Raw genomic sequence first — 230,686 nt, 5'->3', positions numbered from 1 at the left:
GTGCCCACCTGCCCCACCGGCTCGGCGGTGTGGTCACCGGTGCCGCCGACGTCGCGGCCCTGCTTGAGGCGGCGCAGGCCGAGGAGCCCGTCACCCGGCGTTGGGCGCTGCGGACGGGACTGCTGGACGTGCCCGGCCGGGACGTGCTCGACACCCTGGCGACCTGGGAGGTGTTCCGCGAGCTGGCCGACGACCCGGCGGCGGCGTCGTTGCGCGAGGGCGGACGCGGCCCCGCGGAGCGGTGCGTGTACACGGCGCTGGTGGCTTCCGCGCTGCTGCGGCTCGGGTTGCGACCCGAACTGGTGGTCGGCCACGGTGCCGGGCTGTGGCCCGCGCTGGCCGTGGCCGGAGTGCTCGACCTCGCGACCGCGGCGGCGCTCGCCCGGGGGCAGCACCCGGCGGGTGCGCCGGGGACACCGGAGCTGCCGGTGGCCGTGCCGGGGTCTGATCGTGTCGTCACGCCGTTCGCGGTGGACCGGCACTATCTCGACGGGCTGCGTGCGGCCTCGGCACCGGGCGGGGACGAGCTGCGTCCGTTGCTCGACCTCGTCGGCAGGCTGGGCGGGCAGCGCACGTTCCAGGCCAACCTCCGTGACTGGCAGCTCGCCCTCGCCGACCGGGACGACGAGCTGGTGCTGGACCCCGGTGCGGTTCGCGCGCCCCTGGTGACCGCGCTCGCGGCGCAGAACGCGCTCGACCGCCTCAACCGCAAGTGGGATCTGCCGCTGAACCGCTTCGTGCGGGACGAGAGGACGGTCGAGCTGCTCGACCTCGTCCTCGACGGGGTGCTGGAGCCCCGTGAGGTGCTGGCACTGGTGCTCGACGACCCGGGGGCGAGCGAGCGGGTGGCCGCATCGGTGGCGGGCAGGCCGGACCGGCCCGACCTCACCGACCCGGCCCGCTACCCGGCGCTGCGCCGGAGCGGCGCACTGCCCGCCGACCTCGCGTCCTTCGAGGCCTGGGCCGCCGCAGCCCGGTCCACGGCGGACACACCGGTTGCGTCCGGTCTTTCGGTGGTCGCCGTGGGGGGACCCGCGGCGACCACCCAGGTGGCCGAGGTGACCGTCCCGGACGGGGCCGAGGAGTCCCTCACCGAGTCACTGGTGGAGTTGTGGAAACGGGGTGTGGACGTGCGCTGGGACCGGCACCCCGTCGGGTCCGAGGGCACGAAGGTGTCCCTGCCCACCACCGAGTTCGTCAGGACCGAGCACCGTGTTCCGCCGGTGGCCCCGGTCGCGCCACCGTCCTCGCCGGAGCCGGAGGACCCGCCGGGCGCCGGGATCGTCGAGCTGCGCGCCCGGTGGGAGCGGACCCGGCGCGCGCCCGCACCGGAGACGGGCGGACCGGTGCTGGTGGTGGTGCCCTCCGGCGCCACCGAGGTGGCGCGGGCCGCCCGGCGGCTGCCCGGATCGCCGAGGGTGGTCGAGCTGGGAGGCCGTACCCGCACGGACGGCGGCGACTCCTGGGTGGTGGAGCCGGACGACACCGAGGCGTGGCACCGGGTCCTCGACGCGGTGTCCCGGGACGACGGTGGGACTCGGTCGGTCGTGCTGGCCGTCGACGGTGACGTGTCCGTGCTGGCCGTCGTCGCCGTGCAGCTCGCGAAGGCGGCGTACGGGCGTCACGTCCGCATCCTCGCCGTCGGCGGGCAGGTCGGCGGTACCGCCGCGGCCGAGCTGGCGGCACTGACCGGGCTGGCGCGGACGCTGGCCCGCGAGACCGACACGGTCCGGCTGCGGGCCGTCGCGGTGCCCGGCAGCCTGACGGAGGCGTCCACATGGGACGTCGTGGCCGACGAACTCGGCAGGATCGACGGCACCGAGCTGGTGTGTCACCGCGACGGTGTCCGGACGGCGCGTCGCTGGGTCGCCGCGGAACCGGTGCCCGCCGAGCCGGGTCGGCAGGCGGTGCGTCCCGGTGGGACCTACCTCGTCACCGGTGGCACCGGTGGACTGGGACGGCTCGTCACGGCCCACCTGCTCGCGGTTCCCGGAGTGCGGGTCGCACTCGTGGGCCGCTCCCCGGACGGTGGCGGGCACCCGTCGGAGCGCGTCGCCTACTTCCGGGCCGACGTGGCCGACGCCGCGCAGGTCGTCGACGTCCTCGCCCGGGTGCGGGAGCGGTTCGGCCCGCTCACCGGTGTCCTGCACGCCGCGGGTGTGCTGCGCGACGGCCACCTCGTGCACAAGTCGGCGGACGACGTGCGTGCCGTGCTCGCCCCGAAGGTGCTCGGCGCGGTCAATCTCGACCGCGCCACCCGCGACGAACCGCTCGAGGTGTTCGCGTTGTTCTCCTCGATGGTCGGGGCCGTGGGAAACCCGGGCCAGGCCGACTACGCGATGGCCAACGCGTTCCTCGACCAGTTCGCCGAGATCCGCGAGACCCTGCGCGCGGCGGGCGAGCGGTCCGGGCGCAGCGTGTCGATCGGCTGGCCGGTGTGGCGCGACGGCGGGATGACCGTCACCGACCGAGGGGTGCTCGGCGAGCACACCGGGGTGCTGCCGATGCCCACGGCGACCGGGCTGGCCGCACTGGACCGCCTGCTGTCGACGGGCGGCGGGGCGCGTCCGTTCGTCTACGGCGTCCCGGACCGGGTGGCCGCGCTCCTGGACCCGGAGCCCGCCGCACCGGAGTCCCCGGTCGAGGTGGAAACACCCGACACCGCGCCCGTGTCCGCGCCCGGCGACGGTGCGCCGAGCGGTGAACGGGTGAGCGAGTGGGCCAGGGACTACGTGGCCACGCTGATCGGGGAGTTGCGCGGCGTGCCGGCCGAGGAGATCGACCTCGACCTCGGCCTGGACCGGATCGGCCTCGACTCGATCGTGATCAGTGAGTTCAACGCCAAGGTGGAGGCCCAGCTCGGCGCGGTCGGCGAGACACTGCTGTTCGAAAGCCGTACGCTCGCCGCCGCTGCCGAGCGGATTGCCGAGCGGCGCCCGGCCGAACTCGCGGCCCGCTACGGCACTCCGGCGCCGACCGGGGTGGAGCTTAGGACCGAGGCCGTGCCCACCCCGCCCCCGACCGCCCGGCACGAGGACGAGCCGGACGACGGCGACGTGGCGGTCATCGGTCTCGCCGGGCGCTACCCGATGGCACCCGATCTCGACACGTTCTGGAGGAACCTCGCCGCGGGCCGCGACTGCGTGACCACGGTTCCGCCCACCCGGTGGGACCCCGACACAGCCGACGCCTACTGCCGGTCGGGCGCGTTCCTCGACGGCGTCGACGAGTTCGACCCGTTGTTCTTCGGCATCTCCCCTCGGGAGGCCGAGGTGATGGACCCCCAGGAGCGGTTGTTCCTGCAGACGGCGTGGCACACGTTCGAGGACGCGGGCTACCCGCCACGACGGCTCGGTGACCCCGCCGTGCCGGGAGCCCGCTCGGTGGGGGTGTTCGTCGGCGTCACCACCCAGACCTACCTGCTGTGGGGGCCCGAGCAGCAGCGAGCGGGACATGCCGTCGTGCCGCCCTCGCCGCAGTGGTCGATCGCCAACCGCGTGTCGTACTGGCTCGACCTGCGCGGGCCGAGCATGCCCGTCGACACCGCGTGCGCCGCGTCACTGACCGCCGTGCATCTCGCCGCGCGCAGCATGGCCGCGGGCGAGTGCGCGATGGCACTCGTCGGCGGGGTGAACCTGTACCTGCATCCGGCGAAGTACGACTGGCTCTGCTCGCTGCAGATGCTGTCGCGCACCGGCCGTTGCCACACCTTCGGCGCCGACGCGGACGGCTTCGTGCCGGGTGAGGGCGTCGGTGCCGCGCTACTCAAACCGTTGCGTGCGGCGCTGGCAGACGGCGACCGCGTGCTCGGGGTGATCAAGGGAACCGCGGTGAACCACGGTGGCCGCACCACGGGGTTCACCGTACCGAGCCCGGTCGCTCAGGGACACCTCGTCGAGACCGCGCTCGCCGACGCCGGGGTGGACCCGGGCACGGTCGGCTACGTCGAGGCACACGGCACCGGCACCGCGCTGGGCGACCCCATCGAGATCACCGGCCTCGGCCGCGCCTACGCCGGGGTCGCCGAGGGCAGCTGCGCGATCGGCTCGGTGAAGACCAACATCGGGCACCTGGAGTCGGCGTCCGGCATGGCGGGGCTGACCAAGGTACTGCTCCAGTTCCGGCACGGGAAGCTCGTGCCGTCGCTGCACAGCGACGAACCGAACCCGCGCATCGACTTCGCCGCGACGCCGTTCACCGTGCAACGCACCCTCGCCGACTGGCCCCGGCGGCACCGCGACGGCGTGGAGCTGCCCCGGCGGGCGGGCATCAGCTCGTTCGGTGCAGGGGGAGCGAACGCGCACGTCGTGGTCGAGGAGGCGCCCCGGGTCCCGCGCGAGCGGGGCCCGGAGGGCGGCGAGCACCTCGTGGTGGTGTCCGCCAACGACACCGAGCGGTTGCGCGTCCACTGCGCGAACCTCGCCGCCGCGATCCGGGAGCGCGCCGGGGAGCTGCGGCTGTCCGAAGTGGCCTACCAGCTCCAGGTGCGGCGTGAACCGCTCGCCCAACGCCTCGCGCTGCTCGCCGACGACCCGGTGGTGCTCGCCGACCGGCTCGCCGCCTTCGCCGAGGAGCGACCGATCACCGGCCCGCACTGGACCACCACGCACGACCGCGACGCCAGGGACGCCGCCCGCGCGGCTCTGCCGCACGCCGTGGCCGTCCGCGACTGGGCCGCGATCGCCGCGGCGTGGGTGGCGGGTCTGGACGTGCCGTGGGAGTCGCTGCACGACGTGGTGCCCCCGCACGTGAGCCTGCCCACCTACCCGTTCGCCCGGGAGCGGTACTGGCTCCCCGAACTGCCCGGTGCCGCGAGTGGCGAGGGACGGCACCCCTTCGGTCTCCGGCGGTCACCCGGCGGCGCGCGGGTGGAGTTCACCGGGCGTGAACCGGTGCTCGCACAACACCGGGTGGACGGCGTCCCGATCTTCCCGGCCGCGGGCTGCCTCGAACTGATGCGTGAGGCGGCCGGGCACCGGATCGAGCCGGGCGGGATGGTGCGGCTGCGCAACACCGTCTGGTCCGCTCCGATCCTGGTGTCCGAGCCACGCACCCTGTGGGTGTCGCACACCGGCACCGACGTCGAGGTGCGCGGCACGGGTGCCGACGGTGAACTCCTCACACACGTCACGGGCCGGATCGAGACCGGCCCCGCGCCGGAGCTCGACCGGCTGGACGTCGACGCGCTCCGGAACCGCTGCACCGACACGGTCGAAGGGAGCGAGCTCTACCGCGAGGTGCGAGGGCGTGGCCTCGACCTCGGCACCCTGTACCAGGCGGTGGAGCGACTCCACTGGAACGCCGACGAGGCGGTGTCGGAGCTCCGGCTGCCCGTCGCCGACGACGCCGACCGGTACGTACTCCACCCCGGTGTCCTCGACGCGGCGTTCCAGGCGTCGCTGTGGCTGCTCGGCCGCCGGTCCGACCGGCTGCACCTGCCTTTCAGCATGGGTGGGGTCGAGATCCTCGGCCCCACTCCGTCCCGCGGGTTCGCCCACGTCGTGCTGCGCACGGTGACCGACACGGGCAGCAAGCTGGAGGTCCGCCTGGCCGACGAGAGCGGCAGGGTGGTGCTGCGGGTGGTCGACTTCTGGGTGCGGCCGTGGCAGGCACCCCGTGATCCGGCGACCGGAACCGAGACCGTGCGGACACCACCGGACGGGGGGAGTTTCTTCCGCCCGGAGTGGGTCGACGCCGAGCGCACCGAGCACCGTGCCCCCGGCTCCGTGCTCGTGCTCGCCTCCGCCGAGGAGGAGGGGGCAGCGCTTGCCGAAGGCTTCGCCGAGCACGCCGACCGGACCGTGGTGGCCGTCCCCGGGGCGGCGTTCGCAGAGCACACGCCCGACCACTACGTGATACGGCCCGAGATCGGCGCGGACGCCGGGCGCCTGCTCGCCCACGCGGGGCCGGTCGACACGGTCGTGTTCGCCTGGCCCCGGCAGCCTGGCCCCGACGTCGCGGCCAGGCTGGACGACGGACTCCTGCCCCTGTTCCACCTCGTCCACGCCCTGCTGACCGACTCGGACAAACGCCCGGTCCGGCTCGTCTGCGCGATCCCGGCCGGGGTGCCGGAATACCAGGCGCTCGGCGGGTTCCTGCGCACCGTGTCCCTGGAGAGCACCCGGATCTCCTTCGTGCTCGTCGAGGGAGCCACGCCCGCCCAGCTCACGGCCGAGACGCTCGGGGCGGCGGCCGGGTCGGAGGTGCGGCACACCGGGGGGCGTCGCACGGTGCGCCGCTGGCGCCGGTTCCGGCCCGCACCGGGTGACACTCCCGCGCTCCGCCGGGGTGGTGTGTACCTGGTGACCGGAGGCGCCGGTGGCCTCGGCGCCCTGGTGGCCGAGTGGCTCGCCCGCACCGCGGGCGCCAGGGTGGTGCTCGCCGGACGAAGCCCCGAGGACACGCGGGTGCGGGCGATCCTCGACCGGGTCCGCGCCGCCGGGGGCGAGGCGCGGTACGTGGTGGCCGACGTGTCCACACGGGACGGCGCCGTCGCGGCGGTAGGCGTCGCGGACGACGAGTTCGGCGCACTGCACGGGATCGTCCACTGCGCGGGCGTGTTGCGTGACGACTACCTGGTGCGGCAGAGCCCGGAGAAACTCCGCGAGGTGGTCGCGGGCAAGGTCCTCGGCGCGACGCACCTGGACGGCGCCACGGCAGGCCGGACCCTCGACTTCCTCTGTCTGTTCTCCTCCCTGGCCTCCGCGCTCGGCTCCGCCGGGCAGGCCGGCTACGCCTACGCCAACGCGGTCCTCGACGCCTACGCGGCCGTCCGCCCCGGCCGCACGGTGTCGGTCGACTGGCCGTTGTGGGCGGACGGCGGCATGGGAGTGGACGCCGAGGTCGCCGAGTGGTTACGGGTCAACCTGGGCCTGCGCCCGCTGGGAACCGAGACCGGTCTCGCCGCCCTCGGAGCGGTCCTCGGCGGGCCGGACCGCCAGGTCGTGTTCGTGCCCGGCGACGGCGACGCGGTGGCCCGGCAGCTCGGCGTGGACCCGCACGCCGATTCCGGTGTGGTCTCCGGTGCGGTGACGGCCGGGAGCGAGGTCTCGGAGGCCGCAGCGACCTCCGAGACCTCCGGCGGTGTCGCACCCGGCGTGCGGGACCTGCTGGTGGCCGAGATCGCCGGGATCGTCAAGCTGGACCCCGCCCGCGTCGAACCGCATCGTGCCCTCGGCGACTACGGCTTCGACTCGCTCGCCTTCGGCAGGCTGGCCAACCGGCTCGTCGAGCGGCTCGGGGTGGACATCACCCCGGCCCTGTTCTTCGAGTACACCACCGTCGAGGCGGTCGTGGAGCACCTGACGACCACCTACCCCACGGAACTCGCCGCGCACCACGCGCAGGCGGCGCCGGAGCCGGAACGGGTCGCGCGCCCGGTTCCGGCCGTGACCACGGTGCCCGTTTCCGCGCCTGTGCCCGTGCCGGACGCCCCGGCCCCCGCACGGCCGACCGGGCCGGAACCGATCGCCGTGATCGGCATGCACGGGATGCTGCCCGGCAGCTCCGACCTCGCCGAGTACTGGCGCAACCTGGACGCCGGGCGCGACCTGGTCACGGAGATCCCGCAGGACCGTTGGGACTGGCGCGAGTGGTACCACACGACGGCGGGCCCCGGCCGCACCAACAGCAAGTGGGGCGGGTTCCTGCCCGAGGTCGACAGGTTCGACGCCCGGTTCTTCGGCATCTCGCCCCGTGAGGCCGAGCTGATGGACCCGCAGCAGCGGTTGTTCCTGCAGACCGCCTACAAGGCGGTGGAGGAGGCGGGCTACCGGCCGTCCGACCTCGCCAGGGGAACGACGGGGTTGTTCGTCGGGGTGGGCAGCCACGACTACTACGACCTCCTGCGCGACGCCGGGGTGCCGGTGGAGGCGTTCACCACCACCGGCATGTTCCACGCCATCCTCGCCAACCGTGTGTCCTACCTGCTCAACCTCTCGGGCCCCAGCTTCCCCGTCGACACGGCGTGTTCGAGCTCGCTGGTGGCGCTGCGCTCGGCGGTGGAGTCGCTGCGGGCGGGCAGTTGCGACACCGCGATCGTCGGCGGTGTCAACCTGCTGCTCTCGCCCACGGTCTACATCTCCTTCTCACGGGCCGGAATGCTCAGCCCCACCGGCCGCTGCCGGACCTTCGACGCCTCGGCGGACGGCTACGTGCGGGCCGAGGGAGTGGGCGCGTTGCTGCTCAAACCGCTCTCCGCCGCCGAGCGCGACGGTGACCACGTGCACGCCGTCATCCGTGGCAGCGCCGTCAACCACGGCGGCAAGGTCAACACCCTCACCACGCCCAACCCGACAGCGCAGGCCGACGTGATCGTCCGGGCCTTCGAGGAGGGCGGCGTCGACCCGGAGACCGTGGGATACCTGGAGTTGCACGGGACGGGCACCGCACTGGGTGACCCGATCGAGATCAACGGCGTGAAACGCGCGTTCGGCGAGCTGCGCGACCGCGCGGGGCTGCCCCGCCTCACCGAACCGACCACCCTGATCGGATCGGTGAAGACGAACATCGGGCACGCCGAGTCGGCGGCCGGGCTCGCGGGCATCTTCAAGGTGATCCTGGCGATGAAGCACGGTCGCATCCCCGGCACCCTGCACCTCGATCAGCTCAACCCGCAGATCCGGCTCGCGGACAGTCCTCTGTCCATCGTGGACCAGGCGACGCGGTGGCCCCGGCGCAGGGCCGACGACGGCACCGAACTCCCGCGTCGGGCCGGGGTCAGCTCGTTCGGCTTCGGTGGGGTCAACGGTCACGTGGTGCTGGAGGAGTACCGTGCCGACCCGCCGAGCCCGGGCACCGGTGAGCAGGTGTTCGTGCTCTCCGCCAGGGACACCGACCGGTTGCGGGAGTACGCGGCCGCCCTCGCCGACGCCGTGCGCCCACGGCCGGAGGCGGGCGAGCGTGCGTCCGGCACCGCGTCCGCCTCCGGCCTGACCGAGGCGGTGGCGGACCTCCTCGGCGTGACACCCGCCGACGTCGCGGTCGACGAGCCGCTCACCGACCTCGGCGTCTCCGGCCCGTACGCCCGCCTGCTGTCCGACCGGCTGGCCGACGCCGGGTGGCCGGTCCTCGACCCGGCCGTGCTCGCGGCAGGCACGATCGCCAAGCTCGCCGCGACGAACGGCCCCGAGAGCGCCGCCGATGCGTCGCCCTCACCGGCAGGGGAACTCGCCGACATCGCCTACACCCTCCAGGTCGGCCGGGAGCCGATGAGCCACCGGCTCGCCGTGGTCACCGACTCGGCCGTGACCCTCGCCGACGAGTTGCGCGCGTTCGCCGACGGCGGCACGCCCGGACCCCGGACGTCGGTCGGGGTTTCCGGGGACGACCGCGGAGCCGAGACGGTGGCGGGTGGGCCACGCGAGCTGGCTCGCCGCTGGGTCTCCGGCGGGACCGTCGACTGGACCGCCCTGCACACCGGGCGGCGACCCCGCCGCGTGAGTCTGCCGACCTACCCGTTCGCCCGGGACCGGTACTGGGTGCCGCGCCCACCCTCGGGCGAGCGGCAACCCGGCCCGGCACCGGCGGTCGCGGACGTCGTCCGCACCGGAATGCCGGACGGCGACGGCGAGGTGGTGTTCCGCACCCGTCTCTCCGCCGGCGACCCGCTGGTCGACCAGCACCGCGTGCACGGGGAGCGGGTGCTGGCCGGAGTGGTGCAGCTCGACCTCGCCGCGGCGGCGCTGGCCCGTCACCGCACCGGAACGCACCGGCTCACCCGGTTGTCGTGGACCAGCCCTCTCGTGGTGCCGAGCTCCGGCCGCGAGATCCTCGTGCGACTCGTGGACACCGACGGCGGAGTGACCCACCGGGTGGAGACATGCGACGACGGTGAGGTCGTGACGCACTCGACCGGTCGTTGGGAGCGCATCGACGGCGAGCCCGCCGGGATGTCACCGATCGACGTGGAAGCCGTTCGCCGCCGTTGCCCCACCGAGGTGGACGAGGCCGCCATCTACGCGACGTTCGAGCGGATCGACATCCGCTACGGTCCGCTGTTCCGTGGTCTGAGGACGGCGTGGGTCGGTGACGGTGAACTGCTGGCCCGCGTCACCACGGACGCGGAGTCCGCCCCCGACGCGACGTTGCACCCGACCGTGTTGGACGCCGCCCTCCAGGCGATCACGGTGCTGGAGGGCTGCGAGCCCGGACGGACGCGCCTGCCGTTCTCGGTGGAGGCGGTGGAGCTGCGCGGCAGCGTACCGCTGCGCGGGTACGTGCACGTGCGCGCGTTGCCCGGCGGGGGCCACGACGTGGTGGTGCTCGACGAGGGCGGTGCTCCCCGCGTGGTGCTGCGTGAGGTGACCGTGCGCTCCGAACCGGACCCGCTGGCCGGTTTCTTCCACCGGCCCGAATGGGCGGAGCAGCCCGCACCGGTCACCGCGCCGCCGCGGGGCGGGTTCCTGATCGTGCACCCGGCGCAGGCGTACGGGATCGACCGGGCGCTCGCCGCACGCGCGGACGGCCCGGTGTGGCGGATCGAGCTCGGCACGCGCAACCGCGCCACCGGCGAGCGGACGTGGGAGGTCGACGTCGCCGACCCGGACTTCACCGGATGCCTGACCCGGATGGCGGACGTTCGGCACGTGTGGTTCCTCGGCGGTCTGTCCACAGCCGGTGGCGAGTCCGTGCGACCCGGTGCGCCCCTGCTGTTCCGGTTGGTCCGGGCACTCGCCGACACGGACCTGGTGCAGCGGATCGAGACGCTCCGTTCCGTCACCGGTGGCGCGCAGGACGCCGGGGGACGGCGGATCACCAATCCGGCGGGCGCGGCGCTCATCGGGTTCACGAAGTCACTCGCCCGCGAGTACGGGCATCTCGGGGTGTCCTGTGTGGACCTCGGTGACGAGCCCATCGACCCGGAGTGGGCCGCCGACGCCCTCCTCGCCGAGCCCGCCCGTCAGGACAACCGCGAGGTGGCTCTCGCCGGTGGTCGCCGCCTGGTGCGCAGACTGCGCCCGGTGGCTCTGCCCCCGCCGACCCGGCCGCCGTTCCGGGACGGTGGGTGCTACCTCGTCGTCGGAGGTACGGGCGGCATCGGACTCGCGCTCGCCGAGCACCTCGCCTCCACCGTCTCCGCCCGGCTCGTGCTGGTGGGACGGTCCCCGCTCGGCGCTCGCATCGAGGCCGCCCTGGAGAACCTGGTCCGTCTCGGCGGCAGGGCGACGTACGAGCAGGCCGACATCACCGACGCCGACGCTCTGCGCGCCGTGATCGCCAAGGCCCGGACCCAGGGTCCGCTGCACGGTGTCGTCCACGCGGCGATGGTGTTGCACGACGGCATCGTCGAACGGCTCACCGAGGAGCGGTTCGACGCCGTGCTCGCGCCGAAGGCCGACGGCACCCGGGTGCTCGGGGAGGTCCTCGCGTCCGAACCGCTGGACTTCCTGCTGGTGGCCTCCTCGGTGCAGTCGTTCACCGGTGCGGCGGGCCAGGCGAACTACGCCGCCGCCTCGACCGCGCAGGACGCGTTCGCCCACCACCTCGCCGCGCAGGCGCGCTACCCGGTGTACGTGGTGAACTGGGGCCCGTGGGCGTCCGTCGGCCGGGTGGCCCACGACTCCTACCGGGACAGCCTGACCTCGCGCGGCTACCGGCCCATCCCGACGTCGCTGGGCATGGCCGCGATCGAGCGGGTGCTGGCCTCCGACGAACGGCAGCTCGTCGCGCTTCACGCGGACACCCCGGTGCTGGACTCGATCGGCGTCACGGGTGAGCCCGCGGTGACCGGGACGACGGCGGTGGTGGCCCACCGGGCGGATGCGGCCGAACAGGAAGCGCTCGATGCGTTCGTCCGCGCCGCGTTGTGGCACGCGGTGGACCGCCTCGGGCTGGTGGGCACATCCGGCCGGACCCGGCCTCGCACGGAGTTCACGGAGCGGTTCGGGGCGCTGCCGAAGTACCGCAGGCTGGTCGAGGCGCTGGTGCGGATCCTCCTCGACGCCGGGTTCCTCGTCGAGGAGGCCGACGGTGTCACCGTGGCCGGTACGGCCCCGCGGCCGGAGGCGCCCGATCCGGAGCCGCTGCGGCGGCGGTTCCCCGGTCTCGCGGCCCGACTGGACCTGGTGGACCGGTGCCTCGCGGCGCTGCCGGACGTGCTCACCGGTGCCCGTCCGGGAACGGAGGTGCTGTTCCCGCGCGGTTCGATGGAGCTGGTCACCGCGATCTACCGGGGTGAGGCGCTGGTCGACTACTGCAACGCGGTCGTCGCCGAGCAGGTCGTGGCGGCCGCGCCGCGCACCGGGCGCCCGGTGCGGGTACTCGAACTCGGCGCGGGGACCGGCAGCACCAGCGAGGTGGTCCTCGCCGCGTTGCGCGGCGCCGGGGTCACCGTGGAGTACGACTTCACCGACGTCGCGCGAGGGCTCGTGCGCCAGGCAGAGGCGCGACTCGACCGCTCCGGCGCGGACGTGCGGTTCCGCGAGCTGGACGTCGAACGGCCCGTCGAGGCGCAGGGCTTCGCCGCCGGACACTACGACGTGGTGCTCGCGGGGAACGTGCTGCACGCGGTCCGGGACCTGGACGCCGCGCTGGGTGAGGTGCGGCGACTCCTCGCTCCGGAAGGCCGGCTCGTGTTCACCGAGGTCACGGCTGTACAGCCGTTCCACACGGTCACGTTCGGCCTGCTCGACGGGTGGTGGCACTTCACCGACGAGCACCGGCGGCTCCCGGGCTCGCCGCTGCTGGACGAACACCTGTGGCGGCACCGGCTGGAGGCCACCGGGTTCACCGGGGTGACCGTTCTCGGCAGGGCGGCCGGTCCGGGTTCGTTGCCGCAGCGGGTGTTCACCGCCGGCGTCGCCGGGGACCCGAGGCCGTCGACGCCGTCGGCACCGTCGGCGCTGTCCTCGGAACGTCCGGGGACCTCCCCGGCGGAGGCGGCCCGTCCGGAGCCCGAGGTTCCCGCCGCGCCCGCGCGGAGGGGTTCACTCGACGAGGCGGTGCGATCACTGGTCGCGGAACGCGTCGCCGAGTGCCTCGGACTGGCGGTCGAGCAGATCGATCCCGATGTCTCGCTGCCGTCTCTGGGCGTCGACTCCATCGTGGCCGTCGAGCTGGCCAACCGGCTCAGCGACGCGATCGGGGTGGTGCTCAAGACCGTGGTCGTGTTCGACCACCCCACGGTCGGGGCACTGAGCGCCCACCTCGTCGAACGGCACGGCGCGGAGCTCGCGGCCCGGCTCGCACCCGCACCGGCACCGGCACCGGCCACCGTGCCGGAACCCCCGGCTCCGGCGGCACGGGGTGACTTCCGCGCGGTGCGGTTCGAGCGCCCCGGCGGCCCCGGGGACCTGCGGATCGTGCCGATCGAGCCGGTCGCGCCCGCCGCCGGCGAGGTCGAGGTGCTGGTGAAGGCGTTCCCGATCAACTTCTCGGACTTCCTGCTCGCCCGAGGCCTCTACCCGCTGATGCCCGACTTCCCGTTCACCCCCGGGGTGGAGGTGTCCGGTGTGGTCCGCCGCGTCGGCCCCGGGGTGCGGAGCGTGCGGCCCGGTGACGAGGTGATCGCCCTGACCCGGCCGGAGATGGGTGGCCAGGCCTCGGTGGTGGTCACCGACGAGAACTTCGTGGTGGCCAAACCCGTCGGCGTCAGCCACGAGGAGGCGTGCGGGTTCGCGGTGCCGTTCCTCGCGATGTACCTGGCGTTCGAGCGCGCAGCCGTGCGCCCGGGGGAGCGGGTGCTGATCCCGGCCGCCACGGGCACCAACGGCCTGGTCGCGGTGCAGCTCGCGAAGCTCGCCGGGGCCGAGGTGATCGCCACCGCGAGCGCGCCCCACAAGATCGCGTACCTGGAGGGGCTCGGTGTCCCGGACGCCATCGACCACCAGCGCGCGAACGTGGTGGAGGAGGTGCTGCGGCGCACCGGCGGCACCGGGGTGGACGTTGTGATCAACAGCCTCGGGGGCGAGGCCACCCAGCAGGGTCTGGACGTGCTCGCTCCGGGCGGCCGGTACGTCGAGACCGCCGTGTTCGGGCTCCAGTCGTCGACGGGGCTCGACCTGTCGCGACTGGTCGACAACCAGAGTTTCCACAGCCTGAACACCAAGAAGTACTTCCTGCGTCACCCGGAGCGGCGCGCCGAGTACCTGCGGCTGGCCGTCGAGCACCTCGCTTCCGGCCGGGTTCGGCCGACCGTGGCGCACGTGTTGCCGTTCGACCGGGTGACCGAGGCCTACGCCCTCAAGGAGGACCGCGGGTTGATCGGCCGTGTCGTGGTGCGCGTACCCGACCCGGAGGGGACCGGTGGAGAGCACACCGATCCCGAGGTGACCGTGGCCCAGCGGCTGCTGGACACGGTGGCGAGGGAGTTCGGGGTGCCCCGGGAACGGCTCTCACCGGACGATCCGGCGTTGCGCGGACTCGTCCGGCACATCAGTACGGCTAGAGGAACGGGAGAGGTTGGTGCGACGTGACCGTCCACTTCGATGAGACCTGCTCGGCGACGGTGCTCGACGAGCGCGATCCGCGGGACGCGGCCGAGGTCGAGAGGTTGCGGGCGGTGCCCGGGACCGAGGTCCGCGACCTCTGTCCGGACCAGTCGGCCGAACTCCGCGCGGTGGCGGGTGACCACGCGGTGGACGAGACGGAAGGAAGCCGCTGGGTGCACTACCCGTGGCGGGCCACGCTGGTGCGGATTCTCGGCCCCACTGCCTACCGAGAGCTCCGGCTCTCCCGCAACCGCAACAAGATCACCCCGGCCGAGCAGGAGGCGCACGCCACCCGCACCGTCGCCGTCGCGGGCGCCGGGGCAGGCCACGCGGTCGCGCTCGGCCTGGTGCTGGAGGGCCTGGTCGGTGCCCTGCGGATCGCCGACCGGGAGCCAGTCGGAACCACCGACCTGAACCAGCTTCCCGGTTCGCTCGTCGACGCCGGCCTCAACCGGACGGTGGCGCTGGCACGCCGGATCGCCGAACTCGACCCGTACCTCACCGTGAGCACACGGCCCGAGGGGCTGGACGTGGCGGAAGTTCGTGAGTTCGTCGAGGGAGCCGACCTCGTCATCGACGCCGCCGACGAGTTGGCGGTCCGATTGGCGCTGCGCGAGCAGGCTCGCGCCCTGCGGGTCCCGGTGCTCGCGGCGACCCCGGACCGGGGCACCGTCGACGTGGAGCGGTTCGACCTCGACCCGGAACGCCCGCCCTTCCACGGGCTGCTCGCCGGCTTCACCGCCGACATGTTCGCCGGGCTGCCCGCGGCCGCCGCTGTGCCGTTCCTCCCGAGAATCCTCGGCGGGGAGGGGATCTCCTCCCGGATGGCGGCCTCCCTGTTCCTGATCGGCGAGTCACTGCCCGCGTGGCCACAGCTCGGCGGGGACGTCCTGCAGGCAGCGGCGGGGATCGTGGCCGCGGTGCGCCGGATCGACGAGCTGCCCTCCGGCCGGGCGCACCTCGACGTGGCCGCGCGGCTGGACGAGCTGGCCGAGCCGCAGGTTCCCCAGGACCTGCCCCCGTTCGAGCCGGTCGGACGCTGGCGCAACCTCGCCGACCCGGCGTCGGACGTCGAGACGATCGTGCGGGCGGGGCAACTCGCTCCGTCGGCGGGCAACTGCCAGCCGTGGCGGATCGCCGCCCGGAACGGCGCCGTCCGCGTCGAACTCGACGAGAAGTACACCTCGGCGATCGACGTCGGGTTCCGGGCCAGCTACGTGGCGATCGGGGCCGCGGTGCAGAACATGAGGATCGCCGCCGCGGCGCGCGCGGTGCTCGGTGACGTGGAGCTGTTCCCCGACGACTCCGCCGTCGCCGTGCTGAGCCTGGGAGACGGCCGGACCAAGCGTCTCGCCGACGCCTACGAGCCGATGCTGCGGCGGGTCACCAACCGCCAGGCGGTCGACCCGGACCGCGCCGTTCCCGACGAGGTGCTGGCCACCCTCACCGCGGAGGCCCGTGAGCACGGAGGCGAGCTCGCGGTCGTGACGGGAGGGCAGGCCGCCACCACGGCGGGGGAGATCATCGCCAGCGCGGACCGGGTGCGTTACCTGGTGCCCGACCTGCACCGGGAGATGGTCTCGGAGATGAGGGACCCCCGGGTCGAGTCGGTCGAGCGCGGGCTCGACGTGCGGTCACTCGAACTCGGGGTCGGCGCGCCGGTCCTCGACCTCGTGCGGCGCGCGGACGTGATGGCGGAACTCGCGGGCACCGACGACCCGGCCACGCGGGGACTGCAGGGACGGGCCCTGGTGGCCTCGTACCCGGCACTCGTCGCGGTGCTGACCCCCGGCGGCGAGCCGATCGACTACGTGCGGGGTGGCCAGGCGGTGGAGAGCGTGTGGATCGCGGCCACGGCGGCCGGTCTGTCGGCGCGGCCCGCGGTACCACTGTTCCTCTACGCCCGCCACGATGCCGAGCTGGCGTCGCTCGGTGGCCGGTACGCCGACGAGCTCGCGGTCATGCGGCGGGACCTGTACACCGCGCTGGGGGTGCCCGAGGGCCGCGAGATCGCGCTCCTCCTGCTGCTGGGTTACGCGCCCGAACCGAGTGCGATCAGCCTCCGCAGCCCGGAGACCGCCGTGACAGGGTGAGGCGGTGACAGACGGAACGAGGGGCGGGTACCCGGTCAGGGCCCGCCCCTCGTTCCTTCGTGTCCGTCAGTCGGTGAGGCGCCGGATCTCCTCGCCCAGTGCGGGGTCCCGCAGCATCGAGTAGTGGTCGCCGGGCACCGTCCGCTCGTCGACGTCACCGGCGATCCGGGCGCGCCACGCGGGCAGCAGCGAGGGTGACTCCGCCGCCCGCAACACGGTCACGGGGTGCGGGAGCCGCCGCGGCACTGGAGGAACGCGCAGATAGTCGGTCACCGCCCGCACGTTCGCCCGATAGACCGCGATCCGCTGCAGCAGCGCCGCCGCCCCCGTGCCGGCGGGCAGCAGACCGGCCGTCCGCAGCGCTTCGGCGAGCTCGTCCGGCGACAGCGTGGCGACCTCGGCGGCGGACAGGGGAACGGCGGCACCGGCGATCGCCGCCAGCTCCTCGACGAACCCGTAGGTCAGTTCGACGTCGGTGAACCCCCTGGGTCGGCCCTCCGGCAGGTGAGTGTCCACGAGCAGCAGCCGCGCCACGGTGTCCCCGTCCGCCGCGAGCAGCGTGGCCATCTCCAGCGCGACGAGCCCGCCCACACACCACCCGCCGAGCAGGTACGGGCCCTCCGGCCGGTGCGCGCGGAGCGCGTCGACGTAGTGGCGGGCCATGTCCATGATGGACGTGAGCGGCGGGACGTCCTCCTCGACGCCGACCGCCTGGAACGCCGCGACGGCGACGGTGCCGTCGAGGGCTCTGGCGAGGTCGGTGTAGCAGAACACGCTGCCCGAAGCCGGATGCACGAGGTGTAGCGAGCCCGCCGTGCCGTCGTTCAGCGCCACCAGCGAGCTCGTGTCCGGTTCGGCCCGGTGGGCACCCAGGGAGTCCAGCCGTGCCGCGAGGTCGGACACCACCGGCGCGGTGAACAGATCCCGCAGCCGCACCTCCACACCCAGTTCCTCACGCAGGTCGTGCACGAGCCGCGCCGCCTGCAACGAGGTGCCGCCCAGCAGGAAGTAGTCGTCGGTCGCCCCCACCCGCTCCAGGCCGAGGACCTCCGCCATCCCGGCGGCCACCACACGTTCGGTCGGGGTTCGCGGCTCCACGAAGGCCCGCTCGGCCGTGGCGCGCGAATCAGGCTCGGGCAGGGCGTCGGTGTCGAGTTTGCCGTTGGGAGTCAACGGCATCCGGTCGAGCACGACGAACCGTGACGGCACCATCTGCCTCGGCAGGGCCGCCGAGGCGGCGGTGTGCAGATCCGCTTCGGCGGGCACCCGGCCGCCGCGACCGACGACGTAGGCGACGAGCCGCTCGTCACGCACCGTCACGTAGGAGTCCGCCACGTCGGGGTGTTCCTCCAGCACGGCCTGGATCTCGCCCGGCTCCATGCGAACGCCGTTCAGCTTGAGCTGCCGGTCCGCACGGCCCAGGTAGTACAGGGTGCCGTCGCCGTACAGGCGGACGAGATCGCCGGTTCGGTAGAGCCGTCCTCCCGGCTCGCCGAAGGGGTCCGGCACGTAGCGCTCCGCGGTCAGGCGCGGCCGCCGGAAGTAGCCCGATCCGGCGGACACGCCCGCGCCGCCCAGGTACAGCTCGCCCACCGCGCCCAGGGGCACCGGGCGCAGTTCGGCGTCGAGCACGTGACACCGGACGCCGGTCACCGGCCGTCCGATCGGGATCGTGGCCGGGAGTTCGTCCTCGGGCCGCAGTTCCCACATCACGGCGATCACGGTCGCCTCGGTGGGACCGTAGCAGTTGATCACCGGAACCGGCGCGTACCGATGGGTCCGGCGGACGAGCTCCGTGCCCAGCGCCTCGCCCGCGGCGAAGACCACGCGAAGTGCGGGCAGCGGCGGTGGATCGGCGGCGAGGTAGGTGCTGAGCACCGACGGCACCATCGAGACGACGGTCACCTGTTCCTTCCTCGCCAGTGCGGTGAGGGCGCGGACGTCGGCGGTCGCCTCGGACGGCGCGATCACCACGGTGGCACCGGTCGCGAGCGGCCAGTACAGCTGCACCACCGACAGGTCGAAGGCGAGGGACGCGCTGTGCAGTACCCGGTCGCCCGGACCGAGCGGGACGAGCCGCTGGTGGTGCCGGGCGATGTTGACCACCCCGCTGTGCGGCACCATCGCCCCTTTCGGCCGCCCGGTCGAGCCGGACGTGTACATGACGTACGCGCAGTCACCGGGGCGGAGTTCCGCAGCCGGGACGTCGGGGGGATCGACGCGGTCGTGCCAGCCGGGCTCCAGCACGAGTGTGGGCACCGGGAAGTCGGTGTCGGCGTCGGCGGTGACCACCAGCACGGGAGCGGTGTCGGCGAGCATGAACTCCGACCTTGCCTGCGGCAGGCCCGGATCGAGGGGCACGTAGTGTGCCGCGCGGTCGAACAGGGCCAGTGCGGTGACCACGAAGTCGACCGAGCGTTCCAGGTGCACCGCCACCGCGTCACCCGGGCGCACCCCGTGCTCGTGCAGCACCGCGGACAGCGCCCGCACCCGCTCGCCGAGCTCGGCGTAGGTCACGGTCCGCTCGCCGTCCACGAGTGCCACCGCGCCGGGAGTCCGCGCGATCTGGGCACGGACGGTGCCGGCCACGGTGTCGTCCGGCTCGGCGGACCGTTCGGCACTGCCCGCGCGCACGAGTTCGACGGCCTCGTCCTCCACCAGCAGCGGTAGCCGGGAGAGCGGCAGGTCCGGTTCCGCGCAGCCCGCCGCGGTGGTCCGTGCCAGCCGGTGCAGCAGGCGGGTGACGGAGAGCTCGTCGAACCGGCCGGTCGCGTACACCGCGGCCAGGTCGAGTCCCTCCGGCTGTTCCGTGGCGACCAGGTCGAGCTTCTCCCGGCTCGCCCCGCTGTGCAGGTCGATGACCTCCGTGTCCAACCCCGGCAGCCACAGCAGTGAGGAGTCGGTGGCGTTCTGGTAGCCCAGCCGCACCTGGCCGAGCAGGTCGGCGTTCGGATCGGTGCCGAGACCGAGGTCGCGGACCAGCGACTCGTACGGCAGGGCGGCGTGCCGGAACGCCCGTAGCGTCTTGGTGCGGACCTGCCGCAGGAGATCGCGGAACGTCGGGTCGTCCGCGCAGTCGGTGCGCAGCACGAGCTGGTTGACGAACAGCCCGATCAGGTCCTCCAGCTCCGCGCGGTCACGGTTGGCCGAGGCGAACGAGGTGTTCACCGACGGCACACCGGTGAGCCGGTGGAGCACCGCGTGCAGGGCGGTGGTCAGCACCATGAACGGGGAGACCCGTTCGGCGCGCGCGAGCGCCGACATCGACGCCAACGTGTCGGCGGGCACGAGATGCCGGGCCACGGCCGCACCGCGGTCGGTGGGGTCGGGCGGACGCGCCGAGGGGAGCTCCAGGGGCAGCACCCCGCCTGCCAGCTCCGCCCGCCAGTACTCCAGATCCGCGGCCAGGGAGGCCGGACCCGGCTGCTCGCGCTGCCATGTCGCGTAGTCCGCGTACTCGATCGGCAGCTCGGGCAGGTCCGGCCCACCTCCCACGGTGCGGCGGCGGTAGAACTCCGACAGATCCCGGTAGAAGACACTGATCGACCACCCGTCCCACACGATGTGGTGCACGGCGAGGAACAGCAGGTGGTCGTCGGCATCGAGCCGGTAGAGCCTGGTTCGCAGCACCGCCCGGGCCGGGTCGAGCGGCCGCCGCGCCTCCTGGTCCGCCCGCCGCAGTGCCTCCGGGTACCGCTCGGCGGCGGGCAGCGACGACAGGTCCGTCGTGGTCAGCACCGGCGCACCCGTGGGGTGGACCAGCTGGACCGGCTGCCCTTCGGGGGCCACCACGGTGGTCCGCAGCGCCGGGTGCCGGGCGACGACGTCGGTGAGCGCCCCGGCGAGCGCCGAACGCACCAGGTGCCCGCGCAGCCGCAGCGCCATCGGCATCGTGTAGGTGGGCTCTCCGGGGCGGAGCTGATCGGCGAGCCAGACACCCTCCTGGGCGAAGGACAACGGAGCGGGGCCGCCTGCCACCCGGCGGCGGGGGATGGTCGGCTTGATCAGCTGGCCTGATGTCATGGCTCTCCCGCGTGCGCGTGGATGTGGACTCGACTGTGGACTCACCATGGTGGTCCGGCATCCCGCCGGGACATGGGCGAACCGTTGCCGGTGTCAGTGGGTACGGTGCGCAGGTCGGCCACAGTGCGGACGCACGTCGCGCGGGCCGCTACGGTCTTCCTACGGACCGTCGCCGCCACTCCCCCGCCCGTGGCGGCGACGGGTGCCGCCCGCCCGTAGCCGATCCATCTCTCGGCCGTAAGGGCCGGTTCTACCAGTGGGATCGTCGCGGCCACCGTGTCGGGCACGTGTCCACCTGCCGTCCGTGGTCACGGCGAGCATGGGAGTCAGGCTCAACCAGCGCCGAAAGGACCGCCATGCCTGGCATCACCACACTCAGTACGGAGGCGCACGCCGTTGTCGACGGCCTGTCGAACACCGGCGAGCACCTGGTCACTTCCGCTGAGCTCTCCGCGATCATCGGGGCCACCGCCGAGGACTGGGCCCGGTTCGCGAAGAACTGGGAGGACCTCAAGCTCGACACGTTCATGGCCGACGGCGGCACCTACCGCTACCGCCGCTACGGGCAGTTCGAGCTCGACCCGTTCACCGACGAGCTGACGCTGTTGCCGCACGAGCCGTACCGGCAGGAGAAGTTCTTCAACAAGCTCAACGGCGGGGTCGACCGGGTCTACGAACCGCTGACCGAGGAGTTCATCGGTGACCCGCTGCTGAGGAACCTCATGACCGCGCTCGGCCACATCTTCACCACGGTCGACGACACCCGCCGGTGGCTCATCAAGCTGCATCCGGTGCGCATCATCGCGGGCGAGAACATCGGGCAGCCCGCGCCGGAGGGCCGCCACCGCGACGGCGTCACGTTCGTCGGCTCGCTGCTCATCGACCGGCTCAACATCTCCGGGGGCGAGAGCACGACTTACGACGAGCAGCAGAACCTGCTCCGCACGGTCACCCTCTCCGAGGCCGGTGACCTTCTCTTGGGCGACGACCAGCGCACCTTCCACCAGGTGACGCCGATCGAGGCCGTCGACAAGACCAAGCCGGCGCATCGCGACGTGCTCGTGGTGAACTACACGGCGCTCCCGGGCCGGTTGTGATGATCACGCGAGCTCTGGGTGGTCACGGCCTGTCCGTCTCGGCGATCGGCCTGGGTTGCATGGGCATGTCGCAGGACTACGGACCGGCCGACGACACCGAGTCCGTCGAGGTCGTGAGGCGGGCGATAGACCTCGGTGTCACGTTGATCGACACGTCGATGAGTTACGGGGCCGGGCACAACGAGGAGCTCGTCGGCCGGGCGATCGCGGGTCGGCGCGACGAGGTCGTGCTGGCCACGAAGTTCGGCATCTGGCGGGAGAACCGTGGCGACCCGCCGAGTCTCAACGCCCGGCCGGAGAACATCCGCGGGTTCTGCGAGGCGTCGCTCGCCCGGCTGGGCACCGACCACATCGACCTCTACTACCTGCACCGGGTCGACCCCCAGGTGCCGGTCGAGGACAGCGTCGGCGCGATGGCGGAGCTCGTCGAGGAAGGCAAGGTGCGCTACCTCGGCCTGTCCGAATGCGGCACCGACGACCTGGAGCGGGCGGCGAGCACCGCGCCGATCAGCGCCGTGCAGTACGAGTGGTCGCTGTTCTGGCGGGAGCTGGAGGACGACGTGGTGCCGTTGGCGCGCAAGCTCGGCATCGGCATCGTCGGCTTCAGCCCGCTGGGTCGTGGCTTCCTCACGGGAAAGCTGAGCGTCGACGCTCTGGGCGAGGACGACGACCGGCTGCCCGACCAACGGTTCCACGGCGAGCACCTGGCCACCAACACCGCGCGGCTGGAGCAGCTCAAGGAACTCGCGGCCGCGCGGGGTGTCACGCCGGGCCAGCTGGCCCTCGCGTGGTTGCTGGCGCAGGGCGAGGACGTCGTCGCCATCCCCGGCACCCGCAGCCGGGAGCGGCTGGCGGAGAACGCCTCGGCCGCCGACGTGTCCCTCTCGGCCGACGACCTGCGGGAGATCGAGGAGACTGTGCCGCGGTCGGCGTGGTCGGGTGAGCGGTTCTCCTACGCCGTGCACCGCACCACCCGCGCCTGACCGCACACGTCGTGGTGGGCCGGAAAGGGCCGTCACCGGAAGATCCCGGTGACGGCCCTTTCCGTGTCTCACGAGACGTTCCGCCCACGCCAGGGTGTCTTGCCCTGCCACGTACCCGGCAACGCCGTGCCGCGCAGTTCCTCGGCCAGGATGGCCAGCGGCAACTGGGTGTCGGTGATGGCGCGGGTGGCCACGGCGGCGAGTGCCGCGGGCAGGCCCTCGCACCGGGCGACGATCTCCCTTGCCACGTCGGGTTCGGCCATCATGCGGGCAGGTCCGAGCCTGCGGTGCAGGAGAGTCAGCGCGTCGGCCTCGGTCAGCGCCTCGACGGTCAGCGGACGGGCTCCCTCGGCGGTGACCAGTCCCACCAGCGGATCACGGCTGGTCACGAGCACCACACACCCCGGCGAACCCGGCAGCAGCGACCGCACCTGGTCGGCGTTCACGGCGTTGTCGAGCACGACCAGCATCTCCTTGCCCGTGAGCAGGCTGCGGTACAGAGCGGCGCGGTTGGCGAGGCTCTCGGGCACCTGGCTCGGGGGGACCCCGAGTGAGAGCAGGAACCCACGCAGCACGTCGGCCGGGTCGGCACCGCCGAGTTCGGCGTAGAGCTGGCCGTCGCCGAACTGGTGGGCGATCCGGTGTGCCCAGTGCACCGCGAGGCTGGTCTTGCCCACGCCCGGCCTTCCGAGCAGCGCCGCGACGACCACGGTGGGTTGCCGCCGACCGTCGGCAAGCACGGCGTCGAGGTGCGCGATCTCCCTGGCCCGTCCCGTGAAGCCGTACACGTCGGCGGGAAGTTGGGTCGGTACCGGGTGGTTCGCCACCGGGGCGCTCTGCGGTGGGACCACGGTGAGCTGTGCGGGCGCAGGCTCCCCGAGCAGGATGGCCTGGTGGGTCTCCCGCACGAGCACCCCGGGATCCACGCCGAGTTCGGACGCCAGCGCACGGCGCAGGGTCTCGAACACCTCGAGTGCCACCGCCCGTTGACCGGCTCCGGAGAGCGCGGTCATCAGCCGTGCGTGGCCGGGTTCGTGCAACGGATTGGCCTCCGTGAACCGGTACAGCGGGGTCAGCACCTCGTCGTGCCTGCCCACGGCGGTGGCCGTGTCGGCGTACTCCAGCAGCGCGGTTTCCAGCTCCCGCCGCAGGTTGGCCAGCGCGGGCTGTTCGTGCAGACCGGGAAGGTCCCACAACGGTTCCCCGCGCCACAGGTCCATCGCCTGCTTGTAGGCGCCGACCGCCGAGTCCAGCCGGCCCGCCTTGCGGTCGCGCCGGGCGTCGGCGACCAGGCCGCGGAACGCCAGCAGGTCCAGCTGGTTGTCGTCGACGCGCAGCGCGTAGCCGCCGTTGATGGCGACCAGCACCGGCGTCGTCCGCCCCTTCGGCTGGATGCGCCGCCGCAGCCGGGACATCTGCGAGCGCACCAGGTCCACGGCGGTGGGTGGGGGTTGCCCGCCCCAGGCCGCGTCCACGAGCGTGTCGATCGTCGCGGGCACACCGGGGGAGAGGGCGAGGATGGCGAGCATCGTCCGCTGCCGTTCCGAGCCGAGGTTCACCGGTGTTCCGTCGACCGTGATGGACAGTGGCCCCAGCACTTGCAGGCGCAGGTCGTGGGCCAGGACCGGGCCTTGAGACCCGAGTCGCACCAGCTCCTTCGCCTCGCTGGGCGAAAGCTCCAGAGCCGCGGCGATCCGTCGCAGCGTGCTCACCCGGGGACGGGTCACTCGCTGCTGTTCGAGGTCACGCAGGCCGGCCAGACTGATGTTGGCCCGCTCGGCCATCTCCTTCTGAGTGAGCCCTGCGTTGCGCCGCAACTGCTGGACCACATGGGCCAAGTCCCAATGTGCCCCGTTACCTAGCATCGAGCCCCCTGTAGAGGATGGTTACTCCGGTGAATTCAGTCGGCACCGAACACACTCCACCACTCCCCCCGGTAATTATTCAGATCAAATTGAGGATTTGATGACTGATTACTTTGGGTTCTGTCAATACCCCCAAAAGGCTGAACCGCTCGGCCAGCGCCCCCCAGTGTGCGTGGCCGCCTTCGACACTGTACGTGGTTTTCCTTCGGGCCCGCAAGGATAGTTGATCAGTTCAACCTCGACCGGGTAATGTTGAGTCGAATCAGGGTGTCACCCTCGGGGAACCGGAATAATCGGGCAGGAATTGCCGACCTCCCTCGGTTCCGGGTCTGTTCGTTCAATTCTCAAGAATGTCCGAAAAGGACTTCACGCGTCGGTCCCCGAGTGTGGTGTCGACGCCGAGTGTGATTCACCGTGCATTTCTCCGCCGAGTCGGAAAGCGCTCCCGGCCAGGATCCCTGGCCCCGGAAATCGGGAACTCCGTAGTCGGTCCGAACCGGTGGTGGCAGGAACGGCGTTGACCTGCGGTGTCGAGGTCGGTGAGGTGGCGAGCGCGTGTCCGGAAGCCGCCAACTCCCGTGGCTAGCCTGACGTCCGGCGCAGGCCCCACAGCCGTGCCGACCTGGCACGGACCATCGCACGCGAGGACACGCAAGGAGAAGCCATGCCCGCCGACGCCACAGCGGCGCCCACCCCGGACGAGCACGCCCGGTTGCTCGACATGGTCATCGGCGGTGCGACCGCTCAGGCCGTCTACGTTGCCGCGAAGCTCGGGATCGCCGACGTGCTCGCGGAAGGACCGGCGACTGCCGAGGACATCGCGAAGCGGGTCGGTTCGCACCCGGAGGCCACCTACCGGCTGCTGAGGGCCCTCACCACGCGGTCGATCTTCGCGGAGGAACCGGGCCGCCGTTTCCGGCTCACCCCGATGGCCCAGGCGCTGCGCTCCGACGTCCCGGACTCGGTACGTCCCATCGTTCTCGTCGCCGGGCACCCCGTCACGTGGCAGCACTGGGGTGAGCTGACGTACTCGGTCGCCACGGGGAACTCCGCGTTCGAGAAGCTGCACGGTATGCCCGTGTTCGACTATCTGGCGAAGGATCCCGACTACGCCGCACTGTTCAACGAGTCCATGACGTTCAGCTCCGCCATCGAGATCCCGGCGATCCTCGACGCCTACGACTTCTCCCGGTTCGGCACGATCGTGGAGGTGGGCGGCGGTCAGGGCAGGCTACTCGCCGCGATCCTGCAGAACACGCCCAACGCTCGCGGGGTGCTGTTCGACCTCGACTCGGTGGTGGCGGGTGCGCCGTCGGTGCTGACCGAAGCCGGTGTCGGCGACCGTTCGACCGTGCGAGGCGGTTCCTTCTTCGACTCGGTGCCGTCCGGCGGGGACGCCTACATCCTCAAGCACATCATCCACGACTGGCCCGAGGACAAGGCGCTCGACATCCTCGGCAACGTGCGCGCCGCCACCGGGCCCGACGCGACGTTGCTCGTGATGGACATGGTGCTGCCGGAGGACGGCTCACCGCACTTCGGCAAGCTGGTGGACCTCGACGTGCTGGTCGCGTTCGGAGGACGGCACCGCACGGAGGCCGAGTACGCGGACCTGCTCGCCCGCGCGGGCTTCCGGTTGACCGGCGTCACGCCGACCGCCGGATCGCCGTCGATCATCGAAGCCGTTCCGGTGTGACACCCAGCAACTCGTCGAGGAGGGAGAACCCATGCCGGACATCGGGACGGCGGAGATCGAGCTGGATGACGAGTTCATCCAGCACCCGTACGACCTCTACCGCGAACTCCGGGCGCAGGAGCCGGTCCGGAAGGTGGTGATGCCGTTGGGAATGCGTGCATGGCTGGTGACGCGCTACGCGGACGCGCGCGTCGCGCTCGCACACCCGGACCTGCGCAAGGACGCGCAGTCGACGTTGGAACTCTACGAGCGGCACATGAGCGCGCTCGGCGACGACCGGCCCGTGTTCGCGGCGGACACCGCCGAGCACATGCTCAACAGCGATCCTCCGCAGCACACCCGGCTGCGCACCCTGGTGGCCAAGGCGTTCACGGTGCGTGCGATCGAGCGGATGCGTCCCAGGGTGGAGGAGATCACCGACGGACTGCTCGACCGGATGGCCGAACAGCGCACGGTGAACCTGCTCGACGCGCTCGCGTTCCCGCTGCCGATCACCGTGATCTGCGAGATGCTCGGCATCCCGGAGCACGACCGCGAGGACTTCCGCCGATGGTTCGGCACCTTGCTGGCGATGGGAGACGGTGACGCCGACGCCGTCACCCGGGCTTCGGCGTCCCTGGCCGAATACCTCACCTCACTGGTGTCGGGCAAACGGCGACACCCGGGCGACGACCTGCTCACCGAGCTGATCCAGGCCAGCGACGCCGACCACGGTAGCCTCACCGAGTCCGAACTGATCGCGATGGCGTTCCTGCTGATGATCGCGGGTCACGACTCGACCATGAGCCTCATCGGCAACGGCGTGCTGTGTCTGCTGCAGCATCCCGACCAGCTCGCGGCACTGCGGGACGATCCGTCGCTGGTGCCCGCGGCCGTGGAGGAGTTCCTCCGCTACGAGAGTCCCGTCACCCAGGCGACCTTCCGCTACACCGGCGCACCGGTGCGCATCGGTGACGTCGAGATCCCCGAGGGGGAGTTCGTGGTGGTGGCGTTGGGCTCGGCCAACCGCGACGGTGACCGTTTTCCCGATCCCGACCGGTTCGACCCCGGGCGTGACGCCGGTGGGCACCTGGCGTTCGGGCACGGCATCCACTACTGCCTCGGCGCGCCTCTCGCCCGGATGGAGGCGCAGATCGCGATCGGCCGTCTGGTGCGGCGCTTCCCTGACCTGGCGCTCGCCGTCGACTCGGCGGAACTCCGCTGGCGCGACAGCACCTTGATCCGGGGTCTGGAGGAGCTGCCCGTCTCCCTGTTCGGCGACTGAAGGGACGGGCCTGGCATCCACTGTGGATTCCGCTGACCCGGGGGGCCGACGGGTCCCGGGGTCGCGAAGGACTCGGATGCCGTCTTGTGGAGACGGCCGGAACGACCATGCTTGGTGCGCATGGGAACTCGCGGTTGGCAGCGTGGTGATCGCCTGCTCGACACCTACGACGTGCTGGACGTGGTGCACAGCGGCGGCATGGGACTCGTCCACCGGGTGCGGCACCTGAACTGGCAGGTCGATCTCGCCGTGAAGACACCGCGCCCGCAACTGATGGCGACCGCGTCGGGGCGGAGCCGTTTCGAGGCCGAGGCGAACACGTGGGTCGGGCTGGGCCTGCACCCGCACGTCGTGAGCTGTGTCTACGTGCGCCGAATCGACGAGCTCCCGTGCGTGTTCGCGGAGTGGGTCGGGGGTGGCAGCCTCGCGGCCGCGGTCCGGGACGGCCGGTTCTACGCCGACGACCCCGTGGAGTCGGTGATCACCATCCTCGACATCGCCGTGCAGGCGGCGTGGGGCCTCGCGCACGCCCACGAACACGCCGTCGTCCACCAGGACGTCAAGCCCGCGAACATCATGATCGAGGTCGACGGCACCGCCAAGATCACCGATTTCGGCTTGGCGAAGGCGCGTGTCGCCGCGGGCGAGGACGTCCGGGACCGCCCCCCTGACGCGGTGCTGGCCAGCTACGGCGGGCTGACACCGGCCTACTGCTCCCCGGAACAGGCCGACGCCGCCGCTGGGAAGCCGCTGCACCTCACCCCGGCAACCGACGTGTGGTCATGGGGCTTGTGCGTACTCGAGATGTTCGTCGGCCGCCCACCGTGCCGCTACGGACAGAGCGCGCCCGAGGTGTTCCAGGAGTTCCTCGCCTCCGGGCCGAACGATCCCCGGCTTCCGCCCATGCCGTCGGGTGTGGTCGAGCTCCTGTGGAGGTGCTTCACACCGTCACCGGAGTCCCGGCCGTCGCGTATCACCGAGCTCGCCGACGTGGTCGCGGAGGTCTACGCCGAGGTGGCGGGGTCGACTTACCCGAGAACCCGGCCGAGCGCGGCGAGTCTGCTGGCGGACAGCCTGTCGAACCAGGCACTGTCCCTGCTCGACCTGGGACGTGACGAGGAAGCCGCCGAACTGTGGCGGCGCGCCGCCGACGTCGATCCCCAGAACCCGCACACCGTCTACAACTGGGGCCTCCGTAGGTGGAGAACGGGGGAGAAGACCGACGAGGAACTGGTGGCCGACCTCGAACGCGCCCGAGTGTTGCGGGGTGATACCTGGCACCACGACCATCTCCTCGGCTTCGTCCACCTGGAACGAGGCGACGAGGCGGCGGCTCGCGACGCACTTGCGGACGCGCCCGACCAACCGGAAGTCACACAGGCGCGGACAGTGCTGGAACACCGAGCGCCCGTGCCACCGCCGCTCGTGCTCGATGATTCTCCCAGCGGACCGCGCGTACTCGCGCTGGACGCGCAGGGTGCCGTGGTACTCGTGGGCACGGACGGCGGAGCCGTGACGGTCTGGTCCGCGACACACGGCACCCGGCGACTTCCCGGCTCCTTCTCCGCGGTGACGGCGGTCGCCGTCACCGCGGACGGGCGGCGAGGCCTCACAGCGCACGCGGACGGCACGGTGGCCGTGTGGGACACGGTGTCCGGCGACCTGCTGAATCAGTTCCGGCTGGAGGTGGCGGATGTGGGATCCGCCGCGCTGGACGCCACCGGTCGGACCGCCGCGGTCGCCTCCCGGGAAGGCACCGTCCTCGTCCTGGACCTCCACACCGGCGAACGGCTGCTGGACGTCACCGTCGAGCCGAAGCCCTGGGCAGTGGTGTTGGACGACGGGGGAACCATCGTGGTGGTCGCGGCAGGCGAATCGGTGGACCACCACCTGTTCACGTGGGACGTGGCCACCGGTCGGTCTGGTCCGTGCCTCGTGCGTCGCCGGAGCGGAGAGCTGACCGGGATCGACCGGGTGGTGCTGAGCCGGGACGGCAGCCGAGCGTTGCTGGTCTACTGGCAGGGCCCGCTCCGGGTGTGGGACGTACACACGGGCCACGTCGTCTCCGAAGTTCCCAACACGATCCCGTCCCACCAGCTGCTCGCGCTGAGCCGGGACGGCACCGTCGTCGTCTCGGCGGCCAGGACGCTCCGGATCTGGGAGACCGTCTCCGGACGATGCCTGCGGTCGATCGACATCGCTCCCGACGAGCTGTTGATCTCCTGCGAAGCCGTTGCCGTTGACGCCGACGCTCACGTCGTCGTCGTGCTGCCAAAGCAGGATCAGCGAATGCGGGTGTTGCGGCTTCCCGAGCGGGACTACCGGGCACCGTGGAGCTACGCCCGCCCGACCGGCATCGACGAACTCAAGCGGCGGGAACAGGACTTCCGCGGACTGCTCGACCGGGCCGCCACCCTCCTGGAACGACGGCAGCCCGCGGCAGCGGCCGAAGTCCTACGACAAGCGCGTTCGGTGCCCGGCTTCGACGGGCACCCCGACCTGCGCCACCTGTCGGCCGTGGTCGGGGAGCACGGTACGAGGACCGATCTGCTCTCGGTCTGGCACCGATGGAACCTCACCGGCACGTGGTTGTTCACCCCACGGTTCAGCGCTGCCCTCAGCGGCGACGGTGAAATCGCCGTGACCGGTGGTGCGGACGGAAAACTGAGGGTGTGGGAGCTCGCCATGGGCGAGTGTCTTGGCGTGTTCCGCGAAGCCTGCCCCGGACATGTCCACACGATCGAGATGACCGAGGACGCCCGGTACGTCGCCACGGCCGACTACGGTGGTGGCGCCTTCCTGTGGGACCTCGCCGAAGGCACCCGCAAGCTACTGCTCGGGGATGCCAGTCGCGCGCGGTCGCTCGCGACGAACGAGGAGTACGCCGTGGTCGGCCACGAGAGCGGAGCGGTGTGCGTGTGGGAGTTTCGCCGGGATTATCATCGTCGGACCGTGCTCGCCCACGACTGCCCGGTGCATTCGGTGGCGTTGAGCCCCGACGGCCGGTTTCTGGCCACCCAGGGCACGGAGGACGGGGTGGCGCGGTTGTGGGACCGGGCCACGGGGCGGAAGCTACTCGATCTGCCCGCCGCGTACCCGCCGGGCATTCTGCGGTTCAGTGCCGAAGGCCGCATGCTCCTCGTCTCCGGAAAAGCGGGTCTGGCCGCGTGGAACCTCCGTACCGGCCGCGAAGTGTTCTCCGTGGAGTCGTGGCGGTACGACGCCTTCGCGGTGAGCGCGGACGGCACTACGGCCGCCACCTGTGGAGCACTCCGTGAGCTGGTGGTCTGGGACACGGCCACCGGGCGGATCCTGCGGAGACTCCCCGTCGGGGAACGGACGTTCGTGCTGGACGACACGGAGACCACGCTGGCCCTCACGGGAGACGCCATCGCCCTCAACAGCAACGGCCGGTACGTCGTCGCGGCGGTCAAGGAGACGATCGAGGTGTGGAACGTGCGGACGGGGCAGCGCGTGCACGTGCTCGAAGGACACCTCGACGACGTGGCCTGGCTGCGCTTCACCGAGGACGACCGACGCCTGTTGTCCGCCGATCTCGGGCGGGTCCTACGGCTCTGGGAACTCGACTGGGACTACGAGTTCGAGGCGGACGCATGACCGTGACGGTGTCCGTGCACGATCGCGGCGCCACGCACGAGTACCACTACCCGGAACCCGCACGCTGCCTGGTGGGGCGGGGTGAGGACTGTGACATCCGCGTTCCGCACCGTCGGGTGTCCCGGCGGCACTGCCTGCTGGAGACCGACCCGCCCATGGTGTGGGTGAGGGACCTCGGCAGCAGGAACGGGACGTTCGTGGGAGGTCGACGGGTGGACCCGCTGGCTGACCGGCTGCTCGGTGACGGGGACGAGCTGTCCCTCGGCGGTGTCCGAGACCTCGTCCTACGGTTGACTGTTCCGGGTCCGTTCCGGGCACCGTTGCCCGAGACGTTCGCCGGATACGACCTGGTCCGAGAGATCGGGCGAGGGGCTCAGGGCATCGTGCATCTCGCCCGGCATCGCGGCACGGGAGAGTACGTGGCCGTCAAGCGCATGCCGACGCATCCGGCCGCGGACGACTCCGCACGGTTCGCGTTCCTGCGGGAGTACGAGACTCTCCGAGCACTGCGACACCCTCACGTCGTCGCGTTCCACAGCGGTGTGCTCACCGACGACGAGTTCTGCTTCGCCTGCGAGTACTGCCGTGGCGGCGGTCTCGACCGGTTGGTCGTCCGCCGGGGAGGCCGGTTGCCGGTCGGTGACGCGCTGCCGATCACACTGCAGGTGCTCGACGCGCTCGCGTACGCGCACGACGCGCCGGTGCCCGCTCTCGGTGAGCGTGGTGTCTCGTCGGCTCGGGGACTGGTGCACCGCGACGTCAAGCCCCACAACATCCTGTTGTCCGATCAGGACGGTGGTGTGGTGAAGCTGGGCGACTTCGGCCTCGCCAAGTCGTTCGAGTACGCCGGGCTCTCGGGGCACACGCGGACCGGTGCGTTCGGCGGGAGTGTTCCGTTCACGCCGCGTACGCAGCTCCTCGGGTACCGGGACGCCGGTCCGGAGGTGGACGTGTGGGCGGCCGCCGCGTGCCTGTACTGGATGCTCACGGGCGCCACGCCCCGCGATTTCCCGGCCGGGTCCGACCCGGTGGCCGTCGGACTGCGCGAACCCGTGGTGCCGGTGCGCCGAAGGCTGCCGTCGCTCGGCACCCGGCTCGCCGACGTGCTCGACGAGGCACTCGTCGACCGGCCCGCTCACCGGATCACCCGCGCCGAGGAGTTCGCCTCCGCCCTTCGCGCGGTGTGACCGTCAGTGGGGGTCCTGCACGCGCGCGGACCCGAGCCACGTGGTGAAACCGTGCCGGCCCAGGGGGTCGATCGTCTGATCGGTGTACGCGACCGTGCGGACGGCGTCGTCGTGGGCTTTCCGCTGCCTGCGGCTGCACCGGCGCCGGTCGAGCTGAATCGTCGGGATGGCGGGCAGGAGGAGGTCCGCCCAGTCGTCGGGCACACTCGCGACCTTCGAGTCGTAGTCGGGGTCCTCGGGAAAACTCAACCGCAGCGACAGGGGCGGTTCCTTCCCCGTCCGCATCCGGGTGGCGTCGAGCGTCCGCACCACGAACTCGAGCGCCAGACGGATGTCGCCGCCCGGCCCGGCGTTGTGAGGTGCGGGTTCGGGGATCGGTGGCGCGTCCTCGGGCACGACGAACCGGATCGACACCTTGCTGTGCGGGAGCACCATCAGCAGCCGAGGCCACCGTCCCCCGCCTTCGACCGTGAACTCGGGCCGCTCCGGCTTGACCGACCACCGCAGAGCGGCGAACCGGATGGTCGAGACCACCTCCGGCGGCAGGTTGTCCGGCGTGTAGGGGCCGCGGCTACGGGTGCGCAGTGCGTCCTCACCCATCACGCCCAGGACGTACGCGCCGTTGCTGTCGGCTTCGAGGGCCAGGGGGAAGAGCGTCAGGTCGAGGATCGCGTCGCACGTGGCCTCGAGTATCGAGGCCAGCGGCCTTGTCCGCACGAGTGCCTCCGGTGTCAGTCGACCAACGCGACGTAGAGCGGACTTCCCAGCAGGACCCGCATGTCGTCGCGGCCGTCGAGCTCCGGATACGGGCTCGGGCCGTGGAGCAGTCGCTTGGCGACGAACTCGACGTTCTGGGCGGGACCCCGCAGGCGGCTGTGGGCGCGGTGCACGGTGGACAGGGCGGCTCGGTCGTCGTCCTGCCCCTGTTCGTCGCCTTCCGGATCGTGCAACGCGTGCAGCAGTGCCGGCAACCAGGAGGGAGACAGGAACTCGGACGGTGTCGCCTGCTGTGTTCCGAGCACGTGTCCGGCGGAACCGCCCAGACCGACGAGCGTGCGCTCGTCCCGGCCCCCGAAGTACACGGTCGCGGAGCCGGCCGATTCGCCTACCAACCCCCACTGCATGGGCAGCAGGCCCCAGAAGAACTGGCCGGGCTCGTCGACGGTACCGACGTCACCGTGCTCGTGCAGATGCCGAACAACCCGTTCCAGCCGGGCGATCCGGCCGGGCCCGGCCGCCTCGACGGTCCGCTTGGCACCGGCGACGGACATCCCGAGACTGATCTCCGCGGTGCGTTTGCGTGTGAACCCCGGTTCGATCTGCGCGAGCAACATGTCCACCTTGCTGTCGCTGACGTAGAGGTAGTAGCGGAACGACACCGGCCCTCCTCGCCCCAGCTGTCCGGTGGTCACTGCGTTCGTCAAGTCATATCGGATGCGCCCGTGCCGTGCAACGGTGGTCGGGCACGGACGCGGCCGGACCGCCGGGAGCTCAGCCCTGTTCTCCGTCGGGGGAGTGGGCCGGTGCGGCGTAGGCGGCCCACCGCACGCCGGGCCGGTGGGTGGTCACCCACGGCTTCGGCTGAACCTTTCGCGGCGCCGGACGGCATCGTCGTGTGGATCACCGCGCTTCGTGGTGCAATTCGCGGCTCTGCGCATGAATCTCCCGCGCCCGGACGTCATCGACGCGCGCTGGCAGTACCCACCGAGCAGGCGTACGCGGTAACGGACGGCCGACGTGGCCGTCGACGGCGGTGTTGTAGCTGTTCATCCCATCGGGTTACTTTCGGCTGAACTACTTTCTGTCAGATAGACAAAAAACTAACCTCGGGCCCCGTGTCTGAGAATCGATGGGCGCCACCGCCCGTCCTGCTGGCTGTGGACCTGGTCATCCTGACCCTGCGCGACTCGCGCCTCCACGTCCTGCTCGTCGAGCGGGGCGTCGAGCCGTACCGTGGTGCGCTGGCGCTTCCCGGCGGTTTCCTCAACAACCCCGGTGAGAGCCTCGAACAGGCCGCGCACCGGGAACTCTCCGAGGAAGCCGGTCTGGACGCCGCCCGGCTGCATCTCGAGCAGATCAGCGCCTATGGCGATCCTGACCGGGATCCACGTGGCCGCATCATCTCCGTGGCCTACCTGGCGATCGCGCCGGGACTGCCCGAACCGGCACCGGGTACCGACGCTGCCGACGCACACTGGGTTCCTGTCGAGGAGATATTGCACCGCAGGCTCACCTTGGCCTTCGACCACGTCGACATCATCGCCGACGGTGTCGAGCGTGCCAGGGTGAAGCTCGAACACACTGCCCTTGCCACGGCCTTCTGCGAGACGCCGTTCACGATCGCCGAGTTGCAACGGGTGTACGAGGCGGTGTGGGGCGTCCGGCTCGACCCGAGGAACTTCTACCGCAAGGTTCAGGGGGTTCCGGGGTTCATCGTCGCCACTGGCTCGTCACGACGCACGGCGAGAGGGCGACCCGCACGGCTGTTCCGCGCAGGTTCGCGCACGTTACTGAATCCGCCGATCGTCCGTCCGGGTCGGCCGGAAACCGGGGAGGACAGTTGACGAACGACAGCGTGGTGGTGATCCTCACCGCCTTGGACCTGGAATACGAGGCCGTCCTTCGGAGGATGGCCAATCCGAGGGTGCACCGCCATGCGACAGGCACCCGTTTCGAGACCGGCACGCTGCGAGGCACGACATACCGCGTCGCGTTGGGCCTGGTGGGGAAGGGAAACCATACCGCCGCTGTGCTCGCCGAGCGGGCGATAGTCGAATTCTCGCCGACCGCGCTCCTGTTCGTCGGAGTGGCCGGCGGTCTGTGGCCGAGCACGGCTCTGGGAGATGTCGTGGTGGCCACCCACGTTTACGCCTACCACGGGGGTACGAGCGAGGACGACGGCCTCAAAGCTCGCCCTCGGGTGTGGGAGATGCCGTATGGCGTGAGCCAGCTCGCCCACCATCTCGCCAGAGTGGGGGACTGGCGTCGTGGTCTCGCGCAGGAAAGTGGTCCGGAGGTCCACTTCGGAGCTGTCGCGGCGGGAGAGATCGTTCACGACTCGCGGATTTCGTACGAGGCCCAATGGATTCGCCGACACTACAACGACGCGCTCGCCATCGAGATGGAGGCTGCGGGGGTGGCACAGGCGGCTCACCTGAACGGCTCACCGGTCGCCGTGGTGAGAGGTATCAGCGATCGTGCCGACGGTAGCAAGACCACCACGGACAGCGCGCAGTGGCAACAGCGTGCCGCCGACAACGCGGCGGCCTTCGCCGTCCGGCTCGCTCAGGAATTGATTGCGGAAGAAGCGGAGATGCCGAGAATGGGAGCACGTAGCGCGATGAACGGCGGGGGCACGACCAACAACAACGCGATCGGTTCGGTGGGCATTCAGGCCGGGCACGTCACCAACAGCACCGTGGTGATGGGTGTCGGCACCGGAGCCGCCGAGGGGAGCAAGCTCGAGGAACAGCTGGCCGCTCTTCGTCGTTTGATCGCGCAGGAGCGGGCGAACGGGAGCCTCGACGAGGCCACCTACGAGGCGGCACAAGCGGAACTGGACCTCGCGGGCGAGGCGCTGGAAGAGGACACTCCCGAGGGCAAAAGCGCCTTTGTGCTCGCACTCAAGCGGCTGCGCGGCCTGATCGGTGAGGTGGCGGAACTGGCGGCGAAGGTCGCCGCCGTGATCGCAGCCGTCCGGGGTGTGTGATGGCGGACCAGGAGCCGACGGTGTCCAACACGGCCGCGGACAACTCGACGGTCGGCATCCAAGCGCAACAGGTACACAACTCCACGGTGTACATGAACGTTCCGGGTATGTCCGCCGAACAGAAGTTCCAGAAAGGAGTCAACGCGCTGAAAGGCGGCCTGCCCGGTCGGGCGCTTGACTTCATCAAGGACGCGATCGCCGATGGTCACGACAGCGCGCAGGTCCGTTTCCACTGGTTTCTGGCGATGCTCAGCAAACGTTCTTTCCGGGAACTCGACCGTGGCGAGAGGGAGGAACTGAGAGCTGCCCAGGCCTCGCTGGAAAAGTACTCCGAAGACGCCTGGAAACAGGGTATCGAAACCATTTGTGCGCTGCTGAGTCGCATGGGTGACGTGGAAGCCGATCCGGAACCCGAACTCAAGGCTCTCCGCGCACTACCGTCGCCGCAAAGAGTGTTGATCGGCGACCATCTCGGCATGTTGCTGGACGGGACCGTCAAAGACGCGTTGTGGGCGGACATGCGCGACGCGGCGAAACACGTGCAGCAGGAAAACGACCGCCAGGACAAGGTGTGGGCTTTCTTCGAGCCGGAACCCGCGGAACCCCGGGTACGCGAACCCGAGCCGCGCTTCGTCACCGCACGAGAGAAGATCACCATCGGTGTCTCGTCCGCCGCCTTCCTGGTAGCACTCGGCTACCTGGGTGCGGCCGTGCTGTCCAGCGGATCGACGCTGGCGATTCTCGCGTTCCCGTTGACCGGAGCCGCACTGTGTGTCGGTCTGCGTAATGCCGTGGAATGGCGGTTCCGGGCACAGCGGCTGCGTGTCAAGGAGCGCGAGCTGACTGGGATTCCGAGAGTGGAGCGACCGTTGGAGGGCTCGTTCTCCAAGGGCGTCGACAGGCGGTTCGAGCACTACTTCCACAAGTACGCGCCCGAGGCGGATCGGGACCGGACAGCCTGGTTGAGCGAGACGGCGGGCGTGCGGAGAGCGCTTCGGGACGAGATCATCGAGTTGTACCGGGGCAGGGCCAAGCTGGGTGAAGTCACGTGGCTGATTCGCCGCCTCGTCCGCGACGTCCAGGACCGTTGGCGAGAAGGGACGCTGTGGGACCACCGAGAGCACTACCGTACCTCGACCTCCACGCGGGTCTGGAGTTGCGGTGGACTACTGGCCGCGGTCGCCGGTGTGGTCACGGTCGTCGAGGCCGCGGTGAGTGCCCGCCCCGTGATTGCTGTGCTGTCCTCTGCCATGGCGCTGGTCGCCGGTTGGATCGCGACGCGCCGGTGGTTGGCGATCATATTGGCACGTCTGCGGTTCGCCGACGACAGCGCGGAAGGCAAGCGGGAGTTCGACAAACGGAGGGAATGGCACAGGAAATGGACCGACAAGGTGCACGAGGCGATGCCGACGGACGAGGAGATGGAACGTTGGCTCAACGCGGACAAGACGGTGTTCCTCGACGAGGCACTGCGTGAGTACCAACTCGCCTGGCGCGACATCATCGCCTACACGTTCCTGCAGTCGCCGGCGAGGTTCTACAGGCGTGCGAGGGTCTCCTACGGTCCCTGGCGCTATTCGCGCTACAAGATCCGGTTGTTCCTGATAACCGTCGAAGGCGTTCGTGAAGTGAGTGCCGAACTCGATTTCAAAAAAGCCGAGTTCAAGGATCACGAACGCACCAACTACCGCTTCGATGCGGTCGCCTCGGTGCACGTGACCACCCGGAGCGGCCTCCCGCACACCCTGGAGCTGACGCTGGTCAACGGAGATCCCAGGAAGATGCAGGTTGTGGACGAGGAGCCGGGGTTGCTCGCACCGAAGGACATGGTGCAGGAGAAGCCCGAGGACATGGCCGAGCTGACCCTCGAATCGTTCGGCTTCGGCAACACCCTCCACGTACTCGAAGGTATCGCCGCCGAAGGCAAGCAGTGGATCCACCGGGCTGAGTGACCGTCAGCGGTGACCACTGAGCGGAGGTCTGAAGCACCGCCTCGCGCACCAGAGACGCAGGAGAGCCGGCCCGGAGCCGGGGCGCGTGGGCCAGGCCGAAGGCGTTGGCTCAGGCGAGGTGGGGCGGGAACCCGCCGGTGGCGATCGGTCCCCAGCGGTCGATCTCGATGCGGATCAGCGACTTGTTCTGCCGGGCCATCGCCTCGCGGTACTCGTCCCAGTCGGGATGTTCACCGGAGATACAGCGGAAGTAATCGACGAGCCCTTCCAGCGCCTCGGGCATGTCCAGCACCCGGGCGCGCCCGTCCACCTGTACGTACGGTCCGTCCCAGTCGTCGGAGAGGACGCAGATCGACACCCTTGGCTCCCGACGGGCGTTGTGGGTCTTGGCCCGCTGTGGATAGGTGGACACGACGATCCGGTCCTGGGAATCGACACCGCAGGTCACCGGCGACAACTGCGGAAAGCCGTTCGAGCGGGCGGTGACCAGCACACCCCGGTGCCGGGGACGCAGGAATCGCAGCAGCGTGTCACGGTCGACGTGTTCGGCGGTGGCGATGCGCGGCATGACGGTCCTGTTCGGGTCGTGGCTTTTCCGACGGCCGACTCTACCCGGGCGTTGGTCAAGGGGTGTCCGGCCTCCGCGCGGTGTTCGGGCCGCCGAACCCGACGACTGGGATCAGCTCTTCAGGGCACGCTCTGTGCCGGGCGCGTCGGACACCAGATCGTCGATCCACTGGTAGCTCGCGAGGTCCCAACTGCCGCACGGGTCCACCTCTTGAGCAGGGTGTTCTGCTCCCCACCGACGAAACGTTTTCCTGAGCGCATCTCAGAGACGGTGCTGGGCCAGACGATTGTCGGGACCCAGGTCCGATTGACCGGCGGTTTCGAAAACATCTTTGGTCCAACCCATGCGGCTCATGGAAATCGGCGGGACGAGTAGGTTCCCCGGAACCTGCGGTTCCCTTGCGACGCGGATCGCATCCCTGTGGACTACGACTACGTTCTCGTCGTCGCAGCCGTGTACCGAGCACCGGCGAACGCCATGGCCGCTCACTGCCGCGAGGGCCCGTACGACTCGCGGACGTACTGGTCGTTGCTGGTCGACGAGGACGTGACCCTCGTGTGTGTCACCAGCACCGGCTGATGCGTGAAGGCTGTGACGAACCGCTGACGCTTCGGCGGTTGCCGTCGTGCTCCTACCGCTGTTCGACGGGGGACGACGTCGCGTAGACGTCCAGCAGTCGTCGTTGTGCGTCGGCGAGGGCCACTCGCACGGCGCCCAACGCCACCGCGTCGTCGCCCAGACGGGAGAGCGCCAGCCGAGGCATGACCAGCGCGCGCCGGGTCAGGTGCCGCCGCATCTCGGCGAGCACCGCATCGCCCGCGAGCGTGATGGTGCCACCGAGGATGATCAGTTCCGGGTCGATCGCCGACACGAAGGAGGCCAGACCTCGTGCCAGCCGGTCACATGCCTCGTCGAGCACCTGCAACGCCCGCGAATCACCACCGTCCGCGGCGATGAGGACCGTGGCGGCATCCGGGCTTGAGTCCCCGAGGTCACGCGCCCGGCGCAGGATCCAGTCGGTGCCGACCGCCGATTCCAACGGACCGAGCCCGTCGGCCTGCACACCCTGTGGTTCGGTGTCGAGCTCGACGAACCCGATCTCGCCCGCCGCTCCGTGGGCGCCACGGTGCAACTGGCCGTTCACCAGGATTGCCGCACCCACGCGGACACCCCATTGCACGAGGATCAAGTTGTCGGCATCGTCGCCGGCGCCCTTCCACCGTTCGGCCAGGACGGCGAGATTGACGTCGTTCTCGGTGTGCACAGGGCAGGGGGCGATGCGCGAGAACAGGCTGCCGAGTTCGAGTGAGTCCCAGCCGGGGACGGACGGCGCCTGCAGGACGGCTCCGCGCCGGTCGACTATCCCCGGAGTCCCGATGCCCACCGCTGCGAGCGAGGACCTCGGTACCGGCACGGCGTCCAGCACTCGCTGTATGGTCTCCTCGGCCCGGCCGAGTAATTCTGTCGGCGTGTCCGATTCGGTGACCTCACGACGAATCTGCGAAACAACGGTTCCATTGAGGTCGGCGACCGCGCAGTGAATCTTGTGCGGTCCGACGTCGACGCCGAGAACGTACTGGGCGTCCGCGCGGAATCGCAGGACGCGGGCGGGTCTGCCCATGCGCGGTAATTCGACGTCGGCGGCCTCGGTCTCCTCGACCCAGCCGTCGGCCATCAACGTGGAAATCGCTGCGCTGACCGTGGGACGGGACAAGCCGGTGGCACGCATGAGGTCAGTGACGCGCGCTGTTCCCGTGGCACGGATGGCGGTGAGTACGGCCGCGCAGTTCATTTGCCGTAGCACCTGCGGTCCACTGCCGAATTCGAAGTGTGCCACCACAGCCCCTTGACACCGGCAACCCGTCGCAACATAGTGATCGCGGTAGATAGTGAGGAAGCTTTCCTTACTAAGTCTACGCGGCGTTCCGCCTGGCTGTCACCGGCCGACAACCGTGGGGATCGCCTGATGCACGGTCAGCACTGCGCACTTATCGATGACGTCGTCGAACGCGATTCGACGACCACGGACATCGCTTTCGGTGACCACTGGGGGCGGTGTCGCGGCGGATCGTCCGTCGCCATCAAGTCCGCGACCTCGGCCCTCGATCCCGGCAGCAAGCCAGTTCTTTTTCCCGGCTCCGTACGACAGAAAGTCAGCACGGTGATCAATTAGGTAGAACCGGCCACCTTGGAGGAAGTCATGCGGATCAGATCCGCACCGTTCCTTTTGTCCCTGGCCCTGCTGCTGTTGTTACCCATGATCAACGCATCCGCCACCGAGCGGGCGATCGACGAGATCTCGTCCGGCACGTCCGCCGAGTCGGCCACGGACGACGAGTTCGAGAAAGTGCTGTTGACCTCCGACGTCGCGCAGCCGATGACGATGGACATCGCGGACGACGGCCGGGTGTTCGTCACCAGCCGCGACGGCGTCATCCGGATCTATCACCCGGATACCGGTGAGGTGAGCGTCGCAGCCGAACTCAGTGTCTTCGACGACCATCCGTTGCCGCCGGACCCGGACATCGAGGGCTCCAAGAACCAGGAGGGTGGACTCCTCGGTTTGGCGTTGGACCCAGAATTCGACACGAACGGCTGGGTGTACGTGTACTACACCAGCCGAGACGAGAACAACCACTTCCTCTCGCGATTCGTGGTCGAGGACGGCCGACTCGACGTGGAGTCGGAAGTCGTCCTGCTGAAGGTGCCCTACAACAAGACGAACTGCTGCCACGTGGCGGGGGATCTCGAATTCGATTCGGCGGGCAATCTCTACCTGAGCACGGGTGACGAGTCGACCCCGGATCTGAACGACCAGTACTCGCCGCTCGACAGTCGTTCGACTCACTGGTACAACGACGATCGCCGCACGTCGGGCAACACGAACGATCTGCGTGGGAAGATCCTGCGGATCACTCCGCAGCCGGACGGAACCTACACGATCCCGGAGGGCAATCTCTTCACGGGAGCCGAGGAGGGTGGCGGCAAGACCCGGCCGGAGATCTACGCGATGGGTTTCCGGAACCCGTTCCGGATCTCGATCGACCCCGCGACCGACCGCCTGCACATCGGCAACTACGGACCCGACCGTCTGGGCGACTGGACCGAGCGGGGACCGTGGGGATTCGACCAGTACATGGTGACGTCGGAGCCGGCGAACTTCGGTTATCCCTTCTGCATCGGCAACAACTACCCGTACCGCCCGTGGGACTACGAGACGAACGAGCCGCTCGGTGATTTCTACGACTGCGAGAACGGGCCGATCAACGACTCGCCCCACAACACCGGGCTCGAGCGCACGCCGCCGGTGAAGCCGGCGACGATCTACTATCCGCGCAGCTGGACGGGCTGGCCGCAGACGTGGGAAGGGTGGCCCGGCCGGGACATCAACCCGATTCCCGAGCCGTTCCTCGACATGGGTTCCGGAGCCGGTGGGCCGATGTCGGGTCCGGTGTATCGCTACGACGAGAACCTCGACTCCCCGACGAAGTTCCCGGAAGCCTACGACGGACGCTGGTTCCTCCTCGACTACCACCGCGGTCACGTGAAGACGGCCGAGCTCGACGAGAACGAGACCGTGACCGCGATCGACGACTTCATGCCCGGAGAGACGTGGTCGGGCCTCATGGACGGGCAGTTCGGTCCGGACGGATCGCTCTACGTGCTGGAGGGCGGCTCGTTCGGGGACAGCCCGAACGCGGGTCTGTACCGCATCGACTACGTCGGTGGTGACGGGCCGAACCCGGAGTGTGCCACCCAGCCTGCCGAGGACGGGTACCGGCCGCTGTGGGACGGAGCGACGCTGAACGGCTGGAACCAGGCCGGACCGGGCGGATTCGCCGTCGTCCCGGACGAGGACAGGCCGGGCACGTGTGCCCTGGAGTCGGTCGGTGATCCTGAGGGACTCGGGATGTTGTGGCACGGCGAGGAGTTCGGCTCCTACCGGCTGCACGTCGAGTTCAAGGCCGTGGCGGAGGACGACAACTCCGGTGTGTTCATCGGGTTCCCCGACCCCGGTGACGACCCGTGGATCGGAGTGAGACAGGGCTACGAGATCCAGATCGACGACACCGGAGGGTCACCCGACGCCGCGGACAAGTCGAAGACCGGATCGATCTACACCTTCCAGGCACCGACGTCGTTCCCGACGGTGGCCGGTGAGTGGAACACGATGGAGATCGAGGTCGACGACCCGATGATCCGGGTGTGGATCAACGATGTGCTGGTGAACGAGTACGAGAACCCGCAAGGGTCGGGGCGCGACCTCTCGTCCGGGTACGTCGGGCTGCAGAACAACCGCGTCACGGACACCGTCTACTTCCGTGACGTCTGGATCAAGGAGCTCGGCGAGGATCAGTGTCCGGAGCCGCAGACGCCTCCGGAGGGTTTCACACCCTTGTTCGACGGCGAGACACTGGACGGATGGACCCACGCCGGGCCCGGTGGGTTCGAGGTCGACGAGTGCGGGTTGCTCCAGCCGTACGGCGGGATGGGCCTGCTCTGGTACGACCAGCAGACGTTCGACGACTTCACCATGCGAGTCGACTTCCGGGTCCAGGATCCCGCCGACAACTCCGGCGTGTTCGTTCGCTTCCCCGACCCGGAAGGGGATCCGTGGAAGCCGGTGGACGAGGGCTACGAGGTCCAGATCTACGAGAACACCGACGATCCGCTGACCCGGACCGGGGCGATCTACACCTTCGCACCGGCCGAACCGCTGGCCACCAACCCGGTCGGCGAGTGGAACACGATGGAGATCGAGGCGATCGGGCAGGAGTACCGCGTCGTCCTCAACGGCACCGAGGTCGCCACATACACCGGTGACGGAAGCCGCGGCCTCGACGGCTACGTCGGTATCCAGAACCACGCCGACGGTCAGGCGGCGGGTGAGAACGTCGAGTTCCGCAACGTCTGGATCAAGAAACACGACGCCGAGCTGACGGTCGACGCCTCACTGGGCCCGGCCGAACCGGACGGCTCGGATGGCTGGTACGTCTCGCCCGTCACACTCACCCTGGAATCGAACGACCCCGAGGCGCAGCTGCAGTGGCGTCCGAGGACCGACGAGTCCGAGTGGCGGACGTACACCGAGCCGGTGCTCTTCGACCAGGACGGCATCCACAACATCGACTACCGGGCCGTGGTGCCCGGTGGCGAACCGTCCGAGAAGGAGATCCTCGTCGGACCGAACGGGTTCGACTTCAGTGAGACCGAGTTCAGCGTGCAACAGGGCGACGTCGTCAAGTTCCAGTACGTTCCCGGATATCCCCACGACGTGGTGATCACGGACGAGAACGGCGAGATCCTGGCCTCTCGCCCGCTGGGGTCGGACTGGGAGGACGATCCGTTCTACTTCGAGGCGACGGAACAGGGCACGTACTACGTGTACTGCACGCCGCACTCGAACCGCCCGGATCCGGATGACCCGACGACGTGGACCGGAATGGTCTCGACCTTCGAGGTCACTCCTGCCGACGACGGCGACGAAACGGGGATCGAGGAGATCGAGTTCCTGATCGACCAGACGGTTCCGGCCACCGAGGCGTCCGTGGAGGGCGCGCAGGACGGTGACGCCTTCACCAGCCCGGTGACGGTGACCCTGGGGGCCCAGGACGCCACGTCCGGGGTCACGCGGACCGAGTACCGCATGGGCGGCGAGGAGGAGCCGTCGACCTACGAGGGGCCGCTGACTGTGATCGAGCCCGGTACGCACACCGTCGAGTTCCGGTCCGTGGACCGGGCCGGCAACGTCGAGGACTGGCAGTCGGTCGAGTTCACCATCACCGCCGGTGAACCAGGAGCCTGCCCCGATCCGGACACGCGGGAGACCGTCGTGATCGGCGTCATCGACAGCGGTGTCACCAATCACGTGCGCGAGGACGGGTGTTCGGTCAACGACCTCATCCTCGACGACGCGCAGTGGCGAAACCACGGCGCCTTCGTGAACCACGTGCGGGAGGTGACCGGCCGGTTGGTGGCCGAGGGCGTGCTCACCGACAAGGAACGAACCGCCATCGGCAGCGCTGCGGCACGCAGTGACATCGGCCGCGGTGGAGGCCCGAAGCCGGTGTGACGGTGCCTGTCCGAGTAGTCCGCTGACAGCTCCCGTCCGAGACCGGGCGGGAGCTGTCCACCCCCTGAACAGCACGGGAGATCTCATGCCGAACCGACTCGGCCGACTGGCCCCGATGGTGGTCGCCGTCCTCGTCGTCACCGCGTGTGGCGACAGCGTCGATCCGCGAGGGAACAACGCGGACACCGGCGAGGGGGACCAGGTCACGCTCGTTCTGGAGAGCTGGCGCAACGACGACCTCGCGATCTGGGAGGACGTCATCCTGCCTGCCTTCCACGAGCAGCACCCGAACATCCGGGTGACGTTCCAGCCGACGTCACCGGACGAGTACGACGCCGCGCTCGACGCCAAACTCTCCGGAGGCACCGCAGGCGACCTGATCACCTGCCGCCCGTTCGACGTCGCACTACGGCTCTACGAGGAGGGCCACCTGGCGCCCCTGACGGGTCTGAAGGGACTCGACTCCTACAGCGACATCGCCCGCGCCGCGTGGTCGACCGACGACGGGTCGGAGTCGTTCTGCGTCCCCATGGCTTCGGTGATCCACGGCTTCCTCTACAACACCGAGATCTTCGACGAGCTCGGTCTCACGCCGCCGAGGACGGAGGAGGAGTTCCACGAGGTCCTCGACACGATCGCCGCCGACGGCACGTACGCCCCGCTGGTGATGGGGACGGCGGACCAGTGGGAGGCCGCGACCATGGGACTGCAGAACATCGGTCCCAACTACTGGCACGGCGAGGCCGGGCGGCAAGGCTTGATCGAGGGCACCGAGCGCTTCGACGACGACCAGTACGTCGCCGCGTTCACCGAGCTCGCCTCGTGGGCTGAGTACCTGCCCGACGGCTACGAGTCGATCACCTATCCGGACGCGCAGAACCTGTTCACCCTCGGTCGCGGAGCGATCTACCCGACCGGCTCGTGGGAGATCGCGCTGTTCAACGAGCAGACCGACTTCGAGATGGCGGCGTTCCCACCGCCGCTGCCGGAGGGTAGGGACACCTGCTACATCAGCGACCACACCGACCTCGGGATCGGCATGAACGCGGCGACCGACCACCCGGAGGAGGCCAGGACCTTCCTCGAATGGACGACCACCGCCGAGTTCGCCGAGCTCTACGCCAACGCCCTGCCCGGGTTCTTCCCGATGTCCGAGCACGACGTCACCGTCGAGGACCCGCTGGCGCAGGAGTTCCTGAGCTGGCGCGAGGAGTGCGAGTCGACCATCCGCAACTCGTACCAGATCCTCTCGCGTGGCGAACCCAACCTCGAGAACCAGCTGTGGGACCTCAGCGCGCAACTGCTCAACGGCACCGTCGAACCGCGGGAGGCCGCCGGTCGGGTCCAGGCAGGCCTGGAGCGTTGGTACGAGCCGCAGCAGCAGTAGTCGTCGGCCCGGTGTGGGGCGATCGCGCACAGCGCGCTCCACACCGACCGTCCCGTTGGAGGAACACATGAGCCGACCTCTGATCTCGAAGCCGCCCGGCGAGACCGGTGATCCGACCACGACTGCGAGCGCCGCGACCGGGCCGAGACCGGGCCCCCTCGCCCGGCACCGTCGACGTCGGTTTCGCACCCACCTCGTCGTCTTCATCGCGCCGGCCGTGGTGATCTACACCGTGTTCATGGTCTACCCGTTGCTCGACTCACTGCGGCTCAGCATGTTCGCGTCGCGCGACGGCGTGCAGACGTTCGTCGGACTCGACAACTTCGTCCGGCTGCTCTCCGACGACCTGCTCGCCGGAGCCTTCTGGAACGCGGTGTGGAACAACCTGCTGTTCTTCGCCGTGCACTTCGTGGTGCAGAACCCGATCGGCCTGCTACTGGCGGCGTTGCTGGCCGCGCCCAAGCTGCGGGGACGCGCGACCTACCGCACGCTGCTGTTCATCCCGACGACGCTCTCCGTGGTCATCGTCGGATTCGTCTGGCAGCTCATCCTCAGCCCGGTGTGGGGCTTCGTCGACACGCCGCTGCTCGGTCAGTCGAGCACCGCGTTGATCACCCTTGCCCTGATGTCGGTCTGGCAGTACATCGGCATCCCGATGCTGCTGTTCTACGCGGTTCTCGTCAGCATCCCGGACGACCTCGTCGAGGCGGCGACCATCGACGGCGCCAACGCCTGGACGACGTTCTGGCGGGTGAAGTTCCCGCTGATCCTGCCCACCGTCGGGATCGTCTCCGTCATCACCTACGTCGCCAACCTGAACGCGTTCGACCTGATCTACACGGTCAAGGGCGCCCTGGCCGGCCCCGACTTCGCCTCGGACATCATGGGCACGCTCTTCTTCCGCACCTTCTTCGGATTCCAGCTGCAGCAAGGCTCCAGCAGCATGGGCGCCACGGTCGCCACGATGATGTTCCTCCTCATCATGGCGGGCGTCCTCCTGTACTTCTTCGGCTGGCAGCGGCGCGTCGAGAGCTACCAACTGTGAGGAGACGGACGTGACCGCTGTGAGCATCCCGGACTCCGGTGTCATCCGGCCGCCGAGAAGGCGCCGCCCGTGGCGAACGCGGGTCGGCACCCTCGTCCCGCACGTCATCCTGCTCGCCTACGTCGCCGTGGCGTGCGCGCCGATCGCGCTGATCGTCATGAACGCGTTCAAGTCCCGCCAAGCCATCTTCGAAGAGCCGTTCGCCCTCCCGACGCCCGACACGTTCGACCTCAGCGGCTTCGAGACGGTGTTCGCCAGGGCCGACTTCGAGCTGTACTTCCTCAACAGCTTCATCGTCACCGTCAGCACGGTGTTCCTGGTGCTGCTGCTGGGGTCGATGCTGGCCTTCGCGCTGGCCGAGTACCGCTTCGCGGGCCTCACCGCACTCGCCCTGTACATGGCGGTGGGGATCATGATCCCGATCCGGCTCGGAACGGTGGGGATTCTCGACCTCATGGTCGATCTGAGCCTGGTGAACTCGCTCGCCGGCCTCGTTCTGGTCTACACCGCGATGGGGCTACCGCTGGCCGTGTTCGTCCTGACGGCGTTCTTCAAGCAGGTGCCCGACGAGTTGAAGGACGCCGCCCGGATCGACGGGGCCAGCGAGTACCGGGTCTATTCCCTCGTTCTCCCGCTCGTGCGACCGGGCCTGGCGGCCATCGGCGTGTACACGATGCTGCCGATCTGGAACGACCTCTGGTTCCCCCTGATCCTCACGCCCGCCGAGAGCGTCCGCACGGTCACCCTCGGCACACAACTGTTCCTCGGGCAGTTCGTCACCGACTGGAACGCGGTTCTCGCGGTGCTGGCCTTGGCGGCCCTGCCGATGCTGGCTCTCTTCATCATCTTCTCGCGGCAGTTCGTCCGCGGTCTGACATCAGGAGCGATCAAGTGAATCAGACACGGATCGGCATCGTCGGCGCGGGTTTCATGGGCTCGGTGCACGCGGCGGCGTGGGCCGCCTGCCCCGGCGCCCGGCTCACCGCGATCATGGCTCGCCCCGAACACCCGCCCATGCGGTTGGCCCACGACTACGGCATGCACGCGTGCACCGATCTCGACGAACTTCTCGGCCGGGTCGACCTCGTCGACATCTGCGTTCCCACCGACCTACACCACGAGATCACCGTCCGCGCCGCACGGGCCGGACGTGCCGTGGTGTGCGAGAAACCGTTGGCCCGCACCCCAGCCCTGGCCGCCGACATGATCGCGGCCTGCCGGGAGGCCGGGGTGCCGCTCCTGCCCGCTCACGTCGTGCGGTTCTTCCCCGAGTACGCGGCGGCGAAGGCCACGGTCGACGCGGGGGAGATCGGCGAACCCGCGGTGATCCGGTTGACGCGAGCGACGTTCCGGCCCCAGAAGCCCGCCGACGACTGGTACTTCGACGAGGCGCGCTCGGGCGGTCTCCACTTCGACCTGATGGTGCACGACCTCGACTACGCCCGCTGGGTCGCCGGTGACGTCGTGAACGTGCACGCACGCAGTGTGCGAGCCGCCCGGCCGGACCTCGACACCGACCACGTCGTGGCCATCCTGCGACACTCGTCAGGCGCACTCAGCCATGTCGAGGCCTCGTGGGCTCACCCACCACCGACGTTCCGCACCCGGGCGGAGATCGCCGGAACCCACGGCCTCCTCGAGTTCGACTCCGACCGCAGCGCGCCGGTACGCCCGACCCTGCGAGCCGGCGCGCGGGCCGGGGAGATGCCGTTGCCGTCCAGCCCACTCGCCGAGTCGCCGTACACCGCCCAGCTACGCCATTTCCTCGGCGTCCTCAGGGGCGAGGCGAAGCCGATCGTCACCGCCGAGGACGCGCTGGCCGCGGTACGGATCGCGGATGCGGTCGGGCGGTCGCTCACGACCGGTCGCACCACGGACGTGGAGGTAATCGCATGAGAATCGGGTTCCTGTCCACCGCTCACATCCACGTCGACGCCTATGTGGACAACGTCCGACGCGCCGGTGCCGAGGTGATCGGGGTCGCCGACGACGACGTCGAACGCGGCCGCCGTTGGGCGAGCGCGCACTCGGTGCCGTGGTTCTCCTCGCCGGAGCAACTGTTGGACGCCGGGGCGGACGCGGTCGTCGTCTGTTCCGAGACCGTGCATCACCGCCGCCTCGTGGAGCAGGCAGCGGCCGCCGGGGTCGCCGTGCTGTGCGAGAAGCCGCTGGCCACGACCGAGGAGGACGCGCGCGCCATCGTCGAGGCGTGCGCGAGCGCGGGCGTGCCGTTGATGACGGCGTTCCCGATGCGCTTCAGCCCGCCGATACGGGAGTGCGCCGCGCTCCTCGCCGACGGAGCGTTCGGCCGCCTCCACGCGTGCACCGGCACGAACCAGAGCGTGCTGCCCGCGCGGCACGGCGCTTGGTTCGCCGACCCCGTACTGGCCGGTGGCGGCGCGATCATGGACCACACGGTGCATCTCGCCGACATCCTGCGCTGGTACCTCGGCGAGGACCCGGTGGAGGTGTACGCGGCGACCAACCGGGTCCTCCACCGCGACACCGTCACCGTCGAGACGGGTGGGCTGGTGATGCTCGGCTACGCCGACGGTGTGTTCGCGACCATCGACTCCAGCTGGAGCCGCCCCGAGACCTACCCCACGTGGGGTGGGCTCACTCTGGAACTGGTGGGGGAGCACGGCACCATCGCCGTCGACGCGTTCAGCCAGTACCTCACCGTCCACGGTGGCTCTCAGGGGATCACCCGACCGATGTGGGGATCCGACGCCAACCAGGGCATGATCGACGAGTTCCTCGACGCGGTCCATCACCGCCGCACGCCGTCGGTCACCGGTGAGGACGGGCTGGCGGCGACGAGGGTGGCGTTGGCCGCCTACCGGTCGGCCGCCGAGGGACAACCGGTGAGCCTGGCCGTGCCGTAGTGTGGTGCGGGCGGGATCGCCGTGGCCGGGGAAGTGCGCGTGCGGCACACGCGCACGGGCGGACGCGCGTATGTCCATCAGGTACGACCGGCGCCTGTTGACTGAGGGAGGTCCCCTCGGTGCCGAGGGTTTTGGTCGTCACCACCCTCGCTGCATACCCGAGGTGTCCCGGAGTATTGCGCTCCAGTAGCTGTTCGCCGGCCACTTCAGACAGGAAACACTCAAGCTCTCGAGTTCTTGGGAGATGGTCACGGGATCCACCTTCTCGATGACTTCGAGCAAGAATCGAACCCGCTGCTCAGTAATCGGGAGCATTCCAGGCCCGTCCACCTCGTCGTTGCTCGAGAGACGTCACCTGGCCCGGGAGCGCAAGCCGGAGCTACGGAGGCGCGAGATCGAGGAGTTCCTCAGGACGCACCATCGGTCGGTGTGCGAGGTCCGTGATCTCGATTTCGGCAAGGTCCACGGCGACCGCGGGGTGGGCTACATCGAGTGCCACCACGCGGTTCCGCCGCATGCGGGTGCTGCCACAGCGACTTCCTTCCTCGGTCCGCACGGGATCGGACCAGTCTTGGAAGCCTCCGGACGAACGGGGAATCCCGCTCAGGAGCCGTACAGCTCGTCGACCAGCGCGAAGCCGTCCTCGATCCACGCCAGTTCGGTGCGAGCGCGGGCGATCAGCCCGTCGTAGGCGTAGATCTTGTAACGGACGGCCAGCTCGGCCTCGCGCTCGTTCAGCTTGGCGATCCTCGCCGCCAGGGTGGGGTGGCTGCGGTCGACGAGGGTCGCCCGGGTTCTCTCGAGCATCGCCAGGTGTTCTTCCCAGTACGCCTGCTGTTGTCGCAGCTGCTCGCGCACCGCCTCGGGGTCGGCGAAGTCGAAGTACGCCGCCTTCAGGTAGGTGGGGTCCCGCTGCCGCTGCGGTACCAGCGGTGCTTCCATCCACTTCCGGAAGTCGGCGAGCCCCGCGTCGGTGACGTGGTACTCCTTCTTGGTCCCCTTCTTTCCCCAGGGCACCTCGACGGAGTCGAGCAGTCCGTCGCGCTCCATCCGGTTGAGCTCGGGGTAGATCTGCGAGTCCGGGGCGTGCCAGACGTGCGCGACCGAGCGGCTGAAGCTCTTCGAGATGTCGTACCCGGTCATCGGGCGACCGGTCAACAGCGCGATCAGCGCATATCGCAGCGACAAGGTCCCTCCCCTCCGGACCGGTCACGCTATCCGCTCTTGCCAACTAACTATATCCATAGATAGCTTGTGGCTCACGTTACAGATACCTCTCTCCATAGGGAGTCGTCCCATGACCCTGACCACCCCTCCACCGGTGGAGGCCGCCGCACCGACCACCGCCGCCGCGAAGATCTTCAACCACCCCCGCAACGCCTGGTACGTCGCGGCCTGGGACCACGAGGTCACCACCAAGAAGCCGCTGGCACGCACCGTCGCCGGAGTGCCGCTGGCGTTGTGGCGCAACACCGAGGGCCGAGCCGTCGCGCTCGCGGACGCCTGCTGGCACCGGCTCGCACCGCTGTCGAAGGGCAAGATCCTCGGCGACGAGCTGCAGTGCCCCTACCACGGCCTGCGCTACAACTCGACCGGTCGCTGCACCGGCATGCCCGCGCAGGAGACGATCAACCCGAGTGCGATGGTTCCCGCCTATCCCGTCGTCGAGCGCTACCGGTACGTCTGGGTGTGGGTGGGCGAGCCCGACCTGGCCGATCCGGCCGCCGTGCCCGACATGCACCAGATGGACGACCCGGCCTGGGCCGGTGACGGCGAGACCATCCACGCCGACTGCAACTACCAGCTGGTGCTCGACAACCTGATGGACCTCACCCACGAGGAGTTCGTGCACGCCTCGAGCATCGGCCAGGAGGAGCTCTCCGAGGCCGAGTTCGACGTGGTCCACGAGGGCAACACCGTCACCGTCACCCGGTGGATGCGCGACATCGACGCGCCGCCGTTCTGGTTGAAGAACATGCGCGACAAGTTCCCGGGCTTCGAGGGCAAGGTCGATCGCTGGCAGATCATCAGGTTCGAAGCGCCGAGCACGATCTGCATCGACGTGGGAGTCGCCAAGGCGGGCACCGGCGCACCCGAGGGCGACCGCAGCCAGGGCGTCAACGGTTACGTGATGAACACGATCACCCCCGAGACACACCGCAGCTGCCACTACTTCTGGGCGTTCATGCGCAACTACCGCCTGGACAGCCAGACCATCACCACCCAGCTGCGGCAAAGCGTGCACGGTGTCTTCGCCGAGGACGAGGACATGCTGCGTGCCCAGCAGAGTGCGATCGACGCCAACCCCGAGCACGAGTTCTACAGTCTCAACATCGACACCGGCGGGATGTGGGTGCGTCGGATCCTGGAGCGGATGCTGGCAGCCGAGGGGCGGCCGTCAGCGGCTCCCGCGGTCGGGCGGGGTGCCTGATGGCGGTCCAGTCCCAGTCCCGCTGGCAGCGCGGGAAGGTCGTCGAGGCCGACCACGTGGCGGACGGCGTCCGCCGGATCGTGCTGGAGGTCGAGCACCCCGAGCATGCGGCCCCCGGTACGCACGTCGACGTCGAGCTGCGCGTCCACGGCAGACGGCAGCTCCGCTCCTACTCCGTCGTCCGGTCCGAGGACGGCGGACGCCGGCTCACACTCAGCGTGCAGCTCTCGCCCAACTCCCGGGGTGGTTCGGAGGCGATGCACGCACTGGCCATCGGTGACGAGCTCGCCGTCACCGGCCCGGTGCAGAACTTCCCGCTCGCGGTCGGCGCGGGTCGTTACGTCCTGGTCGCCGGCGGCATCGGCGTCACCGCACTGGTCGCGATGGCGTCGGCGCTGCGCCGCCGCGGGGCCGACTACGAGCTCGTGTTCGTCGGCCGCAGTCGCCGGGTGATGGCGTACCTCGACGAGCTCAGCGCCGAGCACGGCGACCGGATTCGCGTCCACGTAGACGACGAAGGAACGCCGTTGTCGGTTCCCGACCTGGTCGGCGACATCGCTGCGGCACCGAACGCGGCCGCGACCGAGCTCTACATGTGCGGTCCGATCGGTCTGATGGACGCGATCAGGTCGAGCTGGACCGAGCACGCGCTGCCGGAGACCAACCTGCGGTTCGAGACCTTCGGCTCCAGCGGCCGGTTCGGCGCCGAGGAGTTCCGGGTGCGCCTTCCTCAGCTCGACCGCGAGGTCGTGGTCGCGCCCGACACCTCGATCCTGGACGCCCTGAACGCGGCTGGGATCGACACGCTCTCGGACTGCCGCAAGGGCGAGTGCGGCCTCTGCCTGGCCAAGGTCGTCGAGGTGGACGGCACCATCGACCACCGCGACGTCTTCCTCAGTGAAGCGCAGAAGCAGCGCTCCACGAACCTGTGTCTCTGCGTCTCCCGCGCGGTGGCCGGCAGCACTGGCGACCGCGCCACCGTCACCCTCCACCTCACCTGATCCGGCGTACCGGATCCCTCACCTCTGGACGCCTCCATGAACATCACTGAACGCATCGGCGCGGCACGGATGTCCGGCTACCAATGGTTGATCGTCGCGCTCTGCACCTTCATGAACTGTCTCGACGGCTTCGACGTCATGGCGGTCGCGTTCACCGGCCCCTCGGTGACCGAGGAGTTCGGCCTGAACGGTTCCCAGTTCGGGCTGCTGGTCTCGGTCGGCCTGATCGGAATGGCCCTGGGTTCGATGCTGCTCGCGCCCTTCGCCGACCTGATCGGGCGTCGCCCGCTGATCCTGATCAGCCTCACCCTCGGCACGATCGGGATGTTCGGCGCCGCGATGGCCCCGTCAGTGACGGTGATGGGCTTCTTCCGGCTCCTCACCGGAATCGGCGTGGGTGGCATTCTGGCCAGCACCAACGTGATCGCCAGCGAGTTCTCGAACGCGAAGAACCGCGGGCTTGCCATCGGCATCTACACCGCCGGGTACGGCATCGGTGCGACCGTGGCGAGCGTGGTCGCGAAGGCCACGGTGGGCGGTGACTGGCGGATCGTCTTCTACGCAGGCGGTTTCGGCACCCTGCTCGCCCTGGTCGTCATCGCGCTGCTTCTGCCCGAGTCGATCGCCTTCCTCGAGCAGCGTCGTCCGCGGGGCGCGCTGGAGAACATCAACCGGACCCTGGCGCGGATGGGGATGGACTCCGTCAGCCAGACCGACCTCGACCAGGCGGCCTCCGTTCGAGAGGGGACCAGGCAGACCAGCTCGGGCTGGTTGAAGCAGCTGCTCACCCCCACGATCCTGCTCTGGATCACCTTCATCACCATCATGTTCGGCTTCTACTTCGTGAACAGCTGGACCCCCACCCTGCTGGTCGAGGAAGGGCTTTCGGAGAGCGCTGCGGTCACCGCCGGGATGGCGATCTCGATCGGCGGCACCGTCGGCTCGGTGCTCTACGGAGTTGCCGCCCGGGTGCGTACGCCGCGGGTCGTGCTGATCGGGTTCTCGCTGCTCTCCGCCGCGATGATGATCGTCTTCATCCTGAGCACCTCGATCCTGTGGCTCGGGTTCGGGATCGGCGTCCTCGTCGGCGCGCTGATCAACGGCTGCATCGCCGGCGCGTACACCGTCGGGCCGCCGCTGTATCCAGCCAACATCCGCAGCGTCGGCATGGGCTGGGCACTCGGCATGGGCCGGATCGGCGCCATCCTGTCCCCGACCATCGCGGGGATGCTCAAGGACGCGGGCGCCTCGGCGACCCAGCTCTACGTCGGTGCCGCCGTGGTGGTCGCGATCTGCGCGGTCGTCCTGATCGCACTGCGCCGGCACGACCCGGAGTCCGCCCCAGCGGTGAAGGAACCCGCCACGGCCTGAAGACATCTCCCGGAACGCGGGCGCGGGCCGATCGGAACTCCGACCGGCCCGCGTCGCCCGTGGTCGCGCCTTCGATGATCCGAGCTGATTGGGGGAGCATGTCCCGCATTCCTGAGCTCCCCGAGGGGAACCTGCCGAACAAGCGGTGCGTCCCAACTCGGCACTGATTGACTAGGTCCACCGTGGACCATCGCGAGTATCGGCGACCCGACTGCCTGAGCACGTGCGCGCCGCCTTGTTCGCATCGGCCGTTCGCCGGGCCGCCCAACGAACTCGCTGAAGCACTCATCGAAACGAGGCGGTGAATGTACGCCTTATGGCGTCTCCGGAACAACTTTCGGGGGTACCGTCACCCCGGCCCGGGCCGGAACACTGCGTGCCTATCACATTCGTCGAGACGACACGCGGCTTTCGGAGGAATCCCATGGTCTCACGTCGGCAGTTTCTCGGGATGTCGGCCGCGGCGCTCAGCTCGCCGCTGTGGGCCGGAACGCTGACCGCTCCGTTCGCGGTGGCCGCGCCGGAAAGTCTGCGGTTCCGGCTGGTCAACAACTCCGGTAGGACCGCCTACGCCTACATCACAGGTCAGGCGGACGCGGACGGGCGCGCGATGTTCGTTCGCCCCGACGGCAGTGTGTACTACCCGGCGGCGAGCGGCCCCGTTCCCCAGCCACTCGGGGAGGACCCCGCCGTCCCGGTGAACGGTTCGACCGAGGTCGTGGTTCCCCGCATGTACGGCGCGCGGGTCTATTTCGTGACCGACGACAAGCTCGAATTCTTCGCCGTCGGGGCGGCCGACGGCAGAACTGCGGTCGTGCATCCGAACTTCGTCTCCGACACCGACCCCAACTTCGGCAGGAACTGGACCTTCGCCGAGTTCACGCTCAATTCCGTCCAGTTGTACGCCAACATCAGCTACGTCGACTTCGTCGCCGCCCCGGTCGGCCTGCACCTGACGCACGTGGGCGGAACCCAGGAGGTTCCCGGCCTGCCCAGTGGCGCGATCGACCGCATCGCCTCGTCGCTGCGGGCCCAGGGGGGAGCGTGGCCGACCTGCGTCCAGGAAGCGAATGGCACCGTGCTCCGCGTGCTCAACCCGAACCACCGGGCAGGAAACTTCGTCGGGTACATGGATGGGTACGTCGACCAGGTGTGGCAGAAGTACGCGAGCGAACCGTTGATCGTCGACTCGCAGCGCGCCGACATCGGCATCCTGCAAGGCCGCGTTGAGGGTGGCGACCTGGTGTTCGGCGCGGAACGCTTCGGCAAGCCGACCACCGGCGACATCTGGGGGTGCAACAGCGGACCGTTCGCCAACAACCCGGCCACCGACAGCGAGGAGCGGAAAGCGATCGTTCCCCGGCTCGCCGCCGCCTTCAACCGGACGACGTTGCTGATCAACTCCGAGCAGCCGCACGGTGAGGACCCGGCGACCTTCTACCAGCATCCGGTCACGAACCACTACGCCCGCGTCGTGCACGAGAACCTGCCGGACGGCAAAGGTTACGCGTTCGCCTACGACGACGTCAGCGCGAACGCGAACGAAGACCACAGCGGCAAGGTCAACCACGGCGACCCCGAGCTGTTGACGGTCACACTCGGCAGCATTCGCTGAGCTCCCGGCCGGGTCAGCAGCTCGCGGTGGTGGCGGCGATGGTGCGCGCTGCATCAGCGAACTCCGCCGCTACGAGTCCCTCACACATCGATATGCATGGGTCCACTGTAGACTTCAAGGGCCAACAACACCGCAAACTGACGCAACGCCGAGTTCACGCGGCGATCAGCGGTGTCCGGTCTTCCAGGCACAGGTTCCAGAGTCGGCCCCTGTGGACAGCATCCGCATCTTGCGGCCGCGGTGACTCGGATCAGGTGCGCAGGTGGGATGCGCCGTTGAGGTCGACGATGGTGCCGGAGGCCCATGCCGCGGCCGGGGACGCGAGGAAACGCACGACGGTGGCGATCTCTTCCGGTGTGCCGACCCGCCCGAACGGGCTCTCCGCACGCAGGCGCCCGCCCTCGGGGCCGGACAGCTTCGCCGACTGCCGTTCGGTGGCCACGAATCCGGGCGCGACGGAGGTGACCGTGATGCCGTGCGGGGCCAGTGCCACGGCCAGTGACTGGCCGAGGGCATGCAGTGCCGCCTTGGTCGCCCCGTAGGCGGGGAAGTCCGGTTCGCCCCGGAACGCGCCGCGCGAACCGATGTTCACGATCGCACCGTTGGCGCCCCGGTCGACGAGGTGGCGGGCCGTGGCCCAGCTCAAGTCGGCCGCGCCCAGGAGGTTGACGTCCACCATCCGCCGCCACACCTGCTGCCAGTGCGCCAGCGAGGTCTGTGCGATCGGATGCCGGGTGTCCGCCGTGGGGGCCACGGCCGCGTTGTTCACCAGCACGTCCACCGCGTCGAGCGCGGCCACCGCCTCGGCCACGACCCGCTCCGCCGCACCGGATTCGCCCAGGTCGGCCTGGATCAGTGTGTGGCCGGTGCCGGGCAGTTCCTGCAGAGTCCGTTCGGCGTCCGCACGGCGTCCCGCGTACTGCACCGCGACCCGGTCACCGCCGGCCGCGAAGGCCGTCGCGACGGCGCGGCCGATACCCCGAGATCCGCCGGTGACCAGCACACCCCTCATCGGGCGAACACCATCGACTCGTCACGGAAGGACTTGAACTCCAGGGCGTTGCCCGCGGGGTCACGGAAGAACATGGTCCACTGCTCACCGGGCTCGCCGGGGAAGCGCAGGTGCGGCTCGATGTCGAACCTCACCCCGGCGGCTCGCAGCCGCTCGGCGAACCGGTGGAAGGTTTGTTCGTCCAGCAGCAGACCGAAGTGCGGGATCGGCACCTGGTGCTGCCCCACCAGGCTGGTGCCGACCGGCTGCGGCGCGACAGCCACCAGGTGGGTCACCAACTGATGGCTCTCGAGGTTCCAGTCCACCCAGTGGTCGGTGCTGCGCCCTTCGGACAGGCCCAGCACCTGCCCGTAGAAGTTGCGGGCGGCTACCAGGTCGTCGACCGGGATGGCCAGGTGAACAGCGGGTCGGTGAGACATCGGGATCCCTTCGGTGAGCTCGGCGTCCGAGTAGCGTGACCGACACGATGTCCTAATGTCAACATTAAGACATTGCTTCGGATCTCGGATCCGGCTGGTCTCGCAGCTTCTCCGGAGGTCAACATGGGGCACATGTCATCTGCACTGCCGAGGGCCGCCCGGCGTGGGCTGGCTGATGAGGCCGCCGACTTGGTGCGCGCGGCCATTTTCTCCGGTCATTTCCCGCCCGGAGCCGCACTCCGCGAGGTGGAGCTGGCCGAACGCCTCGGGGTCAGCCGCGGCTCGGTCCGGGAAGGACTGGCCCGGCTGGAGCGGGAAGGGCTGGTACGTGGCGGCTGGCACCGCGGTAACACCGTCATCGAGGTGACGGCCGAGGACGTCCAGGAGGTCTACGCACTCCGGGCCGCATTGGACCGCCTGGCCGCGACCACCGCCCGGCGAGCCGCGACCGCAGAGCACCTGTCCCGGCTGGATCGGCTGGTGGACGAGATGACGACCGAGATCGCCGGCGGCAGCGACGCTCACCGGCTGGTGGCGCTGGACATCGCCTTCCACGACCAGATCTACGCCGCCGCCGGAAACGGCAGGCTCACCACCGCATGGCAGGCCATTCGCTCTCAGCTGCACCTGTTCCAGCTGCGCCGCGTCGACGCGGCCTACGACCACTATCGTGCGCGCGTGGTCGACGAGCATCGCGAACTTGCCGCTCTCCTGCGTTCAGGCGACAGCCGGACACTGGCACGCCGGGCCGAAGAACATGTGAACTCCGCCCGACTCAGCCTGCTGGCCAGCTTGTCGCCCGTACCGTGACGGCAAGCACCGCGACACCCGGTTCCCTGAGTGTGAGACACCCCGTGAGGTGGTGAAGGGCGACGCTCAAGCCCTTGTTCCAGCGACAGTCGTGACACTCGTGTCTCAGTGTCGAACCGACACGGGTTCGAAGGCCCCGCTCGGCCCGCTCAGCGCGGCCGGCTGAGGGACCCTGACGACAGACGACTCCGGGTGACACCGCGGCTCCGTCACCGAGCTTCTCCAGCCTCTGCCCGTGGGTGTTCCTGTGTTGGTTCGACCCTGCGGGAAGGGTTCGTACGCGCGGCGTCGGCCGCCCGTTCCCGGCACCGGTGCCCGGAAACGAATGGCCTCAACGAAATCCGCAGTAACCGTCAGCCGCGCGACACCGGACCTCCCTGCCGGGCGCGCTGGTCGCCCTCGCGGTAGAGCACCAGGTGCTCGTGGAAGAGGACACCGTCGCGGATGTCACCGGTGGCGGTGAAGCCGGTGTCGTCGAGGTAGTCGATGTGATCGCCGGTGACGGTGTACCGGCCGGTGTAGGCACTCTGACGTCTTCCGCGGGCCTCGTCGTAGCGGCCGTTCGGCAGTAGTTCCTGGCGGATGTGTCCGTCCGCGGTCACCCACATGCCGACGTAGGGGTGCGGGTCGCGGGGTGTGTCGTTGCTGCTCATGGCTCCAGCCTCGGCCTCGCGGCGCGGAGCAGCCAGGCCGCCGTCTCCCCAGGTGTGGGCCTCCTGGGGGGGCGTGCACCCACGATGGCGAGCGAGACGGTGTGGCGCCGTCCCGCATATGCCGTCGTGAGCCGGGCCCGACCCTGGGTGCCGCACACCCGGGGACACAGCGGCCTGGTTCCGGTTCCGCACGGCGACGAACCTGGTGGTCATGCAGCTGCGGCAACCGCCGAGCAGCTTCCCCCGCCCGCATGGGCGCTCGCTTCGCTCGTCGGACCGACCGATGAGCCGACCCCTGAGGAACACCATGACCATCAGCTACACCGACACCGTGGGCTGGAACCGAAAGGCCCTCGACGAGATCGTCGCGAATGACGGTGGCCGTCCGGTCCTGTTCACCAACGCCCGGATCGTGACGATGGACCCGCTGATCGGGACCGTGACCGGTGCCGACATCCTGTTCGTCGGTTCCCTGATCGTGGGCGTCGGTCCCGCCATCGTCACCGCGGCAGTCGACGACAACGCCATCGTCGTCGACTGCGCGGGTACGACCGTCGTCCCCGCCGTCGTGGACACCGTCGCACTGGTCGGCGGACGTGGCCGACGCTCGGAGTACGTAGCGACGCTGACACCGGGCAATACCGCCGACTTCCTGGTGGTACCCGACGAGCTGGGCGCCGATGTGCCCAGCGCGCTGGCCACTCTCATGTCCCACCCGGAGCAGGTTCGCGCGCTGGTCGCAGCCGGTCGGCCCGTCCTGTGGGCGGGCACCGACGCCCCCGGCGGGCCCGCCGTTCCAGAGACGGGCATCCCCGCCGCACCGGACCTGACCGGCAACCCACGGCTCGGCGTCTGGATCGACCGGGAGGGCTTCCTGCACCAGGAACTCACCGCCGACGGCCGCTACGACGAGACACGGGGCGGCCGCCCCCACGCCTACCAGGGCCGGTTCTGGATCGACGGCGACCGCATCGACTACCTGGACGACCTCGGCTTCTGGGCCTACGGGCAGTTCGAGGGCGATGAACTGCACCACGCGGGTTACGTCATGAAGCGCAGCTGACCGTCGGTAGTCCACCACCCCTTCCTGAGAGCTACGGAAAGCAGATCCCTCATGAACGTCAACGACACCACCAGCGCCGCCGTCCTCGACCGGATCCGGTGCCGCCCTGCGGACGAACGGCGCATCCTGTTCACCGGCGCGACCATCGTCACCATGGACCCCGCCCTCGGTGTCCTGCACAACGCCGACCTGCTCGTCGAGGGCGACACCATCACCGCGATCGGTCCGAACATCGACCCCGGCGACGCCGTGGTCGTCGACGCTTCCGGCTCCGTCCTCAGCCCCGGCTTCGTCGACACCCATCGGCACGCCTGGGAGGCCCAGCTGCGCCGCATCATGCCGGACGTCGACGACCTCGGCGCCTACGTCATGTCCACCCTGGCCGGACACGCCACGGTCTACCGGCCCGAGGACATGTACATCGGCACCAAGCTGGCCGCCCTCACCGCGATCGACAGCGGCATCACGACCATGCTCGACTTCTCCCACAACTCCCGTACCCCCGAGCACTCCGACGCCGCGGTCGAGGCCCTCCGCGGCACCGGCATCCGCGGCGTGCACGCCTCCATGGGCCCTCACTTCGGCGACTGGGACAAGCAGTGGCCCGGGGACCTGACCCGCCTCAAGGAGCGCTACTTCAGCAGCGACGACCAGCTGCTGACCCTGCGCCTGGCGACGCTCGCCACCGACGAGATCGCCGGCCCGACACTCGCCTACGGCCCCGACCTCGCCTGCGTCGCGAAGGATCTGGGTATCGGAGTGAGTGTGGACGCGGTCTTCGGTAAGGCCTCCTCCGAGGCGATCCTGCGCTGGGCCGAGGACGGCATCCTCAATCCCGACGTCACCCTCATCCACGCCACCGGACTGACTTCCGAAGCATGGAAGGCCATGGGGGAGACCGGCACCACCGTGGCGCTCGCCCCCACCTCCGACGCCCAGATCGGCCTGGAGACCGCGATCCCCGCCGTTGACGAGGCCCTGTCCGCCGGCATCCGCCCGGGACTGAGTATCGACGTCGAAGTCGCCTTGGCCAGCGACATGTTCACGCAGATGCGTACCCTGCACGCCATCCAGCGGATGCGGGCCGTCAACGCCGCCCACGGCACCGACGGGCAGCCCGCCCGCATCACCACCCACGACGTCCTGGACTTCGCCACGCTCCAGGGTGCCCGCACCAACGGCCTGGAGGGCGTCACCGGATCGCTCACCTCGGGCAAGAAGGCCGACCTTTTGGTCATCCGGGCCGAGGACCTCAACAACATGCCGCTCAACGACCCCATCGGCACCGTCGTGCTGGGCTCCGACGCCCGCAACATCAGCGCTGTCCTCGTCAACGGTGAGGTACGCAAGTGGAACGGCCAAGTCCTCGACGTGGACCTGCCCGCCCTGCGCCGCGAGGTCCACGCCTCACGCGAGTACGTGCTGAACACCCCGGCTGCCTGAGCGTCCCCTCCCAGTGCCCCCGGCCGACCCCTCCGGCCGGGGGCGCCCTCTGGCCCGACGGTGTCACCGGCCGATCGTGCCGCGCACACGGGCCGCCACCAGACGGCCGTCCCGGAGTGTCCATGTCCCGCACCACCACGGCCCTCCGTCACCCAGCCAGGAGCAGCACGCCCGACCAACCGTCGGGCTGGGCATCGGCCGCCGTGCCTCACTCCAGTTGGCCGATGACGAGTTCGCGGTACCTGCCGCAGCCGGCTCCGAACCGAAGCTGGTCGCGGCCGCCCACTCCAGTCACCTCGCCATGCGAGCTATCCGATGCTTCCTGGTAGAAGGCTGCTTGACGCTGATGGTCGCTGTGACGTGCGTGGGATTGGCGGCGGTGCCAGGCGGACCCGTGGGGCCGGTGGGCTGCATTGTGCACGGACCGCGTGACAAGCGTCGTGAGCAGTTGTTGGTTCTGGCGTCCGTGACAGCCGACCGAGACCGCGCATAGACCGCAAACGGCCGACGACGGCAGGTCATGACCGGACCCAGCCGGACAGCACAGGAACGGCCCCTCACCGTGCTGTGCCTGGTGAGGGGCCGTTTCGTGTGGTCACAGAAAGTGCCCCCGGTGCGACTCGAACGCACACTGGACGGATTTTGAGTCCGCTGCCTCTGCCGATTGGGCTACGGGGGCGTAGTCCGCAGCTTACTCCCCGTCGCTCCACCGGGTGGAAGCGGGGTTAGCTCAACGGCAACGTGCTTGTACGACGGCTGTCATCAGGACGCGAGATGATCACAGCACGTGGCGAACGCCATCCCGACTGCGCCTGCGATTGCCGGTAATCTCGGGGTAGCGGACTGCCGCACCCCAATCAAGACCCGTCGATCGTTCCCAGGAGGAGTCCGGTGACCGAAGCGGCTACCGAAGCCAACGATGCCGCTCCCGCTCCACAGCGCCGCGTTCTCGTCGCCGAAGACGAGGCGCTGATTCGCCTCGACCTCGTCGAGATGCTTCGCGAAGAAGGTTACGAGGTGATCGGCGAAGCGGGCGACGGGGAAGAGGCCATCAAGCTGGCCGGAGAGCTCAAGCCCGACCTTGTGATCCTCGATGTCAAGATGCCCAAGCTCGACGGCATCGAGGCCGCCGCGAAGATCACCAGCGATCGCATCGCTCCCGTGGTGATCCTCACCGCCTTCAGCCAGCGCGACCTCGTTGAGCGCGCTCGCGAGGCAGGCACGATGGCTTACTTGGTGAAGCCGTTCGCCAAGCGTGACCTCGTGCCCGCCATCGAACTCGCTGTCAGTCGGTTCGCCGAGCTGCAGGCGCTGGAGGCCGAGGTGGCGGGTCTTACCGACCGGCTCGAAACGCGCAAGCTCATCGACCGTGCCAAGGGCCTGCTGATGACCCACCAGGGGCTCAGCGAACCCGACGCTTTCCGCTGGATCCAGCGCACCGCCATGGACCGGCGCACCACCATGAAGGCAGTCGCCGAGGCGGTCGTCGACAGCATCGGAAAGTAGTCCTAGAGCGACCCCGGTCTCTGGTGGGAGGGACCGCCCACCAGAGACCGAGGTCAGCCGATGCGTTCGACCTTGAACGCGGCTCTCCTCGCCGCTTTCGCCACCCTCTTGTCGGGGTGGTACTGGCCGAACACCCGTAGCGCCGCAGCCGCGCCGGGATGTTCGAGCCGCCACAACACCTCGAACATGTCCTCCTCTCCTGCGCCGACCGTGGACGCCAGCAGGTCGTCGATCCGGTCCGGCGGGTGCTCGACGTCGACATCGCAGAACATGTCGGCCGTCAGCCATGCGATGTCGTGGTCGGTGAGTTCCAACTTCGCCGACGCGTCACTCTCACCCAGCGCCCGTTTGGCGTAGGGGCGCAGGGCCGGAACGTCAAGGAGGGTGTGCCACACCGCGTGCGCGTCCGTGCCGAGCTCGTGCAGTAGCGCGGTCGCCGCGGCACGCTCGCCGGGACCTCCCTCCATGGCGACCGCGGCGAGCTCGGTCGCGGCGTCGGCCGCCGTCCGGGTCGCCGACCACGCCTGCCACTCCGAGTCGACCTGCTCGATGGTCCCCAGCAGCGCCACCGACACCATGTCGGCTGCGCTCATCTTCTCGGCGGCGGGCAGAAGCGGGATGTCGACCTCCGACCTGACCTCCGACCACAACGCGAACATTCCCAACGCCGTCAGTCGCACCGTCCCGTCGTGGATCTCAACGGCGCCCAGTAGAGCGAGCCGTCGGTACAGCACTTCGGCGGGATCTCCCTGGGACGCCACCCACCGCTCCCACGCCGCTGCGGGCAACTCACCGTCCGCGTCGATCACCGCGACCTCGTGCACCATCGCGCTCAGCTCGGCCAGACCGAGACCGCTCTCCCGCGCCGCGAACAGTGGCAGCATCGTGGCTCCCGCCCCGTGCAACCGCAGGTGAGGCTCGCCGGCCAGCTCGGCGTCCACGGCCAGGCTCCACGCGCACAGGGAGGCGAACGCCTGCTTCCACATGTCGAGCACGGTGTCGTCGTCGCCGTCCGGCCAGGCGTCCACACCGGACGTCACGGTGACGGTTCTCTCGCCGATGTCGAGGAACTCGAGGTCGTCGGCAAGCTCCCACCACTGCGCCATCTCGTTCGGCGTGGGATCGACGTCTACGGGTACAGCTCCGGAGGCCGACAACTCCTTCGCCGCCAGAGCGGTGTCCTCCTCACTCAGGGCACCCGTGGCGTCGTCGACGGGGCGCCCGTCGCCGACCCACAGCGCGAGCGCTCGTGCGGCGGCCAGCAGCGGGCTCAGACGTGCCGCGGCGGCGAGTTCCGTCTCGGTCGGTAGGCGTAGCGGCGAGAGTCTTTCGGTCCCCAGCAACTCGCGGTAGTGGATGTCGGCGGGGACGGAGGACTCGTCGAACTCGATGGAGCGGAGGTGGTCGTGCGCGGCCATGGCGGCAAGGCTAACGGGCGAGGGCTCCGGGATGGGAGGGCTGCTGAGCGGTCGTGATGGGCAGGCCTGGGGGAGTGGGAACGAGACTTGCCCGACGGACATCCCTCCTGAACTGGCTGTTCGCCGATTCCGGAAGCCATGTTCCAGTTGTGGGAGCACTGGGTACGGGCGCGTCTTCACTGCTTCGGGTGATGGCGCCAGAGGTACCGTTCGTCGCTCGGATTCCGTGGCTGCCACCACGTTGGCACCTCCGGCGACGGCGAACCGGCCGGCCTAGGTCCATCTTGGACTGTGCAGGTCCGAAGATTGTGCACTCGAAGGCGGACGCGAGGCGCTTCTCACGTTCGCGGCCGAGGACGTACACGACGTCGCCGGGACGTGGCCGACCACCCGGCTGCCGGCCGTCGTGCCGAGTGGTTCCCCATGCCTGGCGCATCGCCGCTGGGGCTCGACCGCACGTGACAGCGTGCTCGCGGTGTGGCGGGTCGTATCCGTCAGGAACCCGGTGCGCGATCACGCACGACGCAAGTGAGGCGCGCGCTGCAGGTGCGCCTTCCCGACTCGTCCGTGATGACGATCTGGGAGGTCATCGTCGAGCGACCGACGTGCAGGGGGGTGGCCACACCGGTCACCGACCCCGACAGCACGGCGCGGTGGTGGGTGCACGACAGCTCCAAGCCCATCGCCACCCGGTCCGGGCCCGCGTTCAGTGCCGCGAGGACCGACCCGAGAGACTCGGCCAGGACGGCGTTGGCTCCGCCGTGAAGTAACCCGAAGGGCTGAAGATTGCCCTTGACCGGCATGGTGGCGCTGACGCGCTCCGGCGTCAGGTCCACGAACGTGATGCCGAGCTTGTCGTTCAGCTGCTGTTCGGCGATCTCGGGGGAGATGCCTGCCAGAAGGGCACGCAACAGCTCCTCGGACGGGTTCTCGGTCACCGCGTGGCTCCCTGTGTTCGAATCGATCGGGTCAGTGCCGCCGGGCAGCGAGGCTGTCGGACACTCACCCTAGACTCACGGGCGTGAGCCCCAACCAGAACACCTCCGTTGCGAACGACACACCGCGGCTGCTCCTCGTCGACGGTCACTCGATGGCGTATCGGGCCTTCTTCGCGGTGCCGGCCGACCGGTTCCGGACGTCCACCGGGCAGGTCACCAACGCGGTGTTCGGGTTCACGTCCATGTTGATCAATCTTCTGCGCGACGAGGCGCCCACTCACGTGGCCGTGGCGTTCGACGTGTCCCGCCGGACGTTCCGCACGGAGACGTTCGCCGACTACAAGGCGAACCGGTCGGCGACGCCCGACGACTTCAAGGGACAGGTCGAGCTGATCAAGGACATCCTCGCGGCCCTGTCCATCCCCGTCCTCGCGAAGGAGGGCTACGAGGCCGACGACCTGATCGCCACCCTGACCACGCAGGCCGGTGACGACTACGAAGTGCTGATCTGTACGGGCGACCGGGACGCGCTGCAACTGGTCAACGACTCCGTCACCGTGCTGTATCCGAGGAAGGGGGTCTCCGACCTGGTCCGGTTCGACCCGGCCGGCGTCCAGGAGAAGTACGGCCTCTCACCCGTGCAGTACCCCGACTTCGCGGCTCTGCGTGGTGACCCGTCGGACAACCTCCCCGGAATCCCCGGTGTGGGGGAGAAGACGGCGGCGAAGTGGGTGCGGCAGTTCGGCTCCCTCGCAGAGTTGATCGACCGGGTCGACGAGGTGAAGGGCAAGGTGGGTGACGCGCTGCGGGCTCACCTCGACTCCGTGATGCTGAACCGGCAGCTCACCGAGCTGGTGCGCGACGTGCCGCTCGAGACCGGCCCGGCGGATCTCGAGGTACGGCCCTGGGACCGCGACGCCGTGCATCGGTTGTTCGACGAGCTGGAGTTCCGCGTGCTGCGCGACCGGCTGTTCGCGTCGCTGTCCAGCGCCGAGCCGGAGGCCGACTCCGGTTTCGAGGTCACGGGCTCGGCGCTGCAGCCGGGCACGGTGTCCGACTGGCTGTCCCAGCACGCCGGAGCGGGCACCACGGTGGGGCTGGCGTTCAGCACCACGGGAGCGTCCGTGACGTCCGACGTGCGGTCGATCAGCCTGGCAGCACCCGGCGGCGCCGGCGCCTATCTCGACGTCACCGAGATGACGGAGGCCGACGAACGCGCCCTCGCGGAGTGGTTGGCCGACGAGGAGGTGCGCAAGGTCGGTCATTCGCTGAAAACGCCGCTGCACGCCCTGCGAGCCCGCGGATGGCGGCTCGCGGGCCTGGTGATGGACACCGAGCTGGCCGCGTATCTGGTGAGGCCCGGGCAGCGGTCGTTCGGGTTGGACGACCTGGTGCTGCGGTACCTGCGCCGGGAGCTGCGCTCGGAGAGCGCGAAGGACGACGGACAGTTGTCGCTGCTCGACGCCGATGCCGACAGCCAGGTCGTGCACGACGAACTGGTGCGGGCGAGGGCGATCCTGGAGCTGTCGTCGGCGCTGGCCGATGAGCTCACCGCCACGGGCGGCACCGCGCTGCTGGGCGACATCGAGTTGCCGCTGCTGTCGGTGATCACGGAGCTGGAGGCGGCGGGCATCGCGGTGGACGCCGACGCGCTCACCACACTCGAGGTGCACTACGCGAGCCGCGTGAAGCAGGCGACCGAGCAGGCGTACGAGGTGATCGGCAAGCAGATCAACCTTGGTTCCCCGAAGCAGCTCCAGGTGGTGCTGTTCGACGAGCTGGGGATGCCGAAGACGAAACGCACCAAGACCGGCTACACCACCGACGCCGACGCCCTGCAGACGCTGTACGAGAAGACGGAGCACCCGTTCCTGCAGTACCTGCTCGAACACCGGGATGCCACGAAGCTGCGGACCACGGTGGAGGGGTTGAGCAAGGCGATCGCCGACGACGGTCGCATCCACACCACCCTGCATCAGACGATCGCGGCCACGGGCCGGTTGTCCTCGGTGGACCCCAACCTGCAGAACATCCCGGTGCGTTCCGAGGAAGGGCGGCGCATCCGCGACGCCTTCGTGGTGGGCGAGGGTTACTCCGAGCTCATGACCGCCGACTACAGCCAGATCGAGATGCGCATCATGGCGCATCTGTCCAAGGACGAGGCGCTCATCGACTCGTTCCAGTCGGGGTTCGACTTCCACGCGGCCACGGCGGCGCGCGTCTTCAGCGTCGAGCCCACCGAGGTCACCGGCGAGCAGCGCGCCAAGATCAAGGCGATGAACTACGGGCTCGCGTACGGGTTGTCCGCGTACGGCCTGTCACAGCAGCTGCGCATCTCCGCCGAGGAGGCGCGGGGGCTCATGGACGAGTACTTCCTGCGGTTCGGCGGTGTACGCGACTACCTGCGCAGTGTGGTCGATCGCGCGGCCAGGGACGGCTACACGCAGACCATCTTCGGCAGGCGCCGTTACCTGCCCGATCTCACGAGCGACAACCGGCAGCGACGCGAGATGGCCGAACGCATGGCCCTCAACGCGCCCATCCAGGGCAGTGCGGCGGACATCATCAAGGTCGCCATGCTCGGTGTGCACCGAGCGCTCACCGAGGCGGACCTGCGCAGCCGCGTGTTGCTCCAGGTGCACGACGAGCTGGTGCTGGAGGTCGCCGACGGCGAGCGGCAGGAGGTGGAGCGCCTCGTGCGGCGCGAGATGGGGGCGGCCTACGAGCTGTCGGTGCCGCTGGAGGTCTCTGTGGGTTTCGGCCGTTCGTGGCACGACGCCGCGCACTGACTTCCGGCGGCTGAGAACGGGGTCACATCGCCGGCGGATTGGGAAACGGCCCGTTCGGGTACGTCTCGCTCATGGCTCCGACAGCATTGGTCCTCGCCGGCGCGGGCATGTTGAGCGACGTCGCACGTGCTCTGGTCGGCGACGGCTGGCACGTCGTGCTCCCGTCTCGGCGGTACTCGCCGGTGCCGGTGGAGGGCGACGTTCCTCCTTCGGGTCGCGCGGTGTGGGTGGAAGCGCACTGGGACCAGCCGGGAGAGCTGGCTCGACGCGTGGCGAAGACGGTGGACGGCGAGGCCGTCGATCTGCTCGTCACCTGGCTGCACGACGCGTACCGGGCTCCGGTGCTGGAGGCTGTGAAGCCGTTGCTGTCGTCCACGGCGCCCGCCGTGGAAGTGCGGTCGATGACCGAGACCGCGACGGTGCCGGAACAACCCGCAGGCAGGCCCACACAGTACGTCTTCCTCGGCGACGTGTCCGCGTTCGACGACACCCGCCCACTCGGCCAGGCCGAGATCGTCGCGGGGGTGCGAGCCGCTGTGGAGCAGGCGCTCGCGGGCGCGCCGTCGGCCCGGCACGACATCGGGCACCGCCGTCCGCGTCTCTCTGTCCCGCGCCCCCGGGTGCACGGCATCGTGGGTGCTCTGCCGCGCCGGGCGTTCCCCGCGGCGGGTTAGGACACCGCGCGGGGCTCAGCGCAGGGCCGAAGCCGGCCTGCACTGCCAGACCGTCCACAGCGGCCGGTAGCCCTGCCGGTGCCAGAACACCGGGGCAACGGGGTCGAGCGGGCTGTACCAGGTGGTGCTGCGCTCCAACCCGGCGCGGGCGAGGGCGTCGTGAGCGGTGTCGGCGAGTGCCCGCCCGACACCGTGTCCCCGCTCTTCCGGGTGAACCGAGAGCTGCGCAAGCCGTCCCCACCGGCCTGCCGGAAGCAGGTCGGCGAACTCCGGCGCACCGGGAGGTACCTCGTCGACCTGCACCATGCCCACGATCGGACCCCCTGCGGGGAGTCCGCCTTCCGCCACCCACACGCGACCGGGCGAGTTCAGCACGTCGGCGAGCGGGTCGTCCTCGGCGCAGCAGGCCGTCGCTGGCGTTGACGCCGAGCACAGGGCCGCATGCGCCCGGGCAAGACGTTCGACGGAGCCGACGTCCCGAGGACCGGCCCGCCGTACCGCGACCGACGCCGTACCGGGCACCGTCGGAGGTGAGGAGCGGGTTCGCAAGCCCAGCGCGAGCACGGGCAACAGACCGTGAGCCAACAACGGCCGGGTGCATTCCGCGTCCCGGCTCGGCCAGGTGAGCGTGCACACCGATTCGGCCGGTGGGGGAGTGCGGTCGAGCTGGGCTCGCAGTGCGCGAAGCACCGCCTCCATGGCTTCGCCGCCGTGGCGGCCGACGAACGGCGTCAACTCCCACACCTGCGTGCCCCGAGCGGTGCGCACTTCGAGAGTCCCGGTGATCCGCGTGCCGTCGGGGAGTGCGGCGACGAGTGTGCGGCCCGGCACGGGAGCGGTGGCCACGGGAAGAAGCGGGTCGATCGAGGCGTGTCGCTGTGTCTGGTCGGCCACCAGGTCGGTCGGATCGGTCATCGGGCACCGTCGGTCGTGCTCAGCGTGCCGCCGTCGCGGGGCGCGCCTCCCATGTGGTCCAGAGTGGACGATACCCCTGCCGGTGCCAGAACACCGACGACAGCGCGTTGTGCGGACTGTAGAACACGTACGTGCCGCGCGCTCCGCGAGCGAGCAACCGCTCGTGCGCGGTCGAGGTCAGGGCGCGGCCGATGCCGCGACCGCGAGCGGCGGGCGCGACCGACACGGTGTGCAGCTGCGCCCACGACCCGGCCGGCAACCGCGGATGCGGTGAGGGCCACCGGCACAACGCCAGGCCCGCGACGACGCCTTCGGGTTCGGCGATCCACATCGGCTCACCCGCCGACACCGCCCGGCGGAGCGCGCGGCCCAACAGTGCCGGGGCGTCGTCCCGCGGCATCGCCGCACCGACCGAGACGGCGTACCGCCATTCGGCGAGCCACAGTTCCAGCAGGTCGGCGACGGTGGTGTCGTCGCCGGTGAAGGGCCTGACCGCCGCCCGAGCGCGGCCTTCGGGAGCGTCGATGTCCTCATGGGCGGCCTCTCTCACGGCGAGCACCGCGTACGGCGCGAAACCGTGCCCGGCCAGCGCTCCCGCCACGTCGAGGTCGCGGCTGGGCCACGTCACGCTGCACGCGGAGTCGGCTCCGGGCCTCTCCCGGCGCAGCCGCTCCCGCAACGCGGAGAGCAACGCCGCCATCCCGTCCGCTCCCGGGGTCGGGGAGACCGGGGTCAACTCCCACACCAGTCGCGGATGCCACAGGGCCGACCAGCCGTCGTGTCGGGCGCGGTAGAGCACCGCGGACACCTCGCCTCCACCGGGAACGACGGTGACCAGTCGTTCACCTTCACCGGGATCGACGGCGTCGGGCAGCAGCGGGTCGATCCGGGTGAGACTCATGGCTGTTTCACACAGCGGAAGACAGCGGTACCGGGAAACAGTCTCCCGCGCAGGGGGCTCCACTGGCCCCACACCCGTGTGTGCCCGGCGGGCCACTCGGGTTCGACGAGGTCGGTGAGGTGGAACCCGGCCGCGTCCAGTGCGCGCACGTAGTCGCCGAGCGTGCGGTGGTATTCGACGTACGTCGCGTGCCCGTCGGCGTCGACCTCGACGTACGGTGTGCGGTCGAAGTACGGCTGCGTGACGGTGAGGCCGTTCGGCCCGGGATCGTCGGGGAAGATCCAGCGCAGCGGATGGGTGGTCGAGAAGACCCAGCGACCGCCTGGCCGCAGCACCCGGGAAACCTCCCGGAACACGACCTCCACGGACGGCACGAACGGGATCGCGCCGAACGCGGAGCAGGCGATGTCGAAGGCGGCGTCCGTGAACGGCAGGTGCTGGGCGTCGGCCTGCACGAGTGCGGGATGCAGGCCGGTGCGCCGGTTGTCGTTCAGTGCGTGGCGGAGCATCCCGGCCGACAGGTCGAACCCGACGACCCGTCGCGCGCCCTGGGTGGTGAGCCAGCGGGCGCACGGCGCGGAACCGCAGCCGATCTCGAGCACGTCGGTGCCCGAGACGTCACCGAGCAGCCGTGCCCTCTCCTCCCGCAGCCCTTCCGGACACCAGACGAAGTCTGCCTCGCCGAGAAAGTCGCCGTGTGTGTCGTGGTAGGCGTCGGCGTCGGCGTCCCACCAGGCCAGGTTGGCCGCGGTGGCCTCGGCGGAGCCCACGTCGCGATGGGCGACACCGGCTGTGCCGAGCAGTGCTTCGGCCCTGGCATGACGTTCGGGGGAGTTCGTGTCGGCCACCACACCATTGTCCGCGTGTCGCGGGTCGTGACAGTGGTCGGACCCTGATTGTGCCGATGCGACGTCTCCGCGTAGGATGACACTCAGCGCAGTGGGTTCGCGCTGCCTTCGGCCCAGCTAGCACGTGCTGGATCTCGGGTTCGCGCACCATATCGGTGAGGTCGCGGCCGTTCAGCCCGAACGCTGAGACCGTCACCGTCGTTCCCACGACGCGCACGCAAACTGCACATCACGAGACCAAGCCGCTAACCGGAGCAACCCACCTAATGACCATCGACACCACCGCCGCCCCGAACGCCCAGGCGAAGCAGGTCGCCGTGAACGACATCGGGACGGAGGAAGACTTCCTCGCTGCTATCGACAAGACAATCAAATACTTCAACGATGGCGACATCGTGGAAGGCACCATCGTCAAGGTCGATCGCGACGAAGTGCTGCTCGACATCGGTTACAAGACCGAGGGTGTCATCCCGTCCCGTGAACTTTCCATCAAGCACGATGTCGACCCGGCCGAGGTTGTCGCCGTCGGTGATGCGGTGGAGGCCCTTGTCCTGCAGAAGGAGGACAAGGAAGGCCGTCTGATCCTCTCCAAGAAGCGCGCGCAGTACGAGCGCGCCTGGGGCACCATCGAGGAGCTCAAGGAGAAGGACGAGCCGGTCCGCGGCACGGTCATCGAGGTCGTCAAGGGCGGCCTGATCCTCGACATCGGCCTGCGTGGCTTCCTGCCCGCCTCGCTCGTCGAGATGCGTCGCGTGCGCGACCTTCAGCCCTACGTCGGCCGCGAGCTCGAAGCCAAGATCATCGAGCTGGACAAGAACCGCAACAACGTGGTGCTGTCCCGCCGCGCCTACCTGGAGCAGACGCAGTCCGAGGTCCGCAGCGAGTTCCTCAACGCGCTCGCCAAGGGCCAGGTCCGCAAGGGCGTCGTGTCCTCCATCGTCAACTTCGGTGCGTTCGTGGACCTCGGCGGCGTCGACGGTCTGGTGCACGTGTCGGAGCTGTCCTGGAAGCACATCGACCACCCGAGCGAGGTCGTCGAGGTCGGCCAGGAGGTCACGGTCGAGGTGCTGGACGTCGACATGGACCGCGAGCGCGTGTCCCTGTCGCTGAAGGCCACCCAGGAAGACCCGTGGCGGCAGTTCGCCCGCACCCACGCCATCGGCCAGATCGTGCCGGGCAAGGTCACCAAGCTCGTCCCGTTCGGCGCGTTCGTTCGTGTCGAGGAGGGCATCGAGGGTCTGGTGCACATCTCGGAGCTGGCCGAGCGCCACGTCGAGATCCCCGAGCAGGTCGTGCAGGTCGGCGGCGAGGTCATGGTCAAGGTCATCGACATCGACCTGGAGCGCCGTCGCATCTCGCTGTCGCTGAAGCAGGCCAACGAGGGCTTCACCCCGGACGCCGAGTTCGACCCGACGCAGTACGGCATGGCGGCGGAGTACGACGAGCAGGGCAACTACATCTACCCCGAGGGCTTCGACCCCGACACGCAGGAGTGGCAGGAAGGCTACGAGAAGCAGCGTGAGGAGTGGGAGCGGCAGTACGCCGAGGCTCACGCTCGCTACGAGAAGCACATGCGCCAGGTGGCCGAGGCGCAGCAGGCGAACGCCGCTGCTGTCGCCGAGGGTGCCGTCGGTGGCGGGGAGACCAGCTACGGCTCCTCGCAGTCCGACCAGGAGCGCTCGGGCGGCACGCTCGCCAGCGACGAGCAGCTCGCGGCTCTGCGCGAGAAGCTGTCCGGCGGTGCGTGAGTAGCGCCTGAACGGCCGTGAACCGTGGCCCCGGTCCTGTCCTGGACCGGGGCCACGGTTTTTTTGCAGGTACGCCATGTCCGGGCTGTCACCGGGTGCTTGAATACGGCTCATGTTGCGTGTGGGGTTGACAGGCGGGATCGGCTCGGGGAAATCGACGGTGGCCGCACGACTGGCGGAACACGGCGCCGTGATCGTTGACGCCGATGCGATCGCCAGGGAGGTCGTGGAGCCGGGCACCGAGGGGCTCGCCGAGGTGGTGGCGGCCTTCGGCGACGACGTCCTGGCCGCTGACGGGACGTTGAACCGGGGCGCGCTCGCTGCCAAGGCCTTCGCCGACGACGCATCCAGGCAACGGCTGAACGCGGTCCTGCACCCGAGGATCAGCGCGCGGACGGTGGAGTACTTCGCCGAGGCCCCCGCGGACGCGATCGTCGTGCACGACGTTCCGCTGCTGGTGGAGAACAACCTCGCCGCGGGCTATCACCTGGTGATCGTGGTGGACGCCGACGAGGACGTGCGGGTGCGCCGACTCGTCGAGTCGCGCGGTATGGCGGAATCCGACGCGCGCGCCCGGATCGCCGCGCAGGCCACCACCGAGGCCCGGCGTGCCGTGGCCGACGTGTGGCTGGACAACAGCGGCGACCGGGGCACCGTACTCGCGCAGGTGGACAGACTGTGGACCGAACGGCTGGTGCCGTACGAGGCGAGCGTCCGCCTGCGGCGGCCCCGTCCACCGGCCTCGCCCGTTCTCGCCTCACCCGATGCCACCTGGCCGGCGCAGGCGGAGCGGGCGTTGGCGCGGATTCGCGCGGCGGTCGGACATGTGGCGCTGCGCATGGATCACATCGGGTCCACGGCGATTCCGGGCCTGCCCGCGAAGGACGTGCTGGACCTCCAGCTCGTCGTCGCCACACCGGCCGACGCCGAGGCGATCGCCGATCCGTTGTCCGACGCGGGTTTCGTGCACAGGGACGACCAGGAGTGGTGGGACGAGCCGGTCGGTGACGAGAAGACGTGGACGAAGCACCTGCACCAGGGCGCCGACCCGGCACGCCCGGTGAACCTGCACGTGCGCGTCGAGGCCAGCCCGGCCTGGCGGCGGGCACTGCTGTTCCGTGACTGGATGCGCGCGAATCCGGCCGAGGTCACCGCCTACGCGGAGGTGAAGACCCGGCTCGCGGCCGAGCATGCCGACTCGGGAACGGTGACGGGTTACGCCGAGGACAAGCAGCCCTGGATCAACGCGGCTTTCGGCAGAGCGGAGGAGTGGGCGGCCCACACCGGGTGGGAACCCGACGCGCCGTCACAGTAGGCCCTTCCGGTACGCCACGGCCACGGCGGCGGCGCGGTCACGGACACCCAGCTTGGCGTAGATGTGCAGCAGGTGGGTCTTGACGGTGGCTTCGCTCAGGAACAGCGCCCTCGCCGTCTCCTTGTTGGTGTTGCCCTGCGCCACCAGAGACAGCACCTCGAGTTCTCGGGGACTGAGCGCGTCCTGGACGGGGCCTCGGACCCGGCCGAGGACCCGGCTGGCGACCGCGGGGGAGAGCACGGACTCGCCACGTGCGGTGGCGCGCACGGCGCGGAACAACTCCTCCCGCGGTGCGTCCTTGAGCAGGTAGCCGGTGGCCCCCGCCTCGATCGCGGGCAGCACGTCGGAGTCGGTGTCGTAGGTGGTCAGCACGAGGACCCGCGCGGGGTTGCCGAGGGCGGTCAACCGGTTGATCGCCTCGACCCCGCCGGTGCCGGGCATACGTAGGTCCATGAGGACGACGTCCGGGCGGAGCCGTTCCGCCACGGCTACCGCCTCGGCTCCGTCGCCCGCCTCGCCGATGACCGTGAAACCCTCGTCGACCGTGAAGATGCCGCGCAGCCCGTCGCGGACGATGGGATGGTCGTCGACGACCACGATGCTGATCATGCTGTTGTCGTCGCCGTGACCGCCGGAACGGTTGCGCACACGGCCGTGCCCCCACCGGGCTCGCTCTCCACGACGAAATCGCCCGCGATGCGCTGGACTCGGCGGCGCATCCCCGGCAGGCCGTACCCGCTGGCCCACTCGGCGGTGTCGGCCCTGCCGAGCCTGTCGGGGTTGAATCCCACGCCGTCGTCGCGGACGTCCAGCGCCACCTGGTCCGCGAGGTACGACAACGTGACGACGGTGCGAGAGGCACGCGCGTGCTTGGCGACGTTGGCGAGTGCCTCCTGGGTGACCCGGAGCAGCGTCGCCTCGATCTCGGGATGCAGGGCTCGCACCGTGCCGGTCGCCGAGAACTCGGCGTCGATTCCGGCTCGGTCCGCCCAGCGTGCGGTGACCGCCGCGAGCGCCTCGCGCAGTCCGGTGCCGTCGAGCTCGTCCGGAGTCAACGCGTGCACCGCGCGTCTGGCCTGGTGAAGACTCTCCCGGGCGAGTGCGGTGGCGGTGTCGATCCGCCGCTCCCGCTCCGCCGGGCCAGTGCCGGTCTGGCGGGCCGCGGTCAACTGCGTGATGATGCCCGTGAGCCCCTGTGCCAGGGTGTCATGGATCTCGCGGCTGAGCCGCTGCCGTTCGTCCAACACACCGGACTCCCTCGCCTGCGCGAGAAGCTGCTGGTGCAGGCCGGCGTTCTCCTCCATGGCCGAGCGCAGTTCTGCCACCAGAGCACGGCGCTCCTCGCTCTGTGCGACGAAGCGTTCGGACAGCAGGAGCCCTCCGGCTATCGCGGCGGTCTGGACGACGACGATGATGAGGTAGACATGCGGCCAAGACTGGAGCGCCACCAGGGGGCCGCCTGCGGGAAGGCTGTGGATGAGCGCCGACGTCACGGCCAGCCCCGTCACCATGAGGACCTTGGGCCGCAGCGTCAGGGCGCGGAAGAACGCCGCGATCGTGAACACCGTGAACACCGGGTCGACGAGGGTGAGCACGCTGGCGCAGGACAACAGCGCCACGAAGGCGGCTGCCCGCCACCACGGTGTCCGCCACCGAGGAAGCGCCGCCGTGTCGGTGAAGACGACGACGGCGGCGCTCGCGAGCACGTACGCGGTGGTCTGCCACCGTTGCTCCGGGTTCTGCTGCGGGTTCGCGACGCTGAGCACCGCCGCCACTCCGAGCATGAGCAGCGGAAGGGCGTCCTCCAACCGGCGGCTCCACGGCGAACCTTCCCGGAAGGGCAGCAGGAAGGCCGACGGCGGCTCGCAACCACGCTCCACCGCGTGATTATGCCCTGTCGGCGTGAACCGGGGTGCTACTGGACCGATCACTGCCAGCGGAAGTTCCGCACGGCCACCGTGAGGCAGACCACCGTGGACACGACCATCGACCCGAGCTGCGCCCATCCCGGCCAGTCGCCCGCCCACGCGGCACGCAGCGCGTTGAACATGGCCCCCAGCGGAAGTGCGTCGGCCGCCCAGCGCAGTGCGGAAGGCAGCAACTCCGCCGGAACCCACACCCCGCCGAGGGCGAGCATGGGAAAGAACGCGCCCATGGCGATACCGTTCGCGGCCCGGCTGCTGGGTGCCAGCGCCCCGACGAGCAGACCGATCGAGAACAGCGACGCGGTGCCGAGGACGAGTACCACCAGGAGCGCGAGACCGTTGGCGGGGAGCTCGATACCGAGCACCGGAACACCCAGACTCATGACGACGACGGTGACGAGGCCGATCACCAAGTAGACAGCCAGCTGCGCTGCCAGCACCGTGACCGGGGACACCGGGCTGGCCTGCATCCGCCGGAGCACACCCTTCTCGCGATAGGTCGCGAGAAAAACGGGAAAGATCGACAACCCGAGCATGGCGACGAGCAACGTCACCGACATCGGCGCGATGAACAGTGACAGCAGCGACTGCCCACCGAGCTCGGGACTGGCCTCGCGGGTCCACGGCATCACACCGAACACGAACAGGATCGCCACCGGGAGACCGATCGCCATGAACGACGCGGTGGGATCGCGCAGGAACAGTTTCGCCTCGGTCGCGGCCAGTGCGCGGACAGCGGACGGGGTGGTCGACATGGCCGGTTCAGCCTTCCTCGGTTCCTTGCAACGTCTTGCCCGTGAGTGAGACGAAGACGTCATCCAATGTGGTCTGGTCAACGCGTAGCTCGTGGGCGATGATGTGGCGCCGGGCCAGCAGCGAGGTCACGCTGTGCAGCACCTCGTCGGTTCCCGTGACCACGAGGTGGTTGCCGTGTCGCTCCACGGAACGCACCTCCGGCAGGGCGTGCAGCAGCCCTTCGTCGAGGGGTTCGGACGGCCGGAACCGGATACGCTGCTCTCGTTCGGCGGCGGCGACGAGTCCGGCGGGGCTGTCAGTGGCCACCACACGTCCGGAGTCGATGATCGCCAGGCGGTCGCACAGCCGCTCCGCCTCCTCCATGAAGTGGGTGACCAGCACGACGGTCACCCCGCGGTCACGGATGCTCTCGACGAGATTCCAGACGTCCCGCCGCGCGTGCGGGTCCAGCCCGGTCGTCAGCTCGTCGAAGATCACCAGCTCCGGCGTGCCGATGAGGGCCAGCGCGATGGAGACCCGTTGTCTCTGGCCGCCGGAGAGCTTGCCGAACGCGGTGTGCCGCCGTTCCGTCAAGCCGAGGAGATGCATCAGCTCGTCGGGGTCGGCCGGGTCGCGGTAGAACGACGCGTACAGACTCAGCGCCTCGGCGACCCTGATGCGGTCGGGCAGTTCGCTGCTCTGGAGCTGGATGCCGAGCCGTTGCCGGAGTTCCGGCGTGTCCTTGCCCGGATCGAGACCGAGCACGCGCACGGTGCCGCTGTCCGGGACGCGCAACCCCTCGACGCACTCGACCGTGGTCGTCTTGCCCGCACCGTTGGGACCGAGGATCCCGAAGATCTCCCCCCGGTCGACAGCGAAGGACACGTCGTCGACGGCGACGGTGCCGCCGTATCTCTTGTGGAGGTTCCGTACCTCGATCACGGTTTCGTCGGGCATGATCCGAGATTCCCGGAAGACCGCGGCCGGTGGATCGACCGGTGGGTTCCTCCTCGGGTCAACCGATCGGTGGATACCTGCGCCACGTCGTCGGCATGCCGATGCTCGCCAGCCACCGAGGCAGGTCGTAGTCGTGGGCGGTGAGCGCCTCGACGGTGCGGTAGGTGCGCTCCAGGGCGCTGCGTGCGGTCTCCAGGGAGATCAGCCCGTGCTTCGTCGCCTCGAGCAACTCGTCGGTGTCCAGCACCGTGACCCGTTTGCCCGCGCGGACCGTGAGGTCCAGGTACAGATCGGTGGTGACCCACTCGTCGCCGCGGACGTCCACCGACACGACGTCGACGTAGAAGTCCTGTTCGAGTTCGTGCCCGGGGTTGAACCAGAAGTCGGTGACCCGAAGTCCCAACTCCGGCAGCACCCACGACTCGAGGTAGTGGAACTGGGTGCGGCCGGGCGTGGGTCTCGCCAGGTAGAGCCCGAACTCCTCCACCCGGAACTCCTCCACGGCTCTGCTGACCCCCTTGGGGTCGACGTTGACGCCCTCGGCCAGGTCGAATCGTTCGCGCTTCGGCGGATGTACGCCCATATCCGCACATCCTGGACCATTCCCGAGACCGCGATCCAGATCACGTCTAGAGTGTCCGAGTGCAACGGCGGGCCGACGTCGGCAAGTGGATCGCGGAGATCGCGGCCGCACTGGCCGACCGCGAAGAGGAGCTGACGGCCGACCTCGTCGGCCTGTACGAGCGGGAGCTCCCGAACCTGGTGTACGACGACGAGAGCATGGTGAGCCTGTTGTCGGCGAGCGTGTACCAGAACATCGACACCGCCCTGCGGATCTTCCAGCACGACATCGACCCGGAGCGTGTCGAGGCGCCCGCGGCGGCGATGGAGTACGCGCGGCGACTCGCCCAGCGCGGCACCCCCGTGATCGACCTGATCAGGGCGTACTACCTCGGGCAGACGGCGGTGCTGGAGAAGGCGCTCGACGAGGGGACCCGCCGGGTTCCCGATCCGTCCGAGCTCGGAGCCTCGATGCGGCATGCGCTCACGACGACGTTCCGGTTCATCGACCGGGTGACCCGGCAGGTGATGGCGGCCTACGAGGAGGAGCGGGGCCGCTGGTTGCTCAACCGCAGCGCCGTGCGGGCCGCACGCGTGCGTGCCGTGCTCGACGACGACACCGTGGACGTCGGGGCGAGCGAGGCCGCGCTCGGCTACCGGTTGCGGGGTGATCACGTGGGCTTGGTCGCGTGGTACCCGGCGCAGGCCGATCCGCCGGATCCGCTGGCGGGGCTCGAGGCGTTGGCACAGCGATTGGGCCGCTCGGGCACGGGGGGTGTGAGTGGCGATCCGCTGTTCGTGCCCCGAGACGAGATGTGTGCGTGGGTGTGGTTGCCGATGCCGCCCTCGTCGCTCGACGTGGGAGATGTCGAACGGCTCGTCGCCGAGCTGGACACCGACGTTCGCGTGGCGCTGGGCGACCCGGCGCGGGGCGTGGAGGGCTTCCGGCGGACCCACCGACAGGCGTTGCGGGTGCAGGCACTCGCACTGGCCGCGGGGGAGGAGTGCGCGCCCGTGTTGACGTTCTCGGACGTCGGTGCGGTCGCCCTGATGAGCTCCGACCTGCCGTCCGCGCGCACCTGGGTGGAGCACGTGCTCGGTCCGCTCTCCGTGGACGATCCGCAGCACGAACGGTTGCGCGAGACACTGCGGGTGTTCCTGTCGACGGGCGGCAGCTACACCGCGTCGGCCGCCCTGCTGTCCATGCACAAGAACTCGGTGCAGTACCGCGTACGCAAGGCGGAGGAGATGCTCACCGTCCCGCTCGGGGAGCGGCGCCTCGACGTCGAGCTCGCGCTGAAGCTCTGCCACCGGCTCGGCGGCGCCGTCCTGCGGAAGAAGTGAACAAGGGGGTTTCGTTCCGACGGACCAGCGGGCTCGCCCAATCTTTGGTCGCTCGACACGAAGAGTGTTCGGCTGTGGACGCTTAGGCTCCTCCTATGGGGTCCGCCTTACCTGAACAGGGTGACGCAGTGGTGCTCGCTCGCTTGCGGCGAGGAGTCGTCGGCGAGACCAGACGGGTCTGCCACGTCGTGCCGGTCCCCGACACGAACGGAGTCCCCGACCAGCTCCTGGCGCTGTGCGGAGCGGTGCTGCGGCGAGGCGAGTCGGAGTGGCTGCCCTCGGTGCGAGGCATGCCGTGTGAGCGCTGCCTGGCGGCTGTCGCCTACCGGGCCCGACACCGGCACACCGAGGTCCTGCGACCCGCGAGCTGACGACGCGCCTTCCGGCGGCTGAACCGTCGGTGTGTCCGCCTACTCTGGATGACGTGGCTTTCGCGACCGAACATCCCGTACTCGCACACTCGGACTTCCGGCCGGTCTCCGAGGTCCCCCGCCTCGACGGCCGGTTCAAGGTGGTCAGCGACTACGAACCCGCAGGCGACCAGCCCGCTGCCATCGACGAGCTCGAACGCAGGCTCAGGGCGGGTGAGAAGGACGTCGTACTGCTCGGCGCCACCGGCACGGGCAAGTCGGCCACCACGGCATGGCTGATCGAGCGGGTGCAGCGGCCCACGCTCGTGATGGCCCCGAACAAGACGCTGGCCGCCCAGCTGGCCAACGAACTGCGCGAGTTGTTCCCGCACAACGCGGTGGAGTACTTCGTCAGCTACTACGACTACTACCAGCCCGAGGCGTACGTCCCGCAGACCGACACCTACATCGAGAAGGACTCGTCGATCAACGACGACGTGGAGCGGCTGCGCCACTCCGCCACGATGAACCTGCTGTCCCGTCGGGACGTCATCGTGGTGTCGAGCGTCTCCTGCATCTACGGTCTCGGCACACCGCAGTCGTACCTCGACCGGTCCACCAGGCTCGTCGTCGGCGAGGAGGTGGACCGCGACACCTTCCTGCGGGCACTCGTCGACGTCCAGTACTCCCGCAACGACCTGGCGTTCGCGCGTGGAACCTTCCGGGTACGCGGCGACACCGTGGAGATCATCCCCGCCTACGAGGAACTCGCCATCCGCGTCGAGTTCTTCGGCGACGAGATCGACAAGCTGTACTACCTGCATCCGTTGACCGGTGACATCGTCAGGGAGGTCGACGAGGTGCGGATCTTCCCGGCCACGCACTACGTCGCGGGGCCGGAGAGGATGGAGAAGGCCATCCGCGGAATCGAGAGCGAGCTGGAGGAGCAACTCGCGAAGCTGGAGAAGCAGGGCAAACTGCTGGAGGCCCAGCGCCTGCGGATGCGCACCACCTACGACATCGAGATGATGCGGCAGGTCGGTTTCTGCTCGGGTATCGAGAACTACTCGCGACACGTCGACGGCCGGCCTCCCGGCTCCGCCCCGGCCACGCTGATCGACTACTTCCCCGAGGACTTCCTCCTCGTCATCGACGAGTCCCACGTCACCGTGCCGCAGATCGGCGGCATGTACGAGGGCGACGCCTCACGCAAGCGGACGCTCGTCGAGCACGGGTTCCGTCTCCCCAGCGCCCTGGACAACCGGCCGCTGACGTGGGAGGAGTTCTCCGACCGGATCGGGCAGACCGTGTACCTCTCCGCGACCCCCGGCCCCTACGAGATGGGGCAGACGGGCGGGGAGTTCGTCGAACAGGTCATCCGGCCCACCGGCCTGGTCGACCCCGAGGTGGTCGTCAAGCCGACCGAGGGGCAGATCGACGACCTCGTGCACGAGATCCGGGTCCGCGCCGAGAAGGACGAGCGGGTGCTGGTCACCACCCTCACCAAGAAGATGGCCGAGGACCTCACCGACTACCTGCTCGAACTCGGAATCCGCGTGCGGTACCTGCACTCGGAGGTCGACACGCTGCGGCGAGTCGAACTGCTCCGGCAGTTACGGTCGGGCGACTTCGACGTGCTCGTCGGCATCAACCTTCTGCGGGAGGGGCTCGACCTGCCGGAGGTCTCGCTGGTCGCGATCCTCGACGCCGACAAGGAGGGGTTCCTCCGCAGCGGCACGTCGCTGATCCAGACGATCGGCCGCGCAGCGCGGAACGTCTCGGGGCAGGTCCACATGTACGCCGACACGATCACCGACTCGATGCGGTACGCCATCGACGAGACCAACCGGCGGCGTGCGAAGCAGATCGCCTACAACGAGGAACACGGCATCGACCCGACGCCGTTGCGGAAGAAGATCGCCGACATCCTCGACCGGGTCTACACCGAGGCCGAGGACTCCGCGCAGGAGATCGAGGTGGGTGGCTCCGGGCGTAACGCCTCGCGTGGTAAGAAGCCGGAGCAGGGCGACCGCGTGCGCAGCTCGGGGGTTCTCGCCGATCGCGACGTCTCCGACATGCCCAGGGCGGAACTCGCCGATCTCATCCAGCAGATGACCGACCAGATGATGCAGGCGGCACGTGACCTCCAGTTCGAGTTGGCCGCTCGACTGCGTGACGAGATCGCCGAGTTGAAGAAGGAGCTGCGAGGAATGGACGCGGCCGGGGTGCAGTGACAGGCGCGCCTCACCCGGCGCTCGGGTCGGGTTGGAGCATGCCGAAGAGGTTGCCTTCGGGGTCGCGGCAGTAGGCGATCCACCCGACCCCCGCGATGGACCTCTTCGCGGCCACGACTCTTCCTCCGGCCTGCTCCACCTCCCGAGCCATCAGGTCGAGATCGGGCACCTCCATGGTGAGCGGGAAGGCGTTCACACTGGCGTCGGGATCGGGGATCGGGCCCTCGCGCTGCGCGAGACCACCGTCGATGCCCGGTCCTTCGCCGGTCGTGATCAACCAGTAGGGGCCCGGTCCCGAGCGTTCGAACGACCACTCGAACACGGCGGTGTAGAAAGTGATGGCGCGTTCCGGGTCGGTGGCGTGGATCTCGAAGTGAACCGGTCGAGGCATGCGGAAACCCCTCGGGTGATGCGTGCGGGACGAGCAGCGGCGGCAGGAACGGCTGCGTCCCTGAATTGTCTCCCGTCACGGGCATGCCTGCCATCCGCGGACGGGAGACACCCGCTGAGTGGGCGGGTGGTTTTCGATGGAGGGGTGCTTGCCGAGCCGGGGTCACGGTGGGGCAGGAGCCGGGGCGCGGTAAGTCGGTGGCACACGGTGGGGTGAGGTCTGAATGCGACGAACACCGCTTGCGGTGACCGCCGTGCCACCACGTCCGCCCCGCCACGTGGTGGTACCCGGCTAGGCTTCGCCTTCGTGACCTGGAGCGTGGTGTCGGTACTCGCGTTCGCGGTGTCGTGGTGGCTCGGTCTGTACCTGCTGTCGCGCGGGCCGGGGAAGCCCGAACTGAGGAGAGCGGGGGCCGGCCTGCTCGGCTACGCGCTGGCTTTGGTCGTCGACGCCATGCTCGGGCACGTCGATGAAACCGCGTCGGCACGGTTCGTGCTGGTGTGCCTGCCCGCTGTCGTGTGGAGTGGGGTGTTCGTGCGCTTCTTCGGGGAGCGCACGAAACTCGCCGAACGCGTGTGGCGGCGTGTGCTGTGGCCGGTGGTGTTGGTGTCGGCCTGCGCCATCCTGGCTGGAGTGGAGGCCGCGCGCTTCGCGCTCGCGGCCGCGGCGGCGGTGGCCCTACTGATTGGGTTGGTGGGCGCGCTACTCGAACACTCCTCGCTGCGCGAACCCGCGGTCCGTGCCGCGGGCGTGCCCGCACTGCTGGTCGTCGGCAGCCTGCTGCTGGGACTCGGCCTGGTGTTGCCGCTGACGGGGCTCGAACTTCTGCCCCGGGAGCTGTCCCTGCCCCTCGTGGGGCTCGATCTCGTTCTCCTGGGACTCGGCATCGCCCTGGCCGATGCGTTCGACGAGGGCCAGGCATTGAAGACCGACATGCTGCGTTCCTTCGTGACGGCGGCGGCCGCCGCCGTGGTGTTCGGCGGCCAGGCTGCCGTGGCGCTCGTGCTGACCGGTCCTCGGCCCGTGTTGGTGGCCCTCCTCTACGGCATCGTGGCAGCGGCGGTGGCTCTGCAGACTCTCGCCACGCCCCTCCACACGGCGGTGGACCGCATCGTGTTGCGCTCGCGGCCCGCTGTGCGACGGTCTCGCGAAGAACTGCGCGACGCCGCCGACGCACTCGCCCGGCAGGCCCCGGGCACCGCGCTGGCAGCGCTGGACGAGCGCGAGTTCACCCGCCTCACGCGGCGGGCCCTGAGCCACTACGGGGACCTCGGCAAACTCGTGTCCAGCCCGCTCGTGAACCTACCCGCAGTGCGAAGAAGGCTGGCCGAGACGAACGCGCCGGACAGCCCGCTGGGGCGTGCGGCCGTCCTCAAGGCCCTCCTCGCCGAAAGCATCGCGCGACTCAAGCCCGCGACCGGTGAGGACTTCGGCACGAGTGAGGAGTGGCGCCACTACAACGCGCTGTACTTCTACTACGTGGTGGGCATCCGTCCCTACAGCGTCCGTACCAAGCGCACCGATCTCGACCCCGTGGCCCGGCGTGCGCTCGCGTGGTTCGTCGACCAGGTGCCCGAACGGACGTTGTACAACTGGCAGAACGCCGCCGCGAGGATCGTGGCGGCGGAACTGCGCGCCGAGCTGGCCCCACCCGTGCACCCCCTCTGACCTGCGGTTGGCAGTGTTCGGCACCGTTTGCCATGGAGGTGGCAGTGCGTGTGGAGGCAGCGTCGTCGTGACAACACGACACGCACTCCGAAGGAGAAGCCATGACGATCAGTTCGGCGCGACGGACAACCACGAAGAACGACCGGTTCGCCCGGCTGGCGCTCGGAGCCGACGGTGCGGCAACCGGGCTCACGGGCGTCCTGCTACTGCCCCTGGCCGGGATACTCGACCTGCTGCTCGGCTTGCCCGCAGGCTTGCTGATCGGCTTCGCGGTGTTCTTCGTGGTGTACGGAGCGAGCCTGCTTCTGTTGAGCAGGCGGCCGGTGGTGCGCCGCGGCGCGGTGTGGGGGGTGGTGACGGTGAACCTGCTTTTCGCGGTGGACACCGCGATCACGCTGGCTGCCGGTTGGTTCGACCTCACCCTCCTCGGAACCGTGGCATGCACGACCCTCGGTGTGATCGTGGCGGGTTTCGGAGCAGTGCAGGCACGAGCGGCCCGCGGTCTCTGAAACGAGGGCACCGACGACGCCGGGGTGGCCCACCCCGGCGTCAGCTCGTGATGTCCTTCGTCGCGAAACGGCGCGCGGCGAGCAGACCGAACACTGCCGCGTACAGGACCGCCGAAAGGGCGCCGTTCGCCATGTTCGTCCAGTCGACGTCCGTGGCGATCAGATCCATCCAGGCGAACGAGAAGTGGGTCGGCAGGAAGTCCCGCAGGTCGCCGAGAGTGGTGATCTGATCGAGGATCTGGGACAGGATCGCCACCAGCACGGTACCGCCGACCGCTCCGAGAGGAGCATCGGTGGACACGCTCAACAGCAGGCCCAGCGCGGCCACCCAGGACAGCTGGATGATGATGTAGACCGTGCCGAGCGCGATCGCGACCACGCTCGCACCGAACGACACGGAGTCGCCCGTAGGGCTGATCGCTTCTCCCGCGCCGTACCACACGACGCCGACGACGAGCGCCACCAGCGGAAGTACCACGAGCGTGAGAGCTGACAGCAGCGCGGAGGCGACGGCTTTCTGCCGCAACAACCGATGCCGGGGCACCGGGATGGCGAGCAGGTACTTCATGCTCGACCACGACGCCTCGCTGGCGACCGTGTCGCCGAAGTACAGGGCGACGATCATCGGCAACAGGAACGACCCCGACACCAACATCGCCACCACGACGAAGTTGGGCGCACTGGCCGTGGCCAGATCGATGAACCCGCCGGAGCGGCGGTTCGGACTGGCGTCGCCGATCTCGAGTGCCACCACCAGGATGACCGGCAACAACGCCACGAGGGCGAGCACCAGCTGGGTGCGGCGTCGGCGCAGTTGCCTGCGCAGTTCCACACCCAGCCGCAGCGTCCTGCCGGGACGGTACCCCACCACACCGCCGTCCGGACCGACTTCGGTGCTGGGGGAGCCCGCCGCGCTGAGTTCGTCCAGCGCGGCCGGGTCGGTGTGCACGCCTTCGTCCGTGCGAGTGCCGGACTTGTCGGCCTTGCTCATCGCTCGTGCTCCCCTTCTCCGACCAGTTGGAGGAACGCGTCCTCCAACCGGCGCCGTGGGCCTGCTTGTTCGACCGCCACACCTGCCCGTACCAGGGCGGCCACGGCTTCGGACCGCGGCATGCCGTCGAGGTCGGCGTGGACCACGTCGACGTCGGCCCGCGCACTCACCACGCCGTCGGTTTCCTGCAGGGCCTTCACCGCGGCTTCCGGGTTGTCCACACGGAACGTGGCTTCCCCGCCCGCGGACACGATGTCACTGACCTCTCCCGAGGCCACCAGTGTTCCGCGGTGCATGACGACGACGTGGGTACACGTCTGTTCGACCTCGGCGAGCAGATGGCTCGACACGACCACCGTGCGCCCCGTGGCCGCGTAGCGGCGCAGCACCTCACGCATCTGGTGGATCTGTGGCGGGTCGAGCCCGTTGGTGGGTTCGTCGAGTACGAGCAGGTCGGGCAAGCCGAGCATGGCTTGGGCGATGGCGAGCCGTTGCCGCATGCCCTGGCTGTAGGTACGCACTCGCCGGTGGACGGCGTCGCCGAGTCCTGCGATCTCCAGGGCCTCCTCGAACCGGGCCTGCTCGGCTGGGCGTCCGGTGGCCGCCCAGTACAGTTCGAGGTTCGCCGCGCCCGACAGATGGGGCAGAAAACCGGAACCTTCGACGAAGGAGCCGATCCGGGACAGCACCGGCGCGCCTGGCGAGATCGCGCGGCCGAACACCGTGATGTCCCCTCCGGTCGGCTGGATGAGGCCCATCAGCATCCGCAGTGTCGTGGTCTTGCCCGCTCCGTTGGGGCCGAGCAACCCCAGCACCTGTCCGCGCTCCACTCGGAACGACAGGTCCTTCACAGCGGTCAACCCACCGGGATAGGACTTGGTCAGGTTGCGGATCACCAGAGGTGTGTCGACGAGCTCGGGGTCTACCTGGTGCGACCTCCTGCGCCGGATCGCCGCGACGACGGCCACCAGGGCGGCCGCGACGAGCACACCACCGATGCCGAGCAGTTGGGCGGTGGGCCAACCGGACGTCATCGTGGTGCCGGGCACCAGCGGAACGGAGACAGCCGAGTCGCCGGCCAGGGAGATTCGGTACGCCGCCGGTTCCGTCGGCGTGGCATAGGCCTGGTCGGTGGTGGCCACCACGAGTTGGAGGCTGTGTCCCGCTTCGAGCGGGCGCACGACACCGGGCAGGGTGACCGTCACCTCGACCGGCGACCCGTCGCTGGGTAGCGAGGGGATCCGTACGGGAGCGACGGCGCTGCCGGGCAGGCTACGCGATCCGTTGGGATTGACGTCGTACAGCTTGACGAAGAGCACCGCGTCCTGGCCCCGTGCCGCGTCGGACGCGGCGGCGACGTTCAGCGTCACGGTCGGCGCTCCCGTGACCAGCACCTGGGAGTCCATCGGTTCCGAAGTGAAGGTGGCCGATTGGCCCGGTGGGTCGATGGTGAAGAGTCCGGACAGCCGTGACGAGTTGGCCACGATACGGTTCAGGCCGGGAAGACCGCTGACACCGGCGGGTGTGGCACCCGGTGGGCGCTGCGCCACCTGCTCACTCCCGGCGAGTGTGATCTGCCGTCTCTCGGTCGGCTCGGAGTTCAGCCCCGGGTACGCGTCGGCCTCGACGGTACGCACGGACGGGGCGCCGTTGGTGCGCAGCGCGCCCTGCACGTCGTAGGCGAACGGGATACCGGGGTCCTCTCCCTCACCGGTGAGGTGGTGGAGGAGGAAGTCGGCGATGGTGTCGCGCAGTTGTGAGCCGGGCACCCCGCCGTCGTGGCCGCCCGTGTACCAGATCACGGACACCTCCCCGCCGGCGTCGGTGATCTGCCGGGCGTTGGCATCGGCCTGGTCGAGCCCGAAAAGAGTGTCCGCGGTGCCCTGGACCAGCAACGTCGGCACGGTGATGCGGTCGGTGACCGACACCGGTGACACGTGCCGAAGGAGGGCCTGTGTCTCCTCGCCGGCGACGCCGTCGGTGGCCACGTCGGTGTAGGCCGCACACACCTCCTCGGTGAAACGGCCGCACGCACCCGAACCGGTGTCCCCGGCAGGGAGGCGTTGCCCGGGCACGGGAAGGGTCGCTTCCCCTGCGCCCGGAGCCAACGCGGCGTCCTCGTTCTCCTCGGGATCGTCGCCCGGCTCCAGTGCTTCCACACCGGGGCCGGAGGGCAGCGCGGGCCCGAGCCCGGCCGAGAACAACGTGCCCGCCCATGCCTGTTTGAAGACCCCGCCTTCGGAGAAGGCGCCCGGTGCGGGAGTGCGGGCGTCGACCGGCTCCCCCGTCGCGGCGTTGGGCAGCAGCGCCTGCCCCAGGTCGTTGTAGGTCATCACGGGGGCGATGACGTCGACCCTGTCGTCGGTGCCCGCGAGCAACAGGGCGACCGCGCCACCGTAGGACGCACCGGTGACACCGACGCGGGGATCACCGTCCCCGTCGAGCAGCACCTCGGGCCGGCCTGCCAGGTAGTCCACGAGTTGTGAGGCGTCGGCGATCTCGTGGTCCGGGTCGTTCAGGGCGATCCGCCCCGTGCTGCGGCCGAACCCCCTCGCCGAGTACGTCAGCACGACGAAACCGCGCTCGGCCAGTTCCGTGGCCTCGCGGGTGACGCTGTTCTTGTCACCGCCGAAGCCGTGTGGCAGCAGCACAGCGGGTGCGGGCGTCTCTTCGGGCACGTACATCGTGGAGTCGAGTTGCACGCGGTCGTCGGAGCCCGGCGCGGCGGCCACGTCGATGACCGCCTCGTTGGTGGTGTAGCCGGGTTGCTGGTCATCGGTGTCGACCCACACCAGCACACCGCCGACCAGGACAGCGGCCACGGCCAACAGCGTGAACAGACGCGCGCGTTTGCCGCGAGGCATCAGTGTTCGGGGCACGGCCGCAACACTATTGGGAGCTTCCTGAGAGTTTTCTCCGGGTTGCCGAACCGCTCCTGTCGGTCGTGTGATGGATCTTACGTCTCCCGCGCCGGTGACTCTTCCGACGACCACTGGTCATCGACTGTCACAGCCGACAAGATGGTGGGCGTTCGTGGAGGGGAGTATTCCTTCGCGGCGGCGTCGTCAGCACGGCTGTCATCTTTCGGACACCCGGCGCCGTCGGCCGGCGGGAGAGCCGGTGGGAGAGACCTCCGGTATTGGCCACTGAGCGCTGACCGGAGGTTGGCATACATGAGCGTGCCCGTATGGGTGTGGATCGCCACGGTGGGAGGCCTGCTCGTCCTCATCGCGGTCGACCTGGTGATCGTCGACCGGAAGCCGCACCAGGTCACCACGGGTGAGGCGGCCAGGTGGGTGATCTTCTACGTCTCCTGCGCCGTGTTGTTCGGCATAGGGGTGTGGGTTCTGGCCGGGCACGACCCGGGCGTCGAGTTCTTCACCGGCTACATCACCGAGTACTCGTTGTCGGTCGACAACCTGTTCATCTTCATGGTGATCATGGCGTCGTTCCGGGTGCCGTCGATCCACCAGCACCGGGTGCTGTTGATCGGCATCCTGCTGGCGCTGGTGATGCGGGCGGCGTTCATCGCCGTCGGCGCCGCGCTGATCGCCCAGTTCGTGTGGGTGTTCTTCGTCTTCGGCGGTTTCCTCATCTGGACCGCGGTCAACATGGTCAAGCAGAAGGACGAGGACGAGGAGTACACCGAGAACGCGTTGACGCGGCTGGTGCGCAAGCTCTTCCCGGTGACGCCGGACTACGTCGGGCACAAGATGCTCGTCAAGCAGGACGGCAGGCGGTACCTCACCCCGATGTTCGTGGTGATCGTGGCCATCGGCAGCGCCGACCTGCTGTTCGCCGTCGACTCCATTCCGGCGATCTTCGGCATCACGCAGGAGGCGTACCTCGTGTTCACGGCGAACGCGTTCGCGCTCATGGGACTGCGGCAGCTGTACTTCCTGCTGGGCGGACTCGTGGCCAAGCTGGTCTACCTGTCGTACGGGCTCGCGGTCATCCTCGGCTTCATCGGTGTGAAGCTCGTACTGCACGCGCTGCACGAGTACCACGTCACCCCCGCCTGGCTGGAGATCAACAACTGGATGTCCCTCGGGGTGATCGTGGCGGTGCTGACCATCACCACGGTCGCGAGTCTCAGGAAGGCGAAGCGCGACCCGAACGCCGTCAGCAAGATCAACCTGCAGGTGGAAGCGGCCGAGGAAGGGGAGCGGGAGCCCTCCCGAGACGGGTGATCCGTTACCTTCGCTAACTAGTTGGGTTAAGGTTCGGGGCCATGCGCCCCACAGATCTCGGCCGTACGGCCGTTCCCGGTCGTCCGGCGTTGAGGGGCGAGCTGCTGCTGACGGCGGTGGCTCGCCCCGACCCGGACACCGACACCTATCGCAGTTCCCTTGTTCGGATCGACTCCGGTGAGACCACGCCGTGGACACACGGCGAGCGGGACACCGCCCCGGCGATCTCTCCCGACGGCCGGTGGGTCGCCTTCCTCCGGGCGACCGGCACGGACGCTCCGCAGCTGTACGTGATGCCGTCCTCGGGAGGTGAGTCACGCCGGCTCACCCACCTGCCGTTGGGCGCCGGAGCGCCGGTGTGGGCGCCGGATTCCCGGCGAATCGCGTTCACCGCCCGCGTCCCCGAGCCCGGCCGGTACGGCACCGCCGTCGACAGTGGTGGAGAGGTGCTGAGCGCCGAGCGCGAACGCCCTCGGCGCATCACCCGTTTCGACTACCGCCTCGACGACGAGGGCTTCGTCCGCGACCGGCCTCGCCGCCTTTTCGTCGTCGACGTCGAAACCGCTGGGACCGCGCCCTCCGCGACGGAGGAGCCCGCGCCGCTGACCGGTGCCGCGGTCTCCGTCAAGGACCCGGCCTGGACCCCGGACGGCACCGGTGTGGTGGTCGCCGCGCCGCGGGACTGGGACGCCCGGGAGACGCAGCACCAGGACCTCTACGTGATCCCCGCCGACGGTGGTGAACCCGAGCTGCTCGTGCGGTGTCCGGGTGCTGCGGCGCATCCGGTGGTGGCCGACGACGGCACGGTGTTCTTCTACGGCACCGCGTTCGACGGCTTCGCCGCCGTCGCACGCAACACGGGTCTCTGGGCCACGTCCCTCGACACGAAGGCGCCACCTCGCAGGCTGACCGACGTGGAGACGGTCGACTGCGAGAGCGCGGCGGGGCCGCCCGTGCCACGACGGAACGACGTGCTGGTCGCCGTACGTCACCGCGGAGCCGTGGAGCTGCGCGGTGTGCCGCGCGACGCGGACGGCGCCGTCCTCGACACCCTGCCGCTGGTGACGGGGGATCGGGCCGCAGTGCGGTCCTTCGCAGCCGACGGAGACCGGGTCGCGGTCGTACAGGCCGGTCCCGCCGACACGGGAGAGGTCCTCCTCGTCGGCGCCGACGGTTCCGTGCGCGCGCTCACCGACTTCTCCGCCGCCCTGCGCGAGGCAGGCATCAGGCCCGTCGACGAGGTGACCGCCACGGCACCCGACGGCTACCCCGTTCACGGCTGGGTGGTGACGCCAGAGGGCGAGGGCCCGCACCCCGTGCTGCTGGTGGTGCACGGAGGCCCCTTCGCCCAGTACGACTGGGGACTGTTCGACGAGGCACAGATCTATGCCTCCGCGGGCTACCTGGTGGTGCTGCCCAACCCGCGTGGCTCCGCGGGATACGGCGAGTCGCACGGGCGCGCGATCGTGGGCGCGCTCGGCACGGTGGACGCCGACGACGTGCTCGCCCTGCTGGACGCCGTGTTGGAACGGCCGGACGCCGACGCCGACCGCGTCGGTGTGATGGGCGGCTCCTACGGCGGTTTCATGACCGGCTGGCTCGCCGCTCACCACGGGCACCGGTTCCGGGCCGCGTGGAGCGAGCGCGCCGTCAACGCGTGGGACTCGTTCACGGGCAGCTCGGACATCGGCTGGTGGTTCGCAAGCGCCTATGTGGGCGACGACGTCGAGGAGCAGCGCAGGCGTAGTCCTCTCACCTATGCCGACCGCATCAACATTCCGTTCGCGATCGCGCACTCCGAACACGACTGGCGCTGCCCGATCGAACAGGCTCAGCGCATGTTCGTGGCGGTGAAGACCGCCGGCTGCGAGACGGAACTGCTCCTCTTCCCCGGTGAGGGTCACGAGCTGACCCGTTCCGGACGTCCCCGCCACCGGATCCAGCGGTTCGACGCCGTACTGGAGTGGTGGCAGCGGCACCTGCCAGTCAGTTGACCAACACGTAGTTCAGCTCCTCGCACACCCGGGACAACGGTACGTCCAGTCCCGGGTGGTCGAGGGGGAGCAGGACGTCGGGAACGGACGGCAACGCGCCTCCCGCGGGCGGGTCCCACAGGCACACCGCGGGTTCGCCCGCGTCCATCGACGATCGGTACCAGACACCGTCGAGGTCGCGGTAGGCGGAGCGAATCGCCCGCGCCCATGCCTGGGTGATCTTCTTCGGGCCGCTGGAGATCTCCTGCGAGGCGCCGACCCGGGTCGGCCACAGGCCACACAGGTCGAGCAGACGCAACGTGCGGGCAGGGCGCACGACCACGAGGTGCGGACCCCGGGTCTTGCGGTCGACCGTCGACGTCGTCTGGTACACCTCGGCCACGCTCGTACGCACCGACAGCCCGAAGTACAACACTCCGTTGCGGGGGTCGGTGACCATCTCGCCGTGCCGGGGCTGCTGAGGGTCGAACCGTCCGTGCGGCAGTGGTCCCGTGTAGCGGAAGGTGTCCCACTGTTGCGGATGCCTGCCGTGGGCGGTGTACACGCGGACCAGCCGGGTGTTCGGGTGTACGGCGACGATGTCCTCGGTTGGGCGCAGCGCGTTGACCAGTACGGCCCGCGACGGCGGCCGGGGCAGTCTTGCCATGAACCGTGACTAACCGATCCGGTTCCGGGATCAGACGGGGGTGCCGAGCACGGAGACCAGTTCGGCCACCGGCTCGGGGTCGCCGCCTGCGAGCAGCCATTGTCTCGGAGTGGCCGGCCTACCGTTGATCACCAAGTCGGTCTGCGGCGTACTCATGAACGCCGCGACCACCAGCGCGGGCTGGTCGGCGGGCACGGCGCGCAGGACGACGTCGAGTCCCGGCAGCACTCCACTGGGTGTGAACTGCCATGCGGGCAGCCGCCAACCCGGAGCCTTCCAACCGGTGAGTCGTCCTTCCTTCAGCCGGTGCCGGATACGGCTGTCGTCGACTCCCAGCAGCGATGCCGCTTCGCCGACGGTGAGTGCGGAATCCGCGAGCACCGCGTGCGCGGCCACCGTCCTGGCCCGGTAGTCCCGGTCGTCGTCACTCTCCGGGGCCAGATCGAGCCCCACTTCCTCAAGAGCCGCTCGCTGGTCGGCCGAGAAGTAGTGCGACGGGTTCGGACTCGGGGGCGTCAGGCGCTTGGCCGCGTCCTCGACCAGCGCCAAGAACTCGGAGGGGTCGACTTTGAGCCCCGCCTTGGCGAGAACGTTCTTGAGAGCGATGGTCGTCATACGCCTAGAGTAACCCGGATGTGCGGGTTCGTGCGCTTCCGCTGCATGATTGTTCGATAATTCACCGTAACCGACACACACTGCACAACACCAAACACTTTCTGTGACAGCTTGCTCAGTCTGCCCGTGCGGGGCTGCTCTGTCCAGGCTTCCCAATGCCCCGCAGCTGTCACTCGCCCGGCCGCCGACTAGCGTCGGACGGTGTGAGCGGGGTGATCGACAGTGTGTCCTGGGTACTCGTTCGAGGAAGGCGGCTCCTGGCCGTGAGAACCCGGGGCAAGGACAAGTTCTACCTCCCCGGCGGTAAGCGGGAGGCAGGCGAAAGTGACGTCGAGTGCCTGTGCCGGGAGATCGGGGAGGAACTGGGGGTTGACCTCGAACCGCGCAGCTTCAGCCTGTTCTCGGTGCTGGACGAACTCGCCGATGGCTACTCCGACGGGCGCAGGGTGCACATGACCGCCTACACCGCCCGGTACGGCGGCCGGCTGCGTCCGGGCCGCGAGATCGCCGAGCTGGCGTGGCTGAGTTCGGCGGACACCCATCGCTGTCCGCCCGCCGGGCGGCGGGTCCTCGGCATCCTCGCCGAACGCGGGGAGATCGACTGAGGACCGCTGGTGCCTGGCGCCGAACGTTCCCGATCGGCTACCTGCCAGTCATGGCGTCTACCTTCGAGGTACTCGCCGAGTCATGACGGGAGGTCCTCCACCCGCTCCGCACCGGCGAACTCCCGGTCGGTGACCCCGTGCGGCGGGCGACGTCGAGTCCGCCTGCCGCACGAAGCACCTCGGCGAGACGCCGCCGACATCGACACACGTGGAGGGTCCCCGGTGGACGACACCCCGCACCCCGCCGACGGCAGATGGACACTGCGCTTCACCCGCCGCCTCCCCGTTCCCGGAGAAGGTGTGGCACGCCCTCACGGACCCCGAGCACCTGAGCCGGTGGTACCCCTCCCGGTGGCGGAACTGGAACCGCGGGCCGGAGGGGCCGTCCGCTTCCCGGAATGCGGCAGCGGGCAGGCCACGGCGGACGATGGCGACGGTCGTCTGCTCGCCTTCACCGCACGTTCGGTGACCGCGACTGGTCCCTACACCGCGGCCGGGTGACACCGCTGTCTCGTGGCGCTGGGCACGGTCGTCGCCGGTGACGAGGTGGTGTGGCCGGAGGACGGTGAGGAACTGCGGCCTTCCCACGCCGAGCGGTTCGGCGGCGGGTAGCGGACGCGCCGGGTGCTAACGAGCGGTCTCGTGTACGTGCTGCCACCGCAGGCCGCGCGGAGCGGTGCGGTCCTCACGTAGTAGTGCGCTCACCACCCGTTCCTCGATACCGCCGTCCACATGGTGCCGTTCGGTGAACCGGACCAGCATCGACCCGGTCGACGCGGACACCACCACGACGTCGTGCACCGTGATCCGCAACCCGGGACGGGCACCTCGGGCAGTGGCGAGGTCGGCGAACAGCTTCGCTCCCGGCACCACCTCGCCGTCCACGGTCACGAGCGAGAAGTCGTCGGTGTGGGCGGTGCGGAACGCGTCGAGGACGTCGGAGGTGGCGCCGTCCCCGGTACCCGACAGCCACTCGGCGAGTGCCTCGTGATGGGCGGCGACCTCCGCGGCGATGTGGTCCATCACCAGCCCCTCGCACGCCATTCGCCGAGGTGGGGGCGTTCCGCTCCGAGCGTCGAGTCGTCCCCGTGTCCGGGGTAGAACCACGTCTCGTCCGGCAGCCGGTCGAAGATCCGCTGCTCCACGTCGTCCATGAGCGAGGTGAAGTCCGCGGACGACGTGGTCTTGCCGACGCCGCCGGGGAAGAGCGAATCGCCGGTGAACAGGTGCGGGTGTCCCTGCGGGTCGCGGTAGAGCAACGCGATCGAGCCGGGAGTGTGGCCGCGCAGGTGGATGACCTCCAGCGTGACCTCGCCGACGGTCACAGTGTCACCGTGCTCGACGAGGATGTCCGGCGGAACGGGCAGCGGGTCGGCGTCGGCGGGATGGACCACGGTGTCGGCCCCGTAGGCGCCGGCCAGCGCGCCCAGTGCCTGCCAGTGGTCGGCGTGCTGGTGGGTCGTGACGATCGTACGCAGCGACGGGCGGTCGGGGCCGTGCCCGATGAGGTCGGACAGCCGTTCGAAGTCGCTCGCGGCGTCGATGACGAGGGCCTCGCTGGTGGCACGGCACACCAGCAGGTAGGCGTTGTTGTCCAGGGAGCCGACCGACACCTTCGTGATGGTCAGCGCGTCGAGCGTGCGTACGGCTGCGGCACCACCGGGTTCGACGTGGCCGGTGTAGTCCTCGGTGACGTTCACGGTCCTACGGTAGTCAATGGGTCACCAGCCCCCGAGAGAGGCCGGATGTGGGCCCCCGGCTAGGGTCTGCTGTTCGCGGGTGTCCGCGAAAGCGAGTGCTGGGGGTGTCGTCGTGGCCGTCGCGGCACGTCCGGAACCGTCGCCACGGACGTCACGGCGGTTCAGCTGGGACGTGATCCGGGTCGTGGCCATCCTGCTGGTGATGATCGGCCACTTCACCGGGGTCGCGTCGGATATCCCCGGTATCGAGCCGTATCCCCTGCGGATCGACCTCCGCTTCGGAACGATCACCCTGCTCGTGCTCTCGGGATACTTCATCGGCCCGACCCTCCGGCGCGGCGCGCCGGGCCGGTGGTTCCGCGCGCGCCTGGCCCGTCTGCTGCCCGCCTACCTAGCGGCCGTGCTCCTGGTCTACGCGGTGTCGCGGTACGCGGTCGTGCGGTTCAACGGGGGAGCGCACCAGGACGGGTTGTCGGGACTGTTGTTCCTCGACCCGGTCATGCCACTGGAGCCCGCGCCGGACGCCCTTCCCACCTGGCACGTGCCGGACCTGAACGACCTCCTGCTGCACGTGTTCCTGTTGCACGAGTGGAACCCCGACGGTTGGCACAGGATCGACGGGTCGTACTGGACCATGCCGGTGCAGGTGGCAGCGTTCGCGGTGGCCGCACTGCTGTGGCGCGGTGGAGTGCACCGGCGGGTGGGGATGCCCGCGGTGCTGTGGTCGGCGATGGCGGTGTCCGCGGTGGCGCGCGTCGTGCGGGATTTCGCCGGGGTGCTGCCCGCCGCGACGGGGATGCTCCACGCGTATCTCTTCGCCGCCGGGGTGGCGATCTGGCTGTGGCAGCAACGCAGGCTCTCCTCTGCCCAGCTCGGCGCGCTGCTGGCGACCGCCCTGGTGATCCAATGCTTCCACGGCCCATGGCCCGCGGTGCTTGGGTTCGCTCTCGTGCTCGGGGCGATGTGTGCGGCGGCTCGCGGTCCCGACTGGGACGTCCGGGGAACGCGCCTGCTGCGCCGCCCCGTCTCCTGGCTGGCCGGCATCAGCTACTGCCTGTACCTCGTTCACCAGCAACTCGGCTACGTCATCGCCCGGGGGCTGTCCGAGGCCGGTGTCTCGCCGTGGTGGTTACGCTTGGCGATGGTGGCCGGGGCCGCTCTGGTGCTGGGCTGGCTCCTGACCGTCGGCGTCGAGCGTCCGGCGTACGGCAGGCTCGTCCAGCGGGACGCGCCCGTTGTGGCGTGCTCCACGCGACCGGTCGGCTCGCGCGACGCTCGCGGCACTTTTGTCGGGGGTCCGCCCTAGCATGGTGCCGGCCGACTTTCGGCGTTTCCCACATACCAGTTGAAGGGATCTCGGGTGGCTGATCGCCTCGTAGTCCGTGGCGCCCGTGAGCACAACCTGCGCGGCGTCGACCTCGATCTGCCAAGGGACAGTCTCATCGTGTTCACGGGCCTGTCCGGGTCGGGCAAGTCGAGCCTCGCGTTCGACACCGTCTTCGCGGAGGGCCAGCGGCGCTACGTGGAGTCGTTGTCCGCGTACGCGCGCCAGTTCCTGGGCCAGATGGACAAGCCCGACGTGGACTTCATCGAGGGTCTGTCGCCTGCGGTGTCGATCGACCAGAAGTCCACCTCGCGTAACCCGCGTTCCACGGTCGGCACCATCACCGAGGTCTACGACTACCTCAGGCTGTTGTACGCCCGCGCGGGCAAGCCCCACTGCCCGCAGTGCGGCGAGCCGATCAGCAAGCAGACCCCCCAACAGATCGTCGACCAGGTCCTTGACATGGAGCAGGGCACGCGGTTCCAGGTCGTCGCCCCGGTGGTGCGCGGGCGCAAGGGCGAGTACGTCGACCTGTTCGCCAACCTGCAGCAGCAGGGCTTCGCGCGGGTGCGCGTGGACGGCGCGACCCACCCGCTGTCGGATCCGCCCAAACTGAAGAAGCAGGAGAAGCACGACATCGGGGTGGTTGTCGACCGGCTCACCGTCAAGGCCAGCGCGAAGCAGCGGCTCACGGATTCGATCGAGACCGCGCTGCGACTGGCAGACGGCCTCGTCGAGCTGGAGTTCGTGGACCTTCCCGAACACGACCCGCACCGCACCCGTGGCTTCTCCGAGAACCTCGCCTGCCCCAACGGGCACCCGCTCTCGATCGAGGACCTCGAACCGAGGTCGTTCTCCTTCAACGCGCCGTACGGCGCCTGCCCCGAGTGCACCGGCATCGGCGTCCGCAAGGAGGTCGACCCGGAGATGGTGGTGCCCGACGACGAGCTGTCGCTCGCGGACGGCGCCATCGCCCCGTGGTCGGGTGGCCAGAGCGCGGATTACTTCCAGCGACTGCTGGAATCCCTGGCGAGCACACTCGGGTTCCGGATGGACACCCCGTGGCGGAAGCTGCCCGCGAAGGTGCAGAAGGCGGTGCTGCACGGCGTCGACGAACAGGTCCACGTGAGCTACCGCAACCGCTACGGCCGGCAGCGTTCCTACTACGCGAGCTTCGAGGGGGTCATCCCCTTCCTGGAACGGCGACACGAGCAGACGGAGTCCGAGTGGGCGCGCGAACGCTACGAGGGCTACATGCGCGAGGTGCCGTGCCCCACCTGTCAGGGAACCCGCCTCAAGCCCGAGATCCTCGCCGTCACGCTGGAGCACCAGGACCTCGGGGAGCTCTCCATCGCCGAGGTGTGCGCGTTGTCGGTGGCGGAGGCGTCGAAGTTCCTGGACGGACTCCGGCTCGGGCCGCGTGAGGCCATGATCGCCGGCGCTGTCCTCAAGGAGATCCAGGCCCGCCTGCACTTCCTGCTCGACGTCGGCCTCGACTACCTCTCCCTCGACCGGGCGGCGGGCACGCTCTCCGGTGGGGAGGCGCAGCGCATCCGGCTGGCCACCCAGATCGGTTCGGGGCTCGTGGGCGTGTTGTACGTGCTCGACGAACCGTCCATCGGACTGCACCAGCGTGACAACCACCGCCTCATCGAGACACTCACGCGTCTCCGCGACCTCGGCAACACGCTGATCGTCGTCGAGCACGACGAGGACACGATCCGCGCGAGCGACTGGGTCGTCGACATCGGGCCCGGCGCGGGCGAGCACGGTGGGTTGATCGTGCACAGCGGCACGTACGAGAAGCTGCTGAACAACGAGAAGTCCCTCACCGGTGACTACCTCGCGGGCCGCCGCTCGATCGAGATTCCCGCCGAACGCAGGAAGGCGGACCCCAAACGCCAGTTGACGGTGATGGGCGCCCGCGAGAACAACCTGCGCAACATCGACGTCTCCTTCCCGCTCGGCTGCCTGGTCTCGGTCACCGGTGTGTCCGGGTCGGGCAAGTCGACGCTGGTCAACGACATCCTGGCGACGGTTCTCGCGAACAAGCTGAACAACGCCAGGCAGGTTCCGGGACGGCACAAGCGGGTCAAGGGACTCGACCACGTCGACAAGCTGGTCCGCGTCGACCAGTCGCCCATCGGCCGCACGCCGCGGTCGAATCCGGCGACCTACACCGGCGTGTGGGACCACATCCGCAAACTGTTCGCGGCGACCACCGAGGCGAAGGTCCGCGGTTACCAGCCGGGGCGGTTCTCGTTCAACGTCAAGGGCGGCCGGTGCGAGGCGTGCGCGGGTGACGGCACCATCAAGATCGAGATGAACTTCCTGCCGGACGTCTACGTACCGTGCGAGGTCTGCAAGGGTGCCCGCTACAACCGCGAGACGCTCGAGGTCCACTACAAGGGCAAGACGGTGGCCGAGGTCCTCGACATGCCGATCGAGGAGGCCGCGGCGTTCTTCGAGCCCATCAAGGCCATCCACCGGCACCTGCAGACGCTGGTCGACGTGGGGCTGGGCTACGTCCGGCTCGGTCAGCCCGCGCCCACGCTCTCCGGTGGCGAGGCCCAGCGGGTGAAGCTCGCCAGCGAGTTGCAGAAGCGGTCGACGGGCAAGACCGTCTACATCCTCGACGAGCCCACCACGGGCTTGCACTTCGAGGACATCCGCAAGCTGCTCGGCGTGATCAACGGGCTGGTCGACAAGGGCAACACGGTCATCGTGATCGAGCACAACCTCGACGTCATCAAGACGTCCGACTGGATCATCGACCTCGGTCCGGAGGGCGGCTCCGGTGGCGGCACGGTCATCGCCGAAGGCACGCCGGAGGACGTCGCGGCCACGGAGGCCAGCTACACCGGACGGTTCCTCGCCCCGTTGCTGCAGGGCTGACGTGCCCGTTCGCCGGGAACTCCCCGGCCATGTCGACGACCCGGTACCGGTTCCGTACGCGGTGGTGGCTTCCTGCCGACCAGAGTGCTGTGTTCGCGATGTTGGCCGACCTCGTCGGCTATCCACGCTGGTGGCCGGACGTGCGTTCGGTCCGGCGGATCGACGGGGACACGGCCGAGGTGCGGGCGCGGTCCAGCCTGCCGTTCACCTTGGTGATGCTGCTGCACCGCATCGAGGAGGACGAGCGAAGAGGCGTGCTCGCGGTCGGCCTCCGCGGTGATCTTCGGGGCTTCCTCCGGGTGGAGGTGTCGCGCGACGGTCTGGGTACCGGCGTGGATGTCGTCCAGGAGGTCGAGGCGCGAAGCCGGCTGCTGCGGGTGCTGTCCCCCTGGGCCCGCCCGCTGCTGCGGCTCAACCACGCGGCCATGATGAGCCGGGGCCGAGCGGGTCTCATGAGGCGTCTCGCGGGTGGCGCCGGAGGGACCACCCGCGAGACGGCGCGTCGATGAGGATCAGGCGTGAACCGGCTGCTTTCCGTCGGTTTCGGTCGACGACGCAGCGTGGTCGTCGACGAGGGTGGCCTCGTTGAACGGTTCCTGCCCCGACAGCACGCGGGACAGCTGCTCGCGGTCGAGTTCCTTCGTCCACGAACCGATGAGGACCGTGGCGACGGCGTTACCAGCGAAGTTGGTGAGCGCCCGGGCCTCCGACATGAACCGGTCGATGCCGAGGATGAAGCCCACCCCGTCCACGAGCTCGGGCCGGTGCGACTGGAGACCACCCGCGAGTGTCGCGATACCCGCGCCACTGACTCCGGCCGCGCCCTTCGACGCGATGATCATGAACACCAGCAGTGAGATCTGTTCGCCGATGCCGAGCGGGCTGCCCTGCGCCGTGGCGATGAACAGAGTGGCCATCGTCAGGTAGATCGCGGTGCCGTCCAGGTTGAACGAGTATCCGGTGGGCACCGTGATGCCGACGACGGGCTTGCTGACGCCGAGGTGCTCCATCTTCGCGATGAGCCGCGGCAGTGCCGACTCCGACGACGACGTCGACACGATCAGCAGGAACTCGCGGCCGAGGTAGCCCAGCAGCTTGAAGACGTTGACCCGCGCGCCGAGCCACAGCACGGCCCCGAGCACGAGGAAGACGAACAGCAGGCAGGTGACGTAGAAGCCAATCATGATGACGGCAAGGCTGCGCAGGGCGTCCCAGCCGGTTTCGCCGACGACCGCGGCGATCGCGCCGAACGCGCCCACCGGGGCAGCCCACATGATCATGGCGAGGATGCGGAACACGAGTCGCTGAATGTGCTCGATGCCGCGCAACACGGGTTGGCCGGCAGGACCCATCTTCTGCAGGGCGAACCCGGCGAGCAGGGCCACGAGCAGGGTCTGGAGCACCGATCCCTCGGTGAAGGCCGAGACCATGGTCTCGGGGATGATCCCGAGGAGGAAGTCGACCGTTCCCTCACCGCCCCCGGCGCTCTCCTGCACCTTCGCCGCGGCCTCGGGGTCGAGCTCCATGCCCTCGCCCGGGTGCAGAACGTTACCGACCACAAGGCCGATACCGAGCGCGAAGGTGGACATGAGCAGGAAGTAGCCGACGGCCAGCAGACCCACCTTGCCCACGCTGGCGGCCTTGGCGACCGAACCGATGCCGAGCACGATGGTGCAGAAGATGATCGGACTGATCATCATCTTGATCAGGTCGACGAAGCCGGTGCCCAGGGGCTTGAGCTCCTTCGCCACGTCGGGAGCGGCGAAGCCGACGACGACACCGAGCACCACCGCGGCGATCACAGCCAGGTACAGGTAGTGCATCCGGTCGCGACGCCGTGGCGGGTTTGCGGCCGCGGGCGACGGTCCAGGCAACATTGCCTCCTCGAAGTACTGTCGTGGAATCAGGACGACTATGGGAACCGTTTCCGCGCGAGTCACCGTTGTGTTCATTTCGGTCGTGAACTTCTGCCGGTGGCCGTGTGTTCTCATGAACTGATGCGTCGCTCGTCCCGCTTCGGTCAGCCCGGCCCGCACGGCCGGAGCTGGAGCGTCGCCAGGCAGTTGTTGGTCCTGCAGCTGGCCGTGGTGAGCGTGCTGGTGCTGGGAGCTACCGCGCTCGCCTATCTCGACGCCGCGGCCGGAGTGGAGAAGAAAGCCACCGAGGAGGTCGTTTCGGTGGCGGTCACCCTCGCGGACTCGCCCGACGTACGGCAGTCGGTGAGGCTTCCGGATCCCAGCTCGGTGCTGCAGCCGTTCGCCGAGCGTGTCCGTGCCGACACGGGGGTCGACTTCATCACGATCATGGATCGTGACCGCACCCGGTACACGCATCCGGACCCCGGCCGCATCGGCGAGCCGTTCATCGGCAACATCGAGCCCGCGCTGCACGGGCGCCCGTTCACCGAGACCTACACCGGAACACTCGGTCCGTCGGTACGCGCGGTCGCGCCCGTGTCGGTGGACGGTGAGGTGAGGGCGTTGGTGGCAGTCGGGATAACCGTGGAAGCGATCTCGACGGAGCTCGCGCAGAGCCTGCCGCCCGTGCTGGGCGTCGCCGCCGGGGTACTGCTCGTGGGTGTGGTCGGCAGCGTGGCGGTGAGCAACCGCCTGCGTACGCAGACCCGTGGGGTGGCCCCGGACGAGCTGAGCCGAATGTTCGACTACTACGAGGCCATCCTCCACTCGGTGCGGGAGGGGCTCGTGCTGGTCGATCGGGACGGGCGGGTCGGGCTGTACAACGACGCCGCGGCCGATCTGCTGGGCCTGGCAGGTGACGTACGTGGTGCTGCGGTGTCCGAACTCGGTCTCGCGGACGCGCTCTCCCGCACGTTGACGGCGGGGGAGCAGGTGAAGGACGAGTTGCACGTGACGGAGACCCGGGTACTGCTCGTCAACACCGTTCCGGTGCGGTCGCGGGGACGCGCGATGGGCAACGTGGTGACTTTGCGCGACCACACCGAACTGCAGTCCCTGACGGGTGAGCTGGACACCGTACGCGGATTCGCCGAGTCACTGCGGGCGCAGGCCCACGAGTCGGCCAACCGCCTCCACGCGGTGGTGTCGCTCGTCGAACTCGGTCGCACCGAGCAGGCGGTGGCGTTGGCCACGGCGGAGTTGCGCACGGCGCAGGAGCTCACCGACAGGGTGCTGGGCGCGGTCTCCGAGCCCGTGCTGGCCGCCCTGTTGCTGGGCAAGTCGAGCGAAGCGGCCGAACGCGGAGTGGAACTGGTGATCACGGACGACACCGTCCTCGACGACACGTCCTCGACGATCGACTCACGCGACCTCATCACCGTGCTCGGCAACCTCGTCGACAACGCGGTGGACGCGGCGATCGAGACAGCGGCCGAGCGCGCCCCGACAGTCCGGGTCACGGTACGGGTCGACGACGGGGAACTCGTCCTTCGCGTCGCCGACAGCGGGCCGGGTGTGGACCCCGGGATCAGCTCACGGATCTTCCGCCGTGGCTGGTCGACCAAGTCGGGGGGCGGGGACGCCGGTCGTGGCCTCGGCCTCGCGCTCGTCGGGCAGACCGTGCGCCGTCTCGACGGCACGGTGACTGTCGGCAACACCGACGAGGGTGGCGCTGTGTTCACCGTCCGTGTTCCCCTCCCCGCGGCGTCGAACCACCATCCTTAACTCTTTAGGGTGAAAGTGGAGGCGTCGTGGATGATCAGTGTGCTCGTGGTCGAGGACGACCCGGTGGCAGCCGACGCGCATCGGGAGTACGTCGAACGGGTCGCGGGTTTCACGGTGGCGGGCGTCGTGCACTCGGGCGGGGCGGCCGTGCGGTTCTGCGAACGGCACCGCGTCGACCTGGTGCTGCTCGACTTCTACCTGCCCGACACGCACGGCCTGGCCGTGTGCCGGGCGCTGCGCGCCATGGGCGCTCCGGTGGACGTGATCGCGGTGACGTCGGCGCGGGACCTGTCTGTCGTGCGCGGAGCGGTGTCCGCCGGAGTGGTGCAGTACCTGCTGAAGCCGTTCACCTTCGCGGCGCTGCGCGACAAGCTCGCCAGCTACGCGCGGTTCCGCGAACGCGTGGCGCGGCCCGGACAGGCCAGCGGTCAGGCGGACATCGACCGTGTCCTCGCGACCCTGCGTCCCTCAGGGCAGGGGCCGTTGCCCAAGGGAATGAGCACCGCGACCCTCGACGCGGTCACCGCCGTTCTCGCCGGCTCGGGAGAGGGGTTGTCGGCCGCCGCCGTCGCGGAGGCCACCGGTGTAGCCCGCGTCACCGCTCGCCGCTATCTTGAGTACCTTGCCGATCATGGGATCGCCCGCCGTCGCCCGCACTACGGGACGGTCGGGCGGCCGGAGGTCCGCTACGTGCCCGTCGGGGACTCCGGTGGGCAAAGCGGTGACGGGCTCGGGCGGTCGTCCGAGACGCCGTAGTCCACACGCGGGTGACAGGAGGGTCCGATGAGCAAGCACGCGGTGAGCACGACCGCGGCGCCGGCACCGGTGGCGGCGTACTCGCAGGCCGTGCGTAAGGGGAACATCCTCCAGCTCGCCGGTCAGGTCGGTGTCGATCCCGCGACGGGCGAAGTCGCCGACGGCGGTGTCACGGGCCAGACCCGGCAGGTGTTCGCCAACCTGCGTGCCGTCCTCGAAGCGGCGGGCGCCGATCTCGACGACGTCGTCATGATGCGCGTCTACCTCACCGACCCCGCGCACTTCGCCGACTTCAACGCCGTCTACAACGAGCTGGTGACCGAGCCGTACCCGGCGAGGACCACGGTGTACGTGGGCCTGCCCACCGGGTTGCTCGTGGAGATCGACGCCTTGGCGGTGCTGGACTGACGGTCCGTTTCGTCAGTACACCGGGCCGGTGTACTTCTCGCCCGGTCCCTGGCCCGGCGCGTCCGGTACGGCCGAGGCCTCCCGGAAGGCCTTCTGGAGCGACTGGAGCCCGTCGCGCAGCGGGGCCGCGTGCAGCCCCAGGTACTCACCCGACGCGGTCACCAGACCGGCCAACGCCGTGATGAGCCGCCTCGCCTCGTCCAGATCCCGGAGAGGACTGGCGTCGGGGTCGTCGTCGGCGAGTCCGAGTCGTTCCGCCGCAGCGGACATCAGCATCACGGCGGCCCTGCTGATGACCTCCACGCTCGGGATGGCGTGCAGTTCGCGGACGTTTTGGGAATCCGGGGAGTCAGGGGAATCACTACCAGGCCCGGAAGCGTTGAATGAGTCGTCTTGCACGTCTGGTACGATTCCACGTGCGACCAGCCTCCGAGGCATCGGGGGCCGCAAGTGGAGCCCCGCTCCCACCCGAGTCGCCGTTCCAGGCGGCCGGGTCCGGTCACGCGACTGCGGACGGCGATGCCGTTGCCGCGGTCGCGCGAGCATCCGACATTGCGGATGCCGATCGGATCGAGGGCCCCGCACACCAGCATGCGTGTCGGGGCTTGTGGCATGTGGGCACCAGGTCGAGACAGCAGCAATGACCGGCACTTGGACCAAGGAGGCCCCATCAGCTCCGAGACGCGCATCAACGAGCGCATCCGTGTCCCCGAGGTACGCCTCGTGGGACCGAACGGTGAGCAGGTCGGCATCGTCCGTATCGAGGACGCGCTGAGGCTCGCCCAGGAGGCAGACCTCGATCTCGTCGAGGTGGCCCCGCAGGCACGCCCGCCGGTGGCGAAGCTCATGGACTACGGCAAGTTCAAGTACGAGAGTGCTCAGAAGGCCCGTGAGTCCCGCCGCAACCAGCAGCTCACCGTCATCAAGGAACAGAAGCTGCGTCCCAAGATCGATCCGCACGACTACGAGACGAAGAAGGGCCATGTGTCCCGCTTCCTCGAGGCGGGTAACAAGGTCAAGGTGACGATCATGTTCCGCGGGCGTGAGCAGTCGAGGCCGGAGCTCGGGTTCCGCCTGCTGCAGCGACTCGCCGACGACGTGTCCGAGCTGGGCTTCATCGAGTCGAAGCCGAAGCAGGACGGCCGCAACATGATCATGGTTCTGGCGCCGCACAAGAACGCCAAGGCGAAATCGAAGGCGACGAAGAACGCGGGTAGCGACGAGTCGTGACGCACTGCCGCCCGCCCGGCGGGCGGCAGGCGGGTCGGTTCGGAGTCGCCGGCAATACCGCCACCACGCAGCAGCACACCGGTGATCGGTGTGCTGTCGTATGAAAGAGGGAAGAATGCCGAAGAACAAGTCCCACAGCGGGATGTCGAAGCGCGTCCGCGTGACGGGCAGCGGCAGGATCCGGCGCCAGCAGGCCGGCCGCAGGCACCTCATGGAGAAGAAGTCGAGCAGGGTGACCCGCAGGCTCGAGGGCACCACCGACGTCGCGGCCCAGGACGTGCGTCGCGTCAAGCGGCTGCTCGGCCGCTGAAACCAGCTCCGCCGTAACCACCGGGGCGTTCGTTCGCGCCCCCCGACACGACAGGATGGACCCGTGGCACGCGTCAAGCGGGCGGTCAACGCCCAGAAGAAGCGTCGCGCAACTCTTGAGCTGGCCAGTGGCTACCGTGGCCAGCGTTCGCGCCTGTACCGCAAGGCCAAGGAACAGACGCTCCACTCGCTGAACTACGCCTACCGGGACCGCCGCGCCCGCAAGGGTGACTTCCGCCAGCTGTGGATCACCCGCATCAACGCGGCCGCCCGGCAGAACGGCGTGACCTACAACCGCTTCATCCAGGGCCTCAAGGCCGCCGGTGTGGAGGTCGACCGCAAGATCCTTGCCGACCTCGCGGTGAACGACGCGGCCGCGTTCGCCTCGCTCGCCGAGGTGGCGAAGCAGAACCTGCCCTCCGACGTGAAGAAGTCGGCCTGAGCACCACACCTCAGCGACCCGGGGATGTCCCGTTCACCCACAGGACACCCCGGGTCGTTGCTGCGCGACGCCTGACGCGGCGGTCGGCCCGTGAGGAGACGGGCCGTTTCCTCGCCGAGGGAGCCCAGGCGGTGAGAGAGGCGCTGCGTTACGGCCGCGTACACGAACTGTTCGTCACCGAGGATGCGGCGCAGCGGTATCCCGAACTCGTGGCCGATGCTCCAGCGGTCTCGACGATCACCGGCCGCGCGGCGGAGTTGCTGTCCGAGACGGTGACACCGCAGGGCATCGTGGCAGTGTGCGACACGGTCACGGTCGATGTCCGCGCCGCGTTGTCGGGCAGTCCGCGCCTGGTGGCCGTGTTGGTGGACATCGCCGATCCCGGCAACGCGGGAACCGTACTGAGGGTGGCCGACGCCGCCGGTGCCGATGCTGTGGTCTTCGCCGGACGCTGTGTCGACGTGCACAACGGCAAATGCGTGCGAGCCTCGACCGGCAGTCTCTTCCACCTGCCGGTGGCGACCGAACCGGACGTCGATCGGGTCCTCGAGGCGTGTGGCCACGCAGGATTGACCACGGTGGCAGCCGACGGCTACGCCGAAGCGGACCTGACGACGACCGGCGAGCTGGATCGGCCGACCGCGTGGCTCTTCGGCAACGAGGCGCACGGCCTCCGCGACGACGTGCTCGCGAAAAGCGACAGCGCGGTGCGGGTTCCGTTGTACGGCAGGGCAGAGAGCCTCAATCTCGCTACGGCCGCGGCCGTGTGCCTCTACGCCAGCGCTGTTCGGCAGCATTCCTGACGGAGGGTGACGGACGGTCGTCCGTGACGCTCACCTAGAATTCCGCGTGTAATCGCTGACGTGCGCTCTCGCTCGCGTACAGCCCTTCCCATGTGGAGCGGACGTTAGAGGAGCTATGTCCGAAGCCTTGGAGAAGCAAGATCCGGAGTCGGCCGACAGGGTCGCGCCCGAGACGTTGAGGGCGGCTGTCGACGCGGCGAAGAAGGAGTTCGCGGCCGCCGCGGACCTGGAATCCCTGGCTGCGGTGAAGCCCGCGCACTTCGGTGACCAGGCGCCGCTCTCGCTCGCCCGTCGTGCCATCGGAGCGCTGCCCAAGGAGCGGAAGTCCGAGGCGGGCAAGCTGGTCAACCAGGCGCGCCAGGAGGTGCAGGCCGCGTTCGACGAGCGCCGTGCCGCTCTCCAGGCCGAGCGGGACGAGCGGGTGCTGCGCGAGGAGACGGTCGACGTGACGTTGCCGTGGGACCGTGTGCCGCGAGGGGCACGTCACCCCGTCACCACGATCGCGGAGCGTGTCGCCGATGTGTTCGTCGGGATGGGCTACGAGGTCGCCGAGGGCCCGGAACTCGAAGCCGAGTGGTTCAACTTCGACGCGCTGAACTTCGGCAAGGACCACCCGGCGCGCCGTATGGCCGACACGTTCTACGCCGGTCCCGAAGGCTCCAACCTGGTGCTGCGCACTCACACCTCCCCGGTGCAGGCGCGGGCACTGTTGCACCGCGAGTTGCCGGTGTACGTCGTGTGCCCGGGTCGTACGTTCCGCACCGACGAGTTGGACGCCACCCACACGCCTGTGTTCCACCAGGTCGAGGGCCTCGCCGTGGACAAGGGGCTCACGATGGCGCATCTGCGCGGAACTCTCGACGCGTTCGCGAGGGCGATGTTCGGCGAGGAGTCCGGTACGCGCTTCCGCCCGCACTTCTTCCCGTTCACCGAGCCCTCCGCGGAGGTCGACGTGTGGTTCCCCGAGAAGAAGGGTGGCCCGGGCTGGGTCGAGTGGGGCGGCTGCGGCATGGTCAACCCGAACGTGCTGCGCGCGTGCGGCGTCGATCCTGACGTCTACTCGGGCTTCGCCTTCGGCATGGGGTTGGAGCGCACCCTCATGTTCCGCAACGGCATTCCGGACATGCGCGACATGGTGGAGGGGGACGTGAGGTTCTCGCTCCCCTTCGGAACGGAGGCGTGAATGAAGGTCCCCGCCAGTTGGCTGAGGGAACACCTGGAACTCAGCGAGGACGTCACCAACGACGACATCGCCAACGCCTTCGTGAACCTGGGTATCGAGGTCGAAGGCGTCGAGTCCGTCGGTGAGATCACGGGTCCGCTCGTCATCGGGCGTGTTGTGGAGATCGAGGAACTCACCGGGTTCAAGAAGCCCATCCGCTACTGCCGGGTTGATGTGGGAGCCACCGTCGATCCCGAGAGCAGTGAGGACGTCGATCCCACCAAACCGCCCACGAACGGCGTCATCTGCGGCGCGACGAACTTCGTGGAGGGCGATCTCGTGGTGGTCGCTCTGCCGGGGGCTGTGCTGCCGGGCGGGTTCGCGATCTCCGCGCGCAAGACGTACGGCCACGTCAGCGAAGGCATGATCTGCTCGGCGCGGGAACTCGGCATCGGCGAGGACCACGCCGGGATCCTCGTGCTGCCGCCGGGTACGGCCGACCCCGGTGAGGACGCGCGTGAGGTGCTGGATCTCGTCGACACGGTCTTCGAGCTGACTCCCACCCCGGACCTCGGCCACGCGTTGTCGGTGCGTGGACTCGCGCGGGAGCTGGCGTGCGCTTTCGACGTGCCCTACGGCGACCCGGCGAACCGGGAGGTGCCCGCACCCGAGGGTGACGCGTGGCCGGTGCGGATCGAGGACCCGGAGGGCTGCCGCCGTTTCGTGTTGCGGAGGGTCACCAACCTCGACGCGGGCGCGCCGACACCGTGGTGGATCCAGCGTCGCCTGTTGTTGGCGGGCATGCGTCCGATCTCACTCGCCGTGGACGTCACGAACTACGTGATGCTGGAGCTCGGCCACCCGTTGCACGCCTTCGACACGGCGTCCGTGAAGGGCGACCTCGTGGTGCGCCGTGCGAGGCCGGGCGAGACGTTGACGACGCTGGACGACGCCGAGCGCACGCTCGACCCGGACGACGTGGTGATCGCGGACGACAGCGGGGTCGTCTCGCTCGCGGGCACCATGGGCGGTGCGAGCACGGAGATCCGCGACGACAGCGTGGACGTGCTGCTGGAGGCCGCGCACTGGGATCCGGGCGCGATCAGCAGGACTGCGCGCAGGCACAACCTGTTCTCGGAAGCGGCGCGCAGGTTCGAACGCTTCACCGACCCCGAACTGTGCGCGGTCGCGGTCGAGGTGGCCGCGCGCCTGCTGCGCCAGTACGGTGACGGCAGCATTCGTCCCGGTCGCACCGACGAGGGGCACGTGGAGCCCGCCGAGCCGATCACCATGCCGATCAGCCTCCCCGATCGGGTCGCCGGGGTGAGGTTCGATCGTGGCGTCACGGTACGCAGACTCACCCAGATCGGTTGCAAGGTCTCGGTGGGAACGGCGGACGACGGCACCGCACTGGTCACCGCCGTGCCGCCGAGCTGGCGTGGCGACCTGGCGCAGCCCGCGGACCTCGTCGAGGAGGTTCTGCGGCTGGAGGGGTACGGCACGATCCCGTCGGTGCTGCCCGCGGCCCCGGCGGGGCGCGGGCTGACGGCGGCGCAGCGTCGGCGGCGGTCGGTCTCGCGTGCGCTCGCCGAGGCCGGCTACGTCGAGGTGCTTCCGTTCCCGTTCGTCTCGGCGTCGGTATGGGACGACTTCGGGCTGCCCGAGGACGATCCGCGCAGACGCTCGGTTTCGGTGCTGAACCCCTTGGAGTCGGACAAGAACCAGCTCACGACCACGCTCCTGCCGGGGGTGTTGGAGGCATTGCAGCGCAACATCGCCCGCGGCTTCCGCGATGTCGCTCTGTACCACGTGGGGCAGGTCGTGCTGCCAGGGCCGGAGCAGGCCGGCGCGCCGGACCCCGGTGTGGAACAGCGCCCGTCCGACACCGAACTCGCCGCTCTGGAGCAGGCGGTCCCCGACCAGCCGCTGCACGTGGCGGTCGTGTTGGCCGGCGAGCGGCGCCGCTCCGGCTGGTGGGGCGAGGGCGAGCCCGCGATGTGGGCGGATGCCGTGCAGGCCGCGCGACTGGTGAGTGACGTCTCCGGTGTGGAGCTCGACATCGAGTCGGCAGAGGTCATGCCGTGGCACCCAGGCCGCTGTGCACGGTTGTCGGTGGGTGGCCGCACCATCGGTTACGCCGGTGAGCTACACCCCAAGGTGGTCGAGCAGCTCGGGCTTCCGAAGCGGACCGCCGTGATGGAGCTCGATCTCGACGCGATTCCAGTGGTGGACCGCAGGCCCGCGCCGTCCATTTCGCCGTTCCCGCCGGTGCTGCTCGATGTGGCGCTCGTCGTCGACAACGAGGTACCTGCTGCGGCGCTGGCGGCGGCTTTGCGGGAGGGCTCGGGCGAGTTGGTGGAGGACGTGTCGTTGTTCGACCTCTACGAGGGCGAGCAGATCGGTGCGGGAAAGAGGTCGCTTGCCTACAAGCTCCGTTTCCGCGCACCCGATCGCACGCTGACCGTCGAGGAGGCCACGAAGGCGCGCGACGCCGCCGTGGCCCTGGCCGGCGAGCGGTTCGGTGCGGTACTGCGGGGCTGACGGGTGTGTGTGGCCGTCCGCGTGGGTGGGCGGCCACCTCAGCGTCGGTGTCTGAGCGCCTCTCGGCGCGACAGCGGTGAGAGACCGGGATGGTTCGCCACGAAGACCTCCACCCAGTCGGGATCGGTCCTGGCGTACTGCCGAAGAGCCCAGCCGATGGCCTTGCGGAGGAAGAAGTCGGGATCGGCGAGGTTCGCCTCGATGCAGTCGGTCAGCAGGGCTGTGTCCGTGTCGACTCCCGACGCGTTCTGACTCAGAACGGCGACGCGGCGCTTCCACCGGTCGGGATCGCGGGCCCAGCTCCGCAGGACCGGAGCCACGGAGGCGAAGTCGGCTCTGAGGAGCGGGCCGATACGGTTGACGGCGATCTCGTCGACGAAATCCCACCACGCGCCTGTGGCGACCAGATGTTCGTAGAGGGGCAGTAGGTCCGGAGTCTGCCACCGGGCGTAGGCGCGGTGGCCGGTGAGGTCGAGTGCGAGATAGCGTTCCTCGCGGTAGGTGGCGTGGTCCCACAGTTCGAGTACGGCGCGCTGCCAGCTTTCTCGGTCGGGCAGAGGCGACTCGCGCATGATCTGGCGCGCGAGCCGGTGTCGTTCCGGCTTCTGCACGCCTAGGAACGGCATGGCAGACCTCATGTAGCGCTGCATGGCAGGCGCCTTCTCGGGGTCGGCGAGTTCGGCCAGTCCCTTGCGGACGGCGGTCACCACAGGGGTGCTGTCGTGCGGTCTGTCCTGCTCGTGCATACGTCACCCGTTCCGGGAACTGTGGGTGGGAGATCGCGTCGATAGTATCGAACACATGAGCGAATCCCCAGTGAAGAACACCCCTCGTCTTGATTGGATTTGCATAGTCATGCATAATCATTCGCATGACGGTGAAGGCAGCGGTGGCCGGTGCGACCGGCTACGCGGGTGGAGAGTTGTTGCGACTCCTGCTCGCGCACCCGGACATCGAGATCGGTGCGCTCACGGCCGCGAGTAGCGCGGGCACTCCGTTGGGGCAGCACCAACCGCACCTCGGGCCGCTGGCCGACCGTCTTGTCCAGGAGACCACAGCCGAGACGCTGGCGGGGCATGACGTGGTGTTTCTCGCCCTGCCTCACGGCCACTCCGGTGGTATTGCCGCCCAACTCGGAGACGAGGCGCTCGTGATCGACCTCGGCGCCGATCACCGGTTGACGGACGCGTCCGACTGGGAACGGTGGTACGGCAGCGAGCACGTCGGTACCTGGCCCTACGGGCTTCCCGAGTTGCCGGGTGGTCGAGAGTCTCTCCGAGGCACGACTCGTGTTGCGGTGCCGGGTTGCTTCCCGACAGGCGGATCGCTCGCATTGGCGCCCGCGTTCGCCGCCGGGCTGCTCCGGCCGGAGGTGACGATCGTCTCGGTGACCGGTACCTCGGGTGCGGGCAAGAGTCTGAAGCCGCACCTGCTCGGGTCCGAGGTGATGGGCTCCGCGAGCGCGTACGGCGTCGGGGGAGCGCACCGGCACACACCCGAGTTCGTCCAGAACCTCAGCGCGGTCGCCGGTCGCCCCGTGACCGTGTCCTTCACGCCTGTGCTCGCCCCGATGCCGCGCGGCATTCTCACCACTGCCAGTGCCCCGCTCGCCGGGGACGTCGCCCACGACACGGTACGGAGTGTCTACGAGAAGGCCTACGGCGACGAGCACTTCGTCTCGGTGCTGCCGGAGGGAGTGTGGCCGACGACGGCCGCCACGGTCGGGTCCAACATGGTGCTGCTCCAGGTGGCGGTGGACGTCGACGCAGATCGCCTCGTCGTGGTGGCCGCGCTCGACAACCTCACCAAGGGCACGGCGGGCGCGGCCGTGCAGTCCATGAACATCGCCCTCGGTCTCCCGGAGACCGCCGGGCTGCCGATGACAGGAGTCGCCCCATGATGTCCGTTCCCGGCTCAGCGGAGGCAGGAGCATGACGGTCACCACGCCCCGCGGATTCCGCGCCGCCGGTGTCGCCGCGGGACTCAAGAGCAGCGGAAAACCGGACGTCGCACTGGTCGTCAACGACGGTCCGTCCGACGTGGCCGCGGCCGTGTTCACCACCAACCGGTGCAAGGCGAACCCGGTGCTGTGGAGCGAGCAGGTGATGGCTGACCGCAGCGCGAGGGCGGTGGTGCTCAACTCCGGTGGTGCCAACTGCTACACCGGCCCGGCAGGTTTCCAGACCACCCACGCTTCGGCGGAGCTGGTCGCTCAGCAGCTGGGCTTCGGAGCCATCGACGTCGTCGTGTGTTCCACCGGGCTGATCGGTGAGACACTCGATCGCGATGCGTTGAACGCGGGTATCGAGGCGGCTGCCGCGAAGCTGTCGGCAGACGGTGGTGTTTCGGCGGCGGAAGCGATCATGACCACCGACACGCACAGCAAGCAGGTCGTGCGAGAGGGCAGGGGTTACACGATCGGAGGCATGGCGAAGGGCGCGGGCATGCTCGCACCCGCGCTCGCGACGATGCTGGTCGTGGTGACCACGGACGCGGCGATCGACGCCGAGACCGCGGACAGGGCATTGCGCACTGCCACCCGCGAGACCTTCGACCGGCTGGACTCCGACGGCTGCATGTCGACCAACGACACCGTGTTGCTGATGTGCAGCGGCGCGTCCGGGGAGACTCCGGACGCCGACGAGTTCACGTCGTTGCTGACAGAGGCCTGTCATGATCTCGCACAGCAGTTGCTTCGTGATGCGGAGGGCTCCGAGCACGACATCGAGATCCAGGTGGTGAATGCGGCCACGGAGGACGACGCGCTCGTGGTCGGCAGGGCCATCGCCCGCAGCAACCTCTTCAAGACCGCAGTGTACGGAAAGGACCCGAACTGGGGCCGGATTCTCGCCGCGGTCGGCACGACCGACGCCGTGTTCGAGCCCTCGGCATTGGACGTCGCGTTCAACGGTGTGTGGATCTGCCGTGGGGGCGAACCGGGTGAACCCAGGGACACCGTGGACCTGTCCGGCCGTGAGGTCACGGTAACCGTGGACCTCAAGGCTGGGCGGCAGTCGGCGACGATCTGGACCAACGACCTGACCCACGCTTACGTGCACGAGAACTCGGCGTACTCGACATGACGGACAAGCACTCCATCGTTCCGGTCGACGAACGGCTCGCCGCCGCCGCGGAGAAGGCGAGCGTGCTGATCGAGGCGCTTCCGTGGTTGCAACGCTTCCACGGCGCCACGGTCGTCGTGAAGTACGGCGGAAACGCGATGGTCGACGACGAACTGAAGCGGGCCTTCGCGCAGGACATGGTGTTCCTTCGGATCGCGGGTCTGCGTCCGGTCGTCGTCCACGGCGGTGGCCCACAGATCACCGCGATGCTCGACCGCCTGGGAATCAAGGGCGAGTTCAAGGGCGGCCTCCGGGTGACGACGCCCGAGACGATGGATGTCGTGCGCATGGTGCTGGTCGGTCAGGTGAGCCGGGAGCTGGTCGGCTTGATCAACGCCCATGGCCCTTACGCTGTGGGGATCTCGGGGGAGGACGCCCGCCTTTTCACCGCGGAACGCAAACAGGCCACGGTGGACGGTGAGCCTGTCGATGTCGGCCTGGTCGGCGAGGTCGTCGATGTGAACCCGGATGCGGTACTCGACATCGTGAACGCGGGTCGGATCCCGGTGGTGTCCACGGTGGCGCCGGACACGGACGGTGTCGTCCACAACGTCAACGCCGACACAGCGGCCGGAGCGCTCGCCTCTGCCCTGCGGGCTGAGAAGTTGGTGGTGCTGACCGACGTGGAAGGCCTCTACGCGAACTGGCCCGACCGCTCCTCGCTGGTGGATCGCATCGACGCCGACGAACTCGAAAACCTTCTGCCGAGCCTGGCGAGCGGAATGATCCCGAAGATGGAAGCGTGCCTGCGGGCCATCCGAGGCGGGGTGCGCCGCGCACACGTGATCGACGGGCGACTCGCGCACTCCGTGTTGCTGGAGGTCTTCACGTCGCGCGGCGTCGGAACCATGGTGGTACCGAGCAAGGGGGTTGACGATGTCCAATGAGGACGCTCAAGCACGGTGGCGTTCCGTGATGATGAACAACTACGGCACCCCGGCGGTGAACCTCGTCCGTGGTGAGGGCGCCGTGGTGTGGGACGCCGACGGCCGGCGATACCTCGATTTCGTGACGGGCATCGCCGTCAACGCACTCGGGCACGCCCATCCCGCCGTGGTGTCGGCCGTGACGAGGCAGATCGCGACGATCGGGCACACGTCGAACCTCTACCTCAACGAACCCGCGCTGACGCTGGCGGAGCGACTGCTCGAGCTGTCGGGTGCCGGAGACGGCAAGGTGCTCTTCTGCAATTCCGGTGCTGAGGCTGTGGAGGCGGCGTTCAAACTGGCTCGGCGTACGGGCAGGAGTACGGTCGTCGCCACTGAGGGCGGCTTCCACGGGCGTACGATGGGTGCGCTGGCCTTGACCGGGCAACCGGCCAAGCGCGCGCCCTTCGAGCCGTTGGTTCCCGGAGTGCGGCACGTGCCGTTCGGTGACGTTCCCGCCTTGGAGCGGGCCATCGACTCCGACACCGCGGCTTTCGTCGTGGAACCCGTCCAGGGTGAGAACGGCGTCGTGGTCCCCGGCGACGACTACCTGAGGGCGGCCAGGGAGATCACCAGACGGCACGGTGTCCTTCTCGTCGTCGACGAAGTCCAGACAGGCGTCGGCAGGCTCGGAAGTTGGTTCGCATACCAGCAGACGGGCATCCAGCCGGACGTGGTGACGCTGGCGAAGGGACTCGGTGGTGGGTTGCCCCTCGGCGCGTGCCTGGCGTTCGGCGAGGCTGCGACGCTCTTCGAGCCGGGACAGCACGGTACGACGTTCGGTGGCAACCCGGTCTGCTGCGCCGCGGGGCTCGCTGTCCTCGACACCATCGCCGCGAACGGCCTGCTCGAACACACCGCTGCGCTCGGCAAGGAGATCTCGGCCGGCCTGGAACGTCTCGATCACCCCTTGGTGCGCACGGTGCGCGGCGCGGGCTTGCTGCTCGGTGTCGTGCTGAACAGCGCCGTCTCGGCGGGGGTCGCCGCAGCGGCACAGCGAGCGGGTTTCCTCGTCAACCCCGTCCAGCCCGACGTGGTCAGGCTGGCACCCCCGTTGGTCGTGAGCCAGGAGCAGGCCGACGCTCTGCTCGCCGCACTGCCCGCGGCCTTCGACGCCGCCACTTCGAAGGACGATTGACATGCCACGCCACTTTCTCCGCGACGACGACCTCACGCCCAGTGAGCAGGCCGAGGTGCTCGATCTCGCCGCCAAGTTGAAGCAACAGCCGTACGGCGACGCGCTTGCCGGGCCGAAAACGGTCGCGGTGATCTTCGAGAAGAACTCGACCCGCACCCGCTTCTCGTTCGAGGCCGGGATCAGCCAGCTCGGTGGCCACGCCGTGGTCGTCGACGGCCACAGTATGCAGCTGGGGCGTGAGGAGACCATCGGCGACACCGCTCGTGTCCTGTCCCGCTACACCGACCTCGTGGTGTGGCGCACGTTCGGTCAGGAACGGATCGACGAGTTCGCGGCAGCGGCCACGGTTCCCGTCGTGAACGCCCTCACCGACGAATTCCACCCCTGCCAGATCCTCGCCGATCTCTTCACCGTTCGTGAACGTAAGGGTGCGCTCGCGGGACTCACACTGACGTATCTCGGCGACGGTGCCAACAACATGGCTCATTCTCTGCTGCTGGGCGGTGTCACGGCGGGAATGCACGTCCGGGTCGCGGCGCCGGAGGGTTTCCACCCGCTTCCCTGGGTACTCGACGCGGTGGCGAAGCGCGCCGAGGAGACCGGTGGGAGCGCCGCCGTGTTCACCGACCCCCACGCGGCGGTGGACGGTGCCGATGTGGTGACCACGGATGCATGGACCTCGATGGGACAGGAAGGTGACGGCAAGGACCGGGTGACGCCGTTCCTGCCTTACCAGGTGAACACCGACCTGCTCGCCAGGACAGGCAAGGACACCATCGTGCTGCACGACCTGCCCGCGCACCGCGGCATGGAGATCACCGACGAGGTGATCGACGGACCCGCCAGCGCGGTCTGGGACGAGGCGGAGAACCGGTTGCACGCTCAGAAGGCGCTTCTGGTGTGGTTGCTGCGGCAGGAGCGACGATGACCACGCAGTCCCACCGATCTTCCGCCACGGGCGGAATGAACCGGGCCCGGCGTCACGCGAGGATCACCGAGCTGGTGTCGAGCATGGCCATCCGCAGCCAGACCGAGCTGGCGAAGCTGCTTGCCGCGGAAGGGATCGAGGTCACGCAGGCCACGCTGTCGCGGGACCTCGACGAGCTGGGTGCCGTGAAGCTCAGGGGCGCGGACTCAGGCGCCCCGGTCTACGTGATTCCCGAGGACGGGAGTCCCGTGAAAGGCGTGCAGGGAGGCACGACGCGGCTGTCGAGGTTGCTGGCCGAGTTCATGGTCTCGGCCGATGCCTCGGGCAATCTCATGGTGCTGCGCACCCCTCCGGGCGCGGCGCAGTTTCTGGCCAGCGCCATCGACAGGGCAGCGCTGGACGAGGTCGTCGGCTCGATCGCCGGCGACGACACGATCGCGGTGATCGCCAGGGAACCGTTGTCGGGCAAGGAGTTGGCCGAACGTTTCACCACGCTGGCACAGCGGTCGTCGAACGCGGACACGAACGTGAATGAGGAGAAGGACAATGACTGAGCGGGTGGTGCTCGCGTACTCGGGCGGGCTCGACACCTCCGTGGCGATCGGTTGGATCGCCGAAGAGACCGGTGCCGAAGTGGTGGCCGTCGCCGTCGACCTCGGCCAGGGCGGTGAGGACCTGGAGACCATCCGCAAGCGTGCGCTCGACTGCGGTGCGGTGGAGGCGGTGGTTGCCGACGCCCGGGACGAGTTCGCCGACGATTACTGCCTTCCGGCGCTGCAGGCGAACGCGCTCTACATGGATCGGTACCCGCTGGTGTCCGCGCTGTCCCGGCCGTTGATCGTCAAACATCTCGCCGAGGCGGCCAAGTACCACGGCGCCACCACGGTGGCGCACGGCTGCACGGGTAAGGGCAACGACCAGGTGCGTTTCGAGGTGGGCATCGGCGCGCTGGCCCCGGATCTGAACGTGATCGCCCCCGTGCGTGACTTCGCGTGGACCCGCGAGAAGGCGATCGCCTACGCCGAGGAACGCAATCTTCCGATCGACGTCACGAAGAAGTCGCCGTTCTCCATCGACCAGAACGTCTGGGGTCGTGCAGTGGAGACCGGCATCCTGGAGGATCTCTGGAACGAGCCTCCGAAGGAGGTCTACTCCTACACGCAGGACCCGACCGTCCACTTCCAGGCTCCCGACGAGGTGGTCATCACCTTCAAGAAGGGCGTTCCGGTGGCGATCGACGGCAAGGAGGTCACCGTCCTGGAGGCGATCCAGGAGATGAACCGCCGGGCCGGAGCGCACGGCATCGGCAGGCTCGACATGGTCGAGGACCGGCTGGTGGGCATCAAGAGCCGCGAGGTCTACGAGGCCCCGGGCGCCATCGCGTTGATCACGGCGCACCAGGAGCTGGAGAACGTCACGGTCGAGCGTGATCTGGCGCGCTTCAAGCGGCAGGTGGAACAGCGTTGGGGTGAGCTCGTCTACGACGGTCTGTGGTTCTCGCCGTTGAAGGAGGCGCTCGACGGTTTCGTCGCCAAGGCCCAGGAACACGTGTCGGGTGACATCCGGATGATCCTGCACGGTGGCAACGCGACGGTCACCGGCCGGCGCAGTGACGAGTCGCTGTACGACTTCAACCTCGCCACCTACGACGAGGGCGACACGTTCGACCAGTCGCTGGCCAAGGGCTTCGTACAACTGTGGGGTCTGCCCAGCAAGATCGCCGCCAAGCGGCAGCAGAGCAAGAGCAACTGACGCGACGTCACGACAACGGTGGGGCCACTCGGCACGGTGGGTGCGGGTGGCCTCACCGGTACCGGCAGCCCGGGAGGGGACACGATGAAGCTGTGGGGTGGACGGTTCGCTGAGGGACCGGCCGAGGCGATGGCGGCGTTGTCCGCGTCGACCCACTTCGACTGGCGGCTGGCGCCGTACGACATCGCGGGCTCGCGGGCCCACGCCCGCGTGTTGCATCGTGCGGGTCTGCTGACCGACACCGAGCTCGACGACATGCTCGCCGCGCTCGACCGGCTCGCCGAGGACGTGGAGTCGGGTGAGTTCACCCCGACCGTGGCCGACGAGGACGTGCACACCGCGCTGGAGCGAGGGCTGCTGGAGCGTGCGGGTGAGGAGCTCGGGGGGAAGCTGCGGGCGGGCAGGTCGCGCAACGACCAGGTGGCCACGCTGTTCCGTATGTGGCTGCGTGACGCCGCGCGGCGCGTGACGTCCGGCACCCTCGATGTCGTGGACGCACTCGTCGCGCAGGCCATCAGCCATCCCGATGCCGTGCTTCCCGGTCGCACCCACCTCCAGCACGCCCAACCGGTGCTGCTCGCGCACCACCTGCTCGCCCACGCGCAGGCGCTCGTGCGTGATCTCGGCAGGTTGCGCGACTGGGACGCGCGCGCGGCCGAATCACCGTACGGGTCGGGCGCGTTGGCCGGGTCGTCGCTGGGCCTCGATCCGGAGGCCGTGGCGCACGAGCTGGGTTTCCCCACTTCGGTGGACAATTCGATCGACGGCACGGCGTCCCGTGACTTCGCGGCCGAGTTCTGTTTCGCCGTCGCGATGCTCGGCGTGAACCTCTCGCGGATCGCCGAGGAAGTCATCATCTGGAACACCGCCGAGTTCGGCTATGTGACTCTCGATGACGCGTGGGCCACCGGCAGCTCGATCATGCCCCAGAAGAAGAATCCGGACGTGGCCGAGCTCACCAGGGGTAAGGCCGGGCGGTTGATCGGCAACCTCACCGGTCTGTTGGCCACCCTGAAGGCGCAGCCGCTGGCCTACAACCGGGATCTGCAGGAGGACAAGGAACCGGTCTTCGATTCCGTGGACCAGTTGGAGCTGCTCCTGCCCGCGATCGCGGGAATGATCGGCACGCTGACGTTCCACACCGACCGGCTCGCCGAATTGGCTCCGGCCGGGTTCACGCTCGCCACCGACATCGCCGAGTGGCTGGTCCGCCAGGGTGTCCCCTTCCGGCGTGCCCACGAAGCAGCGGGGGAGTGCGTGCGCGTCGCCGAGGGGCGGGGTGTGGGACTGGACGCTCTCACCGACGACGAGTTCGCCGAGATCCATCCGGCACTGACGCCGGAGGTCCGCGCGGTGATCACCGTCCAGGGTTCCGTGGCGTCCCGCGACTCCCGTGGGGGGACGGCTCCGGACCGCGTCACCGAACAGCGGGAACGGCTGGAGGCTCGGCTGGCCGAGCTGCGTGCGTGGGCGCGGTAGGGAACACCGCCCATTACCCTGGTCGCGGCGAGTCGGCGAGGGGAGCGCGGTGACGGACGAGGTTATGACACGACGAGTGGTCCGTCGTGAGGAACTTGCGATCGACCCGGTGGACCTGGCCCTGAGCCTGTTGGGCTGTGAACTCGAGTCACGCAGCGATCAGGGCACGGTCCGGGTCCGTCTCGTGGAGGTCGAGGCGTATCGGGGCTTGGACGATCCAGCGTCGCACTGCTACCGCGGACGGACGCCGCGAAACGAGGTGATGTGGGGGCCTGCAGGGCACCTCTACGTGTATTTCGTCTACGGAATGCACTTCTGCGCGAACGTCGTGGGGCTCAACGACGGTGAACCCGGCGCGGTGTTGCTGCGTGCGGGAGAGGTGCTCGAGGGCAGGGAGCTGGCTCGCTCCCGCCGCCCGACGGCCCGCGGCGGCGGACTCGTGGCGAAGGGGCCCGCTGTCCTGACGTCCGTGTTGGGACTCGACCGCGCCCACAACGGGCTCGACCTCACAGACCCCGCCTCACCGGTTCGGCTGCTGGCCGGAGAGCCCGTAGGGGCGGAGGACATCCGGTCGGGGCCGCGCGTCGGTGTGGCCGCCGCCAAGGACGTTCCGTGGCGATTCTGGGTCGACGGTTCGCCTGCCGTCAGCACGTACCGACGCAACGGGCGCGCCCGGCGCCGGACGTGACCGGACATGCTCAGGTCCTTGGCGCCTTCAGCCCGTGTATCGCCGCGTACTCCGTGACGAGCCAGGGGCCGAGGTCGTCGAGGAGCGTCCGGAGCACGCCCGCGTCGGCGGGTGAGCCGAGGCCGGTCGCGACCGCGAGCCGGAACTGCCCGGCTCGTTCGGGGTAGTAGCGCCCCGCGATCTCGGCTGTGCACTTCAGATCACTGGTCCAACCACCCCAGCGCGGCATCACGAGCGTGAACGCCGTGCGTGCGAGACGTCGGCCGACGCTCCGGCCGAGTGCCTTGCGGTCGGCCTCCGTCATGGCCTGCCGGGCGCGTGCCCGCCACCGGGGGAGCAGCAGACCGAGGTCGCCGTTGGTCTCGCGAGCGAGCAGCGACGTGGGCCGGTACCGGGGCAGGAGTGCTGCGAGGTCGTCGCCGATCAGAGGGGTGCACAGGCACGCGACGAAGAACCCGCCGTCGTATCGTTCGCGGTCGCTGAGCAGGTCCGGTGCGGAGGCGAGGCCGACGGCAGCGCCGGCGATCTGGGGGAAAGCACGGTCGAGTTCCTCCTCGACTGCCCGGGCGTTCCCGCGGTCGGTGTCGACAGGTTCGTGCCGCAGCGCCAGGAACAGGTCGAGGTCCGACACCCCGGGTGTCGCCGTACCTCGGGGTACGCTGCCGTACAGGTACGCGCTGTGCAGCCGGTCCGGCCCGAAGGCGGCGGTGATCCGAGCCCGCGCCGCTTCCACCACGGGTCGGAACATGGCGGGCACCCGCGAGAGCGCACCCTCGCGAGCGATCGTGCCGTCCGGTCTCAGGCCTCGGGACTCCACCGGAGCAGTATGGTCGTCCCCCGGACCGTGGTGTTCCGCGAGGTGGGGACAATGGGCACGTGAGCGAGCACATTCTTGACGAGCTGTCCTGGCGCGGCCTGATCGCGCAGTCCACCGACCTCGATGCGTTGCGGCGAGATCTGGATGGCGGTCCGCTCGTCGTCTATACGGGCTTCGACCCGACGGCGCCCAGCCTCCACGCCGGTCACCTCGTGCAGATGCTCATGCTGCGACGGTTCCAGAACGCGGGCCACCGGCCGGTACTCCTCGCCGGTGGCGGTACCGGCCTGATCGGTGACCCGAGGGATGTCGGCGAGCGGGTGCTCAACTCCGAGGAGCAGGTTCGGGAATGGGCTGACCGGCTCCGCGGTCAGCTCGCCCGCTTCGTTGACTTCGACCATCCCGAGGTGCCCCCGATCGAGGTGAACAACCTCGACTGGCTCGGTTCGATGACCGTGCCCGTGTTCCTCCGTGACATCGGCAAGCACTTCTCGGTCAATACGATGCTCGCGCGGGAAACGGTCAAGCGCAGGCTCGAGGGCGAGGGCATCTCCTACACCGAGTTCAGCTACATGCTGCTCCAGGCGACGGACTACCGGGAGCTCTTCGAACGCTACAACGTCCGTCTCCAGATGGGCGGCTCCGACCAGTGGGGCAACATCGTGGCCGGCGTGGATCTCGTCCGCCGGGTGCACGGCGCGCAGGTGCACGCGTTGACGACGCCGCTGATCACGGATTCCGAGGGGCGCAAGCTGGGCAAGTCGACCGGCGGCGGCAACGTGTGGCTCGACCCGGAGATGACGTCGCCGTACGCGTGGTACCAGTACTTCCTCAACCTTCCTGATGCCGATGTCGTGCGCTGCCTCAAGCTGCTGACCTTCCTCGACGCCGACGAGATCGGGGAGTTGGAAACGGCGACGCGGGAACGGCCGGCGGCGCGGCAGGCGCAACGTCGGCTCGCGGAGGAGCTGACCGATCTCGTGCACGGTCCCGAGCAGACACGGCAGGTCGTCGCCGCCAGTCAGGCACTGTTCGGCCGCGGTGAGTTGCGGGAGCTCGACGGGGCCACGTTGGATGCGGTCATGGCCGAAGTACCCACGGGCGAGGTGAAGCTTGCCGATGGGCCCACGATCGTCGACCTCCTCGTCGCCGGAGGGCTGGTCGAGAGCAAGGGAGCAGCCCGCCGCACCGTGAAGGAAGGCGGTGCGTACGTGAACAACACCAAGATCGTCGATGAGGATTGGACGCCGGAGTCGTCGGATGCTCTACACGGTCGTTGGCTCGTGGTCCGCCGCGGCAAGAAGACTCTGGCAGGTGTCCGCGCGCGGCAGTGACCGCCGCGTCCGACAACCGATCCGGCGGAGGCCACTGATCACCGCGCGAAGCGGACAGCTCGGTGGCCTCCGCCGTTTCCGGCTCTGGCGGAGTGTCTGACCTGCGGAAACGTGGTTAGGGGACCCCCCTGTTTGAGTGGGTTTCAGGGGCGTGTAATCTTCTCTTCGTCGCCAGGGACGGCCGGGGCGAGCGGGTCAGACCCGAGAGGGTTTGACAGCGCGGAACGCACCGGGTAACGTTGCTGGTCGGTCCTCCAGGTGTGGGGCCACAATCCTGACTTGAAACCAGTTGGTTACGATGTTGGGGTGTGGCACGTCTGTGGGGTGCCAAAACACAATGTGTGTTGTTTGAGAACTCAACAGTGTGCTAGTGATTGTCATGCTAGTAGTGCTCTTTTGAGCCCCTTTTTTGTGGGTTTCTTTGAGATGACATGTGAGTCATCGGATTGACTGTTCATTGTTGGAGAGTTTGATCCTGGCTCAGGACGAACGCTGGCGGCGTGCTTAACACATGCAAGTCGAACGCTGAAGCCCAGCTTGCTGGGTGGATGAGTGGCGAACGGGTGAGTAACACGTGGGTAATCTGCCCTGTACTCTGGGATAAGCCCGGGAAACTGGGTCTAATACCGGATAGGACGCCTCACCGCATGGTGGGGTGTGGAAAGTTCCGGCGGTACAGGTTGAGCCCGCGGCCTATCAGCTTGTTGGTGGGGTGATGGCCTACCAAGGCGACGACGGGTAGCCGGCCTGAGAGGGTGACCGGCCACACTGGGACTGAGACACGGCCCAGACTCCTACGGGAGGCAGCAGTGGGGAATATTGCACAATGGGCGCAAGCCTGATGCAGCGACGCCGCGTGGGGGATGACGGCCTTCGGGTTGTAAACCCCTTTCGCCCGGGACGAAGCGCAAGTGACGGTACCGGGAGAAGAAGCACCGGCCAACTACGTGCCAGCAGCCGCGGTAATACGTAGGGTGCAAGCGTTGTCCGGAATTATTGGGCGTAAAGAGCTCGTAGGCGGTGTGTCACGTCTGCCGTGAAAACCTGCGGCTTAACCGTGGGCGGGCGGTGGATACGGGCATCACTTGAGTTCGGTAGGGGAGACTGGAATTCCTGGTGTAGCGGTGGAATGCGCAGATATCAGGAGGAACACCGGTGGCGAAGGCGGGTCTCTGGGCCGAAACTGACGCTGAGGAGCGAAAGCGTGGGGAGCGAACAGGATTAGATACCCTGGTAGTCCACGCCGTAAACGTTGGGCGCTAGGTGTGGGGTGCTGTTCACGCGTCCCGTGCCGTAGCTAACGCATTAAGCGCCCCGCCTGGGGAGTACGGCCGCAAGGCTAAAACTCAAAGGAATTGACGGGGGCCCGCACAAGCGGCGGAGCATGTGGATTAATTCGATGCAACGCGAAGAACCTTACCTGGGCTTGACATGCACCGGATCGCCTCAGAGATGGGGTTTCCCTTGTGGCTGGTGCACAGGTGGTGCATGGCTGTCGTCAGCTCGTGTCGTGAGATGTTGGGTTAAGTCCCGCAACGAGCGCAACCCTTGTCCCATGTTGCCAGCGGGTAATGCCGGGGACTCGTGGGAGACTGCCGGGGTCAACTCGGAGGAAGGTGGGGATGACGTCAAGTCATCATGCCCCTTATGTCCAGGGCTTCACACATGCTACAATGGCCGGTACAGTGGGTGGCGATACCGTGAGGTGGAGCGAATCCCTCAAAGCCGGTCTCAGTTCGGATCGCAGTCTGCAACTCGACTGCGTGAAGTCGGAGTCGCTAGTAATCGCAGATCAGCATTGCTGCGGTGAATACGTTCCCGGGCCTTGTACACACCGCCCGTCACGTCATGAAAGTCGGTAACACCCGAAGCCCATGGCCCAACCCTTCGGGGAGGGAGTGGTCGAAGGTGGGACTGGCGATTGGGACGAAGTCGTAACAAGGTAGCCGTACCGGAAGGTGCGGCTGGATCACCTCCTTTCTAAGGAGCTTGACTGCTCGTTAGAGCTTAGTGTGAACCGCTACTAGTGGTGGATGCCGGCCCGTGCCGTTGGGGTGCGGGGGTGTCGACCGGATCGCTGGCACGCTGTTGGGTTTTGAGGCAACACGCTGTGTTGTTTCTGGCGTGGTGTTTGAGAATTGCAGAGTGGGTGCGAGCATCTTTGTGGTCAAGTTGTGTAGGGCACATGGTGGATGTCTTGGCACTAGGAGCCGATGAAGGACGTGGGAGGCTGCGATAAGCCTCGGGGAGCTGTCAACCGAGCTGTGATCCGAGGATGTCCGAATGGGGAAACCCGGCACCCGTGATGGGGTGTCACCCGCCGGTGAATGTATAGCCGGTGTGGAGGGAACGCGGGGAAGTGAAACATCTCAGTACCCGTAGGAAGAGAAAACAACCGTGATTCCGTGAGTAGTGGCGAGCGAAAGCGGAAGAGGCTAAACCGTGCACATGGTGAAGCTGTCAGGCGTTGTGTGTGCGGTGTTGTGGGAGCCACTGTCCAGTAGCTGACACTGCTGGGGATGGTGTGTGTGGTTAGCGGAACACGTTGGGATGCGTGACCGGAGTGGGTGAGAGTCCCGTACGCGAAAACTGCATGGCATTGTCTTGGTGGTGTTCCCGAGTAGCAGCGAGCCCGTGGAATTCGCTGTGAATCCGCCGGGACCACCCGGTAAGCCTAAATACTTCCTAGTGACCGATAGCGGACGAGTACCGTGAGGGAAAGATGAAAAGTACCCCGGGAGGGGAGTGAAAGAGTACCTGAAACCGTGTGCCTGCAAGCCGTCAGAGCCCTGTGGGGTGATGGCGTGCCTTTTGAAGAATGAGCCTGCGAGTTAGTGCTGCGTGGCGAGGTTAACCCGAGTGGGGTAGCCGGAGCGAAAGCGAGTCTGAACAGGGCGTTGTAGTCGCGTGGTCTAGACCCGAAGCGGGGTGATCTACCCATGGCCAGGGTGAAGCGCCGGTAAGACGGTGTGGAGGCCCGAACCCACCAGGGTTGAAAACCTGGGGGATGAGCTGTGGGTAGGGGTGAAAGGCCAATCAAACTCCGTGATAGCTGGTTCTCCCCGAAATGCATTTAGGTGCAGCGTCGCGTGTTTCACATCTGGGGTAGAGCTACTGGATGGCCTAGGGGGCTTACCGGCTTACCGAAGTCAACCAAACTCCGAATACAGGTGTGTGAGAGCGCGGCAGTGAGACGGCGGGGGATAAGCTTCGTCGTCGAGAGGGAAACAGCCCAGAACACCAGCTAAGGCCCCTAAGTGTGTGCTCAGTGGGAAAGGATGTGGAGTCGCTGAGACAACCAGGAGGTTGGCTTAGAAGCAGCCATCCTTGAAAGAGTGCGTAATAGCTCACTGGTCAAGTGGTTCTGCGCCGACAATGTAGCGGGGCTTAAGCACACCGCCGAAGCTGTGTCATTCACACAGGTGATCGGCTCGGGTCCTTCGGGGCTTGGGTCCAGTCGTGTGGATGGGTAGGGGAGCGTCCTGCATCCAGGGAAGCAGCCGGGGAACCGAGTTGTGGAGGGTGTGGGAGTGAGAATGCAGGCATGAGTAGCGAATGCAGAGTGAGAATCTCTGCCGCCGGATGACCAAGGGTTCCTGGGCCAGGTTGTTCCGCCCAGGGTAAGTCGGGACCTAAGGCGAGGCCGACAGGCGTAGTCGATGGACAACGGGTTGATATTCCCGTACCCGCGTGTGTGCGTCCCTGGCGAGGCAGGTGAGACTAACCACCCGCCCTGCGCGTCCGCCCTTCGGGGTGGTGTGTGGGGTGCGTGGGACCTGATCCTGTAGTAGCCAAGCGATGGGGTGACGCAGGAAGGTAGCCCCGCCAGTCAGTGGTGATACTGGTGTAAGCGTGTGGCCCGCCCGGTAGGGAAATCCGCTGGGCTGTCTTGAATGACGAGGGTGAGGCGTGATGCATAGCCGTTGTGGCGAAGTAGGGTGATCCTCTGCTGCCGAGAAAAGCCTCTAGCGAGTGCGCGCGTGGCCCGTACCCCAAACCGACACAGGTGGTCAGGTAGAGAATACCAAGGCGATCGGGTGAACTGTGGTTAAGGAACTCGGCAAATTGCCCCCGTAACTTCGGGAGAAGGGGGGCCAAAACACCTGAAGCCCTGCGCGGGCTAGGGTGGGTTGGCCGCAGAGACCAGCGGAAAGCGACTGTTTATTAAAAACACAGGTCCATGCGAAGACGTAAGTCGAGGTATATGGACTGACGCCTGCCCGGTGCTGGAACGTTAAGAGGACCGGTTAGCCCCTTTCGGGGGGTGAAGCTGAGAATTTAAGCGCCAGTAAACGGCGGTGGTAACTATAACCATCCTAAGGTAGCGAAATTCCTTGTCGGGTAAGTTCCGACCTGCACGAATGGCGTAACGACTTTCCGGCTGTCTCAACCACAGGCCCGGCGAAATTGCACTACGAGTAAAGATGCTCGTTTCGCGCGGCAGGACGGAAAGACCCCGGGACCTTTACTATAGCTTGGTATTGGTTTTCGGTTCGGCTTGTGTAGGATAGGTGGGAGACTGGGAAGCAGCCACGCCAGTGGTTGTGGAGTCATTGTTGAAATACCACTCTGGCCGGATTGGGAATCTAACCTCGGACCGTGAGCCGGTTCAGGGACAGTGCCTGGTGGGTAGTTTAACTGGGGCGGTTGCCTCCCAAAGAGTAACGGAGGCGCCCAAAGGTTCCCTCAGCCTGGTTGGCAATCAGGTGTCGAGTGTAAGTGCACAAGGGAGCTTGACTGTGAGACCGACAGGTCGAGCAGGTGCGAAAGCAGGGACTAGTGATCCGGCACCTCCTGGTGGAAGGGGTGTCGCTCAACGGATAAAAGGTACCCCGGGGATAACAGGCTGATCTTGCCCAAGAGTCCATATCGACGGCATGGTTTGGCACCTCGATGTCGGCTCGTCGCATCCTGGGGCCGGAGTAGGTCCCAAGGGTTGGGCTGTTCGCCCATTAAAGCGGCACGCGAGCTGGGTTTAGAACGTCGTGAGACAGTTCGGTCCCTATCCGCCGCGCGCGTTGGAGACTTGAGGAAGGCTGTCCCTAGTACGAGAGGACCGGGACGGACGAACCTCTGGTATGCCAGTTGTTCCGCCAGGAGCATGGCTGGTTAGCTACGTTCGGAAGGGATAACCGCTGAAGGCATCTAAGCGGGAAGCCTGTTCCAAGATGAGGTCTCCCACCACCCTCGAGTGGGTAAGGCCCCCCAAAGACGATGGGGTTGATAGGCCAGACATGGACGCACAGCAATGTGTTTACGAGTGGACTGGTACTAATCGGCCGAGGGCTTGCCCACAAACATGCTACGCACCCACTCTGCAACTCTGAAACACCACCCCGGGAACACACCCGGCGTGATTGTTTCCCAGAGTTTCGGTGGTCACAGCGGTAGGGGAAACGCCCGGTCCCATTCCGAACCCGGAAGCTAAGCCCACCAGCGCCGATGGTACTGCACCCGAAGGGGTGTGGGAGAGTAGGACACCGCCGAACACAACCTCACCAGGGCCCGTCAGGGTTGGTCCAACGGCCAACACTGACGGGCCTTTCGGTATGTCTACGTCCATAGTGGTGTCCGTAGCCTTCCACAGCGTTGGTAATTCAGGTAGGAGAACGCGTGTCCGAGAACGGTCCGCGCGGCGAAGGTGACGACAGGAGGTCCGGTCGACCGGACCGTCGTGACCATGGTCCGCGCGAAGGGAACAGGAAGTTCGGTGAGCGCCGTGGCGCGCCGGGCCGCGAAGGAAAGAACGAGCGGAATCATCGAGGGCGCGACGGCCGAGACCGTCGGGAGGATCGTGGGTCCTTCGACCGGCGTGACAGTCGGGGACAGTACGACCGGCGTCGGGACGAGCGTGGGTCCTTCGATCGGCGTGATGACCGATCGGGTCGGGGCCGTGACGAGCGGCGTGGTGAGTTCCGCCGTGATGAGCGCCGCTCCTTCGACCGTCGCGACGAGCGCGCGGGCCGAGGCCGTGACGACCGTCGGGGATCGGACCGGCGTCGGGACGAGCGTGGGTCCTTCGGCCGGCGTGATGACCGATCGGGTCGGGGCCGTGACGAGCGGCGTGGTGAGTTCCGCCGTGATGAGCGCCGCTCCTTCGATCGCCGCGACGAGCGCGCGGACCGGGCGCGTGACGACCGCAGGACCGATCGGCGTCGGGACGAACGCGGCTCCTTCGACCGGCGTGACGAGCGCGCGGGCCGAGGCCGTGACGACCGTCGGGGATCGGACCGGCGTCAGGACGAGCGCGGGTCCTTCGACAAGCGTTCCGACCGGCGTGGACCAGACTCCGGTTTTCGCCGGGACGATCGCGGCCGCAGGCCGTCGCACGGTCGTCAGGGGCAGCACGAGAGAACGCGCCCAACACGTCGCGACGACGTCACCGCCGCCCGCGAGCTCCTTGCGGCTCCGGAACTGCCTGAGTCCGTGGACTTCGGCGACCTTGACATCGAGGCGCGGCGTGAGCTGCGTTCGCTACCGAAGGACCTGGCCGAGCGTATCGGTCGGCATCTCGTCGCCGCAGGCACACTCATCGACGAGGACCCCGAGGCAGCACTCGCGCACGCCCGGTACGCCAAGTCGAAGGCGTCGCGGATCGCTGTCGTACGGGAGGCGGTCGGGTTGGCGGCCTACCACGCCGGTGAATGGACGGAGGCGCTCTCCGAACTCCGCGCGGTACGACGTATGACTCGCACCGACATCCACGTCGCGGTGATCGCCGACGCGGAGCGTGCGCTCGGCCGTCCCGAACGGGCACTGGACGTCGCCAAGGAAACCGACACCTCCGCGCTGCCGAAGGAGGTCGAGATCGAGCTCAGGATCGTGGCGGCCGGAGCGCGGCGCGATCTCGGGCAACTCGACGCAGCCGTCGTGGCACTCCAGGGACCCGACCTCGACGCCGAGCGTCGCGAGCCGTGGAGTTTCCGGCTGTTCTACGCCTACGCGGACAACCTGGCCGCCGCCGGTCGCACGGAGGAGGCGGTGCAGTGGTTCCTCCACGCCGCAGAGGCCGACGTCGAGGAGGAGACCGACGCCGCCGAACGCGCCGCGGAGCTGGCGAACTGATGACGGAGACACTGCTCGACCGCCATGATGCGGTGCTGTTCGACCTCGACGGCACCGTGTACCACGGAACGCGCCCGATCCCGGGCGCGGCCGAGGCCATCGCCCACGTTCGCGAACGTGGCGGCAACGTGCGGTTCGTGACGAACAACGCGGCCAAGTCGCCGGAGGCGGTCGCCGAGCATCTCGTGCGGGTCGGGGTCGCGGCACAGCCAGCGGAGGTGAGCACCAGCGCCCAGGCAGCCGCCGCGTTGCTGCGTGAGCGCCTGCCTGCCGGGGCGGTGGTGCTCGTGGTCGGCACGGCCTCGCTCGAAGCGGAGGTGCGGTCCGTCGGTCTGCGGCCCACTCGGCAGTACGATCCCGAAATCTCCGCCGTGGTTCAGGGACACTCGCCCGACACATGTTGGAGCGACCTCGCGGAAGCCTGTCTCGCTGTGCGCGCCGGCGCGTGGTGGGTGGCATGCAACCTCGACACCACCCTGCCCGCCGAACGCGGCCAGCTCCCCGGAAACGGGTCCATGGTCGCCGCCCTCCGGGCGGCCACCGACTGTGAACCCGTTGTGGCGGGCAAACCCGAGGCTCCGCTGCTGCGGACGGCGGCGCGTTCCTCCGGTGCGACATCGGCTCTGGTCGTCGGCGACAGGCTCGACACCGACATCGCCGGTGCCGTCGCAGCCGGGTACCGCTCGCTCGTGGTCCTCACGGGAGTGGCGACGGCGCAGCGGCTGCTGGCGGCCGAACCCGGTGAACGGCCCGACTACCTGGCCGCCGATCTGACGGTGCTGACCCGGGAGGTGAGCGTGGCCGAACTCGAGATCGGTCCGCAGCCGGGGTGGCGAGTAACCGTGGAGGGCGCCGTGGCCACCGTGGAGAACACAGCGGCCGACGGCGATCGGCTCGGCCTGTTGCGTCACCTGTGCCACGTGGCCTGGTCGTCGCCCGTGTCGAGCGTGCGTGCGGCGGACCCACTGGCGGAGAAGGCGCTCGCCTCGTGGGACCTTGGCTGAATGTCCACGGGTTACGGCGAGTCGGCACCCGAATCGGTTAGCGTTGTGGAGTGCACGCAGAGACTGAACCCGCGCCACGGCCGGTTCCCGGGCCGCCTCCGGGAAGGCAGCCGCAGGAGCAGGCCGTCGATCCTGTCGCGGCCATCGACGGCGCCGTCGCCGCGCTCGACGATCTCGACGAGTTGCCACCCGCCGAGCATGTCGAGCGTTTCGACACCGTGCACACCGCGTTGTCCGTGGCGTTGTCCAGCATCGACAAGGTGTGATCGTGCCGCGTAGGGCTCGTCTTGACGCCGAACTCGTGCGCCGCGGCCTGGCCAGGTCGAGGGAACACGCCAACTCGCTCATCACGGAGGGGCGGGTGACGGTGCGCGGACTGGTGGCGAAGAAACCGGCGACCGGCGTCGAACCCGATGTCGCCATCGTGGTGCGCACCGACGACGACCCCGGCTGGGCTTCGAGAGGGGCGCACAAACTGCTCGGTGCGCTGGAGGAGTTCACGCCTCGAGGGCTGCAGGTCGAGGGACGGCGCTGTCTCGACGCAGGCGCCTCCACCGGAGGGTTCACGGATGTGCTGCTGCGCCACGGCGCGCGTTCCGTGGTCGCGGTCGACGTGGGTCGTGGACTGCTCGACTGGCGTCTGCGTACCGACGACCGCGTCACGGTGCTGGACAAGACCAACGTGCGCACGCTGACCCCGGACGCGATCGGTGGCGTGGTGGACCTCGTGGTCGCCGACCTGTCGTTCATCTCCCTCCGGCTCGTCCTGCCCGCGCTGGCGCAGTGCGCGGCGGCGGGAGCCGACCTGCTGCCGATGGTGAAGCCACAGTTCGAGGTCGGGCGGCAACGCCTCGGCAGTGGGGGAGTGGTGCGTGACCCCGACCTACGGGCGGAGGCAGTGGCGGACGTGCTCGCCGAGGCCACGGACCGCGGTCTGCGGACTCTGGGTGTCGTGGCAAGCCCGTTGCCGGGTCCGTCCGGCAATGTCGAGTACTTCACGTGGTTGCGCAAGGACACCCACAGGGGGGACAGTGACCCCGCCGAAAGACAGCGGCGCGACGAGCTGGTACGCACCGCGGTGAGGAAGGGGCCTTCGTGACCGAGTCCGGGCGCCGAGAGGTGTTGTTGATCGTCCATCCCGATCGGGACACGACACGCGACGCCGCGGGCGAGGTCGCGGTCCGGCTCGCCGCGGCCGGCATCGGGTTGCGCGTGCTCGACGACGAGGTCCGCAAGCTCGTGGAGCCACCCGACCGGGCGTTGCCGTGTGCCGTGGTGGCGCCGTCCGAGGATCCGGCACGGGGCGCGGAACTGGTGCTGGTCCTCGGTGGCGACGGAACCCTGCTGAGGGCGGCGGAGGTGGCGCGGCCCGCCGGTGTCCCGGTGCTGGGCGTGAACCTCGGGCGCATGGGTTTCCTCACCGAAGCCGACTACCACGCGCTGGGTGACACGGTGGACCGTGTGGTGGAGTGTCGCTACCGCATCGAGGAACGCATGACGGTGGACGTCACGGTGACGCTCGGAGATGCCGTGGTGGCGCGAACGTGGGCGTTGAACGAGGCGAGCGTCGAGAAGTGCTCGCGGGAACGCGTCCTCGACGCGCTGATCGAGGTCGACGGAAGGCCGGTGTCGTCGTTCGGCTGCGACGGTGTGCTGTGCTCGACTCCGACGGGCTCGACGGCCTACGCGTTTTCGGCGGGTGGCCCCGTGGTGTGGCCGGACGTGGAGGCGCTGCTGGTGGTCCCGAGCAACGCCCACGCGATGTTCTCGCGTCCACTCGTGGTGTCACGTTCGTCGGTGATCACCGTCCAGGTCGATCCGGACGGGTCACCCGCGGTACTGACGTGTGACGGGCTGCGGCACGTCGACCTGGACCCGGGTACCCGCGTACAGGTGGTGGCCGGTGAGGTGCCGGTGCGCCTGGCGCGGCTGTGGGACGGCCCGTTCACCGACCGGCTGGTGCACAAGTTCTCGCTGCCGGTCAAGGGATGGAGGGAGCGGCACGCCCGTCGCGGTTAGTCACTTTGCCGCGGGCTGTCGCTACGGTGGTTGGCGTGCTGGCCGAGATGCGTATCCAGGGCCTCGGAGTGATCGAGGAGGCCGCCCTCGAACTGCACCCCGGGTTCACGGTTGTCACCGGGGAGACCGGGGCCGGAAAGACGATGGTCGTCACCGGCCTGCACCTGTTGTCCGGTGGGCGTTCGGACGCCTCCAAGGTACGGGCGGGGGCGGCGAAGGCGATCGTGGAGGGGCGGTTCACCGACGTCGCGGGGGAGCAGGCTCTGAAGATCCTGTCCGACGCGGGTTCCGACGCCGACGAGGACGGCAGCGTGATCGCCGTGCGTTCGGTCAGCGCGGACGGTCGGTCGCGTGCTCACCTCGGTGGCCGTTCGGTGCCGGTGGGGGTGTTGGGGGAGCTGTCCGAGCAGATCCTGGCCGTTCACGGGCAGAACGACCAACTGCGGCTGTTGCGGCCCGCCGAGCAGAGAGCCGTGCTGGACCGGTTCGCGGGCGATTCCGTCGCCGAGCCGCTGACCGCCTACCGGCGGGTCCGGCAGGAGTGGCTCGCCGTGGCGCGCGAGCTGACGGAACGGCGTGCCCGGTCGCGGGAGCTGGCGCAGCAGGCCGACCTGTTGCGCCACGGCCTCACCGAGATCGAAGCCGTCGACCCGTCGCCTGGCGAAGACGTCGAACTGATGGAACAGGTCAGGCGGCTGGCCGCCGTCGACGAGCTGCGTGACGCCGCCACCGCGGCGCAACTGGCGATCGTGGGGTCGGCCGAGGGCGATCCCGATCTGCCGGGTGTGCTCGGACTGCTCGCCGAGGCCAGGCGCAGGCTCGGCACGGCCGAGGACTCCACGCTCCGGGACCTCGAGCCGCGACTGTCGGAGGCGTCGGTGTTGCTCGGCGAGGTGGGGCGCGAACTCACCTCGTACCTCGACACGCTCGACGCCGATCCGGAACGGCTGGAAACGATCCTCGCGCGGCAGGCGGAGCTGAAGAAGCTCACCCGCAAGTACGCGGCCGACGTCGACGGAGTGCTCGCGTGGGCGGACGAGGCACGGGCCCGGCTGGAGGGCATGGACACCTCGGAGGAGGCGCTCGAGAAACTCGCGGCGCGCCGGGACGCGCTGGCCGGTGAACTAGCGGAGTACGCCGCGCGCCTTTCGGCGGCGCGCCGGGCCGCTGCCGCCGAACTCGCGAAGCGGATCACCGGCGAGTTGGCGGGATTGGCGATGGGGCAGGCGACGGTCGAGGTCACGGTCCGAGGCAGAGAGGTGGATCCGGCCGAGAAGACGGCGTTGACCGTGGACGGGCGCACTCTCGCCGCCGGACCGGACGGCGTGGACGACGTGGAGCTGTTGCTGCGCGCGCACGCGAAGGCTCCTGCCCTCCCGGTGCACAAGGCGGCCTCGGGTGGTGAGCTCTCCCGGGTGATGTTGGCGACCGAGGTCGTGCTCGCCCACGCGGACACGGTGCAGACCCTGGTGTTCGACGAGGTCGACGCCGGGGTCGGAGGTCGGGCGGCCGTGGAGATCGGCCGCAGGCTGGCTCGGCTCGCGCGCACCCACCAGGTTCTGGTGGTGACCCACCTGCCGCAGGTGGCGGCATTCGCCGACCGGCATCTGGTGGTGGACAAGGGGACCGCGGACGGCGTGACACGCAGTGGAGTCCGCACGCTCGACGGCGACGAGCGGGTCACCGAACTGGCCCGCATGCTCGCGGGTCTCGACGACACGGCCACCGGCCGTGCGCACGCGGAGGAACTGCTGCACGCGGCCGAGGAGTTCAAGGAAACATCCGCCGTCCCGGCCCCGGTGGCGTCGTCGCGGCGGTCGGGCGGCAGCAAGCGGCGGCAGTCGGCGACCCCGACCTGACCCGGCCTGCCGCAGGCGTGCGGTCCGTGATCCTGCGTCCAGGTCATCCCGGGGTGTCGCCGCGGCGTGGCGAACCCGCGTCCACACCGAAGGTTGTCACCATCCCGGCATGAAACTCGCCGGCTTGTCGTCCCGTTCCACGCCCGCGCCGCCCGGTATCACCGGTACCGCGCGTGTCGACCGCCGGATCCGGGACGTCCTGAGGCGGGTCGGGCCCGGCGACATCGCCGTGATCGACTACGTGGACCTGGATCGGACGACTGCCGACGCGCTGGTGCGCGCGCAGGTCGCCGCTGTGATCAATGCGGCGCCGTCCATCTCGGGCCGTTACCCGAACCTGGGGCCGGAGGTGTTGTTGAAGGCCGGTATCCCGCTGGTCGACCATGTCGGCGGGGAGCTGCTGCATCGGGTCCGTGACGGCAGCAGGGTCCGGCTGCACGGGGGGAGTGTGTACGCCGGGCGCCACGAGGTCGCCAGGGGGATCGTGCAGACACCCGAGAGCGTCGCCGACCAGGTCGTCGAGGCTCGCGCGGGCATGTCCGCGCAGTTGGAGGCCTTCTCGGCGAACACGATCGAGTTCCTGCGCCGGGAACGCGGCCTCGTCCTCGACGGGGTGGGCGTGCCGGAGCTACGGGTGCCGTTGGCCGACCGGCACGTCGTGGTCGTCGCGTCCGGTGCCGGTCATGCCGAGGACGTCAGGGCGCTGAAGCGCTACGTCAGGCACCACAAGCCCGTGCTGATCGGTGTGGAACAGGCTTCGGACACGATGCGGAAGCTGGGCTTCGTGCCCGACATCGTCGTCGGCGACCCGACCATGGTCGAGGTGGGGACGTTGAAAGCCGCGTCCGAGATCGTCGTGCCCGCCCATCCGGACGGCCACGCACCCGGTGTCGAGCGCGTACACGACCTGGGAATCGGCGCCGTGACGTTTCCCGCGACGGCCAACCCGGAGGACCTCGCGCTGTTGCTCTGCGAAGCGAACGGTGCCGCTCTCGTGGTGACCGTCGGATTCCAGGCCACGTTGCGGGAGTTCCTCGACAGCGGCCGGTCGGGGTCGAACCCCTCCACGTTCCTGACGCGATTGAAGCTCGGAACGAAGATCGTCGATGGCAGGGCGGTCGCGGTGTTGCACCGCGCTCGGATGTCCGGGCTCGGGTTGCTTCTGCTGGGGCTCGTGGCCGTGGCCGCCGCCGCGGTGGCGTTGGCGCTCTCCGGCACCGCCTCGGTGCCCGCGGAAGAGGTGCCGCGATGGTGGAACGCGTTCGTCGACTGGTGCGCGGAGCTGTTCTCGTGAGGCGCCCCGGCCCAGCCCCGGGCGTGGTCCGAGGGCGGCGGAGAGCGCGTCCACCTCACCCGGCGTGCAGCACGCGTTCCCAGTCGGTGACGAAGCCCGGGTAGGTCTTGCCGACAGTGGCGGGGTTCTCCACGACGATGCCGGGGACTCGCAGGCCCAGCACGGCACCCGCCATCACCAGGCGATGGTCGTCGTAGGTGTGGAACACCCCGCCCCGCAAGGGCGTCGGCCGGATGCGCAGGCCGTCGTCGGTCTCGGTGACGTCACCGCCGAGTGCCGACAGCTCCGTGGCCAACGCGGCGAGCCGGTCGGTCTCGTGGCCTCGGAGGTGGGCGACGCCCCGGATCTCCGACGGGCCGTCGGCGAAGCAGAGCAGTGCCGCGACCACGGGGGTGAGCTCGCCCACCGCGTGCAGGTCGAGTACCGCGCCCGACACCGTGCCGCTGCCGGTGACGGTGAGACCGTCGGTGTCGAGCACCGCCTCGCCGCCCAGTTCGCGCACGAGGCTTCGCAGCCAGTCTCCCGGCTGCGTCGTCTCGGCGGGCCAGCCTGCGATGCGGACCCGGCCGCCCGCCAGCAGGGGCGCGACGACGAAGGGTGCGGCACTCGAGAGGTCGGGCTCCACGGTGTAGGTGTCCAGCGCGAGCGTGGCGGGCGGCACGTGGAACTCCGACCCGTCGCGCTCGGGAGCGGCGCCGAACCGGCGCAGCATGTCCAGCGTCATCGCGATGTGCGGCTCGCTCGGGGTCCTGCCTCGCAGCCGGACCGTGACGCCGCGCTCGAACGCAGGTGCGGACAGCAGCAGGGCGGAGAGGAACTGGCTGGACGCCGACGAGTCGAGTTCCACGGACCCGCCCTCCAGGCCGCCGTGTCCTCGGACCGTGAACGGAACCGCTCCGCGGCCGTCGTCGTCGATGTCGGCGCCGAGCGAGCTCAGTGCGTGCAACAGCGGGGCGACGGGCCTGCGCCGGATGGCGGGGTCGCCGTCGAAGTGGACGGTGCGGGAGCCGAGCGCGGCCAGCGGCGGGGTGAACCGGGCGACCGTCCCGGCGTTGCCGAGCGCTACCCGGACCTCGCCGTCACCGACGGTCATCGGTCGCACCCGCACGCCGTCCGGGGTCTCGGTCGACGCGGCGCCGAGGACGTCGAGCGCCCTCAGCATCAGCCGTGCGTCGCGGGAGTCCAGAGGCTCGCGCACAAGCGTCTCGCCGGACGACAGAGCGGCGAGCACGAAGGCGCGGTTGGTGATCGACTTGGAACCGGGAACCCGGACGTCGGCGTCGATCTCGTCGGAGGCCGTCGGCGCGGCCCAGGTGTTCTCCTCGCCCACGCCATCACTGTCCCACACGTGCGAGGTGGGCCACGCCGGGCAGCCGCCCGGCACGAACGGCCACATGTGCGATAAGGTGGAAGCCCGTGGGACTTCAGCCGCGGACAACCAAGTACGTCTTTGTCACCGGGGGCGTCGCCTCCTCTCTGGGCAAGGGGCTCACCGCCTCCAGCCTCGGACAACTCCTCACGGCCCGCGGGCTCCGGGTCACGATGCAGAAGCTCGACCCGTATCTCAACGTGGACCCCGGAACGATGAACCCGTTCCAGCACGGGGAGGTCTTCGTCACCGAGGACGGGGCGGAGACCGACCTCGACATCGGCCACTACGAGCGGTTCCTCGACCGCGACCTGTCGGGTACGGCGAACGTCACGACCGGCCAGATCTACTCGTCGGTCATCGCCAAGGAGAGGCGTGGCGAGTACCTGGGGGACACCGTCCAGGTCATTCCGCACATCACCGACGAGATCAAGTCGCGGATCATGGCTCTGGCCGCCGACGACGGCAGTGGCACCACGCCCGACGTCGTGATCACCGAGGTCGGCGGAACGGTGGGCGACATCGAGTCGCTGCCGTTTCTGGAGGCGTGCCGGCAGGTGCGCCACGACGTCGGCCGGGACAACTGTTTCTTCCTGCACGTGTCGCTGGTGCCCTACCTCGCCCCGTCCGGTGAGTTGAAGACCAAGCCCACGCAGCACTCCGTCGCCGCGCTGCGCAACATCGGTATCCAGCCGGACGCGCTCGTGTGCCGTGCCGACCGGGACCTGTCGGACGAGCTCAAGCGCAAGATCGGCCTCATGTGCGACGTGGAGACGGAGGCGGTCATCGCCTGCCCCGACGCGCCGTCGATCTACGACATCCCGAAGGTGCTCCACCGTGAGGCGCTCGACGCCTACGTCGTGCGCAGGCTCGGACTGCCGTTCCGGGACGTGGACTGGACGGTCTGGGGGGATCTGCTGGACCGCGTGCACAACCCCGGCGAGACCGTCCGGGTGGCGGTCGTCGGCAAGTACATCGACCTGCCGGACGCGTACCTGTCGGTCACCGAGGCGCTGAGGGCGGGGGGATTCGCCCACCGCGCGAAGGTGGAGATCGTGTGGGTGCCTTCCGACGACGCCACCACTCCCGAGGGTGCCGCGGCCGCGCTGTCCGGTGTGGACGGAATCCTCGTTCCGGGCGGTTTCGGGGTTCGCGGGATCGAGGGCAAGGTCGGCGCGATCAACTACGCCAGGACCCACAAGATCCCCGTGCTCGGTCTCTGCCTGGGGCTGCAGTGCATGGTCATCGAGGCGGCCCGCAACCTCGCGGGCATCAAGAACGCGAACTCGGCCGAGTTCGACGAGAACACCCCCAACCCGGTGATCTCGACCATGGCCGACCAGAAGGACGTCGTCGCCGGTGAGCGGGACATGGGCGGGACCATGCGTCTCGGTGCGTACCCGGCGAAGCTCGTCGCGGGCTCGCAGGTGGCGGAGGCGTACGGCACCAGGGAGGTGTCCGAGCGGCACCGGCACCGCTACGAGGTCAACAACGCCTACCGCAAGCGGCTCGCCGACGCCGGGCTGGTGTTCTCCGGGCTCTCTCCGGACGACCGGCTCGTGGAGTTCGTGGAACTGCCGAAGAAGGAACACCCGTTCTTCGTGGGCACGCAGGCGCATCCGGAACTGAAGTCGCGCCCGACGCGTCCGCACCCGCTGTTCGCCGCCTTCATCCGCGCCGTCGTGGCGTACCGCACCGCTGAACGGTTGCCCGTGGAGATCCCGGAGACCCCGGTGGCGGCGCGGTGAGCGATCCGGGAAGCCACGAGTTCACCGTCGCGTCCTCACGCGACATCCACATCGGACGCGTCGTGGGGCTGCGGGTCGACGAGGTGGTGATGCCGGGGGGCGCCACGGCCTCGCGAGAGGTTGTGGAGCACCTCGGCGCCGTCGCGGTGTGTGCCGTGGACGACGACGGTGCCGTGACACTCGTCCACCAGTACCGGCACCCGCTCGGCGACCGGTTGTGGGAGCTGCCCGCGGGCCTGCTCGACCAGGACGGGGAGGACCCGGTGGAGGCCGCCCGCCGCGAGCTCGTCGAGGAGGCCGGTCTCGAGGCGCGGCGCTGGGACACGCTCGTGGACATCGCCGCCTCGCCCGGCTTCACGGACGAGGTCGTGCGCGTGTTCCTGGCGCGTGAGCTGACCCGAGTCGATCGCCAGGCGCACGGTGAGGAGGAGGCCGACCTGGTCGTCCACTCCGTTCCGCTGGACCGGGCGGTGGCCATGGTGCTGTCGGGGGAGATCGTCAACGGTGCCACCGTGGGAGGTCTGCTCGCGGCACACGCCGTGCTCACCGGCGGCGAGGCGCCCCGTCCCGCCGACGCGCCATGGCGGCACCGGCCGACCCGGTTCGCCTCCCGCACCCGCTGACCGACCGAGGGCGGGGCCGTCTCACCGCAGTGGGCGGCCCTTGCCGTCGGTGCCTCCCTGGGTGAGCAGGATGATGCCGTCGATGATCGGCCACAGCCCCGCCATACCGAAGGTGAGCACGACGCAGACGAGCTGGATCACGGCCAGGCGGGTGTCACCCGTGTAGAACCGCCCGGAGCCGAAGGGCAACGCGATCTGGAGGATTCCCGCCGCGACGGCCGAGCGGTCGGACACCTCCGCGGGCTGCACCTCGCCGGCGGTGTCCGGAGTGGGCACCACGGCGCCCGACGCGGGTGCGAGGAAGGCCGGGTGCGGGGCGGGCAGGTCGGTGAACAACGGCCGGATGTCGCCCCGCGTGCGGGACGCGAGAACGCGGTCGACCCGCTCCTCGTACTCGGCGGCCGTGAGGCGTCCCTCGGCGAAGTGGTCCGCGAGGACCCGACTCGCCGCTTCCCGCTCCGCCGTGCCGATGCGCAGGTCGTCCGAGTCGAGACCTCCGTTCATGGCTTCAAGCGTACCGAGCGGACGTTTCGACTCGGCCCCCTCCGTCAACGTCTGGCACATGAACGTGACCATTCCATCCCGGCCGTCACCACGGCAGCCCGCGGGCGAGCCCAAGAGCGGTTGGCTCGCGGTGCTGGAGCAGGGCGCCAACATGTTGCAGCAGGCCAGCCCGATGTCGGGTTTCGACGTCTACGTCGTCGGCCTGCACTGCGCGAAGGACCATCCCGAGATGCAGATGGAGGCCCACCACTACTGCCGCGTGGTGAACGAGGACTTCCTCCAGTGCGTGTTGTTCGACGGCAACACGGCCGACGCCAACCTGATCGGTGTCGAGTACATCGTCTCCGAGCGGTTGTTCGCCACGATGCCGCGGGAGGAGCGCGCGTACTGGCACCCGCACAACTACGAGGTCCTCTCCGGTCAGCTCGCCGCTCCCGGACTGCCCGCCGTGGCCGAGAAGGCGCTCATGAAGCAGCTCATGAACAGCTACGGCAAGACGTGGCACACCTGGCACACGGGCCGCCACGACGGGCAGCCCGGGGACGAGCTGCCGAAGGGTGAGGCGATGCTGATGTGGTCGTTCAACCGCGACGGTGAGGCCGACGAGTCGCTCAAGCTGCACCGGGACGAGGCGATGCGGCTGGACACGGCGGGCAAGCGCGACCACCGGCACGACCTCGTGGAACTGGCGCGGCCCCAGGAGGGCGTGGACGCCATGCGGGACCAGTTCAGTGACACGCGCCCCGTGCCCGGGGTCGTCGAGGCCTGACACCGTGTTGATCAACGGCGGTGTCGGTGCCGTCCCCTAGGGTTGGCGTGTGGCACAGGTCGACACCCGGCACCCCCCTCGCGAGGTCGTGGCCGCCTACCTGAACCACCTGACCGTCGAGCGGGGCACCGCTCGCAACACGGTCGACGGGTACGCCCGCGATCTGCGGCGCTACCTCGACCATCTGGCCGTTTCGGGAGTGACCGACCTGCGGCAGGTGGGACACGACCACGTCGTCGCGTTCGGAGCGGCCCTGCGGCGCGGCGACGGCGACCGGCCGCCGCTGGCGCCGTCGTCGGCGGCCCGGGCTCTCTCGGCGGTGCGGGGACTGCACCGTTTCGCCCACGCCGAGGGCTGGACCGACGAGGACCCCGCGCGTGACGTGCGGCCGCCGTCACCGACCCGCAGGTTGCCCAAGGCATTGCCTCTCGGGGACGTGCTCAGACTGCTCGACACACCGGCCGGAGAGGATGCGAGGGCGCTGCGCGACCGCGCGCTGCTGGAACTGCTGTACTCGACGGGGGCGCGGATCTCCGAGGCCACCGGCCTCGACGTCGACGACATCGACCGGGACGAGCGCACCGTCGTGCTCGACGGCAAGGGCGGGCGGCAGCGCCTCGTGCCGGTCGGCCGCCCTGCGTTGGAGGCGCTCGACACCTACCTGGTACGCGCACGCCCCGCGCTGGCCGCGAAAGGGCGGGGAACGGGCGCGGTGTTCCTCAACGCGCGTGGCGGCAGGCTGTCGCGGCAGGGCGCGTGGCAGGTGCTGAAGTCGGCCGCCGAACGGGCGGGTATCTCGGCGGCGGTGTCGCCTCACACGCTGCGGCACTCGTTCGCCACCCACCTGCTCGAGGGGGGCGCGGACGTCCGCGTGGTGCAGGAACTGCTCGGGCACGCTTCCGTGACCACCACACAGGTCTACACGCTCGTCACGGTCAACACCCTGCGTGAGGTGTACGCCACCACTCACCCCCGGGCGTTGGGCTGAGCGGGCGAAAGTACTTCCGGTCGTGACCGGCGAGCCGCTTTGGCGCTGCTCTCCGTGCGTCATACGCTGACGCCGGTCCATGCGAACAAGGAGCTTTCGCCCCATGTCGACTTTTCCGCAGCCGGCGCGGCACCTGTCGGACCGCCCGAACCAGGCACCCGGCCCCGACTCGCCCGCCGCAGAGGAGCGCGACCGGACCGCCGTGCGTATCGCGAAGGGAAGCAGGGACGCGAGGACCACGGCCACCAGGAACGGGAAGACAGCCGACGGCACCGACGACGGGCCCAAGCTCGGGCCGACGGGGCGACCACTGCGCCACATTCCCGACCCCCCGCCGGTCGACCGCCACGGGCCCGCCCAGATCGTCGCGATGTGCAACCAGAAGGGCGGCGTCGGCAAGACCACGTCGACCATCAACCTCGGCGCGGCGCTGGCGGAGTACGGGCGCAAGGTGCTGCTGGTGGACTTCGACCCGCAGGGCGCGCTGTCCGTGGGCCTCGGTATCCAGCCGCACGAACTGGACAAGACCGTCTACAACGTCATCATGGAGCGGGCGGTCGAGGTGGACGACGTGATCCGCGAGACCCGCGTCGAGAACGTCGACCTGCTGCCGAGCAACATCGACCTCTCCGCGGCCGAGGTGCAGCTCGTGGCGGAGGTCGGGCGTGAGCACACGTTGCTTCGGGTGCTGCGCCCCGTGCTCGACCGCTACGACTACATCCTGGTCGACTGCCAGCCGTCGCTGGGACTGCTGACGGTGAACGCGCTCACGGCCGCTGACGGGGTCATCATCCCGCTGGAGTGCGAGTTCTTCAGCCTGCGCGGTGTGGCATTGTTGATCGACACGATCGAGAAGGTGCGCGAGCGGCTGAACCCCAAACTCGACATCACCGGCATTCTCGCCACCATGTTCGATCCGAGGACCCTGCACTCGAAGGAGGTCATCGCGCGCGTGGTGGAGGCGTTCGGTGACACCGTGTTCGACACGGTGATCAACCGCACTGTGCGGTTCCCCGAGACGACCGTGGCCGGTGAGCCGATCACCAGGTGGGCGCCCCGGTCGGCCGGTGCGATGTCCTACCGCGCGCTGGCCCGCGAGGTGATCGCTCGGTGAGCAGGCGAGCGTCGTTGCCCGGCGCCTCGGAGCTCTTCCGCCGGACCGACGAGCACGTCACCGACGGCTCCGAGCCCGTGAGCCCCCGTGCGGCCACGCCGGAGCAGCCGGAGCGACCTCTGACGAGGACCGTGACCACCCGGCGCGGCTCGGGCAGGCAGAAGCACGACGCCAAGATCACGGTGTACGTGTCCGGGGACGAACTGCTCGCGATGGAGCACGCCCGGCTGAAGCTGCGCGGATCACACGGTCTCGTGGTGGACCGCGGCCGGATCGTACGCGAGGCCGTGGCGGTCGTGCTCGCCGACTTCGAGGAGCACGGGGACGACTCGGTGCTGGTGCGCAGGCTGCGTGGTGACGGTGCCGACGGTGCCGAACACGGCGAGGACACCCCGAGCCGATGACGGAGGAACCGTCCGCGAACCCACCCGCCGACGAGCAGCACGACACCGAGCGCCCCTCCCGCGGTTTCCAGGTGAGGCTGGACAACTTCGAGGGCCCGTTCGACCTGCTGCTGCAACTCATCTCCCAGCACCAGCTCGACGTCACCGAGGTCGCCCTCCACCAGGTCACCGACGACTTCATCGCCTACACCCGCACGCTGGGACAGAAGTGGAACCTCGACGAGATCACGGAGTTCCTCGTCGTGGCCGCCACCCTGCTCGACCTGAAAGCCGCCCGGTTGCTTCCGTCGGCGGACGTGGAGAGCGAGGAGGATCTCGCGTTGCTGGAGGCGCGGGACCTGCTGTTCGCCAGGGTGCTCCAGTACCGCGCGTACAAGCAGGTGGCGGCTCTGTTCTCGGAGCTGGAGGCTGGGGCGCTGCGCCGCTACCCGCGTTCGGTGGCGTTGGAGGAGCGCTACGCGGGCCTGCTGCCCGAGGTGATGCTCGGTGTGACGCCGGAGAAGTTCGCCGAGGTGGCGGTGGGTGTGTTCCGGCCGAAGCCGCCGCCTACCGTGTCACTGGACCACCTGCACGTGGCGCGGGTGTCGGTGCGGGAGCACGCCGCCGTGCTGCGGGTCCGGTTGGCGAACGAGGGGCAGGCGACGTTCTCCGAGCTCGTAGCCGACTGCGAGCGCACCATCGAGGTGGTGGCGCGGTTCCTGGCGTTGCTGGAGCTCTACCGCGAGTCGGTGGTGCAGTTCGACCAGGACGAGGCGTTGGCCGAGCTGCGAGTGCGGTGGACGGGCGGGTCGGCCGAAGAGGCCGCCGACGACGCCGAGCGTGACCGTGCGGCGGGCCAGGAGGATGAGGAGTACGGGTGAGTGAAGTCGACGATCACGACTCCGACGGGCGCGTTCCCGCGCCGGGGGAACTCGACGTGGACAGTGATCTCGCGGACGGGCTCGCCGAGTCCGGTGAGCCCAGGGAGTCCACCGCCGTCGCGCCGGAGCGTGAGCTACCGGATCTGACGAGCGACACCGCCTTGTCGTCGGCGCTGGAGGCGCTGCTGCTGGTGGTGGACGCTCCGGTGAACGAGGAGTCACTCGCGGCCGCGCTCGAGCAGCCGGTGGACCGCGTCACCGAACTGCTGCGCACGATGGCGGAGGATCTGACCGACCGGGGCAGTGGCATGGACCTGCGGCGGGTCGCGGAGGGTTGGCGCTTCTACACGCGCGACACCTACGCGCCCTTCGTGGAGAAGCTCCTGATGGGCGGGCAGCGGTCGAAGCTGACCAGGGCGGCGCTGGAAACGCTGGCCGTCATAGCCTATCGGCAACCGGTCACCCGGTCCCGGATCGCCGCCGTGCGCGGTGTCAACGTCGACGGCGTCGTGCGGAGCCTGCTCGCTCGCGGTCTCATCGAGGAGAACGGCACCGACCCGGAAACCGGTGGCACGCTGTACGTGACGACGGAACTGTTCCTGGAACGGTTGGGGCTGTCGTCGCTTTCCGACCTGCCCCCGATCGCTCCGTTGCTACCCGAGGTGGATTCGATTGACGACAGCTGACCCAGGCGTGCGTCTCCAGAAGGTGCTCGCCAAGGCCGGGATCGCCTCCCGGCGCGCCGCCGAGGACCTCATCGTGGCCGGCCGCGTCAGCGTGGACGGGACCGTGGTGCGTGAACTGGGCCGCAGGGTCGACCCGGAGACCGCCGTCATCCACGTCGACGGTGTCCGGGTGCAGGTGAGGGACGACCTCGTGTACCTCGCACTGAACAAACCGCGCGGCGTGCACACCACGATGAGCGACGAACAGGGCAGGCCGTGCGTGGGCGACTACGTGGCGGACCGCAGGGAGCGACTCTTCCACGTGGGCAGGCTCGACGCCGACACGGAGGGGCTGCTGCTGCTCACCAACGACGGCGACCTCGCGCACAAACTCATGCACCCGTCGTTCCACGTTCCCAAGACCTACCTCGCCGAGGTCGACGGCACGGTGGCGCGCGGGCTGGGCAAGCGGTTGCGGGCCGGAGTGCGGTTGGAGGACGGCCCGGTGAAGGTCGACGAGTTCCGCATCAAGGACGCGAGGCCGGGCCGCACACTGGTCGAGATCGTGCTGCACGAGGGTCGCAAGCACATCGTGCGCAGGTTGCTGGCCGAGGTGGGACACCCGGTGCGCAAACTCGTGCGTACCGCCGTCGGCGAGGTGTACCTCGGCAGCACGAAGTCCGGCAGACTGCGGGCGCTGACCCAGCAGGAGGTCGGCTCGCTCTACCGCGCCGTGGGCGAGTGAGCCGACGACGCCGCGGTGCCGGCGACCTCCGCGGCCGAGCTGATCACCTCGTCGAGCACGGCGCGTGACTGGAGCAGGTCGTCGATCATCCGGTCGATCCGCCGTCGTTCGGCTGTGAGCTCGGCGACCAGCCGCGGAGTCACGACGCCTGGCCTGCGCTCCTGCGCGGCGGCCAGGCAGGGGAGCAGCTGTACGATCTTCGCGCTGCACAGGCCCGCGGCGAACAGCTTCTGGACGAGGGCGACGCGCTCGACGGCCTCGTCTGGATACTCGCGGTGCCCTCCGGGGGTGCGTTGTGCCGACAGCAGTCCCTGCTGCTCGTAGTAGCGCAGGGAACGTTCGCTGACGCCACTTCGCCGGGCGAGCTCACCGATCCGCATGGTGTACCTCACACCGTTCGACCTTGAACCTGACATCCATGTCAGATTCTACGGTGTCGGTATGACGATCACCCCTGTCGCCTCCCACCTGCTCGCACCCGCCCGGCTCGGCTCGTTGCCGCTGGCCAACCGCCTCGTGATGGCCCCGATGACTCGCAACCGCGCCGACAGCGACGGCGTTCCGACGGCCCTGATGGCCGAGTACTACGCGCAACGCGCCTCGGCGGGCCTGATCATCGCCGAGGCCGCCACGCCGAACGCCGTGGGGCGGACCTACCCCGACACCGCGGCCGTCCACCGACCCGCACACGTGGCCGGGTGGCGGCGCGTCACCGACGCCGTGCGCGCGGCGGGAGGCGGCCCGATGTTCCTGCAGATCCAGCACGGAGGTCGCGTCGGGCACCCCGACACCAGCGGGCTCACACCGCTCGCCCCGTCGCCCGTGGCGCTGCCCGGCACTCTCCACACGCCGCGCGGCAAGCAGACGGCGGTCGTGCCGCGCGAGATGACGCGTGCCGACATCGACGCGACCGTGGCCGACTTCGCCGCGGCCGCCCGCAACGCCCTCGCCGCCGGGTTCGCCGGGGTGGAGGTGCACAGCGCGAACGGCTACCTGCTGCATCAGTTCCTCGCCGCCAGCACCAACCGGCGCGCCGACGCGTACGGCGGCTCGGTCGACCGCCGGATCCGGTTCGTCGTCGAGGTGGTCCACGCCGTCGCCGACGCGATCGGTCCCGAACGCACCGGCCTGCGAGTCTCGCCGGGCAACACCGTCAACGGCATCACCGAGGACGACACCGACGAGCTCTACCCGGCCCTGCTGGCCGCCCTGGCCGACTCCGGGCTCGCCTACCTGCACATCGCCTTCGCCGATCCCCGCCGGCCGCTCTTCGGGCGGCTGCGCGCGCTGTGGCCGGGGACGCTGATCGCCAACCCGGTCCTGCCCACCGACCGGCTCCCCGCCGACGGCGGCAGGCAGCAGGCCGAGCGCGTGCTGGCCGCCGGGGCGGACCTCGTGGCGCTCGGTCGCCCCTTCCTCGCGAACCCGGACCTGGTCGAGCGGTTCCGCCTCGGCGCGCCGGTCAACCAGGTCCGCGACGCCTACCTCATGTACGTGGGCGGTCCGACCGGCTACACCGACTACCCGCGTCTGCGTCAGGGCTAGGAATGGCAGCAGGCGTCAGACCTCCTCGATCGAGACCCAGCCCCACGACCCGGAAGGTTTGGTGACGGTCGACTCGGCTTCCACGCTGGCCTGCTCGCCCTCGTTCTCCACCGCCGTCCGTGCGCCACGAGACCGGCGTCGTCCCCGACATCGGCCGAGGACGGCGCCGGCCCACTGTCACACGACGATGACCCGCCGCCCGCGTGTGTGGCCCGCCTGGCTGTCGACGTGTGCCGCCGCTGCCTCGGCGAGCGTGTAGGACTTCGCCACCGGGATGTGCAACCTTCCTCGTGAGATGAGCTCGACCGCTTCGGCGAGCGCGTCCGGGACGCTCCCGGCCGCACCGGAGAACCGGACACCGAGTTCGGGCGCGCCAAGATCGGCGATGGAGATCACTTTCCGCGGATCTCCGGTCAGCTCGACCAGTTCAGGGATGACGCCCGATCCCGCCAGATCGAGAGCGGCGTCGACTCGGCCGAGCAGGCGCACCCGCTCGACCAGGCCGTCGCCGTACGTCGTGGCGAGGGCACCGAGGCTGCGAAGGTAGTCCTGGTTCGACGGTCCGGCCGTCCCGATCACCGTGATGCCGCGGTCGCGCGCGATCTGCAGCACCGCTGACCCGACTCCTCCGGAGGCGCCGCTCACCAGCAGTGTCTGCCCCGGCTGCACGCCGACCTCACGGAGGATGCGCAGCGCGGTCTCGACCACGGAGGGGTATCCGGCGGCCTCTTCGAACGTCACACCCTCGGGAATGTGGGCCCAGGCCTTCAGCACGGCGAACTCGGCGTAGGTGCTCGACCCCTCGCCGAACACGCGGTCGCCGACGGCGACCCCGTCGACGCCCTCGCCGACCTCGTCCACCACCCCGGAGGCGTCCTGTCCGACTCCGGACGGCAACTCGATCGGATGGGCCGGCAAGTCCTGGCCTTCACGGATTCTCCAGTCGACGGGGTTCACGCCTGCCGCTCGGACGGCGATGCGGATCTGTCCCGGCCCGGCGTGGGGCTCCTCGGCGTCCACGAGCTGCAGGACGTCCGGACCGCCGAACTCGGCGAAGCTCACCATTTTCATGCGACCCACTCTAGCGCTAACGGTTAGCTTTTTGAAACGGTTGCTTTTTGACGACTGGTAGTGTTACGGCATGACTATGGCGTCCGGACGCCGCGAGCGTAAGAAGGCCGCGACCCGCCAGAAGATCGCTGACGCCGCCCTCCGGCTCTTCCTCGACCGTGGATACGACGCGGTAGGGATTCGGGACGTGGCGGCGGAGGCCGACGTGGCCGTCACCACCGTCTTCTCCCACTTCGCCTCGAAGGAGGCGCTGGTTTTCGGGCAGGACGAGGACTTCGAGCGCCGTCTCACCCAGGCGGTCACCGACCGGGCGTCGCACGAGTCGCTCGTTCCCGCGCTGCGTCAGGAGATTCACGCTCTGGTCCGACACTGCATGGACGAGCGCGCTACCCCCATCTGGCGCATGATCGAACACACGCCCGCTCTGCGGGAGTACGAGGAGTCGATGAGGCTGCGACATGCGGAGTCGTTGGCTGCGGCCCTCGCCGACGCGTACGAGCTGCCTCGGGTGACAACGGCCTGCCGGGCGATCGCGAGATTCGTGATCGACGCCTACTCGCTGGCACGGGAGGCGGTCGATCCGCAGGCCGCGGTGGACGAGATGTTCCGGATGATCGCGGCGGCGTGGGAGGTCGCCTTTCCGTTCGGAAGGCCTGCGGGGCAGCCGAACAGCTAGGCGGGAGCGCGGGCACCGCACCGAGAACGGCGACACGTCGGGGCCGGGCCGTGTCGGTGCGAACGATGTCGTGGTGCGCGAACCGGAGCCACGGGGAGGACTCTGCGACCGTCGACGGTTGTCGACCGCAGGGCGGGAGGTGGGCTCAGAGCCCGTCGATCGGCGACCAGCACCACGTTCCGGACGGCTTCGCGACCGTGAACGTGGGCGCTACGGAGACCTGTTGGCCCTCGTGTTCCAGTGAGATGCTCGCGTTGGAGGACGCGCTCACCGGATCTTGGCTTTCCCACAGGTCACTGGTGACCTCGGAACTCGTCACGTAGAGCGCGTCGGTGGCGTGGCCGTGCAGGGCTCCTTCCGAGTCCGGGCAGATCAGAGCCTTGAGACCCTCGTAGTCGCCGTTCGCCCACCCCTACGCGACTTTCCCGGCGGTGGTGGCGGCTTCGCTGTCGCCGAAGTCGATCGAGTCGTCCCCGCCGGGCGCTGCTTGGTTCGAGCCGGATTCGTCGTCGCTGAGGAGGAAGCCGGGGGCCACGAAGGCGGTGATGGCGAAGGCGACGATCGCGACGACGGCCACGCTGAGGCCGATCCGCAGGCCGGTCTTCTTGTGCGGCGGCGTAGCCGGGCTGTGGTCGGCCGGGTGATGGTTGCCAGCCGCCCTGCTGTGGGGTGCCGTAGGGGCCCGGTTGCCCGCCGGGCTGCTGCGGATACGTCCTCGCGTCCTCGCTCTTCTCGCACGTCGCCAGGTCGGTGCCCTGTGCGACGCGGGAAGGGGCGGGGCAGTTCCCGAGCGAGAGAAGCGGTCAATCCGAATCGGACGGCTCGGGATGATCCAAACGAAGATCGAGGGTGCCGGTGAGGCGGAGCTCCTTGATCGTGTGTTCGCCGGTGTCGAGGATGCGAACGGTGCCGTCGGGGTTCCAGCCGGCGCTGCGGTAGAAGGACAGGGACGCGGAGTCGGACTGCACGACCCAGGCGATGCCGCGTTCGGCTCCGCGGCGACGCAGCCCGGCCGCCGCTGTCCCGAGCAGCCTGCCGCCGTGTCCCCGGCGCCCCCACCTGGGCTCCACGAGCAGGGACGCGATCAGTCCCGTCCGGGCGGCGTCGTCGGGCAGGCTGCCGTCCGCCGCGGCGACCTCCGGTGCGGGCGCGATCCCCGCGACGCAGAACCCCACGGTGGCGGAGCCCTCGACGGCGACGTAGACGTCGGTGTCCGGGTGCTCCACGGCTTCCGCCCAGCTCGCCGAAACCTGCTCCGGCGCAAGCGAGTTCACGGCCGCGCCCAGGGCTTCCCCGTAGGCGGCACGCCACGTGGCGAGTTGGATCCGGGTGATCTCACCGACGTCGTCGGCGGTGGCGGGACGGACGTCCGCGGTCGTCATGCCCGTCACAGTAGCGGCACGGTGACGCGCGGAAAGGTGTCGGGGTCGACTGGCATCATGCCGGTCGTGAGAACCGTCAGCCTGGATGTCGCTCGCCGGACGGCCCTGGCCGCGCAGGGTTTCGCCGATCCACGCCCCGACGCCGAACCCGATCGCCGGCACCTCCGCCGGGTCCTGTCCCGCCTGCACGTGCTACAGCTCGACTCGGTCAACGTCGCCGTGCGCGCACACTACGCGCCGTTGTTCGCGCGGCTCGGTGCGTACGACCGGGAGCTCGTCGACTCGGCGGCGTGGACACACAGTGCCCGGCGACCCCGCATGCTCGTGGAGTGCTGGGCCCACGAGGCGAGCCTGGTGCCGGTCGAGGACTGGCCGCTGTTGCACTCCGGTGCGAAGCCGCGGGGTTGGTGGCGGCACTACGGCCGCATCGCCGAGTCCCAGCCCGCACTCGTGGACGACGTCCTCGCCGTGGTGAAGGAACTGGGGCCCGCCGGGGCGGGCACCATCGAACGCGAACTGTCCGGACCCGCCCCTCGCACCCCCGGCTCGTGGTGGGAGCGCTCCGACGTCAAGAAGGTCTGTGAGTGGCTCTTCGGTATCGGGGAGCTCACCACGGGTGCGCGCCGTGGCTTCGAACGGCTGTACGACCTCAGCGAGCGGGTGCTGCCGCCCGAGGTGCTACACCGCAGCGTGGACGCGCGCACCGCCGCGCGGGAACTCGTGGACCGCGCGGCCCGGGCGTACGGCATCGCCACCGAGCCCGACCTGCGCGACTACTACCGGCTCTCGCCCGAGGTGAGCAGGCAGGCCGTCGCCGACCTCGTGGAGGCCGGGGCGCTGGAGCCGGTACGCGTGGAAACCTGGCCTACTCCCGCCTACCGGCACACCGCCGCGCGGACGCCTCGCCGGATGGAGGGCCGGGCGCTGCTGTGTCCCTTCGACCCGCTGGTGTGGGAGCGGAGCAGGGCGGAGCGGTTGTTCGATTTCCGCTACCGCATCGAGATCTACGTGCCGGAGGCCAAGCGGGTACACGGCTATTACGTGTTCCCGTTCCTGCTCGACGGGGCTCTGGTGGCGAGGGTCGACCTCAAGGCCGACCGGGCCGCGGGCGTCCTGCGCGTGCCCGGCGCCTTCGCCGAGTCCGGTGTGGAGCGTGGCAGGGTCGCCGCGGAGCTCGCGGCCGAACTCGGCGTCATGGCGTCGTGGCTGGGGCTCGACGGCGTCAGCGTCGGCGAGCGCGGGGATCTGGCCGTCGACCTGCGCCGTGCGCTGACCTGACCCGCGGCGGTCCCGGGACGCAGCCGAGGAGGGCACGTACCCCAGTCGGCTGCGGCCTGGTCAGGCGCGCGTGACCACGACCCGGCCCGCACCGCTGCGCGCCCGGATGGACAACGCCGTCGGTTCGTCGGGGGGAGTGTCCGAGACTTCCAGATCACTGTGGACGGTGCCCCCGCCGCTGGAGAGGTCGATCTCCGCAGCGACGCCGCGCCGAACGCCTAACCGGATGTCACCGGTGCCCGAGATCGCCTCGACGGCCCCCGAGGCGGCCTCGCTGACGATGATCTCGCTGCTGGTGGTGCGCACGAGGACGGTGTCGGAGACCTCGCCGAGCCGCACGCCCCCGCTGCCACCGTTGACGGTGGCGGGTCCGGACAGCGTCGCGATGTCGATCTCCCCGCTGCTCGTGCGTACGGTCGTGGTGTCGGTGGCCTGGTCGAGGGTGACGGAACCCGAGCCGGTGCTGATGTCCGCCCGGCCGCAGACGCCCCGCACCGTCACTCCGGCGAGACGGGTGCGGGCACGAACGTGGGAGGCGGCGGGGGCGCGCACGGTCACCGCGAGCGGCGAGCCTATCGGAGGGGGAGCCTTCGGGCCACGAACGACCACCCGGTCGCCCAGCTTCTCGATCCGCACCTCCTTCACCGTGTCGGCAGGTGAGGCCAGTGGCCCGGCCTGCCCGCCGAACATCTCGCCGACCCAGTTCAGCATCCCGGCGGCGCTCTCCGCCCACGAAGGCGTACCGGCGTGGGAGCGACGCACCTCGACGGACACCCCCGGGTCGTCGGTGAGGCGGACTTCCACGGTGCCCGCCGTGACGTCGACATCGAGTTCGACCGGTCCGTCGGTGTCGAAGGCCTGGGTGCGGACGACGTCGTTGCCACCCTGCGATTGCTCGGTCATCACGTCACCCCCTGACCCAGCCGTGCAGGTGGGAGCCGCCGCCGTGACCCCGGCCCCGGCCACGTCCGTGGTGGTGATGAGGGCCGTGATGGTGATGGGGGCCGAACGGGGGCCTGCCGTGCTGGTTTCCCGCCAGCGCGCCCTGCACGGCCTGGGCGACGAACGTGTTCAACGACACGCCCTGCGCCGCGGCGGCCTGCTCGGCCTGGCTCTTCAGCCGCTCGAACAGGCGGAGGGTCATGCGGCTGATGTCGCCCGAGTCGCCAGGACCTGGCGGTGGCGGTGGCGGAGGTGGCTCGGGGGCCTCCGGGGGTTCGGGCTCGGAGCTGCCGGTGACGACCACGCGGACGTCGCGGCCGTCGAGCCGCACCTCCACCACGTGGTCGGGAAGCTGTGCCGTGATCTCGGCGGCCAGGTCGGACAGCGCGTTCATGAGTGTCAGCCGGGCCGCGGGTTCCAGCGTGGCCGACAGCACGGCGGCGGCCCGCTGCAGCTGCTCGTCGCCCACGCCGGCCGTGGTGGCCAGGCTCTCCCGCAACGTGGCGAGGTACGGATTCAGGTCCATGACATCATGGTGACATCATATTTGGTGTCATTCAAGAGCAAGGTGTCGTCTTTCTGGTGTCACGACGTATCCCACAGTTGGCGACGCGGCTGGCGGAGCCCGAGAGGGTCGGAAGTACGCTGCCGGTGTCGAACGAGTGGAGGGAGTCGGACGTGGCCGAAACGGTGGCACCCAAGGTGCGGTTGATCGCGAAGACGGAGTTCTTCCCGCCCGAGGACGTGCCGTGGACGACCGATGCGGACGGCGGCCAGGCATTGGCCGAGTTCGCCGGCCGTGCGTGCTACCAGTCGTGGACGAAGCCGAACCCACGGACCGCGACCAACGCGGGCTACCTCGACCACATCATCAACGTCGGTCACCTGTCGGTGCTCGAGCACGCCAGCGTGTCCTTCTACATCACGGGGATCTCGCGCTCGCTGACCCACGAGCTCATCCGGCACCGGCACTTCTCCTACTCGCAGCTCTCGCAGCGGTACGTGCCGGAGCGCGACGCCGCGTTCGTCGAACCCGACGTCATCGCCAACGACCCCGAGCTGCACGAGAAGTTCCTCGCCGCCACCCAGGCCAGCGTCGACGCCTACACGGAACTGCTCGCCGGGTTGGAGGAGAAGTTCGCCGACGCGCCGAGTGCGACCCTGCGACGCAAGCAGGCCAGGCAGGCCGCCCGCGCGGTGCTGCCCAACGCCACCGAGACCCGCATCGTCGTCACCGGCAACTACCGTGCGTGGCGACACTTCATCGCCATGCGGGCCACCGAGCAGGCCGACGTGGAGATCCGGGCCCTCGCCGTGGAGTGCCTGCGGCAGTTGCAGAAAGCGGCCGAGAACGTCTTCGCGGACTTCACCATCTCGACGCTGCCCGACGGCACCGAGGTGGCTTCCAGCCCGATGGTCGCCGAGGGCTGACGGGAGGACCGGGCCGTGCGGAAGCTGACGGTGGACGTCCGGCCGGGTGAGTACGTCATCGCCCGGTTGGACCCGGCCGTGCCCGTGCCGTCCCCGCTGCTCGACCCGGGCGCGGCCTTCGTGTCGGTCACGCGCACCGAACGGGAGCTGTCGGTGGTCTGTTCCGCCGCTGCCGCGCCGGAGGGTGTCGTCGCGGAGTCCGGTTGGCGGTTGCTCACCGTCCGAGGGCCACTCGAGTTCACCCTGACCGGGATCATGGCGGCGCTGGCGGGCGAACTCGCGGCGGCGGGGGTGTCACTGTTCGCGGTGTCGACCTACGACACCGACCACCTGCTGGTGAAGGACGCCGACCTCTCCCGCGCGGTGACGGCGTTGCGCTCGGCGGGCCACGACGTGCACGAGGGCTGAGTCGGGCGACGGTCGCCGGGGTCGTTCCGGAGGTGCGGAACACGTGTGCACAGCCTGCGGACACGGTGCTCGATTACCCGGCTGGTCCTCCGATCGGGTGGTCTTCTCGCTACCATCTCTGCGCACGAGACGAGGGGATGCCAGGTTGACCGACGAGCAGATCGCCACCACGCCCGCGGTGCCCGCGACACGGGTGATCGCCAATCGCTACCGCCTCGGCGAAGAACTCGGGCGCGGTGGCATGGGTGTGGTCTGGCGCGCCGAGGACTTGGTGATCGGCAGGCAGGTCGCGATCAAGGAACTTCGCCTGCCCGACGGCGCCGAGGAGGGCGTTTTCCAGGAACGCGTGCTCCGTGAGGTCCGCACCGGCGGCCGACTCAACGACCCCGCCGTCGTGACCGTGTTCGACGTGGTGGCCGAGCGTGGCACCACCTACATCGTCATGGAGCTCATCGAGGCCCCGACGCTGTCGGACATCGTGCGCCGAGGCGGCCCGTTGCCGCCGCACCAGATCGCCTCGATCGGTCTCCAGGTGCTGTCGGCGCTGCGCGCCGCGCACGAGGCCGGGATCGTGCACCGCGACGTCAAGCCCGCCAACATCATGGTGTCCTCGAACGGCCGGGCCAAACTCACCGACTTCGGCATCGCGCAGGCCATCGACGATCCCCGCATCACCACGAGCGGAATGCTGGTCGGCTCCCCGGCGTTCATGGCGCCGGAACGGGTCGGGGGCCGGGAGGCGATGCCCGCCTCGGACCTGTGGTCGCTGGGGGCCGCGCTCTTCTTCGCCGCAGAGGGCGCCGTGCCGTTCGAGCGGGCGACCACGGCCGCGACGCTCCACGCCATCATGAACGAGGTTCCGTATCTGACCAGGGTCCAGGGGCCGCTCGCCTCGGCGATCATGGGACTCATGGCGTCCACCCCCGAGGGACGGATCACCGCCGAACAGGCACACGGACTGCTCACCCTCGCCGCGCAGCAGCAGCCCGTGGCCGTGACACCGCCGGGAGGACAGCCGACACTGCACCACGCCGGTCCCTCACCGACCATGGTCTCGGGGCATCCCCCCGGCAGTGCCGTCCCGCCACCCATGAGACCGGGCAGGAAGAAGGCGCTGTGGACAACCGGGGCGCTCGCGGGTGTCGCCCTGCTGGTGGCCGGGTTCTTCCTGGGCAAACCCGTGTGGTCGCCCGGCGTGGACGAGCAGATGCTGCCCACGCTCACCTACGGCGAGGGTGGTGACATCGCCGAGTTGTACCTCGACAGCGGCTACTACTGTGTCAACACCACGCTGGACAAGGGCCGTTCGGTGAGCCAGAGCAACTGGGTGGACTGCGAGGAACACCACGACGTCGAGTTGTACGGCGCGCACCACCCGGTGGGCGGGGCCGACACCGAAGGCGCCCCGGAGGCCAGGTACCCGGGCCAGGAGACGCTCGCCCACTACGCCGAGACGGTGTGCGGGCTCATCTTCCACTCCAACCGGATCAACGACGGCCTCCGCGGCGGGCTCAGCTACCGCGCACTGATCCCGAGTCAGCAGGAGTGGGAGAAGGTACCGGAGAACTACACCTCGGACGCGGTCCGGTCGGTCTACTGCTTCGTCGGCGACCGGGACGGCGGCCAGCGGACCGGAGCGGTCGCCCAGGAAGTGGAGTAGCGGAAACGTTCCCGTCGCACCGCGTCCTCACCGGCAATCCTGCTGCGGCGCCCGAGGGGGTGACCGGATCGCTTTCGTTCGTGCCGGTCGGCGCGGTCGTAGTCGAACCGAAGAGGTACCGTCAGTTCCATGTCGATCGCACCGCCCACCCCACCCACGGCCGCGCCGGGACGTCCGTTCGGCCGGGTGCTCACCGCCATGGTCACGCCGTTCACCGCCGAGGGCGCGGTGGACCTGAAGCGGGCGCAGGAGCTCGCCGTCCATCTGGTGGAACTGGGAAACGACGGGCTGGTGGTCAACGGCACCACGGGCGAGAGTCCCACGACGACGGACGCGGAGAAGGCCGATCTGGTGCGGGCGGTCGTAGAGGCGGTCGGTGACCGCGCCACGGTCGTCGCCGGGGCGGGCACGAACAACACGACGCACAGCGTGGAGATGGCCAAGCAGGCCGAGAAGTCGGGAGCGCACGGCCTGCTCGTCGTGACCCCGTACTACTCCCGGCCCACCCAGGCGGGCCTGTACGCGCACTTCACCACCGTCGCGGACGCCACCGAGCTACCGGTGATGCTGTACGACATCCCGCCGCGGTCGATCGTGCCGATCGAGGTCGACACCCTGCGCAGGCTCGCCGAGCACCCGCGCGTCCTCGCCGTCAAGGACGCCAAGGGCGACCTGCTGGCGGGCAGCGAGGTCATCGCCAACACGCACCTCGCCTACTACTCCGGCGACGACGGGCTCAACCTGCCGTGGCTGTCCGTGGGCGCCACCGGCGTGGTCAGCGTCATCGGGCACGTCGTGGCGGGCCGCATCCGCGCGATGATCGACGCCTACGAGGACGGCGACACCTCCACCGCGCGGACCAACCACCGCGGCATGATCCCGGTGTACCGGGCGTTCTCGCGTGTCGGCGGTGTCGTGTTCGCCAAGACGGCGCTGCGGTTGCGCGGCATGGACGTGGGTGAGCCCCGGCTGCCCATGGTCTCCGCACCGGAGGAGCTGGTGCGGGCCATCGCCGACGACCTCACCCAGGCCGGGGTGCCGCTGGAGACATCGCCCGCCGGTGACTGGGCGGGCTCGCGCGTCGCGCAGGCGGATTCGGCGGCGGCCTACGTCACCCCCACCACACACACGAGCGTTGGGACCATTCAACGGTGAGTGTTCAGCTGAGCGGACCCGGACCTTCGCACCTGCCGCCGCCCCTTCCCGAGGGCGGGCTTCGCGTCGTCGCCCTCGGCGGCATCGGCGAGGTCGGTCGCAACATGACCGTCTTCGAGTACGACGGCAGGCTGCTGGTCGTCGACTGCGGTGTCCTGTTCCCCGAGGACGCCCAGCCGGGCGTCGACCTGATCCTGCCCGACTTCCGCGCCGTCGAGGAACGGCTCGACGACATCGAGGCCATCGTGCTGACGCACGGCCACGAGGACCACATCGGCGCCGTGCCGTTCCTTCTGCGTATGCGGCCCGACCTGCCGGTGTACGGGTCGCGGTTCACGCTCGCGCTGCTGTCGGCCAAGTGCAAGGAACACCGCCAGCGCCCGGTGCTGTTCGAGGTGGCCGAGGGACAACGTCACACGGCCGGGCCGTTCGAGCTCGAGTTCTTCGCGGTCAACCACTCGATCCCCGACGCGCTCGCGGTCGCGTTGCGCACTCCGGCCGGGGTCGTGTTGCACACCGGTGACATCAAGCTCGACCAGCTCCCGCTCGACGGCAGGCTCACCGATCTGGCGGGCTTCTCCCGGCTCGGCGACGAGGGTGTCGACCTGCTGTGCATCGATTCGACCAACGCCGAGGTGCCGGGCTTCGTCATGCCGGAGCGCGACATCGGCCCCGTGCTCGACGACGTGATCGCGCGGGTGCGGCAGCGGGTCATCGTGGCGTGCTTCGCGAGCCACGTGCACCGGGTGCAGCAGGTACTCGACGCGGCCCACAAGCACGGACGGCGAGTAGCGTTCGTCGGCCGGTCGATGGTGCGCAACATGACCATCGCGGCCGAGCTCGGGCTGCTGACCATCCCGCAGGGCCTGCTCATCGACCTCGACGAGGCGGTGAACCTGCCCGAGACGAAGGTGCTGTTCGTCTCCACGGGTTCGCAGGGCGAACCGCTGTCGGCGCTGTCCCGGATGGCCAGGGGCGAGCACAAGCAGATCTCGATCCGTGCGGGTGACACGGTCGTGCTCGCGAGTTCACTGATTCCAGGCAACGAGACCGCCGTGTTCGGCGTGATCAACGGCCTCGTGCGCCTCGGCGCCGACGTCGTGCACCAGGGCAACGCGAAGGTGCACGTGTCCGGACACGCGTCGGCGGGGGAGTTGCTCTTCCTCTACAACGCCATCCGTCCCAGCAACGTCATGCCCGTCCACGGTGAGTGGCGGCACCTGCGGGCGAACGCGGCACTGGCCGTGCGCACCGGGGTCTCCGAGGAGAACGTCGTGCTCGCCGAGGACGGCGTGGTGGTGGACCTGGTCGACGGCAAGGCGTCGATCACGGGCCGGGTCGAGGTCGGCATGGTGTACGTCGACGGGCTGTCGGTGGGCGACGTGGGCGAGTCCACGTTGTCCGACCGGCTCGTTCTGGGTGAGGGCGGGTTCATCGCCATCACCGTGGCCGTCGACTCGACCACCGGGCGCGCCGTGAGCTCGCCGACGCTGTCGGGCCGCGGGTTCTCCGACGATCCGAAGGCCCTCGACGAGGTGAGCCGGCTCGTGGAGATGGAGCTGTCGCGCACCGAGGCCGAGGGCATCACCGACACCCACCAGATCGCCCAGGCCGTGCGACGGGTGGTCGGCCGGTGGGTCGCCGAGACCTACCGGCGCAGGCCGATGATCGTGCCGACAGTCATTCCCGTGTGAGGAGTCGGCCTCACCGCTTGGTTCCGGCGGGTCGTTCGGGACGCCATCTGGTGGTGATGCTGACCACCACCAGAGCCAGCAGGACCGTGACGCCCTGCGTGAGCAGGGCCCTTCGGGCTCGGCGCTGCTCGGCACGAGTCGGACGGCTCATCCCATCCCCCTGATGTGTCGGCTTCTTTCGGGAGACACCGCGTGACGGAGCAGGCGGTGTCGCCGGCAGTGTCGCGCGAGTGTCACCCGGTTGGAAGGGATTCGGTCGCCGTCGGTTCCCCGGTGCCCGATTCGTCACCAAAATCGTGTGCGCCGATCAGGGGGCTCCGCTCGGAAGCGGCTCCGCGGTCCCGGTGGGGCCGCCCTGCGCCGAGGGTGCCGTCAGTTGCACGAGGAGCGCGCCGCCGAGCAACACGAGTGCGCCCAGTAGCTGCACCCACCCGAGGGCCTCGTCCAGCAGGACCCACGCCATGGTGGTGGCCACCAGCGGTTCGATCAGGGCGAGCACGCTCGCCGTGGAAGCGGGCAGGTGGCGCAGCGCCGTGATGCCCGCCAGGTACGCCAGGACCGTCGACAACACGGCGACGGCCACGAGCAGCGACCACACCGGTGGGCGCCACGGACCGAGTTCGGCGGGAGCCAGCAGCGTCGAGGCGGGCAGGTTCCACGGCGGCGCGACGACACACACGGCGACGGCACCCACCACCATGCCCCATGTGACCATCCCGAGCGGGTGGTGGCTGGCCACGCCGTGTTCACCGAGCAGGAAGTACGAGGCCGAGCACACGGCGGCCGCGACACCCGCCGCGAGTCCCACCGCGTCGAGGGTGAGCCCCTCGTGGACGCGCGCGACCATCGCGAGGCCCAGCAGTGCCAGGCCGATGCCGGCCCACATCGGCCACGGCAGCCGCACCCGGCGCACGAAACGCACCCACAGCGCGACGAGCACGGGCGAGGTGAACTCCAGCAGGATCGCGATGCCCACCGGAACACGCGCGGCGGACAGGAAGTAGAAGAGCTGTACGCCGGCCACGCCGAGCAGTCCGTAGCCCAGCAACACCCGCCACTGCCCGCGCTTCACCCGCAGCAGTCCGGGCCGCGTGAGCCCGACGCCGACGAGCAGCACCACGGCGGCGATGCCGATGCGGGCCGCGGCGACCTGTTCCGGGGAGAGGCCCGCTGTCATCGCGGGTTTGCCCAGCGCGCCGGAGCTGCCGAAACACAGTGACGCCAGGACCAGCAGCACGATGCCACGCGTCCGGTTGCGCACCGGCGTGGCGGTGGTCGCCGTGGCGTCGGTCGTACCGGATCGGTTCACGAGCGCGCTCCCGGCCGCCAGGGGCTGCTTCCGTCGGTCGGCCTGGTGGGGTCGAAGAACCTCGGAACGTCGGGTTCGTCCGCGCGCAGGGGCACGAGGCCGTCGGTGATCGCCCGCATGATCGCCGCGTGCGCCTTGACGGCGTCACCCGGGCGTCCCGCCTGGAACGGCGAGAGATCCACCGGTTCCCCGAAGTGCACGCGAAACGTGGGCCGCCGCAGCGGCGAGGTGAGTCCGGAGCGGGCCAGCGGAAGGATGTCGGCCGGCCCGGTCACCGTCTCGGTGCCCCAGTACACGGCCTCGTGCGCCCCCCACTGACTGATGGGAAGCACCGGGACTCCCGCCGACAGAGCCAGCCGGGCGGCACCCGTCTTACCGCGCTCCGGCCATAGTCCGGGGTCGTGGCTGATGCGTCCCTCCGGGTAGACGATGATCGGACCCGTGCTCGTGCGCAGGGCCTCGGCGGCCTGGGCGAACTGCGTCACCGCGGAGGCCGAGCCGCGGTCGACCCGGAGGTGTCCGCTCGCCCGCAGTGCGGGGCCCACCAGCGGCGCGTCCAGCAACCCGCCCGCGAGCATGAACCGGGGCGCCAGCCCGAGCCGCCGGCACGCGGCCATCAGAACGAACGCATCGAACACACCGATGTGGTTCGCCGCCATGAGCAGGGGCTTCCCGCGCAGCGAGCGGGGAACGCATCCGCTGATCCGCAGCCGTCCCGCCAGGTTGACGAGCCCGTGGTCGAGCGCGAGCATCGTCCGCCACACCAGGGGAGCCTTCCCCCGCTCGGATGACCCTCGGCCGTGTTGAAGCGCCACCATGAGCGGAAGCATGTCACGTGAGCCGGTGGGTGCGGCACGGGGCAGGCGTGACGTCGATCAATATCACCGGTGACCAGTGTGGCGCACGGGACGAACGAGGCGCAGCGGCTACCGTAGGGGCATGGCGAGCGGCTCGACGACAAGGGGGCGAGGCACCGCGCGGACTGGCGCGGGGCGAGGATCGCAACGCTCGGCGAAGGCGAGGACCTCGTCGTCGAAGAGCCCGGCGCGTTCGTCGGCCGCGAAGTCCGGCGGCCGCACGTCCGCGGCTCGCAAACCACCGGTGAAGCGGGCGAAGCGCTCGTCGGGTGGTGCTCTCGGCAGGACGCTGCGCGGCACGTGGACCCTGCTGGCCCGCGGAGTCGGTGGTCTGACCAGGGCGGTCGGGCGTACCCGTGAACTCGATCCGGAGCATCGCAGGGACGGCCTGGCGCTCGGCCTCATCGCCCTCGCTCTGGTCGCGGCCGTCGGTGTGGGGTGGGAGGCCGCGGGACCGGTCGGCGAGGGCATCGCCGTCGGCACGCGCAGCGTCATCGGCGCCGCCGCCGTGGCCCTGCCGGTGGCCCTGCTGATGGCGGCCGTGGTGCTCATGCGCTCGCAGCCGCGTCCCGAGACCCGTCCGCGTATGGTGGTCGGCACCGTGCTCGTGGGGCTCGCCCTGCTCGGCCTGCTGCACCTCGTCAGCGGCAGGCCGCAGGAACACGCCCGGCAGATGTACGCGGGCGGCTGGATCGGGTGGCTCTCCGGTGATCCGCTCGCGCGGGGTGTCACCGGGTGGGTGGCCGTGCCGCTGCTGGTGCTCGTGCTGGTCTACGGCGTGCTGGTGTGCGCGGGAACCCCCATCCGCCGCGTCCCCCAGCGGTTGCGGGAGTGGGCCGGGGACACGGCGGACGAGACGGCGGACGAGGACGACCCCCCGTCCCGTCGGCGGGCGTCGCGGAGCGGGACCGCCGGAGCCGACGGTGAGGTCTCCGCAGAACCCGACGCCGTGACCGACACCGACCCCGCCACCGCCCGCCTGCGCAGGCCGGCGCGGAAGCGAAGGGCGGCGGAGGCAGGCGAGGAACAGGCCGAGCAGGCCACACTCGACTTCGCCGCGCCGGGCGAGCCATCGGCCACCGAACCCGACCGCAAACCCGCACCTGCCCGCACGAAGGCCGCGGCGAAGGCGCCGCGACGGCGGGAACCCGCGTTGTCGGTCACCCGGACCGTCGAGGGCGACTACGACCTTCCGTCACTGGAGCTGCTCACCCTCGGAGCCGCGCCGAAGGCGCACAGCCGTGCCAACGACGCGATGATCGACGCGATCACCGGCGTGCTCGAGCAGTTCAAGATCGACGCGCAGGTCACGGGTTTCACCCGCGGTCCCACGGTCACCCGGTACGAGGTGGAGCTCGGACCCGGCGTGAAAGTCGAGAAGATCACCGCGTTGACCAAGAACATCGCCTACGCGGTGGCCACCGAGAACGTGCGCCTGCTCGCCCCGATCCCCGGCAAGTCGGCCGTGGGCATCGAGGTGCCCAACACCGACCGCGAGATGGTGCGGCTCGGCGACGTCCTGCGGTCGCCCGCGGCGGCGGACGACGACCATCCGATGGTCATCGGTCTCGGCAAGGACATCGAGGGCGACTTCGTCACCGCCAACCTCACGAAGATGCCGCACCTGCTCGTGGCGGGCTCCACGGGCTCGGGTAAGTCGAGCTTCGTCAACTCGATGCTGGTCTCCCTGCTCACCAGGGCGACCCCCGACGAGTGCCGCATGATCCTCATCGACCCGAAGATGGTCGAGCTGACACCGTACGAAGGTGTCCCGCACCTGATCACGCCCATCATCACGCAGCCGAAGAAGGCCGCAGCGGCGCTCGCCTGGCTCGTGGAGGAGATGGAGCAGCGCTACCAGGACATGCAGGCCAACCGGGTGCGGCACATCGACGACTTCAACCGCAAGGTGCGGTCCGGGGAGATCACCGCGCCGCCCGGCAGCGAGCGGGTCTACCGGCCGTACCCGTACATCATGGCGATCGTCGACGAGCTGGCCGACCTGATGATGACCGCCCCGAGGGACGTCGAGGACGCCATCGTGCGGATCACGCAGAAGGCCAGGGCGGCCGGTATCCATCTCGTGCTGGCCACCCAACGCCCGTCCGTGGACGTGGTCACGGGCCTCATCAAGACCAACGTGCCGTCGCGGCTGGCGTTCGCGACCTCGTCGCTCACCGACTCGCGTGTCATCCTCGACCAGCCCGGTGCGGAGAAGCTGATCGGCATGGGCGACGCGCTGTACCTGCCGATGGGCGCGGGCAAGCCCGTCCGCGTGCAGGGCGCGTTCGTCAGCGACGAGGAGATCACCGCCGTCGTGGCGGCCACCAAGGAGCAGGCGGAGCCGGACTACACCGAGGGCGTCACGGCGGCCAAGGCGGGCGAGAGGAAGGACATCGACCCCGACATCGGTGACGACCTCGACGTGCTGCTCCAAGCGGCCGAGCTGGTGGTGAGCTCGCAGTTCGGTTCGACGTCGATGTTGCAGCGCAAGCTGCGGGTGGGTTTCGCGAAGGCGGGCAGGTTGATGGACCTGCTGGAGACCCGGGGGGTGGTGGGCCCCTCCGAGGGCTCGAAGGCGCGCGAGGTGTTGGTGAAACCGGACGACCTGCCCGGTGTGCTCGCGATGATCCGCGGTGACGACCCGCCGCCGGAGGAGTGACGACTGTGTCCACGGCCGGTTCCGCTCACGATCCCTTGGCCGCCGTCGAGTCCGTCCGCGTCTACGCCATCGGCATGCGGACGCGGTTCCGGGGCATCACCGTGCGGGAGGGAATGCTGCTGCGCGGGCCCACGGGGTGGGGCGAGTTCTGCCCGTTCGACGACTACACCGACGCCGGTTCGGTGCCCTGGCTCGCGGCGGCCGTCGAGCAGTGCACGGGACACTGGCCCGCACCGGTGCGCGACCGCGTTCCGGTGAACTGCACGGTGCCCGCCGTCGGTCCCGACGCGGCCCACGAGATCGTCGCGAGGTCGGGGTGCCACACGGCGAAGGTGAAGGTCGCCGACCGGGCCGGGTCGCTGGGGGAGGACCAGGCCAGGGTCGAGGCCGTGCGCTCGGCGCTGGGGCCGGACGGTGCGATCCGCGTGGACGCCAACGCGGCGTGGGACGTCGAGACCGCCGTGCGCCACATCCGCGTACTCGACCGTTCGGCGGGTGGGCTCGAGTACGTCGAGCAACCGTGTCGCACGGTGGCCGAACTCGCGCAGGTGCGGCGCCGGGTGGATGTTCGCATCGCCGCCGACGAGTCCATTCGGAGGGCGGACGACCCGCTGCGCGTGGCCGTGGCCGAGGCGGCCGACGTGGCCGTGTTGAAGTGCCTGCCGCTGGGGGGTGTGCACCGCGCGCTGCGGGTGGCGGAGGCGTGCGGGCTGCCGTGCGTCGTGTCGTCGGCGCTCGAGACGAGCGTCGGACTCGCTGCCGAGGTGGCGTTGGCGGCGGCCCTGCCCGAGCTGCCGTTCGCCTGCGGACTCGGCACGTTGTCGCTGTTGGACGGTGACGTGGTGCCCCCGTCCACGGGGTTGCGGCAGGTCGACGGGTTCGTCTCGGTGCCGGCCACCAAACCGGAGCCGGATCCGGTGCTGGTGGACGCCTACGCGCCCACCGATCCGGTCACCGCAGCCCGCTGGCTGTCCCGCCTCTCCAGGGTGGGCACGTTGCTTCAGGGGCGCTGAGCGTCCCGGGTGTCGGTGCGCTGGTCCAGATGCAGCAGCATGCGTGTGTTGCCCAGCGTGTTCGGCTTCGCGAACGGGAGGTCGAGGAACTCGGCGACACCGGTGTCGGCCGACCGCCGCATCTCCTCGTAGACCTCCCTGGGAACGGGTGTGCCCGTGATCTCGGTGAACCCGTGCCGGGCGAAGAACCCGGTCTCGAAGGTGAGTACGAACAGCCGCGCGAGCCCGAGTTCGCCCGCGAGGTCTATGAGCCGCTTCACCAGTGCGTGGCCGATGCCGCGGCCACGCGCGGACCTGTCCACGACCACCGTGCGGATCTCGGCGAGGTCCTCCCACATGACGTGCAGCGCACCGCAGCCCACGACGCGGCCGTCCAGCTCGGCCACCCAGAACTCCTGCACGTCCTCGTAGAGCGTGATCAGGTCCTTCTCCAGAAGCACCCGGCCCGCGTCGAGGTCGACCAGTGTCTTGATGGTGCGCACGTCGGCGATGCGGGCGCGCCGGATCAGGGGTGCTTGCACAGGCATAGACGCTAGCGCTTACGGCGATCGGCCGTGACCAGGGTGTGCTCGGACGTGCCCGAGGGCCCGTTACCCTGAACAGGTGTCTAGCGCTGAATCCTCGCCCCACCGCCGGGTCTCCCTGTTGACGCTCGGGTGTGCCCGCAACGAGGTCGACTCCGAGGAACTCGCAGGTCGGCTCGTCGAAGGCGGCTGGGAGCTCAGTGACGACCCCACCGCCAGCGACGTCGTCGTGGTGAACACGTGCGGTTTCGTCGAGCAGGCGAAGAAGGATTCGGTCGACACGCTGCTCGCGGCGTCCGACACCGGAGCCAAGGTCGTCGCCGTGGGGTGCATGGCCGAGCGCTACGGGCAGGAGCTGGCGGAGAACCTGCCGGAGGCCGACGCGGTACTCGGCTTCGACCACTACCCGCACCTCGCCGACCGGCTCGCCGACATCGCCGAGGGCAGGCGGGTCGAGTCGCACAAGCCGACCGACCGCAGGACACTGCTGCCGATCACTCCCGTCGAGCGGCAGGCCGCGGCCGAGGACGTGACCGTGCCCGGTCACGCGGGCTGGGGTCCCCGCGTGCTGCGGGCCCGGCTCGACGACTCCCCGGTCGCTCCACTCAAGATCGCGTCGGGTTGCGACCGCCGCTGCTCGTTCTGCGCGATCCCGTCGTTCCGGGGTTCGTTCGTCTCACGGCACCCCGACGAGCTGGTGGCCGAGGCGGAGTGGCTCGCCACGCAGGGTGCGCGGGAGCTGTTCCTCGTGAGCGAGAACTCCACGTCCTACGGCAAGGACCTGGGCCGCGACCTCGGGGGCACGCGGGCACTCGAGCGGCTGCTGCCCAGGCTGGCGGAGATCGACGGCATCGCCCGGGTGCGTGTCTCGTACCTCCAGCCCGCGGAGACCAGGCCGGACCTGGTGCGGGTCATCGCCACCACACCGGGTGTCGCCGACTACTTCGACCTGTCCTTCCAGCATTCCAGCGAGGCCGTGCTGCGGCGGATGCGGCGGTTCGGCTCCACGGATTCGTTCTTGGCCCTGATCGAGCAGATCAGGTCCTACGCGCCCGAGGCGGGCATCCGCACCAACGTGATCGTCGGTTTCCCCGGGGAGACCGAGCAGGACGTCGCCGAACTCGAACGGTTCCTCACCGAGGCGCGACTCGACGCGGTCGGCGTTTTCGGGTACTCCGACGAGGACGGCACCGAAGCGGAGACGTTCGACGGCAAACTGGACAGCTCCGAGATCGCCGAACGGGTCGGCCGGGTGTCCGCGCTGGTCGAGGAACTCACCGCGCAGCGCGCCGAGGACCGCGTCGGTTCGGTGGTCGACGTGCTCGTGGAGTCGGTGGAGGAGGAGATCGTCGGAAGGGCGGCGCACCAGGCACCCGAGGTGGACGGCGAGTGCGTGGTGCTCACCGACGCCGAGTACGAGGTCGGTGAGCTGGTCCGCTGCGAGGTCGTGGACAGTGCGGGCGTCGACCTGGTGGTTCGCCCGGTCGGCGCTGCGGATTCCGCGACGTGAGCACCGACAAGGCCGACAGGACGGGCATGGCCGACGACGTCGGCCGGACGAGCGCGACCGTTCCCACGCTGAACGTGGCCAACATGCTCACCATGTTGCGCCTGGTGCTGGTGCCGGTGTTCGTCGTGGCGCTGTTCGCGGGGGACGTGCCCGATGGGTCCGAGGGGCTCGACGTCTCGCCCTGGCGTTACGTCGCCACGGCCGTGTTCGCCCTGGCGGCCGTGACCGACCGCCTCGACGGCTGGGTGGCCAGGCGCTACGGCCTGGTGACCGATTTCGGCAAGATCGTCGATCCGATTGCCGACAAGGCCCTGATCGGGGCCGCGCTGCTGGGCCTGAGCGTGCTCGGTGAGCTGCCGTGGTGGATCACCGCCGTGATCCTCGGCAGGGAGATCGCCGTGACGGCGTTGCGCTTCTGGGTCATCCGGCACGGGGTCATCCCCGCGAGCAAGGGGGGCAAGGCCAAGACCCTGGCGCAGGTGGCGGCCATCGGCGTGGTGCTGCTGCCGCTGCCGGTCCAGGCCGAGCCCGTCGAGTGGGGCCTGCTGGGCCTGGCCGTCGTCCTCACGGTCGGCACGGGGGTGGACTACCTCGTCAGGGCGGTACGGCTGAGGACGATCGCCCGTCAGGGGCGCGTGGAGCTGGAGTGAGTTCGCCGGGCCTCGGGGACAGCGTGGCCGAGCAGGCGGTGTGGCTCGTGGCCGAGCTGACGCGGCGGCGGCAGACCGTGGCTGTGGCCGAGTCACTCACGGCCGGGCTCGTGTGCGCGACGATCACGCGGGTACCCGGTGCGAGTGCGGTGCTCCGCGGTGGCCTGGTGGTCTATGCCACCGACCTCAAACACACCCTGGCCGGCGTGGACGACCGGCTGCTGGCCGAGCACGGCGCCGTGCACCCGGAGGTCGCCGCGCAACTGGCCGAGGGCGTCCGGCGCCGTTGCGGCGCCGACTGGGGGCTCGGCCTCACGGGAGTGGCCGGGCCCGATTCCCAGGACGGTGTCGGACCCGGAACCGTGTACGTCGGTCTGGCCGGACCCGGTATCGGTGAGGTGCGGACCGTGAACCTGGCGGGCGACCGGGAGAGGGTGCGAACGGGCTCGGTGGAGGACGCCCTCCGGTTGCTCCGGGAACATCTTCGGTGACGGAAGCGTTCGCTGTGGGCGGACGTTCGCGTTGTGCACCTGCGTTTCGTCCCCCGGTCTCGGTAACGTGGACACATGGGAAGGGAGGCGCGTGATGACCGTGCTGTTGCGTGAGGCGATCGGTGATCGGCTCCGTCATGCCCGCACCACCAAGCGCCGGACGCTGCGCGACATCTCCCGCGCCGCCAGGGTGAGCCTTGGGTACCTGTCCGAGGTCGAACGAGGGCAGAAGGAGGCGTCCAGCGAGCTGCTCGCCTCGATCTGCGAGGCACTGGAACTCCCTCTGAGCGAGCTGCTGCGTAACGTCGCCGCGGACGTCTCGGCACTCGACCGGGTCGATGCGGCCGTCGAGCCCCGGCCGGACGAGTTCGCGGCCGTGAGCGGCGCCGAGGGAGACAAGGACACGCCGGGCGAGGACCGGGTGAAGGCAGGCGAACGCGGCTTCGAGGGCGGTCGTCTTGCCGCTGGCCGCAGGGGCGACGACCTCGCGGACTTCCGGCTGTCGCCGACACTCCGGACCACCATCCGCGCCCCGAAGTCGAAGGCGGTGCTGGCCGCGTGAGGCCACGGGGTCAGGGCGATCCCTGAATTCTCCGGGGTCGTCTGGAACGGCGACGTCCGACCTGACACGATGGAACCCACATACGGGATCACGTGTTCGGGAAGCGCGCCGCGAGTGCGGCGTTGACGTTTGCCGGGCAGGTACGGTACCGGTCGGCAACTGTGGGACGCGAGAAAGCAGGCGGAGGAGATGGCCAACCCTTTCGTGAAGTTCTGGAAGTACCTGATGGCGGCGTTCTCATCCAAGGTCGATGAGCACGCCGATCCCAAGGTGCAGATCCAGCAGGCCATCGAGGAGGCGCAGCGGAACCACCAGGCCCTGTCCCAGCAGGCCGCCTCGGTGATCGGAAACCAGCGGCAGCTCGAGATGAAGCTCAACCGGCAGCTCGGTGAGGTCGAGAAGCTGCAGGCCTCCACCCGCCAGGCGCTGACGCTCGCCGACGAGGCCAGGGCGAAGGGCGACGAGAAGAAGGCTCAGGAGTTCGAGACCGCCGCGGAGGGCTTCGCCGCGCAGCTCGTCACGGCCGAGCAGGCCATCGAGGACCTGAAGACGCTGCACGACCAGGCGTTGCAGGCGGCCGAGCAGGCCAAGCAGGCCGTGGAGCGCAACGCCAGCATGCTGCAGCAGAAGCTGGCCGAGCGCACCAAGCTGCTGTCGCAGCTGGAGCAGGCGAAGATGCAGGAGCAGGTGTCGGCCTCCCTGACCCAGATGACGGAGCTGGCCGCGCCGGGCAACACGCCGTCGCTGGACGAGATCCGCGACAAGATCGAGAAGCGTTACACCACGGCCCTGGGTTCGGCCGAACTGGCGCAGAACTCCGTGCAGGGCCGGATGCTGGAGGTTCAGCACTCCACCACGCAGCTTGCGGGTCACAACCGCCTGGAGCAGATCAGGGCTTCCATGAAGGGCGAGTCGGTCGCGCAGGTGACGAGTGGCGAATCCACGAGCAGCGGTGCGTCGTCCTCGTCGACGTCCTCGGACGTTCAGCGGGAGATCCAGGCCAGGGTCGAGGCCGAGCGGCAGAAGAACCAGGCGTGAGAAGAGCGGTATTCGTGCGGGGGTGACCGTGGCGGGCGGACGGAACGAGCGCTTCGCGAAGCTCGACAAGCACTTGCAGCGTCTGCCCGATTACGCTCAGCGCGCACAGCGGGCGGTGCGGGCGTACACCGACAGCACCAAGACCGATGGGCCGTCCGGCTCGACGGCCGGTCCCGCCGGGGCGGAGTCGCGGCCGGTGCCCGCTGTCGTCCCGCCCGTCGTCGCCGAGGTTCGTGACAAGTGGGTTCGCTGGAACGACCCTGCGGCCAAGCACGAACGCCGGAAGCGGCGTACGTCGCGGGCCCTCACGCTGTGGGTCGTGCTGGCGCTGCTGTCCGTTCTGTACGCGCTCGTCGGTTACGCGGGCCTCACCGGTGGGATCGACGGCTGGCAGGGGGCGTTCAGCGGGTTGGTCGGGACGGTGGTCTTCGGTGTCCTCGGTACCCGTTCCGGGGTACGCCTCTACCGGCTGAGCAAGACGACGGTGCCGTCGTCTCCTCGGCCACCCGCGCTGCCGCCCAAGGGGTCGGTGGCCAGAGAGCCGATGGAGCGGCTCGCGCGCAGCGAGGCCTCGCTGGCAGAGCTGCTGGCGCAGTTGTCCGCGGCGGGTGCGCACGGCACGGCGCCGGTGCCCTCCCTGGAGGTGGAGCAGAGCCGGTCCACCGCGGCGGAGGCCGCCGCCGCGCTGCGAGCGCTGGCCACGCGGATCGAGTCGGTGGAGCGGGCGAGGGCTTCCGCCCCTGAGGGTGAACGGCCGGCGCTGGACGCCGCTGTCACGGGTCTACGAGCCCAGCTCGACGACGGCGTGGAGGAGTACGGCTCCCTCGTCGCCGCCGCGGGCCGAGCGGTGGCCGCCTCCAGTGGCGGAGTGCCGCAGGCCAAGGAGGCGCTCACCGACGCCACCGACCGCCTGGCGGGGTTGGCTTCGGCATTGCGTGAACTGTCGTCGTGAGGACGGGTGCTGGAGTGCGGTCCGGTTGACCGACTGCCGAGCCGGGTAGGTACTACGCGCCAGACTCTGTCAGGAAAGGACAGCGGCGTGAACCTGTTCCTGTTCGACGACGACACGGTCCCGCTTCCTCCCGTCACCACGAGCCAGGCCGTGCAGCGCGCGCTCTCGGTGTTCGACGCGCTCTCGCGAGGGCTCGGCCCCGCACCGCCCGTGCGGTTGCGGTGCAGGGAGGACGTCCTCGTGGACGCGAAGGCCGTGGACGAGCGGGTTCGGGCAGGGCAGCGCATGCCGTTGGTGGGTGTCCTCGTCGCCGCGCCGGACCAGCCGGTCGTCGTGGGCAGGCTCATGCAGGCGGGTGCGGTGGTCGCCGGGCACACGGTGCCGGGGGCGCCTTCACCCGGCACCGAAGTGCGGTTGGAGACACTCAGCAAGCTCGACGCCCTGCTGGTGACCGAGCCGCCCGCCGCCTGTCGCGGTGTGGTCGGGTTCGTGCCCACCCGTGGGCTCCTGCCCGCGAGTGGTGCGGGGATCACCACGGTGCTGGCGCGGGACGCGGCCGTGGCGCAGCAGGTCGCCGCCGCGGTCACGGGGCCGGACCCCTGGGCGGGTGCCGCGGCGTTCAGCAGGCACTGGCCCGAGTCGGTGCGCCTGAGCGCAGGTGAGCATCCGCACGTCGCGGTACCCGACCGCGCGTTCCTCGCCGGTTTACCTCCCGCGGAGGCGGCTCGGCTCGCCGCGACGGCGGAGACGTTGCGTGTCGCGGGGGCGGTGACGGACGAGGTCGACTTCGGTGGCGGGGACGGTCTGTGCCGGAGACGCGTCGCTTTCGCGCTGCGAGACCACGATGCGCTGCTGCTGCCCCAGGGCACGGGGTTGTGTTCGCTCACTCGCCTGGTGACGCGTCTGGACACGGCCGCCGTGTTGCTACCCGTGCGCGACGGAGGCGGCGTGGGCCTGCTGACGAAGCCGTTCGACGACCAGATCGTGCTCGACCTCGCGGGACTTCTCACCGGTTCACAGGCCCCCTCGCCCTACCCGGACGTGGGGGTGCGGCTGATCGCCTTCGGCTCCTTCCTGCGGGGCCAGCCACGCGCGGCCGAGCTGGAACGGGTCGGAGCGCGTTTCACGGGTTTCGCGACCACGTCACGCCACTACCGCCTGGTGCTGTTCGAGGAGGACCCGCCCGAGGCGGGTGTCGTGCCCACGAACGTCCCGGCGGAGGGCGGGCCGCTGCTCGGCGAGGAATGGCTGCTCTCGCCTGCGGCGCTCGGGGAGTTCGTCGCCGGCCTGCCCGCGCCGATGCGCCTGGGCACGGTGGAGCTGGCGGACGGTACGACCGCGCCCGCGATCCTGTGTGATCCGGCCGTGGCCGAACACGGGACCGACCTCACCGCGTGGGAGTGCTGGCGCGCGTACCTGCGCCACCTCAGCGCCGTGCGGCCTGCCGTCGTGAGAGCCGGGAGTTGATCCGCTTCACCACGGCGGGGCCGTGCAGTGCGAACGCGCTGTAGAGCTGCAGCAGGCTCGCGCCCGCGTCGAGCATCCGGAGTGCGTCGTCGGGACTGCCGATACCGCCCACCCCGATGATCGGCAGCGAGCCGCCCACCTGGTCGTGGACGAAGCGAACGACCTCCACCGAGCGCGCGGCGAGCGGGCGCCCTGACAGGCCGCCCTGCTCTGCGGCGAAGCGCGTGTCCGCCGGAGCGAGGCCGTCCCGGGAGAGGGTGGTGTTGGTGGCGATCAGACCGGAGACGTCGTGTTCGAGGCACACGCCGAGGAGTTCGGCGAGGGCGTCGAACGACAGGTCGGGAGCCACCTTCACGAGCAGCGGGACCGGGCCGCGCCCGCTTGCCGCCGCGAGGTCGCGGGAGGTGCGGGACAGTTCGGTCAGCAACTCGGTCAGCGCACCGCGGTCCTGCAGCGTGCGTAACCCCGGGGTGTTGGGGGAACTGACGTTGATCGCCACGTAGTCGGCGTACGGGTACAGAGTGACGAGCGACTCCCGGTAGTCGGAGATCGCGTCCTCGACCGGGGTGACCTTGGACTTGCCGATGCTGATGCCGAGTGGCACGTCGGGGGTGCCACCCGCGGCGAGCCTCCGCGCGAGGGCCGTGGCACCGGCGTTGTTGAAGCCCATCCGGTTGAGCACGGCGTCGCTGGCGTCGAGCGTGAACAGTCTGGGTTTGGGGTTCCCCGGCTGCGCGTGGCGGGTCACCGTGCCGACCTCGACGAATCCGAAGCCGAGCGCGGACCAGGCGTTCAGTGCGAGGCCGTTCTTGTCCATGCCCGCGGCCAGGCCGAGCCGGTTCGGGAACCGGATGCCGAACACGGTGCACGGGTCGTCGACCCGGTAGTACCGGCGTAGCGCCGAGGTGACGGGACCGGACGCGCCCACCCTGGCGAGCACGCGCACCGTGCGTTCGTGCACGGCTTCGGCGTCGTGCCGGTGGAGGCGGTAGAGAGCGGGCCGGACGATCCTGTCGAAGAGCACGGCACCCAGTATCTGCCATGAGTGGCCGGTGCCGGATGGGCGGTGCTCGAAATGAGAAGCCCCCAGTGCGACTCCCGACCGTCGTCAGCCGGTCGGGCCCGGGACGGACCGGTTCCCGGGAGCACTGGGGGCCGGTGACTGCCTGGTATTCACCGGCAGACACACACGTCGACTGGGTGGCCCGTGCGTGCTGTCAGTGGACAGCCACCTCACGAGTCCTGTGGATATTCACCGCTGGACCACCTCCTTTCTCGTGTACCGCCACGCTAGGCGAGGAGGGTGAGGTGCGGCAACGGATTTTCCGGTGGCTGGGGTCACGACGGCGCGGGACCCGGTTGGCAGCGCGGGCAGTACCACGTCGGGCGTGCCTGCGTTCCCTCCCCCTGCGACGCGACGCGGACCTCCCCGCCGCATCGCAGGCAGCCCTGGCGGGTGCGTTCGTACACCCAGCTGTGGCGTCCTGGCGTGTCCATGCCGGTGGTGTTGCGTCGCGTGCGACGCGCGTTGGCCGTCAGCAGCCGGTGGGCCAGTTCCACCGCGCGGTCCGCGTCCACCTCGGCCACGGGTGTCCACGGTGAGACCCCGAGGAGAAAACAGATCTCGGTCTTGTAGACGTTGCCGATGCCGGCCATCACACGTTGGTCCAGCAGCGCCTCGCCGATCTCGGCGTCCGGTCTCCGGCGCAGTGCCTCGGCCGCGACGGCCGCGTGACCCGCTCCCCAGGCCGGATCGAGCAGGTCGGGGCCGAGGTGGGCCACGAACCGCGACTCCTGTTCGGTGGGCACGACGGCGAGGTCGTGGACGCGGAAGCCGACGACCTCACCGTCGCGGTTGTCGAGGACGACGCGCGCGTGGTGACTGGGCAGGGACCAGCGTTGTCCCGGCCGGAACACCCGCCACGAGCCGTCCATCCTGAGGTGGCTGTGCAGGCTGGTGCCGTCGGAGAAGCGTAGGAACAGGTGTTTGCCCACCGTGCGGACGGCCACCACGTCGAGCCCGGTCAGATCGAGTGTCGCGAGCCTCGGATGCCGGAAGTCCGTGCGTGTGAGGGTGCGTCCGACCAGGGCCCGGCGGAGCCGTTCGCCGGTCAGGAAGACGGTGTCACCCTCGGGCACGCGTCACCCCGTCTCGTGTTGGGCGTACGGGCGTCCCATGGGCAGCCCGGGAGGTGCGCCGCCGCGACGAGGCGCGGCATCGGGTTCCTCGGCGCTCAGGCGGTGCCGGCCGGCGCGGTTGGAACGCAGGATCTTCGCCAGCACCATGTTGAACGTCAGGGAGATCTCGGCAGCCGCCGGCGAGTTCCACTCGTGGATGGGCGTGCAGGCTCCCTGGGCCTGCTGGACGACCAGCCGGTCCGGGATCGCGGTCGGCATCACGAGGCTGCCGAACGACTCCCGCAGCTCCTGGACGCGGTACTCGTGCTCGTACGAGCGGCTGCGCAGCCGGTTGACCACGACACCCGCTGGGCGCAGCCTCGGGTTGTGCTGGGCGCGGACGCTGTCGATGGCCTCCAGCGCGCGCTGCGCACCGGCCACCGCGTACATGGTGGGTTCGGTGACCAGCAGCGCACTGTCGGCGGCGATGAGCGCCGAACGCGTGAGTCTGCCCAGGGACGGCGGGCAGTCGAGGATCGCGAGCTCGTAGGGCCGGCCCTGCGGGTAACGGCGCAGCTCGTCGAGCGCTCGCGCCAGGCTGTCCATGCGGTGGGCCGTCGGACCGGGTTCGTTGAGCAGTTCCAGTTCCTCCGAACCGACGAGGACGTCGACGTCGTCGCTCCACCCGCTGGCCGCGATCGCTTTCGTCAGCACGCCGAGCCGGGGTGCCTCGAGCACGTCGGCGAGCGTGGCGTCGGTGAGCGGCGGGTCGAGCGTCGCCGTGGCGTTGCCCTGCGGGTCCAGATCCGCCACCAGCGTTCGGGTTCCCCTGCGGAGCGCAGCCGAGGCGACACCGAGCGCGACCGTAGTCTTGCCGACGCCTCCCTTGAGGCTCAGTACGGCGACCGTGTGCACGTCTGCGAGCGTAGCCGGGGATGGTCACCGTGAGAACGTGCGAGGTGTTCCAACTACTCTTGGGAGCCATGCGAGCGGAGACTTCGGCCGGTCACGGGTCGGCAGCGGTGCGGAAGGTGCTGGAGGCCGAGTTGCGCGCCGCCCGGGCCCGGGGAGCCGAGGAGCCTGTGGTGGTGGACGTCGGCGGCGGCAGCGGTGTGTGGGCGGTACCGTTCGCGGCGGCGGGTTGCCGGGTCACGGTCGTGGAACCGAACCTCAACGCGCTCGCGACACTGGAGCGACGCGCGGCCGAGGACGGCGTGTCCGACCGCATCACGGTGGTCGCCGACGATTCGGACGCTCTCGCGGAGCACGTCCGAGTCGGATCGGCCGACCTCGTGCTCGCGCACTCGCTCCTGGAGGTCGTCGACGACCCCCGGCGCACCGTGGCGGCGATCGTCGAGGCCACGGCGGGCGGCGGCGCGGTGTCCGTGCTGGCGGCGAACCGTTACGCGGCGGTCCTGCACCGGGCGTTGACGGGCAGGCTCGCGGAGGCCGGCGAGCTGTTGTCCGAGCCCGACGGCGTACGCGGTGGTGATTCGGAGACCGTCCTGCGACGGTTCGACGCCGACTCCCTGACCACGTTGCTCGAGGAGGCGGGGCTGTCGGTGGAGCACGTCCAGGGCGACGGGGTCGTGTCGGAGATCGTCTCGCCGGAGGGCGCTTCGGGGGAGGCGATGTCGTGGGAGAAGGATCTCGCCGAGTTCGAGGCCGTGGCCGCGGTGACCAGGCCGTTACGCGACATCGCCACCCGGCTGCACGTGCTGGCCCGCAAACCGTCCTGACGCGCTCGGCGGGCACGAGAACTGTCGGTGGCGCGCCGTAGGCTCCTTTCGTCATGGGACGGAACACGGCGCTGCCCGAGGGATTCGAACGGTTCCGGGTCACCGACTCGACGTGGCCCGACGACACCGGCTGTCACGTGCTGCACGTCGACATGGACGCGTTCTTCGCGGCCGTGGAGCTGCGCACGCGGCCGGAGCTGGCCGACCGTCCCGTGGTGGTCGCGGGGGCCGGGCCCCGCTCGGTGGTCCTGTCGGCGAACTACCCGGCCCGGCGGTTCGGGATCTCGTCGGCCATGCCGGTGGCGGCGGCGCGCAAGCTGTGCCCGCACGCCGTGTACCTGCCCCCCACGCGCGGTCTCTACAGCGAGGTGTCCCGAGGTGTCATGGCCATCTTCGGCGACTACACGCCCCTGGTGGAGCCGCTGAGCCTCGACGAGGCGTTCCTCGACGTGCGGGGTGCGCTGCGCAGGCTGGGGGCCACCCCGGGGGAGATCGGCAGACGGATCCGGGCCAGGGTGGAGGAGGAGCACGGGGTGCGGTGTTCCGTGGGCGCGGCCGGGGTCAAGTTCGTGGCGAAGCTGGCCTCCGGCATGGCCAAGCCCGACGGCATGGTGGTGGTGCCGGTGGCGGAGACGGTGTCGTTCCTGCGTCCGTTGCCGGTGTCGGCCCTGTGGGGGGTGGGCCCGAGGACCGCCGAGGTACTGCGGGGGCACGGCCTGGCGACGGTCGCCGACATCGCGGCCACGCCGGTCGAGCGGCTGCGTCGCTGGGTGGGCGCGGCCACGGCCGAACATCTGCACGCGTTGGCCCACGGCCGCGACGATCGTGACGTCGTCCCCCGGACCGAGGAGAAGTCCCTCGGGGCGGAGCGCACGTTCGACACCGACCTGTCCGACCGCCGCGAGCAGCAGCGGCAGTTGCTGGACCTGTCCGAGAAGGTGGCGGCCACACTCCGCAGCCGGGGACTGCGGGGCCGGACGGTGTCGATCAAGATCCGGTTCTCCGACTTCCGCACCATCACGCGGGCCAGGACCCTGCCGGGGGCCACGGACGTGGCCAGGACCATCCACGCCACGGCTGCCACTCTGCTGGCCGAGGCGGGCGCGACCGCGCCCGTGAGGTTGCTGGGAGTGCGGGTGGAGGGGCTCACCGGTGAGGGAGAGGCCGAGCAGCTCAGCCTGGACGACGCGCAGCCGGTGTCACGGTGGCGGGACGCCGAGGTGGCCGCCGACATCGCCCGTTCGAAGTTCGGAGCCGCGGCGGTGCGCCCCGCGTCACTTCTGAAGCGTGACGTGCAGTGAGCGCCACCGCCGACGACCGAGTCGACGGGTGTCCACCGTGGGTGGTAATCAGTTGAAACGCGGGCTGACGGTGGTCGCGCTGGGCCGTTCGTGGCAAATGGCGCGACGGTTGGGGGGAGATCGGGTAGTCGTGCGCGCGTGGGCCTCGTATCCTGGTATTGACACCCCGATCGGGGGTAGTCCGGGTCGACGTCCATGCGCGGTTCCGGCGCCCGCCAGGGGTCGCCAGACAACGCTGTGCCGGAGGAGGAAAGATGCCACTCTCCGAGCATGAGCAGCGGCTGCTCGACCAGATCGAGCGCGAGCTCTATGCCGAGGACCCCAAGTTCGCTTCTGCCGTGCGCGGAACAAAGCTACGCCGGCCCACGCGCCGCCGGCGCCTACAGGGTGCCGCCCTGTTCGTCGTGGGCGTCGCCATGCTCGTGCTCGGCGTTGCCGGGCAGGCGTCGTTCCTCCGCATCGCCGAGATCCCGTGGCTGAGCGTGCTCGGGTTCCTGGTGATGTTCGGTGGTGTGCTCATGGCTGTGACGGCACTCGGAGCGTCGGCTGAGGCCGATGACTCCGAGCGCCAGCGAGGAGGCGGAGGCCGAAGCGGCTCCTCGGCCAAGAGCAGCTTCACCCAGCGCATGGAGGATCGTTTCCGCCGGCGCTTCGAGGACCGCTAGCGGCGTCACCCGAAAAGGTCTGTTCCGCTGTTCGGGTTCACGGTCGAGTCGACTCGACCGTGAACCCGAACAGCGGATTTTCGTGCCCGTGCCCTCAGCGTGAGATGCGCGTGCGCGCACTCCGCAGGACGGACCGGGGCAGGAACCTGCCCCTCCACGACAGCGGTGCCGACCGGTGGAGCGCGTCGAGCACGCCGTGAAACGCCTGGGTGAACCCGGCTGTATCGCGGTTGCGCTGGTGCTGCCCTGACCCGTACCAGGACTGCTCCATCGTGGTGACCACCACACGAAGGTGGTTCTTGCCCTGCTCGTCCAACCGCTGCCCACGGGCGATCTTCTGCGCGGCGAGCCGAACGGTGTCGGTGTCGGTGATGTCGAGACCCCGGTCGATGCATTCCTGACGCAGCTCCCGCCACGCGGCGTCGGCGGCGTGCACGTCGTCGCCCCGCTCCACGTCCTGGAGCCTGCGGTGGCGTTGTGCCTGGCGTACGGAGTACGGCGCCAGCAGCAGCGCGGCACTCACCAGCAGCACCAGCGTCACGGCCCAGTGCAGCCACCACGCCAGCAGGGCCACGGCGACGGCTCCCAGGGCGACGGCGGCGAGGGGGAGCCACGCCGCCGACTCGCTCGCCGCCTTGGCGCCCGTGGCGCGCCGTTTCCTGGCGACCCCGACCGCGGCGACCGTGGCCGCCAGTGCCGCTGCGGCGGCGACCGCGGCGAGCACGCCCGACCAGGCACCCGAGCCGGAGAACGGACCCGGCTGTGCCTGCTGCGCGCCGGTGTCCTGCTCCACCTGTTCCTGCGAGGGCTCCGCCGCCTCGGACGGCTCCTCGGCCTGGGTACTCGGCACCTCGTCGTCGTTCGCAGGGGCGCTGTCGGAGCTGCCCTCGTCGCTGAGGTAGGACGGCACGTAACCGCGGCCGTCCGACAGCGGCGTCGGGTCGAAACCGACCCAGCCGAGTTCGCCGAAGTACACCTCCACCCAGGCGTGGGCGTCGCGTGAGGTGATCGTGCGGACGTCGCCGTCGCGGTACCCGCCGGTGAATCCGATCGCGACCCGGGAGGGGATGTCGAGCGAGCGCAGCATCACCGCCATCGCCGAGGCGAACTGCTCGCAGTAACCACGCTTGCCGTGGAGCACGAAGTCGGCGAGGGCGTCGCTGTCCGAGACCGGAGCGGTCTGGGTGTCGTAGACGAAGCCGTTCTCGACGCCGAAGTACTCCCAGATCGCCTGCACCTTGTCGAAGGTGGTGTCGGATGACGCCGTGAGTTCCTCGGCGAGGTCGGCCACCCTCGGATCGATGTGTGCCAACCGGGTGTAGGTGGGGGCGATCTCGTCGGGATCGGGTTCGACCCGGCGGAGTTCGGCTCGGGTCGGCTCCTCGAGCGCGGCGGTCTCGGCGTAGGGGGCGGGGTTCTGCCTGCGTTCACGGAACACGGCCCCGCTCGTGCGGTCGTAGTACCAGCCGTCGGACAGGCCCTCCAGCGCGCGGGGAGCTCCGTAGACGGGCAGCCACACGTCGTTCCAGTGCACCGGTTCGATGCCGATTCGGTGGCTGGGTGCGCTTCCGTCGTCGCCGGGGGCGGACGGCAACTCGCCGTCGGCGGGCACCCCGGCGGGCATGGGCCCTTCGGGCAGCCCCCAACCCTCGTTCGGGCGGTAGGTGTCGAGTGTGAACGCGCGCAGGAGCCGGGGTTCGTCGAGGCCGGTGACACGGAACAGGGGTACGTCCTCGCCCTGGTCGAGCATGCCGCGCAGCGAGGTGAAGGCGTTGACGCCCAGTCCACCGAGCACGGTCCGTTCGCCTTCGCTGCCGGGAAGGCTTCCCTCGGTGCCGATCGCGGTGACCGTCGTGCCCGCCACGAGGCCGGCCGCGAGCGCACCGGCCACCACGGCCACCGGTGTCGACAACGACGCGGCCGACGCTCGCGCGTCCTGTGCGGGCCGGTTCCGCCACCTGCGGTGCCGGTGGCTGCCGTCGACGACCAGCAGTGTGGCGAACGCCGTGGCGCCGAGCACGAACGTCCACCACGGCAGCAGGTCGTCGGCCAGTGCGGAGGGCACGGCGTAGACGCACAGCAGGACCAGCCCCGTCGCGGCCGGCGCGGCGGCGGCCACGACGAGCGTGTCCACCAGGATCGCGACGAGGCCGACGGCGATCGTGGTGAGGCACAGGATGGGAGTGGTGTCCTCGACCGGCGGCACCCCGGTCCTGACGGACTCGAACGCGGCCGACAGCACGGCGTCGAGTTCGACGAAGGCGGCGGGACCGGGGATGATCGCCAGGATGCCGCTGCGAGTGAACGACCCGGTGACCAGAACCAGCAGGACGACCAGCTGGCCGAGTCCGACCAACAGCGTCGGTACTCGCAGTGCGCGCAGCGCGAGCCCTGTGAACGCCACGAGCAGCGCGGCCACGGCGGCGAAGGCCAGCCACACGCCGCCCTGGACGACACCGGTGAGGGACGTGGCGGCGCTGATGGTCGCGAACATCGCCGCGGTCGGCGCGAGCAGTGTGCTCGCCGTGGGCGGCCGGTGTGCGTTCCGGTCCGAACCCGGTCCCCGCCGGGCATGCCGGGGCGGTGTGGTCGTGGTCGTCATGAGCTGCCCCCGATCAGTGACGCGCCGGGCGCCGGTGTGTGGCACAACTCCGCCCACACGTCCGACACCGTGCGGTCCGCCTTCGCCACCACGACGCCCCAGCCCGCCGCGCGCAGGAGCGCGGCCGTGTCGCCGACCGTGACGTCGGCGTCGGTCGCGGTGTCGCCGCTCGCCCACGCGGCGGTGTCGAGCAGCACGGCGTAGCTGCGGGTGCCGCGGGGGCGGTGTCGCGTCAGCTCGTGGACCGACTCGGTGCCCACCGTGCCCAGCACCGCGATCAACTCCTGGCCCTGGCCGGGGTCGGAACCGAGCACGATGTCCCGCTCGTGCGCGGGACGCGTCGCGGCGAGCGAGTCCAGCACCGAACCGGCGTGCCCGGGGCCCGCCTGCTCGGGTGCGTCGGCGAGCAGCTTGCCGTGTTCGCTGACGAGTCGGACGCGCTGTCCCATCTTGTTGAGGTGCAGGCTCACGCTGGCGGTGAACTCGACAGCCCACTCCAGGCTGCTGTGCGTACCCGAACCTCGGTGGGCCGAAGCCCGGTGGTCGAGCAACACGGTGGTGCCGCCGTGCCACGGCCGTTCCTCGACGCGCACCATCATCTCGTCGCGCCGGGCGGTCGACCGCCAGTGCACCTTGCGCAGGTCGTCGCCCTGCCGGTACTGCCGTACGACGACGTCCGTCTCGCCCTGGCCCGCGTGCAGGCGGATGCTGCTGTCCTCGCCCGAACCGAGCCCCGCACCACGGGGAAGTCCCCACAGCGTGGTCACGCGCGGAACCACGACCAGCCGGGAGTGCGTCACGAGGTCGCGTTCGAACTCACACAGTCCGAAAGGATCGGTGATCGTGGCGCGCAGCGGACCGATCCGGTGCACGCCACGCAGTGTCGGCTGCACGGGATAGCGCAACGGTACGGGCCGCTGATGGGGGAGGCGCTCCACGACGAAGCGAGGCTTCGGCCCCAGCGTGTACGGCAGGCCGTCTTCCAGCAGCACCTCACCTGCGGGCATACGCCCCGTGCGCCAGAGTTCGAGCTGCACCTCGCCGTGCCCCCCGACCGGGATGCGCTCGGTCAACAGCGAGCGCGACGCGGAGATGGTCATGCGCGAGGCCGAGGCCAACAGCACCACGCACAGCGGGAGGGCGAGGACGAACACCGCGACCCGGAGCAGGTCGCGCTCGTTGAGTACGGCGGCGCACACTCCTGCGGCGATCCCGGCGGCGAGCAGGCAACGGCCGCGGGTGGTGAGGCCGGACAACGAGCGGAACACGGGCGTTACCGGGGACGGGCGCCGTGCGGTACCGGCACGCGGGACAGCACGGCGCGGACGACGTCCGTGGCCGACCGGCGGGCGGCGTGGGCCTCCGTCGTCAGCACCAGCCGGTGCGCCAGGACGGGGACGGCCACGGCGTGCAGGTCGTCGGGCACGACGAACTCGCGGCCGGAGAGAGCGGCCTGGGCACGCGCCGCGCGCACCAACTGCAGCGTCGCCCTCGGCGACGCGCCAAGCCGGACCTCGGGAAGCTGCCGCGTCGCCGCCGACAGTTCGACGGCGTACTGCTTCACCTCGGGAGAGACGTGCAGCCCGCGGACCTTCTCGACCAGTCGCTGCACCGTGGCACCGTCGGAGACGGGCTGCAGCTCGTCCAACGGGTCGACCCCCGCGTGCTCGTCGACCATCGCCAGCTCGGCGGCGAGGTCGGGGTAGCCGATCGACACGCGAGCGGTGAAGCGGTCGCGCTGGGCCTCGGGCAGAGCGTAGGTGCCCTCCATCTCGACCGGGTTCTGCGTGGCGATCACCATGAAGGGGCTGTCGAGTCTGTACGTGGTGGCGTCGACGGTGACCTGGCGTTCCTCCATGCACTCCAGCAGCGCCGACTGGGTCTTCGGCGACGCCCGGTTTATCTCGTCGCCCACGACGATGTTGGCGAACACGGGGCCGGGACGGAACTCGAAGTCCGACCGCTGGCGGTTGTAGATGGAGACGCCGGTGACGTCGCTGGGCAGCAGGTCGGGAGTGAACTGCACGCGGCTCACCGTGCAGTCGATCGACCGGGCGAGCGCCTTGGCCAGGGAGGTCTTGCCGACTCCCGGAACGTCCTCGACGAGGAGGTGGCCCTGGGCGAGCAGCGTCACCAGGGCGATCCGGACGACCTCGGGCTTGCCCACCAGCACACGTTCCACGTTGGCGGCGATACGCCGGACGGTGTCGTGCAACTGGTCGAGGCCGATCGGCGCGCCGTCGCCCTGGGCACCGTGGGCGCCATGCGCATCGTGGTCGCCGGGGTACCCGTCGGACGGGTGGTGTACCTCGGTGGCGGAGTGGCCGTCGCCCGACGGAGCGGGTGCGGACACAGCGATGAACTGTCCTCTCGACGTCACACGACCTCCTGGTGCCAAAAGCCCTCGCGGCAGTCCGAACGTCCCCGGAAAGGACCTTCGCCGTCCCGGCGAGCTCGCTTCGCGAGCCGGCCCGCCACGCAGTGTGTCAAACAGCGGCCCATCCGGTATCCCGCCGGGTTGATCATTTTCCGCTGCGGTGTGCAGCTTCTCACAGAGGAGTGTTGCCCCTTTCAGGTGAGTTCCGACCACAGATCTTGGCGGAAGCTCGAACTCGCCTACGCTACGGCAGCGTAGTCGGTCGACTACCGAAAGAGGTGCGGTGATGACGGAAGTCGACGTGCGCGTGCCGTCGGACGGTTTCGCCGTCGCGCCTGAACTCGCCGCCGACACCTTCGCCAAGCTGAGCGAGGTACAGGACGCGGTGGGGCGGATGGTGCGCCGGGCCAAGGTGCTCGGCCGCTCGGTACCCCTCGGCGACGGCTACGCCAGGGAGATCGGCGAGTTCATGGCGAGGTACGGCATCGCCGACACGGGGTCGGCCGTCGAGTCGCTGACCCGTTTCGGGCAGGAGATCGAGAGCCTCAAGCAGCGCATCGACACCGCGCTGCGCCGCTACGACGAGCAGGACCGCGCCGCGTCCGACGGGGTGGACTGCGTGGGCGGGGGCTGACGCCCACGTGCGCACGCTCGGAGGTCGGCTCGTGCCGGTGGCGCTCGGGTTGCTCGTCGCCGCCGCGGGATGCGGCGCGTCCGATCCTGGGCTCGGGGCGTCGACGGGTGCGGAAGGTGCTGGGTCGGTCTCGTCCGTTCCCGTCCCGTCCACGGGGCCGACGCGGGAGGAAGCCGGGCTCGACCCGTGCGCCCTGCTCGGTGCGCGGGACCGGTCGTCGGCTGGGCTGACGTCGCCGGGGGAGCCCACCACGGTGGCGGGGGCTCCCGCCTGCGACTACGTGGAGCCGGGTGCCTTCGGGGTCACGGTGACGGTGGACGAGCACACGGATCTCGAGGCGGTCAAGGCCCGCGCCCCGCGGGCCGAGGAGTTGCGCGTGGGCTCCGCACCGGCGGTGCTCGTCGCCGACCGCGACGCCGACGACGGGACGTGCTCGGTGTCGCTGGCCGCCGGACGGCCGGGCGTGAGCACCGTCCACATAGACGTGACCACGGCCGACTTCCAGGACACGGCACAGGCCTGTGCTCGGGCCACCACGGTGGCCGAGCTGATCGAGCCGGAGGTGACATGACCGCGAAACCAGTCGCTGACCGCCGCTACGAGTCGTACAGCCACGAGCAGATGTACACGGAGGTCGGTGACGGCAACGATCCCGCGGCGGCGGGAGAGATCAGTCGGGAGTGGACCGAGCTCGCGCGGGCACTGCGGGAGGCGGGTGACACGCTCGCCGACCTGTCGGGCCGCAGCGAGAGTGCGTGGCAGGGCGACGCGGCGGAGTCGTTGCGGTCGGTGGTGCGCGACGCCGCGACGTGGTCGCAGCGGGCGGCCGACCTTTCGGAGGTGGTCGGCCGGGCAGTGGCCGGACAGGCCGAGGCCGCGGCGAGGGCGAGAACGCAGATGCCGGAGCCGGTGCCGTACGACCCGGGCGCGATGATTCGCGATGCCGCCTCCAGCGGTGACGTGTGGCGGCTCGTGGGACTGTCCGACGCGATGGCGACTCGCAGGGCCGAGGCCGAGCAGGCCCGGCAACGCGCGATCGACGTGATGTACGCGCGGGACACCGCGCTCGGCGAGGCCGTCCCCGACACGCGTTTCCCTGACCCGCCGTCGTTGACCCGCAGCGGGGCCGCGCCGGGTGAGGGCCCAGCCTCGGCGGTCGGAAGGTCGGTCGCGGTGTGATCCGGGTGTCGGCTTCCGCCTTCGACATCCTGTGGTCCGACCTCGGCCATTCCGGTAGCCCCGCACCGTTGGCGGTGCGCAGCGTGGGACAGACCGACCACGAACGCGCCCGCATCCGAGCGGAGGTTTACGCCAACCTCGCCGAACGCGGCCTCGTGCGCGGTGGTGAGCTCGATCCCGAGCTGCGGGAGCGGTTCGACCTGCTCGCCGGGGCGTCGCTCGTGGTCGAATGCGAGGCGTTGGCCGACCTGGCCGATCCCGAGCCGCTGCGGGCGGTCGCCGCGGTGGTGCGTGACCGGGGTGTTCTGGCCGTCCAGCCCCGGCGTACGGTCGCTCTGACCGCCATCCGGGCCGGTGAGGTGTTCGGTGCGGTGGTCGGTGTGCTTCCCGACTTCGGCGCCGGCCCCGGCATGGGAGTGAGCCTTCCCGCATCGGCACTCGCCACGGTTGCCGATGCGGCGGTGGAACACTCGGCCAGCCGACGCGCGCGCGTATTCGAACAGCAGTCGCGGGAGGCGATGGCCGTTCAGTCGCGGCCGGTACTGGCCGCCGGTCAGTTCTCGGTCCGAGTCCGGCGGGGGACGGGCCTGCACCGTATCGGTGGGTTGAGCTGGTTCGTCACGGACGCGGGTGGCTACCTCGGCACGGTCTCGGAGGGGCGGGCCGGCGAGTCGTGGTTGAGCCTGGTACCCGCCGACCCTCCGAGGATCGCCACGCGGCTGGCGGACCTGGTCGACGAAGCGGAGTCCTCCGGCTAACGCGCGGAGCTTCAGACCCGGTCGCCTGCGGACGGACCGGACCACCCGAGCGCTTCGTCTCGTAGTGCCGCGAGGCTGGCCCAGTGCTGGGTGATCGCCCGTCGTCCCCGGCCGGTCAGCGCGATCCAGGTCTCCGGACGTTTGCCCGCGAATCATTTCGTGACCTCGACGAGGCCCGCGCTCTCCAGTTCGCCCGACGTGGGTGGAGAGGTTGCCCTTCGTGAGCCCGGTGAGCCGTTGGAGGAACGGAAGTCGGCGCGGTGGGAGGGCTCGGCGCAGGACGGGGCCGCCCACAGGTGCACGAGCGCCGCGCCCGCGCAGTAAGCCATGATTCGTGTTCGGTCCGCGCCAGTGGGTGCGGGCCGTCCTCCCCCGCCGATCGGGACCAGGGCGACGAGCAGGTCGACCTTCCCCCACTCGGCCCCACCCACGGTGCTCTGGACGGACCGGGAACGCAGTGTCCGAATGCACCGATCCGGTGTCACCCGGCGCGGCGACGCTCGCGAAGCGCACCATCCGTGCCTGCGTAAACGCGACCGGGAGCGCGTGGAAGCGAGTGCGGAGAGTGCTTTCCCGTTGACTGTGGTGCAAAGTGGGGTACGGTGGTGGCCAGTGGGGCGGAAGGGATGCTCCGTGGCCGATCGCGAAGGATCCCGGTCCTGGCGCTGGTCGGCAGGGGAGGTGGAGGCCGGTGTTCCTCGGCACCCACACTCCGAAGCTGGACGACAAGGGGCGGCTCACGCTGCCTGCGAAGTTCCGCGACGCGCTGGCAGGTGGGTTGATGATCACCAAGGGACAGGATCGCTGTCTCTATGCCTTCCCGCGCGCCGAATTCGAGCAGCTCGCCCGAAAGGTTGCAGAGGCGCCGTTCACCAACGAGTCGGTGCGGGCCTACCAGCGGTACCTGTTCGCGGGCACTGACGAGCAACGTCCCGACGGACAGGGTCGCATCGCGATCGCTCCGGAGCTGCGCCGCTACGCCGGACTGACCAAGGAGTGCGTGGTCATCGGCGCCATCACCCGGCTGGAGATCTGGGACGCCCGAGCCTGGGAGGCCTATCTGGAGGAACACGAGGACAGCTACGCGAAAGCGCAGGAGGAGATCCTGCCGGGCATATTCTGACCGGATGGCGTGAGGCTGCGGCCCTGATGCAACTTCCCCGGTATCAGGTCCGCAACCTGACGGCATCCGGTTCTTGTTCTTCTTGGGACGGAGGCGGCCGACGACGAGAAGGGGTGTCGTGACCGACAGCGCCGGAACCAGCGGTTTTCCCGCTGACGCCACGCATCTGCCTGTACTCGTGGAGCGGGTGCTCGAACTGTTCGAGCCCACGGTGGCCGACCACGACGCCGTCGTGGTCGATGCCACGCTGGGGCTCGGCGGGCACACCGAAGCACTGCTCGACGCCTACCCCCGCCTGCGGGTGATCGGCCTCGACCGCGATCCCACCGCGCTGGAGCGTTCACGGCAGCGGCTCGCGCGACACGGCGACCGGGTGCGGTTCGTCCACACCGTCTACCACCGCATACCGGAGGTCCTCAGTGACCTCGGCCTGTCCGAGGTCGACGGTGTGCTGATGGATCTCGGTGTCTCCTCCATGCAGCTCGACCTCGACGAGCGTGGCTTCGCGTACGCGCGCGACGCTCCGCTCGACATGAGGATGGATCCGACGACCGGTCTGACGGCGGCCGACGTGCTCAACACCTACCCGGTCGACGAGCTGACCCGGATCCTGCGCGACTACGGCGAGGAGAAGTTCGCCCGCCGGATCGCGAAAGCCGTGGTGGCCGAGCGGCAGCGACACCCGTTCGACACCAGCGAGCGACTGGTGCGACTGCTGTACGACACGGTGCCCGCTCCCAGCCGCCGCACCGGCGGGCATCCCGCGAAGCGCACCTTCCAGGCGTTGCGGATCGAGGTGAACGGCGAGCTCGACATCCTCCGCGAGGCGGTGCCGGCCGCCATCGCGGCGCTGGCCGAGGGTGGTCGCATCGTCGTCGAGTCGTACCACTCCCTGGAGGATCGCATCGTCAAGCAGGCGCTGGCGAAGGCGGCGACGTCGCGAACGCCCGAGGGGCTACCCGTGGAGCTGCCGGGCCATGGGCCGGAGCTGCGGTTGTTGACCCGGGGCGCCGAGAAGGCGGACGAGGAGGAGATCCGACGGAATCCGCGCGCGGCCTCCGTCCGGCTGCGTGCGGCGGAGAAGAGGGGAGCCGACGGCGAATGACCGTATCGACCCGTAAACGGCTCACTTCGACGTCCGGGCGCGCCTCGGTGTCCGCGAAGCCGGTCGGCAGTTCAGGGCCGAAGACCACCGAGCCGGAGCCGAGCGGCGGGCGCAGTACCGCAGCTCGGCGCGCCTACGCTCGCCGGGCCGGGCGCAGTGCCGCGGCGAGGGACGCACGGGGAAAGCCCAGGGCCGCTCGCCTCGGGTTGCAGAACTGGCCCCGGTCACGGGCCACCTTCGTGCTCGTCCTCATGGCGCTCATGCTGTGTGGTGTGGCCACGTCGCTGTGGTTGTCCACACAGGCCATCGCCGACTCCTACCGTCTTGACCAGCTCAAGGAGCGCAACGCTCAGCTCGCCGAGCGCGCCGAAAAGCTCCGCAGGGAAGTGGGCCGGTTGCGGTCACCGTCGTCACTGGCTGAGCGTGCCGAGGGGTTGGGCATGGTTCCGGCGGGTAACCCGGCGCGACTGGTGGTGCGCCAGGACGGTTCCGTCACGGTGGTGGGGGAGCCAGTGGAGGCCACGGCACCGAAATCGCAGTCGGACGGGGCGCGGAACGACGACCGCCGTTGACGGCGAGGCCGACGCACGGACGTGGTGAGGGGAGAACGGTGATGCCGAGGCAGCGCGGAACACGGGGCGCCGAGTCGGGCAGGGGGCCGCATCGGACGTATTCCGTTCGGGCCCGCAGGAGTCGTTCCGCCACCACCGTTCGCAACAACCGCAACCGGTTCGTCGCAGGCCGCATCGCGCTGACCCTCGTGCTGGTGGCTGCGGGACTCAAACTGGTGCACATCCAGGCCTTCGAGGCCGCCGCCCTGTCCGAACGTGCCGAACGGCAGCGGACGACGATCATCGACATCCCGGCCGAGCGCGGGTCCATTCTGGACCGGAACGGCGCTGAGCTGGCCTTCAGCGTGGAGACCCGCAAACTGTGGGTGAACCTGCGGCAGATGCGCGAGACCTGGACCGAGTACGCACGGGAGCACCCTTCCTCGGGCAAGAACTTCGACACGAGGGTGGCAGAGGTCGCCGACCACATCGCCCGGCAGGTGCCCGACCTCGTCACCGAGCAGGAGCTGCTCGAAGCCTTCCACAAGGACGCGAGCTTCACCTACCTCGTCGACGACGTCGAGCCCTCGGTGGCCGAGCGGATCAGCCAGCGCTTCCCCGAGATCGGGTACGAGAAGCGAGCCAAGCGCGTGTACCCGGGTGAGGAGGTCGCCGCGAACATCGTGGGTTACGCGAACTGGCGCACCGAGAGCGAGAACGTGCACGAGCACAACCTGCACGGTCTGTCCGGACTGGAGTCCTACCGCGACGAGGACCTCGTCGGCACACCCGGCAGACAGATCGTCGACACCGCGCAGGGTGCCGACGTCGTGATCCCGGGCACCGAGCAGGACATGCAGCCCGCCACCCCCGGCTCCGACCTCGAGCTGACGATCGACTCCGACGTGCAGTACGAACTGCAGCGCAGTCTCGCCGCCTATGTGGACAAGGTGAAGGCCGAGGGCGGCAGCGCCGTGGTCCTCGACGCTCGGACGGGCGAGGTGTACGCGCTGGCGAACCACCGGACGTTCGATCCGAACGAGCCGCCGTCGTCACCCGAGGCAATGGGGAATCCGGCGGTGTCGACCCCGTTCGAGCCGGGTTCCGTGGCGAAGATCATCACTGCCACCGCCGCCATCGAGTCCGGTGTGGTGACACCGGAGACGGAGCTCTCCGTGGCGGGAGCCATGCCGGTGGCCGACCACACGGTGCACGACGCCTGGTCGCATGCCACGCAGACCTTCACGGTCACCGGTGTCTTCGCGAAGTCGTCCAACGTGGGCACGCTGTTGCTGGCCAACGAGATCGGGCCCGACCGGTTCCTGTCGATGCTGGAGAAGTTCGGGATCGGGCAACGCACCAACATCGGGCTTCCCGGCGAGAGTCCCGGCTACGTACCGCCCCGCGAGCAGTGGTCGGGAACGACGTACGGCAACCTTCCCATCGGCCAGGGACTGTCGATGACGGTGGTGCAGATGACGAGCATGTACCAGGCCATCGCCAACGGCGGTGTGCGGGTCGAACCACGCGTCGTCAAGGCCAAGATCACGCCGGACGGACGCAGGATTCCAGAACCGGCGCCGAAGTCCGTTCGTGTGACGGACGCGAAGACGGCCGACACGGTGAAGAACATGCTCCGCGCGACGGTGCAGGGCGGTGACTACGCCTACAGCGGCTCCGCTCCCGAAGCCGCGTTGGAGGGCTACCACATCTCGGGCAAGACCGGAACGGGACAGCAGATCGACCCCGACACCGGGGCGTACAGCGATCGGCTGCACAACATCACGTTCGCGGGCATCCTGCCCGCCGACGAACCGAGGTTCGTGGTCGGGATCTGGCTCGACGCGCCCGACACGACCATCCCGGGCGGCAGTTCGGCCGGGGCGTTGTTCTCCGAGGTCGCGTCCTACCTCGCGCAGCGATACAACATCCCGGTCTCCGATCAGGCGGGCCCCCGGGTGAGGCTCGTGCGGTGACCCGCGCCCGCCCCACCCGGGTGGTGCTCACAGCCCGGCGTTGCGGAACCTGCGGACAGCCAGAGGGACGAAGACCACGAGGAGCAACACGCACCAGCCCAGCGTCGCGAGCACGGGGTGCTGGAGCGGCCAGGCCGCGTCCTCGGCCAGCGGAAGACCGGGATTGCCGAACAGCTCCCTGCAGGCGGCGGTCGCGGCGCTGACGGGGTTCCAGTCGGCCATCACCTGCAGCACGGGGGGCATCCCGTCGGTGGGCACGAAGACGTTGGAGATCATGGTGATCGGCATGATGAGCGGCCCGATGCGGGCAGCCGTCTCCTCGTTCTTGGCGAGTGCCCCCAGATAGACGCCGACCCAGGACACGGAGTACTGCAGCAGCAGGATGATCCCGAACCCGGCGAGGGTCGCGCCGACTCCGTTGTGGGCGCTCCATCCGAACAGCAGCCCGCAGAGAGCCATGATCGCGAGCCCGCCCGCGCCGATCACCAGGTCGGCCGCCGTCTGTCCGAACGGCACGGCCGAGCGGGCCATGGGCATCGAGCGGTACCGGTCCATGACGCCGAGCCCGTTGTCCTTGGCGATGACCATCAGCGAACCCATCACGCCGAACACGGAACTCATGACGAACAACCCCGGCATGAGGTACTCGCGGTAGTTGCCGCCGCCGGGGATGGGGATGGCGCTGCCGAAGACGTACCCGAACAGCACCACCGACACCAGCGGGAACGCGAAGGTGGCGGCGATCTGGCCGGGCTGGTGCTTCAGCTTGAGCAGGTTGCGCACCAGGATCGTCATCCCGTCGGACAACCCGGCTCGCAGGGAGGTGGCGGGAGATGCGGGGACGGAATGCTGGGCGGGGATCGTCACTGGTTCGCCTCCTGTCGCTGTGCGCCGGACTTGCCGGTCAGGGCCAGGAAGACCTCGTCCAGCGTGGGTTTGCGGATCCCGACGTCCACGGCCTTGACACCGGCCTGGTCGAGGTGGCGGACCACTTCCGGCAGGGTGACGTCATCGGTCCCGACCGGTACCGAGACCCATGTGCGTTCGGCGTCGACGTCCGGCTCGGTTCGCGCGCCGGTGAAGGCGGTGAGCACCTCCGTCGCGTGGGGCAGCTCGGCGCGGTCGGCCACGACGACGTCGAGGCGGCCTCCGATGCGTGCCTTGAGTTCGTGCGGCGTGCCGGACGCGATCACCGTGCCGTGGTCGATCACGGCGATGTTCCCGGCGAGCTGGTCCGCCTCGTCGAGGTACTGGGTGGTGAGCAGGACGGTGGTGCCCTCGTCGACCAACTCCCGCACGGTCGCCCAGATCTCGTTGCGACTGCGGGGGTCGAGTCCCGTCGTGGGCTCGTCGAGGAAGAGCACCGTCGGCGAGATGATGAGGCTGGAGATGAGGTCCAGCCGTCGGCGCATCCCGCCCGAGTAGGTGCGGACGAGGCGGTCGCCGGCGTGGGCGAGGTCGAACCGCTCGAGCAGTTCGTCCGCGCGGGCCTTGGCGCGGGCGGACCCGAGGCGGAAGAGCCTGCCGAAGATGCGCAGGTTCTCCCGCCCGGTGAGCTGCTCGTCGAGCGCGGCGTGCTGCCCCGCCAAGCCGATCCTGGCGCGGACGGCGGCGGGCTCGCGAACGACGTCGTGCCCGGCGACCGTGACGGTCCCCTGGTCCGGCCGGGTGAGCGTGGTGAGCACGCGGACAGTGGTGCTCTTACCCGCGCCGTTGGGGCCGAGCAGTCCGTAGACCATGCCCGCAGGCACGGTCAGGTCGAGCCCCGCGAGCGCCTGGGTGTCCCCGAATCTCTTGTGTACTCCTTCGGCGACGACTATGGCGTCGCCGACTGCTGTCGACATGGAATCCCCCTGAACTGGGTGCGTTGTACGCAGTTACACTAGCGAACCGGGTACAACGTACGCAACGAGATTTCCGCCGTGCACAGCGATCGAGGAGACATGGGAACGAACGATGCGTCGCCGCTGGAAGACCGGCTTAGGTTGTGGACCACTCCGCCTCGGCCCGTGCGGGGACCCACGCCTGCCTACACCCGGGAACAGATCGCCGATGCGGCCATCGCGATCGCCGACAGCGACGGCCTCGACGCGGTCACCATGCGCCGGGTCGCCGGTGAACTGGGTGCCGGAGCCATGAGTCTCTACCGGTACGTGGCCAGCAAGGAGGCGTTGCTCGAACTCGTCGCCGACCGGATGTACGCCCGCCAGGAATGGCCCGTGCCCACGGGCCGGTGGCGTCAGGACCTGTGGGACTTCGCGCACGCCCACCGGCGAGCCCTGCTCTCCCATCCGTGGTTGCTGCAGGTGTGGGGGGTCGGCCCCACCATGGGGCCGAACGTGCTCCGGCACTTCGAGCGGTCGATGGCGTTGGTGGACGGTCTCGGGCTCGACATCGACGAGATGGTGGAGACCGTGACGCTGATCAGCACCTGGACCGGCGGTTACGTGCGCCAGGAGTTCGACCTGGTGAACTTCCTGCGATCGGAGTCGGACGAGGAGATCCAGCGCGAACTCGGCGAGTACGTGAAGCAGGTGGCGGGCAGCGGTGAGTATCCCTACTTCGCCCGCTTCGTGCACGAGGCGCTCATTCCGCGAATCGACGCGGAGACGCGGTTCGGCCGGGCCCTCGACCGGATCCTCGCCGGTATCGAGGCCACCCTGCCGGATCGGGACGCGGGGGAGTCGTGAGCGGTCGGCCGTGGGCGGATGGCGGGCCCGCGGCCGACCTGGCCCTCACTTCGCGTAGAGCTGCTCGATCGCCTGCGCGTAGTTCTTGCTGACCACGTTCCGCTTGAGCTTCAGGCTCGGGGTCACCTCGCCGCCCGCCTCGGTGAAGTCGTTCGGCAGGATGACGAACTTCTTGATCGACTCGGCCTGCGAGACCTGCTTGTTGGCCTCGTCCACCGCCGTCTGGACGGACGCCCGGAGAGCGGCGTCGTCGACAAGGTCGGCCACCGTCGCGTTCTCCGGCTTGCCGTGCTGGGACTTCCAGGTGGGGAAGAACTCCTCGTCGATGGTGATCAACGCCCCGATGAACGGTCGCTGGTCACCCACCACCATGGCCTGACTGATCAACGGGTTGGCCTTGAGGGTGTCCTCGAGGCCCGAGGGGGCGACGTTCTTGCCGCCGGCCGTGACGATGATCTCCTTCTTGCGGCCGGTGATCTTCAAGAACCCCTCGTCATCGAGTTCACCGAGGTCGCCGGTGTGGAACCAGCCGTCCTCCAGCGACTCGCGGGTGGCCTGCTCGTTGTTCCAGTACTCGCCGAAGACGACGTCGCCCTTCAACAGCACCTCGCCGTCGGGGGCGATACGCACCGACGTGCCCGCCACCGGCCTGCCCACGGTGCCGACCTTGAACGCGTCCTCGGTGTTCACGTGGGCCGCCGCGGACGTCTCGGTCAGGCCGTATCCCTCGAACACCGGCACGCCGATGCCGCGGAAGAAGTGCGCCAGCCGCCCGCCCAGCGGTGCGCCGCCGGAGACGGCCGCGATGCAGCGACCTCCGAGCGCGGCGCGCAGCTTGGTGTACACGAGCTTGTCGAAGACGGTGTGCTTGAGCCGCAGGCCGAAACCGGTGCGGCCGGTGTCCTGGGCCTGGCTGTAGGCGACGGCGGTGGCCTCGGCGGCGTCGAAGATCTTGCCCTTGCCCTCGGAGTGGGCCTTCAGCTTGGCGCCGTTGTAGACCTTCTCGAACACGCGCGGCACGGCGACCACGAACGTGGGCCGGAACGTGCCGAGATCGCTCACGAGGTCCTTGATGTCGGCGGTGTGGCCGAGTGTGACGCGCGAGGTGAAGGCGGTGATGGCGATGGCGCGGGCGAGGATGTGGGCCAGCGGGAGGAACAGCAGCAGCGAGTTGCCCGCCTCCATGAGCTTGGGGAACGCCTTGATGTCGGCGCGCACCTCGGCCAGCAGGTTGCGGTGGGTGAGCACGACACCCTTGGGCCTGCCCGTGGTGCCGGACGTGTAGACGATCGTCGCCGTGTCGCTCGCCTTCACGGCGCGGCGGCGGCCGTGAACCTCGTCGTCGGCGAGCTCCCCGCCGAGTTCGGTGAGCCGGTCGACGGCGGGCTTGTCGCCCTCGATCTGGAAGACGTGGTCGAGCTCGGGAAGGCGGCTGCGCACCGACTCGATCGTCTCGGCGTGGGCGGCGGTCTCGACGACGACGACCTTCGCGCCGGAGTCGGTGAGGATCCAGTGCGCCTGCTCGGCGGAGGAGGTTTCGTAGATCGGCACGGTGACGCCGCCTGCGGCCCAGATCGCGAAGTCGACCAGTGTCCACTCGTACCGGGTCTTGGACATCAGGGCCACGCGGTCGCCTTGCCCGACGCCGGCCTTCACGAGACCCTTCGCGACGGAGAGAACCTGCGCGGCGAACTCCCTGGCGGTGACGTCCCGCCACGATCCGTCGAGCTGTCGGCGGAAACTCACGGTCTCTCCGAACCGCTCGGCGTTGACCCACACGACGTCGGACATGTTCTCGTCGTCGGCGACCGCAGCGATCGCGGGAGCGCTGTACTCGCGCACGTGAACCTCCGTATTCCACAGATGTTACTCGGCGGTCAACCTAACTCCTGACGGACGGTTTGGCTATGCCCGGGGGCTGTGGTTTCCGTGAGTCGTGCGATTCTGCACCCGTGTCAGTCAACGAGAACGCACCTGCTCTCGACATCGTCGACGAGACCTTCCTCGCGGTCCCGCCGAGCACGGTGGCCGCGGCGTTCGCGGACCCGCGGTCGTGGCGGTCGTACTGGCCTGATCTCGTGCTGGAAGTCTACACCGACCGAGGCGACGAGGGGCTGCGTTGGACGGTGCGGGGAGCCCTGGTCGGAACGATGGAAGTATGGCTGGAACCCGTGCTCGACGGCACGGTCCTGCACTACTTCCTGCGAGCCGATCCGGCCGGTCCGCGGCCCACGCCGACCCGGCTGCGCAAGGAGGCCGGCCGCAGGGCACGGGCCGCGAAGGCCATCGCCCTCAACCTGAAGGACGTGCTGGAAGACGGACGGGAGCCCGGCGTGGCGCCTGTCGCCCACGACTAGGGTGTCGCCCGTGCGGGTACATGTCGTTTCCGACGTGCACGGCAACCACGAGGCGCTGGCACGGGCAGGCGAGGGAGCGGACGCCCTGATCGTCCTCGGCGACCTGCTCGACTTCATCGACTACCACGACCACGGCGGCGGGATATTCGGCCGGTTGTTCGGCGCGGAGAAAGTCGGCACCTTCGCGAGGCTGCGCCGCGAGGGCACCCGCTCGGAGATCGGGGCGTTCGTGCGGTCCTTGTGGGACAGCCTCCACGACCCGGCCGCCGCGGTCGACGAGGCGATACGCGAGCAGTACGCCCGGCTCTTCCCCGCGATGACGACCCCGACCTACGCCATCCCCGGCAACGTCGACGCCCCCGCGTTGTGGTCCGAGTACGCCCCCGACGGTGTTCATCTGGTGGACGGCGAGGTGGTGGAGATCTCAGGGTTGCGGTTCGGATTCGTGGGCGGCGCGTTGCTGCCGGACGGTGCGGCACCGAGGCGGAACGCGGTCTGGCGGGCCCACCTGCTGCCCAGGGAGGATTTCGACGGCCGCGTGGCGGCACTGCGCGGCGTCGACGTGGTGTGCAGCCACGTCCCGCCCGCCCTGCCCGAGTTGACCTACGACGTGGTGTCCCGCCGGCTGGAGGTCGGTTCGCGGGCACTGCTCGATCTCGTGCGGTCGCAGCAGCCGAGGTGGTCGTTGTTCGGGCACGTCCATCAGCCGCTGTCGCGGCGGCTGCGGGTCGGCCTCACAGAGTGCCGCAACGTCGGTCACTTCCAGCGCACCACCACCCCGTACGTGCTGCGCTGGTGAGCCCTGGGTCACGGGCCGCTACGCTCTAGCCTCATGGCGGAGCAGTCCACGCAGTCCATCGAGATCGAAGCCGCCCCGGCCACCATCATGGCCGTCATCGCCGATCTGCCGGCGTATCCGGAGTGGGCGAAGGCCGTGCGCGAGACCGAGGTGCTCGCGACGGACGACGCGGGCCGGGCCGCCGAGGTGCGGTTCACCCTCGACTCCGGTCCGGTGAAGGACGTCTACACCCTCGCCTACGACTGGGCCGACGACGGGTTGTCGGTGAGCTGGCACCTGGTGAAGGGCCAGATGCAGAAGGCGCAGCAGGGTCGGTACCTGCTGGAGCCGCTCGGGGCCGACCGGACGCGCGTGACCTACTCGCTGTCGGTGGAGCTGGCGCTGCCCATGATCGGCCTGCTGCGCCGCAAGGCCGAAAAGATGATCATGGACACCGCGCTGCGGGAACTCAAGCGCCGCGTGGAGGGCCGGAGCTGACGTGCGGGTCCTGCTGTTCACCGGAAAGGGCGGCGTCGGCAAGACCACTCTCGCCGCCGCCACGGGCGCGTGCCTCGCGCGCCGGGGCCGCAAGACCCTGGTGGTGTCCACCGACCCGGCACATTCGCTCGCGGACGCCGTGGGCAGGCCGCTCGCCGACGAGCCCTCCGAAGTGGACAGCTTCCTGTACGGCGCGCAGATCGACGCCCGCACCCTGGTGGACGACGCGTGGGACACGCTGCGTCGTGAGTTGAGGGCGGCGTTGTCGGGTTTGGGGCTGGACGCGCTCGACGCCGAGGAACTCACCGTGCTGCCCGGGGTGGACGAGCTGCTGTCGCTCGGCCAGGTGCGGCGGCTCGCCGACGAAGGGCCCTGGGAGAACGTCGTCGTGGACTGTGGGCCCACCGCCGAGACCCTGCGGTTGCTCGCCCTGCCCGAAGCCGTCGCCGGCTACCTCCGCCGGTTGTCGGCGTGGCGGTCGTCGACACGCGCGGCGCGGTCGGTGGACGCCTTCGCCGCGCACGTCGAGTCGTTGCGCGCCATGCTCACCGACCACGAGACCACCACCGTGCGGCTGGTGCTCACCCCCGAGCGCGTGGTGGCGGCCGAGACCAGGCGCACACTGACCGCGCTCGCGCTGCGCGGCATCGCCGTCGACGGTGTGGTCGTCAACCGCATGATGCCCGCGGCCGGGTGGTGGCGGGGCGCGGCGGCGGCGTGGCTGCGCACGCGCCGCGCCCAGCAGGAGCAGGTGGTCGCCGAACTCCGCGAGAGCGGGCTCACCGGACGGACGCTGCGGACGGTGGAACACCGCGCGGTCGAACCCGTGGGCATGGAAGCCCTGCTGGAGATCGCGGAGGAGCTCTACGGTCAGGCGAGCCCGCTGGTGGGTGAGCCCGGAGCCACGCCGCTGCTGCGAACCACCGAGGTCGAGGACGGGGTCCGGCTGCGCATCGTCCTGCCGCTCGCGAAGGAGTCCAGCGTCCAGCTCGCGCGCGTCGACGACGATCTCGCCGTCACCGTGGACGGTTTCCGCAGGCTCGTGGCGCTGCCGGAGGCTCTGCGCTCGTACACCCTGACCGGCGCCGAGTCCGACGCGAACGGACTGCTCGTGCACCTGGAGAAGCCCACATGACGACGACCGAGAACGGTGCCGAGCGGCCGGACGCCAGCCGTCTCGCCGAGGAGATCCGTCTGCTCGTGGACCTGGTGGTGGAACGAGCCCGGCCGTGGCTGGACAGCGTGGTCGCGGCGGGACACGGGCGGACCCGCGCCGACGAGGACCCGGAGGCGTGTGGTGATCGTGACCGGTGCCCGCTGTGCGTCGTGGTCGCGCTCTGCCGGGGCGAGCACGTGGACGTGGCCGCGCGGGTGCTGGAGCACGTGACCCAGTTGCTGGCGTTGTTGCGCGCCGTGCTCGCCGACCGGTGGGAGCCGGAGGACGGGGTCCACCTGCCCGGGTTCCGCCCGCCGCCCAGGGGACCCGAACCCGCTGAGCGCCGCGGTCGACGCGTCCAGCACGTCGCGGTCCGCCCTCGCGACCGGTGGGAGCCGGATGCCCGCGATCGGGATTGACGTCGGCGGCACCAGCGTACGAGCCGGAGTCGTCGACGACGCGGGCTGTGTCGTCGACTTCGCGAGGGTGGCCACGCCGGGTGCCGAGGACGCACTGGAGGACGCCATCACCACGGTGGTCGAGGAGCTGCGGACCCGGCACACGGTGGACGCCGTGGGGCTGGCCGTGGCGGGGTTCGTGCGGCCCGACCGGCGTTCGGTCCTGTTCGCCCCGCATCTGCCGTGGCGGACGGCCCCCGTGGCGGACCGGATGTCGGAGCGGTTGAACATCCCCGTGACGCTCGAACACGACGCCAACGCCGCCGCGGTCGGTGAGCACCGTTTCGGTGCGGCACGCGGCGCGGACGTCGCGCTGCTGCTCGCGATCGGCACCGGTATCGGCGCGGGGTTGCTGCTGGACGGAGAGATCTTTCGGGGCTCGCACGGTGTGGCGCCGGAGTTGGGGCACCTGCGAGTGGTGCCCGACGGTCGTCCCTGCCCGTGCGGGCGGCACGGCTGCTGGGAACGGTACTGCAGCGGGACCGCCCTCGCCGCCACCGCGGTCGAGCTGCTGGCTCGCCACCCCTCCCGCTCGACCGCGCTGGTGCGGGACCTGACGGACCCCGCGGCCGTCACCGGACGCCGCGTCGCCCATGCGGCGCGGGAGGGTGATCCCGTGGCACTGGAGGCGTTCGCCGAGCTCGCGCGCTGGCTCGGTGAGGGACTCGCGCTCGTCGCCGACGTCTACGACCCCGAGGTCATCGTCCTCGCGGGCGGCGTGGCGGAATCGGCACCGCTGTTCGCCGACGAGGCACGGGAGCACTACTCCAGGGTGCTCACCGGTGCCGGTCATCGCCCGTTGGCCCGCATCCGCACCTCCCAGCTCGGCGACGCGACCGCGATCGTGGGTGCCGCCACCCTCGCCCGCGAGCGCGAGTCCTGATCTCGGCCGTTCCGCGTCGCGTCGACGGGTCGATGATCGGTCACGCGCCGCTAGGCTGGGTGGATGCTGCTGGGTGAGAGCGAGGGTTTCGTCAGCTGCGAGTGCGGACGACAGCACTGGGGAGCGCACGGAGCGGCGGGTCTGTTGCTGACCGACCCGCGGCGCGGGGTGCTGCTGCAACACCGGGCCGGGTGGACTCACCACGGCAGCACGTGGGCGTTGCCCGGCGGCGCCGTGCTGCCCGGCGAGACCCCGGCCGAGGCGGCGACCAGGGAGGCCGAGGAGGAGACCACGGTGCCCCCGGAGGCCGTGCGGGTCCTCTCGTCCTCCGTCGAGGACCACGGCACGTGGTGCTACACCACCGTGCTCGCCACCGTGCGGCACGAGGTGGAGCCACGCGTCGCGAACGAGGAGAGCGCCGCGCTGCACTGGGTGCTGCCCGACGAGGTCGAGGCGTACGAACTGCACCGGGACTTCGCCGCGGCCTGGCCGACGCTGCGGAGCCAGCTCGACAGGCAGCTCGTGCTCGTCGTGGACGCCGCGAACATGGTCGGCGCCCGGCCCGACGGTTGGTGGCACGACCGGGCGGGTGCCGCCGCGCGCCTGCGCGACCGGCTGGCCGTCCTCGCGGGCCGCGGTGCCGGCGCGCCGCGCCTCGGTCTCGACCTCGGCGAACACTGGTGCTGGTGGCCGAGGGTGGTGCTGGTGACGGAGGGACGGGCGCGAGGGGTCGCGGACGTGGCGGGCGTCGAGGTCGAGGAAGCGCCCGGCGACGGTGACGACACCGTGGTGCGGACGGTCGCCCAGGTGCGCGCGAGCAGGCCGCGGGACCACGTCGTCGTGGTCACGGCCGACCGCGAGCTACGTGGGCGGGTGCGCGAGCACGGCTGCACGCTGCTCGGCCCGGCAGAGCTCTGGAGCGTCCTCGACGAGGCCGACCGCGCGTGAGCCCGGGTCGTCACACCTGAGCGCCGTTGGTGGGATCGGCCCCGTCCGGTGGCCCCTGCCTGACCCGCAGCAGCGCGAGCGCGATGCCGGTGGCGAGCGAGAGCATGCCCAGCGGCAGCGAGATCGAACGGGCGAGCCCGATCACCCCGGGAGCGACGAGCAGGAGCACACCCACCACGAAGAACAGCAGGACCACGATCGCGCCCTTGCGGGGACGCGGCAGCGGCGGCGGTTCCGGAGGGACGAAGTGCTCGTCGTCGTCATCGGTCCCCGCGTCCGCCCGGTCGTCGCCGAGCATGGTCTCGTCCCAGTCGGTTCCCGACTCGCGCCAGCCCGATCCGGAGGTCGCCGGGAGGTCCTGGTCGCGGGCCGACCGCAGGCGGGTTCGTCCCTGCCTGCCGTCCTCCTCGTCGTCGTCCGCGTCCACGAGGAGGTCGTCGACGTCGTCACCGTCGGCGCCGAACCCCTCCGCCCGCAGATCCGCCACGATCTTGGCGAACGTGGCGTCCACATCCTCGGGCCCGTCCGTTCCTGATGCTCTGCTCATCGGGCACCAACCTGTCTGACGGAGTCGACGAACTCCACACTGCGCTGAAACAGCAACGGTGCGTCGTTGTCGAGCGTGGCGACGTGGTAGCTGTTGTGGAGCACTACCTCGCGCAGGTCCTCACTACGCACGTTGCGGGCAACAACGGTGGCGTTGACGGGTTCGACGACGTGGTCGACGGCCGAGCGGGCGAGCAACAGCGGCTGGGTGACCCTCGGCAGGTCCCGGCGGACCAGCGTCCACAGCCTCGACAGGCTCGCCAGCGCGCGGACCGGAGTGCGGTCGTAGGCGAGCTCGACGGCGCCGGGCTTGGCGATGTCACCTCCCAGCGCCCTCGCCGAAGGCAGGACCGGCGCCAGCAGCGTGGCGAGTTTGGCATCGAGCCTGCGCGTGAGCACCGACGGATTGGCCAGGACGAGGCCACTGACCGCGTCGCCGAGGTCCTCGGCCAGCCGTAGTGCGAGCGTCCCGCCCATCGACAGCCCGAACACGAACACCGACGAACAGCGCTGCGAGAGGTCGGCGAACTCCCGCCGCAGGCAGCCGTACCAGTCCGGCCAGCGGGTGCGGTTGCACTCCTGCCAGGTGGTGCCGTGCCCCGGCAGCCGGGGGCAGCGCACGGTGTACCCGGCCTTCGCCAGGTACTCGCCCCAGGGTCGCATGGTGGCGGGCGTGCTCGTGAAGCCGTGGCACAGCAGCACGCCGACCTCGTGGAAGCCGTCGTGGACAAAGGGGTCAGCGCCGGCGAGCACAGGCATGCCCGGTGATCCTCCCTCGAAGCCGCATCACCCTATGTTCGCACGAGTAGGCCCGGGAGAACGTGGCCGTTGCGAAATGTGATCTCCGGTGCGCTGCCGGTGTGAGCTCCGTCGCGGTGCGGTATTCATGACAGTGGGCGAGTTGTGCGCCGGTGCCGGCGGTTCGTACGCTGTTCCGTCGGTATTTCACCCGTCTTCAGGAGGAACGAGGAGCAGTGCTGTATTGGCTCATGAAGTACGTGCTGCTGGGGCCGCTCCTGCGGGTGTTGTGGCCGACGAGGGTGACCGGGATCGAGAACGTCCCCGCAGAGGGCGGCGCGATCCTCGCCAGCAACCACCTGGCCGTCGCGGACTCGTTCTTCATGCCGAACCGGGTGCCGAGGCGCGTCACCTTCCCCGCCAAGCAGGAGTACTTCACCGAGCCCGGGTTCAAGGGCAGGCTCAAGAAGTGGTTCTTCACCGGGGCGGGGCAGTTCCCCATCGACCGTTCGGGAGGCACGGCGGCACAGGCGGCCATCGACACCGCGGTGCGGCTTCTGCGTGAGGGACACCTGCTGGGGATCTACCCGGAGGGGACACGCTCGCCCGACGGGCGTCTCTACAAGGGCAAGACCGGTGTCGCGCGAATCGCCCTGGAGGCCAGGGTGCCGGTCATTCCGGTGGCGATGGTCGGCACGGAGAAGGTCAATCCCATCGGGTCGAAGATGTGGTGGCCGCGCAGGCTGGAAATCCACTTCGGCGAGCCGCTGGACTTCTCCCGGTACGAGGGCCTCGCGGGCGACCGGTTCGTCGAGCGGTCCATCACCGACGAGATCATGTACGCGCTCATGGAGCTCTCCGGCCAGGAGTACGTCGACATCTACGCGGCGAAGGCCAAGGAACTCATCGCGGCGGAGAAGGCGGGGCTGCGGCCCGCCGTGCCCGCCCAGGCCGATGTCCGCGACGTCGCGAGGTTGCCCGAGTCGCAGGCCGGTTGACCGGGCGTGGGTGGCGCGCGGCGGTCGAGTACCGTGCCCGGCGTGCGATTCTTCTACGACACCGAATTCATCGAGGACGGCGTGACCATCGAGCTCGTCTCGATAGGTGTCGTGGACGAGTCGGGACGCGAGTTCTACGCGGTGTCCACCGAGTTCGATCCCGCGAAGGCGGGTCCCTGGGTGCGGGAGCACGTACTCACGAAGCTGCCCTCGCCCGGTGATTCGGCGTGGCGCAGCCGGGAGCGGATCCGCGCCGATCTCCTCGACTTCTTCGGCCGCCCGCGTGGCGGCATCGAGTTGTGGGCCTGGTACGCGGCCTACGACCACGTGGCGCTCGCGCAGTTGTGGGGGCCGATGCCCTCGCTGCCCCGCCAACTGCCGCGGTTCACCCGTGACCTGCGCCAACGGTGGGAGGACGTCGGGCGGCCGAAACTGCCGTCACCGCCCGACGACGCCCACGACGCGCTCGCCGACGCCCGGCACAACCTCGAACGCTGGCGGATCATCGAGCAGGCCCGGGCAGACCTCGCCCGGCGGCGAGGTTTCCCGGTGCCCTGACCTCGGTCGCGTCAGCGGTTCCCTCGGCGCCGCCTGCGCTCCCGCACCGCGGCGGCGAGTTCGTCGAGCAGCCCCGCCGTGGTGGTCCAGTCAAGACAGGCGTCGGTGATACTACGGCCGTAGTCCAGCTCTTCCCGCCTGCCGAGCGTGAGTTCCTGCCGTCCCGCTTCGAGGAAGCTTTCCATCATGAGCCCCGCGATGCCGGGCTCTCCGGCGGCGATACGCCCGGCGAGTTCCCGGACGACCGCGGCCTGGCGCACGTGGTCCTTGCGGCTGTTGCCGTGGCTGGCGTCCACGATCACCCGTTCCGGCAGGCCGGCTCCGCGGAGCCGGGCGAGCGTGTCGGCCACCGTCTCGGCGTCGTAGTTGGGGCCCGCCGACCCACCGCGGAGGATCACGTGGCAGTCCGGGTTGCCCGAGGTGGTCACCAACGCCGCCAGACCGTCGGCGTTGATTCCGGGGAACACGTGACTGGCCGCCGCGGCGCGCACCGCGTCCACCGCCACCTGCACGTCGCCCTCGGTGGAGTTCTTGATGCCCACCGGCATGGACAGCGCGCTGCACAGTTGGCGGTGCACCTGGCTCGCCGCCGTACGGGCACCGATCGACCCCCACGTCACGGTGTCGGCGATGTACTGCGGGGTGATCGGGTCGAGGAACTCGCTCCCGACCGGCAGACCGAGTGCCGAGATGTCCAGCAGGAGCCGCCGGGCCAGCCTCAGTCCCTTGTTCACGGCGTAGGTGCCGTCGAGGTCCGGATCGTTGATGAGTCCCTTCCAGCCCAGCGTGGTGCGGGGCTTTTCGAAGTAGACCCGCATGACGACGCACACCTCGTCGCGGACGGTCTCGGCGTGCGCGGACAGCAGCCGGGCGTAGTGGAGGGCGGCCTCGGGGTCGTGCACCGAGCACGGGCCGACCACCACGAGCAGGCGGTCGTCGCGCCCGTCGAGGATGTCCACGGTGTCGCGCCTGCCGAGGGTGACGGTCTTCGCGACGCCAGGGGTGATCGGGTACTCGGCTCGCAGGAGCGCGGGCGAGAGCAGGGGACTGACGCGGGTCGTACGCCGGTTGTCCAGCGTGGTCAGCGGGTCTGTGTCCGTGGTGACGGAGGTGGCGGAGGGGGCGTCGTCGGGCATCGGAGGCTTCCTTTCCGCAAGCCGCCTCGCCGTGGTGCCACGCCATCGCCGAGCCGGCTTGTCGTCCGGCTCGGGAGTGGTTGACGGTCAGCGCACGGTCTCGCCGACCGACCCACCCCGGGCCGGCCCGCTAAACCAGAAATAGAAGCGCTGCACGGCTGCGACTCTAGCAGTCGCTGCACCGATCAAGAGTGGCGCGGGCTACTCTGGCGGCGAAGGTGTGACGCAAACAACTGAAAGGCGCAGATATGCGAGTCGGTGTGCTGACCGGCGGCGGCGACTGCCCTGGTCTGAACGCGGTGATCCGCGCGGTCGTCCTCAAGGGCATCGAGTCCCACGGCTGGGAGATCTTCGGTTTCCGGGACGGCTGGCGTGGCCCGCTCACGGGCAAGGGCGACTGGTTGTCCCGGGACGACGTCGAGGGCATTCTCACCCGTGGCGGCACGATCCTCGGCTCCTCGCGCACGAACCCGTACAAGGAGGACGGCGGGGCCGACGCCATCAAACGGGTGCTCGCGGAGAAGGGTATCGACGCGCTGGTGGCCATCGGTGGTGAGGACACCCTCGGCGTGGCCAACCGGCTGCACGACGACGGCGTGAAGGTCGTGGGCGTGCCGAAGACCATCGACAACGACCTCGGAGCCACCGACTACACGTTCGGTTTCGACACCGCCGTCCACATCGCCACCGAAGCCATCGACCGGCTCCACACCACCGCCGAGTCCCACCACAGGGCGCTCGTCGTCGAGGTGATGGGTAGGCACGCGGGCTGGATCGCGCTGCACTCGGGCCTCGCGGGCGGGGCGAGCGTGATCCTGGTCCCCGAGCGGCCGTTCTCGGTGGAGAAGGTCGTCGAATGGGTGCAGCGGCGGTTCGAACGGGAGTACGCGCCGATCATCGTCGTGGCCGAGGGCGCGCTGCCCGAGGGTGGGGCCGCGGTGCTCCAGAGCGGGGAGAAGGACGCCTTCGGGCACGTGCGGCTCGGTGGTGTGGGCACGTGGCTCGCCGACGAGATCGCCGAGCGCACCGGCAAGGAGTCGCGTGCGGTGGTGCTCGGTCACACGCAGCGTGGCGGCACGCCGACGGCGTACGACCGCGTGCTCGCCACCCGGTTCGGTCTGCACGCCGTGGACGCCGTGGCCGAGGGTGACTTCGGGGTGATGGTGGCGCTGCGGGGCACCGACATCGCCCGGGTCAAGCTCGCCGAGGCCACCGAGGAACTGAAGACCGTTCCGCCGGAGCGCTACGAGGAGGCCGAGGTCTTCTTCGGCTGATCCCGCGGACAAGAACGCATCTCCGCACGAGGCCGCCGACCCGTTCGGCGGCCTCGTGCTGTTTCCGGGACGCTTCGCTCACGCAGAATCACAACAAGCACATCTCGGCGTCGCACGTCCGGGTGAAAGCGCCGCGTGATCGCGGTACATTCCGGACACTCAGCGATGGAGGTGAGTCATGGCACAGTCCGTGAGGAGCGAGCCCGTGAGCTCGTCGCCCGGCGCGGCGGCGCCGCGCAGACACTGGATCGGAATGGCACTGGGCCCGGTGCTCGCGGTCGCCGTCTTCCTGCTTCTGCCCGACAGCCTGTCCGGCCCGGGCAAGACCACGGCCGCCGTCGCGGTCCTCATGGCGGTCTGGTGGGTCACGGAGGCCTTGCCGCTGGCCGCCACCGCGCTGCTGCCGATGGTGTTGTTCCCGTTCTTCGGCGTCAGCGACATCGGTGACGCCGCCGCGCCGTACGCGGACGACATCATCTTCCTCTTCATGGGCGGCTTCATGATCGCGCTGGCCATGCAGCGCTGGAACCTCCACAAGCGCATCGCGCTGCGGACGGTGCTCGCCGTGGGGACGAAACCGGTGCTGCTGGTGGCCGGGTTCATGATCGCCACCGGGTTCATCAGCATGTGGGTGAGCAACACCGCCACCGCCGTGATGATGATGCCCATCGGGTTGTCGGTGCTCGGTCTCGTCTCGCAGCTCGGTGACGGTAAGGGTGATCCGAACTTCGCCACGGCGCTGATGCTCGGCATCGCCTACGCGGCGTCCATCGGTTCTCTGGCCACGATCATCGGGACCCCGCCGAACACGCTGCTCGTGGGGTACCTGGAGGAGAACTTCGACATCACCATCTCGTTCGGCAAGTGGATGCTCTTCGGCCTGCCCATCGCGGTGGTGTTCCTCGCGGTGGCGTGGTTCGTGCTGACCCGGGTGTTCCGGCCCAGGCTGACCTCGCTTCCCGGGGGTCGCGAGCTCATCCGGCAGCAACTGGACGACCTGGGACCGATGGGTCGGGGCGAGTGGAACGCACTGGCCGTTTTCGTGCTGGCCGCGCTGTCGTGGATCGTCATTCCCACGCTCGCCGACATCGAGGCGGTGGCGAACGCGGTGCCGTGGCTCGGCAACATCTCGGACGCCGGCATCGCCATCGCCGCCGCCGTGCTGCTGTTCGCGCTGCCGGTCGACCGGCGGCAGGGCGTCCGCACTCTCGACTGGGACACGGCGAAGGAGCTGCCGTGGGGCATCCTGCTGTTGTTCGGCGGCGGGCTGAGCCTGTCGAAGCACTTCACCGACACGGGGCTGTCCGAGTGGATCGGTCAGCGGGTCGGTGCGCTCGACGCCCTGCCGTTGATCGTGCTGGTCGCCGTGGTCGCGCTGCTCGTGCTGTTGCTCACCGAACTCACCAGCAACACCGCGACGGCGGCGGCGTTCCTGCCGATCCTGGGCGGTGTCGCGGTGGGGCTCGGACACGGGCCGATGGTGCTGGCCGTTCCCGCCGCGCTGGCCGCGACCTGCGCGTTCATGCTGCCCGTGGCGACGCCGCCGAACGCCATCGTGTTCGGCACCGGCCAGGTCACCATCGGACAGATGGTGAAGGGCGGTGCCTGGCTCAACGCCATCGCACTCGTCATCATCACCCTCGCCGCGTACACGCTGGGGGCCTGGGTGTTCGGCCTGGCCTACTGATCAGGTTGCGGAGGTGTCGCGGCGCTCGCCCGCCGCGACACCGAATGTTTTCGGGATCGGTACAGACGTACCCGGCCGTAGCGGCTACGCTGTTCGAGTGTGAGTAGACGAGCGAAAATCGTATGCACCCTCGGCCCGGCTACGGCGACGGCGGACAAGGTCCGGGCGCTCGTCGACGCCGGTATGGACGTGGCGAGGATGAACTTCAGCCACGGCAGCCACGGCGATCACAAGCAGGTCTACGACTTGATCAGAGCCGCCTCCGCGGAGTCGGGGCGCGCGGTGGGCATCCTCGCCGACCTCCAGGGGCCGAAGATCCGGCTGGGTACCTTCGCCGGTGGTCCCGTGGAGTGGCGGACCGGTGACGTCGTGCGCATCACCGTGGAGGATGTCGCAGGCACCCACGACCGTGTCTCCACCACCTACAAGGGGCTGGCCAAGGACGCCAAGGAGGGTGACCGCCTGCTCGTCGACGACGGCAAGGTCGGCCTCGTCGTGCAGCGGGTCGAAGGCCCCGACGTGGTCTGCGAGGTCACCGAGGGTGGCCCGGTGAGCAACAACAAGGGCGTGTCCCTGCCCGGTATGGACGTCTCGGTGCCCGCGCTCTCCGAGAAGGACATCGAGGACCTCGAGTTCGCCATGGAACTCGGTGTCGACTTCGTGGCCCTGTCGTTCGTCCGCTCGCCCGCCGACATCGACCTCGTGCACCAGGTGATGGACCGGGTCGGCAAGGGCCGGGTCCCGGTGATCGCCAAGCTGGAGAAGCCCGAGGCGGTCTACAACCTCGAGGCCATCGTGCTCGCCTTCGACGGCCTGATGGTGGCGCGCGGAGACCTCGGTGTCGAACTGCCGCTGGAGCAGGTGCCGCTGGTGCAGAAGCGCGCCATCCAGATCGCCCGCGAGAACGCGAAGCCGGTCATCGTCGCCACCCAGATGCTGGACTCGATGATCGGCAACTCGCGGCCGACGAGGGCGGAGGCCTCCGATGTGGCCAACGCGGTGCTCGACGGCACCGACGCCGTCATGCTCTCCGGGGAGACCAGCGTCGGCCGGTACCCGATCGAGACCGTGGAGACCATGAGCCGCATCGTGCAGGCCGTGGAGGCGGACATGCCGTCCGTGCCGCCGCTCAGTCACGTGCCGCGCACCAAGCGGGGTGTCATCTCCTACGCCGCGAAGGACATCGGGGAGCGGCTCAACGCCAAGGCACTGGTCGCGTTCACGCAGTCCGGCGACACCGTGCGCAGGCTCGCGCGCCTGCACACGCGGCTGCCGCTGCTGGCCTTCACGCCGCTGGAGAGCGTGCGCAGGCAGCTCGCCATGACGTGGGGCACCACGGCGCGCCTGGTCGCGCAGGTCGACTCCACCGACCGCATGATCGAGCAGGTGGACCACGCCATGCTGGAGACCGGCCGCTACCAGCGCGGTGACGTCGTGGTGATCGTCGCGGGTTCGCCCCCGGGCACCGTCGGCTCCACCAACCTCATCCGCGTGCACCGGCTGGGTGAGGACGATCTCTCCTGACGGGCCGAGGGGGTGGCACGGCCTCTCGTACGGTGTTGAATCGCTGCTATGACTGAGCTGGCAAGGCAGGCCGCGTCCGGGTTGGACGCCGACGGTGGGCTGGGCGGGCAGCACGTGCTCGACAGACTCATCGGCCTGTTGGACCTCGAACGGATCGAGGAGAACATCTACCGGGGGGTGAGCCCGCCACACTCGCCCACCAGGGTGTTCGGTGGTCAGGTCGCGGGGCAGGCCCTGGTGGCGGCGGGGCGCACGGTGTCGAGTGAACGCGGTGTGCACTCGTTGCACGCGTACTTCATCCGGCCCGGCGACCCGAAGGTGCCGATCATCTACGAGGTGGATCGCATCCGGGACGGCCGGTCGTTCACCACGCGGCGTGTGGTGGCGATCCAGCACGGCAAGGCGATCTTCTCGTTGTCCGCCTCCTTCCAGGCGCCCGAGCCCGGCGTGGAGCACGCGGAGCCGATGCCCGACGTGCCCGACCCCGAGTCGCTGCCGACGTTGGCGGAGCGCGCCGCCGGATACGAGGACACGCTGGGACTGCGTACACAGCCGCGGCCGATGGACATCCGTTACGTCAACGAGCCGCCGTGGGTGACGCGGGAGACGGGTGAGCGGCCAGCCCGCAACCAGGTGTGGATGAAGGCCGACGGCACCCTGCCCGACGACCGGTTGCTGCACGTGTGCGTGCTCACGTATGCGTCCGACATGACGTTGCTGGACTCCACGCTCGCGCGGCACGGGGTGTACTGGGACTTCGACCGCGTGCTCGGCGCGAGTCTCGATCACGCGCTGTGGTTCCACCGGCCGTTCCGTGCGGACGAGTGGTTCCTGTACGACAGTGCGTCCCCGACGGCGTCGAACGCTCGCGCGCTGGCGACGGGACAGCTCTTCGCCCGGGACGGCACCCACATCGCGACCGTCGTGCAGGAAGGTCTGATCCGCGTGCTGTGAGCCTTGGAGCTCCTGACACATCGACCTGTTCGGCTCGCGACGCCCCCCTGATCGAACGCCGAGGTGGCAGGAGCTCTCACCGGGCAGGTCAGGACAAGAAGAACGCCGTGCGTTCCCGGAGCCGGTGACGCGAGGAGTTTTTGGGCCTTCTCGGCGTCACCGGCTCGTCCGGTACGAGAGCGACCTGCGCGGCGAGGTAGGCCCGGCACGGCAGCGGACCGCGTTTGCGTGCGAAGGGTCTGCGCCTGCCGTGGCACAGAGTGCAGTGTCCACTCGCGTCGGGTTGGTGCTCGGCCAGTACGGTGCGGAGCGCGCCCGCCAGCAGTGCGACGCTGAGAGTGTCGAGTTCGTCCCGGATTCCGGGCGAGGTCGTGTGTACCGAGTGCGTGATTTCGTCCAGTTTACGATGCACGCTCTCCTGTAACGGAGTGACGATGAGATCGCGCCCGGCTACCACTCTGCTCTCCCGATTATTCGCGTTTTTACGGAACCGTCGTTCGTCGTCCGTGGAGCACGAGCGAGCATACAACCCCCTCGTGCAATTTGCAGTCCATCGATCGGGGATTCCAGCCTCACCGTCCGCTGTCGTCGGTCTCGTGCGTCGCGCTTGCTGGTTAGATGTGCGCGGAGCGACCAACCGGAGGTGCAGTCATGACCCGAGGGCACGGCCCGACCGTACGGCGGCGGAGACTGGCCGGGGAGTTGCGGCGGCTCCGGGAGAGAGCCGCGCTCACCATCGACGAGGTGGGGGAGAAGCTGGAGTGCTCGGCTTCCAAGATCAGCCGGATCGAGACCGGGCACGTCGGGGTCACGCCGCGCGACGTCCGCGACATGCTCGAGTTGTACGGCGTTCGCGGGGACGATCAGGAGGCGCTGGTCCAGCTCGCGCGCGAGGCGCGTAAACGCGGCTGGTGGCACGCGTACAACGAGGTCTTCACCGGCGCGTTCGTGGGGCTCGAGGCCGACGCCAGTTCCCTCAAGGCGTTCCAGGCGTTGCTGGTGCCCGGTCTGTTGCAGACCGAGCGGTACGCGCACGCGGTCATCCGCGCGATGCGGCCCGACGCGGAGGACTCCGAGATCGAACGCCGGGTCGCGGCCAGGATGACGCGGCAGCGTCTGCTGCGCGACCCGAACCCTCCCGAGTACTGGGCGGTCATCGACGAGGCGGTACTCCATCGGGCGGTGGGCGGTCGTGACGTGATGGCCGAACAATTCACTCAATTGTGTGAGATTGCGCGGCTTCCCCATGTGACAATCCAGGTGGTTCCTTTCGGGACCGGGGCCCATCCGGGCATGGAGGGACCCTTTCTGATCCTGGGGTTTCCCGAGTTCGCGGACCCTGACGTGGTTTATGTGGACACCACCAGTGGGGGCTTCTATCTAGAAATGGAAGCCGACGTGCGCAGGTACACGCTGATGTTCGATCATTTGCGGGCCGCCGCGCTCAAGCCGGACGATTCGGTCGAGGCCATCGCCGACGCGGCGCGGCGGTTCGCAAAGTGACAACGAACTCCAACCGGAGCTGACGAAGGAGCAAGGATGGTGGCCGACACCGACCTGGCCAGGCTCGAATGGCGCAAGAGCAGCTACAGCGGCGGCGGCAACGACTGCGTCGAGGTCGCCTTCACGGGCGACGGCGCCGCCGTGCGCGACTCGAAGAATCCCGCCGGCGGCGCGCTGACGCTGTCCGGTCCGGAATGGGACGCTTTCCTGGCCGCTGCCCGAGCCGGTGAGCTCGATCTGAGCTAAAGGCCGTTCGTTCGACCCCTTACCCACCTCAGGACGGCGTGGTAAGGGGTCGAGTGCGTTCTGAGCGACGTGAACGACCGATGTCCGGCACCGGGCCTTCGCAGCAGTGTTCGTGGGGCAAGGACACGACACGGACACGACGCGAGGGGTGTGACCACGATGCTGGGATCGAGTTGGACGATCGGTTCGACGTGGGCCGAGATCGGCTACCGGGAGGAGACGCTGCGCCGGTACGCCGCGAGGCCGGGAAAGCCTCGGCACGGTGGCGGGTCGGACGAAGCGGGACCCGAGCGGGTACAGCCGGGCGACGCGCGGTCGCGGGGAGAGGGTGAGCACGGCGAGAAGCCCACGGAAGCGGGCGAAGACCTGCTGATGGCCTCCTGATCACACGGTTGGGCGACAATGGCACTCGTGCCTCGACTGGGTCTGACACTGCCGCTGGTCGGCCGCGTGGAGCAGTTGCGCCGGTTGCGCGCGGCCCTCGCCGACATCGAACGGACGCGGGGGCGTGGCGTGCTCCTCGCGGGCGACGCGGGGGTGGGCAAGACGCGCCTGCTGGCGGAGCTCACGGCCGACGCCGCCGGGCGCGGACATCTCGTCCTGACCGGCCGGTGTCTCGACCTGTACGAGGGCGGGCTGCCGTACCTGCCGTTCACGGAGGCGCTGGGGACACTCGCCGCGTCCGGCGACCCCGACGTGGCGGACGCCGTGGCCGCCTGGCCCGCACTGTCCACACTGGTGTCCCAGGTGTCGGCCGGAGCGGGCAGGCAGGAGGTTTCGGCCCGGCCGGCGGCGTCCGAACAGGATGTCCACAGGGTCAGGACCGAGCACGACCTCGGTCAGCTCCGATTGTTCGACGCCGTGCTGGGAGTGTTGAGCGAACTCGCCCGCCGCCGCCCTGTGGTGCTGGTCGTGGAGGATCTCCACTGGGCCGACGGCGCGACACGCGACCTGTTGTCGTTCCTCGTGGGACGGCTGGGAGGGCGGCGGTTGCTGGTGGTCGCCAGTTACCGGGCCGAGGAGGTGCACCGGCGACACCCGCTGCGACCGCTGCTGGCGGAACTGGTGCGGTCGGCGGCCGTCGAGCGCGTGGACGTGCCTCCGCTGTCGGACGACGAGACCAGGGCCTTCCTGACGTCGCTGGCGGAACGTCCCCTTTCGCCCGACACTCTCGACCGGCTCGTGCGCCGCTGTGAGGGCAACCCCTTCTTCGCGGAGGAGTTGGTGGCCGCAGGTGTGTCGGCGGACGACGTTCCGGACGGGCTGGCCGACGTGCTGCTGACTCGCCTGGAACGACTGTCACCGGAGACCCGGCGGGTGCTGCGCGCGGTGTCGGTGGCGAGCGTGGACGTGGCCGACACGGCGGTCGCCGAGGTCGCCGGGGTGGGGGAACTCGACGTGGAGGAGACGCTGCGGGAGGCGGTCCACCACCACGTCCTCGTCATCGAGCAGGGGTGTTACCGGTTCCGGCACGCACTCCTGCGGGAGGCCGTCTACCACGACCTGTTGCCGGGCGAACGTTCCCGCATGCACGCCGCCTACGCCGCTCGCATCCGCGCGCTGCCGCCGTCACGTGGCAGTGACGCCCGCCTGGCCTACCACAGTCTGCGCAGCCGGGACCTGCCCACGGCACTGGCCGCGCTCGTGCGCGCGGCGGACGAGGCCGAACAGCTCGGAGCTCCCGGGTCCGCGTTGCGGCACGTGGAGCAGGCGCTGGAGATCTGGGACGCGGTGCCCGCCGAGCGAAGGCCACCCGAGTGCCACGAGACGACGCTGCTGCTGTCGGCGTCGGAGCTCGCCGCCAGGTCGGGAGAGCCCGAGCGCGCGATCGCGTTCGCCAGGGAGGCGGTTCGTCTGGTGGACGGCAGCCCGGTGGTGCGGCAGGCGGCGATCTGGCGCAGGCTCGCCGAGGCGCTCATGACGCTGGAAGGTACGTACGACGAGGCCGTCGAGGCCATAGACAGGGCGTGGGACCTGGTCGCCGACGGCGAGCCGTGTACCGAGCAGGCGTGGGTGCTCGCCACCCGCGCTCAGGTGTTGCGCGGGGTCGGCCGTCTCGACGACGCCGAGCGCAGCGCTCGGATGGCGGCCGACGCGGCGAAGGCCGCGGGTGCCGGCGCCCCTCACGCGGCGGCCCTCACCATCCAGGGAGTGCTCGCCGACATCAGGGGGGACGTCGACACCGCACGGGCACTCCTCCGCCAGGCGGAACGCGAGGCGCTGGAGGTGGGCGCACTCGACGTCGAACTCCGCGCGGGCTACTACCGCGCTCTCAGTCACGACGACCGCGCCGAGCTGGACGAGGCTCTGCGCGGGTACCGCCACACGGCGGAGCGGGCCGCGGAGTCCGGGCTCACCTGGTCACCGCTGGGGATTTCGGCGCGGACCCGGCTGCTCGTGTTGCGATACACCACGGGGGACTGGCCGGACGACACCGAGCGGGACCGGCCAGAGCCCGGGGTCTCCGACCTCGTGACGGCCATCCTGCAGTCGACGTGGCTGCACCTCCTGGTGGCCCGTGGCCGGTTCGACGACGCGGACCGGGTCCTGGAACTGCTGAGCCCGCAGGATGGTGACCGGCGCGGAGTGGATCTGTGGGTGGTGGGCGCGGCGGCCGCGGGGGGTGCGGAACTGGCCTACTGGCGAGGTGAATACCGTAAGGCCGTCGATGTCGTCGCCGAAGGTATGGAACGTGCGCAACGGCTCTTTCCCGACGGACTCGTCGGCATCCGCATCGGAGCCCTCGGCATCGAGGCGAGTGCCGCCTGGGCGGCCGAAGCGCGGCGGCGGGGGCATGTGGACGGCGTGAAGGAGGCCGTCGAGGCGGGCACCGCGCTCATGGAGCGGGTACGGCGCACGCTCGACGAGGGCGTGCCTCGCGACGGGACACTCGGCCCCGAGGCCAGAGCCTGGTTCGCGAGGGCACGAGCGGCGGCGAGCGGTCTGGAGGGACCCGCCGACCCGGCGTTGTGGGAGGAGGCGGTGACCGAGTTCGGTTTCGGCGCGGTCTACGAGCAAGCGTTGTGCCGTCGCCACCTCGCGGAGGCCCTGTTACAGGCGGGCGAGCCCGACCGGGCCGCCGCGGCGCTGACCGAGACCCACCGGCTGGCACGGCGGTTGGGCGCGCGCCCGCTGCGGGAGGCCGTCGAGGACCTCGCTCGCCGCGCTCGCATCGACCTCCCCGGAACACGGCCCCGGCGCGACGGTGTCGACCCGCTCACCGCCAGGGAGCGCGCGGTGCTGGAACGCGTTGCCGCCGGGCTCACCAACCGCCAGGTCGGCGAGCAGCTCTACATCAGCGAGAAGACGGTGAGTGTCCACCTGTCCCGGGTCATGGCGAAGCTCGGGGCGAGCAGGCGCGCGGAGGCGGTGGCCATCGCCTACGACCGTGGTCTGCTCACCCCGGAGGCTGAGACGCCGTAGGCGCTACCGGCCCGGCAGCCTCCGCAGCACGCGCAGACCCGCCGTCAACGCCGCCGTCCACAGTGCGGGTGGAACACCCCGGGACGGTCGCAGTCGTAGTCCTCTCTGGACGGCGACGGACTGCGACTCGGTGTACTTCAACAGCCCCTCGGCCCCGTTGCGCCTGCCGACGCCGGAGTCCTTCATGCCGCCCATGGGCACGCCCACGGTGCCGAAGGTGGCCGCGTAGCCCTCGTTGACGTTGACGGTGCCCGCCTTCAGCCGGGTCGCGACCTCGTGGGCGCGGCGGGTGTCGCGTGACCACACGCTGGCGTTGAGCCCGAAGACGGTCTCGTTGGCCTTCTCGATCGCCTCGTCGACGTCGGTGTAGCCGTAGACGGAGACCACCGGGCCGAACGTCTCGTCTGCGAACACGGCGGCCTCCGGTGTGACGTCGGTGAGGATCGTCGGCTCGTAGAACAGCGGGCCGACGTCAGGTCGGGCACTGCCACCGGTCACCACGGTGGCGCCGTGCGCCCGCGCGTCGGCGACGTGCTCGGACACCGCGCGCAGCTGGTCCTCGGTCGTCAACGACCCCATGCCTGCGCGGTAGTCGAGGGAGGCGCCCAGCCGCAGCGCACGGGTCCGCCGCGTGAACTCGGCGAGGAAGCGCTCGCGGATGCTGTCGTGGACGTAGATGCGCTCCACCGACACGCACAGCTGACCCGCCGACGAGAAGCACGCCGTCACCGCACCGGCCGCGGCCTTCGCCACGTCCGCATCCGGCAGCACGATCATCGGGTTCTTGCCGCCGAGTTCGAGCGAGTACCCGGTCAGCCGCCCTGCGATGGCGGACGCCAGCCGCCTGCCTGTGGGCGTCGACCCGGTGAAGCACACGTAGTCCGACTCCTCGACGATGGCGTCGCCGATCACCGAGCCCCTGCCGAGCACGATCTGCCAGGCGTCTGCGGGGAGCCCGGCCTCCTCGGCGAGTTCGTGCAGCCACAGCGCCGACAACGCCGTCTGGTTGTCGGGCTTCTGCACCACGGTGTTGCCCGCGGCGAGTGCGGGCAGTACGTCCATCGCGGTCAGCGCCAGGGGGTAGTTCCAGGGGGAGATGATCCCGACCACGCCACGGGGATGCCGGGTGTGCGTGGCCCGGGTGAGCACGGGAAGTGCTCCGGGGGCGCGCCGTGGCGCGAGCAGGCGTGCGCTGTGCCTGCCGTAGTAGTCGGCCACGAGCGCGGTCGCGCTGATCTCGTCGAAGGCGTCGAGGCGCGCCTTGCCGGACTCGACCTGCACCAGGTCGAGCCCTTCCCGTTGCCGGGCGAGGACGAGCTCGTGCAGCCGCAGCAGGATCCGCTGCCGCTGCGCGACGCTCGTGGCGGCCCACGACGGCTGCGCTTCGCGCGCACGGGCGAAGGCGGCGCGGGTGAGCCTGTCGGACGCCTGGGGCAGGACGGCGGTGCGCAACCCGGTGAACGGTGCGGTCATCGTCACCGATTCCAGGCCCGGGCCGGTCACCGCCCGCTCGACGAGGAACTCCGCTCTCGTCGCGGGGGGAGCTCCGACGACACCTCCGATCGTGCCCGGTCCGTGGTCCTGTCCCACCGCCGCAAGCGTGCCGGTCATGACACCTCCGCCAACCGCATTGTTACTGGAGAGTAGACTCTGCTCCCGAAGAGCATACCGGCGGTATGGCGGAAAGTGCACCGCGTCCGTCGCGAGGTGGGTTGCCCTCAGGCTTCGGAGCAGATCGCGGTCGCCACGCGTTTCCACTCGCGCAGCAACTGCTCGCGGCGCTGTGGATCGCCGCCGAGTTCGGCGTCGAGCGCGAGACCGCGCGTGAGGTTGACCGTGAGCCAGAAGACCATCTCGAGGCGTTCCCTTGGCACGTCGGTGACCAGCTCCGTGATCCGGTCCAGAGTGGACCGGCCGAGTGCCTTGTCGACGGGCCTCATCGCCGCTGCCAGGGGCGGGTCGGTGCGTGCGGCGATCCACAGTTCCATGGCCGCGGTCGCGAGCGTGCCCGAGTACGACCGCCACAGCAGCTCGATCATCGCGGACACGCGCTCCGGTCCCGCGGGCAGTTCGTTCTCGTCGGGGAGGTTGCGTTCGGACAGTCGGGTCGTGAGGTGTTCGACGGCTGCGGCCATCAACTCGGCCTTGTCGGCGAAGTGGTGCTGGACCGCGCCCTTCGACACTCCGGCCCGCGCGCAGATCTCCTGCATCGACGTGCGTGCGTACCCGAGCTCCACCAGGCACGAGATCGTGGCGTCGAGCAGGGCGGCTCGGGTGTGCGCCCTGCGTTCGGCCTGCGTGCGATGACTGCGTTCCGGCATGGTCGCGCGACTCCTTTACCGGACGAAGGGAGTGGCGTACATTCCGTGCAGAACTTACCTTACGGCTGGAATGTTTCTATCGGAGGAGTCCCAGTGCCACTGCAGACCCCGAGGTCGTCGTGGATGACCGAGGAACTGGACGACGTCCGCGACCTCGCACGGACCTTCTGCCGCAACGAACTCGCACCGCACCAGGCGCGGTGGGCGCGGCAGAAGCACATCGACAGGGAAGTGTGGACGAAGGCGGGCGAGGTGGGGCTGCTCGCGCTGTCCGTGCCCGAGACCTACGGCGGCGGAGGCGGCACGTTCGCCCACGAGGCCGTGTTGTACGAGGAGCAGGCACGCTCCGGCGACAGCGCCTGGGGGGTCACCGTGCACAACGGCATCGTGGCGCACTACCTGCTCGCCTACGCCTCCGAGGAGAAGAAGCGCGAGTGGCTGCCCAAGCTCGCCAGTGGCGAGTACGTCGGTGCGATCGCGATGACCGAACCGGGCACGGGATCGGATCTCCAGGCGATCTCCACCAGGGCGGTGCGAGACGGCGACCACTACGTCGTCAACGGCGCGAAGACGTTCATCACCAACGGCGGGCTCGCCGACCTCGTCGTGGTCGCGGTCAAGACCGACCCCGACGCCGGGGCCAGGGGAGTGTCGCTGATCGTGGTGGAGACCTCCACTCCCGGTTTCCGGCGTGGCCGGGTGCTCGACAAGGTGGGCATGCACGGCCAGGACACCGCCGAGTTGTTCTTCGACGACGTCCGCGTGCCCGCGGAGAACCTGCTCGGGGACGAGGAGGGCCAGGGCTTCGTCCAGCTCATGCAGCAACTGCCGCAGGAGCGGCTCATCATCGCGATCACCGCCGTCGCGGGCATGGAGAGCGCCATCGAGCAGACCATCGACTACACCAAGGAGCGCACCGCCTTCGGGCGCCCGTTGTTCGGTTTCCAGAACACCAAGTACACGCTCGCCGAGGCCGCCACCGAGGCGGCCGTCGCCCGCGCGTTCCTCGACCAGTGCATCGAACGGCACCTGCGGGGCGAACTCGACGTGCAGGGCGCGGCCATGGTCAAACTGTGGAGCACCGAGCGGGTCAACAAGGTCGTCGACGACTGTGTGCAGCTCTTCGGCGGCTACGGCTACATGACCGAGTATCCGATCGCCCGGGCGTGGGCCGACGTCCGCGTCTCCCGCATCTTCGGCGGCACGAACGAGATCATGAAGGACATCATCTCCCGCACGTTGTGACGAAGGAACAGCGAGAGGAAGGCGGAACCTTTGAACGCGAGGAAGCCCGGACCGCTGAGCGGGTTGAGGGTCGTCGAACTGGCCGGGCTCGCGCCGGCCCCGTTCGCCTGCACGATGCTGGCCGACCTGGGCGCCGAAGTCGTGCGGATCGACCGGGTCAGCGGGGGCGAGGACGTGCTCGCCATACCGCGCGACCCCCTGCTGCGGGGCCGTAGGACCATCGGCCTCAACACCAAGACGCCCGAGGGCGTGGAGGTGGTGCTGAAACTCGCAGAGCGCGCCGACGTGTTCGTGGAGGGCTTCCGGCCCGGAGTGGCCGAGCGGATGGGGCTCGGACCCGAAGCCGTCCACGCGCGTAACCCCCGCGTCGTCTACGGCCGGATCACCGGGTGGGGACAGGACGGCCCGCTGGCACACACCGCTGGACACGACATCAACTACATCGGCCTGTCCGGGGCGCTGCACCCGATCGGGAGGCGTGGTGAGCGGCCCGTTCCGCCGGTGAACTTCCTCGCCGACTTCGGTGGCGGTGGTATGTACCTGGCGATGGGAGTGCTGGCGGCGCTGTTCGAGCGGCAGACGTCGGGCAGGGGGCAGGTCGTCGACGCGTCCATGGTCGACGGTTCCGCGCTGCTCACCACGCACCTGTTCGGTCTGAAGGCGAACGGGCTGTGGGAGGGGGAGCGCGGCGAGAACGTCCTCGACGGCGGCGCGCCGTTCTACGACACCTACGAGACCGCCGACGGGCGTTACGTCGCGGTGGGCGCCATCGAGACGAAGTTCTTCGCCGCACTGGTCGACGTGCTCGAACTCGACCCGGAGGCGGTGCCGTCCCACCTGGACTCCCGCCAGTGGCCGAGGCTGCGGGAAGTACTGGCCGACGCCATCGGCAAACGCACGCGCGACGAACTCGTGGCGAGGGCCGAGGGCACCGACGCGTGCCTGACACCCGTGCTCTCCCCGTGGGAGGCGCCCGATCACCCGCACAACGCCGCGAGGGGAACGTTCGTGGACGTCGACGGGGTGACGCAGCCCGCCCCGGGGCCGAAGTTCGACCGGACCCCGGCGCAGGCACCGCAGCCGCCGCACGCACGTGGTTCGGACACCCTCGACGTGTTGGAGGAACTGGGTTACGACAGCGACGACGTCCGGTCGCTGCGCGTCGCCGGGGCGATCGCCTGAATCTTCCCCGGCCGTCGGCGTGTTGCTCTCCGGGTCGGTCCCGATGATCTCCTACAGTCGAATGGTCGGTGAGAGCGCCGGCCATGCCTCCATCGCGTGATTGGCCATCGCGTGGTCACGTGATCAGGCATGATGAAGAAGCCGGAGGCGCGGTGCCGAAGGATGCGTTCACGTAGAACGCGGTGAGCCGTGACGAGACGGAACGGGTGGGATTATGTCGCCGGGACTGAAGAAGATTCTCATCTTTGGTGTCGTCGCGCTCGTACTGTTCCTGCTGATCTCGCGGCCCACCGAGTCGGCGGACGCCGTGCGTTCGGCGCTGGCCTGGTTGCAGGACGGCGCCGAAGCCATCATCACTTTCTTCCAGAGTCTGTTCACCTGACCCCATTTCGCCACGGTGTCCGGCACCCGGTTACCCCGGTGCCGGATACTGTGCTGCGCGCAGCATGTGGCCACTGAGTGTGATCATGAATCCGGTTGCGGCCGTTTCGCTGCGGCAAACGGGTGGATTACGGCGCTGAAGTCACAGGTCACCGAAATCCTCCACGGCTGACCTCTTCCGGATTGTCGGTGGGCTCTCCTACGGTGCTCACATTGCGTGACCCGCGGTACCCGAAAAATCACGCTTCGAAATCTGCGGACGGTGCTCGACCAGTCCTTGAGGAACCACGGCAGTGCGTTGCGAAGGAGGCAGGGATGCGAGATCCCGGAGTTGACGCGGTGATTCGGCAGTGGGCGGCGGAACGGGAGCAGAGCGAGGAGGACCGGGAGGTCCATCGCATCGCGTCGGCCTGGCTGGCGGAGATTCCCCGGAGCGAGTCGCACGCGCCCGGAATCCCGGGTCAGCGTAGAGGAATGGGCACGGCCAGGTGGGCTCCCGTCGATCTCGCGGACCCCGGCTTCGTGGAGGCCATGCGACAGCGGCTTCCGGAAGCGCCTCTCGACCTGCTGGCCGCCGCGGCGGGCTGGTGGCAGATGGTGGGCGACGTCGAGGAGGCCCAGGCCTGGTGGGACGCGGGAGTCAGCCCGCTCGACCAGCGTGCTCTCGACTACCGCGCCGCCGGACTGACGCCGGCCGACCTGGCCCGTAGGCTCGGACCACTGACCGTGCTCGAACACCTGCGTCGAGGCAGTGCGCCGGCGTGGTGTGTCGCCCGGCTCGCCCGGCAGCGCCGGGACGCCGCCGCAGGCTGAGTCCCACGACGTGCCGTGACCTGGTCCGGCACGTCGTTGTCTGTCCGCCAGCAACCGGATACAGTGCCGTTTCGTGCCCCTGATCTCCACCACGCGCGTATGGCGCACGCCGCTTGGGGAAGGGCGCGTCGGTGGCTGACCTGCCTGGGACGCCCGATGCGCCTCTGTCGCCGCCCGCCGGTCTCCGGCGAACCGTGCTCACCCGTCTGCTCGTCCTCACCGCGGTGTTTGTCCTCGCCGCCGGCGGGGTGTGGGCGGTGGCCACGGTCATGTCGCCGTCGGCGGGGCCGACAAGCACCGGCATTCCCGCGCTGGGCATCGAGCCCGCGGACGTCGAACCGGGCAGCGAGGCCCCGGCTCACGAGCGTGGCACGGGACCTGGCGCCGAGGACGGCACGGCCGGTGTCACGACCCTCGAGGAGTGGGCCGATCACCTCGCCCCCGCCGTCGGCGTTCCTTCCCGCGCCCTGCGAGCCTACGGCAACGCCGAACTGGTCATCCGCGACGAGGCGCCCGAGTGCGGGCTGTCGTGGGCCACGCTCGCGGGGATCGGCCGGGTGGAGTCCGACCACGGACGCCACGGCGGGGCGGTGCTCGGCGACGACGGACGGCCGTCGCCGCCGATCATCGGGATCGCGCTCGACGGCTCCCCCGGAGTGAAGGCGATCGCCGACACCGACGGCGGCACACTGGACGGTGACTCCGAGCACGACCGGGCTGTGGGGCCCATGCAGTTCATCCCGACCACGTGGTCACTGATCGGGGTGGACGCGTCAGGTGACGGCAGGGCGGACCCGCAGCAGATCGACGACGCCGCACTGTCCGCCGCGTTCTACCTGTGCTCGCACGGGCGCGATCTGGCCACCGGTGAAGGCTGGTGGGACGGCGTGCTGTCGTACAACCACTCCGTGGACTACGGGCGTAAGGTGTTCGCGCTTGCCGAGCACTATGCCGACCTCGCTCGAACGGCGTTCGCGGGATCGGGGGGCACCGACGAACGGTGACGGGAGACACCGACGGACAAGGCAGGAGAAACCGGGCAAGCCGTCGCCCGTGTCCGCGGGAATGCTAGCGTCGAATACGTGTCCGATCGTCGCTCCACGGTCTCGCGCAAGCTGCTCATCGCCTGCGCGTGCCTGCTGAGTCTCGTCGTCTGCTGCGGCTTGGCGTGGTGGCAGTGGGACCGGTTCACTTCCGCGGGCGGCAGCTTCCAGAACCTCGGCTATGTGCTCCAGTGGCCACTGTTCGGGCTGTTCCCCGCCTTCATGGTCTGGCGAATGACCAGGCTGCGCAGGCAGGCCGCGGCGAACGGCGGCGAGGACACGACCGAGACCCCCGCCATCTCGCGGGAGCGGACGCGGACCGCGTCGGCGCCGACTTCCCGCCGAGCCGCCGCCCCCACGCCTTCGAAACCCCCGACGTCGCAGGGCGGTCCGATGGACGACGAGGACGCGGCACTGGCGGAGTACAACGCCTATCTGGCGCAACTGAATGCCAGTGAGCAGGAGAGGAACTGACATGGTGACGACCGCGCGGGACGAGACGAGCGCGAAGGCCGACCTGCGTAAGCCGTTGCAGCGATTCCGGGTCGCGGCCTTCGTCACGGGCCTCGGTCTGCTCGGGTTGGTCGTGGTCATGGTGATCCGTTACGGACTCGACAACCCGACGCCCTCGGCCGTGTACTCGCCCATCCACGGCGTGATCTACATGGTGTACCTCGTGGTGTCGGTGGACCTGGCGTTGAAGGCCCGCTGGTCGGTGAAGGGCACGATCGGCGTGCTGCTCGCCGGATGCGTGCCCTTCTTCTCCTTCGTCGCCGAGCGGGCCGTGACCCGCAGGGTCACCGAGGGCCGGAAGCTCTGAGAGCCTGTTCTCTGAGCCGTACCGAACGCGGCGGTACGGTGCAGCCCCGCAGCGTGTCGGCGTCGATGGACTCCGGCCGGTAGGCCGACTTCGCGAGCGCCTCGGTCATCGACTCGACCGGGGCGCTTCGGGTGTCCGGACGTCCTGACAAAAACGCCCACTCGTGCTCGTCGGAGCCGAAGTAGACGACCGTGCCGAACATTTCGGTGAACCGTTCCCACGCGCTGAGCAGAGTCTCGTTGCGCCACAACGTGGGGCACCCCGCCTGGCAGCAGACCACACCACCCGGGGCCAGCACGTCCGCGCAGCGGCGCAGGAAGTCCTTGCCGTAGAGCCGGTTGTGCTGCGCGTCCGGGTCGGTGTTCTCGTCGGGCAGGTCGATCACCACGACGTCGTAGCCGGTCGTCGCGGTGGACAGGAAGTCCCAACCGTCGCGGTAGTGGACGCGCACGGGGCCGTCGCCGCGCTCGGCCTCGGCCAGCTCCTCGGGCGTGTAGCCGTAGGGCAGGTGCCGGGCACACGCCCGAACGGTCTCGGCGTCGATGTCGACGTGGTCGACCTCCTCCGCGCCGTACGCGACGGCGAGCTGGCTCGCGACCCCCTCGCTGGAGCCGATGATCAGTACCCGGCTCACCGAGTCGGCGAGCAGCATCGGCGGCACCATCAGCGCCTCGTGGTAGACGAGCTGGCTGGCCTCGGTGCTCTGGCGCTCGTCGTCGCAGAACAGTGACACGCCCTGGGCCGTACGGCCGATCACCACGTGCTGGTAGTCGGTGTGGGTGTCGAGGATCACCTCGGGGACGTCCCAGACACGGGTGAGCCCCTCACCCACCGGCTCGACGATTCGCGTGCTCATCTACTTTCCCACCTCCGCGGGCCGCCGGCCCCGGCTGATCGTGGACATGGACTCGGGTTCGGTGCCGAGCGCAGCCGCCAGCAGGCGCACGGCGAGTTCCGGGTCAGCGCGTTCGCCGCAGGTGAAGACGTCGACGAACATGGACCCGATCTCCGGATACGTGTGGACGGACGCGTGCGACTCCGCCAGCATCGCCAGCACGGTCACGCCCTGGGGTTCGAAACGGTGGGCGATGACGTCGCACACCGTCGCGCCGGCGTCGGTCAGCGTGCTCGCCAAGGTGGTACGCAGGAACTCCTCGTCGTCGAGCAACCGTGAGTCGATCCCGTCCAGCTCGGCGAGGACGTGTTTGCCGGAGAACACGCCAACCGGCACGAGCTCACTCGCCACTGATCAGCCTCCCTTCGGAAATGCAGTACGTACGCAGGGGCTCGATTCCGTTGAACGCCACCGACGAATAGCTCGCCGTGTACGCGCCGGCCGCGAGGATGTCGATCACGTCGCCCGGCCGTAACGACAGGGGCAGCCGGTACGGCGTCCTCTGGTAGAGCACGTCGTCACCATCGCACGTCGGCCCGGCGATGATCACAGGGCCGTCCTCCTGCGAGTGCGGTCCCACGACGTCGAGTCGGTAGGCGATCGCCTCGTTCTCGGTCTCGGCCAGGCCGTTGTAGCGGCCGACGTCGAGATACACCCAGCGGTGCGGGTCCGTGGGGAGCTTGCGAGACACGACGACCACCTCGCTGCGGACGAGGCCCGCTTCGGCGACGACGGCGCGTCCCGGCTCGCACACCAGCTCGGGTGGCTGCGCGAAGTGGGCTCGCACGGCGGCGGTGACGGCGTCGGCGTACACACTCGTGGCGGGTGCGGGGTCGGAGTAGGAGATGCCGAATCCGCCGCCGACGTTGAGCCGCCGCAGGTTCACGCCGTGTTCGGCGGTGGCCGCGAACACCTTCGCCGCGGACGCGACCGCCACGTCCCAGGCGGAGGGATCGAGCTGTTGCGACCCCACGTGGAAGCCGACCCCGACGGGGTCGAGCCCTTTCCCCGCCGCGCGCAGCAGCAGCCGGACGGCCTCGTCGACGTGGCAGCCGAACTTGTGACCGAACGGGGTGACCGAGTCGGGGCCGCCCTGGACGAGCACTCGCGCCGACACCTGGGATCCCGGTGCGTACCGGGCGAGGTTGTCCACGTCGCTCTCGGCGTCGAAGGTGTACTCCCGGACACCCGCCGCGTGGGCGTGGGCGATGGCGGAGGGCTTCTTGACAGTGTTGCCGTAGGACAGTGACGCCGGATCGGCCCCGGCTGCCAGACACAGGTCGATCTCACCCGGACTGGCCACGTCGAACGCGGCTCCCGCGGCCACGAGCGCCCGGAGCACGGCGGGGTGGGGGTTCGCCTTCACCGCGTACTGCACGCGGGAGCCCGGGAACGCCGTCGCGAGCCGTCGGTAGCGGTCGACCACGGTGTCGACGTCCACCACGAGGCACGGGGTCGGGGGTCGGTACGTGTCGAGGAAGGCGCGGATGCGGGTGACCGTGTCGTTCACGCCCTCCGAGGGTAGGGGCGGCCGGTTCGCCACCGTCTTCGTGGGCGACCGGGTTTCGTAACAGGGTTTTGTCCATTCGTGTGCCGTTCCGGGGACACAAGATCGTGCACACTTGATGCCACGCGTTCCACTGAGAATCCTGCTGCGCTGAGCTGAACGGGTGACCATGGGGGCTGCGCATCGGCTGTGTGGGTGAGACTTTACCGGCCCGAACTGATGAAACCCGTAATCAGACTGCGACCGCCTCGCCGCCGCTCGTGGTGGTGCCACGCCACATGATCGGATTCGTCGATGGTTTCCGCAGGTCAACGGCGTGTCAGCGACCAAGATCAAGGGGCCGGTACGTGGTGTTAGGCTCGATCCACCCGACCGACTCCCGCCCCGGCGCGGCCGACGGGCGTCACGGAGGGTGCGTCTGCTCGTACGTGACGTGCTGCCGTGGCCGGAGAATCGGTACGAGCGGACGACAAAAGGCGCGAATCGACGAAGCAGCGGCGCCCATCCGTACGACGAGCGCTGGACGCGCGCGTCAGATGGACGAGCCGCGCACCGCGACGACAGTGGGCGAGCCGGAGGAGGAGTCACCTTCGTGAAGGTTGCGTCAGATGGCCAGGTGCCGGTGGGCGAACTCCTCGGCGAGGAGGACCGCCCCCGTTCCCGCTGGCGTGCGGCCCTGCGTTGGCGTGACTGGAACCTCCCACTCAAGCTCGGGGCGGTCACGCTCATCCCGATCGTCATCGCGGTGGTACTGGGCGCGATCACCCTCGGGAACCAGATCGGGAGGGCCGACCAGTACGACTCCCAACGGCAGCTCGCCGACGTCGGCGCCTCCACCCGAGCCCTGCTCGACGCGGTGCAGCGCGAACGCACTCTCACCGCGGCCGCGCTGACCGAGGGCAGCGGCCTCGACTCCGAGGAACTGCGCCGGGTGCGTGACGAGGTCGACCGTGCGCGGGCTCCGCTCACCGAGGCCGTGGCCGCGGTCGGCGAACGACTGTCGGCCGTGCGGTCCGGGCTCGACAAGCAGCTCGGCGCGCTGACCGAGATCCGCGAACGCGCCTCCGGAGGGCAACTGGGCGCTGTCGAGGCCGTCGACGAGTACCGGGCCGTCACGGCGGCGTTGCTGGAGGTCGACACGGCGGTGGCCGGCGGGATCAGGGCCGAGGGCCTCGCCGCCACCGCCGACGCGGTGCACAACCTTCTCGTGGCCCGTGAGGAGGTGTCGGTCCATCAGGCGCTGGTCGCCCACGGCATCGCCTTCGGCCTGGCGCCCAGCGAGTTCAACGCCGTCCGCACCGCCGACGTGCGGCGGTCCGACCGGCTCACCGAGTTCTCCGCCGCCGCCACGGAAGCGCAGCGGGCACTCTTCGACGAGACGGTGCGGGGCGCGGCGTTCGACGAGTACCGCCGGGTCGTCAACGCCGTGCTGTCGAGTCAGGACGCGGGCAGCGAGATGCTGTCCTCCACGGGCGCCGACGAGTGGGCCGAGACCGGGGCGGCCGTGTTCACCGCGATGGGAGAACTCGCCGACCGGCTGGGCGACGAGCTGACAGGGGGCACCGGGGCTCTGGCCGACGACGCGGGCACCGGCGTCGGGATGCTGGCCGTGGCGTTGTTCGTCGCGTTCGTGCTCGCCGCGTTGGTCGTGTTCCTCATCGCGCGGCAGCTGCTGCGTTCGCTCAAGGTGCTGAGGACCACGGCCCTCGAAGTCGCCCAGCACGAACTGCCCGAGGCCGTGCAGGCGATCCAGGAGGGGCACACCGACGACACGGAGATCAACCCCGTCCCGGTCAGTACCCGTGACGAGATCGGTGAGGTGGCCAGGGCGTTCGACGCCGTGCACAGCGAGGCGCTGCGGCTGGCCGCCGAGCAGGCGGGCATGCGTGCCGGGTACGCGTCCGTGTTCGTGAACCTCTCGCGCCGCAGCCAGAGTCTCGTGCAGCGTCAGCTCCAGCTCATCGAGCGGCTGGAGCGCGACGAGGAGGACGCCGACCAGCTCGCCACGCTGTTCCAGCTCGACCATCTCGCCACGCGGATGCGCCGCAACAACGAGAACCTCATGGTGCTCTCCGGTGCCGAGCCCGCGCGCCGGTCGGGGCAGCCGGTGAGCGCCACCGACGTGCTGCGGGCCGCGGTGTCCGAGATCGAGCAGTACCAGCGCGTGGTGGTGCGCACGCCGCCGTCGGTGAGCGTGGTCGGCTACGCGGCGGGCGATCTGATCCGGCTCGTCGCGGAGCTGCTCGACAACGCCACCGCGTTCTCCGCACCCGAGACCCAGGTGACCGTGGCCATGCGTCAGCTCGACGACGCGTCGTTGTCCATCGACATCCTCGACAAGGGCATCGGCATGAACGAGCGCGAGATCGCCGAGGCCAACGAACGGCTGTCCGAGGCGAGCTCGATCGGTCTCACCACCTCGCGTCGCATGGGGCTGTTCGTGGTGGGCAGGCTCGCGAGCCGGCACGGTTTCGGTGTGGAGCTGCACGGCGGCAAGGACATCGCCGGAGTCAGGGCCACCGTTGCCGTTCCGGCCGAGTTGGTGACCGACGAGCAGGCTCCGTACCCGGCGCCGGAGCCACCGGTCAGGGAGAACACCGAACCGGCACCGCGTGAGGCCGGCGACAGCCTTGCGGACACGGCACAGGGGAACCCGGCTCCGGCGGGGATGCTGAACACCTCGGGAGGCCCGCTGCCCCGGAGGAAGCCGGGGGGCAGCGCGGCGACTCGGGTGACGTCTCCGGGTGGTGACGGTGCGGCCGTGCCCGACCAGAGCGACACGGAGATGACCGGAACGGCGCTGTTCACTCCTGTCACTCCCGCGGGCTGGGACGACGCCACGTCCGGCAGGCCGTCTTCACCACCGCGGCAGGGGGGCCGTCCCGCGGACGAAGCCGCCGACCCGGACGGTCCCGGAGCCGAATCCGCCGAGGCCGGGCCTGCCTGGCCCTCCGAGGCGCAGGCGGCCGAACACACCAGGGACGACGCTGACCGGCGCGGCCGGGATCGGGCCACGGACGTGAGCAGTACGAGTGGCGAGCTGCTGTCCGGCAGCAAGCTGTTCGAGGCCAACAGCACGGCGGTGAGTGACTGGTGGAGCGCAGCCGTCACGGAGAACAGCGCGGGCACCCCCACGGAGGAGCAACGCAGGGCGCGGAAGGCGGCCGTGGAGAACGCCGAGACGACGCCGATCTTCGACGAGATGGTGTCCGCGTGGTTCCGCAAGGTCACCGACGCGGCGGGCAGTGTCCCGCCCGAGGAGAGCCGGGACTGGAAGTTCGCCGCCGACCAGACCTTCAAGGCCGTGCAGGAGGTCTCGCAGCGGCAGTCTCCCTCCGAGTACACCGACGCCGGTCTGCCCCGGCGGCGACGCGGGGAACGACTGCTGCCCGGCAGCGCCGCTCCGGACGGTGGCGGCGAAGCCGAGCCCACGGGCGAGCGGTCGCGCCGCCCACGTGATCCGGCCGAAGTGCTCGGCAGGCTCAGTAGTTTCCAGCAGGGCGTCACGCGCGGACGTCGGCACCGCAGGGGTGACTCGCCGGACGACGGTGAAGGGGCCCACGGCACCGGCTCGGCGCTGCCGCAGCGGCCGAGGCGCATCCGGCCGGGAGCCGCGCCGGACGAACCCGACGCCACCGAGACCACCGATGTCGTGGGCAGCGCGGGAGGGCTGTTCACCGACGCGTCACGACCATCCACCGATTCGTCCGGTGGCGTCGAAGGCGTCGAAGGCGCTGCGAGCGTCGCGTCCTCGGATACGGGGGCACCCGAGGACGGCGGTACGAGCTGGGCCTTTGCCGTCGACGAACGCTGGCGAACGGTCGAAGAGGTCTCCCGTGCGGAGCCGACGAGCTACACACCGGCCGGTTTGCCTCGACGACGGCGTGGGGAGAGGCTACTTCCCGGCAGCGCGGCCCCCGAGGGACAGGCTGAACCGCGTCGCAGGCTGCCGAGGGATCCTGCCGACGTGCGAGGGAGGCTGGCGAGCTTTCAACAAGGAGTCCGCAGAGGTCGGCATCACACCGCAGGTGAGACCGACAACGCAGACGAAAGACTGGAGGGTGAATGACCGTGTCGGATCGCTCTGCGCCTCAGCAGAACCAGTTCGGATGGTTGGTGAACGACTTCGCCGAGCGGGTGCCGGGTGTCGCGCACGCCGTGGTGGTGTCGGCCGACGGTCTGCTGCTGACGTCGTCGAACCGGCTGCCGCTCGACCGCGCCGACCAGCTCGCGGCGGTGGCGTCCGGTCTGGTCAGTCTCACCCAGGGGGCGGCGCGGTGCTTCGAGGCGGGCGCGGTGACCGAGACCGTCGTCGAGATGGAACTCGGGACCATGGTGCTCATGTCGATCAGCGGTGGGTCGTGCCTGGCGGTGCTGGCCGCTCCGAACTGCGACATCGGCCAGGTCGCGTACGAGATGACACTGCTGGTCGAACGGGTGGGACAGCTCCTCACACCGGAGCTCCGGGCCCAGCTCCAGGGGTCGGGCGGACCGAGGGTCGGCGAACCGGTGGGATGACCGCGCGATGAAGCCGGGGCCCCTGACTCCCCGTGACGAGCCGGACGCCTCCGCGGCGTCCGCCGGGACGGGTCGGGTACCACGAGGCCCCGAGCGCGCGCGGTCGAAGTACGGACACGGCGAGGACGGAACGAGCACCAAGGAGCAACCTGTGGCAGTCGAAGCTTTCCCGTTGCAGCCGACGACGGAGGAGACCGGTTTCGTCCGTCCCTACGCCCTCACCGGCGGCCGGACCAGGGCGAACTACCACCTGGAGCTGGAGACACTGATCTCCACGAGGACCGCGGCGCTCCTCGCGGTGCCCGACCAGATCGAGC

General features: G+C 69.6%; 195 protein-coding genes, 1 tRNA gene and 3 rRNA genes (2 of these 199 only partly in view). 136 read left to right on the top strand and 63 right to left on the bottom strand.

Features of this window, described 5'->3' with window-relative positions:
- On the top strand, positions 1-14,414 hold the 3' portion of the coding sequence (locus SACCYDRAFT_RS26415; protein WP_043536598.1) for an SDR family NAD(P)-dependent oxidoreductase. It extends 1,477 nt beyond the left edge of the window; only the last 14,414 of its 15,891 coding nucleotides appear in the window; its start codon lies beyond the left edge, outside the window; the stop codon is at positions 14,412-14,414.
- The gene (locus SACCYDRAFT_RS17060; RefSeq protein WP_005458074.1) at positions 14,411-16,522 is read left to right on the top strand and encodes an Rv1355c family protein; all 2,112 of its coding nucleotides are present in this window, start codon (positions 14,411-14,413) and stop codon (positions 16,520-16,522) included. The genes SACCYDRAFT_RS26415 and SACCYDRAFT_RS17060 overlap by 4 nt, the downstream gene beginning before the upstream one ends.
- 66 nt (positions 16,523-16,588) lie before the next feature.
- On the opposite strand, the gene SACCYDRAFT_RS17055 is transcribed toward SACCYDRAFT_RS17060, so the two are convergent.
- Positions 16,589-20,545 (bottom strand): non-ribosomal peptide synthetase, encoded by a 3,957-nt coding sequence (locus tag SACCYDRAFT_RS17055; protein WP_005458073.1) that lies wholly within the window; start codon positions 20,543-20,545, stop codon positions 16,589-16,591.
- Between the two features lie 356 nt (positions 20,546-20,901).
- Between SACCYDRAFT_RS17055 and SACCYDRAFT_RS17050 the strand changes: the two genes are divergently transcribed.
- A complete protein-coding gene (locus SACCYDRAFT_RS17050) occupies positions 20,902-21,642 on the top strand; it encodes a 2OG-Fe dioxygenase family protein (protein WP_005458070.1) in 741 nt (246 codons plus the stop codon).
- The gene (locus SACCYDRAFT_RS17045; protein ID WP_005458069.1) at positions 21,642-22,625 is read left to right on the top strand and encodes an aldo/keto reductase; all 984 of its coding nucleotides are present in this window, start codon (positions 21,642-21,644) and stop codon (positions 22,623-22,625) included. Before SACCYDRAFT_RS17050 ends, SACCYDRAFT_RS17045 begins: the two co-directional genes overlap by 1 nt.
- Positions 22,626-22,693: 68 nt before the next feature.
- Here SACCYDRAFT_RS17045 and SACCYDRAFT_RS17040 read toward each other — a convergent pair whose 3' ends face one another.
- The gene (locus SACCYDRAFT_RS17040; RefSeq protein ID WP_052309126.1) at positions 22,694-24,454 is read right to left on the bottom strand and encodes a BTAD domain-containing putative transcriptional regulator; all 1,761 of its coding nucleotides are present in this window, start codon (positions 24,452-24,454) and stop codon (positions 22,694-22,696) included.
- Positions 24,455-25,154: 700 nt separating this feature from the next.
- Here SACCYDRAFT_RS17040 and SACCYDRAFT_RS17035 point away from each other — a divergent pair.
- The 4 genes from SACCYDRAFT_RS17035 (at position 25,155) to SACCYDRAFT_RS17020 (ending at position 32,255) form a co-directional block, all read left to right on the top strand.
- A complete protein-coding gene (locus SACCYDRAFT_RS17035; RefSeq protein ID WP_005458067.1) occupies positions 25,155-26,186 on the top strand; it encodes a methyltransferase in 1,032 nt (343 codons plus the stop codon).
- A 31-nt stretch (positions 26,187-26,217) separates the two neighbouring features.
- Complete coding sequence (locus tag SACCYDRAFT_RS17030) at positions 26,218-27,450, top strand: cytochrome P450 family protein (RefSeq protein WP_005458064.1); 1,233 nt, start codon at positions 26,218-26,220, stop codon at positions 27,448-27,450.
- A 120-nt stretch (positions 27,451-27,570) separates the two neighbouring features.
- Positions 27,571-31,068 (top strand): serine/threonine-protein kinase, encoded by a 3,498-nt coding sequence (locus SACCYDRAFT_RS17025; protein WP_005458062.1) that lies wholly within the window; start codon positions 27,571-27,573, stop codon positions 31,066-31,068.
- A complete protein-coding gene (locus SACCYDRAFT_RS17020) occupies positions 31,065-32,255 on the top strand; it encodes a protein kinase domain-containing protein (RefSeq protein WP_005458060.1) in 1,191 nt (396 codons plus the stop codon). Before SACCYDRAFT_RS17025 ends, SACCYDRAFT_RS17020 begins: the two co-directional genes overlap by 4 nt.
- Positions 32,256-32,258: 3 nt before the next feature.
- Here the strand turns inward: SACCYDRAFT_RS17020 and SACCYDRAFT_RS17015 are convergent, their stop codons facing one another.
- Positions 32,259-32,972 (bottom strand): hypothetical protein, encoded by a 714-nt coding sequence (locus tag SACCYDRAFT_RS17015; RefSeq protein ID WP_005458058.1) that lies wholly within the window; start codon positions 32,970-32,972, stop codon positions 32,259-32,261.
- A 14-nt stretch (positions 32,973-32,986) separates the two neighbouring features.
- Positions 32,987-33,634, bottom strand: a complete 648-nt coding sequence (locus SACCYDRAFT_RS17010; RefSeq protein ID WP_005458056.1) for a DUF7019 family protein — start codon at positions 33,632-33,634, stop codon at positions 32,987-32,989.
- Positions 33,635-34,090: 456 nt separating this feature from the next.
- Between SACCYDRAFT_RS17010 and SACCYDRAFT_RS17000 the strand changes: the two genes are divergently transcribed.
- Genes SACCYDRAFT_RS17000 through SACCYDRAFT_RS16990 form a run of 3 tightly spaced genes read left to right on the top strand, consistent with a single transcriptional unit; the run spans position 34,091 to position 37,916 of the window.
- Complete coding sequence (locus SACCYDRAFT_RS17000; protein ID WP_005458050.1) at positions 34,091-34,819, top strand: NUDIX hydrolase; 729 nt, start codon at positions 34,091-34,093, stop codon at positions 34,817-34,819.
- Positions 34,816-35,964 carry a 5'-methylthioadenosine/S-adenosylhomocysteine nucleosidase family protein gene (locus SACCYDRAFT_RS16995; protein ID WP_005458049.1) on the top strand — a complete coding sequence of 383 codons (1,149 nt, stop codon included), beginning with the start codon at positions 34,816-34,818 and terminating at the stop codon, positions 35,962-35,964. Before SACCYDRAFT_RS17000 ends, SACCYDRAFT_RS16995 begins: the two co-directional genes overlap by 4 nt.
- Positions 35,964-37,916, top strand: coding sequence for a hypothetical protein (locus SACCYDRAFT_RS16990; RefSeq protein ID WP_005458047.1), 1,953 nt, complete (start codon positions 35,964-35,966; stop codon positions 37,914-37,916). The genes SACCYDRAFT_RS16995 and SACCYDRAFT_RS16990 overlap by 1 nt, the downstream gene beginning before the upstream one ends.
- Before the next feature lie 109 nt (positions 37,917-38,025).
- Here the strand turns inward: SACCYDRAFT_RS16990 and SACCYDRAFT_RS16985 are convergent, their stop codons facing one another.
- The gene (locus tag SACCYDRAFT_RS16985; protein ID WP_005458046.1) at positions 38,026-38,484 is read right to left on the bottom strand and encodes a PPOX class F420-dependent oxidoreductase; all 459 of its coding nucleotides are present in this window, start codon (positions 38,482-38,484) and stop codon (positions 38,026-38,028) included.
- Positions 38,485-38,904: 420 nt separating this feature from the next.
- On the opposite strand from SACCYDRAFT_RS16985, the gene SACCYDRAFT_RS16980 reads away from it, so the two are divergent.
- Positions 38,905-39,063: a hypothetical protein gene (locus SACCYDRAFT_RS16980; protein WP_005458045.1), complete on the top strand. Its 159-nt coding sequence runs from the start codon at positions 38,905-38,907 to the stop codon at positions 39,061-39,063.
- 52 nt (positions 39,064-39,115) lie between these two features.
- Here SACCYDRAFT_RS16980 and SACCYDRAFT_RS16975 read toward each other — a convergent pair whose 3' ends face one another.
- On the bottom strand, positions 39,116-40,276 hold the full coding sequence (locus tag SACCYDRAFT_RS16975; protein ID WP_269744659.1) for an ROK family transcriptional regulator: 1,161 nt from the start codon (positions 40,274-40,276) through the stop codon (positions 39,116-39,118).
- A gap of 408 nt (positions 40,277-40,684) precedes the next feature.
- On the opposite strand from SACCYDRAFT_RS16975, the gene SACCYDRAFT_RS16970 reads away from it, so the two are divergent.
- The 6 genes from SACCYDRAFT_RS16970 (at position 40,685) to SACCYDRAFT_RS16945 (ending at position 49,874) form a co-directional block, all read left to right on the top strand.
- Entirely contained in the window at positions 40,685-44,557 is a 3,873-nt protein-coding gene (locus SACCYDRAFT_RS16970) for a family 16 glycoside hydrolase (protein ID WP_005458043.1), read from the top strand.
- Between the two features lie 85 nt (positions 44,558-44,642).
- Positions 44,643-45,944 (top strand): ABC transporter substrate-binding protein, encoded by a 1,302-nt coding sequence (locus SACCYDRAFT_RS16965; RefSeq protein WP_005458041.1) that lies wholly within the window; start codon positions 44,643-44,645, stop codon positions 45,942-45,944.
- Positions 45,945-46,011: 67 nt separating this feature from the next.
- Entirely contained in the window at positions 46,012-46,989 is a 978-nt protein-coding gene (locus SACCYDRAFT_RS16960) for a carbohydrate ABC transporter permease (protein WP_005458039.1), read from the top strand.
- Between the two features lie 10 nt (positions 46,990-46,999).
- Positions 47,000-47,884, top strand: a complete 885-nt coding sequence (locus SACCYDRAFT_RS16955; protein ID WP_005458037.1) for a carbohydrate ABC transporter permease — start codon at positions 47,000-47,002, stop codon at positions 47,882-47,884.
- Positions 47,881-48,885 carry a Gfo/Idh/MocA family protein gene (locus SACCYDRAFT_RS16950; RefSeq protein WP_005458035.1) on the top strand — a complete coding sequence of 335 codons (1,005 nt, stop codon included), beginning with the start codon at positions 47,881-47,883 and terminating at the stop codon, positions 48,883-48,885. The genes SACCYDRAFT_RS16955 and SACCYDRAFT_RS16950 overlap by 4 nt, the downstream gene beginning before the upstream one ends.
- Positions 48,882-49,874 carry a Gfo/Idh/MocA family protein gene (locus tag SACCYDRAFT_RS16945; RefSeq protein ID WP_005458034.1) on the top strand — a complete coding sequence of 331 codons (993 nt, stop codon included), beginning with the start codon at positions 48,882-48,884 and terminating at the stop codon, positions 49,872-49,874. The genes SACCYDRAFT_RS16950 and SACCYDRAFT_RS16945 overlap by 4 nt, the downstream gene beginning before the upstream one ends.
- Positions 49,875-50,477: 603 nt before the next feature.
- Here the strand turns inward: SACCYDRAFT_RS16945 and SACCYDRAFT_RS16940 are convergent.
- On the bottom strand, positions 50,478-51,062 hold the full coding sequence (locus SACCYDRAFT_RS16940; protein WP_005458028.1) for a PadR family transcriptional regulator: 585 nt from the start codon (positions 51,060-51,062) through the stop codon (positions 50,478-50,480).
- A 109-nt stretch (positions 51,063-51,171) separates the two neighbouring features.
- Between SACCYDRAFT_RS16940 and SACCYDRAFT_RS16935 the strand changes: the two genes are divergently transcribed.
- From SACCYDRAFT_RS16935 to SACCYDRAFT_RS16920, 4 genes are all read left to right on the top strand, one after another.
- Complete coding sequence (locus SACCYDRAFT_RS16935) at positions 51,172-52,305, top strand: aromatic ring-hydroxylating dioxygenase subunit alpha (protein ID WP_005458027.1); 1,134 nt, start codon at positions 51,172-51,174, stop codon at positions 52,303-52,305.
- A complete protein-coding gene (locus SACCYDRAFT_RS16930; protein ID WP_005458026.1) occupies positions 52,305-53,306 on the top strand; it encodes a PDR/VanB family oxidoreductase in 1,002 nt (333 codons plus the stop codon). The genes SACCYDRAFT_RS16935 and SACCYDRAFT_RS16930 overlap by 1 nt, the downstream gene beginning before the upstream one ends.
- 36 nt (positions 53,307-53,342) lie before the next feature.
- Positions 53,343-54,677: an MFS transporter gene (locus tag SACCYDRAFT_RS16925; protein WP_005458025.1), complete on the top strand. Its 1,335-nt coding sequence runs from the start codon at positions 53,343-53,345 to the stop codon at positions 54,675-54,677.
- A gap of 424 nt (positions 54,678-55,101) precedes the next feature.
- Complete coding sequence (locus SACCYDRAFT_RS16920; RefSeq protein WP_005458023.1) at positions 55,102-56,292, top strand: glycoside hydrolase family 64 protein; 1,191 nt, start codon at positions 55,102-55,104, stop codon at positions 56,290-56,292.
- Between the two features lie 250 nt (positions 56,293-56,542).
- On the opposite strand, the gene SACCYDRAFT_RS16915 is transcribed toward SACCYDRAFT_RS16920, so the two are convergent.
- Both SACCYDRAFT_RS16915 and SACCYDRAFT_RS16910 read right to left on the bottom strand, forming a co-directional pair.
- Complete coding sequence (locus tag SACCYDRAFT_RS16915; protein ID WP_005458021.1) at positions 56,543-57,304, bottom strand: SDR family NAD(P)-dependent oxidoreductase; 762 nt, start codon at positions 57,302-57,304, stop codon at positions 56,543-56,545.
- Entirely contained in the window at positions 57,301-57,723 is a 423-nt protein-coding gene (locus tag SACCYDRAFT_RS16910) for a VOC family protein (protein ID WP_005458019.1), read from the bottom strand. The genes SACCYDRAFT_RS16915 and SACCYDRAFT_RS16910 overlap by 4 nt, the downstream gene beginning before the upstream one ends.
- A 132-nt stretch (positions 57,724-57,855) precedes the next feature.
- On the opposite strand from SACCYDRAFT_RS16910, the gene SACCYDRAFT_RS16905 reads away from it, so the two are divergent.
- Positions 57,856-58,533 carry a GntR family transcriptional regulator gene (locus SACCYDRAFT_RS16905; protein ID WP_043536591.1) on the top strand — a complete coding sequence of 226 codons (678 nt, stop codon included), beginning with the start codon at positions 57,856-57,858 and terminating at the stop codon, positions 58,531-58,533.
- Positions 58,534-58,886: 353 nt separating this feature from the next.
- On the opposite strand, the gene SACCYDRAFT_RS16900 is transcribed toward SACCYDRAFT_RS16905, so the two are convergent.
- The gene (locus SACCYDRAFT_RS16900; protein WP_005458015.1) at positions 58,887-59,186 is read right to left on the bottom strand and encodes an Atu4866 domain-containing protein; all 300 of its coding nucleotides are present in this window, start codon (positions 59,184-59,186) and stop codon (positions 58,887-58,889) included.
- Positions 59,187-59,493: 307 nt separating this feature from the next.
- Between SACCYDRAFT_RS16900 and SACCYDRAFT_RS16895 the strand changes: the two genes are divergently transcribed.
- Together SACCYDRAFT_RS16895 and SACCYDRAFT_RS16890 are read left to right on the top strand one after the other, a co-directional pair.
- The gene (locus SACCYDRAFT_RS16895; RefSeq protein ID WP_005458013.1) at positions 59,494-60,249 is read left to right on the top strand and encodes an Atu4866 domain-containing protein; all 756 of its coding nucleotides are present in this window, start codon (positions 59,494-59,496) and stop codon (positions 60,247-60,249) included.
- Positions 60,250-60,300: 51 nt separating this feature from the next.
- Positions 60,301-61,692: an amidohydrolase family protein gene (locus tag SACCYDRAFT_RS16890; RefSeq protein ID WP_005458011.1), complete on the top strand. Its 1,392-nt coding sequence runs from the start codon at positions 60,301-60,303 to the stop codon at positions 61,690-61,692.
- Between the two features lie 605 nt (positions 61,693-62,297).
- Here the strand turns inward: SACCYDRAFT_RS16890 and SACCYDRAFT_RS16885 are convergent.
- A tRNA-Leu gene (locus SACCYDRAFT_RS16885) sits at positions 62,298-62,371 on the bottom strand.
- Positions 62,372-62,583: 212 nt separating this feature from the next.
- Between SACCYDRAFT_RS16885 and SACCYDRAFT_RS16880 the strand changes: the two genes are divergently transcribed.
- Complete coding sequence (locus tag SACCYDRAFT_RS16880; protein WP_005458009.1) at positions 62,584-63,198, top strand: ANTAR domain-containing response regulator; 615 nt, start codon at positions 62,584-62,586, stop codon at positions 63,196-63,198.
- A gap of 53 nt (positions 63,199-63,251) precedes the next feature.
- On the opposite strand, the gene SACCYDRAFT_RS16875 is transcribed toward SACCYDRAFT_RS16880, so the two are convergent.
- Together SACCYDRAFT_RS16875 and SACCYDRAFT_RS16870 are read right to left on the bottom strand one after the other, a co-directional pair.
- Complete coding sequence (locus SACCYDRAFT_RS16875; protein ID WP_005458007.1) at positions 63,252-64,616, bottom strand: hypothetical protein; 1,365 nt, start codon at positions 64,614-64,616, stop codon at positions 63,252-63,254.
- Between the two features lie 494 nt (positions 64,617-65,110).
- Positions 65,111-65,554: a PaaI family thioesterase gene (locus SACCYDRAFT_RS16870; protein WP_005458004.1), complete on the bottom strand. Its 444-nt coding sequence runs from the start codon at positions 65,552-65,554 to the stop codon at positions 65,111-65,113.
- An 83-nt stretch (positions 65,555-65,637) separates the two neighbouring features.
- Between SACCYDRAFT_RS16870 and polA the strand changes: the two genes are divergently transcribed.
- Together polA and SACCYDRAFT_RS16860 are read left to right on the top strand one after the other, a co-directional pair.
- Positions 65,638-68,343, top strand: a complete 2,706-nt coding sequence (gene polA, locus SACCYDRAFT_RS16865) for a DNA polymerase I (RefSeq protein WP_005458003.1) — start codon at positions 65,638-65,640, stop codon at positions 68,341-68,343.
- 71 nt (positions 68,344-68,414) lie between these two features.
- Complete coding sequence (locus SACCYDRAFT_RS16860; RefSeq protein WP_005458002.1) at positions 68,415-69,017, top strand: Rossmann-fold NAD(P)-binding domain-containing protein; 603 nt, start codon at positions 68,415-68,417, stop codon at positions 69,015-69,017.
- Between the two features lie 15 nt (positions 69,018-69,032).
- Here the strand turns inward: SACCYDRAFT_RS16860 and SACCYDRAFT_RS16855 are convergent, their stop codons facing one another.
- Genes SACCYDRAFT_RS16855 through SACCYDRAFT_RS16845 form a run of 3 tightly spaced genes read right to left on the bottom strand, consistent with a single transcriptional unit; the run spans position 69,033 to position 71,684 of the window.
- Positions 69,033-69,932, bottom strand: coding sequence for a GNAT family N-acetyltransferase (locus tag SACCYDRAFT_RS16855; protein ID WP_005457999.1), 900 nt, complete (start codon positions 69,930-69,932; stop codon positions 69,033-69,035).
- A gap of 19 nt (positions 69,933-69,951) precedes the next feature.
- A complete protein-coding gene (locus tag SACCYDRAFT_RS16850) occupies positions 69,952-70,833 on the bottom strand; it encodes a GNAT family N-acetyltransferase (protein ID WP_005457997.1) in 882 nt (293 codons plus the stop codon).
- Positions 70,830-71,684, bottom strand: a complete 855-nt coding sequence (locus SACCYDRAFT_RS16845; RefSeq protein ID WP_005457995.1) for a class I SAM-dependent methyltransferase — start codon at positions 71,682-71,684, stop codon at positions 70,830-70,832. Before SACCYDRAFT_RS16845 ends, SACCYDRAFT_RS16850 begins: the two co-directional genes overlap by 4 nt.
- A gap of 263 nt (positions 71,685-71,947) precedes the next feature.
- On the opposite strand from SACCYDRAFT_RS16845, the gene rpsA reads away from it, so the two are divergent.
- Positions 71,948-73,429: a 30S ribosomal protein S1 gene (gene rpsA, locus SACCYDRAFT_RS16840; RefSeq protein WP_005457993.1), complete on the top strand. Its 1,482-nt coding sequence runs from the start codon at positions 71,948-71,950 to the stop codon at positions 73,427-73,429.
- A 112-nt stretch (positions 73,430-73,541) separates the two neighbouring features.
- Positions 73,542-74,744 carry a dephospho-CoA kinase gene (gene coaE, locus SACCYDRAFT_RS16835; RefSeq protein ID WP_005457991.1) on the top strand — a complete coding sequence of 401 codons (1,203 nt, stop codon included), beginning with the start codon at positions 73,542-73,544 and terminating at the stop codon, positions 74,742-74,744.
- On the opposite strand, the gene SACCYDRAFT_RS16830 is transcribed toward coaE, so the two are convergent.
- The 5 genes from SACCYDRAFT_RS16830 to SACCYDRAFT_RS16810 are packed head-to-tail and all read right to left on the bottom strand — an operon-like array spanning position 74,736 to position 78,944.
- The gene (locus SACCYDRAFT_RS16830; RefSeq protein WP_005457980.1) at positions 74,736-75,353 is read right to left on the bottom strand and encodes a response regulator; all 618 of its coding nucleotides are present in this window, start codon (positions 75,351-75,353) and stop codon (positions 74,736-74,738) included. The two genes, coaE and SACCYDRAFT_RS16830, sit on opposite strands and share 9 nt — an antisense overlap.
- Positions 75,350-76,624, bottom strand: a complete 1,275-nt coding sequence (locus SACCYDRAFT_RS16825; protein ID WP_005457978.1) for a sensor histidine kinase — start codon at positions 76,622-76,624, stop codon at positions 75,350-75,352. Before SACCYDRAFT_RS16825 ends, SACCYDRAFT_RS16830 begins: the two co-directional genes overlap by 4 nt.
- A gap of 47 nt (positions 76,625-76,671) precedes the next feature.
- Positions 76,672-77,424: an ABC transporter permease gene (locus SACCYDRAFT_RS16820; protein WP_005457976.1), complete on the bottom strand. Its 753-nt coding sequence runs from the start codon at positions 77,422-77,424 to the stop codon at positions 76,672-76,674.
- Positions 77,425-77,431: 7 nt separating this feature from the next.
- Complete coding sequence (locus SACCYDRAFT_RS16815) at positions 77,432-78,361, bottom strand: ABC transporter ATP-binding protein (RefSeq protein ID WP_005457969.1); 930 nt, start codon at positions 78,359-78,361, stop codon at positions 77,432-77,434.
- A 58-nt stretch (positions 78,362-78,419) separates the two neighbouring features.
- Positions 78,420-78,944: a DUF402 domain-containing protein gene (locus SACCYDRAFT_RS16810; RefSeq protein ID WP_005457968.1), complete on the bottom strand. Its 525-nt coding sequence runs from the start codon at positions 78,942-78,944 to the stop codon at positions 78,420-78,422.
- A gap of 59 nt (positions 78,945-79,003) precedes the next feature.
- Here SACCYDRAFT_RS16810 and SACCYDRAFT_RS16805 point away from each other — a divergent pair, with 59 nt between their 5' ends.
- The 3 genes from SACCYDRAFT_RS16805 to uvrB all read left to right on the top strand — a co-directional run bounded on the left by SACCYDRAFT_RS16805 (position 79,004) and on the right by uvrB (position 82,850).
- Positions 79,004-80,266: a PucR family transcriptional regulator gene (locus SACCYDRAFT_RS16805; RefSeq protein ID WP_005457966.1), complete on the top strand. Its 1,263-nt coding sequence runs from the start codon at positions 79,004-79,006 to the stop codon at positions 80,264-80,266.
- A gap of 128 nt (positions 80,267-80,394) precedes the next feature.
- On the top strand, positions 80,395-80,637 hold the full coding sequence (locus SACCYDRAFT_RS16800) for a hypothetical protein (RefSeq protein ID WP_332306952.1): 243 nt from the start codon (positions 80,395-80,397) through the stop codon (positions 80,635-80,637).
- Between the two features lie 53 nt (positions 80,638-80,690).
- Positions 80,691-82,850: an excinuclease ABC subunit UvrB gene (gene uvrB / locus SACCYDRAFT_RS16795; protein ID WP_005457962.1), complete on the top strand. Its 2,160-nt coding sequence runs from the start codon at positions 80,691-80,693 to the stop codon at positions 82,848-82,850.
- 10 nt (positions 82,851-82,860) lie between these two features.
- Here the strand turns inward: uvrB and SACCYDRAFT_RS16790 are convergent, their stop codons facing one another.
- Positions 82,861-83,241 carry a VOC family protein gene (locus tag SACCYDRAFT_RS16790; protein ID WP_005457960.1) on the bottom strand — a complete coding sequence of 127 codons (381 nt, stop codon included), beginning with the start codon at positions 83,239-83,241 and terminating at the stop codon, positions 82,861-82,863.
- Between the two features lie 306 nt (positions 83,242-83,547).
- On the opposite strand from SACCYDRAFT_RS16790, the gene SACCYDRAFT_RS16785 reads away from it, so the two are divergent.
- Positions 83,548-84,909 (top strand): hypothetical protein, encoded by a 1,362-nt coding sequence (locus SACCYDRAFT_RS16785; protein ID WP_005457958.1) that lies wholly within the window; start codon positions 83,548-83,550, stop codon positions 84,907-84,909.
- Positions 84,910-85,010: 101 nt separating this feature from the next.
- Positions 85,011-85,418 (top strand): hypothetical protein, encoded by a 408-nt coding sequence (locus tag SACCYDRAFT_RS16780; protein WP_005457956.1) that lies wholly within the window; start codon positions 85,011-85,013, stop codon positions 85,416-85,418.
- Between the two features lie 40 nt (positions 85,419-85,458).
- Here SACCYDRAFT_RS16780 and SACCYDRAFT_RS16775 read toward each other — a convergent pair whose 3' ends face one another.
- Entirely contained in the window at positions 85,459-86,409 is a 951-nt protein-coding gene (locus tag SACCYDRAFT_RS16775; RefSeq protein WP_005457955.1) for an ABC transporter permease, read from the bottom strand.
- Positions 86,406-89,273 (bottom strand): alpha/beta fold hydrolase, encoded by a 2,868-nt coding sequence (locus tag SACCYDRAFT_RS16770; RefSeq protein WP_005457954.1) that lies wholly within the window; start codon positions 89,271-89,273, stop codon positions 86,406-86,408. Before SACCYDRAFT_RS16770 ends, SACCYDRAFT_RS16775 begins: the two co-directional genes overlap by 4 nt.
- Positions 89,274-89,582: 309 nt before the next feature.
- Here SACCYDRAFT_RS16770 and SACCYDRAFT_RS16765 point away from each other — a divergent pair, with 309 nt between their 5' ends.
- Together SACCYDRAFT_RS16765 and SACCYDRAFT_RS16760 are read left to right on the top strand one after the other, a co-directional pair.
- On the top strand, positions 89,583-90,599 hold the full coding sequence (locus SACCYDRAFT_RS16765) for a TerC family protein (protein ID WP_005457953.1): 1,017 nt from the start codon (positions 89,583-89,585) through the stop codon (positions 90,597-90,599).
- Positions 90,600-90,640: 41 nt separating this feature from the next.
- Positions 90,641-92,593 (top strand): S9 family peptidase, encoded by a 1,953-nt coding sequence (locus tag SACCYDRAFT_RS16760; RefSeq protein ID WP_005457952.1) that lies wholly within the window; start codon positions 90,641-90,643, stop codon positions 92,591-92,593.
- Here SACCYDRAFT_RS16760 and SACCYDRAFT_RS16755 read toward each other — a convergent pair.
- Both SACCYDRAFT_RS16755 and SACCYDRAFT_RS16750 read right to left on the bottom strand, forming a co-directional pair.
- Positions 92,586-93,239 carry an RES family NAD+ phosphorylase gene (locus SACCYDRAFT_RS16755; protein ID WP_005457951.1) on the bottom strand — a complete coding sequence of 218 codons (654 nt, stop codon included), beginning with the start codon at positions 93,237-93,239 and terminating at the stop codon, positions 92,586-92,588. The genes SACCYDRAFT_RS16760 and SACCYDRAFT_RS16755 overlap by 8 nt on opposite strands.
- Positions 93,240-93,269: 30 nt before the next feature.
- A complete protein-coding gene (locus tag SACCYDRAFT_RS16750; protein WP_005457939.1) occupies positions 93,270-93,854 on the bottom strand; it encodes a MerR family transcriptional regulator in 585 nt (194 codons plus the stop codon).
- A 212-nt stretch (positions 93,855-94,066) separates the two neighbouring features.
- Between SACCYDRAFT_RS16750 and SACCYDRAFT_RS16745 the strand changes: the two genes are divergently transcribed.
- Both SACCYDRAFT_RS16745 and SACCYDRAFT_RS27330 read left to right on the top strand, forming a co-directional pair.
- Entirely contained in the window at positions 94,067-94,459 is a 393-nt protein-coding gene (locus SACCYDRAFT_RS16745; protein ID WP_005457932.1) for an NUDIX hydrolase, read from the top strand.
- Between the two features lie 208 nt (positions 94,460-94,667).
- Positions 94,668-94,928 carry an SRPBCC domain-containing protein gene (locus tag SACCYDRAFT_RS27330; RefSeq protein ID WP_408640293.1) on the top strand — a complete coding sequence of 87 codons (261 nt, stop codon included), beginning with the start codon at positions 94,668-94,670 and terminating at the stop codon, positions 94,926-94,928.
- 158 nt (positions 94,929-95,086) lie between these two features.
- Here the strand turns inward: SACCYDRAFT_RS27330 and SACCYDRAFT_RS16740 are convergent, their stop codons facing one another.
- Together SACCYDRAFT_RS16740 and SACCYDRAFT_RS16735 are read right to left on the bottom strand one after the other, a co-directional pair.
- Positions 95,087-95,482, bottom strand: a complete 396-nt coding sequence (locus tag SACCYDRAFT_RS16740; protein ID WP_005457926.1) for a hypothetical protein — start codon at positions 95,480-95,482, stop codon at positions 95,087-95,089.
- The gene (locus SACCYDRAFT_RS16735) at positions 95,482-96,159 is read right to left on the bottom strand and encodes an MBL fold metallo-hydrolase (protein WP_005457924.1); all 678 of its coding nucleotides are present in this window, start codon (positions 96,157-96,159) and stop codon (positions 95,482-95,484) included. Before SACCYDRAFT_RS16735 ends, SACCYDRAFT_RS16740 begins: the two co-directional genes overlap by 1 nt.
- A gap of 172 nt (positions 96,160-96,331) precedes the next feature.
- On the opposite strand from SACCYDRAFT_RS16735, the gene SACCYDRAFT_RS16730 reads away from it, so the two are divergent.
- The 3 genes from SACCYDRAFT_RS16730 to SACCYDRAFT_RS16720 are packed head-to-tail and all read left to right on the top strand — an operon-like array spanning position 96,332 to position 100,887.
- Positions 96,332-97,465 carry an acyltransferase family protein gene (locus SACCYDRAFT_RS16730; RefSeq protein ID WP_005457922.1) on the top strand — a complete coding sequence of 378 codons (1,134 nt, stop codon included), beginning with the start codon at positions 96,332-96,334 and terminating at the stop codon, positions 97,463-97,465.
- 54 nt (positions 97,466-97,519) lie between these two features.
- Entirely contained in the window at positions 97,520-100,378 is a 2,859-nt protein-coding gene (uvrA, locus tag SACCYDRAFT_RS16725) for an excinuclease ABC subunit UvrA (RefSeq protein WP_005457920.1), read from the top strand.
- Positions 100,379-100,407: 29 nt separating this feature from the next.
- Complete coding sequence (locus SACCYDRAFT_RS16720) at positions 100,408-100,887, top strand: SRPBCC family protein (protein ID WP_005457919.1); 480 nt, start codon at positions 100,408-100,410, stop codon at positions 100,885-100,887.
- 3 nt (positions 100,888-100,890) lie between these two features.
- Here SACCYDRAFT_RS16720 and SACCYDRAFT_RS16715 read toward each other — a convergent pair whose 3' ends face one another.
- Positions 100,891-102,201, bottom strand: coding sequence for a cation:dicarboxylate symporter family transporter (locus SACCYDRAFT_RS16715; protein WP_043536585.1), 1,311 nt, complete (start codon positions 102,199-102,201; stop codon positions 100,891-100,893).
- A 174-nt stretch (positions 102,202-102,375) separates the two neighbouring features.
- Here SACCYDRAFT_RS16715 and SACCYDRAFT_RS16710 point away from each other — a divergent pair, with 174 nt between their 5' ends.
- The 3 genes from SACCYDRAFT_RS16710 to SACCYDRAFT_RS16700 are packed head-to-tail and all read left to right on the top strand — an operon-like array spanning position 102,376 to position 105,183.
- Complete coding sequence (locus SACCYDRAFT_RS16710; protein ID WP_005457917.1) at positions 102,376-104,019, top strand: sensor histidine kinase; 1,644 nt, start codon at positions 102,376-102,378, stop codon at positions 104,017-104,019.
- A gap of 30 nt (positions 104,020-104,049) precedes the next feature.
- Positions 104,050-104,775 (top strand): response regulator, encoded by a 726-nt coding sequence (locus SACCYDRAFT_RS16705; protein WP_005457916.1) that lies wholly within the window; start codon positions 104,050-104,052, stop codon positions 104,773-104,775.
- Between the two features lie 27 nt (positions 104,776-104,802).
- A complete protein-coding gene (locus tag SACCYDRAFT_RS16700; protein ID WP_005457915.1) occupies positions 104,803-105,183 on the top strand; it encodes a RidA family protein in 381 nt (126 codons plus the stop codon).
- A 12-nt stretch (positions 105,184-105,195) separates the two neighbouring features.
- Here SACCYDRAFT_RS16700 and SACCYDRAFT_RS16695 read toward each other — a convergent pair whose 3' ends face one another.
- The gene (locus SACCYDRAFT_RS16695) at positions 105,196-105,582 is read right to left on the bottom strand and encodes a DUF1844 domain-containing protein (RefSeq protein ID WP_083844769.1); all 387 of its coding nucleotides are present in this window, start codon (positions 105,580-105,582) and stop codon (positions 105,196-105,198) included.
- Between the two features lie 213 nt (positions 105,583-105,795).
- Between SACCYDRAFT_RS16695 and infC the strand changes: the two genes are divergently transcribed.
- The 6 genes from infC to pheT all read left to right on the top strand — a co-directional run bounded on the left by infC (position 105,796) and on the right by pheT (position 111,670).
- Positions 105,796-106,413, top strand: coding sequence for a translation initiation factor IF-3 (infC, locus tag SACCYDRAFT_RS16690; protein WP_085979196.1), 618 nt, complete (start codon positions 105,796-105,798; stop codon positions 106,411-106,413).
- A 115-nt stretch (positions 106,414-106,528) separates the two neighbouring features.
- Positions 106,529-106,723, top strand: coding sequence for a 50S ribosomal protein L35 (rpmI, locus tag SACCYDRAFT_RS16685; RefSeq protein WP_005457906.1), 195 nt, complete (start codon positions 106,529-106,531; stop codon positions 106,721-106,723).
- Between the two features lie 63 nt (positions 106,724-106,786).
- Positions 106,787-107,164, top strand: a complete 378-nt coding sequence (gene rplT, locus SACCYDRAFT_RS16680) for a 50S ribosomal protein L20 (RefSeq protein ID WP_005457903.1) — start codon at positions 106,787-106,789, stop codon at positions 107,162-107,164.
- A complete protein-coding gene (locus SACCYDRAFT_RS16675; protein ID WP_005457899.1) occupies positions 107,161-107,967 on the top strand; it encodes a TrmH family RNA methyltransferase in 807 nt (268 codons plus the stop codon). Before rplT ends, SACCYDRAFT_RS16675 begins: the two co-directional genes overlap by 4 nt.
- A gap of 115 nt (positions 107,968-108,082) precedes the next feature.
- Positions 108,083-109,150, top strand: a complete 1,068-nt coding sequence (pheS, locus tag SACCYDRAFT_RS16670) for a phenylalanine--tRNA ligase subunit alpha (protein ID WP_005457897.1) — start codon at positions 108,083-108,085, stop codon at positions 109,148-109,150.
- The gene (gene pheT / locus SACCYDRAFT_RS16665) at positions 109,151-111,670 is read left to right on the top strand and encodes a phenylalanine--tRNA ligase subunit beta (protein ID WP_005457895.1); all 2,520 of its coding nucleotides are present in this window, start codon (positions 109,151-109,153) and stop codon (positions 111,668-111,670) included. It begins immediately after the preceding gene.
- 38 nt (positions 111,671-111,708) lie between these two features.
- Here the strand turns inward: pheT and SACCYDRAFT_RS16660 are convergent, their stop codons facing one another.
- The gene (locus tag SACCYDRAFT_RS16660; RefSeq protein WP_005457894.1) at positions 111,709-112,416 is read right to left on the bottom strand and encodes a DNA alkylation repair protein; all 708 of its coding nucleotides are present in this window, start codon (positions 112,414-112,416) and stop codon (positions 111,709-111,711) included.
- A gap of 125 nt (positions 112,417-112,541) precedes the next feature.
- On the opposite strand from SACCYDRAFT_RS16660, the gene argC reads away from it, so the two are divergent.
- The 9 genes from argC (at position 112,542) to SACCYDRAFT_RS16615 (ending at position 121,703) form a co-directional block, all read left to right on the top strand.
- Positions 112,542-113,570 carry an N-acetyl-gamma-glutamyl-phosphate reductase gene (gene argC / locus SACCYDRAFT_RS16655; protein WP_005457891.1) on the top strand — a complete coding sequence of 343 codons (1,029 nt, stop codon included), beginning with the start codon at positions 112,542-112,544 and terminating at the stop codon, positions 113,568-113,570.
- Between the two features lie 31 nt (positions 113,571-113,601).
- Positions 113,602-114,753 carry a bifunctional glutamate N-acetyltransferase/amino-acid acetyltransferase ArgJ gene (gene argJ, locus SACCYDRAFT_RS16650; protein WP_005457889.1) on the top strand — a complete coding sequence of 384 codons (1,152 nt, stop codon included), beginning with the start codon at positions 113,602-113,604 and terminating at the stop codon, positions 114,751-114,753.
- On the top strand, positions 114,750-115,679 hold the full coding sequence (gene argB, locus SACCYDRAFT_RS16645; protein ID WP_005457887.1) for an acetylglutamate kinase: 930 nt from the start codon (positions 114,750-114,752) through the stop codon (positions 115,677-115,679). Before argJ ends, argB begins: the two co-directional genes overlap by 4 nt.
- Entirely contained in the window at positions 115,669-116,856 is a 1,188-nt protein-coding gene (locus tag SACCYDRAFT_RS16640; protein ID WP_005457886.1) for an acetylornithine transaminase, read from the top strand. Before argB ends, SACCYDRAFT_RS16640 begins: the two co-directional genes overlap by 11 nt.
- 1 nt (position 116,857) lies before the next feature.
- Complete coding sequence (argF, locus tag SACCYDRAFT_RS16635; RefSeq protein ID WP_005457884.1) at positions 116,858-117,784, top strand: ornithine carbamoyltransferase; 927 nt, start codon at positions 116,858-116,860, stop codon at positions 117,782-117,784.
- Positions 117,781-118,338 (top strand): arginine repressor, encoded by a 558-nt coding sequence (locus tag SACCYDRAFT_RS16630; RefSeq protein ID WP_005457883.1) that lies wholly within the window; start codon positions 117,781-117,783, stop codon positions 118,336-118,338. The genes argF and SACCYDRAFT_RS16630 overlap by 4 nt, the downstream gene beginning before the upstream one ends.
- A complete protein-coding gene (locus tag SACCYDRAFT_RS16625; RefSeq protein WP_005457881.1) occupies positions 118,331-119,536 on the top strand; it encodes an argininosuccinate synthase in 1,206 nt (401 codons plus the stop codon). Before SACCYDRAFT_RS16630 ends, SACCYDRAFT_RS16625 begins: the two co-directional genes overlap by 8 nt.
- Before the next feature lie 84 nt (positions 119,537-119,620).
- Entirely contained in the window at positions 119,621-121,015 is a 1,395-nt protein-coding gene (gene argH, locus SACCYDRAFT_RS16620) for an argininosuccinate lyase (RefSeq protein ID WP_005457877.1), read from the top strand.
- A gap of 64 nt (positions 121,016-121,079) precedes the next feature.
- Positions 121,080-121,703: a DNA-3-methyladenine glycosylase gene (locus SACCYDRAFT_RS16615; protein WP_005457876.1), complete on the top strand. Its 624-nt coding sequence runs from the start codon at positions 121,080-121,082 to the stop codon at positions 121,701-121,703.
- 10 nt (positions 121,704-121,713) lie between these two features.
- On the opposite strand, the gene SACCYDRAFT_RS16610 is transcribed toward SACCYDRAFT_RS16615, so the two are convergent.
- The gene (locus SACCYDRAFT_RS16610) at positions 121,714-122,520 is read right to left on the bottom strand and encodes a nucleotidyltransferase domain-containing protein (protein WP_005457875.1); all 807 of its coding nucleotides are present in this window, start codon (positions 122,518-122,520) and stop codon (positions 121,714-121,716) included.
- 59 nt (positions 122,521-122,579) lie between these two features.
- Here SACCYDRAFT_RS16610 and tyrS point away from each other — a divergent pair, with 59 nt between their 5' ends.
- The 4 genes from tyrS to rrf all read left to right on the top strand — a co-directional run bounded on the left by tyrS (position 122,580) and on the right by rrf (position 129,343).
- The gene (gene tyrS, locus SACCYDRAFT_RS16605) at positions 122,580-123,854 is read left to right on the top strand and encodes a tyrosine--tRNA ligase (RefSeq protein WP_005457874.1); all 1,275 of its coding nucleotides are present in this window, start codon (positions 122,580-122,582) and stop codon (positions 123,852-123,854) included.
- A 457-nt stretch (positions 123,855-124,311) separates the two neighbouring features.
- Positions 124,312-125,834: ribosomal RNA gene (locus SACCYDRAFT_RS16600) — 16S ribosomal RNA — on the top strand.
- A gap of 185 nt (positions 125,835-126,019) precedes the next feature.
- Positions 126,020-129,149 (top strand): 23S ribosomal RNA (locus tag SACCYDRAFT_RS16595).
- A 76-nt stretch (positions 129,150-129,225) separates the two neighbouring features.
- A 5S ribosomal RNA gene (gene rrf / locus SACCYDRAFT_RS16590) occupies positions 129,226-129,343 on the top strand.
- The 16S, 23S and 5S rRNA genes sit together here, the layout of an rRNA operon.
- 64 nt (positions 129,344-129,407) lie before the next feature.
- Here the strand turns inward: rrf and SACCYDRAFT_RS26970 are convergent.
- Positions 129,408-130,184, bottom strand: a complete 777-nt coding sequence (locus tag SACCYDRAFT_RS26970) for a hypothetical protein (protein ID WP_232283692.1) — start codon at positions 130,182-130,184, stop codon at positions 129,408-129,410.
- Between the two features lie 96 nt (positions 130,185-130,280).
- Between SACCYDRAFT_RS26970 and SACCYDRAFT_RS26965 the strand changes: the two genes are divergently transcribed.
- The 7 genes from SACCYDRAFT_RS26965 (at position 130,281) to steA (ending at position 137,095) form a co-directional block, all read left to right on the top strand.
- Positions 130,281-130,919 (top strand): tetratricopeptide repeat protein, encoded by a 639-nt coding sequence (locus SACCYDRAFT_RS26965; protein WP_005457872.1) that lies wholly within the window; start codon positions 130,281-130,283, stop codon positions 130,917-130,919.
- Entirely contained in the window at positions 130,919-131,923 is a 1,005-nt protein-coding gene (locus SACCYDRAFT_RS16575) for an HAD-IIA family hydrolase (RefSeq protein ID WP_005457871.1), read from the top strand. Before SACCYDRAFT_RS26965 ends, SACCYDRAFT_RS16575 begins: the two co-directional genes overlap by 1 nt.
- A gap of 50 nt (positions 131,924-131,973) precedes the next feature.
- Entirely contained in the window at positions 131,974-132,189 is a 216-nt protein-coding gene (locus SACCYDRAFT_RS16570) for a hypothetical protein (protein WP_043536581.1), read from the top strand.
- Between the two features lie 2 nt (positions 132,190-132,191).
- Positions 132,192-133,022: a TlyA family RNA methyltransferase gene (locus tag SACCYDRAFT_RS16565; RefSeq protein WP_005457870.1), complete on the top strand. Its 831-nt coding sequence runs from the start codon at positions 132,192-132,194 to the stop codon at positions 133,020-133,022.
- Entirely contained in the window at positions 133,019-133,942 is a 924-nt protein-coding gene (locus SACCYDRAFT_RS16560; protein WP_005457869.1) for an NAD kinase, read from the top strand. The genes SACCYDRAFT_RS16565 and SACCYDRAFT_RS16560 overlap by 4 nt, the downstream gene beginning before the upstream one ends.
- A gap of 35 nt (positions 133,943-133,977) precedes the next feature.
- Entirely contained in the window at positions 133,978-135,801 is a 1,824-nt protein-coding gene (gene recN, locus SACCYDRAFT_RS16555) for a DNA repair protein RecN (protein ID WP_005457868.1), read from the top strand.
- A 109-nt stretch (positions 135,802-135,910) separates the two neighbouring features.
- The gene (gene steA / locus SACCYDRAFT_RS16550; protein WP_005457867.1) at positions 135,911-137,095 is read left to right on the top strand and encodes a putative cytokinetic ring protein SteA; all 1,185 of its coding nucleotides are present in this window, start codon (positions 135,911-135,913) and stop codon (positions 137,093-137,095) included.
- 55 nt (positions 137,096-137,150) lie between these two features.
- Here the strand turns inward: steA and aroA are convergent, their stop codons facing one another.
- Complete coding sequence (gene aroA, locus SACCYDRAFT_RS16545) at positions 137,151-138,425, bottom strand: 3-phosphoshikimate 1-carboxyvinyltransferase (RefSeq protein WP_043537348.1); 1,275 nt, start codon at positions 138,423-138,425, stop codon at positions 137,151-137,153.
- Positions 138,426-138,511: 86 nt separating this feature from the next.
- Here aroA and SACCYDRAFT_RS16540 point away from each other — a divergent pair, with 86 nt between their 5' ends.
- Positions 138,512-140,212 carry a CTP synthase gene (locus tag SACCYDRAFT_RS16540; protein ID WP_005457863.1) on the top strand — a complete coding sequence of 567 codons (1,701 nt, stop codon included), beginning with the start codon at positions 138,512-138,514 and terminating at the stop codon, positions 140,210-140,212.
- Positions 140,209-140,835, top strand: coding sequence for an NUDIX domain-containing protein (locus tag SACCYDRAFT_RS16535; RefSeq protein ID WP_005457862.1), 627 nt, complete (start codon positions 140,209-140,211; stop codon positions 140,833-140,835). Before SACCYDRAFT_RS16540 ends, SACCYDRAFT_RS16535 begins: the two co-directional genes overlap by 4 nt.
- Positions 140,836-140,856: 21 nt before the next feature.
- Here the strand turns inward: SACCYDRAFT_RS16535 and SACCYDRAFT_RS16530 are convergent, their stop codons facing one another.
- Positions 140,857-141,339, bottom strand: coding sequence for a DUF1707 domain-containing protein (locus SACCYDRAFT_RS16530; protein WP_043537347.1), 483 nt, complete (start codon positions 141,337-141,339; stop codon positions 140,857-140,859).
- A 58-nt stretch (positions 141,340-141,397) separates the two neighbouring features.
- On the opposite strand from SACCYDRAFT_RS16530, the gene SACCYDRAFT_RS16525 reads away from it, so the two are divergent.
- The 7 genes from SACCYDRAFT_RS16525 (at position 141,398) to SACCYDRAFT_RS16495 (ending at position 146,884) form a co-directional block, all read left to right on the top strand.
- Positions 141,398-142,108, top strand: a complete 711-nt coding sequence (locus tag SACCYDRAFT_RS16525; RefSeq protein WP_043536578.1) for an OBAP family protein — start codon at positions 141,398-141,400, stop codon at positions 142,106-142,108.
- Between the two features lie 49 nt (positions 142,109-142,157).
- Positions 142,158-143,096 (top strand): site-specific tyrosine recombinase XerD, encoded by a 939-nt coding sequence (xerD, locus tag SACCYDRAFT_RS16520; RefSeq protein WP_005457857.1) that lies wholly within the window; start codon positions 142,158-142,160, stop codon positions 143,094-143,096.
- A 103-nt stretch (positions 143,097-143,199) separates the two neighbouring features.
- The gene (locus tag SACCYDRAFT_RS16515) at positions 143,200-144,210 is read left to right on the top strand and encodes a ParA family protein (protein ID WP_005457856.1); all 1,011 of its coding nucleotides are present in this window, start codon (positions 143,200-143,202) and stop codon (positions 144,208-144,210) included.
- The gene (locus SACCYDRAFT_RS16510; RefSeq protein WP_005457855.1) at positions 144,207-144,614 is read left to right on the top strand and encodes a hypothetical protein; all 408 of its coding nucleotides are present in this window, start codon (positions 144,207-144,209) and stop codon (positions 144,612-144,614) included. The genes SACCYDRAFT_RS16515 and SACCYDRAFT_RS16510 overlap by 4 nt, the downstream gene beginning before the upstream one ends.
- Entirely contained in the window at positions 144,611-145,474 is an 864-nt protein-coding gene (locus SACCYDRAFT_RS16505; protein WP_005457854.1) for a segregation and condensation protein A, read from the top strand. The genes SACCYDRAFT_RS16510 and SACCYDRAFT_RS16505 overlap by 4 nt, the downstream gene beginning before the upstream one ends.
- Entirely contained in the window at positions 145,471-146,160 is a 690-nt protein-coding gene (scpB, locus tag SACCYDRAFT_RS16500; protein ID WP_005457853.1) for an SMC-Scp complex subunit ScpB, read from the top strand. The genes SACCYDRAFT_RS16505 and scpB overlap by 4 nt, the downstream gene beginning before the upstream one ends.
- The gene (locus SACCYDRAFT_RS16495; protein ID WP_005457852.1) at positions 146,147-146,884 is read left to right on the top strand and encodes a pseudouridine synthase; all 738 of its coding nucleotides are present in this window, start codon (positions 146,147-146,149) and stop codon (positions 146,882-146,884) included. Before scpB ends, SACCYDRAFT_RS16495 begins: the two co-directional genes overlap by 14 nt.
- Here the strand turns inward: SACCYDRAFT_RS16495 and SACCYDRAFT_RS16490 are convergent.
- Positions 146,863-147,264, bottom strand: coding sequence for a MerR family transcriptional regulator (locus SACCYDRAFT_RS16490; RefSeq protein ID WP_005457851.1), 402 nt, complete (start codon positions 147,262-147,264; stop codon positions 146,863-146,865). The genes SACCYDRAFT_RS16495 and SACCYDRAFT_RS16490 overlap by 22 nt on opposite strands.
- 61 nt (positions 147,265-147,325) lie before the next feature.
- Here SACCYDRAFT_RS16490 and SACCYDRAFT_RS16485 point away from each other — a divergent pair, with 61 nt between their 5' ends.
- A complete protein-coding gene (locus SACCYDRAFT_RS16485; protein ID WP_043537346.1) occupies positions 147,326-148,429 on the top strand; it encodes an oxidoreductase in 1,104 nt (367 codons plus the stop codon).
- Between the two features lie 177 nt (positions 148,430-148,606).
- Here the strand turns inward: SACCYDRAFT_RS16485 and SACCYDRAFT_RS16480 are convergent, their stop codons facing one another.
- Positions 148,607-149,500 (bottom strand): NADP-dependent oxidoreductase, encoded by an 894-nt coding sequence (locus SACCYDRAFT_RS16480; RefSeq protein WP_005457847.1) that lies wholly within the window; start codon positions 149,498-149,500, stop codon positions 148,607-148,609.
- A 70-nt stretch (positions 149,501-149,570) separates the two neighbouring features.
- Here SACCYDRAFT_RS16480 and SACCYDRAFT_RS16475 point away from each other — a divergent pair, with 70 nt between their 5' ends.
- Positions 149,571-150,176: a TetR/AcrR family transcriptional regulator gene (locus SACCYDRAFT_RS16475; protein WP_005457846.1), complete on the top strand. Its 606-nt coding sequence runs from the start codon at positions 149,571-149,573 to the stop codon at positions 150,174-150,176.
- A gap of 412 nt (positions 150,177-150,588) precedes the next feature.
- On the opposite strand, the gene SACCYDRAFT_RS26960 is transcribed toward SACCYDRAFT_RS16475, so the two are convergent.
- Complete coding sequence (locus tag SACCYDRAFT_RS26960; protein WP_005457845.1) at positions 150,589-150,753, bottom strand: hypothetical protein; 165 nt, start codon at positions 150,751-150,753, stop codon at positions 150,589-150,591.
- A 226-nt stretch (positions 150,754-150,979) separates the two neighbouring features.
- Positions 150,980-151,558, bottom strand: a complete 579-nt coding sequence (locus SACCYDRAFT_RS16470) for a GNAT family N-acetyltransferase (protein ID WP_005457844.1) — start codon at positions 151,556-151,558, stop codon at positions 150,980-150,982.
- A gap of 57 nt (positions 151,559-151,615) precedes the next feature.
- On the opposite strand from SACCYDRAFT_RS16470, the gene SACCYDRAFT_RS16465 reads away from it, so the two are divergent.
- Positions 151,616-152,836: a winged helix-turn-helix domain-containing protein gene (locus SACCYDRAFT_RS16465; protein WP_005457843.1), complete on the top strand. Its 1,221-nt coding sequence runs from the start codon at positions 151,616-151,618 to the stop codon at positions 152,834-152,836.
- A 60-nt stretch (positions 152,837-152,896) separates the two neighbouring features.
- Here the strand turns inward: SACCYDRAFT_RS16465 and SACCYDRAFT_RS16460 are convergent, their stop codons facing one another.
- Both SACCYDRAFT_RS16460 and SACCYDRAFT_RS16455 read right to left on the bottom strand, forming a co-directional pair.
- On the bottom strand, positions 152,897-153,739 hold the full coding sequence (locus tag SACCYDRAFT_RS16460) for a DUF4097 family beta strand repeat-containing protein (RefSeq protein ID WP_005457836.1): 843 nt from the start codon (positions 153,737-153,739) through the stop codon (positions 152,897-152,899).
- A 4-nt stretch (positions 153,740-153,743) separates the two neighbouring features.
- Positions 153,744-154,304 carry a toxin-antitoxin system HicB family antitoxin gene (locus tag SACCYDRAFT_RS16455; protein WP_005457829.1) on the bottom strand — a complete coding sequence of 187 codons (561 nt, stop codon included), beginning with the start codon at positions 154,302-154,304 and terminating at the stop codon, positions 153,744-153,746.
- A gap of 152 nt (positions 154,305-154,456) precedes the next feature.
- Here SACCYDRAFT_RS16455 and thyX point away from each other — a divergent pair, with 152 nt between their 5' ends.
- The 5 genes from thyX (at position 154,457) to SACCYDRAFT_RS16425 (ending at position 160,126) form a co-directional block, all read left to right on the top strand.
- Positions 154,457-155,209 (top strand): FAD-dependent thymidylate synthase, encoded by a 753-nt coding sequence (thyX, locus tag SACCYDRAFT_RS16445; protein ID WP_043536575.1) that lies wholly within the window; start codon positions 154,457-154,459, stop codon positions 155,207-155,209.
- 15 nt (positions 155,210-155,224) lie between these two features.
- Positions 155,225-155,617 (top strand): ACT domain-containing protein, encoded by a 393-nt coding sequence (locus SACCYDRAFT_RS16440; protein WP_005457825.1) that lies wholly within the window; start codon positions 155,225-155,227, stop codon positions 155,615-155,617.
- Between the two features lie 145 nt (positions 155,618-155,762).
- A complete protein-coding gene (locus SACCYDRAFT_RS16435) occupies positions 155,763-157,277 on the top strand; it encodes a serine/threonine-protein kinase (RefSeq protein WP_005457823.1) in 1,515 nt (504 codons plus the stop codon).
- A gap of 129 nt (positions 157,278-157,406) precedes the next feature.
- A complete protein-coding gene (gene dapA / locus SACCYDRAFT_RS16430) occupies positions 157,407-158,432 on the top strand; it encodes a 4-hydroxy-tetrahydrodipicolinate synthase (RefSeq protein WP_005457821.1) in 1,026 nt (341 codons plus the stop codon).
- Complete coding sequence (locus tag SACCYDRAFT_RS16425; RefSeq protein WP_005457819.1) at positions 158,429-160,126, top strand: ribonuclease J; 1,698 nt, start codon at positions 158,429-158,431, stop codon at positions 160,124-160,126. The genes dapA and SACCYDRAFT_RS16425 overlap by 4 nt, the downstream gene beginning before the upstream one ends.
- 10 nt (positions 160,127-160,136) lie before the next feature.
- Here SACCYDRAFT_RS16425 and SACCYDRAFT_RS26655 read toward each other — a convergent pair whose 3' ends face one another.
- The 3 genes from SACCYDRAFT_RS26655 to SACCYDRAFT_RS16415 form a co-directional block, all read right to left on the bottom strand.
- Positions 160,137-160,277: a hypothetical protein gene (locus tag SACCYDRAFT_RS26655; protein ID WP_005457818.1), complete on the bottom strand. Its 141-nt coding sequence runs from the start codon at positions 160,275-160,277 to the stop codon at positions 160,137-160,139.
- A 156-nt stretch (positions 160,278-160,433) separates the two neighbouring features.
- Positions 160,434-161,435 carry an EamA family transporter gene (locus tag SACCYDRAFT_RS16420; RefSeq protein WP_005457816.1) on the bottom strand — a complete coding sequence of 334 codons (1,002 nt, stop codon included), beginning with the start codon at positions 161,433-161,435 and terminating at the stop codon, positions 160,434-160,436.
- Positions 161,432-162,265, bottom strand: coding sequence for a lysophospholipid acyltransferase family protein (locus tag SACCYDRAFT_RS16415; protein WP_043536573.1), 834 nt, complete (start codon positions 162,263-162,265; stop codon positions 161,432-161,434). Before SACCYDRAFT_RS16415 ends, SACCYDRAFT_RS16420 begins: the two co-directional genes overlap by 4 nt.
- A gap of 109 nt (positions 162,266-162,374) precedes the next feature.
- Between SACCYDRAFT_RS16415 and SACCYDRAFT_RS16405 the strand changes: the two genes are divergently transcribed.
- Both SACCYDRAFT_RS16405 and SACCYDRAFT_RS16400 read left to right on the top strand, forming a co-directional pair.
- The gene (locus SACCYDRAFT_RS16405; protein ID WP_052309124.1) at positions 162,375-164,954 is read left to right on the top strand and encodes a DNA translocase FtsK; all 2,580 of its coding nucleotides are present in this window, start codon (positions 162,375-162,377) and stop codon (positions 164,952-164,954) included.
- Positions 164,955-164,959: 5 nt separating this feature from the next.
- Positions 164,960-165,967, top strand: coding sequence for an o-succinylbenzoate synthase (locus SACCYDRAFT_RS16400; protein WP_005457813.1), 1,008 nt, complete (start codon positions 164,960-164,962; stop codon positions 165,965-165,967).
- On the opposite strand, the gene SACCYDRAFT_RS16395 is transcribed toward SACCYDRAFT_RS16400, so the two are convergent.
- Complete coding sequence (locus SACCYDRAFT_RS16395) at positions 165,955-166,494, bottom strand: amino-acid N-acetyltransferase (protein ID WP_005457812.1); 540 nt, start codon at positions 166,492-166,494, stop codon at positions 165,955-165,957. The two genes, SACCYDRAFT_RS16400 and SACCYDRAFT_RS16395, sit on opposite strands and share 13 nt — an antisense overlap.
- Positions 166,495-166,570: 76 nt before the next feature.
- On the opposite strand from SACCYDRAFT_RS16395, the gene rimO reads away from it, so the two are divergent.
- From rimO to SACCYDRAFT_RS16360, 7 genes are all read left to right on the top strand, one after another.
- Entirely contained in the window at positions 166,571-168,001 is a 1,431-nt protein-coding gene (rimO, locus tag SACCYDRAFT_RS16390; RefSeq protein ID WP_005457811.1) for a 30S ribosomal protein S12 methylthiotransferase RimO, read from the top strand.
- Between the two features lie 26 nt (positions 168,002-168,027).
- On the top strand, positions 168,028-168,651 hold the full coding sequence (pgsA, locus tag SACCYDRAFT_RS16385) for a CDP-diacylglycerol--glycerol-3-phosphate 3-phosphatidyltransferase (RefSeq protein WP_005457810.1): 624 nt from the start codon (positions 168,028-168,030) through the stop codon (positions 168,649-168,651).
- On the top strand, positions 168,648-169,142 hold the full coding sequence (locus SACCYDRAFT_RS16380; RefSeq protein ID WP_005457809.1) for a CinA family protein: 495 nt from the start codon (positions 168,648-168,650) through the stop codon (positions 169,140-169,142). The genes pgsA and SACCYDRAFT_RS16380 overlap by 4 nt, the downstream gene beginning before the upstream one ends.
- A gap of 94 nt (positions 169,143-169,236) precedes the next feature.
- Positions 169,237-169,704, top strand: coding sequence for a helix-turn-helix domain-containing protein (locus tag SACCYDRAFT_RS16375; protein ID WP_005457808.1), 468 nt, complete (start codon positions 169,237-169,239; stop codon positions 169,702-169,704).
- A 189-nt stretch (positions 169,705-169,893) separates the two neighbouring features.
- A complete protein-coding gene (locus SACCYDRAFT_RS16370; protein WP_005457807.1) occupies positions 169,894-170,742 on the top strand; it encodes a PspA/IM30 family protein in 849 nt (282 codons plus the stop codon).
- 28 nt (positions 170,743-170,770) lie between these two features.
- Entirely contained in the window at positions 170,771-171,694 is a 924-nt protein-coding gene (gene pspM, locus SACCYDRAFT_RS16365) for a phage shock envelope stress response protein PspM (RefSeq protein WP_005457806.1), read from the top strand.
- A gap of 87 nt (positions 171,695-171,781) precedes the next feature.
- On the top strand, positions 171,782-173,161 hold the full coding sequence (locus SACCYDRAFT_RS16360) for an allophanate hydrolase-related protein (protein ID WP_005457802.1): 1,380 nt from the start codon (positions 171,782-171,784) through the stop codon (positions 173,159-173,161).
- Here SACCYDRAFT_RS16360 and SACCYDRAFT_RS16355 read toward each other — a convergent pair.
- The 3 genes from SACCYDRAFT_RS16355 to SACCYDRAFT_RS16345 form a co-directional block, all read right to left on the bottom strand.
- A complete protein-coding gene (locus SACCYDRAFT_RS16355; protein ID WP_005457801.1) occupies positions 173,121-174,185 on the bottom strand; it encodes a quinone-dependent dihydroorotate dehydrogenase in 1,065 nt (354 codons plus the stop codon). The two genes, SACCYDRAFT_RS16360 and SACCYDRAFT_RS16355, sit on opposite strands and share 41 nt — an antisense overlap.
- Before the next feature lie 314 nt (positions 174,186-174,499).
- Positions 174,500-175,300 carry an Fpg/Nei family DNA glycosylase gene (locus SACCYDRAFT_RS16350; RefSeq protein ID WP_005457800.1) on the bottom strand — a complete coding sequence of 267 codons (801 nt, stop codon included), beginning with the start codon at positions 175,298-175,300 and terminating at the stop codon, positions 174,500-174,502.
- 3 nt (positions 175,301-175,303) lie between these two features.
- Positions 175,304-176,194, bottom strand: coding sequence for a ParA family protein (locus tag SACCYDRAFT_RS16345; protein WP_005457799.1), 891 nt, complete (start codon positions 176,192-176,194; stop codon positions 175,304-175,306).
- 68 nt (positions 176,195-176,262) lie between these two features.
- Between SACCYDRAFT_RS16345 and SACCYDRAFT_RS16340 the strand changes: the two genes are divergently transcribed.
- From SACCYDRAFT_RS16340 to SACCYDRAFT_RS16330, 3 genes are all read left to right on the top strand, one after another.
- A complete protein-coding gene (locus SACCYDRAFT_RS16340; protein WP_198284934.1) occupies positions 176,263-177,018 on the top strand; it encodes a methyltransferase domain-containing protein in 756 nt (251 codons plus the stop codon).
- Positions 177,019-177,071: 53 nt separating this feature from the next.
- Positions 177,072-178,319 carry a DNA polymerase IV gene (dinB, locus tag SACCYDRAFT_RS16335; protein ID WP_005457797.1) on the top strand — a complete coding sequence of 416 codons (1,248 nt, stop codon included), beginning with the start codon at positions 177,072-177,074 and terminating at the stop codon, positions 178,317-178,319.
- Positions 178,320-178,573: 254 nt separating this feature from the next.
- A complete protein-coding gene (locus SACCYDRAFT_RS16330; RefSeq protein ID WP_005457796.1) occupies positions 178,574-178,984 on the top strand; it encodes a DUF3040 domain-containing protein in 411 nt (136 codons plus the stop codon).
- A 94-nt stretch (positions 178,985-179,078) separates the two neighbouring features.
- On the opposite strand, the gene SACCYDRAFT_RS16325 is transcribed toward SACCYDRAFT_RS16330, so the two are convergent.
- Genes SACCYDRAFT_RS16325 through SACCYDRAFT_RS16315 form a run of 3 tightly spaced genes read right to left on the bottom strand, consistent with a single transcriptional unit; the run spans position 179,079 to position 183,966 of the window.
- Positions 179,079-181,586 (bottom strand): transglutaminase family protein, encoded by a 2,508-nt coding sequence (locus SACCYDRAFT_RS16325; protein ID WP_005457795.1) that lies wholly within the window; start codon positions 181,584-181,586, stop codon positions 179,079-179,081.
- Positions 181,583-182,854, bottom strand: a complete 1,272-nt coding sequence (locus SACCYDRAFT_RS16320; RefSeq protein WP_005457794.1) for a DUF58 domain-containing protein — start codon at positions 182,852-182,854, stop codon at positions 181,583-181,585. Before SACCYDRAFT_RS16320 ends, SACCYDRAFT_RS16325 begins: the two co-directional genes overlap by 4 nt.
- Before the next feature lie 5 nt (positions 182,855-182,859).
- Complete coding sequence (locus tag SACCYDRAFT_RS16315) at positions 182,860-183,966, bottom strand: AAA family ATPase (RefSeq protein ID WP_005457793.1); 1,107 nt, start codon at positions 183,964-183,966, stop codon at positions 182,860-182,862.
- A 283-nt stretch (positions 183,967-184,249) separates the two neighbouring features.
- On the opposite strand from SACCYDRAFT_RS16315, the gene SACCYDRAFT_RS16310 reads away from it, so the two are divergent.
- From SACCYDRAFT_RS16310 to SACCYDRAFT_RS16275, 8 genes are all read left to right on the top strand, one after another.
- The gene (locus tag SACCYDRAFT_RS16310) at positions 184,250-184,597 is read left to right on the top strand and encodes a hypothetical protein (RefSeq protein ID WP_005457792.1); all 348 of its coding nucleotides are present in this window, start codon (positions 184,250-184,252) and stop codon (positions 184,595-184,597) included.
- Positions 184,598-184,604: 7 nt separating this feature from the next.
- Entirely contained in the window at positions 184,605-185,168 is a 564-nt protein-coding gene (locus SACCYDRAFT_RS16305; protein ID WP_043536568.1) for a DUF3558 family protein, read from the top strand.
- The gene (locus SACCYDRAFT_RS16300; RefSeq protein WP_005457787.1) at positions 185,165-185,776 is read left to right on the top strand and encodes a hypothetical protein; all 612 of its coding nucleotides are present in this window, start codon (positions 185,165-185,167) and stop codon (positions 185,774-185,776) included. Before SACCYDRAFT_RS16305 ends, SACCYDRAFT_RS16300 begins: the two co-directional genes overlap by 4 nt.
- A complete protein-coding gene (locus tag SACCYDRAFT_RS16295) occupies positions 185,773-186,534 on the top strand; it encodes an ESX secretion-associated protein EspG (RefSeq protein WP_005457786.1) in 762 nt (253 codons plus the stop codon). Before SACCYDRAFT_RS16300 ends, SACCYDRAFT_RS16295 begins: the two co-directional genes overlap by 4 nt.
- A 691-nt stretch (positions 186,535-187,225) precedes the next feature.
- Positions 187,226-187,657 carry a division/cell wall cluster transcriptional repressor MraZ gene (mraZ, locus tag SACCYDRAFT_RS16290; protein WP_005457785.1) on the top strand — a complete coding sequence of 144 codons (432 nt, stop codon included), beginning with the start codon at positions 187,226-187,228 and terminating at the stop codon, positions 187,655-187,657.
- A 118-nt stretch (positions 187,658-187,775) separates the two neighbouring features.
- Positions 187,776-188,762 carry a 16S rRNA (cytosine(1402)-N(4))-methyltransferase RsmH gene (gene rsmH, locus SACCYDRAFT_RS16285; protein ID WP_005457779.1) on the top strand — a complete coding sequence of 329 codons (987 nt, stop codon included), beginning with the start codon at positions 187,776-187,778 and terminating at the stop codon, positions 188,760-188,762.
- Positions 188,759-189,334 (top strand): FtsB family cell division protein, encoded by a 576-nt coding sequence (locus SACCYDRAFT_RS16280; protein ID WP_005457774.1) that lies wholly within the window; start codon positions 188,759-188,761, stop codon positions 189,332-189,334. Before rsmH ends, SACCYDRAFT_RS16280 begins: the two co-directional genes overlap by 4 nt.
- Before the next feature lie 41 nt (positions 189,335-189,375).
- Positions 189,376-191,289, top strand: a complete 1,914-nt coding sequence (locus tag SACCYDRAFT_RS16275) for a peptidoglycan D,D-transpeptidase FtsI family protein (protein ID WP_005457772.1) — start codon at positions 189,376-189,378, stop codon at positions 191,287-191,289.
- 27 nt (positions 191,290-191,316) lie between these two features.
- On the opposite strand, the gene SACCYDRAFT_RS16270 is transcribed toward SACCYDRAFT_RS16275, so the two are convergent.
- On the bottom strand, positions 191,317-192,084 hold the full coding sequence (locus SACCYDRAFT_RS16270; RefSeq protein ID WP_232283858.1) for an ABC transporter permease: 768 nt from the start codon (positions 192,082-192,084) through the stop codon (positions 191,317-191,319).
- A 68-nt stretch (positions 192,085-192,152) separates the two neighbouring features.
- The gene (locus SACCYDRAFT_RS16265; protein ID WP_005457762.1) at positions 192,153-193,133 is read right to left on the bottom strand and encodes a daunorubicin resistance protein DrrA family ABC transporter ATP-binding protein; all 981 of its coding nucleotides are present in this window, start codon (positions 193,131-193,133) and stop codon (positions 192,153-192,155) included.
- A gap of 99 nt (positions 193,134-193,232) precedes the next feature.
- Here SACCYDRAFT_RS16265 and SACCYDRAFT_RS16260 point away from each other — a divergent pair, with 99 nt between their 5' ends.
- Positions 193,233-193,979, top strand: coding sequence for a TetR/AcrR family transcriptional regulator C-terminal domain-containing protein (locus tag SACCYDRAFT_RS16260; RefSeq protein ID WP_005457761.1), 747 nt, complete (start codon positions 193,233-193,235; stop codon positions 193,977-193,979).
- Between the two features lie 45 nt (positions 193,980-194,024).
- On the opposite strand, the gene SACCYDRAFT_RS16255 is transcribed toward SACCYDRAFT_RS16260, so the two are convergent.
- Positions 194,025-195,821 carry an AMP-dependent synthetase/ligase gene (locus SACCYDRAFT_RS16255; protein WP_005457760.1) on the bottom strand — a complete coding sequence of 599 codons (1,797 nt, stop codon included), beginning with the start codon at positions 195,819-195,821 and terminating at the stop codon, positions 194,025-194,027.
- A gap of 110 nt (positions 195,822-195,931) precedes the next feature.
- On the opposite strand from SACCYDRAFT_RS16255, the gene SACCYDRAFT_RS16250 reads away from it, so the two are divergent.
- The 7 genes from SACCYDRAFT_RS16250 (at position 195,932) to SACCYDRAFT_RS16220 (ending at position 201,057) form a co-directional block, all read left to right on the top strand.
- Positions 195,932-196,336: a hypothetical protein gene (locus SACCYDRAFT_RS16250; RefSeq protein WP_043536566.1), complete on the top strand. Its 405-nt coding sequence runs from the start codon at positions 195,932-195,934 to the stop codon at positions 196,334-196,336.
- 10 nt (positions 196,337-196,346) lie between these two features.
- Entirely contained in the window at positions 196,347-197,135 is a 789-nt protein-coding gene (locus SACCYDRAFT_RS16245) for a metallophosphoesterase family protein (protein WP_005457753.1), read from the top strand.
- 33 nt (positions 197,136-197,168) lie between these two features.
- Positions 197,169-197,612, top strand: a complete 444-nt coding sequence (locus SACCYDRAFT_RS16240; RefSeq protein ID WP_005457752.1) for an SRPBCC family protein — start codon at positions 197,169-197,171, stop codon at positions 197,610-197,612.
- Between the two features lies 1 nt (position 197,613).
- Positions 197,614-198,747, top strand: coding sequence for an ArsA family ATPase (locus SACCYDRAFT_RS16235; protein ID WP_005457751.1), 1,134 nt, complete (start codon positions 197,614-197,616; stop codon positions 198,745-198,747).
- Positions 198,744-199,187, top strand: coding sequence for a hypothetical protein (locus tag SACCYDRAFT_RS16230; RefSeq protein ID WP_005457750.1), 444 nt, complete (start codon positions 198,744-198,746; stop codon positions 199,185-199,187). Before SACCYDRAFT_RS16235 ends, SACCYDRAFT_RS16230 begins: the two co-directional genes overlap by 4 nt.
- Entirely contained in the window at positions 199,168-200,109 is a 942-nt protein-coding gene (locus SACCYDRAFT_RS16225) for an ROK family protein (RefSeq protein ID WP_005457749.1), read from the top strand. The genes SACCYDRAFT_RS16230 and SACCYDRAFT_RS16225 overlap by 20 nt, the downstream gene beginning before the upstream one ends.
- A 63-nt stretch (positions 200,110-200,172) precedes the next feature.
- Entirely contained in the window at positions 200,173-201,057 is an 885-nt protein-coding gene (locus tag SACCYDRAFT_RS16220; RefSeq protein ID WP_005457748.1) for an NUDIX hydrolase, read from the top strand.
- A gap of 10 nt (positions 201,058-201,067) precedes the next feature.
- Here SACCYDRAFT_RS16220 and SACCYDRAFT_RS16215 read toward each other — a convergent pair whose 3' ends face one another.
- Both SACCYDRAFT_RS16215 and SACCYDRAFT_RS16210 read right to left on the bottom strand, forming a co-directional pair.
- Entirely contained in the window at positions 201,068-201,604 is a 537-nt protein-coding gene (locus SACCYDRAFT_RS16215) for a hypothetical protein (RefSeq protein ID WP_005457747.1), read from the bottom strand.
- The gene (locus SACCYDRAFT_RS16210) at positions 201,601-202,362 is read right to left on the bottom strand and encodes an alpha/beta hydrolase (RefSeq protein ID WP_005457746.1); all 762 of its coding nucleotides are present in this window, start codon (positions 202,360-202,362) and stop codon (positions 201,601-201,603) included. Before SACCYDRAFT_RS16210 ends, SACCYDRAFT_RS16215 begins: the two co-directional genes overlap by 4 nt.
- A gap of 215 nt (positions 202,363-202,577) precedes the next feature.
- Here SACCYDRAFT_RS16210 and SACCYDRAFT_RS16205 point away from each other — a divergent pair, with 215 nt between their 5' ends.
- Positions 202,578-203,339 (top strand): lysophospholipid acyltransferase family protein, encoded by a 762-nt coding sequence (locus SACCYDRAFT_RS16205; protein ID WP_005457744.1) that lies wholly within the window; start codon positions 202,578-202,580, stop codon positions 203,337-203,339.
- A gap of 42 nt (positions 203,340-203,381) precedes the next feature.
- Positions 203,382-203,897, top strand: coding sequence for a polyadenylate-specific 3'-exoribonuclease AS (locus SACCYDRAFT_RS16200; RefSeq protein ID WP_157606521.1), 516 nt, complete (start codon positions 203,382-203,384; stop codon positions 203,895-203,897).
- A gap of 11 nt (positions 203,898-203,908) precedes the next feature.
- On the opposite strand, the gene SACCYDRAFT_RS16195 is transcribed toward SACCYDRAFT_RS16200, so the two are convergent.
- The gene (locus SACCYDRAFT_RS16195; RefSeq protein WP_005457740.1) at positions 203,909-205,033 is read right to left on the bottom strand and encodes a 3-deoxy-7-phosphoheptulonate synthase; all 1,125 of its coding nucleotides are present in this window, start codon (positions 205,031-205,033) and stop codon (positions 203,909-203,911) included.
- A gap of 248 nt (positions 205,034-205,281) precedes the next feature.
- Here SACCYDRAFT_RS16195 and SACCYDRAFT_RS16190 point away from each other — a divergent pair, with 248 nt between their 5' ends.
- From SACCYDRAFT_RS16190 to tesB, 4 genes are all read left to right on the top strand, one after another.
- Positions 205,282-206,307, top strand: coding sequence for a 6-phosphofructokinase (locus SACCYDRAFT_RS16190; RefSeq protein WP_005457738.1), 1,026 nt, complete (start codon positions 205,282-205,284; stop codon positions 206,305-206,307).
- Between the two features lie 178 nt (positions 206,308-206,485).
- Positions 206,486-207,994: an SLC13 family permease gene (locus SACCYDRAFT_RS16185; protein WP_005457736.1), complete on the top strand. Its 1,509-nt coding sequence runs from the start codon at positions 206,486-206,488 to the stop codon at positions 207,992-207,994.
- 99 nt (positions 207,995-208,093) lie between these two features.
- Positions 208,094-209,518, top strand: coding sequence for a pyruvate kinase (gene pyk, locus SACCYDRAFT_RS16180; protein WP_005457734.1), 1,425 nt, complete (start codon positions 208,094-208,096; stop codon positions 209,516-209,518).
- 48 nt (positions 209,519-209,566) lie between these two features.
- The gene (gene tesB / locus SACCYDRAFT_RS16175) at positions 209,567-210,472 is read left to right on the top strand and encodes an acyl-CoA thioesterase II (protein ID WP_005457732.1); all 906 of its coding nucleotides are present in this window, start codon (positions 209,567-209,569) and stop codon (positions 210,470-210,472) included.
- 88 nt (positions 210,473-210,560) lie between these two features.
- Here the strand turns inward: tesB and SACCYDRAFT_RS16170 are convergent, their stop codons facing one another.
- Positions 210,561-210,884: a hypothetical protein gene (locus tag SACCYDRAFT_RS16170; protein WP_232283691.1), complete on the bottom strand. Its 324-nt coding sequence runs from the start codon at positions 210,882-210,884 to the stop codon at positions 210,561-210,563.
- A 239-nt stretch (positions 210,885-211,123) separates the two neighbouring features.
- Between SACCYDRAFT_RS16170 and SACCYDRAFT_RS16165 the strand changes: the two genes are divergently transcribed.
- The 4 genes from SACCYDRAFT_RS16165 (at position 211,124) to SACCYDRAFT_RS16150 (ending at position 215,644) form a co-directional block, all read left to right on the top strand.
- Positions 211,124-211,975, top strand: a complete 852-nt coding sequence (locus SACCYDRAFT_RS16165; protein WP_005457728.1) for a helix-turn-helix domain-containing protein — start codon at positions 211,124-211,126, stop codon at positions 211,973-211,975.
- 36 nt (positions 211,976-212,011) lie between these two features.
- Positions 212,012-212,221, top strand: coding sequence for a DUF397 domain-containing protein (locus tag SACCYDRAFT_RS16160; protein WP_005457726.1), 210 nt, complete (start codon positions 212,012-212,014; stop codon positions 212,219-212,221).
- Positions 212,222-212,380: 159 nt separating this feature from the next.
- Entirely contained in the window at positions 212,381-212,605 is a 225-nt protein-coding gene (locus SACCYDRAFT_RS16155) for a hypothetical protein (protein ID WP_005457712.1), read from the top strand.
- A gap of 18 nt (positions 212,606-212,623) precedes the next feature.
- Complete coding sequence (locus tag SACCYDRAFT_RS16150) at positions 212,624-215,644, top strand: helix-turn-helix transcriptional regulator (protein WP_005457711.1); 3,021 nt, start codon at positions 212,624-212,626, stop codon at positions 215,642-215,644.
- A gap of 3 nt (positions 215,645-215,647) precedes the next feature.
- Here SACCYDRAFT_RS16150 and SACCYDRAFT_RS16145 read toward each other — a convergent pair whose 3' ends face one another.
- Together SACCYDRAFT_RS16145 and SACCYDRAFT_RS16140 are read right to left on the bottom strand one after the other, a co-directional pair.
- Positions 215,648-217,255, bottom strand: coding sequence for a succinic semialdehyde dehydrogenase (locus SACCYDRAFT_RS16145; protein ID WP_005457710.1), 1,608 nt, complete (start codon positions 217,253-217,255; stop codon positions 215,648-215,650).
- 107 nt (positions 217,256-217,362) lie between these two features.
- On the bottom strand, positions 217,363-217,965 hold the full coding sequence (locus SACCYDRAFT_RS16140; RefSeq protein WP_005457709.1) for a TetR/AcrR family transcriptional regulator: 603 nt from the start codon (positions 217,963-217,965) through the stop codon (positions 217,363-217,365).
- 93 nt (positions 217,966-218,058) lie between these two features.
- Between SACCYDRAFT_RS16140 and SACCYDRAFT_RS16135 the strand changes: the two genes are divergently transcribed.
- From SACCYDRAFT_RS16135 to SACCYDRAFT_RS16110, 7 genes are all read left to right on the top strand, one after another.
- Entirely contained in the window at positions 218,059-219,210 is a 1,152-nt protein-coding gene (locus tag SACCYDRAFT_RS16135; protein ID WP_043536562.1) for an acyl-CoA dehydrogenase family protein, read from the top strand.
- A gap of 30 nt (positions 219,211-219,240) precedes the next feature.
- Entirely contained in the window at positions 219,241-220,392 is a 1,152-nt protein-coding gene (locus tag SACCYDRAFT_RS16130; protein WP_005457707.1) for a CaiB/BaiF CoA transferase family protein, read from the top strand.
- A 214-nt stretch (positions 220,393-220,606) separates the two neighbouring features.
- Positions 220,607-220,774, top strand: coding sequence for a hypothetical protein (locus SACCYDRAFT_RS26650; RefSeq protein WP_005457706.1), 168 nt, complete (start codon positions 220,607-220,609; stop codon positions 220,772-220,774).
- A gap of 314 nt (positions 220,775-221,088) precedes the next feature.
- Entirely contained in the window at positions 221,089-221,586 is a 498-nt protein-coding gene (locus tag SACCYDRAFT_RS16125; RefSeq protein WP_005457704.1) for a hypothetical protein, read from the top strand.
- 194 nt (positions 221,587-221,780) lie between these two features.
- Entirely contained in the window at positions 221,781-222,590 is an 810-nt protein-coding gene (locus SACCYDRAFT_RS16120) for a lytic transglycosylase domain-containing protein (RefSeq protein ID WP_005457695.1), read from the top strand.
- Positions 222,591-222,668: 78 nt separating this feature from the next.
- The gene (locus tag SACCYDRAFT_RS16115) at positions 222,669-223,103 is read left to right on the top strand and encodes a hypothetical protein (protein WP_005457693.1); all 435 of its coding nucleotides are present in this window, start codon (positions 222,669-222,671) and stop codon (positions 223,101-223,103) included.
- A 1-nt stretch (position 223,104) separates the two neighbouring features.
- Positions 223,105-223,449 (top strand): DUF3817 domain-containing protein, encoded by a 345-nt coding sequence (locus SACCYDRAFT_RS16110; protein ID WP_005457691.1) that lies wholly within the window; start codon positions 223,105-223,107, stop codon positions 223,447-223,449.
- On the opposite strand, the gene SACCYDRAFT_RS16105 is transcribed toward SACCYDRAFT_RS16110, so the two are convergent.
- From SACCYDRAFT_RS16105 to SACCYDRAFT_RS16095, 3 genes are read right to left on the bottom strand one after another with little or no spacing between them, the layout of a single operon-like run.
- Positions 223,427-224,305, bottom strand: coding sequence for a spermidine synthase (locus SACCYDRAFT_RS16105; RefSeq protein ID WP_005457689.1), 879 nt, complete (start codon positions 224,303-224,305; stop codon positions 223,427-223,429). The two genes, SACCYDRAFT_RS16110 and SACCYDRAFT_RS16105, sit on opposite strands and share 23 nt — an antisense overlap.
- A complete protein-coding gene (gene speD, locus SACCYDRAFT_RS16100; RefSeq protein WP_005457688.1) occupies positions 224,306-224,695 on the bottom strand; it encodes an adenosylmethionine decarboxylase in 390 nt (129 codons plus the stop codon).
- Entirely contained in the window at positions 224,685-225,854 is a 1,170-nt protein-coding gene (locus SACCYDRAFT_RS16095; RefSeq protein ID WP_043536559.1) for a type III PLP-dependent enzyme, read from the bottom strand. The genes speD and SACCYDRAFT_RS16095 overlap by 11 nt, the downstream gene beginning before the upstream one ends.
- 589 nt (positions 225,855-226,443) lie before the next feature.
- Here SACCYDRAFT_RS16095 and SACCYDRAFT_RS16090 point away from each other — a divergent pair.
- The 3 genes from SACCYDRAFT_RS16090 to SACCYDRAFT_RS16080 all read left to right on the top strand — a co-directional run.
- The gene (locus SACCYDRAFT_RS16090) at positions 226,444-229,920 is read left to right on the top strand and encodes a nitrate- and nitrite sensing domain-containing protein (protein ID WP_005457686.1); all 3,477 of its coding nucleotides are present in this window, start codon (positions 226,444-226,446) and stop codon (positions 229,918-229,920) included.
- The gene (locus SACCYDRAFT_RS16085) at positions 229,917-230,369 is read left to right on the top strand and encodes a roadblock/LC7 domain-containing protein (RefSeq protein WP_005457684.1); all 453 of its coding nucleotides are present in this window, start codon (positions 229,917-229,919) and stop codon (positions 230,367-230,369) included. The genes SACCYDRAFT_RS16090 and SACCYDRAFT_RS16085 overlap by 4 nt, the downstream gene beginning before the upstream one ends.
- A gap of 151 nt (positions 230,370-230,520) precedes the next feature.
- Positions 230,521-230,686 carry the start of a DUF742 domain-containing protein gene (locus SACCYDRAFT_RS16080; protein ID WP_043537340.1) on the top strand. It continues 212 nt past the right edge of the window, so only the first 166 of its 378 coding nucleotides appear in the window; the start codon lies at positions 230,521-230,523; its stop codon lies beyond the right edge, outside the window.

The sequence above is a fragment of the Saccharomonospora cyanea NA-134 genome (genome assembly GCF_000244975.1).
GTDB classification, from domain to species: Bacteria; Actinomycetota; Actinomycetes; order Mycobacteriales; family Pseudonocardiaceae; genus Saccharomonospora; species Saccharomonospora cyanea.
Note: the sequence above shows the minus strand (reverse complement) of the source record. Positions and strands in the feature narration are given on the sequence as shown.

What these genes read in the sequence shown, in the direction of transcription:
- SACCYDRAFT_RS16970 (WP_005458043.1), top strand. Translation starts at nt 40,685, where the DNA reads ATGCGGATCAGATCCGCACCGTTCCTTTTGTCCCTGGCCCTGCTGCTG.
- SACCYDRAFT_RS16770 (WP_005457954.1), bottom strand. Translation starts at nt 89,273, where the DNA reads ATGCCTCGCGGCAAACGCGCGCGTCTGTTCACGCTGTTGGCCGTGGCC.
- SACCYDRAFT_RS16300 (WP_005457787.1), top strand. Translation starts at nt 185,165, where the DNA reads ATGACCGCGAAACCAGTCGCTGACCGCCGCTACGAGTCGTACAGCCAC.
- SACCYDRAFT_RS16110 (WP_005457691.1), top strand. Translation starts at nt 223,105, where the DNA reads ATGGTGACGACCGCGCGGGACGAGACGAGCGCGAAGGCCGACCTGCGT.
- SACCYDRAFT_RS16810 (WP_005457968.1), bottom strand. Translation starts at nt 78,944, where the DNA reads ATGGGCGTACATCCGCCGAAGCGCGAACGATTCGACCTGGCCGAGGGC.
- SACCYDRAFT_RS16700 (WP_005457915.1), top strand. Translation starts at nt 104,803, where the DNA reads ATGAGCAAGCACGCGGTGAGCACGACCGCGGCGCCGGCACCGGTGGCG.
- SACCYDRAFT_RS16530 (WP_043537347.1), bottom strand. Translation starts at nt 141,339, where the DNA reads ATGAACGGAGGTCTCGACTCGGACGACCTGCGCATCGGCACGGCGGAG.
- SACCYDRAFT_RS16340 (WP_198284934.1), top strand. Translation starts at nt 176,263, where the DNA reads ATGCGAGCGGAGACTTCGGCCGGTCACGGGTCGGCAGCGGTGCGGAAG.
- SACCYDRAFT_RS16790 (WP_005457960.1), bottom strand. Translation starts at nt 83,241, where the DNA reads ATGCCTCGACCGGTTCACTTCGAGATCCACGCCACCGACCCGGAACGC.
- SACCYDRAFT_RS17035 (WP_005458067.1), top strand. Translation starts at nt 25,155, where the DNA reads ATGCCCGCCGACGCCACAGCGGCGCCCACCCCGGACGAGCACGCCCGG.
- SACCYDRAFT_RS16240 (WP_005457752.1), top strand. Translation starts at nt 197,169, where the DNA reads ATGGCGGAGCAGTCCACGCAGTCCATCGAGATCGAAGCCGCCCCGGCC.
- SACCYDRAFT_RS16470 (WP_005457844.1), bottom strand. Translation starts at nt 151,558, where the DNA reads ATGACGACCGCGGACGTCCGTCCCGCCACCGCCGACGACGTCGGTGAG.
- SACCYDRAFT_RS16230 (WP_005457750.1), top strand. Translation starts at nt 198,744, where the DNA reads ATGACGACGACCGAGAACGGTGCCGAGCGGCCGGACGCCAGCCGTCTC.
- SACCYDRAFT_RS16960 (WP_005458039.1), top strand. Translation starts at nt 46,012, where the DNA reads ATGAGCCGACCTCTGATCTCGAAGCCGCCCGGCGAGACCGGTGATCCG.
- argJ (WP_005457889.1), top strand. Translation starts at nt 113,602, where the DNA reads ATGACGGTCACCACGCCCCGCGGATTCCGCGCCGCCGGTGTCGCCGCG.
- rpmI (WP_005457906.1), top strand. Translation starts at nt 106,529, where the DNA reads ATGCCGAAGAACAAGTCCCACAGCGGGATGTCGAAGCGCGTCCGCGTG.
- SACCYDRAFT_RS16485 (WP_043537346.1), top strand. Translation starts at nt 147,326, where the DNA reads ATGACGATCACCCCTGTCGCCTCCCACCTGCTCGCACCCGCCCGGCTC.
- SACCYDRAFT_RS16760 (WP_005457952.1), top strand. Translation starts at nt 90,641, where the DNA reads ATGCGCCCCACAGATCTCGGCCGTACGGCCGTTCCCGGTCGTCCGGCG.
- SACCYDRAFT_RS16215 (WP_005457747.1), bottom strand. Translation starts at nt 201,604, where the DNA reads ATGAGCAGAGCATCAGGAACGGACGGGCCCGAGGATGTGGACGCCACG.
- SACCYDRAFT_RS26655 (WP_005457818.1), bottom strand. Translation starts at nt 160,277, where the DNA reads ATGAGCCGTCCGACTCGTGCCGAGCAGCGCCGAGCCCGAAGGGCCCTG.
- SACCYDRAFT_RS16640 (WP_005457886.1), top strand. Translation starts at nt 115,669, where the DNA reads ATGTCCAATGAGGACGCTCAAGCACGGTGGCGTTCCGTGATGATGAAC.
- SACCYDRAFT_RS16900 (WP_005458015.1), bottom strand. Translation starts at nt 59,186, where the DNA reads ATGAGCAGCAACGACACACCCCGCGACCCGCACCCCTACGTCGGCATG.
- SACCYDRAFT_RS16225 (WP_005457749.1), top strand. Translation starts at nt 199,168, where the DNA reads ATGCCCGCGATCGGGATTGACGTCGGCGGCACCAGCGTACGAGCCGGA.
- SACCYDRAFT_RS16525 (WP_043536578.1), top strand. Translation starts at nt 141,398, where the DNA reads ATGAACGTGACCATTCCATCCCGGCCGTCACCACGGCAGCCCGCGGGC.
- argH (WP_005457877.1), top strand. Translation starts at nt 119,621, where the DNA reads ATGAAGCTGTGGGGTGGACGGTTCGCTGAGGGACCGGCCGAGGCGATG.
- SACCYDRAFT_RS17025 (WP_005458062.1), top strand. Translation starts at nt 27,571, where the DNA reads ATGGGAACTCGCGGTTGGCAGCGTGGTGATCGCCTGCTCGACACCTAC.
- SACCYDRAFT_RS16370 (WP_005457807.1), top strand. Translation starts at nt 169,894, where the DNA reads ATGGCCAACCCTTTCGTGAAGTTCTGGAAGTACCTGATGGCGGCGTTC.
- SACCYDRAFT_RS16165 (WP_005457728.1), top strand. Translation starts at nt 211,124, where the DNA reads ATGACCCGAGGGCACGGCCCGACCGTACGGCGGCGGAGACTGGCCGGG.
- SACCYDRAFT_RS16195 (WP_005457740.1), bottom strand. Translation starts at nt 205,033, where the DNA reads ATGCCCGACGACGCCCCCTCCGCCACCTCCGTCACCACGGACACAGAC.
- SACCYDRAFT_RS16815 (WP_005457969.1), bottom strand. Translation starts at nt 78,361, where the DNA reads ATGCCCGACGAAACCGTGATCGAGGTACGGAACCTCCACAAGAGATAC.
- SACCYDRAFT_RS16820 (WP_005457976.1), bottom strand. Translation starts at nt 77,424, where the DNA reads ATGTCGACCACCCCGTCCGCTGTCCGCGCACTGGCCGCGACCGAGGCG.
- SACCYDRAFT_RS16185 (WP_005457736.1), top strand. Translation starts at nt 206,486, where the DNA reads ATGGCACAGTCCGTGAGGAGCGAGCCCGTGAGCTCGTCGCCCGGCGCG.
- SACCYDRAFT_RS16265 (WP_005457762.1), bottom strand. Translation starts at nt 193,133, where the DNA reads ATGTCGACAGCAGTCGGCGACGCCATAGTCGTCGCCGAAGGAGTACAC.
- SACCYDRAFT_RS16985 (WP_005458046.1), bottom strand. Translation starts at nt 38,484, where the DNA reads ATGCCGCGCATCGCCACCGCCGAACACGTCGACCGTGACACGCTGCTG.
- SACCYDRAFT_RS17020 (WP_005458060.1), top strand. Translation starts at nt 31,065, where the DNA reads ATGACCGTGACGGTGTCCGTGCACGATCGCGGCGCCACGCACGAGTAC.
- SACCYDRAFT_RS16125 (WP_005457704.1), top strand. Translation starts at nt 221,089, where the DNA reads ATGCGAGATCCCGGAGTTGACGCGGTGATTCGGCAGTGGGCGGCGGAA.
- SACCYDRAFT_RS16935 (WP_005458027.1), top strand. Translation starts at nt 51,172, where the DNA reads ATGACCCTGACCACCCCTCCACCGGTGGAGGCCGCCGCACCGACCACC.
- SACCYDRAFT_RS16395 (WP_005457812.1), bottom strand. Translation starts at nt 166,494, where the DNA reads ATGCCTGTGCAAGCACCCCTGATCCGGCGCGCCCGCATCGCCGACGTG.
- SACCYDRAFT_RS16275 (WP_005457772.1), top strand. Translation starts at nt 189,376, where the DNA reads ATGCCGAGGCAGCGCGGAACACGGGGCGCCGAGTCGGGCAGGGGGCCG.
- infC (WP_085979196.1), top strand. Translation starts at nt 105,796, where the DNA reads ATGTGGGCACCAGGTCGAGACAGCAGCAATGACCGGCACTTGGACCAA.
- SACCYDRAFT_RS16910 (WP_005458019.1), bottom strand. Translation starts at nt 57,723, where the DNA reads ATGTCTCACCGACCCGCTGTTCACCTGGCCATCCCGGTCGACGACCTG.
- SACCYDRAFT_RS16625 (WP_005457881.1), top strand. Translation starts at nt 118,331, where the DNA reads ATGACTGAGCGGGTGGTGCTCGCGTACTCGGGCGGGCTCGACACCTCC.
- SACCYDRAFT_RS16975 (WP_269744659.1), bottom strand. Translation starts at nt 40,276, where the DNA reads ATGAACTGCGCGGCCGTACTCACCGCCATCCGTGCCACGGGAACAGCG.
- SACCYDRAFT_RS16330 (WP_005457796.1), top strand. Translation starts at nt 178,574, where the DNA reads ATGCCACTCTCCGAGCATGAGCAGCGGCTGCTCGACCAGATCGAGCGC.
- SACCYDRAFT_RS16890 (WP_005458011.1), top strand. Translation starts at nt 60,301, where the DNA reads ATGAACGTCAACGACACCACCAGCGCCGCCGTCCTCGACCGGATCCGG.
- SACCYDRAFT_RS16920 (WP_005458023.1), top strand. Translation starts at nt 55,102, where the DNA reads ATGGTCTCACGTCGGCAGTTTCTCGGGATGTCGGCCGCGGCGCTCAGC.
- SACCYDRAFT_RS16455 (WP_005457829.1), bottom strand. Translation starts at nt 154,304, where the DNA reads ATGGACCTGAATCCGTACCTCGCCACGTTGCGGGAGAGCCTGGCCACC.
- SACCYDRAFT_RS16830 (WP_005457980.1), bottom strand. Translation starts at nt 75,353, where the DNA reads ATGATCAGCATCGTGGTCGTCGACGACCATCCCATCGTCCGCGACGGG.
- SACCYDRAFT_RS16780 (WP_005457956.1), top strand. Translation starts at nt 85,011, where the DNA reads ATGACGATCAGTTCGGCGCGACGGACAACCACGAAGAACGACCGGTTC.
- SACCYDRAFT_RS16715 (WP_043536585.1), bottom strand. Translation starts at nt 102,201, where the DNA reads ATGCACTACCTGTACCTGGCTGTGATCGCCGCGGTGGTGCTCGGTGTC.
- SACCYDRAFT_RS16280 (WP_005457774.1), top strand. Translation starts at nt 188,759, where the DNA reads ATGACCGTATCGACCCGTAAACGGCTCACTTCGACGTCCGGGCGCGCC.
- pheT (WP_005457895.1), top strand. Translation starts at nt 109,151, where the DNA reads ATGAAGGTCCCCGCCAGTTGGCTGAGGGAACACCTGGAACTCAGCGAG.
- SACCYDRAFT_RS16145 (WP_005457710.1), bottom strand. Translation starts at nt 217,255, where the DNA reads ATGACCGGCACGCTTGCGGCGGTGGGACAGGACCACGGACCGGGCACG.
- SACCYDRAFT_RS16875 (WP_005458007.1), bottom strand. Translation starts at nt 64,616, where the DNA reads ATGGCCGCGCACGACCACCTCCGCTCCATCGAGTTCGACGAGTCCTCC.
- SACCYDRAFT_RS16720 (WP_005457919.1), top strand. Translation starts at nt 100,408, where the DNA reads ATGTCGACGACCCGGTACCGGTTCCGTACGCGGTGGTGGCTTCCTGCC.
- SACCYDRAFT_RS16480 (WP_005457847.1), bottom strand. Translation starts at nt 149,500, where the DNA reads ATGAAAATGGTGAGCTTCGCCGAGTTCGGCGGTCCGGACGTCCTGCAG.
- SACCYDRAFT_RS16575 (WP_005457871.1), top strand. Translation starts at nt 130,919, where the DNA reads ATGACGGAGACACTGCTCGACCGCCATGATGCGGTGCTGTTCGACCTC.
- SACCYDRAFT_RS16415 (WP_043536573.1), bottom strand. Translation starts at nt 162,265, where the DNA reads ATGCTTCCGCTCATGGTGGCGCTTCAACACGGCCGAGGGTCATCCGAG.
- SACCYDRAFT_RS17030 (WP_005458064.1), top strand. Translation starts at nt 26,218, where the DNA reads ATGCCGGACATCGGGACGGCGGAGATCGAGCTGGATGACGAGTTCATC.
- SACCYDRAFT_RS16490 (WP_005457851.1), bottom strand. Translation starts at nt 147,264, where the DNA reads ATGCGGATCGGTGAGCTCGCCCGGCGAAGTGGCGTCAGCGAACGTTCC.
- SACCYDRAFT_RS16515 (WP_005457856.1), top strand. Translation starts at nt 143,200, where the DNA reads ATGTCGACTTTTCCGCAGCCGGCGCGGCACCTGTCGGACCGCCCGAAC.
- SACCYDRAFT_RS16325 (WP_005457795.1), bottom strand. Translation starts at nt 181,586, where the DNA reads ATGACGACCACGACCACACCGCCCCGGCATGCCCGGCGGGGACCGGGT.
- SACCYDRAFT_RS16190 (WP_005457738.1), top strand. Translation starts at nt 205,282, where the DNA reads ATGCGAGTCGGTGTGCTGACCGGCGGCGGCGACTGCCCTGGTCTGAAC.
- SACCYDRAFT_RS16505 (WP_005457854.1), top strand. Translation starts at nt 144,611, where the DNA reads ATGACGGAGGAACCGTCCGCGAACCCACCCGCCGACGAGCAGCACGAC.
- SACCYDRAFT_RS16945 (WP_005458034.1), top strand. Translation starts at nt 48,882, where the DNA reads ATGAGAATCGGGTTCCTGTCCACCGCTCACATCCACGTCGACGCCTAT.
- SACCYDRAFT_RS16850 (WP_005457997.1), bottom strand. Translation starts at nt 70,833, where the DNA reads ATGAGTCTCACCCGGATCGACCCGCTGCTGCCCGACGCCGTCGATCCC.
- SACCYDRAFT_RS16615 (WP_005457876.1), top strand. Translation starts at nt 121,080, where the DNA reads ATGACACGACGAGTGGTCCGTCGTGAGGAACTTGCGATCGACCCGGTG.
- SACCYDRAFT_RS16460 (WP_005457836.1), bottom strand. Translation starts at nt 153,739, where the DNA reads ATGACCGAGCAATCGCAGGGTGGCAACGACGTCGTCCGCACCCAGGCC.
- argB (WP_005457887.1), top strand. Translation starts at nt 114,750, where the DNA reads ATGACGGACAAGCACTCCATCGTTCCGGTCGACGAACGGCTCGCCGCC.
- SACCYDRAFT_RS16765 (WP_005457953.1), top strand. Translation starts at nt 89,583, where the DNA reads ATGAGCGTGCCCGTATGGGTGTGGATCGCCACGGTGGGAGGCCTGCTC.
- SACCYDRAFT_RS16755 (WP_005457951.1), bottom strand. Translation starts at nt 93,239, where the DNA reads ATGGCAAGACTGCCCCGGCCGCCGTCGCGGGCCGTACTGGTCAACGCG.
- SACCYDRAFT_RS16105 (WP_005457689.1), bottom strand. Translation starts at nt 224,305, where the DNA reads ATGAGCACGCGAATCGTCGAGCCGGTGGGTGAGGGGCTCACCCGTGTC.
- SACCYDRAFT_RS16085 (WP_005457684.1), top strand. Translation starts at nt 229,917, where the DNA reads ATGACCGTGTCGGATCGCTCTGCGCCTCAGCAGAACCAGTTCGGATGG.
- SACCYDRAFT_RS16915 (WP_005458021.1), bottom strand. Translation starts at nt 57,304, where the DNA reads ATGAGGGGTGTGCTGGTCACCGGCGGATCTCGGGGTATCGGCCGCGCC.
- SACCYDRAFT_RS16475 (WP_005457846.1), top strand. Translation starts at nt 149,571, where the DNA reads ATGACTATGGCGTCCGGACGCCGCGAGCGTAAGAAGGCCGCGACCCGC.
- SACCYDRAFT_RS17045 (WP_005458069.1), top strand. Translation starts at nt 21,642, where the DNA reads ATGATCACGCGAGCTCTGGGTGGTCACGGCCTGTCCGTCTCGGCGATC.
- SACCYDRAFT_RS16150 (WP_005457711.1), top strand. Translation starts at nt 212,624, where the DNA reads ATGGCACTCGTGCCTCGACTGGGTCTGACACTGCCGCTGGTCGGCCGC.
- SACCYDRAFT_RS16310 (WP_005457792.1), top strand. Translation starts at nt 184,250, where the DNA reads ATGACGGAAGTCGACGTGCGCGTGCCGTCGGACGGTTTCGCCGTCGCG.
- SACCYDRAFT_RS16750 (WP_005457939.1), bottom strand. Translation starts at nt 93,854, where the DNA reads ATGACGACCATCGCTCTCAAGAACGTTCTCGCCAAGGCGGGGCTCAAA.
- argF (WP_005457884.1), top strand. Translation starts at nt 116,858, where the DNA reads ATGCCACGCCACTTTCTCCGCGACGACGACCTCACGCCCAGTGAGCAG.
- SACCYDRAFT_RS16905 (WP_043536591.1), top strand. Translation starts at nt 57,856, where the DNA reads ATGTCATCTGCACTGCCGAGGGCCGCCCGGCGTGGGCTGGCTGATGAG.
- SACCYDRAFT_RS16965 (WP_005458041.1), top strand. Translation starts at nt 44,643, where the DNA reads ATGCCGAACCGACTCGGCCGACTGGCCCCGATGGTGGTCGCCGTCCTC.
- SACCYDRAFT_RS16260 (WP_005457761.1), top strand. Translation starts at nt 193,233, where the DNA reads ATGGGAACGAACGATGCGTCGCCGCTGGAAGACCGGCTTAGGTTGTGG.
- SACCYDRAFT_RS16860 (WP_005458002.1), top strand. Translation starts at nt 68,415, where the DNA reads ATGGCTCCGACAGCATTGGTCCTCGCCGGCGCGGGCATGTTGAGCGAC.
- SACCYDRAFT_RS16375 (WP_005457808.1), top strand. Translation starts at nt 169,237, where the DNA reads ATGACCGTGCTGTTGCGTGAGGCGATCGGTGATCGGCTCCGTCATGCC.
- SACCYDRAFT_RS16155 (WP_005457712.1), top strand. Translation starts at nt 212,381, where the DNA reads ATGCTGGGATCGAGTTGGACGATCGGTTCGACGTGGGCCGAGATCGGC.
- SACCYDRAFT_RS16855 (WP_005457999.1), bottom strand. Translation starts at nt 69,932, where the DNA reads ATGACCGATCCGACCGACCTGGTGGCCGACCAGACACAGCGACACGCC.
- SACCYDRAFT_RS17050 (WP_005458070.1), top strand. Translation starts at nt 20,902, where the DNA reads ATGCCTGGCATCACCACACTCAGTACGGAGGCGCACGCCGTTGTCGAC.
- dinB (WP_005457797.1), top strand. Translation starts at nt 177,072, where the DNA reads ATGGGACGGAACACGGCGCTGCCCGAGGGATTCGAACGGTTCCGGGTC.
- SACCYDRAFT_RS16930 (WP_005458026.1), top strand. Translation starts at nt 52,305, where the DNA reads ATGGCGGTCCAGTCCCAGTCCCGCTGGCAGCGCGGGAAGGTCGTCGAG.
- SACCYDRAFT_RS16630 (WP_005457883.1), top strand. Translation starts at nt 117,781, where the DNA reads ATGACCACGCAGTCCCACCGATCTTCCGCCACGGGCGGAATGAACCGG.
- SACCYDRAFT_RS16270 (WP_232283858.1), bottom strand. Translation starts at nt 192,084, where the DNA reads ATGACGATCCTGGTGCGCAACCTGCTCAAGCTGAAGCACCAGCCCGGC.
- argC (WP_005457891.1), top strand. Translation starts at nt 112,542, where the DNA reads ATGACGGTGAAGGCAGCGGTGGCCGGTGCGACCGGCTACGCGGGTGGA.
- SACCYDRAFT_RS16465 (WP_005457843.1), top strand. Translation starts at nt 151,616, where the DNA reads ATGCCGGTCGTGAGAACCGTCAGCCTGGATGTCGCTCGCCGGACGGCC.
- SACCYDRAFT_RS16140 (WP_005457709.1), bottom strand. Translation starts at nt 217,965, where the DNA reads ATGCCGGAACGCAGTCATCGCACGCAGGCCGAACGCAGGGCGCACACC.
- steA (WP_005457867.1), top strand. Translation starts at nt 135,911, where the DNA reads ATGAAACTCGCCGGCTTGTCGTCCCGTTCCACGCCCGCGCCGCCCGGT.
- rpsA (WP_005457993.1), top strand. Translation starts at nt 71,948, where the DNA reads ATGACCATCGACACCACCGCCGCCCCGAACGCCCAGGCGAAGCAGGTC.
- SACCYDRAFT_RS16990 (WP_005458047.1), top strand. Translation starts at nt 35,964, where the DNA reads ATGGCGGACCAGGAGCCGACGGTGTCCAACACGGCCGCGGACAACTCG.
- SACCYDRAFT_RS16405 (WP_052309124.1), top strand. Translation starts at nt 162,375, where the DNA reads ATGGCGAGCGGCTCGACGACAAGGGGGCGAGGCACCGCGCGGACTGGC.
- tesB (WP_005457732.1), top strand. Translation starts at nt 209,567, where the DNA reads ATGACTGAGCTGGCAAGGCAGGCCGCGTCCGGGTTGGACGCCGACGGT.
- SACCYDRAFT_RS16925 (WP_005458025.1), top strand. Translation starts at nt 53,343, where the DNA reads ATGAACATCACTGAACGCATCGGCGCGGCACGGATGTCCGGCTACCAA.
- SACCYDRAFT_RS16220 (WP_005457748.1), top strand. Translation starts at nt 200,173, where the DNA reads ATGCTGCTGGGTGAGAGCGAGGGTTTCGTCAGCTGCGAGTGCGGACGA.
- SACCYDRAFT_RS16895 (WP_005458013.1), top strand. Translation starts at nt 59,494, where the DNA reads ATGACCATCAGCTACACCGACACCGTGGGCTGGAACCGAAAGGCCCTC.
- SACCYDRAFT_RS16160 (WP_005457726.1), top strand. Translation starts at nt 212,012, where the DNA reads ATGGTGGCCGACACCGACCTGGCCAGGCTCGAATGGCGCAAGAGCAGC.
- dapA (WP_005457821.1), top strand. Translation starts at nt 157,407, where the DNA reads ATGTCGATCGCACCGCCCACCCCACCCACGGCCGCGCCGGGACGTCCG.
- SACCYDRAFT_RS16710 (WP_005457917.1), top strand. Translation starts at nt 102,376, where the DNA reads ATGCGTCGCTCGTCCCGCTTCGGTCAGCCCGGCCCGCACGGCCGGAGC.
- SACCYDRAFT_RS16660 (WP_005457894.1), bottom strand. Translation starts at nt 112,416, where the DNA reads ATGCACGAGCAGGACAGACCGCACGACAGCACCCCTGTGGTGACCGCC.
- pgsA (WP_005457810.1), top strand. Translation starts at nt 168,028, where the DNA reads ATGGCCGACGACGTCGGCCGGACGAGCGCGACCGTTCCCACGCTGAAC.
- SACCYDRAFT_RS16705 (WP_005457916.1), top strand. Translation starts at nt 104,050, where the DNA reads ATGATCAGTGTGCTCGTGGTCGAGGACGACCCGGTGGCAGCCGACGCG.
- coaE (WP_005457991.1), top strand. Translation starts at nt 73,542, where the DNA reads ATGTTGCGTGTGGGGTTGACAGGCGGGATCGGCTCGGGGAAATCGACG.
- SACCYDRAFT_RS16740 (WP_005457926.1), bottom strand. Translation starts at nt 95,482, where the DNA reads ATGGACCACATCGCCGCGGAGGTCGCCGCCCATCACGAGGCACTCGCC.
- SACCYDRAFT_RS16210 (WP_005457746.1), bottom strand. Translation starts at nt 202,362, where the DNA reads ATGCCTGTGCTCGCCGGCGCTGACCCCTTTGTCCACGACGGCTTCCAC.
- SACCYDRAFT_RS17055 (WP_005458073.1), bottom strand. Translation starts at nt 20,545, where the DNA reads ATGACATCAGGCCAGCTGATCAAGCCGACCATCCCCCGCCGCCGGGTG.
- SACCYDRAFT_RS26650 (WP_005457706.1), top strand. Translation starts at nt 220,607, where the DNA reads ATGTCGCCGGGACTGAAGAAGATTCTCATCTTTGGTGTCGTCGCGCTC.
- pheS (WP_005457897.1), top strand. Translation starts at nt 108,083, where the DNA reads ATGTCCGAAGCCTTGGAGAAGCAAGATCCGGAGTCGGCCGACAGGGTC.
- SACCYDRAFT_RS16775 (WP_005457955.1), bottom strand. Translation starts at nt 86,409, where the DNA reads ATGAGCAAGGCCGACAAGTCCGGCACTCGCACGGACGAAGGCGTGCAC.